The organism is Bacillus sp. CPT56D-587-MTF (assembly GCF_058792335.1).
The window spans coordinates 1,579,988-1,810,673 of the sequence record NZ_JBYTEF010000001.1; the positions used below are offsets into that span (position 1 = coordinate 1,579,988).

221 protein-coding genes, 18 pseudogenes and 2 other annotated features (2 of these 241 cut by a window edge) are annotated in these 230,686 nt (G+C 34.2%); of the genes and pseudogenes, 185 read left to right on the top strand and 54 right to left on the bottom strand.

Going from position 1 to position 230,686, the window contains the following annotated elements; translation table 11 throughout:
- Window positions 1–1,145 carry the 3' portion of an amidase family protein gene (locus tag AC3WVZ_RS08230; RefSeq protein ID WP_063219858.1) on the top strand. Its footprint begins 466 nt before the window's first position, so 1,145 of the gene's 1,611 nt are visible here — the last part of the coding sequence; the start codon falls outside the window, past its left edge; the stop codon is at window positions 1,143–1,145.
- Between the two features lie 178 nt (window positions 1,146–1,323).
- Complete coding sequence (locus tag AC3WVZ_RS08235) at window positions 1,324–2,337, top strand: AI-2E family transporter (protein WP_001006597.1); 1,014 nt, start codon at window positions 1,324–1,326, stop codon at window positions 2,335–2,337.
- Between the two features lie 86 nt (window positions 2,338–2,423).
- Here the strand turns inward: AC3WVZ_RS08235 and AC3WVZ_RS08240 are convergent, their stop codons facing one another.
- Window positions 2,424–3,368: an L-lactate dehydrogenase gene (locus tag AC3WVZ_RS08240; protein WP_000715321.1), complete on the bottom strand. Its 945-nt coding sequence runs from the start codon at window positions 3,366–3,368 to the stop codon at window positions 2,424–2,426.
- A 200-nt stretch (window positions 3,369–3,568) separates the two neighbouring features.
- Between AC3WVZ_RS08240 and AC3WVZ_RS08245 the strand changes: the two genes are divergently transcribed.
- The 7 genes and pseudogenes from AC3WVZ_RS08245 to AC3WVZ_RS08275 all read left to right on the top strand — a co-directional run bounded on the left by AC3WVZ_RS08245 (window position 3,569) and on the right by AC3WVZ_RS08275 (window position 10,942).
- Window positions 3,569–5,005, top strand: coding sequence for a flavin monoamine oxidase family protein (locus tag AC3WVZ_RS08245; protein WP_000528002.1), 1,437 nt, complete (start codon window positions 3,569–3,571; stop codon window positions 5,003–5,005).
- A gap of 106 nt (window positions 5,006–5,111) precedes the next feature.
- Entirely contained in the window at window positions 5,112–6,035 is a 924-nt protein-coding gene (locus AC3WVZ_RS08250) for a CobW family GTP-binding protein (protein WP_001044939.1), read from the top strand.
- 262 nt (window positions 6,036–6,297) lie between these two features.
- A pseudogene (locus tag AC3WVZ_RS08255) lies at window positions 6,298–7,515 on the top strand (substrate-binding domain-containing protein).
- 89 nt (window positions 7,516–7,604) lie between these two features.
- Entirely contained in the window at window positions 7,605–8,378 is a 774-nt protein-coding gene (locus AC3WVZ_RS08260) for an ABC transporter ATP-binding protein (RefSeq protein WP_000149338.1), read from the top strand.
- Window positions 8,356–9,057, top strand: a complete 702-nt coding sequence (locus tag AC3WVZ_RS08265; RefSeq protein ID WP_001196696.1) for an ABC transporter ATP-binding protein — start codon at window positions 8,356–8,358, stop codon at window positions 9,055–9,057. The genes AC3WVZ_RS08260 and AC3WVZ_RS08265 overlap by 23 nt, the downstream gene beginning before the upstream one ends.
- A gap of 21 nt (window positions 9,058–9,078) precedes the next feature.
- A complete protein-coding gene (locus tag AC3WVZ_RS08270) occupies window positions 9,079–9,939 on the top strand; it encodes a branched-chain amino acid ABC transporter permease (protein ID WP_074047774.1) in 861 nt (286 codons plus the stop codon).
- Window positions 9,940–9,988: 49 nt separating this feature from the next.
- Window positions 9,989–10,942 carry a branched-chain amino acid ABC transporter permease gene (locus AC3WVZ_RS08275; protein ID WP_002040965.1) on the top strand — a complete coding sequence of 318 codons (954 nt, stop codon included), beginning with the start codon at window positions 9,989–9,991 and terminating at the stop codon, window positions 10,940–10,942.
- A gap of 61 nt (window positions 10,943–11,003) precedes the next feature.
- Here the strand turns inward: AC3WVZ_RS08275 and AC3WVZ_RS08280 are convergent, their stop codons facing one another.
- Window positions 11,004–11,792, bottom strand: coding sequence for a LysR family transcriptional regulator (locus AC3WVZ_RS08280; protein WP_000405005.1), 789 nt, complete (start codon window positions 11,790–11,792; stop codon window positions 11,004–11,006).
- A gap of 120 nt (window positions 11,793–11,912) precedes the next feature.
- Between AC3WVZ_RS08280 and AC3WVZ_RS08285 the strand changes: the two genes are divergently transcribed.
- Window positions 11,913–12,461 (top strand): DUF4865 family protein, encoded by a 549-nt coding sequence (locus tag AC3WVZ_RS08285; protein WP_000579891.1) that lies wholly within the window; start codon window positions 11,913–11,915, stop codon window positions 12,459–12,461.
- Window positions 12,462–12,549: 88 nt separating this feature from the next.
- Here the strand turns inward: AC3WVZ_RS08285 and AC3WVZ_RS08290 are convergent, their stop codons facing one another.
- Window positions 12,550–13,293, bottom strand: a complete 744-nt coding sequence (locus tag AC3WVZ_RS08290; RefSeq protein WP_000548215.1) for a hypothetical protein — start codon at window positions 13,291–13,293, stop codon at window positions 12,550–12,552.
- 304 nt (window positions 13,294–13,597) lie between these two features.
- On the opposite strand from AC3WVZ_RS08290, the gene AC3WVZ_RS08295 reads away from it, so the two are divergent.
- The 13 genes from AC3WVZ_RS08295 to AC3WVZ_RS08355 all read left to right on the top strand — a co-directional run bounded on the left by AC3WVZ_RS08295 (window position 13,598) and on the right by AC3WVZ_RS08355 (window position 29,166).
- Window positions 13,598–14,137: a DUF4352 domain-containing protein gene (locus AC3WVZ_RS08295; RefSeq protein ID WP_000473156.1), complete on the top strand. Its 540-nt coding sequence runs from the start codon at window positions 13,598–13,600 to the stop codon at window positions 14,135–14,137.
- Between the two features lie 367 nt (window positions 14,138–14,504).
- A complete protein-coding gene (locus tag AC3WVZ_RS08300) occupies window positions 14,505–14,948 on the top strand; it encodes a MarR family winged helix-turn-helix transcriptional regulator (RefSeq protein WP_001205510.1) in 444 nt (147 codons plus the stop codon).
- A 119-nt stretch (window positions 14,949–15,067) separates the two neighbouring features.
- Window positions 15,068–16,123: an LLM class flavin-dependent oxidoreductase gene (locus tag AC3WVZ_RS08305; protein ID WP_000417543.1), complete on the top strand. Its 1,056-nt coding sequence runs from the start codon at window positions 15,068–15,070 to the stop codon at window positions 16,121–16,123.
- A 592-nt stretch (window positions 16,124–16,715) separates the two neighbouring features.
- Window positions 16,716–18,119, top strand: a complete 1,404-nt coding sequence (gene cydA, locus AC3WVZ_RS08310) for a cytochrome ubiquinol oxidase subunit I (RefSeq protein WP_000448870.1) — start codon at window positions 16,716–16,718, stop codon at window positions 18,117–18,119.
- Window positions 18,106–19,122 carry a cytochrome d ubiquinol oxidase subunit II gene (cydB, locus tag AC3WVZ_RS08315; RefSeq protein WP_000950085.1) on the top strand — a complete coding sequence of 339 codons (1,017 nt, stop codon included), beginning with the start codon at window positions 18,106–18,108 and terminating at the stop codon, window positions 19,120–19,122. Before cydA ends, cydB begins: the two co-directional genes overlap by 14 nt.
- The gene (cydD, locus tag AC3WVZ_RS08320) at window positions 19,122–20,843 is read left to right on the top strand and encodes a thiol reductant ABC exporter subunit CydD (protein ID WP_233936271.1); all 1,722 of its coding nucleotides are present in this window, start codon (window positions 19,122–19,124) and stop codon (window positions 20,841–20,843) included. Before cydB ends, cydD begins: the two co-directional genes overlap by 1 nt.
- Window positions 20,840–22,564 (top strand): thiol reductant ABC exporter subunit CydC, encoded by a 1,725-nt coding sequence (cydC, locus tag AC3WVZ_RS08325; protein ID WP_074047777.1) that lies wholly within the window; start codon window positions 20,840–20,842, stop codon window positions 22,562–22,564. The genes cydD and cydC overlap by 4 nt, the downstream gene beginning before the upstream one ends.
- A gap of 132 nt (window positions 22,565–22,696) precedes the next feature.
- The gene (locus tag AC3WVZ_RS08330) at window positions 22,697–23,830 is read left to right on the top strand and encodes a hypothetical protein (protein ID WP_233936273.1); all 1,134 of its coding nucleotides are present in this window, start codon (window positions 22,697–22,699) and stop codon (window positions 23,828–23,830) included.
- A 122-nt stretch (window positions 23,831–23,952) separates the two neighbouring features.
- A complete protein-coding gene (locus tag AC3WVZ_RS08335) occupies window positions 23,953–26,514 on the top strand; it encodes a glycosyltransferase (protein WP_074047779.1) in 2,562 nt (853 codons plus the stop codon).
- A gap of 19 nt (window positions 26,515–26,533) precedes the next feature.
- Window positions 26,534–27,664, top strand: coding sequence for a DegT/DnrJ/EryC1/StrS aminotransferase family protein (locus tag AC3WVZ_RS08340; protein ID WP_233936274.1), 1,131 nt, complete (start codon window positions 26,534–26,536; stop codon window positions 27,662–27,664).
- On the top strand, window positions 27,657–28,223 hold the full coding sequence (locus AC3WVZ_RS08345) for an acyltransferase (protein WP_001084193.1): 567 nt from the start codon (window positions 27,657–27,659) through the stop codon (window positions 28,221–28,223). The genes AC3WVZ_RS08340 and AC3WVZ_RS08345 overlap by 8 nt, the downstream gene beginning before the upstream one ends.
- 184 nt (window positions 28,224–28,407) lie before the next feature.
- Window positions 28,408–28,629 (top strand): hypothetical protein, encoded by a 222-nt coding sequence (locus AC3WVZ_RS08350; protein ID WP_000459099.1) that lies wholly within the window; start codon window positions 28,408–28,410, stop codon window positions 28,627–28,629.
- A 90-nt stretch (window positions 28,630–28,719) separates the two neighbouring features.
- Complete coding sequence (locus tag AC3WVZ_RS08355) at window positions 28,720–29,166, top strand: DUF6376 family protein (RefSeq protein WP_000695199.1); 447 nt, start codon at window positions 28,720–28,722, stop codon at window positions 29,164–29,166.
- A gap of 35 nt (window positions 29,167–29,201) precedes the next feature.
- On the opposite strand, the gene AC3WVZ_RS08360 is transcribed toward AC3WVZ_RS08355, so the two are convergent.
- From AC3WVZ_RS08360 to AC3WVZ_RS08370, 3 genes are all read right to left on the bottom strand, one after another.
- The gene (locus AC3WVZ_RS08360; protein WP_001089868.1) at window positions 29,202–29,540 is read right to left on the bottom strand and encodes an EamA family transporter; all 339 of its coding nucleotides are present in this window, start codon (window positions 29,538–29,540) and stop codon (window positions 29,202–29,204) included.
- Window positions 29,533–29,874, bottom strand: a complete 342-nt coding sequence (locus AC3WVZ_RS08365) for an EamA family transporter (protein WP_000805125.1) — start codon at window positions 29,872–29,874, stop codon at window positions 29,533–29,535. Before AC3WVZ_RS08365 ends, AC3WVZ_RS08360 begins: the two co-directional genes overlap by 8 nt.
- Window positions 29,875–30,017: 143 nt before the next feature.
- Entirely contained in the window at window positions 30,018–31,019 is a 1,002-nt protein-coding gene (locus tag AC3WVZ_RS08370; protein WP_233936275.1) for a S66 family peptidase, read from the bottom strand.
- Window positions 31,020–31,278: 259 nt separating this feature from the next.
- Here AC3WVZ_RS08370 and AC3WVZ_RS08375 point away from each other — a divergent pair, with 259 nt between their 5' ends.
- Window positions 31,279–32,232 (top strand): D-alanyl-D-alanine carboxypeptidase family protein, encoded by a 954-nt coding sequence (locus AC3WVZ_RS08375; RefSeq protein WP_017656797.1) that lies wholly within the window; start codon window positions 31,279–31,281, stop codon window positions 32,230–32,232.
- A 247-nt stretch (window positions 32,233–32,479) separates the two neighbouring features.
- Window positions 32,480–33,082: a nitroreductase family protein gene (locus AC3WVZ_RS08380; RefSeq protein ID WP_171287435.1), complete on the top strand. Its 603-nt coding sequence runs from the start codon at window positions 32,480–32,482 to the stop codon at window positions 33,080–33,082.
- 40 nt (window positions 33,083–33,122) lie between these two features.
- Here AC3WVZ_RS08380 and AC3WVZ_RS08385 read toward each other — a convergent pair whose 3' ends face one another.
- Window positions 33,123–33,293, bottom strand: a complete 171-nt coding sequence (locus AC3WVZ_RS08385) for a hypothetical protein (RefSeq protein ID WP_001244279.1) — start codon at window positions 33,291–33,293, stop codon at window positions 33,123–33,125.
- A gap of 740 nt (window positions 33,294–34,033) precedes the next feature.
- Here AC3WVZ_RS08385 and entFM point away from each other — a divergent pair.
- A complete protein-coding gene (gene entFM / locus AC3WVZ_RS08390; protein WP_063219865.1) occupies window positions 34,034–35,281 on the top strand; it encodes an enterotoxin EntFM in 1,248 nt (415 codons plus the stop codon).
- A gap of 99 nt (window positions 35,282–35,380) precedes the next feature.
- On the opposite strand, the gene AC3WVZ_RS08395 is transcribed toward entFM, so the two are convergent.
- Complete coding sequence (locus AC3WVZ_RS08395) at window positions 35,381–36,145, bottom strand: alpha/beta fold hydrolase (RefSeq protein ID WP_100650816.1); 765 nt, start codon at window positions 36,143–36,145, stop codon at window positions 35,381–35,383.
- Between the two features lie 240 nt (window positions 36,146–36,385).
- Between AC3WVZ_RS08395 and AC3WVZ_RS08400 the strand changes: the two genes are divergently transcribed.
- From AC3WVZ_RS08400 to hitS, 3 genes are all read left to right on the top strand, one after another.
- Window positions 36,386–38,146, top strand: coding sequence for an ABC transporter ATP-binding protein (locus AC3WVZ_RS08400; RefSeq protein ID WP_065382156.1), 1,761 nt, complete (start codon window positions 36,386–36,388; stop codon window positions 38,144–38,146).
- Window positions 38,147–38,231: 85 nt separating this feature from the next.
- Complete coding sequence (gene hitR / locus AC3WVZ_RS08405; protein WP_233936276.1) at window positions 38,232–38,909, top strand: envelope stress response regulator transcription factor HitR; 678 nt, start codon at window positions 38,232–38,234, stop codon at window positions 38,907–38,909.
- Complete coding sequence (gene hitS / locus AC3WVZ_RS08410) at window positions 38,906–39,979, top strand: envelope stress sensor histidine kinase HitS (protein WP_233936277.1); 1,074 nt, start codon at window positions 38,906–38,908, stop codon at window positions 39,977–39,979. Before hitR ends, hitS begins: the two co-directional genes overlap by 4 nt.
- A gap of 24 nt (window positions 39,980–40,003) precedes the next feature.
- Here the strand turns inward: hitS and AC3WVZ_RS08415 are convergent, their stop codons facing one another.
- Complete coding sequence (locus tag AC3WVZ_RS08415; protein ID WP_063219868.1) at window positions 40,004–40,597, bottom strand: DUF3139 domain-containing protein; 594 nt, start codon at window positions 40,595–40,597, stop codon at window positions 40,004–40,006.
- A gap of 190 nt (window positions 40,598–40,787) precedes the next feature.
- Here AC3WVZ_RS08415 and AC3WVZ_RS08420 point away from each other — a divergent pair, with 190 nt between their 5' ends.
- The 4 genes from AC3WVZ_RS08420 to AC3WVZ_RS08435 all read left to right on the top strand — a co-directional run bounded on the left by AC3WVZ_RS08420 (window position 40,788) and on the right by AC3WVZ_RS08435 (window position 44,026).
- The gene (locus AC3WVZ_RS08420) at window positions 40,788–41,507 is read left to right on the top strand and encodes a 3-ketoacyl-ACP reductase (protein WP_000818985.1); all 720 of its coding nucleotides are present in this window, start codon (window positions 40,788–40,790) and stop codon (window positions 41,505–41,507) included.
- 290 nt (window positions 41,508–41,797) lie between these two features.
- Window positions 41,798–42,670, top strand: a complete 873-nt coding sequence (locus tag AC3WVZ_RS08425) for an aminoglycoside 6-adenylyltransferase (protein ID WP_001258500.1) — start codon at window positions 41,798–41,800, stop codon at window positions 42,668–42,670.
- Window positions 42,671–42,788: 118 nt separating this feature from the next.
- Window positions 42,789–43,616 carry a peptidoglycan-N-acetylglucosamine deacetylase gene (locus AC3WVZ_RS08430; protein ID WP_000291199.1) on the top strand — a complete coding sequence of 276 codons (828 nt, stop codon included), beginning with the start codon at window positions 42,789–42,791 and terminating at the stop codon, window positions 43,614–43,616.
- 71 nt (window positions 43,617–43,687) lie between these two features.
- Complete coding sequence (locus tag AC3WVZ_RS08435; RefSeq protein ID WP_025118474.1) at window positions 43,688–44,026, top strand: SdpI family protein; 339 nt, start codon at window positions 43,688–43,690, stop codon at window positions 44,024–44,026.
- A 47-nt stretch (window positions 44,027–44,073) separates the two neighbouring features.
- Here the strand turns inward: AC3WVZ_RS08435 and AC3WVZ_RS08440 are convergent, their stop codons facing one another.
- The gene (locus AC3WVZ_RS08440; RefSeq protein WP_233936278.1) at window positions 44,074–44,682 is read right to left on the bottom strand and encodes an NUDIX hydrolase; all 609 of its coding nucleotides are present in this window, start codon (window positions 44,680–44,682) and stop codon (window positions 44,074–44,076) included.
- Between the two features lie 81 nt (window positions 44,683–44,763).
- Between AC3WVZ_RS08440 and AC3WVZ_RS08445 the strand changes: the two genes are divergently transcribed.
- From AC3WVZ_RS08445 to bcbE, 25 genes and pseudogenes are all read left to right on the top strand, one after another.
- The gene (locus AC3WVZ_RS08445) at window positions 44,764–45,402 is read left to right on the top strand and encodes a pyridoxamine 5'-phosphate oxidase family protein (RefSeq protein WP_000510732.1); all 639 of its coding nucleotides are present in this window, start codon (window positions 44,764–44,766) and stop codon (window positions 45,400–45,402) included.
- A gap of 384 nt (window positions 45,403–45,786) precedes the next feature.
- Window positions 45,787–46,018 (top strand) — a binding site (T-box leader).
- A gap of 115 nt (window positions 46,019–46,133) precedes the next feature.
- Window positions 46,134–46,365 (top strand) — a binding site (T-box leader).
- A 152-nt stretch (window positions 46,366–46,517) separates the two neighbouring features.
- On the top strand, window positions 46,518–47,813 hold the full coding sequence (locus AC3WVZ_RS08450) for a homoserine dehydrogenase (protein ID WP_001066902.1): 1,296 nt from the start codon (window positions 46,518–46,520) through the stop codon (window positions 47,811–47,813).
- Window positions 47,806–48,864, top strand: a complete 1,059-nt coding sequence (thrC, locus tag AC3WVZ_RS08455) for a threonine synthase (protein ID WP_000276438.1) — start codon at window positions 47,806–47,808, stop codon at window positions 48,862–48,864. The genes AC3WVZ_RS08450 and thrC overlap by 8 nt, the downstream gene beginning before the upstream one ends.
- Window positions 48,861–49,754 carry a homoserine kinase gene (gene thrB / locus AC3WVZ_RS08460; RefSeq protein ID WP_000612102.1) on the top strand — a complete coding sequence of 298 codons (894 nt, stop codon included), beginning with the start codon at window positions 48,861–48,863 and terminating at the stop codon, window positions 49,752–49,754. Before thrC ends, thrB begins: the two co-directional genes overlap by 4 nt.
- A gap of 133 nt (window positions 49,755–49,887) precedes the next feature.
- Window positions 49,888–50,097 carry a DUF6366 family protein gene (locus AC3WVZ_RS08465; RefSeq protein ID WP_001031479.1) on the top strand — a complete coding sequence of 70 codons (210 nt, stop codon included), beginning with the start codon at window positions 49,888–49,890 and terminating at the stop codon, window positions 50,095–50,097.
- A 207-nt stretch (window positions 50,098–50,304) separates the two neighbouring features.
- Window positions 50,305–52,478: pseudogene (locus AC3WVZ_RS08470) on the top strand (glycoside hydrolase).
- A 320-nt stretch (window positions 52,479–52,798) separates the two neighbouring features.
- Entirely contained in the window at window positions 52,799–53,800 is a 1,002-nt protein-coding gene (locus tag AC3WVZ_RS08475) for an LCP family protein (RefSeq protein ID WP_002182662.1), read from the top strand.
- Between the two features lie 131 nt (window positions 53,801–53,931).
- A complete protein-coding gene (locus AC3WVZ_RS08480) occupies window positions 53,932–54,504 on the top strand; it encodes an IS1182 family transposase (RefSeq protein ID WP_000971774.1) in 573 nt (190 codons plus the stop codon).
- Between the two features lie 407 nt (window positions 54,505–54,911).
- Window positions 54,912–55,198 (top strand): annotated as a pseudogene (locus AC3WVZ_RS08485) (transposase); the annotation flags it as partial.
- A 15-nt stretch (window positions 55,199–55,213) separates the two neighbouring features.
- Window positions 55,214–55,393, top strand: a complete 180-nt coding sequence (locus AC3WVZ_RS08490; RefSeq protein WP_425594313.1) for a hypothetical protein — start codon at window positions 55,214–55,216, stop codon at window positions 55,391–55,393.
- 161 nt (window positions 55,394–55,554) lie between these two features.
- Window positions 55,555–56,802: a hypothetical protein gene (locus AC3WVZ_RS08495; protein ID WP_001174873.1), complete on the top strand. Its 1,248-nt coding sequence runs from the start codon at window positions 55,555–55,557 to the stop codon at window positions 56,800–56,802.
- 12 nt (window positions 56,803–56,814) lie between these two features.
- Window positions 56,815–57,504: a response regulator transcription factor gene (locus AC3WVZ_RS08500; protein ID WP_000036073.1), complete on the top strand. Its 690-nt coding sequence runs from the start codon at window positions 56,815–56,817 to the stop codon at window positions 57,502–57,504.
- A complete protein-coding gene (locus AC3WVZ_RS08505; RefSeq protein ID WP_000824534.1) occupies window positions 57,501–58,859 on the top strand; it encodes a sensor histidine kinase in 1,359 nt (452 codons plus the stop codon). The genes AC3WVZ_RS08500 and AC3WVZ_RS08505 overlap by 4 nt, the downstream gene beginning before the upstream one ends.
- 101 nt (window positions 58,860–58,960) lie before the next feature.
- On the top strand, window positions 58,961–59,782 hold the full coding sequence (locus tag AC3WVZ_RS08510; protein ID WP_000409484.1) for a peptidoglycan-N-acetylglucosamine deacetylase: 822 nt from the start codon (window positions 58,961–58,963) through the stop codon (window positions 59,780–59,782).
- Between the two features lie 14 nt (window positions 59,783–59,796).
- Window positions 59,797–60,453, top strand: a complete 657-nt coding sequence (locus AC3WVZ_RS08515; protein ID WP_000873571.1) for a YkyA family protein — start codon at window positions 59,797–59,799, stop codon at window positions 60,451–60,453.
- Window positions 60,454–60,612: 159 nt separating this feature from the next.
- A complete protein-coding gene (locus tag AC3WVZ_RS08520; protein WP_000119510.1) occupies window positions 60,613–61,293 on the top strand; it encodes an MgtC/SapB family protein in 681 nt (226 codons plus the stop codon).
- 96 nt (window positions 61,294–61,389) lie between these two features.
- On the top strand, window positions 61,390–61,911 hold the full coding sequence (locus tag AC3WVZ_RS08525) for a GNAT family N-acetyltransferase (protein WP_000511208.1): 522 nt from the start codon (window positions 61,390–61,392) through the stop codon (window positions 61,909–61,911).
- 297 nt (window positions 61,912–62,208) lie between these two features.
- A complete protein-coding gene (locus AC3WVZ_RS08530) occupies window positions 62,209–64,017 on the top strand; it encodes an IucA/IucC family protein (protein ID WP_001163352.1) in 1,809 nt (602 codons plus the stop codon).
- 60 nt (window positions 64,018–64,077) lie between these two features.
- The gene (locus AC3WVZ_RS08535) at window positions 64,078–65,916 is read left to right on the top strand and encodes an IucA/IucC family protein (protein WP_233936279.1); all 1,839 of its coding nucleotides are present in this window, start codon (window positions 64,078–64,080) and stop codon (window positions 65,914–65,916) included.
- Window positions 65,903–67,141 carry an AMP-binding protein gene (locus AC3WVZ_RS08540; RefSeq protein ID WP_233936280.1) on the top strand — a complete coding sequence of 413 codons (1,239 nt, stop codon included), beginning with the start codon at window positions 65,903–65,905 and terminating at the stop codon, window positions 67,139–67,141. Before AC3WVZ_RS08535 ends, AC3WVZ_RS08540 begins: the two co-directional genes overlap by 14 nt.
- On the top strand, window positions 67,138–67,413 hold the full coding sequence (gene asbD / locus AC3WVZ_RS08545; protein ID WP_001250560.1) for a petrobactin biosynthesis protein AsbD: 276 nt from the start codon (window positions 67,138–67,140) through the stop codon (window positions 67,411–67,413). The genes AC3WVZ_RS08540 and asbD overlap by 4 nt, the downstream gene beginning before the upstream one ends.
- A gap of 23 nt (window positions 67,414–67,436) precedes the next feature.
- Window positions 67,437–68,420: a DUF6005 family protein gene (locus AC3WVZ_RS08550; RefSeq protein WP_000200729.1), complete on the top strand. Its 984-nt coding sequence runs from the start codon at window positions 67,437–67,439 to the stop codon at window positions 68,418–68,420.
- A 37-nt stretch (window positions 68,421–68,457) separates the two neighbouring features.
- Window positions 68,458–69,300: a sugar phosphate isomerase/epimerase family protein gene (locus tag AC3WVZ_RS08555; RefSeq protein WP_000877687.1), complete on the top strand. Its 843-nt coding sequence runs from the start codon at window positions 68,458–68,460 to the stop codon at window positions 69,298–69,300.
- Between the two features lie 123 nt (window positions 69,301–69,423).
- A complete protein-coding gene (locus AC3WVZ_RS08560) occupies window positions 69,424–69,630 on the top strand; it encodes an alpha/beta-type small acid-soluble spore protein (protein WP_000113545.1) in 207 nt (68 codons plus the stop codon).
- Between the two features lie 235 nt (window positions 69,631–69,865).
- Window positions 69,866–71,095 carry a bacillibactin exporter BcbE gene (gene bcbE, locus AC3WVZ_RS08565; protein WP_002197672.1) on the top strand — a complete coding sequence of 410 codons (1,230 nt, stop codon included), beginning with the start codon at window positions 69,866–69,868 and terminating at the stop codon, window positions 71,093–71,095.
- 53 nt (window positions 71,096–71,148) lie between these two features.
- Here the strand turns inward: bcbE and AC3WVZ_RS08570 are convergent, their stop codons facing one another.
- A complete protein-coding gene (locus AC3WVZ_RS08570) occupies window positions 71,149–71,763 on the bottom strand; it encodes a LysE/ArgO family amino acid transporter (RefSeq protein ID WP_001287303.1) in 615 nt (204 codons plus the stop codon).
- A gap of 118 nt (window positions 71,764–71,881) precedes the next feature.
- Between AC3WVZ_RS08570 and AC3WVZ_RS08575 the strand changes: the two genes are divergently transcribed.
- The gene (locus AC3WVZ_RS08575; RefSeq protein WP_227077861.1) at window positions 71,882–73,324 is read left to right on the top strand and encodes an aminotransferase-like domain-containing protein; all 1,443 of its coding nucleotides are present in this window, start codon (window positions 71,882–71,884) and stop codon (window positions 73,322–73,324) included.
- A gap of 12 nt (window positions 73,325–73,336) precedes the next feature.
- Complete coding sequence (locus tag AC3WVZ_RS08580; protein WP_000816389.1) at window positions 73,337–73,504, top strand: DUF3933 family protein; 168 nt, start codon at window positions 73,337–73,339, stop codon at window positions 73,502–73,504.
- Between the two features lie 112 nt (window positions 73,505–73,616).
- On the opposite strand, the gene AC3WVZ_RS08585 is transcribed toward AC3WVZ_RS08580, so the two are convergent.
- Both AC3WVZ_RS08585 and AC3WVZ_RS08590 read right to left on the bottom strand, forming a co-directional pair.
- Window positions 73,617–74,582: a patatin-like phospholipase family protein gene (locus tag AC3WVZ_RS08585; RefSeq protein ID WP_000686807.1), complete on the bottom strand. Its 966-nt coding sequence runs from the start codon at window positions 74,580–74,582 to the stop codon at window positions 73,617–73,619.
- 87 nt (window positions 74,583–74,669) lie between these two features.
- Entirely contained in the window at window positions 74,670–74,810 is a 141-nt protein-coding gene (locus AC3WVZ_RS08590) for a YjcZ family sporulation protein (RefSeq protein ID WP_000540419.1), read from the bottom strand.
- Window positions 74,811–75,028: 218 nt separating this feature from the next.
- Between AC3WVZ_RS08590 and AC3WVZ_RS08595 the strand changes: the two genes are divergently transcribed.
- The 4 genes from AC3WVZ_RS08595 to AC3WVZ_RS08610 all read left to right on the top strand — a co-directional run bounded on the left by AC3WVZ_RS08595 (window position 75,029) and on the right by AC3WVZ_RS08610 (window position 77,890).
- On the top strand, window positions 75,029–75,781 hold the full coding sequence (locus AC3WVZ_RS08595) for a YwqG family protein (protein WP_001034843.1): 753 nt from the start codon (window positions 75,029–75,031) through the stop codon (window positions 75,779–75,781).
- Window positions 75,782–75,931: 150 nt separating this feature from the next.
- The gene (locus tag AC3WVZ_RS08600) at window positions 75,932–77,092 is read left to right on the top strand and encodes a transglutaminase domain-containing protein (protein ID WP_233936281.1); all 1,161 of its coding nucleotides are present in this window, start codon (window positions 75,932–75,934) and stop codon (window positions 77,090–77,092) included.
- Window positions 77,093–77,199: 107 nt separating this feature from the next.
- Window positions 77,200–77,397 carry a DUF4083 domain-containing protein gene (locus tag AC3WVZ_RS08605; RefSeq protein WP_001048104.1) on the top strand — a complete coding sequence of 66 codons (198 nt, stop codon included), beginning with the start codon at window positions 77,200–77,202 and terminating at the stop codon, window positions 77,395–77,397.
- Between the two features lie 31 nt (window positions 77,398–77,428).
- A complete protein-coding gene (locus tag AC3WVZ_RS08610) occupies window positions 77,429–77,890 on the top strand; it encodes an NUDIX hydrolase (protein WP_000024992.1) in 462 nt (153 codons plus the stop codon).
- Window positions 77,891–77,939: 49 nt separating this feature from the next.
- On the opposite strand, the gene nadE is transcribed toward AC3WVZ_RS08610, so the two are convergent.
- Window positions 77,940–78,758 carry an NAD(+) synthase gene (gene nadE, locus AC3WVZ_RS08615; RefSeq protein ID WP_000174904.1) on the bottom strand — a complete coding sequence of 273 codons (819 nt, stop codon included), beginning with the start codon at window positions 78,756–78,758 and terminating at the stop codon, window positions 77,940–77,942.
- A gap of 270 nt (window positions 78,759–79,028) precedes the next feature.
- Between nadE and AC3WVZ_RS08620 the strand changes: the two are divergent.
- From AC3WVZ_RS08620 to AC3WVZ_RS08630, 3 genes and pseudogenes are all read left to right on the top strand, one after another.
- A pseudogene (locus AC3WVZ_RS08620) lies at window positions 79,029–80,904 on the top strand (ABC transporter permease).
- 116 nt (window positions 80,905–81,020) lie between these two features.
- Entirely contained in the window at window positions 81,021–81,308 is a 288-nt protein-coding gene (locus tag AC3WVZ_RS08625; RefSeq protein WP_000648324.1) for an AbrB/MazE/SpoVT family DNA-binding domain-containing protein, read from the top strand.
- 275 nt (window positions 81,309–81,583) lie between these two features.
- Complete coding sequence (locus AC3WVZ_RS08630; RefSeq protein ID WP_227077862.1) at window positions 81,584–82,531, top strand: S8 family peptidase; 948 nt, start codon at window positions 81,584–81,586, stop codon at window positions 82,529–82,531.
- A gap of 200 nt (window positions 82,532–82,731) precedes the next feature.
- On the opposite strand, the gene AC3WVZ_RS08635 is transcribed toward AC3WVZ_RS08630, so the two are convergent.
- The 3 genes from AC3WVZ_RS08635 to AC3WVZ_RS08645 form a co-directional block, all read right to left on the bottom strand.
- Window positions 82,732–83,835 (bottom strand): ABC transporter ATP-binding protein, encoded by a 1,104-nt coding sequence (locus AC3WVZ_RS08635; RefSeq protein WP_065211669.1) that lies wholly within the window; start codon window positions 83,833–83,835, stop codon window positions 82,732–82,734.
- Between the two features lie 277 nt (window positions 83,836–84,112).
- Window positions 84,113–84,976 carry a PucR family transcriptional regulator gene (locus AC3WVZ_RS08640; protein ID WP_065211668.1) on the bottom strand — a complete coding sequence of 288 codons (864 nt, stop codon included), beginning with the start codon at window positions 84,974–84,976 and terminating at the stop codon, window positions 84,113–84,115.
- A 69-nt stretch (window positions 84,977–85,045) separates the two neighbouring features.
- Window positions 85,046–85,906 (bottom strand): AraC family transcriptional regulator, encoded by an 861-nt coding sequence (locus AC3WVZ_RS08645; protein WP_065211667.1) that lies wholly within the window; start codon window positions 85,904–85,906, stop codon window positions 85,046–85,048.
- 169 nt (window positions 85,907–86,075) lie between these two features.
- Here AC3WVZ_RS08645 and AC3WVZ_RS08650 point away from each other — a divergent pair, with 169 nt between their 5' ends.
- The 12 genes from AC3WVZ_RS08650 (at window position 86,076) to galT (ending at window position 103,798) form a co-directional block, all read left to right on the top strand.
- On the top strand, window positions 86,076–87,419 hold the full coding sequence (locus AC3WVZ_RS08650; protein ID WP_227077863.1) for a carbohydrate ABC transporter substrate-binding protein: 1,344 nt from the start codon (window positions 86,076–86,078) through the stop codon (window positions 87,417–87,419).
- Between the two features lie 69 nt (window positions 87,420–87,488).
- Window positions 87,489–88,379, top strand: coding sequence for a carbohydrate ABC transporter permease (locus AC3WVZ_RS08655; protein WP_065211665.1), 891 nt, complete (start codon window positions 87,489–87,491; stop codon window positions 88,377–88,379).
- Window positions 88,380–88,393: 14 nt separating this feature from the next.
- Window positions 88,394–89,383, top strand: a complete 990-nt coding sequence (locus tag AC3WVZ_RS08660; RefSeq protein WP_227077864.1) for a carbohydrate ABC transporter permease — start codon at window positions 88,394–88,396, stop codon at window positions 89,381–89,383.
- Between the two features lie 12 nt (window positions 89,384–89,395).
- On the top strand, window positions 89,396–91,567 hold the full coding sequence (gene gnpA / locus AC3WVZ_RS08665) for a 1,3-beta-galactosyl-N-acetylhexosamine phosphorylase (protein ID WP_233936282.1): 2,172 nt from the start codon (window positions 89,396–89,398) through the stop codon (window positions 91,565–91,567).
- A complete protein-coding gene (locus AC3WVZ_RS08670) occupies window positions 91,557–91,724 on the top strand; it encodes a DUF6903 family protein (protein WP_176268751.1) in 168 nt (55 codons plus the stop codon). The genes gnpA and AC3WVZ_RS08670 overlap by 11 nt, the downstream gene beginning before the upstream one ends.
- A 108-nt stretch (window positions 91,725–91,832) precedes the next feature.
- Window positions 91,833–92,729, top strand: a complete 897-nt coding sequence (locus tag AC3WVZ_RS08675; protein ID WP_065211663.1) for an ROK family protein — start codon at window positions 91,833–91,835, stop codon at window positions 92,727–92,729.
- A gap of 63 nt (window positions 92,730–92,792) precedes the next feature.
- Window positions 92,793–93,959 carry an SIS domain-containing protein gene (locus tag AC3WVZ_RS08680; RefSeq protein ID WP_065211662.1) on the top strand — a complete coding sequence of 389 codons (1,167 nt, stop codon included), beginning with the start codon at window positions 92,793–92,795 and terminating at the stop codon, window positions 93,957–93,959.
- 20 nt (window positions 93,960–93,979) lie between these two features.
- On the top strand, window positions 93,980–95,128 hold the full coding sequence (nagA, locus tag AC3WVZ_RS08685; RefSeq protein ID WP_227077865.1) for an N-acetylglucosamine-6-phosphate deacetylase: 1,149 nt from the start codon (window positions 93,980–93,982) through the stop codon (window positions 95,126–95,128).
- Window positions 95,129–95,154: 26 nt separating this feature from the next.
- Window positions 95,155–96,090 (top strand): hexose kinase, encoded by a 936-nt coding sequence (locus AC3WVZ_RS08690; protein ID WP_227077866.1) that lies wholly within the window; start codon window positions 95,155–95,157, stop codon window positions 96,088–96,090.
- Window positions 96,091–96,105: 15 nt separating this feature from the next.
- A complete protein-coding gene (gene lacD / locus AC3WVZ_RS08695; protein ID WP_065211659.1) occupies window positions 96,106–97,113 on the top strand; it encodes a tagatose-bisphosphate aldolase in 1,008 nt (335 codons plus the stop codon).
- Between the two features lie 410 nt (window positions 97,114–97,523).
- Window positions 97,524–101,903 (top strand): endo-alpha-N-acetylgalactosaminidase family protein, encoded by a 4,380-nt coding sequence (locus AC3WVZ_RS08700; RefSeq protein ID WP_233936283.1) that lies wholly within the window; start codon window positions 97,524–97,526, stop codon window positions 101,901–101,903.
- Window positions 101,904–102,307: 404 nt separating this feature from the next.
- Entirely contained in the window at window positions 102,308–103,798 is a 1,491-nt protein-coding gene (gene galT, locus AC3WVZ_RS08705) for a UDP-glucose--hexose-1-phosphate uridylyltransferase (protein WP_227077868.1), read from the top strand.
- Between the two features lie 111 nt (window positions 103,799–103,909).
- On the opposite strand, the gene AC3WVZ_RS08710 is transcribed toward galT, so the two are convergent.
- On the bottom strand, window positions 103,910–104,218 hold the full coding sequence (locus tag AC3WVZ_RS08710) for an ArsR/SmtB family transcription factor (RefSeq protein ID WP_119683204.1): 309 nt from the start codon (window positions 104,216–104,218) through the stop codon (window positions 103,910–103,912).
- Window positions 104,219–104,324: 106 nt separating this feature from the next.
- Here AC3WVZ_RS08710 and AC3WVZ_RS08715 point away from each other — a divergent pair, with 106 nt between their 5' ends.
- The 4 genes from AC3WVZ_RS08715 (at window position 104,325) to AC3WVZ_RS08730 (ending at window position 107,244) form a co-directional block, all read left to right on the top strand.
- Window positions 104,325–105,260 (top strand): aldo/keto reductase, encoded by a 936-nt coding sequence (locus AC3WVZ_RS08715; RefSeq protein ID WP_065211655.1) that lies wholly within the window; start codon window positions 104,325–104,327, stop codon window positions 105,258–105,260.
- Window positions 105,261–105,307: 47 nt separating this feature from the next.
- On the top strand, window positions 105,308–106,483 hold the full coding sequence (locus tag AC3WVZ_RS08720; protein ID WP_233936284.1) for an MFS transporter: 1,176 nt from the start codon (window positions 105,308–105,310) through the stop codon (window positions 106,481–106,483).
- A gap of 48 nt (window positions 106,484–106,531) precedes the next feature.
- Window positions 106,532–106,738 (top strand): hypothetical protein, encoded by a 207-nt coding sequence (locus tag AC3WVZ_RS08725; RefSeq protein ID WP_001101741.1) that lies wholly within the window; start codon window positions 106,532–106,534, stop codon window positions 106,736–106,738.
- A 143-nt stretch (window positions 106,739–106,881) separates the two neighbouring features.
- Window positions 106,882–107,244: a DUF805 domain-containing protein gene (locus tag AC3WVZ_RS08730; RefSeq protein WP_100651401.1), complete on the top strand. Its 363-nt coding sequence runs from the start codon at window positions 106,882–106,884 to the stop codon at window positions 107,242–107,244.
- Between the two features lie 199 nt (window positions 107,245–107,443).
- On the opposite strand, the gene AC3WVZ_RS08735 is transcribed toward AC3WVZ_RS08730, so the two are convergent.
- Together AC3WVZ_RS08735 and AC3WVZ_RS08740 are read right to left on the bottom strand one after the other, a co-directional pair.
- Window positions 107,444–107,668, bottom strand: coding sequence for a hypothetical protein (locus AC3WVZ_RS08735; RefSeq protein ID WP_000162602.1), 225 nt, complete (start codon window positions 107,666–107,668; stop codon window positions 107,444–107,446).
- An 84-nt stretch (window positions 107,669–107,752) separates the two neighbouring features.
- Window positions 107,753–108,100: a DUF4257 domain-containing protein gene (locus AC3WVZ_RS08740; protein WP_000426317.1), complete on the bottom strand. Its 348-nt coding sequence runs from the start codon at window positions 108,098–108,100 to the stop codon at window positions 107,753–107,755.
- A 196-nt stretch (window positions 108,101–108,296) separates the two neighbouring features.
- Here AC3WVZ_RS08740 and AC3WVZ_RS08745 point away from each other — a divergent pair, with 196 nt between their 5' ends.
- The 6 genes and pseudogenes from AC3WVZ_RS08745 to AC3WVZ_RS08770 all read left to right on the top strand — a co-directional run.
- Window positions 108,297–108,824 (top strand): DinB family protein, encoded by a 528-nt coding sequence (locus tag AC3WVZ_RS08745; protein WP_063219876.1) that lies wholly within the window; start codon window positions 108,297–108,299, stop codon window positions 108,822–108,824.
- A gap of 182 nt (window positions 108,825–109,006) precedes the next feature.
- A complete protein-coding gene (gene rsgA / locus AC3WVZ_RS08750; RefSeq protein ID WP_001073051.1) occupies window positions 109,007–110,056 on the top strand; it encodes a ribosome small subunit-dependent GTPase A in 1,050 nt (349 codons plus the stop codon).
- Between the two features lie 303 nt (window positions 110,057–110,359).
- A pseudogene (locus AC3WVZ_RS08755) lies at window positions 110,360–111,298 on the top strand (HAMP domain-containing protein); the annotation flags it as partial.
- A gap of 123 nt (window positions 111,299–111,421) precedes the next feature.
- On the top strand, window positions 111,422–112,240 hold the full coding sequence (locus AC3WVZ_RS08760; protein ID WP_406741423.1) for a methyl-accepting chemotaxis protein: 819 nt from the start codon (window positions 111,422–111,424) through the stop codon (window positions 112,238–112,240).
- A gap of 197 nt (window positions 112,241–112,437) precedes the next feature.
- Window positions 112,438–112,743 (top strand): hypothetical protein, encoded by a 306-nt coding sequence (locus AC3WVZ_RS08765; RefSeq protein WP_000539569.1) that lies wholly within the window; start codon window positions 112,438–112,440, stop codon window positions 112,741–112,743.
- Between the two features lie 322 nt (window positions 112,744–113,065).
- Window positions 113,066–113,419, top strand: a pseudogene (locus AC3WVZ_RS08770) (DUF3979 family protein); the annotation flags it as partial.
- A 6-nt stretch (window positions 113,420–113,425) separates the two neighbouring features.
- Here the strand turns inward: AC3WVZ_RS08770 and AC3WVZ_RS08775 are convergent.
- Complete coding sequence (locus AC3WVZ_RS08775) at window positions 113,426–114,466, bottom strand: YkvI family membrane protein (RefSeq protein ID WP_000370205.1); 1,041 nt, start codon at window positions 114,464–114,466, stop codon at window positions 113,426–113,428.
- Window positions 114,467–114,706: 240 nt separating this feature from the next.
- Between AC3WVZ_RS08775 and AC3WVZ_RS08780 the strand changes: the two genes are divergently transcribed.
- The 3 genes from AC3WVZ_RS08780 (at window position 114,707) to AC3WVZ_RS08790 (ending at window position 116,873) form a co-directional block, all read left to right on the top strand.
- Window positions 114,707–115,150 (top strand): Dps family protein, encoded by a 444-nt coding sequence (locus AC3WVZ_RS08780; protein WP_000105199.1) that lies wholly within the window; start codon window positions 114,707–114,709, stop codon window positions 115,148–115,150.
- 103 nt (window positions 115,151–115,253) lie between these two features.
- Window positions 115,254–115,709: a DUF3939 domain-containing protein gene (locus tag AC3WVZ_RS08785; protein ID WP_000488210.1), complete on the top strand. Its 456-nt coding sequence runs from the start codon at window positions 115,254–115,256 to the stop codon at window positions 115,707–115,709.
- Window positions 115,710–115,922: 213 nt separating this feature from the next.
- Window positions 115,923–116,873, top strand: coding sequence for an alpha/beta hydrolase (locus AC3WVZ_RS08790; RefSeq protein WP_233936285.1), 951 nt, complete (start codon window positions 115,923–115,925; stop codon window positions 116,871–116,873).
- A gap of 44 nt (window positions 116,874–116,917) precedes the next feature.
- On the opposite strand, the gene AC3WVZ_RS08795 is transcribed toward AC3WVZ_RS08790, so the two are convergent.
- Together AC3WVZ_RS08795 and AC3WVZ_RS08800 are read right to left on the bottom strand one after the other, a co-directional pair.
- Window positions 116,918–117,919, bottom strand: a complete 1,002-nt coding sequence (locus tag AC3WVZ_RS08795) for an LLM class flavin-dependent oxidoreductase (RefSeq protein ID WP_000594045.1) — start codon at window positions 117,917–117,919, stop codon at window positions 116,918–116,920.
- Between the two features lie 104 nt (window positions 117,920–118,023).
- Window positions 118,024–118,215 (bottom strand): DUF3896 family protein, encoded by a 192-nt coding sequence (locus tag AC3WVZ_RS08800; RefSeq protein ID WP_000683364.1) that lies wholly within the window; start codon window positions 118,213–118,215, stop codon window positions 118,024–118,026.
- A 177-nt stretch (window positions 118,216–118,392) separates the two neighbouring features.
- On the opposite strand from AC3WVZ_RS08800, the gene AC3WVZ_RS08805 reads away from it, so the two are divergent.
- Together AC3WVZ_RS08805 and AC3WVZ_RS08810 are read left to right on the top strand one after the other, a co-directional pair.
- The gene (locus AC3WVZ_RS08805) at window positions 118,393–119,856 is read left to right on the top strand and encodes a flavin monoamine oxidase family protein (RefSeq protein ID WP_001168128.1); all 1,464 of its coding nucleotides are present in this window, start codon (window positions 118,393–118,395) and stop codon (window positions 119,854–119,856) included.
- Window positions 119,857–119,940: 84 nt separating this feature from the next.
- Window positions 119,941–120,525, top strand: a complete 585-nt coding sequence (locus tag AC3WVZ_RS08810) for a GNAT family N-acetyltransferase (protein WP_001068745.1) — start codon at window positions 119,941–119,943, stop codon at window positions 120,523–120,525.
- Between the two features lie 24 nt (window positions 120,526–120,549).
- Here AC3WVZ_RS08810 and AC3WVZ_RS08815 read toward each other — a convergent pair whose 3' ends face one another.
- Window positions 120,550–121,452 carry an aldo/keto reductase gene (locus AC3WVZ_RS08815; protein ID WP_000442816.1) on the bottom strand — a complete coding sequence of 301 codons (903 nt, stop codon included), beginning with the start codon at window positions 121,450–121,452 and terminating at the stop codon, window positions 120,550–120,552.
- Between the two features lie 164 nt (window positions 121,453–121,616).
- Here AC3WVZ_RS08815 and AC3WVZ_RS08820 point away from each other — a divergent pair, with 164 nt between their 5' ends.
- Window positions 121,617–122,567 (top strand): CobW family GTP-binding protein, encoded by a 951-nt coding sequence (locus tag AC3WVZ_RS08820; protein WP_000613422.1) that lies wholly within the window; start codon window positions 121,617–121,619, stop codon window positions 122,565–122,567.
- 112 nt (window positions 122,568–122,679) lie between these two features.
- Here AC3WVZ_RS08820 and AC3WVZ_RS08825 read toward each other — a convergent pair whose 3' ends face one another.
- Complete coding sequence (locus tag AC3WVZ_RS08825; protein WP_001048677.1) at window positions 122,680–123,150, bottom strand: GNAT family N-acetyltransferase; 471 nt, start codon at window positions 123,148–123,150, stop codon at window positions 122,680–122,682.
- A 138-nt stretch (window positions 123,151–123,288) separates the two neighbouring features.
- The gene (locus AC3WVZ_RS08830; RefSeq protein ID WP_233936286.1) at window positions 123,289–124,239 is read right to left on the bottom strand and encodes a metal ABC transporter substrate-binding protein; all 951 of its coding nucleotides are present in this window, start codon (window positions 124,237–124,239) and stop codon (window positions 123,289–123,291) included.
- Window positions 124,240–124,504: 265 nt separating this feature from the next.
- Between AC3WVZ_RS08830 and AC3WVZ_RS08835 the strand changes: the two genes are divergently transcribed.
- Both AC3WVZ_RS08835 and AC3WVZ_RS08840 read left to right on the top strand, forming a co-directional pair.
- A complete protein-coding gene (locus AC3WVZ_RS08835; protein WP_000540932.1) occupies window positions 124,505–124,654 on the top strand; it encodes a hypothetical protein in 150 nt (49 codons plus the stop codon).
- Window positions 124,655–124,769: 115 nt separating this feature from the next.
- Complete coding sequence (locus AC3WVZ_RS08840) at window positions 124,770–125,429, top strand: oxidoreductase (RefSeq protein WP_001042735.1); 660 nt, start codon at window positions 124,770–124,772, stop codon at window positions 125,427–125,429.
- Between the two features lie 29 nt (window positions 125,430–125,458).
- Here AC3WVZ_RS08840 and namA read toward each other — a convergent pair whose 3' ends face one another.
- Window positions 125,459–126,496 carry an NADPH dehydrogenase NamA gene (gene namA / locus AC3WVZ_RS08845; protein WP_001068416.1) on the bottom strand — a complete coding sequence of 346 codons (1,038 nt, stop codon included), beginning with the start codon at window positions 126,494–126,496 and terminating at the stop codon, window positions 125,459–125,461.
- Between the two features lie 133 nt (window positions 126,497–126,629).
- Here namA and AC3WVZ_RS08850 point away from each other — a divergent pair, with 133 nt between their 5' ends.
- The 6 genes from AC3WVZ_RS08850 to AC3WVZ_RS08875 all read left to right on the top strand — a co-directional run bounded on the left by AC3WVZ_RS08850 (window position 126,630) and on the right by AC3WVZ_RS08875 (window position 131,500).
- A complete protein-coding gene (locus tag AC3WVZ_RS08850) occupies window positions 126,630–127,082 on the top strand; it encodes a methylated-DNA--[protein]-cysteine S-methyltransferase (protein ID WP_000283912.1) in 453 nt (150 codons plus the stop codon).
- 7 nt (window positions 127,083–127,089) lie between these two features.
- The gene (locus AC3WVZ_RS08855; RefSeq protein ID WP_079004308.1) at window positions 127,090–128,094 is read left to right on the top strand and encodes a DUF2628 domain-containing protein; all 1,005 of its coding nucleotides are present in this window, start codon (window positions 127,090–127,092) and stop codon (window positions 128,092–128,094) included.
- A gap of 84 nt (window positions 128,095–128,178) precedes the next feature.
- On the top strand, window positions 128,179–129,840 hold the full coding sequence (locus AC3WVZ_RS08860) for a peptide ABC transporter substrate-binding protein (RefSeq protein ID WP_000824276.1): 1,662 nt from the start codon (window positions 128,179–128,181) through the stop codon (window positions 129,838–129,840).
- Window positions 129,841–129,899: 59 nt separating this feature from the next.
- Entirely contained in the window at window positions 129,900–130,316 is a 417-nt protein-coding gene (gene fosB, locus AC3WVZ_RS08865) for a FosBx1 family fosfomycin resistance bacillithiol transferase (RefSeq protein WP_000943769.1), read from the top strand.
- A 13-nt stretch (window positions 130,317–130,329) separates the two neighbouring features.
- Window positions 130,330–130,875: a short-chain dehydrogenase gene (locus AC3WVZ_RS08870; protein WP_065211646.1), complete on the top strand. Its 546-nt coding sequence runs from the start codon at window positions 130,330–130,332 to the stop codon at window positions 130,873–130,875.
- Window positions 130,876–130,888: 13 nt separating this feature from the next.
- Entirely contained in the window at window positions 130,889–131,500 is a 612-nt protein-coding gene (locus tag AC3WVZ_RS08875) for a phosphoserine phosphatase 1 (RefSeq protein WP_000858827.1), read from the top strand.
- Between the two features lie 45 nt (window positions 131,501–131,545).
- Here the strand turns inward: AC3WVZ_RS08875 and exsB are convergent, their stop codons facing one another.
- On the bottom strand, window positions 131,546–132,106 hold the full coding sequence (gene exsB / locus AC3WVZ_RS08880; protein ID WP_000817482.1) for an exosporium protein ExsB: 561 nt from the start codon (window positions 132,104–132,106) through the stop codon (window positions 131,546–131,548).
- 181 nt (window positions 132,107–132,287) lie between these two features.
- Here exsB and cotH point away from each other — a divergent pair, with 181 nt between their 5' ends.
- From cotH to AC3WVZ_RS08920, 8 genes are all read left to right on the top strand, one after another.
- Window positions 132,288–133,364: a spore coat protein CotH gene (cotH, locus tag AC3WVZ_RS08885; protein ID WP_000938001.1), complete on the top strand. Its 1,077-nt coding sequence runs from the start codon at window positions 132,288–132,290 to the stop codon at window positions 133,362–133,364.
- A gap of 104 nt (window positions 133,365–133,468) precedes the next feature.
- Window positions 133,469–134,086, top strand: a complete 618-nt coding sequence (locus AC3WVZ_RS08890) for an NUDIX hydrolase N-terminal domain-containing protein (protein WP_000153584.1) — start codon at window positions 133,469–133,471, stop codon at window positions 134,084–134,086.
- A gap of 104 nt (window positions 134,087–134,190) precedes the next feature.
- Complete coding sequence (gene uptA / locus AC3WVZ_RS08895) at window positions 134,191–134,793, top strand: undecaprenyl phosphate transporter UptA (RefSeq protein ID WP_000880691.1); 603 nt, start codon at window positions 134,191–134,193, stop codon at window positions 134,791–134,793.
- 97 nt (window positions 134,794–134,890) lie between these two features.
- The gene (locus tag AC3WVZ_RS08900) at window positions 134,891–136,270 is read left to right on the top strand and encodes a putative polysaccharide biosynthesis protein (protein WP_233936287.1); all 1,380 of its coding nucleotides are present in this window, start codon (window positions 134,891–134,893) and stop codon (window positions 136,268–136,270) included.
- Between the two features lie 332 nt (window positions 136,271–136,602).
- Window positions 136,603–137,544 carry a magnesium transporter CorA family protein gene (locus AC3WVZ_RS08905; protein WP_000932389.1) on the top strand — a complete coding sequence of 314 codons (942 nt, stop codon included), beginning with the start codon at window positions 136,603–136,605 and terminating at the stop codon, window positions 137,542–137,544.
- A gap of 198 nt (window positions 137,545–137,742) precedes the next feature.
- Window positions 137,743–138,639, top strand: a complete 897-nt coding sequence (locus tag AC3WVZ_RS08910; protein WP_000418716.1) for a permease — start codon at window positions 137,743–137,745, stop codon at window positions 138,637–138,639.
- A 3-nt stretch (window positions 138,640–138,642) separates the two neighbouring features.
- The gene (locus AC3WVZ_RS08915; protein ID WP_000488043.1) at window positions 138,643–139,512 is read left to right on the top strand and encodes a TIGR03943 family putative permease subunit; all 870 of its coding nucleotides are present in this window, start codon (window positions 138,643–138,645) and stop codon (window positions 139,510–139,512) included.
- Window positions 139,513–139,631: 119 nt separating this feature from the next.
- Window positions 139,632–140,138, top strand: a complete 507-nt coding sequence (locus tag AC3WVZ_RS08920) for an acyl-CoA thioesterase (protein ID WP_000141164.1) — start codon at window positions 139,632–139,634, stop codon at window positions 140,136–140,138.
- A 126-nt stretch (window positions 140,139–140,264) separates the two neighbouring features.
- Here the strand turns inward: AC3WVZ_RS08920 and AC3WVZ_RS08925 are convergent, their stop codons facing one another.
- Window positions 140,265–140,351, bottom strand: coding sequence for a YjcZ family sporulation protein (locus tag AC3WVZ_RS08925; RefSeq protein WP_000505094.1), 87 nt, complete (start codon window positions 140,349–140,351; stop codon window positions 140,265–140,267).
- A gap of 160 nt (window positions 140,352–140,511) precedes the next feature.
- Here AC3WVZ_RS08925 and cls point away from each other — a divergent pair.
- The 4 genes and pseudogenes from cls to AC3WVZ_RS08945 all read left to right on the top strand — a co-directional run bounded on the left by cls (window position 140,512) and on the right by AC3WVZ_RS08945 (window position 143,314).
- Window positions 140,512–141,694 (top strand): annotated as a pseudogene (cls, locus tag AC3WVZ_RS08930) (cardiolipin synthase).
- Between the two features lie 31 nt (window positions 141,695–141,725).
- Window positions 141,726–142,184: a spore coat protein gene (locus tag AC3WVZ_RS08935; protein WP_000340527.1), complete on the top strand. Its 459-nt coding sequence runs from the start codon at window positions 141,726–141,728 to the stop codon at window positions 142,182–142,184.
- A gap of 225 nt (window positions 142,185–142,409) precedes the next feature.
- Window positions 142,410–142,589 carry a hypothetical protein gene (locus AC3WVZ_RS08940; protein WP_001045960.1) on the top strand — a complete coding sequence of 60 codons (180 nt, stop codon included), beginning with the start codon at window positions 142,410–142,412 and terminating at the stop codon, window positions 142,587–142,589.
- A gap of 101 nt (window positions 142,590–142,690) precedes the next feature.
- Window positions 142,691–143,314, top strand: a complete 624-nt coding sequence (locus tag AC3WVZ_RS08945; protein WP_233936288.1) for an NAD(P)-dependent oxidoreductase — start codon at window positions 142,691–142,693, stop codon at window positions 143,312–143,314.
- Window positions 143,315–143,338: 24 nt separating this feature from the next.
- Here the strand turns inward: AC3WVZ_RS08945 and AC3WVZ_RS08950 are convergent, their stop codons facing one another.
- From AC3WVZ_RS08950 to AC3WVZ_RS08960, 3 genes are all read right to left on the bottom strand, one after another.
- Window positions 143,339–143,821: a DUF456 domain-containing protein gene (locus AC3WVZ_RS08950; RefSeq protein ID WP_233936289.1), complete on the bottom strand. Its 483-nt coding sequence runs from the start codon at window positions 143,819–143,821 to the stop codon at window positions 143,339–143,341.
- 1 nt (window position 143,822) lies between these two features.
- On the bottom strand, window positions 143,823–145,130 hold the full coding sequence (locus tag AC3WVZ_RS08955; protein ID WP_000353738.1) for a hemolysin family protein: 1,308 nt from the start codon (window positions 145,128–145,130) through the stop codon (window positions 143,823–143,825).
- Window positions 145,131–145,338: 208 nt separating this feature from the next.
- Complete coding sequence (locus AC3WVZ_RS08960; protein WP_000055265.1) at window positions 145,339–146,208, bottom strand: hypothetical protein; 870 nt, start codon at window positions 146,206–146,208, stop codon at window positions 145,339–145,341.
- Between the two features lie 256 nt (window positions 146,209–146,464).
- Between AC3WVZ_RS08960 and cbpA the strand changes: the two genes are divergently transcribed.
- From cbpA to AC3WVZ_RS08980, 4 genes are all read left to right on the top strand, one after another.
- A complete protein-coding gene (gene cbpA / locus AC3WVZ_RS08965; RefSeq protein ID WP_233936290.1) occupies window positions 146,465–147,112 on the top strand; it encodes a cyclic di-AMP binding protein CbpA in 648 nt (215 codons plus the stop codon).
- 456 nt (window positions 147,113–147,568) lie between these two features.
- Window positions 147,569–148,906, top strand: a complete 1,338-nt coding sequence (gene brnQ4 / locus AC3WVZ_RS08970) for a branched-chain amino acid transport system II carrier protein BrnQ4 (RefSeq protein ID WP_011110049.1) — start codon at window positions 147,569–147,571, stop codon at window positions 148,904–148,906.
- Window positions 148,907–148,971: 65 nt separating this feature from the next.
- A complete protein-coding gene (csaA, locus tag AC3WVZ_RS08975) occupies window positions 148,972–149,301 on the top strand; it encodes a chaperone CsaA (RefSeq protein WP_233936292.1) in 330 nt (109 codons plus the stop codon).
- Window positions 149,282–149,848 carry a DUF1572 domain-containing protein gene (locus AC3WVZ_RS08980; RefSeq protein WP_000435830.1) on the top strand — a complete coding sequence of 189 codons (567 nt, stop codon included), beginning with the start codon at window positions 149,282–149,284 and terminating at the stop codon, window positions 149,846–149,848. Before csaA ends, AC3WVZ_RS08980 begins: the two co-directional genes overlap by 20 nt.
- On the opposite strand, the gene AC3WVZ_RS08985 is transcribed toward AC3WVZ_RS08980, so the two are convergent.
- Entirely contained in the window at window positions 149,821–150,126 is a 306-nt protein-coding gene (locus AC3WVZ_RS08985; RefSeq protein WP_002164560.1) for a hypothetical protein, read from the bottom strand. The two genes, AC3WVZ_RS08980 and AC3WVZ_RS08985, sit on opposite strands and share 28 nt — an antisense overlap.
- Window positions 150,127–150,130: 4 nt before the next feature.
- A pseudogene (locus AC3WVZ_RS08990) lies at window positions 150,131–150,443 on the bottom strand (hypothetical protein).
- An 88-nt stretch (window positions 150,444–150,531) separates the two neighbouring features.
- Here AC3WVZ_RS08990 and spoIIP (AC3WVZ_RS08995) point away from each other — a divergent pair.
- The 5 genes and pseudogenes from spoIIP (AC3WVZ_RS08995) to AC3WVZ_RS09015 all read left to right on the top strand — a co-directional run.
- Window positions 150,532–151,686: a stage II sporulation protein P gene (gene spoIIP, locus AC3WVZ_RS08995; RefSeq protein WP_001079278.1), complete on the top strand. Its 1,155-nt coding sequence runs from the start codon at window positions 150,532–150,534 to the stop codon at window positions 151,684–151,686.
- 268 nt (window positions 151,687–151,954) lie between these two features.
- The gene (locus AC3WVZ_RS09000; protein WP_000617568.1) at window positions 151,955–152,452 is read left to right on the top strand and encodes a GNAT family N-acetyltransferase; all 498 of its coding nucleotides are present in this window, start codon (window positions 151,955–151,957) and stop codon (window positions 152,450–152,452) included.
- Between the two features lie 11 nt (window positions 152,453–152,463).
- Complete coding sequence (locus AC3WVZ_RS09005; RefSeq protein WP_000747649.1) at window positions 152,464–153,204, top strand: M15 family metallopeptidase; 741 nt, start codon at window positions 152,464–152,466, stop codon at window positions 153,202–153,204.
- A gap of 23 nt (window positions 153,205–153,227) precedes the next feature.
- Entirely contained in the window at window positions 153,228–153,674 is a 447-nt protein-coding gene (locus AC3WVZ_RS09010) for an NUDIX hydrolase (RefSeq protein ID WP_000178293.1), read from the top strand.
- A 181-nt stretch (window positions 153,675–153,855) separates the two neighbouring features.
- A pseudogene (locus AC3WVZ_RS09015) lies at window positions 153,856–155,100 on the top strand (amidase family protein); the annotation flags it as partial.
- Here AC3WVZ_RS09015 and AC3WVZ_RS09020 read toward each other — a convergent pair.
- A protein-coding gene (locus AC3WVZ_RS09020; protein ID WP_425594293.1) for an IS5 family transposase occupies window positions 155,019–155,791 on the bottom strand; the annotation gives its coding sequence in 2 pieces (ribosomal slippage) (window positions 155,019–155,461 and window positions 155,461–155,791; 774 coding nt in all). The pseudogene AC3WVZ_RS09015 and the gene AC3WVZ_RS09020 sit on opposite strands and share 82 nt — an antisense overlap.
- Window positions 155,792–155,857: 66 nt before the next feature.
- Here AC3WVZ_RS09020 and AC3WVZ_RS09025 point away from each other — a divergent pair.
- Window positions 155,858–156,193, top strand: a pseudogene (locus tag AC3WVZ_RS09025) (amidase); the annotation flags it as partial.
- Window positions 156,194–156,242: 49 nt separating this feature from the next.
- Here AC3WVZ_RS09025 and AC3WVZ_RS09030 read toward each other — a convergent pair.
- Window positions 156,243–157,460 carry an MFS transporter gene (locus AC3WVZ_RS09030; RefSeq protein WP_065211641.1) on the bottom strand — a complete coding sequence of 406 codons (1,218 nt, stop codon included), beginning with the start codon at window positions 157,458–157,460 and terminating at the stop codon, window positions 156,243–156,245.
- A 274-nt stretch (window positions 157,461–157,734) separates the two neighbouring features.
- On the opposite strand from AC3WVZ_RS09030, the gene AC3WVZ_RS09035 reads away from it, so the two are divergent.
- The 6 genes from AC3WVZ_RS09035 (at window position 157,735) to AC3WVZ_RS09060 (ending at window position 162,234) form a co-directional block, all read left to right on the top strand.
- Window positions 157,735–158,163, top strand: coding sequence for an NfeD family protein (locus AC3WVZ_RS09035; RefSeq protein WP_065211640.1), 429 nt, complete (start codon window positions 157,735–157,737; stop codon window positions 158,161–158,163).
- A 2-nt stretch (window positions 158,164–158,165) separates the two neighbouring features.
- Window positions 158,166–159,134 (top strand): SPFH domain-containing protein, encoded by a 969-nt coding sequence (locus AC3WVZ_RS09040; RefSeq protein WP_233936294.1) that lies wholly within the window; start codon window positions 158,166–158,168, stop codon window positions 159,132–159,134.
- 20 nt (window positions 159,135–159,154) lie between these two features.
- Entirely contained in the window at window positions 159,155–160,360 is a 1,206-nt protein-coding gene (spoIIP, locus tag AC3WVZ_RS09045; protein ID WP_306426789.1) for a stage II sporulation protein P, read from the top strand.
- An 89-nt stretch (window positions 160,361–160,449) separates the two neighbouring features.
- Window positions 160,450–161,040 (top strand): histidine phosphatase family protein, encoded by a 591-nt coding sequence (locus tag AC3WVZ_RS09050; protein ID WP_065211639.1) that lies wholly within the window; start codon window positions 160,450–160,452, stop codon window positions 161,038–161,040.
- Window positions 161,041–161,046: 6 nt separating this feature from the next.
- On the top strand, window positions 161,047–161,823 hold the full coding sequence (locus tag AC3WVZ_RS09055; protein WP_000278977.1) for a Cof-type HAD-IIB family hydrolase: 777 nt from the start codon (window positions 161,047–161,049) through the stop codon (window positions 161,821–161,823).
- Window positions 161,824–161,862: 39 nt separating this feature from the next.
- Complete coding sequence (locus AC3WVZ_RS09060; protein ID WP_011110050.1) at window positions 161,863–162,234, top strand: MFS transporter; 372 nt, start codon at window positions 161,863–161,865, stop codon at window positions 162,232–162,234.
- Window positions 162,235–162,249: 15 nt separating this feature from the next.
- On the opposite strand, the gene AC3WVZ_RS09065 is transcribed toward AC3WVZ_RS09060, so the two are convergent.
- Window positions 162,250–162,711 carry a DinB family protein gene (locus tag AC3WVZ_RS09065; RefSeq protein ID WP_000497991.1) on the bottom strand — a complete coding sequence of 154 codons (462 nt, stop codon included), beginning with the start codon at window positions 162,709–162,711 and terminating at the stop codon, window positions 162,250–162,252.
- A gap of 171 nt (window positions 162,712–162,882) precedes the next feature.
- On the opposite strand from AC3WVZ_RS09065, the gene alr reads away from it, so the two are divergent.
- Complete coding sequence (gene alr / locus AC3WVZ_RS09070) at window positions 162,883–164,058, top strand: alanine racemase (RefSeq protein WP_065211700.1); 1,176 nt, start codon at window positions 162,883–162,885, stop codon at window positions 164,056–164,058.
- A 22-nt stretch (window positions 164,059–164,080) separates the two neighbouring features.
- Here alr and AC3WVZ_RS09075 read toward each other — a convergent pair.
- The 3 genes and pseudogenes from AC3WVZ_RS09075 to AC3WVZ_RS09085 form a co-directional block, all read right to left on the bottom strand.
- A pseudogene (locus AC3WVZ_RS09075) lies at window positions 164,081–164,343 on the bottom strand (class I SAM-dependent methyltransferase); the annotation flags it as partial.
- The gene (locus AC3WVZ_RS09080; RefSeq protein ID WP_000354420.1) at window positions 164,344–165,213 is read right to left on the bottom strand and encodes a GNAT family N-acetyltransferase; all 870 of its coding nucleotides are present in this window, start codon (window positions 165,211–165,213) and stop codon (window positions 164,344–164,346) included.
- Window positions 165,214–165,236: 23 nt separating this feature from the next.
- Window positions 165,237–166,115: a nitrate reductase gene (locus AC3WVZ_RS09085; RefSeq protein ID WP_000941374.1), complete on the bottom strand. Its 879-nt coding sequence runs from the start codon at window positions 166,113–166,115 to the stop codon at window positions 165,237–165,239.
- A gap of 399 nt (window positions 166,116–166,514) precedes the next feature.
- On the opposite strand from AC3WVZ_RS09085, the gene AC3WVZ_RS09090 reads away from it, so the two are divergent.
- The gene (locus AC3WVZ_RS09090; protein ID WP_000024494.1) at window positions 166,515–167,723 is read left to right on the top strand and encodes a macrolide family glycosyltransferase; all 1,209 of its coding nucleotides are present in this window, start codon (window positions 166,515–166,517) and stop codon (window positions 167,721–167,723) included.
- A gap of 180 nt (window positions 167,724–167,903) precedes the next feature.
- Entirely contained in the window at window positions 167,904–168,749 is an 846-nt protein-coding gene (locus tag AC3WVZ_RS09095; RefSeq protein ID WP_000755126.1) for a YitT family protein, read from the top strand.
- A gap of 89 nt (window positions 168,750–168,838) precedes the next feature.
- On the opposite strand, the gene pdxR is transcribed toward AC3WVZ_RS09095, so the two are convergent.
- On the bottom strand, window positions 168,839–170,254 hold the full coding sequence (gene pdxR / locus AC3WVZ_RS09100) for a MocR-like pyridoxine biosynthesis transcription factor PdxR (RefSeq protein ID WP_000348026.1): 1,416 nt from the start codon (window positions 170,252–170,254) through the stop codon (window positions 168,839–168,841).
- A gap of 129 nt (window positions 170,255–170,383) precedes the next feature.
- Between pdxR and AC3WVZ_RS09105 the strand changes: the two genes are divergently transcribed.
- Together AC3WVZ_RS09105 and AC3WVZ_RS09110 are read left to right on the top strand one after the other, a co-directional pair.
- The gene (locus AC3WVZ_RS09105; RefSeq protein ID WP_001101108.1) at window positions 170,384–170,806 is read left to right on the top strand and encodes a GNAT family N-acetyltransferase; all 423 of its coding nucleotides are present in this window, start codon (window positions 170,384–170,386) and stop codon (window positions 170,804–170,806) included.
- 173 nt (window positions 170,807–170,979) lie between these two features.
- The gene (locus AC3WVZ_RS09110; RefSeq protein ID WP_000721379.1) at window positions 170,980–172,107 is read left to right on the top strand and encodes a metallophosphoesterase; all 1,128 of its coding nucleotides are present in this window, start codon (window positions 170,980–170,982) and stop codon (window positions 172,105–172,107) included.
- Window positions 172,108–172,127: 20 nt separating this feature from the next.
- On the opposite strand, the gene AC3WVZ_RS09115 is transcribed toward AC3WVZ_RS09110, so the two are convergent.
- Entirely contained in the window at window positions 172,128–172,754 is a 627-nt protein-coding gene (locus AC3WVZ_RS09115; protein WP_233936295.1) for a DUF1648 domain-containing protein, read from the bottom strand.
- A 136-nt stretch (window positions 172,755–172,890) separates the two neighbouring features.
- On the opposite strand from AC3WVZ_RS09115, the gene AC3WVZ_RS09120 reads away from it, so the two are divergent.
- The 31 genes and pseudogenes from AC3WVZ_RS09120 to AC3WVZ_RS09270 all read left to right on the top strand — a co-directional run bounded on the left by AC3WVZ_RS09120 (window position 172,891) and on the right by AC3WVZ_RS09270 (window position 200,411).
- Window positions 172,891–173,457: a GNAT family N-acetyltransferase gene (locus AC3WVZ_RS09120; protein WP_001181784.1), complete on the top strand. Its 567-nt coding sequence runs from the start codon at window positions 172,891–172,893 to the stop codon at window positions 173,455–173,457.
- A 6-nt stretch (window positions 173,458–173,463) separates the two neighbouring features.
- A complete protein-coding gene (locus tag AC3WVZ_RS09125) occupies window positions 173,464–174,024 on the top strand; it encodes a 2'-5' RNA ligase family protein (RefSeq protein ID WP_233936296.1) in 561 nt (186 codons plus the stop codon).
- Window positions 174,021–174,506: a GNAT family N-acetyltransferase gene (locus AC3WVZ_RS09130; RefSeq protein WP_000221050.1), complete on the top strand. Its 486-nt coding sequence runs from the start codon at window positions 174,021–174,023 to the stop codon at window positions 174,504–174,506. Before AC3WVZ_RS09125 ends, AC3WVZ_RS09130 begins: the two co-directional genes overlap by 4 nt.
- A 12-nt stretch (window positions 174,507–174,518) precedes the next feature.
- A complete protein-coding gene (locus tag AC3WVZ_RS09135; RefSeq protein ID WP_000688072.1) occupies window positions 174,519–174,884 on the top strand; it encodes a cupin domain-containing protein in 366 nt (121 codons plus the stop codon).
- A gap of 3 nt (window positions 174,885–174,887) precedes the next feature.
- Window positions 174,888–175,316, top strand: coding sequence for a GNAT family N-acetyltransferase (locus tag AC3WVZ_RS09140; RefSeq protein WP_000584239.1), 429 nt, complete (start codon window positions 174,888–174,890; stop codon window positions 175,314–175,316).
- Window positions 175,317–175,618: 302 nt separating this feature from the next.
- Window positions 175,619–175,915 (top strand): WXG100 family type VII secretion target, encoded by a 297-nt coding sequence (locus AC3WVZ_RS09145; protein WP_233936297.1) that lies wholly within the window; start codon window positions 175,619–175,621, stop codon window positions 175,913–175,915.
- Window positions 175,916–176,041: 126 nt separating this feature from the next.
- Window positions 176,042–179,737, top strand: a complete 3,696-nt coding sequence (gene esaA / locus AC3WVZ_RS09150) for a type VII secretion protein EsaA (RefSeq protein WP_233936298.1) — start codon at window positions 176,042–176,044, stop codon at window positions 179,735–179,737.
- On the top strand, window positions 179,709–180,209 hold the full coding sequence (gene essA, locus AC3WVZ_RS09155) for a type VII secretion protein EssA (protein ID WP_233936299.1): 501 nt from the start codon (window positions 179,709–179,711) through the stop codon (window positions 180,207–180,209). The genes esaA and essA overlap by 29 nt, the downstream gene beginning before the upstream one ends.
- Before the next feature lie 4 nt (window positions 180,210–180,213).
- Complete coding sequence (locus AC3WVZ_RS09160) at window positions 180,214–180,465, top strand: EsaB/YukD family protein (RefSeq protein WP_063220148.1); 252 nt, start codon at window positions 180,214–180,216, stop codon at window positions 180,463–180,465.
- Between the two features lie 73 nt (window positions 180,466–180,538).
- The gene (gene essB / locus AC3WVZ_RS09165; RefSeq protein ID WP_063220149.1) at window positions 180,539–181,738 is read left to right on the top strand and encodes a type VII secretion protein EssB; all 1,200 of its coding nucleotides are present in this window, start codon (window positions 180,539–180,541) and stop codon (window positions 181,736–181,738) included.
- A 39-nt stretch (window positions 181,739–181,777) separates the two neighbouring features.
- Window positions 181,778–182,059, top strand: a pseudogene (locus AC3WVZ_RS09170) (FtsK/SpoIIIE N-terminal domain-containing protein); the annotation flags it as partial.
- Window positions 182,054–186,283 (top strand): annotated as a pseudogene (gene essC, locus AC3WVZ_RS09175) (type VII secretion protein EssC); the annotation flags it as partial. The pseudogenes AC3WVZ_RS09170 and essC, both read left to right, overlap by 6 nt.
- Window positions 186,280–187,080 carry a DUF3952 domain-containing protein gene (locus AC3WVZ_RS09180; RefSeq protein ID WP_065211635.1) on the top strand — a complete coding sequence of 267 codons (801 nt, stop codon included), beginning with the start codon at window positions 186,280–186,282 and terminating at the stop codon, window positions 187,078–187,080. The pseudogene essC and the gene AC3WVZ_RS09180, both read left to right, overlap by 4 nt.
- A 15-nt stretch (window positions 187,081–187,095) precedes the next feature.
- Window positions 187,096–188,676 carry a lipase family protein gene (locus AC3WVZ_RS09185; RefSeq protein ID WP_065211634.1) on the top strand — a complete coding sequence of 527 codons (1,581 nt, stop codon included), beginning with the start codon at window positions 187,096–187,098 and terminating at the stop codon, window positions 188,674–188,676.
- Between the two features lie 39 nt (window positions 188,677–188,715).
- Window positions 188,716–188,975 (top strand): annotated as a pseudogene (locus tag AC3WVZ_RS09190) (hypothetical protein).
- Between the two features lies 1 nt (window position 188,976).
- Window positions 188,977–189,327: a DUF4176 domain-containing protein gene (locus AC3WVZ_RS09195; RefSeq protein WP_000656382.1), complete on the top strand. Its 351-nt coding sequence runs from the start codon at window positions 188,977–188,979 to the stop codon at window positions 189,325–189,327.
- Window positions 189,328–189,402: 75 nt separating this feature from the next.
- A complete protein-coding gene (locus tag AC3WVZ_RS09200; RefSeq protein ID WP_065211633.1) occupies window positions 189,403–190,224 on the top strand; it encodes a DUF3952 domain-containing protein in 822 nt (273 codons plus the stop codon).
- Between the two features lie 17 nt (window positions 190,225–190,241).
- Window positions 190,242–190,915, top strand: a pseudogene (locus AC3WVZ_RS09205) (lipase family protein); the annotation flags it as partial.
- 37 nt (window positions 190,916–190,952) lie between these two features.
- Window positions 190,953–191,213, top strand: coding sequence for a hypothetical protein (locus tag AC3WVZ_RS09210; RefSeq protein ID WP_001016543.1), 261 nt, complete (start codon window positions 190,953–190,955; stop codon window positions 191,211–191,213).
- A 104-nt stretch (window positions 191,214–191,317) separates the two neighbouring features.
- Window positions 191,318–191,863: a hypothetical protein gene (locus AC3WVZ_RS09215; RefSeq protein ID WP_087875245.1), complete on the top strand. Its 546-nt coding sequence runs from the start codon at window positions 191,318–191,320 to the stop codon at window positions 191,861–191,863.
- A 397-nt stretch (window positions 191,864–192,260) separates the two neighbouring features.
- Window positions 192,261–192,668, top strand: a pseudogene (locus tag AC3WVZ_RS09220) (hypothetical protein); the annotation flags it as partial.
- Window positions 192,669–192,730: 62 nt separating this feature from the next.
- Complete coding sequence (locus AC3WVZ_RS09225; RefSeq protein WP_065211630.1) at window positions 192,731–193,528, top strand: hypothetical protein; 798 nt, start codon at window positions 192,731–192,733, stop codon at window positions 193,526–193,528.
- A gap of 94 nt (window positions 193,529–193,622) precedes the next feature.
- A pseudogene (locus AC3WVZ_RS09230) lies at window positions 193,623–193,900 on the top strand (hypothetical protein).
- 92 nt (window positions 193,901–193,992) lie between these two features.
- A complete protein-coding gene (locus AC3WVZ_RS09235; protein ID WP_065211629.1) occupies window positions 193,993–194,787 on the top strand; it encodes a hypothetical protein in 795 nt (264 codons plus the stop codon).
- A gap of 199 nt (window positions 194,788–194,986) precedes the next feature.
- Complete coding sequence (locus AC3WVZ_RS09240; protein ID WP_059303904.1) at window positions 194,987–195,805, top strand: DUF3952 domain-containing protein; 819 nt, start codon at window positions 194,987–194,989, stop codon at window positions 195,803–195,805.
- 147 nt (window positions 195,806–195,952) lie between these two features.
- Complete coding sequence (locus AC3WVZ_RS09245) at window positions 195,953–196,000, top strand: hypothetical protein (RefSeq protein WP_229163603.1); 48 nt, start codon at window positions 195,953–195,955, stop codon at window positions 195,998–196,000.
- A 206-nt stretch (window positions 196,001–196,206) separates the two neighbouring features.
- Window positions 196,207–196,968 (top strand): hypothetical protein, encoded by a 762-nt coding sequence (locus AC3WVZ_RS09250; protein WP_000267152.1) that lies wholly within the window; start codon window positions 196,207–196,209, stop codon window positions 196,966–196,968.
- A gap of 62 nt (window positions 196,969–197,030) precedes the next feature.
- Window positions 197,031–197,789: a hypothetical protein gene (locus AC3WVZ_RS09255; protein ID WP_065211628.1), complete on the top strand. Its 759-nt coding sequence runs from the start codon at window positions 197,031–197,033 to the stop codon at window positions 197,787–197,789.
- A 62-nt stretch (window positions 197,790–197,851) separates the two neighbouring features.
- Complete coding sequence (locus AC3WVZ_RS09260; RefSeq protein ID WP_000267165.1) at window positions 197,852–198,622, top strand: hypothetical protein; 771 nt, start codon at window positions 197,852–197,854, stop codon at window positions 198,620–198,622.
- Between the two features lie 62 nt (window positions 198,623–198,684).
- On the top strand, window positions 198,685–199,461 hold the full coding sequence (locus AC3WVZ_RS09265) for a hypothetical protein (RefSeq protein WP_065211627.1): 777 nt from the start codon (window positions 198,685–198,687) through the stop codon (window positions 199,459–199,461).
- A 176-nt stretch (window positions 199,462–199,637) separates the two neighbouring features.
- Complete coding sequence (locus AC3WVZ_RS09270) at window positions 199,638–200,411, top strand: DUF3952 domain-containing protein (RefSeq protein ID WP_065211626.1); 774 nt, start codon at window positions 199,638–199,640, stop codon at window positions 200,409–200,411.
- A gap of 298 nt (window positions 200,412–200,709) precedes the next feature.
- Here the strand turns inward: AC3WVZ_RS09270 and AC3WVZ_RS09275 are convergent.
- Window positions 200,710–201,496, bottom strand: a pseudogene (locus AC3WVZ_RS09275) (GNAT family N-acetyltransferase).
- Window positions 201,497–201,628: 132 nt separating this feature from the next.
- Here AC3WVZ_RS09275 and ytfJ point away from each other — a divergent pair.
- The 4 genes from ytfJ (at window position 201,629) to AC3WVZ_RS09295 (ending at window position 203,645) form a co-directional block, all read left to right on the top strand.
- Entirely contained in the window at window positions 201,629–202,054 is a 426-nt protein-coding gene (gene ytfJ, locus AC3WVZ_RS09280) for a GerW family sporulation protein (protein ID WP_000349991.1), read from the top strand.
- 160 nt (window positions 202,055–202,214) lie between these two features.
- Window positions 202,215–202,991: an oxalate:formate antiporter gene (locus AC3WVZ_RS09285; RefSeq protein ID WP_000014087.1), complete on the top strand. Its 777-nt coding sequence runs from the start codon at window positions 202,215–202,217 to the stop codon at window positions 202,989–202,991.
- Window positions 202,992–203,042: 51 nt separating this feature from the next.
- Window positions 203,043–203,363: a hypothetical protein gene (locus AC3WVZ_RS09290; protein ID WP_000761174.1), complete on the top strand. Its 321-nt coding sequence runs from the start codon at window positions 203,043–203,045 to the stop codon at window positions 203,361–203,363.
- 69 nt (window positions 203,364–203,432) lie between these two features.
- Complete coding sequence (locus tag AC3WVZ_RS09295) at window positions 203,433–203,645, top strand: hypothetical protein (protein ID WP_000798747.1); 213 nt, start codon at window positions 203,433–203,435, stop codon at window positions 203,643–203,645.
- A 29-nt stretch (window positions 203,646–203,674) separates the two neighbouring features.
- Here AC3WVZ_RS09295 and AC3WVZ_RS09300 read toward each other — a convergent pair whose 3' ends face one another.
- Entirely contained in the window at window positions 203,675–204,013 is a 339-nt protein-coding gene (locus AC3WVZ_RS09300; RefSeq protein WP_001253200.1) for a hypothetical protein, read from the bottom strand.
- Window positions 204,014–204,218: 205 nt separating this feature from the next.
- Between AC3WVZ_RS09300 and AC3WVZ_RS09305 the strand changes: the two genes are divergently transcribed.
- The 6 genes from AC3WVZ_RS09305 to AC3WVZ_RS09330 all read left to right on the top strand — a co-directional run bounded on the left by AC3WVZ_RS09305 (window position 204,219) and on the right by AC3WVZ_RS09330 (window position 209,956).
- Window positions 204,219–204,899: a class I SAM-dependent methyltransferase gene (locus AC3WVZ_RS09305; RefSeq protein WP_000160043.1), complete on the top strand. Its 681-nt coding sequence runs from the start codon at window positions 204,219–204,221 to the stop codon at window positions 204,897–204,899.
- A 94-nt stretch (window positions 204,900–204,993) separates the two neighbouring features.
- Complete coding sequence (locus AC3WVZ_RS09310; protein WP_345743021.1) at window positions 204,994–206,682, top strand: formate--tetrahydrofolate ligase; 1,689 nt, start codon at window positions 204,994–204,996, stop codon at window positions 206,680–206,682.
- A gap of 90 nt (window positions 206,683–206,772) precedes the next feature.
- Window positions 206,773–207,300, top strand: coding sequence for a hypothetical protein (locus AC3WVZ_RS09315; protein ID WP_000460219.1), 528 nt, complete (start codon window positions 206,773–206,775; stop codon window positions 207,298–207,300).
- Window positions 207,301–207,319: 19 nt separating this feature from the next.
- Window positions 207,320–208,489, top strand: coding sequence for a DEAD/DEAH box helicase (locus tag AC3WVZ_RS09320; protein ID WP_233936304.1), 1,170 nt, complete (start codon window positions 207,320–207,322; stop codon window positions 208,487–208,489).
- A 218-nt stretch (window positions 208,490–208,707) separates the two neighbouring features.
- Window positions 208,708–209,517, top strand: a complete 810-nt coding sequence (locus tag AC3WVZ_RS09325; RefSeq protein ID WP_000375204.1) for a sugar phosphate isomerase/epimerase family protein — start codon at window positions 208,708–208,710, stop codon at window positions 209,515–209,517.
- 55 nt (window positions 209,518–209,572) lie between these two features.
- On the top strand, window positions 209,573–209,956 hold the full coding sequence (locus AC3WVZ_RS09330; RefSeq protein WP_072770259.1) for a VOC family protein: 384 nt from the start codon (window positions 209,573–209,575) through the stop codon (window positions 209,954–209,956).
- A gap of 45 nt (window positions 209,957–210,001) precedes the next feature.
- Here AC3WVZ_RS09330 and AC3WVZ_RS09335 read toward each other — a convergent pair whose 3' ends face one another.
- A complete protein-coding gene (locus AC3WVZ_RS09335) occupies window positions 210,002–210,640 on the bottom strand; it encodes a hydrolase (RefSeq protein ID WP_065211624.1) in 639 nt (212 codons plus the stop codon).
- Between the two features lie 29 nt (window positions 210,641–210,669).
- Window positions 210,670–211,656 carry a quinone oxidoreductase family protein gene (locus AC3WVZ_RS09340; RefSeq protein WP_000644629.1) on the bottom strand — a complete coding sequence of 329 codons (987 nt, stop codon included), beginning with the start codon at window positions 211,654–211,656 and terminating at the stop codon, window positions 210,670–210,672.
- Between the two features lie 208 nt (window positions 211,657–211,864).
- On the opposite strand from AC3WVZ_RS09340, the gene AC3WVZ_RS09345 reads away from it, so the two are divergent.
- Both AC3WVZ_RS09345 and AC3WVZ_RS09350 read left to right on the top strand, forming a co-directional pair.
- A complete protein-coding gene (locus AC3WVZ_RS09345) occupies window positions 211,865–212,443 on the top strand; it encodes a sigma-70 family RNA polymerase sigma factor (RefSeq protein ID WP_233936305.1) in 579 nt (192 codons plus the stop codon).
- Window positions 212,440–213,120, top strand: a complete 681-nt coding sequence (locus AC3WVZ_RS09350; protein ID WP_000050701.1) for a DUF3600 domain-containing protein — start codon at window positions 212,440–212,442, stop codon at window positions 213,118–213,120. Before AC3WVZ_RS09345 ends, AC3WVZ_RS09350 begins: the two co-directional genes overlap by 4 nt.
- Before the next feature lie 103 nt (window positions 213,121–213,223).
- Here the strand turns inward: AC3WVZ_RS09350 and AC3WVZ_RS09355 are convergent, their stop codons facing one another.
- The 4 genes from AC3WVZ_RS09355 to AC3WVZ_RS09370 all read right to left on the bottom strand — a co-directional run bounded on the left by AC3WVZ_RS09355 (window position 213,224) and on the right by AC3WVZ_RS09370 (window position 217,077).
- Window positions 213,224–215,170, bottom strand: a complete 1,947-nt coding sequence (locus tag AC3WVZ_RS09355; protein WP_000466006.1) for an ABC1 kinase family protein — start codon at window positions 215,168–215,170, stop codon at window positions 213,224–213,226.
- A 110-nt stretch (window positions 215,171–215,280) separates the two neighbouring features.
- Window positions 215,281–215,715, bottom strand: coding sequence for a hypothetical protein (locus AC3WVZ_RS09360; RefSeq protein ID WP_001170914.1), 435 nt, complete (start codon window positions 215,713–215,715; stop codon window positions 215,281–215,283).
- A gap of 85 nt (window positions 215,716–215,800) precedes the next feature.
- A complete protein-coding gene (locus tag AC3WVZ_RS09365) occupies window positions 215,801–216,772 on the bottom strand; it encodes an MBL fold metallo-hydrolase (protein ID WP_233936306.1) in 972 nt (323 codons plus the stop codon).
- Window positions 216,773–216,867: 95 nt separating this feature from the next.
- Window positions 216,868–217,077: a DUF3925 domain-containing protein gene (locus tag AC3WVZ_RS09370; RefSeq protein WP_000844985.1), complete on the bottom strand. Its 210-nt coding sequence runs from the start codon at window positions 217,075–217,077 to the stop codon at window positions 216,868–216,870.
- A gap of 224 nt (window positions 217,078–217,301) precedes the next feature.
- On the opposite strand from AC3WVZ_RS09370, the gene bsaA reads away from it, so the two are divergent.
- Window positions 217,302–217,784 (top strand): glutathione peroxidase, encoded by a 483-nt coding sequence (gene bsaA, locus AC3WVZ_RS09375; protein ID WP_000219440.1) that lies wholly within the window; start codon window positions 217,302–217,304, stop codon window positions 217,782–217,784.
- A gap of 83 nt (window positions 217,785–217,867) precedes the next feature.
- On the opposite strand, the gene AC3WVZ_RS09380 is transcribed toward bsaA, so the two are convergent.
- From AC3WVZ_RS09380 to AC3WVZ_RS09390, 3 genes are read right to left on the bottom strand one after another with little or no spacing between them, the layout of a single operon-like run.
- Window positions 217,868–220,096 carry a transglutaminase TgpA family protein gene (locus AC3WVZ_RS09380; protein WP_233936307.1) on the bottom strand — a complete coding sequence of 743 codons (2,229 nt, stop codon included), beginning with the start codon at window positions 220,094–220,096 and terminating at the stop codon, window positions 217,868–217,870.
- Window positions 220,093–221,307 carry a DUF58 domain-containing protein gene (locus tag AC3WVZ_RS09385; protein WP_000827536.1) on the bottom strand — a complete coding sequence of 405 codons (1,215 nt, stop codon included), beginning with the start codon at window positions 221,305–221,307 and terminating at the stop codon, window positions 220,093–220,095. Before AC3WVZ_RS09385 ends, AC3WVZ_RS09380 begins: the two co-directional genes overlap by 4 nt.
- The gene (locus AC3WVZ_RS09390) at window positions 221,307–222,269 is read right to left on the bottom strand and encodes an AAA family ATPase (RefSeq protein ID WP_233936308.1); all 963 of its coding nucleotides are present in this window, start codon (window positions 222,267–222,269) and stop codon (window positions 221,307–221,309) included. Before AC3WVZ_RS09390 ends, AC3WVZ_RS09385 begins: the two co-directional genes overlap by 1 nt.
- Before the next feature lie 504 nt (window positions 222,270–222,773).
- On the opposite strand from AC3WVZ_RS09390, the gene AC3WVZ_RS09395 reads away from it, so the two are divergent.
- From AC3WVZ_RS09395 to narI, 4 genes are read left to right on the top strand one after another with little or no spacing between them, the layout of a single operon-like run.
- Window positions 222,774–226,457 (top strand): nitrate reductase subunit alpha, encoded by a 3,684-nt coding sequence (locus AC3WVZ_RS09395; protein ID WP_100651431.1) that lies wholly within the window; start codon window positions 222,774–222,776, stop codon window positions 226,455–226,457.
- Window positions 226,447–227,922, top strand: coding sequence for a nitrate reductase subunit beta (gene narH / locus AC3WVZ_RS09400; RefSeq protein ID WP_016512952.1), 1,476 nt, complete (start codon window positions 226,447–226,449; stop codon window positions 227,920–227,922). Before AC3WVZ_RS09395 ends, narH begins: the two co-directional genes overlap by 11 nt.
- Window positions 227,923–227,941: 19 nt before the next feature.
- On the top strand, window positions 227,942–228,472 hold the full coding sequence (narJ, locus tag AC3WVZ_RS09405) for a nitrate reductase molybdenum cofactor assembly chaperone (protein WP_065211620.1): 531 nt from the start codon (window positions 227,942–227,944) through the stop codon (window positions 228,470–228,472).
- Window positions 228,473–228,489: 17 nt separating this feature from the next.
- Entirely contained in the window at window positions 228,490–229,179 is a 690-nt protein-coding gene (gene narI, locus AC3WVZ_RS09410) for a respiratory nitrate reductase subunit gamma (protein WP_000969212.1), read from the top strand.
- A gap of 93 nt (window positions 229,180–229,272) precedes the next feature.
- Here narI and AC3WVZ_RS09415 read toward each other — a convergent pair whose 3' ends face one another.
- Complete coding sequence (locus tag AC3WVZ_RS09415) at window positions 229,273–229,965, bottom strand: Crp/Fnr family transcriptional regulator (RefSeq protein ID WP_000013857.1); 693 nt, start codon at window positions 229,963–229,965, stop codon at window positions 229,273–229,275.
- A 278-nt stretch (window positions 229,966–230,243) separates the two neighbouring features.
- On the opposite strand from AC3WVZ_RS09415, the gene moaA reads away from it, so the two are divergent.
- On the top strand, window positions 230,244–230,686 hold the 5' portion of the coding sequence (gene moaA / locus AC3WVZ_RS09420; RefSeq protein ID WP_000545004.1) for a GTP 3',8-cyclase MoaA. Its footprint extends 571 nt past the window's final position; only the first 443 of its 1,014 coding nucleotides appear in the window; it begins with the start codon at window positions 230,244–230,246; its stop codon lies beyond the right edge, outside the window.

Here is a 230,686-nt window from a genome sequence, read left to right on the forward strand (position 1 = left end):
CTAGTGCAGGAACTTATGTATTAAAAGATTGGATTGCAGATCAAGACGCAACAATTGTGAAGCAGTTGAAAGGAGAAGGAGCATTTGTTTTAGGAAAAGCGAATATGTCTGAGTGGGCGAACTATTTATCTTTTACAATGCCAAGCGGGTATAGCGGGAAGAAAGGACAAAATTTAAACCCGTACGGTCCGATTACATTCGATACTTCAGGATCAAGTTCAGGATCTGCTACAGTAGTTGCAGCAGATTTTGCGCCGCTTGCAATTGGAACAGAAACGACGGGATCGATTGTTGCACCAGCGGCGCAGCAATCAGTAGTTGGGTTACGTCCATCTTTAGGTATGGTAAGTAGAACAGGAATTATTCCATTAGCTGAAACTCTTGATACAGCAGGACCTATGGCAAGAACAGTAAAAGATGTAGCAACGTTATTTAATGCAATGATAGGTTATGACGAAAAAGATGTTATGACAGAAAAAATGAAAGATAAAGAAAGAATTGATTATACAAAGGATTTATCAATAGATGGATTAAAAGGGAAAAAGATAGGGCTTCTTTTTTCTGTAGACCAACAAGATGAAAATAGAAAAGTAGTAGTAGAAAAAATTAGAAAAGACCTTCAAGATGCAGGTGCGATATTAACTGATAATATCCAGTTAAGTGCTGAGGGTGTAGATAATTTGCAAACATTAGAATATGAGTTCAAGCATAATGTAAACGACTATCTTTCACAGCAAAAGAATGTACCGGTAAAATCGTTAGAAGAGATTATAGCGTTTAATAAAAAGGATAGTAAAAGACGAATAAAATACGGACAAACATTAATTGAAGGGTCTGAAAAATCTGCTATAACGAAAGAAGAGTTTGAAAACGTAGTGCAAACGAGTCAAGAAAATGCAAGAAAAGAGCTAGATAGGTATTTAGTAGAAAAAGGTTTGGATGCTCTAGTTATGATTAATAACGATGAAGTCCTTCTATCAGCTGTAGCTGGTTATCCGGAATTAGCGGTTCCTGCTGGATATGATAAAAATGGAGAACCAATCGGTGTAGTGTTTGTAGGGAAACAGTTTGGTGAAAAAGAGCTTTTCAATATTGGATATGCGTATGAACAGCAGTCCAAAAATAGAAAATCACCTAGTTTATAAAAGATTATATGAAAAATAACTGCCACCGAAATTATGTTGGTGGATTCCAGTTAAACGAATCTAACAATATGAAAAGAAAAGAAGGATTCTTCTCAATTAGTAAGAAAGATTGTCTATAGGAGTTCATAAAATGTAATATATTCAATTTCCATCCATTGAAGGGGGAGGTTAATTCTTAATGAATGAAGTAAAGAGTTTTTTTCGAAGTAGAGGGTTTCAACGGTTTCTCGTTTTAATAATAGTAGCGCTTGTATTATACGCATTAAAAAGTATGATTAATTTAATATTAATTACGTTTATACTGACGTTTTTAATGGATCGATTTCAACGTTTTATTTCAAGAAAATTGAAAGTAAACCGGAAAATTGTTATTGCATGTTTATATATAATACTAGTTTCCTTTATAGGCACAACATTATATAAATATTTACCTGTGCTGACGATACAAATTTCACAATTAATTTATCAATTTAAACTGTTTTTTCAAAATCCACCTGATAATGAAATCGTTAAATATGCACTTTCGACAATTAATGGGATGGAAGTATCAAAATATATAGAACAAGGTGTAGACGTCATATACCAATCAATAGCAAATATAGGGAAGGTAAGTTTGCAAATATTATTATCTCTAATTTTAAGCTTATTTTTCTTATTAGAAAAAGAGCGTATTATTACATTTACATCAAAGTTTAAAGATAGTAAGTTAAAAATCTTTTATGAAGAAATTGCATATTTTGGTGAAAGATTTGCAAGATCGTTCGGCAAAGTAATTGAGGCTCAGTTTTTAATTGCCGTTGTAAATTGTATTCTTACTGTCATTGCATTAATCGTTTTAGGATTTCCACAGCTACTTGTATTAGCTGTTATGATTTTCTTACTAGGGTTGATTCCTGTTGCAGGTGTGATTATTTCTTTGTTTCCACTTTGTATCATTGCTTACAACGTAGGCGGAGTTATGTACGTAGTATACATACTCGTATTCATAACAGTAATCCATGCTCTTGAAAGTTATTTTTTAAATCCGAAGTTTATGTCTGCAAAAACAAATTTACCAATATTCTACACATTTATGATTCTTATCTTCTCAGAGCATTTCCTTGGAATATGGGGGCTTATTATCGGGATACCAATCTTTATCTTTTTATTAGATGTACTTGATATAAATAATGAGGATGCGACTAAAAAATAAGAAATGATAGAAAATCACTAAAAAGTCATAGGAGATAATGAAAATAAAAAGCAATCCAAAATAAATTGGATTGCTTTTTATCTTAATTAAAGAACCGGAGCCATTGTTTCTTTCAATACTTGAACAGAGTGGTCGAATTTTAATTCTTCATCTTCACTTAATTCAACCTCTAAAATTTCACGAACACCGCCGCGATTTAAAACAGCAGGTACCCCGATATAAACATCTTTTTGACCGTATTGACCTTCTAAGTAAGCTGATACAGTTAATACACTATTTTCGTCGTTTAAAATTGCTTTTGTAACACGTAGAAGTGACATACCGATACCATAATAAGTTGCGCCTTTACGCTCAATAATATGGTAAGCTGCATCACGGACGTTTATGAAAATTTTGTCTAAATCTTCTTGATTATACGTGTTGTCTTTTTCAAGCAGTGTTTGTAGTTTTTGGATACCAACGGAAACATGGCTCCAAACTGGAAGTTCAGTATCGCCGTGTTCTCCGATAATATAAGCGTGAATGTTGTGTGGACCAATATCGAAGTACTCACCTAACATATAGCGGAAACGAGCGGAATCAAGCGTTGTACCAGAACCGATTACACGTTCTTTCGGTAAACCAGATTCTTTCCAAGTTACGTAAGTTAAAATATCTACAGGGTTTGTTGCGATTAAGAAGATGCCATCAAATCCGCTATCCATAATACTGCGAACGATTTGTTTGAAGATTTTAGCGTTTTTCTCAACTAAATCTAAACGTGTTTCGCCTGGTTTTTGTGGTAATCCAGCTGTAATAACTACAAGGTCAGCATCTTTACAATCTTCGTAGCTGCCTTTCCATACTCTAGTTGGAGCTGGTGCGAATGGAACAGCATGACTTAAGTCCATTGCTTCCCCTTCAGCTTTTGCCTCATTTACATCGACTAAAACAAATTCTTCAGCTACAGCCTGGTTAATCATGCAGTAAGCATAACTACATCCAACTGCTCCTGTTCCTACTAATACAACACGGTTAATACCTTTTTTCATTTCAAAATTCCTCGCAATTTCATTGATTTTATTATGTAAGATAATACGTCTTACTTCTATAGAGTCATATCTAGTTTATTACATTTTATAAAAGATATTCAAGTATTTGAAAATGTATCCGTGCAAATCCGCGAACAAAACATAGGAATTCAGTGAACCGAATATAATTCAGTAAAATCCTTTGTAAAAGGGGAAATGGCATGGGGAATCCATTAGCAATGGAAGAAATGCTTCATATTATTCATGCAGGGCTTGTTAAAAAGAATAACCCAAAACGGATTACGATTGCAGGTGCAGGGATTTCTGGATTAGTTGCAGGTTCTTTATTAAAAGAGGCTGGGCACGAAGTAACGATTATAGAAGCAAATAACAGAATAGGTGGCAGAGTGTATACGATTCGGGAACCATTTAGTGTGGGTTTATATTTTAATGCGGGACCGATGAGAATCCCTGACACCCATAAGTTAACCTTAGCGTATATTCATAAATTTAAACTACCTTTAAACCTTTTTATAAATAAAACTTTTGCAGATATCATTTATACGAATAACATTCAAACGAGATTGAATGTGTTTGAAAATGATCCAAGTGTACTTGAATATCCGGTTTTGGATAAAGAAAGAGGAAAAACGGCAGAAGAGCTAATGATTGAAGTATTAGAACCAATACTAAATTACATTAAGAAGGATCCTGATAAAAACTGGCTTATCGTTGAAAAAAAGTATAAAACGTATTCGCTTGGTTCATTTTTAATGGAGTATTATTCAGATGGTGCGATAGATATGATTGGGGTACTTCTTGATATGGAAGCTTATATGGGAATGTCCTTAATTGAAGTATTACGTGAAATGATTTTCTTTACTTCAACAACGAAATATTATGAAATAACTGGTGGAATGGATAAGTTATCGAATGCATTCTTACCACAATTAAGGGAACATATTTTAATGCCGTATAAGGTTGATAAAATTATACAAGAAGATAATAAAGTAATGTTACAAGGAAATCATGAACAAACGTTAGAGCAATTTACAATAACAAGTGATTTTGCTATTATTACAATTCCATTTTCAGCGTTAAGATTTGTAGAAGTTCAGCCATACTATTTATTCTCTTATTTTAAAAAAAGAGCAATTCGTGAATTAAATTATATTGCTGCAACTAAAATTGCAATAGAGTTTAAAAGTAGATTTTGGGAGAAAGCGGGACAGTGTGGCGGTAAATCTATTACTGATTTACCGATACGGTTTACATACTATCCGAGTTATGGCATTCATACTCCAGGACCAGCTATCGTTATAGCAAGTTATACGTGGGCAGATGAGGCGTTAACATGGGATAGTCTCCCGCAAAGAGATCGTATTCGGTACGCATTAAAAAATTTAGCGGAAATATACGGTGACATCGTCTATAGTGAGTTTGTCACTGGAACATCTTTTAGCTGGAGTAAAAATCCGTATTCTTGCGGTGCATTTACAGCTTTCGAACCAGGCCAAGAGCTCGAGTTATTTCCGTATATTACACCACCATCTGGAAAAGTACATTTTGCAGGAGAGCATACGACATTAACACATGGATGGATGCAAGGGGCAATTGAGTCTGGAGTTAGAGTTGCATATGAAGTAAATGAACAGTGAATCTCTTATATTTACAAATGGTCATTCTTTTAATAAAATGATAAATATAAATCGTAATTATTACGCTTTGAATACATTTGAAGTAAAGAAATGGATGGTCGGTTGAATGAATAAAGTGGAGATTCATATATTAGGTGGTTTTTTAGGTAGTGGAAAATCAACATTATTACAAAATTTATTGTTAGCAGAGAAAAAGAAGAATAGAAAAGTTGCAGTATTAATGAATGAAATTGGTGAATACTCAGTAGATACAGATATTATTGGAAAAGAGAATGTTTTAAGAGAACTTCTTAAAGGATGTATTTGTTGTACGTTAAAAGAAGAGCTTGAAATACAATTACATTCGTTATACCAACAAGAAAGACCAGATGTAATTTATATAGAAACGACAGGTGTTGCGCATCCAATTGAAGTGTTAGACGCGTGTGTCTCGCCAATTTTAGCTCCTTTTCTGGAAGTGAAATCAATTGTAGTCGTTTTAGATGCAGTAAGGTGGTTAAATCGAAGTATATTAAGTGCAAATGTACAACAGCTATTGCATGAGCAACTGAAATTTGGTAGTCACATTCTTGTTAATAAAGCAGATTTACTAACAGATGAAGATAAGAATACAGTATTTGAAGAAGTAAAGGCAATAAATGATCATGCGAAAATGTATGAGACAAAGTATTGTAATATATCTTTAAAAGATATAGAAGAAGCAGAATTTCCAAATGATGAGGAACACGAGACACTACATGTCAAACAGCATTTACATATACAAACAATGACATATCAATTTACGAAACCGATTGATCAAGACAAATTATATGAATGGCTTTCGAATTTACCAGATAGTATTTATCGAGTGAAAGGTTTTGTGAAATTCCATGGAGATAAATACCCTCACCTATTCCAATATTCGTTCGGAGTACCAACTTTATTAGAACAAGACTTCGGTTTCCCGACAAACTTAGTAGTAATAGGAGAAGGACTAGATAAGAAACAATTGGCTGAAGGGTTAGAGAAAGTAGAACTTAACTCTAATTAAGGGGAAAAGACTAACTTAAAAATAAGTTAGTCTTTTTGTATGGTCATTACTGAAATGAAACAGTATTTTCAATTGGATTGCAGAATATATATTGATTGTATGTCCGTTTCCATTACATAGGAAGGTGATTATATATTTGTGCCGAATGTAGAGGGTACTACAAGAGTTTTCCATTATCTATCGAATTAGTTAGTCATGATTACGGACAGGGGATTTTGGCGTGTTTGATTCTATCAGAAAGTAAAGTATGGGGAGGATCACAATGTCGATGAAAAAACGTAAGTGGCTAAAAACAATGTTTACTGGTTGTGTTTTAGGTTCGTTATTAATAACGGCAGCTTGTTCAGGAAAGAAAACAAGTACAGAGGATGAAAAAACGATTAAGGTAGGAGTCCTTGCTTCTTTAACAGGACCGCTAGAATCGTATGGAAAACAAACAGTGAACGGATTTGAATTAGGGTTAGATTATGCAACTGGTGGAACTGGGAAAGTAGATGGGAAAAAGATTAAGTTTGTTGTAGAAGATACAGAAACGAAAGCGGATGTAGCAGTTAAAAAAGCTACGAAGTTATTAGAAGAAGAGAAAGTTGATTTTTTAGTTGGATCGTCTAGTTCAAGTGATACGTTAGCGGTTTTACCACTGGCTGAAGAATATGAAAAGATTATGGTTGTAGAACCGGCAGTTGCGGATAGTATTACCGGGAAGAACTGGAATAAATATATTTTTAGAACTGGAAGAAGTTCCTCACAAGATGCGATTGCAGGAGCAGCAGCAATTGCGAAAAAAGATGTAAAGATTGCAACATTTGCCCCAGATAACGCTTTTGGTCGTGAAGGGATTGCTGCATTTAAAGCGGGTGCGAAAAAATTAGGTGCGAACATTGTGAATGAGCAATACGCGGATACAAATTCAACAGATTTTACAGCGAATATTCAAAATATCATTAGTTCAAAACCAGATTATTTATTTATCGTTTGGGCAGGGGCAAATTCACCTTGGAAACAGTTGAAAGATATGAATGTGGAAGCGCAAGGTATTAAAATTTCTACAGGTGCGCCAGATATACCAGCATTAAAAACAATGGATGCATTAGTAGGTATGCAAGGTTTTTCTGTATATTATCACACACTTCCAAAAAATAAAGTGAATGATTGGCTAGTTGAAGAGCATAAAAAACGTTTTAATGGTGCAGTGCCAGATTTGTTTACAGCAGGAGGAATGTCAGCAGCAATTTCTATTGTAGAAGCCTTAAAGAAAACAAAAGGTGATACAGATGTAGATACCTTGATTAAGAAAATGGAAGGAATGGAATTTGATACACCGAAAGGAAAGATGAAGTTTAGAGAGAAGGACCACCAAGCGATGTAGACACTGTATTCTATCACATTGAAAAAGCAAGACGGTGTTGATTATCCGGTGCCAGTGTTAGAGCGAGAATTAACGATGAAAGAAACAGAACCACCAGTTCAAAATAAATAGACTGAATTTTCTGTTGTTTTTGTATAAAGAGGGGGGACTCTCTTTATACATATTTCTTTCATACTCACGGCTTTAAAGGGAGGGATTTCGTGACACATTTGCTAGAGACGAAAAATCTTAGTGTATCTTTTGGTGAACATCAAGTTATTAAAGATGTAAATTTAACTGTCCAAAAAGGAAAGCTCATTTCTATTATTGGGCCAAATGGTGCGGGGAAGACAACGTTATTTAATTTACTAAGTGGACAGATTTCACCCACAACAGGTGAAGTGTATTTTAAAGGGCAAGATATTACAAAACTATCGATTTCAGATCGAACACGCTTAGGAATCGGTCGCTCTTTTCAGCTTACAAACATATTCCCAGAATTAACGGTACTTGAAAATGTCCGTTTAAGTGTTCAATCATTCGTACAAGATTACTATAGTTTTTTCCCGAGTTCAGCAAAATTAAAGCAACAAGTTGGAGAGGCGAGACGTTTCTTAAAAACAGTATTACTTCATGAAAAAGAGAACGTATTAGCGAAAGATTTGGCACATGGAGAGAAAAGGAAGCTAGAACTTGCGATGTTATTAGCTTTAAAAACGGATGTGTTATTACTTGATGAGCCGACGGCAGGTATTTCGGTTGAGGAAGTCCCTGCTATATTACAAGTGATTGAAAATATTAAGAAACATCCAGAGAGCACAATTGTACTTATCGAACACAAAATGGATATGATACTAGGTTTGTCAGATCATCTTATCGTTTTATTTCATGGAGAGTTATTGGCTGAAGGATTGCCAGAAGAAATTATGAAAGATGAGCGTGTACAAAGTGCTTATTTAGGGGGATTATATAGTGGCACTATTACAAGTGAATAATATAGAAACGTATTTAGATCAGTTTCATATTTTGCAAGGAGTATCTCTTGCTGTTGAGAAAGGGACGATTACTGTACTGTTTGGTAGAAATGGGGCAGGGAAAACAACGACATTACGTTCAGTGATGGGGTTTCACCGCATTGCAGATGGTGAAATTTATTATGATAGTGCAAAAGTGAGTGGATTACCTACACATTTAATTTCAAGAAAAGGAATAGGGTATGTACCAGAAAATCAAGGTATTTTTCATGATTTGACAGTAGAAGAAACTTTCGCTCTTGCTAGGGGAAAAGGTGAGGAAGTAGAAGGGAAAATAGAGTGGATGCTGGAACTATTTCCGGATTTAAAGCAGTTTTGGAATAAGAAAAGTGGGCTCTTGAGCGGAGGGCAAAAGCAAATGTTGGCTATTTCAAGAGCGTTTATTAATAGTGATGGATTATTACTTATTGATGAACCGAGCAAAGGGCTATCCCCGATAATGGTGGAGAAATTAATGGTAGCTATTTTGAAGATGAAAGAGAAAACAACAGTTTTACTTGTTGAGCAAAATTTTATGATGGCCAGTCAAATTGGCGATTATTTTTACATTATGGATAACGGACGAATTGTTCATAACGGTTTTATGAATGAATTAAAAAAGGATAAGGAAATGTGTCATAAATATTTAGGAATCTCTTAACATGAATCCGAGGTGAAAAGGATGGATGTGTTAATCAATTTATTTGTAAATGGGATTTCAACAGGGATGCTCATTTTTTTGTTAGCATCAGGTCTTTCACTTATTTTTGGTTTAATGAGCGTTTTAAACTTTGCACACGGTGGTTTGTTTGCATGGGGAGCATTTACAGGTGTTTGGTTATTTAATATGACAGGAAGTTATATATTAGCTTTAGTTGGAGCAGTAGCCATGGGAATGTTCCTAGGATTTATTTTAGAAAGGTTTCTTATTAGGCCGGTATATGGAAATCATGTTCGACAGCTGCTCGTTACGCTTGGAGGAATGCTCGTTCTTAGTGAGTGTATTAAAATATTTTGGGGGCCAAACCCTATTAGTGCAAAATTACCGTTATGGTTACAAGGAAGTTTTACATTCGGAGGTATTATATTAATTAAATATCGTCTATTTGTTATTTTGGTTGGGATAATTATTTACATTGCACTACTACTATTACTCAAAAAGACGAAGATAGGTCTTATGATCCGTGCAGGTGTAATGGATAAAGAAATGGTTCAAGCGCTTGGTATTAATGTAAAAGCGATATTTTCTTTCGTCTTTTTATTAGGGGCAGGGATGGCAGCTTTGGGAGGATTCTTATTAGCGCCGTATTCGGGCGTTATTTTCGCCGAGATGGGCATGCAGTATGCAATTTTAGCTTTTATAGTAGTAATTATCGGTGGATTAGGAAGCGTTCAAGGTTCAGCTATTGCTTCTTTAATTGTCGGATTAGCTGGTGCTTTTACAGCGTATTTTATACCAGATTTATCACTTGCAATTAATATGTTAATGTTACTATTTTTCTTAATAGTGAAGCCAACTGGACTTGTTGGTGAAAAGGGGTGAAATGGTGAACAACACATCGGACCGAATTAAAGTATACTTCGGAGTATGTATGCTCATTTGTTTAAGTGTATTTCCGTTCGTAAATGATTCACGGAGCCTGTTAATTTTGTTCACTCAAATCTTCATCTTTGCTATTTTTGCAATGAGTTTTGATGTATTGCTTGGGTATACAGGAATTGTATCGTTCGGTCATTGTATGTTCTTTGGGATAGGAGCATATGGGGTAGCGCTTTTATTTGATCGACAAGGCGTATCAATAACGAACTTTTTAATTGGAATAGTAGCTGCAATTATCGTTTCAGCAATCGTTAGTTATATAATTGGTTTGCTTTCTTTACGATTGAAAAGTCATTTTTATGCAATGTTAACACTTGCTATTTCACAGCTATTTTTTGTACTTGCTGAAAAATGGCGTGGGCTTACTCACGGAGGAGATGGTTTTACATTTGGTGTACCAGACGTATTCCGTGATCGTTTTACGTTTTATTATGTAACACTTATATGTTTACTTATCATTTTTGTTCTGTTACGTCTTTTCACCAAATCTTCTATTGGAAAAGTATTAAAGGCAATTTCCCAAAATGAGCAACGTGTTGAAGCACTAGGATATAAAGTGCTTCATTATAAAATTATTGCTAGCATTGTTGCAGGAGTAGTAGCTGCGATTAGCGGTGGTTTATTTGTTATCACATTGCGTTTTGTTAATACGACTGTATTTTCAATTGAAATGACATTAAATGCATTATTGATGACGATGATTGGTGGGGTTGGAACGTTAATTGGAGCAATTGCAGGAGCTGGAATTATTGAATCTCTAAAATATTATTTATCAGAACTAGCTACAGAGTATCCGATCTTTGAACGATGGACGATTATTCTTGGTTTATTGTACATTATCGTATTGCTAGTTTTCCCGAAAGGATTAGTTGGCACGGTTAAGGGACTGAAGAATATGAAGCGGAATAAGAAGGAGAAAAGTGCAGAAGTGGAGCAAAATGTGTGAAAAATCAATTGTATAGAATATGAAAATCCCTCTTTTAGATTCATAAAGGAGGGATTTTTTATTAACCGAATAGTTCATCAGGGATTTGTTTGAAAGAGTTTTGATTTGTAAAAAAATGAACAGCTAATTTTTCAACTGGAACATCTTCAATTGGTACCAATTTATCATTTTTAATCGGCAAAAAGGCTATCCCTTTTCCGTCCTGAATAAACTCTTCCATAAGCGAATAAGAATCTAATTGTTGAAGTTGACGCTGAGATAAATTATTTTCTTTTAGAAATTGTATCGTCTTATTTCTAAAAGGGCACTTTTTGTCATTGCTAACGAAGAAGAGTTCCTTTGAATAGTCAATGATACATTTTTCTTGATCTTTTAGTAAGCCTATAGAAATTGAAGTAGTAAATACTTTTTTAAAACCTGCACCAGAATCATCCTCATAAGTGATGACCATATCAACTTTTTGTTGCTGCAGTAATTTTGGCAAATGACTACTATTTTCTACATATATTTGATAATTCATGAAATTTTCTTTAATACGCTTACTTAAATAATTAGTCAAAATCGATTGTGACGTCGCGATTATATAAGAAGACCCACTTGTTTTAATTTTATCTTTCGCTTCTTCTAATAGAGTTAATATTTGATTCGTGTAATCTAATAAAATGTCACCAGAAGGTAATAAGGAAACGCCTTTGTTATCTCTATGTAGTAAGGGTGTTTCTAATTCTTGTTCTAATTTTTTGATTCTTTCAGTTACGTTCGGTTGAACATAACCTAACTCTTTAGCAGCTTTACTAATAGAGCCCTCACTGGCTACAGTTTTGAATATAATAAGATCATTTATTTCCATGTATCTCAGCCCCTTATGCACTATCATTATAAATGATACCAAACATAATTTATACCTATTTTACGTTAGCTACTTATCGATTTATCATAATGTATATAAGATTGAAAGCGAGTGATAAACATGATTGGAATGCAATATAAGGTCATTTTGCCAAAGGATTATGACATGGAAATTATTAAGAAAAGGGTAAAGGATAATGGTTATAAAACTGATGGTTTCCAAGCACTAAATTTTAAAGCTTATTTAATTACGGAAACGGAGAAAGACGGGAATTTTTATAACTGCTATGCACCTTTATATATTTGGAATGGGCATGAAGGGATGAATAAATTTATCTTTGAAGGGTATTACGATAATATTTTACAATCGTTTGGTTGGCAACAAATACATATAGGTGTTCCATTAGTTGTTAATCTAAGTGATGATTTTAAGAAATGTAAGTATGTTGTTGAATACGTGGGGAGTATTTCTCAAAAGAATTCATTGATTGAAACTCAATTTAACTTTTTTAATAAGAATGTCCAGAATACAGAAAATTGTAAAGGGAATGTAATAGTGTATAACCCAGATAAGTGGGGATATAGTCAGTTTGAATTTTATGAAGTAAAGCCTGAAATTGAAGAGATAGAGGATATTACATTATATGAGGTTTTACACATTTCACAGTAGATGCGGAATTGAAATAGAAATAAATTATTTATAAAAAATCCATTTTGATTCAAGTAATAATGTTCAAAATGGACTTTTCTTAATTATCTTATGTATATTCAAAACAAATTACTGCTTTTCTTAATTCTTTATTAAAGAATAAGTAAATACGATCGGCACCATAAGCTTGAAAATAATATCCTGTAACAAATCCAACATATGTAAAGGGATGTCCATATTCATCTTTTGGTACATATAGAAGATTCGTAAAGTCAAAAATTTCGTCTTCGTTATCGCAGTCTTCTAATAATTCTTCACCTTCTTCTGTCATAAAACGAACATCATCTAGGATACCATTTACCACAGGATAATTTAATCCCCAGCCATTTGTTTGTTTTTCAACAAACTCTTGTTCTAATACTTCTACAGATGTTATTTCTTTTCCTAAGCTAGAATAAGGATAAATTTTTTGATTACGTTGAAAATACTCTTTACGGATTTGATAATCTCTTTTATTACTCTCATAGGCTTGTTCTATTATGTCAGAATTATTTTGTTCGATTTCGAAATAATTCCAATCCGCTTCAAATTTATATTTTCCATTAATGACATCGAATCCTAATGTATCTGCTTTCGTAAAATTTGTGTGAAATGGTTTGGTGAAATCACCCACGCAACCATCATGGATTTCTTTTGCTGACACAATATGTACCCATTCGTCCAATTCCGGTTCAATACATTGTAAGTTTATAGAACAAATGGGTAAAAAGTGCTTTTTATGTTGTTCTAAATCATCATAAAATATGTCTTCATATTCAGGGAATGGTTTTATAAATTGTTTAGAAATATGCATGTTCTACCCACCTTTACATTAGTGATTTGTTTAATTTTATCATTTTATTTTAATTTTTTCTTATTTAAAAATTTATGATACACATAGTTATGGGAATAAAGAGTTCGTAAGTAAGGTGGATGTCTTATTGTTAAAATTTTATCATATGTCGAACAGTTGAGAGATGAAGCAAAGTAAGACTTCATACTTATACATAGCCTTATTACATTCGACACATAACGACAATATGCTGTTCATTTATCTGTTAGTATAATATATAGTTTTTGAGGATTTTTATCATTTTTACATTGGGGGAAGGGAATTTATGTTTAAAAAAATCGCAACAGTCACTTTAGCAGGGACGTTAGCTTTCAGTTTATCGGCATGTGATGAGAAGAAAGAAGTAGCTAAAACTGTATCAAATAATAAGAAGGAAGAGCAAAGTAGTGCCAAAAAAGAAAATACGAAGAATGAAGATACAAGAGAATATAATGTTGAAAAAACTACTCAAATTAGAAATCAAAAATTAACAGTCCATAAAGTACAAATAGCACAAGTGGCAGAATATGATAAGCTGGAAAAAGGTAATGAGTTTGTTATTGTTCATGTTACAGTAGAGAATATTGGTAATCAAAAAGTTAGAATTAATCCATTAGATTTTTACCTTGAAAGAGGAGATGGAAGTATCGTGGACCATACATTTTCAACTAGTAATAAAAACGTTTTTAAAATTAAAGATGTAGATCCAAACGGTAAGATAACAGGAGCCATAACGTTTGAAGCGAAAAAAGGTGATTCTAATCTTGAATTAATTTATAGACCTGATGTTATGTCTAAAGAGGAAGTAAAGGTAGAACTTAAATGATATATCCTGTAAAAGCCCAATTGGTGTAAACAAGGGTTTTTTATGCAAACTTATACAGGTTTTACATGAAGACGGTATGCTCAAATGAATTTACGCTACGATAAAAGAAAATAATAGATTAGATGGTGTGAATTTCAAACATACGGTTTTGAAAACAAAAAATAAATGCATGATAAGGATTGGCGTTGGAGCTTAATCCTTTTTTTATGAAGATGTAGAGAATGGCAAGTAGAACTAATACTACACGAGTGATGCCTTTAGTTAAGTAAAAGTAAGTTGAGTTATATAAAAAATGTGATTTTCTCTTGCATTACTATCACTTGAGTGGTAAAGTGATAGTAAGATTCACGATAGGAAGTGATCAAACATGCGTGATAATACGATAGGATCATTAATATGGTTACGTTTAATACGATTTACGAACCAAAGTAATCAATTGTCAAATGAGTTTTTAAAACGTTTTGATTTAACGACAGCTCAATTTGATGTGCTTTTGCAAATACGTACGTATCAACCACTAACACAAATGGAGTTAGCTGAAAAGGTAACTGTTACACAAGGTGGCATTTCTCGAATGTTAACTCGTCTTGAAAAAGAAGGATATATTGTACGAAAACAAGATTGGAAAACGAAAACAATTAGTCTTACAGAGCAAGGAGAAGCAGCTTTAGAGAGAGCATTGCCAGAACAACTTGCATTTCAATCTTCGTTTTTTGATGATGTATTAAATGAAGAAGAGCAGAAAATATTATACGAGCTGATGACGAAAGTTCATAAGCATAGCGAAAAAAAAGAATTACCGCAAGAGTAATTTTTTTTACACTATCAATTGACTAATCAAGTGATGGTGTAGGTAATACGGAGATAAACTTGACTTACCAACGTTTTTAGAAAAAAACTAATACTACTTTATTAAAGGGGAGAGTAACTATGGAAAAATACCGTATAGATACAAGAAAAGGAATTGAGTTTGGATTATATTCAATTGGTGATCATGTTTTAAATCCACATAATGGGGACAAAATTACGCCAGAGAAAAGAATTCACGAACTAATTGAAACAGCTAAGTTAGCAGATGAGGCAGGGCTTGATGTGTTTGCTGTCGGCGAAAGTCACCAAACACATTTTACAACGCAAGCTCATACAGTTATTTTAGGTGCGGTCGCGCAAGCTACGAAAAATATAAAAATTGCAAGTTCCGCAACGATATTAAGTACATCTGATCCAGTTCGAGTATATGAGGATTTCGCTACCATTGACTTGATTTCTAATGGACGTGCAGAAATTGTGGCTGGTCGTGGATCTCGTATTGGAGGATATAGTTTACTTGGTTATGACGTGAATGATTATGAAGAATTATTTGAAGAGAAGATGGATCTTTTATTAAAAATTAATAACGAGGAACATGTAACATGGAATGGACAGTTCAGAGCACCGCTCGCACATGCATCGGTTATTCCAAGAGCGAAAAATAATAACTTACCAATTTGGCGTGCAGTTGGAGGTCCACCAGCTAGTGCAATTAAAGCAGGACGTGCAGGTGTGCCAATGATGATAACAACACTTGGTGGTCCAGCAATTAACTTTAAAGTGTCAGTAGATGCTTACCGCGAGGCTGCTCAGCAAAGCGGATTTGATCCAGCTAGTTTACCAGTTGCGACAACGAGTTTATTTTATACGGCAAAAAATTCACAAGATGCACTTAGTGAATATTACCCTCACATTAATGCTGGTATGCTTACACTGCGCGGTGATGGGTATCCGAAACAGCAATTTACAAATGCAATAGATTACCGTGATGCTTTAATGGTTGGTAGCCCACAACAAATCATTGAGAAAATGCTTTACCAATATGAATTGTTTGGCCAACAACGCTTTATGGCACAAATTGATTTTGGCGGTGTACCATTTGATAAAATTGAGAAAAATATTGAATTAATTGCTACTGAAATTTTACCAGCCGTTAGAAAACATACAGCAAAATAAATAAAAAAACTGAGAGTTTAATCGACTCTCAGTTTTTTTATTTGTTCTGGAAAAATGACAAAAAAATGAACTTTTAGTCGAGGAAGAGGGAAGTTGTTTTCTATTTTTGAATAACATTATTTCGAGTTTGAATTTTGAAAATACATTTTTCTCTTGACAAAAAATAAGCATTTATCGTGGGTGCTTTCGAGGACATTTTTCCGAGTAAAAGTCAAGCGTATGAAGAAAAAACGATTGTTTTATAGATATAAAAGTAAGAAGTATATTGAAAAAACACATTTTACTAATGAGAAAAATCTGATTCAAAAAAATGACAAAAGACATATTTCAGACAAAATGATGTCAATAATACGTCAAAAATAACCTGAATTTACTATGCAGGTATATTATACAATTCGATTAACGAATAAAACACTACAGAAATAGTGAAAAGGTAAAAAATAGCATTACAATAGTTTGAAAAACTGAAACTTCATATTTTTCGACAATACATACAAAATGTTTTTGTCTTTTCGTATTTCTTAATAATTGAGTTTGATAAGATTGCTCAATTAACTTTTATTATAAAAACTATGAAGGAAGTGATTTTAGTATGGAAACGCTCGAATTGGCACGAATACAGTTCGCATCAACAACGATTTTCCATTACTTTTTTGTTCCGCTGTCAATTGGTTTAGCTTTTATTATTGCAATCATGCAGACGTTGTATGTGGTAAAGGGGCAAGAGGTATATAAGAAGATGGCAAAGTTTTGGACGCAATTATTCCTTATTAACTTTGCAGTAGGTGTAGTAACAGGTATTTTACAAGAATTTCAGTTTGGTATGAACTGGTCAACGTATTCACGTTTTGTAGGTGATGTATTTGGTCCCTCGCTTGCAATTGAAGGATTACTGGCATTTTTCATTGAGTCTACATTCCTAGGTTTATGGGTATTCGGTGAGGACAAATTACCGAAGCGAATTCACTTAATGTGTATTTGGCTCCTTTCAATTGGAACGATGTTATCAGCATTCTGGATTTTAACTGCAAGTGCATTTATGCAGTCACCTGTCGGGTATGAAATGGCAGCTGATGGTCGTGCGCAAATGAATGATTTCTTAGCCATTATTCAAAACCCACAACTATGGGTACAATTCCCGCATACAATTACAGCGGCAATTGCAACAGGTGCATTCTTTATTGCTGGTGTAAGTGCATGGAAAATTACAAAAGGACAAGAAACTGTAGTATTTAAAAAATCTTTCCGAATTTCTATCATTGTTGGAACAATTACAACGGCGCTTGTATTATTCTTTGGTCATGCACAAGCGCAACAATTAATTAAGACACATCCAATGAAGATGGCGGCAGCTGAAGCGCTATGGAATACAAGTGAGGATCCAGCACCATTTACAGTATTTTCGAAAATTGATACAGAGAAGAAAGAAAATTCATTTGAAATTCAAATCCCTTATATGCTAAGTCTATTATCGTATGATAAGTTTAGCGGTCAAGTTGAAGGGATGAATCAAATTCAAAAACAATATGAGGAAAAATATGGACCTGGAGATTATATTCCTCCAGTGCATACAATGTTTTGGAGTTTTAGAGCGATGGTAATGAGTGGAACATTCATGCTTCTTCTAGGAGCTTACGGATGGTTCTTATCAAGAAAAGATCGTTTAGCTGAAAAAACGTGGTATTTAAAATTAATGGTGTATGCAATTTCTCTTCCGTTCATCGGTAATACAGTAGGGTGGATTATGACTGAAATGGGTCGTCAACCTTGGGTAGTATTTGGTGTAATGAAAACAGAAGATGCTGTATCACCAAATGTAACATTCGGTGAAGTATTATTCTCACTTATTTCATTCACATCAATGTATTTAATTATGGGTGGAATTTGTGTGTACTTATTCGTTCGTACCATTAAGGGCCACACGAATAAGAAAACGAAAAAGGATTATCAAAGCCATGATCCATTTGATAAGGAGGAAGAGTATGTTATCTCTTAATGAGTTGTGGTTTTTAGTTATTGCAATCTTGTTTGTTGGATTCTTCGTACTGGAAGGTTTCGATTTTGGTGTAGGAATGGTTTCGAGGTTTTTAGGAAAGAATGATTTTGAAAAACGAGTTTACTTAAATACAATAGGACCGTTCTGGCACGCAAATGAAGTATGGCTTGTTTGTGCTGGTGGAGCCATGTTTGCGGCATTTCCGCACTGGTATGCAACTTTATTTAGTGGTTTTTATATTCCATTTGTATTTATGCTTCTTGCTTTAATTTTAAGAGGTGTTTCCTTTAAATTTCGTGCGAAAATAGATAATCATAAATGGAAGAGTGCATGGGATTGGGGGATGTTTATTGGAAGTATGTTACCTCCTATCCTTTGGGGAGTTGCGATTGCAAACTTTATGGTAGGTGTACCTATTGATGAGAGTAAAAATGTTGTAGGTGGATTCTTGCAATTACTTCATCCATTTGCGTTACTTGGAGGAGTAATGTTTCTCCTACTATGTATTGTCCACGGATTACAATTTCTTACGATACGTACAACTGGTAAATTGAGAGAACGTGCACGAATTGCTGCAATAAAAATTGCACCATTTTCATTACTTACACTTCTTGTTTTTGCTGGTGTGGGGTTATGGAAAACCGACATTTTCACTGCTCATGGAACAGAATGGATTATGGTACCAATCGGAGCTTTTGTAGCACTATTAGTGTCCACTTTATTAAATAAAAGAAGAAGAGATGGTTGGGCTTTCTTTATGACGAGTTTAACGATCATTTTACTAAGTGCGAGTGTATTTATCGGTATGTTCCCACGTGTTATGATTAGCTCTTTAGGAGCAATGAATGATTTGACAATTTACAACGCAGCATCAGGAGCTTATGCATTAAAACTGATGACTTACTTTGCGATTGCTATTTTGCCTTTCGTTATCGGAAGTCAAATATGGAGTTATTATGTATTTAGACAACCTGTTAAGTCAGACAACGATTTGGAGTACTAATGAAAAGAAAAAGAGGACTTCCGTCTTATCCCGGTAGCCGTATTTTATATGTAGCGTTAACGATTATTAGTATTTTAGAAGCTTTTAGTATTATTGCGCAAACAATCTTTTTAGCACGAGCTATTACGTTTTTATTTCATGGAGAGACAGTACAAACAATATTAAGTGAAGTTGTTTATTTTGGTATCGCGTTTGCAGCGCGTAACATAGTAGTTCGAACATCACAAATATTAGTGGAACGTTTTGCTGAAAAAACAGGGTCGTTACTAAGAAAACAATTGATAGAGGCATATTTCACATTAGGTCCAAGGTATGTTCAAACTGTTGGAACTGGTCATCTGGTTACCTTACCAATTGAGGGGATTGAGAAATTTAAAACATATATTGAATTAACGATTCCTAAAATGATTAGAAGTAGTATCGTTCCAGGTCTAATTGTACTATATGTTTTTACGCTAGATATTGAGTCTGGAATCATTTTAGTTGTAACGATTCCTATCGTGATCATATTTATGATTCTTCTCGGATTAGCAGCGCAAAAAATGGCAGATAGTCAGTATGAGATATATCGTGTACTTTCGAATCATTTTGTAGATACGTTAAAAGGTTTAGAAACATTAAAGTATTTAGGGAAAAGTGAACAGCACGAAGGAAAGATTGAAAAAGTAAGTAAAAGATATAGAAAAGCAACGATGCGTACTTTGCGAGTTGCTTTTCTTTCTTCTTTTGCATTAGATTTCTTTACGAGTTTATCAATTGCGTTTGTGGCAGTTGGATTAGGGATACGTTTAATAGATGGAACGATTATACTATTACCAGCCCTTACAATTTTGATTTTAGCTCCGGAATATTTTCTGCCGATTAAACAAGTGGGAGCAAATTATCATGCGACATTAGATGGACAAATTGCGATGGAGCAAATAGAAGAGATTTTGCAACAACAAAAAGGAATACAAAAGAAAGATTTGAATGAAGATATAGTATGGAATGCCTCTAGTAGCTTGAAATTACAAGATATCAAAGTTAATAATACTGAATCTGAAAAGGCTATATTAGAAGGAATTAATTTTACTTGGGAAGGTAACGGTGCTATTGGTGTTATTGGTGAAAGTGGTGCAGGGAAATCGACGTTAATCGACGTATTAGCAGGTTTTTTATCTCCTTCGAGTGGAAAGATGTTAGTAAATGGTCTAGAAGTTGATGGATCTACTCGTGAAGATTGGCAAAAAAATATTGCTTATATTCCGCAGCAACCTTATATTTTTCCACTTTCATTAAAGGATAACATTCGTTTTTATGAAACAAATGCAACAGATGAAGAAGTTGAAAGAGTTATTAATGAAGTCGGCCTTCGTTCACTCGTTACATCACTTCCAAATGGGATACACGAAAGAATTGGAGAAGGTGGACGTATGCTAAGTGGCGGACAAGAAAAGCGTGTTGCTATGGCGCGTGCGCTTTTAAGTAAAAAACCAATCATTTTATTAGATGAGCCTACGGCACATCTTGATATTGAAACCGAATTTGAAATAAAGCAAGCGATGTTACGTCTATTTAATGGAAAGTTAGTATTTTTAGCAACTCACCGTCTACATTGGATGAAACAAATGGACCATATTCTTATTCTAAATAAAGGGGAAATGAAAGAAAGTGGGACGTATGAAGAACTTTTAGAGAATGAGACATTACATTTTCATAGGGAAGAGAGGGGAGAGAAATGAGTAATTGGGTTAAACCTTATATAAAACAAAATAAAAGTAGAATGACTTTAACTATTTTCCTTGGTCTTCTTGGAGTTAGTTCAGGAGCGATGTTACTTTTTATTTCAGGTTATTTGATCTCAAAATCTGCCCTTAGACCAGAAAATGTAATGGCTGTATATGTTCCTATTGTTGCAACAAGAGCATTTAGTATAGGGCAAGCTGTATTTCATTATATAGAGCGCCTAGTCGGACATGATGTCGTACTACGTATATTAGAAAAAATGAGAACGAGGCTATATAGAATAGTAGAACCACAGGCGTTATTTTTCCGTTCTCGATTTCAAACGGGTGATATGTTAGGAGTGTTATCCGAAGATATAGAGCATTTGCAAAACCTATATTTACGTACAATATTTCCTAGCATATTAGCGCTAGTTGTTTATAGTATCTTCGTACTTGTTATCGGTGCATTTGATTTTGTTTTTGCACTTATTGTAGGTTGTATGTTAGCTATTATCGTTTTTCTTCTTCCGTTTGTATCATTACTTTTGATGAAGAAACATCATGTTACTTTAAAGCAAGGAAGAAACAGTTTGTATCAACAACTGACAGATGCTGTTTTTGGATTATCTGATTGGCAAGCAAGTGGTCGTAAAGATGAATTTATTAATGAGTATGTAAAACAAAATGATCAGTTGTTAAAAATCGAAAAGAGAGTGAAACGCTGGTATCATATTCGGGACAGTATCATTCAATTAGTAGTAGGTATTGTAGTTATTTCGATGATCATATGGACTGGGAATGAAGCGGCAAGTGAACAAATTGCTCCTACAGTTATCGCAGCTTTCGTATTAATGACTTTATCTGTAACGAACGCGCTTATTCCTATTGCAGATGCCATCGATCGAATACCGTCGTATGTAGAATCTACCCATCGTCTTAATGGCGTAGAAAGTGATAGTGTTTTACATGATGAAACGGATTTGCATGGAGAGAAAGATTATATTGAACCAAAACATGTAGATATTGAACTGAATCACGTATCGTATAGTTATCCAGATAGTAATGAGATTGTATTAAAAGATGTATCATTACAAATAAAAGCAGGGAAGAAAATTGCTATTTTAGGGAGAAGTGGGACAGGGAAATCTACTTTACTAAAATTGTTAACAGGGGCGTTAAGCCCAGTAAATGGCCAAGTTGTATTGAATGGTGAAAGAGCTCATACGAATCTTTTATCTAAATATATTTCTGTATTAAATCAAAAGCCGCATTTGTTTGATACGACAATTGGAAATAATGTACGAATTGGCAAACCGGAGGCGACGGATGAAGAGATATGGAAAGCTTTAGAGAAAGCACAATTAGCTTCACATGTTACTTCTCTTCCGGACGGATTACAAACAAAAATGCATGAAATGGGAAAGCGGTTTTCTGGTGGGGAAAGACAAAGGGTTGCTTTTGCTAGAACTCTAATGCAAGAAACACCAATTATTGTACTTGATGAACCGACTATCGGTTTAGATCCAAAAACAGAATTGTCTTTAATCGAAACAATGTTTTCTGCAACGGAAGAAAAGACGGTTATTTGGATTACGCACCATCTTGTAGGAATAGAACATGTAGACGAAGTTATATTCCTTGATCGTGGCCAAATTGTCATGCAAGGTAGTCATAAACAACTTCTGAAAGAAAATGAAAAGTATCGTAAACTTTATGAGTTAGATAAAGGAATATAATTTGAATAAGCAATAATTGTAAAAATAGCTACGCCTAATGGTGGAGCTATTTTTTTGTTAGATTGCAGGTGTATATGATTGTTACGAATTAAAAATGAATTTCATATTATACATATAATGGAGGGGATGTGCATGAAGGAGCAATATAAAATCATTGTTTTAAGTGATGAATTATCAGGGGATAGGATTCGAAATACGTTAGACAAAAATAAATGTAAAACAATAGTTCATGTTGTAGACGTTTCAGATGTTGTTCGTATAGAAAGTTCTTTTCAATATATAGTCATTTGGAGAGGGGACGCAGAAAAACTTACAAATGAATTGATAAATAGGGGCGTGCAAAGTTCAAAAATTATTAATTTAACAAAATACATGTATGAATGGAAGGATAAATTAATTTCTATCTATCAAATAAATCCGGATCTTATGTCTTTATACATTTCTATGAAAAAAGCAAAGAGTGATCCGACGTATGAATTGTTTGCTACCGGTTTGTCTTATCCACATTGTGGCATAAGTACGGAGCTTCTCTCAAAAAAGTCAATAAAATTAACACTTCCATCGCAAGATCTATACTATGATTATTTAATAGCGTCACAACTTTTATCAAACAATCATTCATTTCAATATTGTTTAATAGGAATAGCCTATTTCTCGTTTTACTTTGATATGTCGTTATCATCTGAATCATATAGAATTCACAAAGTATATTATCCATTGTTTCAAGATGGTCATCATACTGTAGTTCACTCTCCTCTACCCACTGATGGATTCTCACATCTAAATACTCCGAAACCACTTCTTTCTATTTTTAATTTGCATTTTGAATATATTTTATTAGACGAACTAAAAGATGAATCATTGATACGGCCTTGGATAAATGCTGAATGGAATACTACTTCTCTTCATATTCCTTTTGAAGAACACGGGAAAATAAGAGCAGCTTCACATGCTAAATTGGCGTATCCTCATACTTTAGTTGAAAATAAAATGATTTTTAAGAAATATTTAGAATTACTGTTGAAAAATGATATAAAGCCATTAATTGTTGTGTTCCCTGTTACTTCACATTATTTCAATTGTAGTAGTAAGAAATTAAAAGAAGATTTTTATAAAGTTATAAATGATTTTCAAGCTCAATATTCTTTTCAAATTATAGATCTATTTGATTCACCATTATTTTGTGATGAAGATTTTTATGATAGTGATCATATGAATAAAAAAGGTGCAAATAAAATGTCCGCGTTATTAAATATGTTTATTTAGGAACGAAAAGTATGATATTTTGTTTCATGTTTGCATAAAAGTATATAGGCTCTATACAGTTAAAGTAATGTGATTTTTGTGTCGCGTATATAAATAATATGCGAAGAGGTGAGAGAGTTAAAATGAGAACTCGTATTGAAAGAAATGAAGAGGTGGTAGAGCAACTTCCGTTGGTAAGTGTATTAATTCCTACGTACAATCGTCCTCTTTACTTTGAAAAGGCGTTATGTAGTGTGTTAGAACAAACGTACCCTAATATAGAAATTATAGTTGGAGATGACAGCACGAATGATGAAACAGAAAAAGTGTTACAAAAATACTTATGTGATCATTCAAATATTATTTATATAAAAAATAGATCAACTCTCGGACAATTTGAAAATGCGCTAATGTTATTTAATGAAGCGAACGGTGAATATATAAATTTTTTAATGGATGATGATGTATTTCATGTGAATAAAATTGAAAAAATGATGAAGTATTTTTTCAATGATTTAGATAATGAAATTAAGCTTGTAACATCTCATCGTCAAGTCATTGATGATAAAGGGAAAGAACTGCGACATATTTATTCGACTGTCCGTTTATTTGAAGAGGATACCATTATAGAGGGAACAGAATTAGGAAATAAGGTAATTGTGGATCAAAAAAATTATATTGGAGAACCGACAACAGTTTTATTTCGTAAAAATGATTTACAAGAACCATATGGGATTTTTGATAAGAGGCGGTATTTATGTAACGTAGATATAGCTTCATGGTTATCTTTATTAAGTAAAGGAAAAGCAGTATATATAGCAGAGACACTGAGTTACTTTCGATTACATCCAGATCAACAGTTAAATGAATCTAATAAAATGATGGATGGGTTAGAAGATTTTTCACACAGTATTATAGCAGGAGAACAATATGGTTTCTTATCCACCGAAAAAGAGTTAGACAAAGCGATAACTAATTTTCTAGATTATGCAAGAAGGATAGTTCCATCATCGATATTATATACATTAGACTATTACCAAAAAATTAGAGCGAAGAAAATAAACATAGAAAAGAAAAAACAACATATAAATAATAATTCTTCATTACCGAAAGTAAGTATACTTATTCCTGCATACAATAGACCTTATTACTTGGAATTAGCACTCAACAGCGCTTTGAATCAAACATATGAAAATATTGAAATTATTATTTCTGACGATAGTACAAATAATGAAGTCAATGCTATGATTCAACCGTACTTACGTGAATATGAGTGTATTACATATGTTAAAAATGAAACGCCGTTAGTTGCCGAAAACTTTAATAAGTGTGTAGAACTTGCGAATGGGGACTATATAAACTTTTTATTAGATGATGATTTATTTCATCATGAAAAGATCGAGAGAATGATGAAATACTTTTTGACGTTAGAAAATATTTCATTTGTGACGTCATATCGTGAACTGATTGATGAGAATGGAGAGATATTACCACCTTCAACATTAAATATGAAAATCGCGAAAGAAACTACACTTTTTGAAGGAAAAGAATTAGGAAATTATATGTTAAAAAACTTAAAAAATGTAGTTGGTGAGCCGACAACTGTTTTGTTTAATCGGGATTTGTTTGACGGGAAGTTTGGATATTTTAAAGGAAAGGCTTATTCTGCTATTAATGACATTGCAACTTGGCTAGATATGATGAGGAAAGGAAAAGTAGTTTATATGCAAGAACCTCTTAGTTATTTTAGACAACATAGTGGACAAAATCAAAAACAAATGCATTTTATTTTAATGACAATTGAAGAGTGGATTGAATTAATTATAGATGCATATAATAGTGGATTTTTAAGCTCCGAAAGTGAGTATAAAGAGAGTTTATCTTATTGTTTAGAAAATGCGGGATTTATAGTTAAGGATGCAGTAAGAAATGGCGAACTAGATCAAATTTATAATGAAAAGATAAAAAAAGGGTTAAACAAGTTAGTTGCTCATATGTTTGAGAAAGAATCTTGTTATTGTCAATATTGCAATCAACAATTTGAAAAATTTTCACCTTGGCCAGCGCATTATGATTTTCCGAAATATAAATTTGAGATGTGGAATAAAGATACAGGGATATGTCCAGTTTGCAATTCGATGGATCGTGAAAGATTGTATCGTGCGTACATTGAAACGGAAACGGACTTGTTAAATAGAAACTATACAATGCTTCATATTGCACCTGAAGCGAAGTTAAGAGATTGGTTTAACGAGTATAAAAATATTACGTATGTATGTGGTGACTTAGAACCAAAGGATCCATTAATGAAGGAAATTGATGTTACAAGGATTACATATGATAGTAATACTTTTGATGTAATATTATGTAGCCATGTGTTAGAACACGTTCCTGATGATGACAAAGCAATGCGAGAGTTATATAGAGTGTTAAAGCCAAATGGATGGGGAATTATTCAAGTACCGATCGTAATGAATGTAGATTTTATTATAGAGAATGAATTAATTGTAACACCACAATTGAGGAAATTAGCTTTTGGTCAAGAAGATCATGTGAGAATTTACAATCAATCGGGATTTATTCAACGATTAATGAATGCAGGATTTAAGGTAGAATTATATAACATAGCGGAAAAACAAGGAATGAAAAGTGCTAGGAAATTTGGATTATCTGAAACAGATATGCTCTATATTGTCCGAAAATGATAGGAAGGAATAGATAGATATGGAGAATATTCCTTTTTTACGTGCTTCAACTGTACCTGTAAGTGAGTATTTGGACGAATTGAAGGAAATTGATACATCTCACATATATACGAATTATGGACCTATAAATCAACGTTTTGAGGAAACAATTATGTCGTCATTTTTTCAAAACAGGGGAGCTGTTACAACAGTAGCAAACGCAACGTTAGGGTTAATGGCGGCTATTCAACTAAAGAAAAGAAGAAAGGGAAAGTATGCTCTCATGCCTAGTTTTACATTCCCTGCGACTGCCTTAGCCGCTATTTGGTGTGGACTGGAACCTTACTTTATTGATATTTCAATAGATGATTGGTATATGGATAAAACCGTACTTTTGGATAAGATAGAAGAATTAAAAGAAGAGGTTGCGATTGTTATCCCGTACGCCACTTTTGGATCATGGATGAACTTAGAAAAATATGAAGAATTAGAGAAGAAGGGGATTCCGGTTGTCGTAGATGCGGCGCCGGGATTTGGTTTAATGAATGGAGGGATGCATTACGGTCAAGATTTTAGTGGAATGATCGTATATAGCTTTCATGCAACAAAGCCTTTCGGAATTGGTGAAGGAGGGCTCATATATAGTAAAAACGAAAAAGATATACAACATATTAAAAGAATGGGGAATTTCGGATTTGATAAAAATCGTGAATGCACGATGATGGGGTTTAATTGTAAAATGTCTGAATACGCAGCCGCTATTGGGATTGCGACTATAAAAAAGTGGGATCAAAAATTAAAAGAACGCAGCCGTATTTCTGAATGGTATAAACAGTTGTTACAAAATACTGGGTTAATGAAAAAAGGGTGGAAAGTCCAAAAGACAGAAGCAGTTATTCACCAATTTATGCCTATCATTTGTCCAGAAGAAGTTCGCAACATACAAGTAATAGAAGAACTGAAAAAACAGAAAATAGAAGCTAGATTATACTTTTCACCATCTTGCCACCAACAAGTTCTTTTTAAAAACTATAAGTCTACAGATTTAACAAAGACGAATAAAATAGCAAAACGAATCGTAAGTTTACCTTTATGGGAAGGAATGACGAAAGAACTAGTAGAGCAAATTGTAATCTGTTTAGAGCAGAAGGTGGTGTCGGTAGATGAATAGTTTTTATAGTCAAGAAGAACTAAAGCAAATTGGATTTTTATCTGTTGGGAAAAATGTATTGGTTAGTAAAAAAGCAAGTATATATAATCCGAGTGCTATATCAGTTGGCAATCATGTAAGAATTGATGATTTTTGCATTTTAAGTGGTAAAATCACAATTGGAAGTTATTCGCACATATCAGCGTATACAGCGTTATATGGAGGGGAAGTTGGGATTGAAATGCATGATTTTGCAAACATCTCAGCTAAAACAATCGTATATGCAGTACTTGATGATTTCAGTGGAAATACATTAATGGGGCCAACCGTCCCGAATCAATATAGGAATGTGAAAGCAGAAAAAGTTATTTTAAAAAAACATGTGATTATTGGTGCCAATTCTATTATTTTTCCAAATGTAATTGTAGGAGAAGGTACGGCAGTCGGCGCGATGAGTATGGTAAAAGAGAGTTTAGATGATTGGTATATTTACGCTGGAATTCCCGTAAGGAAAGTAAAACCTCGTCAAAAAAAGATGCTAGAGCTAGAAATTGATTTTTTAAAAAGCATTCATTCTTAACAAAAAAGAATGAATGCTTTTTATTTTTATCCCGCTATTTGCCGATAAAGATTCGACTGGTGAGGGCTAATTAAAGTTTCACTTTATGATAGAGCAGAGTGTATCTTAACTTATTATGTTTTAAATTTTGCTGACCAAGGCAATACTGAGCCATAGTGAATGTAAAGTTGGAGGGCGAGCGTATATGTTTGATGAGGATGGGATTGTTTTAATTATGGAACCAGCTGATGAAAGAAACTTGAGGAGATTTATTTTTTCAGTGCCAAAGTCAGTGTATGAAAAGAAGGGGCTTACATTACACTATGGAACAGCTATAGGACAAGGATATATGGATATAATTGAAGATATTATAAGCGTACATATAGAAATAGATGTTGTAACGATAATAGGGCATGTAAGAGGATAAATAGCTATTTGAAAAAGGTTATAAACAATTTAGCTAGAAGTTATGTATAGAGAAAATTACAGACAATGATAAAGACGAAGGGGGTCTAAAATGAAAATAAAATCAATTTTATTAGTATTTATAGTTTCAATTGGTTTAATGGGATGTTCAATAGTGGAAGAAGGAAAGAACTCCATAGATTATGCTCAAAAGGCGACAGACTATGTAAATGAAATAAGTGCATTTGCAAATGATGCACCAGCATTAGCAGAAAAGGCCGTTAATGATAGCGAGGCTCGAAAAGAATTAGAAACGAAGCTTAGTGAAATTAAACAAGATATACCCGCATTCAATGAATTAACGCCACCTGATGTAGCAAAGGATATTCATCAACAAATCGTCGGATATAACGAAAAGTTAAATGCGTTAATTGATACGGCGATGACAAAGATAGAAGAAGGAAAAGTGGATGTAGAGCAATTTAAAAACTCCGAGCTTATGCAGACGGTAGATCAAGTTCGAGATTTGAAAGATAAAGTGCAAAATTTAGGTCAATAGTAAAAAGCTCCGTTTGTGATAAACGGAGCTTTTTACTATTGGATACAATAAACGATTACACCAACGATAATAATCATGTTGCCGATGAGTTTACGTTTCGTTATTTTTTCTCCTAGGAAATACCAACCAAAAATTAATATGATGATATAACTTAAGGATTCTAATGCTGATGCTTGTTTTAATGCCATGCCCTTCATGGCGATAACATTTAATCCGGCGTTAATTACAAATAAAGAGTAGCCGATAATAACATAAGGATTCACATATTCTTTTATTCTAGAATCGTATTGTTGCAAAGTAGCTTTTTTTAATAATATTTGTGAGTAATTAGCTAAAATTATCCCGAAAATAAATAATAACATATAACTATTCATCTTTTGTCACCACCACAATTCCGACGATAATAATAGCTGCACCAAGTAAATGATTCCACTGAATCGTATCTCCAAATAGAAATACTGACCAAAGCATTGACCACAGTATAATAATCCCGCGATGTGAATATGCTTTTGAAATTTCGAAATGTTTAATTACTTGTTGCCATAAAATTGCATATCCGAATAAAAGTATAACTAATCCGAAATAAGCAACAAAAAATGAGATGGAAGCAATGGGGAATTTAGCTGCCCATTTCATGTAAACCATAATGATAGAATATATCAAAAAAGCTACATGTAAAAATACGTAATTTTTAATAGTTGGTTTCATTTATTCACTCTCTTTTGCATATAAATATATATTTATACCTAATTTTTCTAGTGTTAGATATTGGAACATATTTTGTTTAATCTTTCACATTCCAAATTATATAGTATCATGGCTTTTATTGTAAAACAATAGAAGCTATGCATTCATTTTTTCCAAGGTTCTACAATGTGTATCGTTTTATTTGTTGCATCCAACTCTACTTGAACACCGATAGGCATGGTAATCATTGGATGTGTATGACAACAATCGAAGTCAGCTAGAAAAGGAATTCTTTGATTTTGAAGTACTTCTAGTAGTATTTCAAAAGGTTTTCGATTTGTACCACAATCATCAAATTGCTCATGTTTTCCAAGAATGATACCTGAAATTTTATCGAATACACCGTTAATTTTAAGTAATGAAAAGCTTCTTTCAATAGTAGCTGCGTCTTTTGAACTGTCCTCAATGAAGAGAATGTCGTCTTCTTGAATATGTGGCATATAGGGGCTACCCCAAATTCCTTGTATCGTGTTTAAATTCCCGCCAATAATACGCCCAGTAGCTTTTCCATCAATTACTGAAATCCAATCGTTTGGTCGAAGTTCTTTCTCCTTTGTCTTTTCTTCCCAATTAATAAATTCATCTGACCAAAATAATGGTTGTTTTATATGATAAGGAAGAGAATGATCATGTAGTAAAGTTTCAGCGAAATATTTGTATGTGCAATCAACAAAAGGTTCAAATTCGCCAAAGGAAGGGACGAGAGCTGGTCCATAAAATGTAGGGATTCCTGTTTTGGTGTAAATTGCTAGTAATAAAGCAGTTGTATCTGAATACCCAATCATTATTTTAGGGTTCTTTAGAAAAGCATCATAATCAATATAAGGTAATATTGAATTTGAATTCATCCCACCAATTGTTGACATAATACAAGAAATATTAGGATTTCTTATTAAGACATTTAGCTCCTCAGCACGCTCTTGTATACTACCAGAACGATAAAAATCATATCGACCTGTTAATGAACCTTCTAATATATGAAACCCTTTCTGTTGTAAGTAAGATTTTGCTCGTTCAAATCTCTTTGGTGAAGTGTAGGTTACTGGTGAAGAAGGGGAGTAAATCCCAACTGTGTCTCCGTATTTTAATGATTTTGGAAGTAGCATTTGTATGAATCCCTTCTATTAAATAGTTTATCTCGCTATTTGATGGGTAGCCCGATTGGGGGACTGATTAAAGTTTCGCTTTATTTACGAGATTTTATTATTAAATATTCTTACGTTTCAACATTGTAAGTTTAACATAAATAAATTAAAATAATCATTGCTGTATATGAATAAATATACCTTTTACCTTGACTATATAAAGGAATTGTTGATAAGGTTAAGTGTGAGTGTATAAAAGGTTTGCTAAAGGAGTTTTGAAATGAATCGGTTAAAATGGGGAAGGATGACAGTCCTATTAGTCATTATTTTAGGGATATGTTGGTTCTTATTCCAAGGAAATCAAAAGAGCGTAGCGAATGTAGAGGGACAACCTTTGCAAGTGGCAGAACTACCTAAAGCAGGATTTACTGAAAAAGTAGTCCCGCCAAAGTACATCCCACCAGAAATTAACGCAAAAGCAGCTATGATTATCGATGCGAGTGATGGAGATATTATTTATCAATATAATGAAAATGAAGCTTTTGCACCGGCTAGTATGTCTAAGATGATGACAGCGTATCTTCTACTAGAGAGTATACATAACGGGAAAGTTCGCTGGGAAGATCCAGTGAAAATAAGTGCGAAGGCGGCACAAACAGAGGGAGCGAGAATCCCAGTACAAGTTAATGACACATTAACTGTTAAAGATTTATATCATGCATTAATGATTGAGTCAGCTAATAATTCAGCTGTGGCTTTAGCAGAACATATGGCAAAATCGGAGAAAGATTTCGTTCAGCTTATGGATGCAAAAGCGAAACAGTTAAAAATGTCGGAACATGCTAAATTTGCAAATGCTTCTGGATTACAAGAGCCAGATGGAAGTGAAACAAAAATGACGGCTGGTGATGTAGCACAATTGGCATATCATCTTATAAAAGATTATCCGGAAATATTAGAAGTGACTCACTTACGTCAAAGTCAGCTAGCATTTAATAATATTAATGTTATAAGCACAAACGACATGTTAAATAAAAATAATAAAAGTTTATATATAGAAGGAATGGACGGACTAAAGACTGGATTTACAGATAGTGCAGGATACTGTTTTACTGGGACTGCAAAGCAAGGCGATAATCGAATTATTACAGTGGTCATGGGGACATCAAGTAAAACAAAACGTTTTACAGAGACAAATAAGTTAATGTCGTATGCATTTGGATTAGTTAATTAAGTAAGTAAAATACGAATCTAGATCGCTACATAAGTAAGACTGTTTGTTGTTACTAATTTTAGATAACAACAAACAGTCTTTTTATTTTCATTTTAAAAAGGAAAAAGGCTCTAAATACAAGTGTTATCATTTGAGTTTATTTGTTGCTGTGATATTATAAAGTTATAAGCTTATTAATAATAAGTTTGAGGGGGCGTAATATGATATATACATATGAAATAGCCTCAATTGAAAATTGGAGGGAATTATGATGGCAAAAGATTTTTACTCAGCAATTGAAGACAGAAGATCTATTTATGCAATTAGTAAAGAGCAAGTAGTTTCTGATGAGAAAATTCAAGAAGTGATTTATCATGCTGTAAAACATACACCTTCAGCTTTTAATTCTCAAAGTGCTCGCGTTGTTGTTTTATTAGGAGAACAACATGATAAATTATGGGATATTACGAAAGAAACGTTACGAAAAATTGTACCTGAAAATAGCTTTGCACCTACTGAAGAAAAAATGAATGCATTTAAAAGTGGTTATGGAACGGTTTTATATTTTGAAGACAGTGAAGTAGTGGAAAGCCTTCAAGCTAACTTTGCATTATATAAAGATAATTTCCCAACTTGGTCTCAGCAATCATCAGGAATGTTACAATTTGCAATTTGGACAGCTTTAGAAATTGAAGGGTTTGGTGCTACGTTACAGCATTACAATCCGCTGATTGATGAAGAAGTGAGAAAAGAGTGGGATGTTCCAGAGAATTGGAAACTTATTGCGCAAATGCCATTTGGTAAACCGGTAGTACATGCTGGTGAAAAAGAATTCCAACCGCTAGAGGACCGTGTGAAAATTTATAAATAATTTAAAAAGGTGAACAGGAATATAACCTGTTCACCTTTTTTTATACGTAATAAGGGTTTTTTTGTCCGGCATTTTTCATCTGATTTTTTAATTCATTTTTACGTGTTTCAATAGCTGATACTTTTTGTAATGTTATCATTGAAACGAATTGAATAAAAGCATAGTATAGCTCTATATTTTTTTGTATTGGATCATCTATTATATTTCTCACAAATATGCCTCCTCTTTTTATTCCAATAAAAATCCGCATTAACGGGCAGCCCGAGTGGTGAGGGTTAAAAATTAGCGGAGGATGTATAAAACCCTTACCGATTAAAGTTTCATTTTATAAAATGAAACTTTAATCAGTTCGCTAAAATTCTTTTTTATTAAGATATGTATATAATACTATAAACATCCTATAAATTCCATTATCGGAAAAAGAGAACAGTTGGTATAGTGTGTGTTTTCTTTAAAGGAGAAATGGCTTTTGTGAAATAAATCTTACAATTCGTCAAATTATTTCAAAATTGTAGATAGTATAGAAATTTAGTTTTCTAAAAATATTATACTATTGATAAATAGAGTGATTTTTGTCATGATGAAAGTATACTTTATGTAAGGAGCTTTATAAGGAAATACATACTTGAGTTTGTATTAGGTTAATAGAATTTTTTATAATAGATAGAAAAGGGATATTTTATATTAAAATATTAAATAGAATGTCGAATTTTTATGTGATATATAAGAAATTTGAAAAAACCATTGCAAAAACACTATGTTTAATGATAAAGTTCACATGAAGTTCACACGGATTTCACGTAGTTCATTTAAAATGAACTACGTGTGAAAAATAAAACTCTTGCTAAAAAATGGAACTGGATGAATATTTTACTTTGATAATATTGTAAAGTATTAAAGTTTTAAGTTTTTTTTTAAGAGGATAGTAGGGAAAGGAAGTAAAGACAACTTATGAAAAAAGTAATTGCAGGTTTAGCAGCAGCTTCTGTAGCTGGCGTTGCAGTTCCAGGAATGGATTCTGCTCATGCACAAGTTTCAAATGAAGCGCTAAAAGAAATTAATGGACAAACTCAAACTCAAACTCAAACGACTGTAACTGAAACAAAAACTGTAGAAACAACTTCTGAATTAAAATACACAGTAACTGCTGATGTATTAAATGTTCGTTCAGGTGCTGGTACAGGACATAACGTTATTTCTAAAGTGAAATCAGGCCAAGTGCTACAAGTAGTTGGACAAGAAAATGGTTGGTTCAAAGTAAACGTAAATGGTCAAACAGGTTATGTAAGTGGTGACTTCGTAACGACTGGTGGCAAAACAGGAACGACTGTTCAACAAGGAACAGGTACTTACACAGTAAACGTTTCTTCACTTAACGTACGTACAGGCCCAAGTACATCTCATACAGTATTAGGTTCTGTAAACAAAGGTAAAACAGTACAAGTTGTAGGTGAAGTACAAGATTGGTTTAAAATCAACTTCAATGGTGGAACTGGATACGTAAGCAAAGACTTCGTAACAAAAGGTGGTTCTGCTGTATCTAACGAAACAAAACAACCAACTACAAACAACAATACTACAACGGTTCAAACTGGTGGTTCTTATGTTGTTAACACTGGTGCTTTAAAAGTACGTACAGGCCCAGCTACATACAACGCTGTAATCGGTGGAGTAACAAATGGTAAAGTATTAAACGTTACTGGCGCTGAAAATGGTTGGTACAAAATTAACCATAACGGCCGCACAGGTTACGTAAGTGCAGACTTCGTTAAGTTTGTAAAAGGTGGAGTAAACAACGTTACAAATAACGTTCAACAACCAACAACAGGTGGAAATACATCTTCAATCGCTGGATTCGCTAGATCATTAAATGGTTCACCATACAGACCTTCTGGTACAACACCTGCTGGTTTTGACTGCAGTGGATTCATTCACTACGTATTAAATAAAACTGGTCATGAAGGCAAACGTCAAACAGTTGCTGGATACTGGAGCTCTAAAACAAAAACTAGCAATCCACAACCAGGTGATTTAGTATACTTCCAAAACACTTATAAACCAGGACCTTCTCACATGGGTGTTTACTTAGGAAACGGACAGTTCATTAGTGCTGAAACAACTGAAACTGGCGTACGTATTAGTTCAGTAAGCAACTCTTACTGGAGCAAGCACCTTTTAGGTTACACAAAAGCATACTAAGAAAAAGTAGTTTTATATACTTTTCGTATAGAGAAAAGGCTTTCCAAGGAAACTTGGGAAGCCTTTTTATAGTTAAATAAATTGGAAGTGTAATAGTTTTTATTTTAACTTTCCATTTAAAAATCGATCATATAAGTCATGGAAATAGTTAGGACGAAATAAGTTCGCTGCATGTCCTGCTAAAGGTATTTCCTTATATAAAACGTTGGGTAAAATAGATTTTAAATCAAATAGGCAAGATTTATAGAGATGATCATGCTCTCCCATTACCCATAGTATAGGGTGAGGAAGTGATTTTAATTTAGATTTTAAATCGAATTCTAACCGATGTCGTAATGACTGGGCAATTATGGATGAATGTAATTGTAATCCGAAACGGTAGTAAATATTTCTTGAAATGACTGCGAACGGATTTGCTTTTAGTATACCGCTTGGAAAAATAGTATTTGCGTATTGAGAAAGCCATTTAGAGTATTCATCTCCTCGCTTCTCCCAAAAATTTTGAAATACATTATATAAACGAGAAGGGTTATTGTAATGTCCTCCAATATGACAAATACTTAATACTTTTTCTGGATGCATTTGTGCAAAAATTGTAGAGATGTAACAGCCGTAACTTAGCGCACAAATATGTGCTTTTTTAATACCTTCTTGTTCATATAAGTTTAATAATTGATCTACGAGGCGCTGTAATGAAAAGTCGATTGCTTCTCCTTTATCATCACCGTGACCTAATAAGTCATAAGTTATAATGTTGTAGGAGGCAGAAAATCGTTTTTGCTCTTTTTTGAAGGCGCGACGATTGCCAACTAATCCATGAATAAAAATAATTGTTTCCTTTTCAGAATGTATATTTTTTTGCAAAAAGGATACTCCTTTCACTAACTGGAGATTTATATCGTGTTGTAAATTATTTATCTATAATTTACATAGAATAATATTAAGTACCAGGTAATAATATCAGATGTTTATATCTGTTGTAAAGATGAGTTTTTATGTATATTTTGTAAAAATAGAAAAAGTGTGTTTACATTCAGTTTACATTTGTATCGTATTCTAATTTTAGAAAGAACAGTTTTGTTTAACACGAGGAGATGAACAGGAATGGAAGTTAGAAATGAAATGAAGAAAAAAGGGAGTTGGAGGCAGTTTTTACGTCTTATTCAAGATACAAATCCTCCGAAAGGAATTTTAGTTTTTGCGTTATTAATGAGTTTGCTTTCTACGGGAGCGAGTTTATTTATTCCTATGCTTACAAAAGGATTAGTAGATAATTTTTCGCTTTCTTCAATTAGTGCAGGACAAATTGTTGGATTAGTTGCTTTCTTTGTAATGCAAACTATTGCGGCAGGGTTGTCTATATATTTACTAAATTATATTGGGCAGAAGATTGTAGCGGGACTAAGAGAACGTTTGTGGAAAAAGGTACTTATCTTGCCGGTATCTTATTACGATCAAAATAGAACAGGTGATACAATTAGCCGTATGACGAATGATACAGGTGTAGTGAAAACGTTAATTTCTGAGCATTTGTCAAACTTATTAACAGGTGGTATTTCAATTGTTGGATCGTTAATTGTATTATTTGTTTTAGATTGGAAAATGACTGCGTTACTTTTAACGGTTATTCCGTTGTCTGTATTAATTTTAGTTCCACTTGGACGAAAAATGTATAAGATTTCAAAAGCGCTTCAAGATGAAACGGCATCTTTTACAAGTGTGTTAACGCAAGTGTTATCAGAAATTCGTTTAGTGAAATCTTCAAATACAGAAAAAAGAGAATATGAAACGGGTAACACAGGTATACAAAAGTTATTACAATTTGGTTTGAAAGAAGGGAAAGTGCAAGCATTAATTTCGCCAGTTATGTCGTTTGTTTTAATGGCACTACTTGTTATTATCGTAGGATATGGCGGGATGCGAGTTTCTAGCGGTGCATTAACAACCGGTGAACTTGTAGCGTTTATTTTGTATTTAGTTCAAATTGTAATGCCGATGAGTCAATTATCTATGTTCTTTACACAATTCCAAAAGGCAATTGGTGCAACGGAAAGAATTAGTACGATTTTAGAATATGAAGTAGAAGATCATGAAACTGGTGTGAAAGTGACAAATGCTAAGCAACCGATTGTTCTTGAAAATGTACATTTTGAGTATAACGAAGAAGAGCAAGTTTTGAAAAATATTGATTTCACAATTGAATCTGGAAAAGTGACAGCAATTGTAGGACCAAGTGGTAGTGGGAAAACAACGTTATTCTCATTACTGGAACGTTTTTATGAGCCAACTAGTGGTGCCATTAAATTAGGAAAAGAATCAATTACGAGTTATTCATTAGAGTCATGGCGACGTCAAATCGGTTACGTATCACAAGATAGTCCGTTAATTGATGGAACGATTCGTGATAATATTTGTTATGGTGTCGAGGGCGAAGTAACGGATGAAGAAATTGAAAAAGTAGCTGCAATGGCATATGTTGATGCGTTTATTCATGACTTACCAAACGGTTATGCAACAGAAGTTGGAGAACGCGGTGTGAAGCTTTCTGGAGGACAAAGACAGCGAATTGCTATTGCCCGAGCGTTACTTCGAAATCCGCAAATTCTTATGCTCGATGAGGCAACTTCAAGCTTAGATAGTAAATCTGAGTCTGTCGTTCAAAAAGCATTAAATAACTTAATGAAAGGCAGAACAACATTAGTGATTGCACATAGACTTTCTACTGTTGTAGATGCAGATAAAATTATCTTTATTGAAAAAGGGAATCTTACAGGTAGTGGTACGCATGATGAATTATTACGTACACATGACATGTATCGTGAGTTTGCAACGCAGCAATTGAAAATTAAAGAGGGTGCATTATAAAATGAATCATCAGTGGGATTTTACTCCACTGATGATTCATTTTTAAAAAATATATTAGATGCTAAGTAGAAAGGAAATGGTTCCTTTGATACCTAAAATTTTAATAGTAGACGACGATCCACACATTAGAGAACTCGTTTCTGTATTTTTAGAACGAGAAGGTTTTCAAACATATGAGGCAATTGATGGAGTAGATGCACTTCAGAAAATGGATGACGTAAAAGTCGATATGGTTATTCTTGATATCATGATGCCAAATATGGATGGATTTGATGTATGTTTTGAATTAAGAAAATACTATGATATCCCGGTTCTGATGCTAACTGCCAAAGGAGAAACATCACAAAAAGTAAAAGGATTTCACCTTGGGACAGATGATTATCTTGTAAAACCATTTGATCCTATAGAACTAGTAGTGAGAGTAAAAGCATTATTGAAACGTTACAAAATTACAGTTTCGCAATCGATTCAAGTTGGAAATGTATTATTAAATCGTAAAACATTCGAAGTTACATGTGGAGAACAAACGGTTACGTTACCGTTAAAAGAATTTGAGCTGCTCTTTACTTTAGGGTCTAAATCGGGAAGAACTTGTTCGAGAGAGCAATTAATTGAAGAAATATGGGGATATGATTTTGAAGGGAATGAACGTACACTAGACGTTCATATTAATCGATTACGTGAGAAGTTTCAAGAAGAGCAGTCGAAATTTAGTATTAAAACAATAAGAGGATTAGGGTATCGCTTAGAGGTAAGTAAATGAGAAAAAGAAAACGAATGAGTAAGTTGAAGATGCTGAAAGTATTTGGAGCGGTATTAGCGCTCTTTTCTTTGCTTACTGTCATTTGGTCTATCGCATTTTATGTAGCAACTAGTTTATTGAATGCTTTTGACGTAAACGTATCGCCGTTTGTTGCCTTTCTAATTAGTGATATGGTCGGTTTTGTCTTTATTATTCTTATTTGGACATTGATTGGAATATTAATGAGACCAAAACGAGAGGCGATGATTTGGACTATTATTGAACCGATACAAAAAATTGCAAAAGGAGACTTCTCCGTAAAAATAAGAAATGAAGAAAAGTATGATGGTGAAATTGGCGTGCTCGTAAAAAGTATAAATGATATGACAGATGAACTGAATACGATGGAGAAAATGAGACAAGAGTTTGTATCGAATGTTTCTCATGAAATACAGTCACCGTTAACTTCTATAAAAGGATTTGCTAGAGCACTACAAGACGATAATCTTTCTGAGGAAAAAAGAAAGCATTATCTGACCATTATTGAAACTGAAACAACGAGATTATCTAAACTAAGTCAAAATTTACTAAAGCTAACTCTTTTAGAATCAGAAGAGTATACACCAGAAAGAGTGAGCTATCGATTAGATCAACAATTAAAGCAAATTGTGTTAAATAGTGAACCACTCTGGGCTGAAAAAGAAATTGAGTTAGAACTAGATTTAGAAAAAGTATATGTTATTGCTGACCAAGAAAGTATGAGTCAAGTGTGGATTAATTTAATTCATAATAGTATTAAATTTACTCCAAGCGGTGGTACGATTACTATTCAGTTAAAGGAACATGAGACAGTAGTGGAAGTGCGTATCCGTGATTCAGGAATTGGTATATCAGAAGAACAGAAACAACATATTTTTGAGCGTTTTTATAAAGCGGATTCTTCACGAAATCGTGCCTATGGAGGAAGTGGCTTAGGTTTAGCTATTGTAAAGAAAGTACTCGACCTTCATCATGTGGAAATAAAAGTTGAGAGTGAGGAAGGAAAAGGTACTGAATTTATTGTGCGTATGCCAAATCATGAAGAGAAATAGTGTTAGAAGGAGAACCTTCTAACACTATTTCTCTTTAAAAATGCATTTACCGTTACTGCAATTATATTGATAAGCTTTTCCTTCGCTATTCATACGATATGAGTAATCGGATTCTTTATCTTTCTTAAAGTCAACGTATGCTTCCACACCGTTTTTATCGTCATCTATATCAATGAATTGAACGTATCGTATAGAATAATCTTTCTTTTCTCTTAAACCTATTCCTTGCAAGTTTGTATGAATACCATCTACTAACTGGTCAAACAACGACCAGTTTAAATTAAGATGTTCAAATGACTCAGTATGTCTTCCTAAAATACCGTTGTCTTGTATTATTTTTTTATTATCATCGTATGTATAAGAGTAGGTGAAATATGGTTCGTCTTTATATACTACTGTTGCATAATAGCCAATATTATAAAGGGGAGTATATTTTCCGGTTATGTTTTGTATTTCTTCTTGCTTATAACCTTTTTTAATATGGAGATAATGGCTAGTATCTTTTTCTATTACTTTATAATTTAGTGGGTTACCAAATATAAAGTACAGTGCAAACAATATGATACATAGTCCGACTGCAGTTAGTAACAAGAACCATTTTTTTCTTTTCATACTCATACACTCTCCTATGCTGGATTTGTTTTTATTTTACATGAATAATGGTAAAAAAATGAAACTTATAAATAAAACCTTTCTATAGTTACCTACAAGTAACCTACGCACATGAAAGTGCATCATTGCCTTTTTACATAAACATAGATACAATTTTAATATAATACATAACTGAGATGATTAAGGAGTGTTATACTTGGCAGAATTATTACAAGGTAAAAATGCTTTAATTACAGGAGCAGGTAGAGGGATTGGTCGCGCTGTAGCAATCGCATTAGCGAAAGAAGGCGTAAATGTAGGCTTATTAGCTCGTTCAGAAGAAAACTTAAAAGCTGTAGCGAAAGAAGTAGAAGCAGAAGGTGTAAAAGCTGTTATTGCAACTGCTGATGTTTCTTCATACGAAGAAGTAACAACTGCGATTGAAACGTTAAAAAATGGTTTAGGATCTATCGATATTTTAATTAATAACGCTGGTATTTCTAAATTCGGTAAGTTTTTAGAACTAGACGTTGCTGATTGGGAAAAAATCATTCAAGTAAACTTAATGGGTGTATACTATGCAACTCGTGCAGCTTTACCGAGCATGATTGAACAACAATCTGGTGATATCATTAACATTTCATCTACAGCAGGACAAAAAGGCGCACCTGTAACAAGTGCATATAGTGCTTCTAAATTTGGTGTCCTTGGCTTAACAGAATCGTTAGCGATGGAAGTTCGCAAACATAACATTCGTGTAACAGCTTTAACTCCAAGTACAGTAGCAACTGATATGGCTGTAGATTTAGGATTAACTGATGGAAACCCTGATAAAGTAATGCAAGCAGAAGATATTGCAGAATTTATCGTAGCGCAGCTGAAATTAAATAAACGTACATTTATTAAATCTGCTGGGCTTTGGTCTACTAATCCATAGGAATTAAATTTAACTTTAAAAGAAGGGATATCTATTCTATAAGGGGTAGATGTCCCTTCTTTATTTTTTGTATTCAAGACAGAATTTTCGGTATAATTAAAAGTGAATGGTAGAAAGCATTGGTAAATTGAAAGGAATGGCAGTTGTAAAAGAGTGATGTAAGGAGGGAAAAGGAATGAAAAAGAAGTTTCAAAAATTATAACGTGTAGCGTGTATAACGAGACTAGCTCGTGGACCTCCAATATACATAACACTATATTGTATATTAAAAAATTGGAGGCTATAAGTAGATGAGAACTGAAAAAGAAATGTTAGATTTAATTATAAATACAGCAATAGAGGATGAAAGAATTCGAGCTGTCATCATGAATGGATCGCGTGTAAATCCAAATGTGAAAAGAGATTGTTTTCAAGACTATGATATTATGTATGTTGTAAATGATATACAATCTTTTACGTCTAATCATAATTGGATTCATAGATTTGGAGAAATAATGATTGTACAAATGCCAGAAGAAATGTTGTTAGTTCCACCAGATGAAGACGGGAAGTTTCCATATTTAATGCAGTTCATGGATGGGAATCGGATTGATTTAACGCTAGTTCCAGTTGAGTTAATAAAAAAGTTCGTTGGACAAGATAGTTTAAGTAAACTGCTTCTTGATAAAGATAATTGTCTGGAAGAATTCCCGCCAGCAAGCGATAAGGATTACTTAATAAAAAAGCCTACAGAAAAAGAGTTTTTAGATTGTTGTAATGAATTTTGGTGGTGTAGTACGAATATCGCAAAAGGGTTATGGCGAGAGGAACTTTCTTATGCAAAAGGAATGCTTGAAGGACCAGTGCGAGATATGTTCATCGTAATGCTAGAATGGCATATTGGTATGAAAACAGACTTTACAGTTAATACAGGGAAGTTTGGAAAGCATTTCGAGCAATATATTGAAGAAGATATGTGGGAGCAATTTAAAAGGACATTTTCTAATGCAGAATATGAAAATATATGGGAGTCATTCTTTGTTATGGGTGATTTATTTAGGGAAGTGGCGAACGAAATCGCTAACACATATGAATATCAATATCCGCAAGATGAGGATGATAAAGTGACGAACTATTTAAAACATGTGAAAGCTTTGCCAAAAGATAGTACATCAATTTATTAATAATATAAAGTAGTAAGGCTTTCCTAATTAAGGACAGTCTTATTTTTGTTTATGAATAACAATTTCTCTAACAAAGTGCAGATGAATCACATATGAAAATTTAGGAAGGTTTTTTATCATGTATTATTTTTATTCGCCAGAAATGTTTGCTCCATATCAATGGGGACTAGAACGAGATGTTTCGTATGCTTATATGCCATATAACTCATTTTATTATGGAGACTATATAAACTCATTGCCATACGCATATATCCCTCAAAATTATGAAGTACAAATGAAAGCAGATGATCGTGGATCGTGGACACCATTTTCATGGGTTGAAAAATATGCGTACGCATTTTCAGGACCGTATAATAAAGCGGAAGTCGCTCTTACATTTGATGATGGACCAGATTTAGAATTCACGCCAAAAATTTTAGATAAGTTAAAACAACATAATGTAAAAGCTACTTTTTTCTTACTTGGTGAAAACGCAGAAAAATTTCCGAACATAGTAAAGCGTATTGCAAATGAAGGGCATGTAATTGGTAATCATACGTATAGTCATCCGAACTTAGCGAAAGTAAATGAGGATGAGTACCGTAATCAAATTATAAAAACGGAAGAAATATTAAATCGTTTAGCTGGTTATGCACCGAAGTTTATACGTCCGCCATACGGTGAAATACTTGAAAATCAATTAAAATGGGCCACAGAGCAAAATTTTATGATTGTACAGTGGAGTGTTGATACAGTTGATTGGAAAGGTGTGAGTGCTGATACGATTACAAATAATGTGTTAGGGAATTCATTTCCTGGAAGTGTCATCCTCCAACATTCAACACCAGGTGGGCATTTACAAGGATCTGTTGATGCACTAGACAAAATCATTCCGCAGTTAAAAACGAAAGGGGCACGTTTTGTAACACTTCCAAGTATGTTCCAGACATCAAAAGAAAGAAAGTGAATGTGTTATAAATTGGAAAAATAAGGGTTGTGTCGTATAATGAAAGTGTAAGTTAGGGGGGGATATAATTGATTGATGCACTAGTAAACATAGGAATAAGCATATTGATTGGTATTATTTTTATACTTGCGGCAATTATTCTTCAAAAAAATCCACCGACCGATATTAATGCGGCATATGGTTATCGTACGAAACGATCTATGAAAAATAAGGAATTATGGGATGCGGGTAACAGGTATAGTGCAGAAGTGATGAAGCAAAACGGATTTATCATGATGTTAATTGGAAGTGTTATTAGTATACTGTTTAGATATCCACATACAATAATAGCGATTATAGTGGTTATGCTGTTATTAATCATTCGTTTATTTATACAAGTAGAGAGTAGATTAAAAATCCTTGAACAATAATAAAAAATAGGACTCTACGCAATATTATGCTAGGAGTCCTATTTTATTTATAAACTATTATTTTTTAATAATTCTTTTCCTTGCTCTATAACAAATTCATAGTATGCAAGATCATACGGATAAATATCTTTAAATGTTATCGTAATCGGTGTATTGTTTAAGACTGAAATAGTCGTTAAAGATGAAATCTCTCCTTTTAATAGTTGTAGAAAAGAAGTTGCATGTACTTTCATCACATCGTCTACTTCTTCACCTGGTGCGAATGGAAGTGGATTGATGACGTTGTGAAAATATATATGACAAAACTCGCGATCAGTAAGATTTGAAATTTCATAATCTATTTTAAAGATTCCCTTGTATGTTAAATCATTAGTTTGAAAGGAAAGCCCTAATTCTTCCTCAATTTCACGAAGACCACCAATTTGTACATCTTCATCATGCATAATATGTCCAGCTGAAGTAATATCCCATATACATGGAGCTTCTTTTTTATTTTTAGAGCGTAATTGGAAATATAAAAACATATCTTCAGTATCTTTTTCTACAAACCAGCAATGAAATGTCTCGTGCCAATCGCCGTCACGATGCACTTCATCACGTAATTTCTTCCCAAGTGTATTTCTTTCAGGATCAAATATTGTTAACCACTCTGTCATTTTAATTCCCCTTTCCTCAAATTTTATTATACAATATTTGTATTGAATTTTGGGAAAATAAAGAAAAAGGAGTGGTTATAAGTGGGGATAGAGCGTACGGAAATAAAATCGATTATTTCAACAGAGGAAGAGTTACGGAAAATATTGGGGCAACCAAGTGAGCGAGCGTTGAAAAAAGTCATTTCATCATTAGACCACCATTGCGTAGATTTTCTTTCTAAATCTCCTTTTCTAGTATTATCCACTGGAAATCAGTTGGGGGAGTGTGACGCCTCGCCGCGAGGAGATGCACCTGGATTTGTATACGTACTCAATAATAATAAAATTATCATTCCAGAAAGACCAGGAAATCGTCGTATAGACTCCATTTTGAATATTATTTCAAATCCACGTGTAGGACTAATCTTTTTTATTCCAGGTCTTGGGGAGACACTCAGAATAAATGGCCGAGCGTATATTACAAACGACGAAGAAATTTTGAAAGAAATGCAGGCGAATGGACGCAATCCGTTGCTTGGAATTGTTGTTGAAATAGAAGAGTGTTATATTCATTGTGCAAAAGCGTTTATTCGTTCTAAGATGTGGGATCCAGAATCTTGGTTAAATAAAAAAGAGTTACCATCAGCAGCAAAAATGTTGCTGGAGCATGCGAAAGTGAATACTTCAGAAGAAGATGTTGCACGTTCTTTAGAAGAAAGTTATACAAAAAGATTGTATTGAAAATTTTATTAATATAGCTTTGTGGAGCGGATATGTACGGGTTTTAGAATGGGGGATTTATCCCGCATTAACGGGCAGTAAGACCCCTACCTCAAAATTCAGCGAAAACAAAGAAGTCAGGTGGGGATCAACTGCCCGTAAAAGCCCGATTGGTGAAGGCTAATAATCAGTGGGGATGAACAAAATCCCCACTGATTAAAGTTTCACTTTATATATGAACCGTTGATTTATAAACTGGAGAAATGACAAAATAGGTAAATTGAGTGGCAGTTGCATAATGCTATTGTGAAATATAATAAAAAGTTATTTTGAAAATAGTTAGTAAAAATAGGCTTGCTTTTTAAAAAGTTGATAACTATAATAAGTTAACAAATAGACATGAACGAAAAAGTAATGATAAGGACATGAAATCATTTTTACGGTTTACAGAGAGGGAAGTCAAGGGTGTGAACTTCCTAACACGAGAAATGATTTTACCACCTTTGAACTTCAATAGTGAACGAGTAATCTAGTAATTATTGACGGTATCAGCCGTTATCTGAACTTGAGCAATCTAGGGAGAAATACGTCTAGATTGGAACAAGGGTGGAACCACGAAAACACATTCGTCCCTTTCCTAGGGATGAGTGTGTTTTTTTACGGATTTAGAGATTGAAAATTTAAAATAATTAAAAAATAGTATTGATTTTGTTTTTTATGCGAGTATAATGAGTTAACAAATAAACATGAACGAAAAAGTAACGATAAGGACACGAAATCATTTTTACGGTTTACAGAGAGGGAAGCCAAGGGTGTGAGCTTCCTAACACGAGAAATGATTTTACCACCTTTGAACTTCAATAGTGAACGAGTAATCTAGTAATTATTGACGGTATCAGCCGTTATCTGAACTTGAGCAATCTAGGGAGAAATACGTCTAGATTGGAACAAGGGTGGAACCACGAAAACACATTCGTCCCTTTCCTAGGGAAGAGTGTGTTTTTTTATTACTTTGAGGAGGTGCGGTAATATGAAACGATTTATAAGTACGGAAATAACCACCACCTGCATGACAAAAAAGCAGAGTAAGGTGATTTATAGGTGTAACAATTAAACTTTTAGGAGGAGATTAGAAGATGAATAACGTTATAAATGTTGGAGTATTAGGTTTAGGTACGGTCGGAAGTGGTGTTGTTCATATTTTGAAAGAACATTATAAAAAAATCGCTCTTGATACAGGATACGAAGTGAAAGTGAAAACAGTCGTTGTACGTGATTTGGAAAAAGAACGCGATGTTTGTATTGACGGGATTGCAGTCACAAGTCATGCAGATGAAGTTCTAAATGATTCAAATATTGATATTGTAGTAGAGGTAATGGGTGGAATTGAAGAAGCGAAGCAGCATATTGTTAAGGCTTTACGAAATAAGAAACATGTCGTGACAGCAAATAAAGATTTAATGGCTGTATATGGTGCAGAGCTTCTTCAACTGGCGAACGATAATGATTGTGATTTATGTTATGAAGCGAGCGTAGCAGGCGGTATTCCAGTGTTAAGAGGACTAACTGACGGGCTAGCATCAGATCAAATTGAAAAAATAATGGGAATTGTAAATGGTACAACAAATTATATGTTAACAAAAATGAGTCAAAATGGATGGTCTTATGAAGAGGCTTTACAGGAAGCGCAAAAATTAGGTTTTGCAGAATCGGATCCGACAGCAGATGTAGATGGACTAGATGCGGCAAGAAAAGTAGCAATTCTTGCAAACTTAGGTTTTTCGATGAATGTTTCATTAGATGATGTGCAAGTAAGAGGGATTCGAAAGGTCGAAAAAGAAGATTTACAAATGGCTGAAAAGTTAGGATTTACTATGAAGTTAATTGGTAAGGCTGAAAAACAAGGACCAGCCATTCATTTAAGTGTAGAACCGACGCTTTTACCGAGCCAGCATCCATTATCAAATGTGAATAATGAATTTAATGCGGTGTATGTTCATGGCCAAGCGGTAGGAGAAGTGATGTTTTATGGACCCGGAGCTGGGAAGTTACCGACTGGTTCTGCTGTAGTAAGTGATATTATTTCCATCGTTAAAAATATGAATCAAGTTCCGAAAAATAAAAGTGCGTTAAAAGAACCAGTTCCTTATGAATTACAAGGTGATGAAGAAGTAGTTTCGAAATATTTCTTACGCATTTCATTACGAGATGAGCCTGGGATGTTACAAAAAATAACAGAATGTTTCGTTAATTATTCTGTAAGTTTAAAAGAGGTTATTCAATTACCTTTAAACCGTGAACTGGCAGAAGTCGTTGTTGTGACACATCGAACTTCCAAGTATCAATTTGAACGAGTTTTAGGAGCGATAGAAGCTGTCGCAAGTGAAATAAACAGTTACTACATTATTGAGGAGGAAAAACAATATGTATAAAGGACTATTAAAACAGTATGCTTCTTATTTACCGGTGAATGAAAATACACCTGATGTCAGCTTAATGGAAGGAAACACACCACTTATTCCATTATTAAACATATCAAAACAATTAGGGATTCAGCTATACGGTAAGTACGAAGGAGCGAATCCGACAGGTTCTTTTAAAGATCGTGGTATGGTCATGGCAGTTGCTAAGGCGAAAGAAGAAGGTTCAGAAGCAATCATTTGTGCATCAACAGGTAATACATCAGCATCAGCTGCAGCATATGCGGCACGTCTTGGGATGAAATGTATTATCGTAATACCAGAAGGAAAGATTGCACATGGAAAATTAGCGCAAGCGGTCGCTTATGGAGCTGAAATTATTTCAATAGAAGGGAATTTCGATGATGCACTTAAGGCTGTAAGAAATATTGCTGCAGAAGAGCCGATTACGTTAGTAAATTCAGTGAATCCTTATCGAATTGAAGGGCAAAAAACGGCAGCATTTGAAATTTGTGACCAATTGCAAAATGCACCAGATGTTCTAGCTATCCCTGTTGGGAACGCAGGAAATATTACAGCATATTGGAAAGGTTTCTGTGAATATGAGAAAGAAAAAGGTTATAAGAAGCCAAGAATCCATGGTTTTGAAGCGGAAGGAGCAGCTGCAATTGTAAAAGGGCATGTAATTGAAGAACCTGAAACAATTGCAACAGCGATTCGCATCGGTAACCCAGCAAGTTGGTCGTATGCAGTAGAGGCTGCCGAGCAGTCTCGTGGTGAAATAGATATGGTATCAGATGAAGAAATTTTACATGCGTATAGGTTATTAGCAAAAACTGAAGGAGTTTTCGCTGAACCAGGATCAAATGCTTCATTAGCCGGCGTAATTAAACATGTTGAATCTGGAAAAATCAAAAAGGGAGAAACAGTTGTTGCAGTATTAACTGGAAATGGTTTGAAGGATCCTGATATCGCTATTTCTTCAAATCAACTAGACATCGCAAGTGTGTCAAATGATATAGAACAAATTAAAGATCATATTAAAGGGGTGATTATGTCGTGATACCATTTAGCGTTCGTGTCCCTGCTAGTACGGCGAATGTTGGTCCTGGATTTGATTCAGTTGGAATAGCTTTGTCATTGTATTTAGATGTGGTGGTTAAAGAAAAAGCTGATAAATGGCAAGTGATCCATTCCTTTGAAGAATCAATTCCGACAGACGATAAAAATTTAATCGTTAGCACGGCATGTAAAGTCTGTCCTTCTATATCACCTCATATAATAGAAGTTACTAGTAATATCCCATTAACGAGAGGGCTAGGAAGTAGTGCATCAGCGATTGTAGCTGGGATAGAGCTTGCGAATCAACTAGGCAATTTGAACTTAACTGCTGATCAAAAAGTTCAAATTGCTACAAATTTTGAAGGACATCCTGATAATGTTGCTGCTTCTATATTAGGTGGAACTGTAATTGGAGCACTTGATGGAAAGGATGTTTCCGTCGTAAGAATTGAGAGCAAGGAATTAGGTGTAGTTTCTCTCATTCCGAATGAAGAATTAAATACAGATGAAAGTCGATCTGTATTACCAAAGATGTTTCCGTTTCATGAGGCAGTTAAAGCGAGTGCGATAAGTAACGTATTAGTAGCTGCATTATGTCAAAAGCGGTGGGAAGTTGTAGGTGAAATGATGGAGAGAGACCATTTTCACGAGCCATATCGTTTAGAACTCGTACCGTTATTACCATCTATTCGTAAATGCGCAAAAGAATTTGGTGCGTACGGCACAGCACTTAGCGGTGCGGGACCATCTATTTTTATATTAGCACCATATGAGAAACGTCAAGAAATCGCTGAGCAATTAGCGAGAGTATTTACAGATATGAAAGTATGTGAGCTTGAAATCGACCATAAAGGTATTATTGTAAATAAGGAAGAGCATATTGGATCATAAAGAAAGCTGGCATGGCTAGCTTTCTTTACGTTGCAAACCTATTTTAAATTAGGTTTTTTCGGAAAAAAATATAAAACAAATGTTGATTTTGAATAATGTAAGTAAAGAGTGCATTCATTTTGGAGGTGATTACATGAATAAAGAGTCACCAGAAGAAAAAAGAGAGCGTATGAGACAAAGTGAATTAAAAAGTAATCCTACGGGTTCTTTACATGACGGACTCAATAGAGCGGAAACAGGTAGTCCAGTTGATATAGCAGGCGGTATGAATTGGAAAGGTACAGGGATAATCATTTTAGTACTACTTTTAGGATACATTGTATACACTTATTTTTTCAGTTAAAGAATGCTTGTTAAAATTTTGATTTGTTTAGTTTCATAATTGTTGAGAAAAAATGCAGTTACTGTATTACATATCTTCTAAGCAAGTTATAGTTGTTCATATCAACTTTTAATACTCCAAATAGAGCTAGCAAAATGCTAGCTCTATTATTTTTTGCCACATTCCTGTAACAAAGCACCTGTATATTCATTGGTGGAGGTGCAGAGGATGAAAAAAATGATAACGATATGTCTTCTTACAACTATGTCGTTTTCGACTTTAGTCGGTTGTGACGTAAAAGGTAGTAATGCTGTACAAGAGTCTAAAATAAAGAAATCGACGTATAAAGATTTTACTTATGATGTAAATCCAGAAACATTCACATTAACTGTAGAACATGAGGGGGTAAAGGAACAGGCATCACAACCCCTACCGAAAATGAAGGTATCGAATGTAAAAAAAGAAAAGGATCGTACATCGTGGGAATATCCAGATCAAAAAGTAAAAATAAAATTAGAAAAGAAAAAAGACCACTTAAACATTGAAGTGGAATCGACTGGTGCAGAAAGCTTTACATGGCCGAAAGTAGAAGCTGAAAATTATACACTTCCGTTATGGGAGGGTAAGCAAATTCCGAGCAATGATGAGAATTGGAAGAAGTTTTTAAAGGATGATGCATATTCATTTGCTGAATCATTTTCTATGAAGTTTTTCGCATTAAATGGTTCGAAATATTCAATTGTATATATTGCAAACAATATGTTTAATAATGAATTGAAGTTTCATTCGGATCCGAAAATAGGATTTGATTTTACACATGAATTTCCGAGCATAAATAAAAATAAAACATATGGATTTCAATTATATGTGACAAATAATGATGCGGTAAGCATTGCTAAACTGTATAAGGATGATATTGTTCGAAAAGGTGAATTTAAAACATTACAAGAAAAGGCTAGAAAAAATAAAGAAATCGAAAAGTTATATGGAGCGGCGCATTTTTATTTTTGGAATCAAAATGGTCTATCAGAAAATAATATAAATTGGCCAAAACTAAGGGAGCAAATAAATAGCCCGCTGTTTAGTCATATAAAAGAACTTATTCAAAAGAATAGTTCAGAGCCTGGGGAACTGAATGTATTAGATCAAGTAAGTAAACAAGATTTCATTGATAAGTATCAAAAAAATGTTATTTTACGTTATATAAACGAAGTATTATCCATGAAGGAATTTTATAAAGAGGATATTTTTCAAAACGTTGATCAGGAAGCTAGTGTGCTATTAAAGAAAGGTGTAGGTCACTTAACGAACACAGAATTGTATAGCTTAAATAAGCATTTATTAAAGTCGCTACTTGGTGATGCGGTTGAAGAGGTAAGTAAATGGGGTATTTAGTTGGTCCGTATGATTCATATCATTCCATTCACGAAAAAAGTGATAAAAATTGGAACACAGCATCCTTTAATGACCCATCATTATATGAAGAGGCTACTGTAACGAAGAAAAACGGAGAAAAGGTGCAAGGCTTTTTAGGCAGAGGTCGCAAGTTAAACCCGACTTTATCGCTGCCTAGTGTAAAGGAACGCATGAATGATATATTACAAAATGGTCCTAAATATAATTCATGGTTTATTGATTGTGATGCGACAGGTGAAATTTACGATGACTATTCAGCGAAACATATAACGACACAAGAGCAAGATTTAAAAGCACGTTTAAAACGAATGGACTACATTGCGCAAGAAAAGGGTATGGTTGTTGGTTCTGAAGGTGGAAATGATTTTGCTAGTAGTACGATTGCATTTGCACACGGAATTGAAACACCTGTTATTAAATGGGACGATGAAGATATGCGGAAAAATAAAACAAGTCCGTATTATGTCGGTGGATATTGGTCACCAAATCAAAATGTTCCCGAAAAATATGCAAAACAAGTACCATTGAAAGAAGAATATAAACAAGTGTATTTAAACCCAGTATATTCGGTACCATTATATAAATTAGTATACAATGATTCCGTTATTACAACGCACCATTGGGAATGGGGAAGTTTAAAGGTAAAAGATGAAGTTGGAAATCGAATGCTGTCTGAATTATTGTATAATGTTCCTCCGTTGTACCATTTGGATGAAGTAGAGTGGAATAAGCATAAAAAAGAAATTACAGAGCATCTAAAAGTTTGGAATGAAGTTCATGAAAAAGCAGTAAAAGAAGAGATGACGAATTTTGCGTATTTGTCAGAAGATAAGCTAGTACAATCTGTTTCTTATGGAAAAAATATTAAAATCATTGTGAACTTCTCAAATGAAGACATGGAAGTAGAAAAAACGAAAATAAAAGCAAAGTCGGCTTTTATTGATAATCAGGGGAAGAAAAGCATGTATACGCCGTTTGAGAAATAATAACGTGAAATATACTGTATTCATAGAGGTTTTATCATTAGCTGGACTCTTTATTCATATCGTTTATCTGGAAAAAGATATCCTAATTTAAAATGAAAGAGTTAATGAATTTATAAATTTGCATGTTGCGAAGTGCTAAATTTTTGAAATTGGTAAATAGTGACTTGCCAAAAATAAGTACGAGAGTATAATGTGAAATGGAATACATATTGGGTTTTAGTAGTAACCTTACAAAATTGTAAGGTTACTGAAAGGAAATTCAATATGAAGATAAATAGACTTACATTATACTTGGTAAAGAGAAAGAGAGGCGAATGGGTATGAGCTCTGAATTAGAACAAAATACGAGAAGTAATAAAAAGCGTTCTAAAAGAAAGTCAATAAAATGGTTCATATTAATTCCATTTTTCCTACTTATTTTTGGAGGAGTAGGATATGGTTCGTTTATATATAATAAAGCAAAAGCTGTTGTAAATGATGCGTATGCGAAAATTGAAAAGTCATCAAAGCGTGATAAAGAAGTTGAACCTTTAAAGGATAATATTTCAATATTAATCATGGGTGTAGATGGAAGTGAAATGAGAAAAAGCCAATATGGCGAAGCAGTTCGAACAGATGCACTTTTATTAGCAACAATTAATAAAGATGATAAGTCTGTTAAGCTAGTAAGTATTCCACGTGATTCACGTGTTTATATTCCAACTAGAAAAAAATTAGATAAAATTACTCATGCTCACGTATTTGGTGGCGTAGAAAGCACACGCGATACGGTGGAAAGATTCTTAAATGTCCCTGTTGATTATTATGTGAAGTTTAACTTTGAATCATTCGTACAAATTGTCGATTCAATTGGTGGTATTGATATTGATGTACCAGTTACTTTCACTGAACAAGATAGTAAAGACCAAGCTGGTATGATCCATTTAGAAAAAGGTTACCAACATTTAAATGGAGAACAAGCACTTGCACTTGCAAGAACGCGTAAAATTGATAGTGACGCAATGCGTGGACAGAGACAGCAACTTGTAATAGAAGCAATTGCCAAAAAAGCGATGTCTGTTCAATCAATTAGCAAAATGGGCTCTTTACTAGATGCGGTTGATAAAAATATGAAAACGAACTTAACATTTGACGATATGCTTGCCATCACAAAAAATATGGCAGGATCTAATTTGGAAATGGAAAAATTGCAAATAGAAGGCACAGATAAACGTATCGGTGGTATTTATTATTACATTCCAAATGAAAAAAATGTAAAAGATATTTCAAAAAAATTAAATGATCATTTAGGTGTAACGCCAAAATCAGTCCGAAATGAATAATAAAAAAAGATTGGCTTTTGCCAATCTTTTTTTCAGGCTGTGGAGAAAGTCTTCTCCACAGCCTGTTTTTGTGTCTGAACCTCTTTTTATGTGTCAACACTGATAAAAAAGAGGAAAAGGAGAGATTTTTTATGATGGGTGCTTTAAAAAATCATCGTGATGAGCGTGTATCTGTTTCTGTAGAAGAGTTGGTTCCACAAGATCATTTCCTTCGTGCAATTGAAGCGACAATTAGTTTTGATTTTATTGAAGAGAAGTTACGCCCTTATTACTGTGAAAACAATGGACGCCCGTCCATTCATCCTATTGTTTTATTTAAGATGATGTTTATTGGATATTTTTACGGTATTCGTTCTGAGCGTCAATTGGAAAAGGAAATTAAAACGAATATTGCCTACCGTTGGTTTTTAGGGTTTTCTCTATCGGATACTATTCCGGATCACTCTACAATCAGTTGGAATCGTCGTACTCGTTTTATTCATACAAATATTTTCGAAGAAATTTTTGATGAGATTGTGAGACAAGCGACGGAGCACCGGATGGTAGGAGGACGTGCACTGATGACAGATTCTACACATATTAAGGCCAATGCCAATAAAAATAAATTTGTACATAAATATAAAAAAGAAAAAGCAAAGTTTTATATAGACGAGCTAGAAGCTGCGGTAATCGAAGATCGTGAGGTACATGGAAAAAAGAATTAAAACCTAGAAAGGAAAGTGATACCCCTACCAAAAAAACTCGTATAAGTACAACGGATCCAGATAGTGGATTTTTAATGAGAGATGGAAAACCAAATGGTTTTCATTTCTTGGATCATCGTACGACTGATGCGAAGTACAATATTATTACAGATACCTATGTAACGGCTGGAAATATGGCAGATTCCGAGCCGTATTTAGCACGCCTCCAAGCTCAGATTGATAAATTCGACTTCAAAGTAGAAGCTGTTGCCCTTGATGCTGGCTATTTTACAGGATATATCTGTAAGAAACTATCAGAACGGAATATATTTATGGTGATGGGGTATCGCCGATTTGGAAAACGGAATAAAGAAGTACCGAAAAGCCAATTTAAATATGTAGAAGAAATGAATGTTTTCGCTTGTCCGATGGGATGTATTCTAGAATATGTAACAACTGATCGTGAAGGATACCGTCAATACAAATCGAATCCAGAAGACTGCGCTGTTTGTCCGTTACGTGAGGTGTGCTTTTCAAAGAAACAAAAACAAAAAGTTATCACTCATCATGTGTGGGAGAAATATAAGGATATTGCTAGAAAAAACAAGCTAACAGCTACAGGGAAAAGGTTGTAAAAGTACGCTGTTCCACTATAGAGCGAAGCTTTGCAGACGCCAAAGAACTACATGGCTACCGCTATGCCCGGTTTCGAGGGCTGAAGTCTGTCCAAATGCAAGCTTATCTCACCGCAGCTTGTCAAAACATGAAAAAAATAGCCCTCCACCTGACCAAAAAGGGTCAGGTGGAGGGCTATTTTTTAAAATTCTATTATTTTATGTTGTTTTTATTCGCTAAAATCAAAAAAGATTCCAGAGTGTTGGGAACCCTAAAAGGTTTCCCAACACTCTGAAAAAAAGATTGGCTTTTGCCAATCTTTTTTTTGGAATGTATTTGTAACTTTTCTGTAACGATTTTTTAGTTTAGAAAAATTATACTCATATGTATGAGTATAATGGATAGGTAAAAAAGTAAAAGGACATATTCAAAATTTGTGGTAAGGAAAGATATCATATGCAGAAATGGTTAAGTATGATGGGAATTATCTTTATATTGACTGGATGTAAAATGTCTGAAGCTCCAACAAGTCTAATGGAAGCTCCTACAAATGAAAAATGGATTAATGAATTAAAGGAACAAATTGATAAAGATTTACCTGTTAATTATCGCTTACTTACTCCAATGTCTAATAGAGATAAACAGACGACATGGTCAATGAATTTCGAGCGAGATAATAAAAAAGAAGCTGTCATCGTATATAAAATACCTAATGAAGATTATCATATATATTTAGCCGTATATGAGAAGAAAAATAATGGATGGAATATGAAGTCAACCTATACATTTGATGGGGAAGAAGTAGATATTGTTGAGGTAGGAGATTTCACAGGGAGTGGGAAAAGGGAACTATTGATAGGAATAACTACCAATCGTGATTTATTAGAAAACACAATGTATGTTTTTTCCGATGAGAGTGACGATATAAAGGAATTTTATAGACAGAAGTATACAAAGTTATTTATAGATGATTTAAACAAAAATGGTTTTAAAGACATAAGCCTTGTTTCGCATATGAAAGATGAACAGTTGAAGGTTCAGTTCATTGAAAAGTTTAAGGTATTGTCAGAGGTTACATTTGATCCGTATATAAATAGTATTCAAAGAATACAAATGGGTCGTATTTCTAAATCATTAAAGGCAGTTGTAATCGATGCGGGAACAGGGGCTCATTCAGGTATAACTTATGTAGCAAAATTTGATCAGGATCATTATGAAGTATTACCTATGGATGGGAAAGAAGATTTATTTAATGAATATGTTGTAGAAAGTAAAGATGTTAATGAAGACGGCATTATTGAATTTGTTCGTACTGTACGCCCAAAAGGTTGGGAAGATAAATCACATGGTGATAGTCCGCTTTTCGAACGTTACATACAGTGGAGTGAATCTGGAATTAAACCAATTGAAGAACGATATATAGATATAGAAAAAGGGTATTATGTGAAAATCCCTAAAGAGTTAATAGGGAAAATTACAATACCAGATCAGCAAAAAGAATCAAATTCTCAAAAGTTTTTGGATACAAGAACAAATAAAATATGGCTTGAAGTTCATATTTTTAAGCGGAAAGAATGGTTCAATATAAAAGGCTACAGCGCAGCAATTAAAACGGCTTCTCACGTATATGCAGTACCGAAGCAATCGGAATTTGAAAAAGTGAAAGCATATATAAAACCGCTAGCGGATTATCAACAAGAGTAGGGGGTGGGAATTATGTCAAAAATTTTAGTTTTAGAAGATGAATTAACGATCCGTAGCTTTATTGTTTTAAATTTAAAACGTGCTGGATTTTATGTAATAGAAGCTACTACTGGAGAAGAAGCGTTACAGATTTTGAGTGAACAAACTGTTGATATAGCACTGCTGGATGTAATGTTACCGGGGATTGATGGTTTAGAGGTTTGTAAGGCTATCAGGAAAGAAAATAAAAAAATGGGTATTATTATGTTAACCGCACGTGTACAAGATGAAGATAAGGTGCAAGGACTAGGAATGGGTGCGGATGATTATATTGCAAAACCGTTTAGTCCAGTAGTATTAACTGCACGTATACAGTCTTTATTAAGAAGAATAGAAGTACATGAAGAAAAAACGAATATTGTTACGTCAGGTCCATTTTCGTTAAATATTATAGAAGAAAGATTGTATAAAGATGGACAATTAGTCGATTTAACACCTACAGAGTATATGATATTACAGTATTTAATGAATCAGGCTTCAAAGCCAGTTTCGCGTGATGAAATTTTAAATATGATTTGGGGAACCAATTACGTAGGTGAGACGAAAGTAGTAGATGTAAATATGAGACGGTTACGTCAAAAGATAGAATGTAATCCATCAGAACCTGAATTTATTCTTACGGTGTGGGGAAAAGGATATGTGTGGAAGGAAAGTATGAGATGAAACGGAAAGTGACTTTATATTTTATGACGGTCATTACACTTATGCTTGTATTATTTGAAGTTGTATTTTCAGTCTCAATTTATCGATACTATTATAATGGTATTGTGCAATATATAGAGTCTCATGCGAAAACGAGTACACGTTTTTTTTCAGAATACAATTCACTATACTTTATTCGATTACAAGAATATAGTGGTGACATAATTAGTAGCTTTCAATTAGAAGGAACAGAATTACAGTTAATCGATCGTCACGGCTCGGTTATACAATCTTCAAGTGGTGAAAAGGTAGAAGGTAAAGTGAATATTCCACAATCATTATTAGAAGGTGAAATGTATAATCAAGTTACTACGAAAGGTAATAAAAAACAACTAGAGGTGCTAAGCCCACTTATACATCAAGGACAAACTATTGGTGTTTTAAAATATACGACTGTTTTAACAAATGTAAATAAAAAGATTATTGAAATTATTACGTTTACTATTTCTGTAGGTATTGTTATTTCGGGAGTCGTCTTCTTAATTAGTAGACGTTTGGCAAATTCATTTGTTGAGCCAATTGAATCCATTATTCAAGCCTCTTCACAAATTGCAGAAGGCACATTAAAGCAAAAAATTAAAGAAGATTATCCTGGAGAATTAGGTGACTTGGCACATAGTTTAAATTATATGGCCTATAAAATAGATAAGGCTGAGCAGATGAAAAATGAATTCATTGCTTCTATTTCGCACGAAATACGAACGCCTTTAACAGGAATTAAAGGTTGGAGTGAGACGTTAAAAACAGTAGATCATTTAACAGAAGAAGAAATAAAGCAAGGTATGGGCATTATTTCAGGTGAGACAGATAGATTGATTCATTTAGTAGAAGAATTGCTAGATTTTTCAAGATTACAATCAAATCATTTTAATTTATATAAACAAAAGGTTCAATTGTACGATATACTAGAGGAGACGATTTGGCAATTAACTCCTAAATCGGAAGAGAAGGAAATTCAATTTATTACTACTATAGACCGAATTGAATTGATGGGAGATCGAAATAGGCTAAAGCAAGTTTTCTTGAATATTGTTCAAAATGCAATTAAGTATTCACATAAAAAAAGCACAATACACATTGAAGCGACTAAAATAGAAGGACAAGCAGTGATTAAGGTAAGAGACGAAGGGATTGGAATTGCTAAAGAACATTTACCATATATTGAGCAATCATTTTACCAAATTAATAATCATGCTGCAGGTGCAGGTATTGGTTTAGCTATCGTTAAAAAAATGGTGGAGCTTCATGGCGGTGCGCTTAGTGTTACAAGTAAAGAAGGAATAGGAACAACAATTTTGATAAAACTCCCATTATAATACAAATAAAATCTATTTATATGGTGAAATAAAAATAAATAGATGTATAATTATATTGGGCGATTTATATATAAGATTAATAGGGAGAGGAATTCGATAGAATGGAAAAAGCTTTAAAAATTAAACAAATAGTAGTCGTTTTAATAGCGATTGCCGCAGTAGCTATTGGGTATTACATGTTTCAATCAATTACTTCACCAGCAAAAGCTGTTGCGAAACAAGAAAATGTAGTGCAGCTTGCAAGTGAACAGCCGAAAGTTGAAATGAATAAAACGGCACCAAGTCGTTTTAATGGAAAAGAAAGAAAAGTTGCTTATCTTACATTTGACGATGGGCCAGGGAAATATACGGCTGAATTATTAAATACGCTAAAACAACATGATGCGAAGGCGACGTTCTTTTTAATTGGAGCGAATGTAAAAGAATTTCCTGATTTAGTGAAACGTGAAAATGCTGAGGGTCATTATGTAGGCATGCATAGTATGACACATAATTTCGCAAAGTTATATAAAAATGGCGAGTATGTAAATGAGATGAAAGAAGATCAAGGTTTAATCGCTAATATTATTGGGAAATCACCTAAATTAACACGTCCTCCATATGGTTCGATGCCTGGATTGAATGAAGGTCTCCGAAATAAAGTGGTAGAAGGCGGATTTAAAGTATGGGATTGGACAATTGATTCATTAGATTGGAGATACAATAAAATGCCAGTTGATGCAGCTGCAGCACAAATTGCTCAAAACGTATTAACAAACGCAACAAAACCACAAGAAGTAATTTTAATGCATGATATTCACCCGCAATCAGTTGCTGCTGTGCCAGCAATTTTAAAGGGGCTAAAAGAAAAAGGTTATGAGTTTGAAGCTTATCATGAAGAGAGTCACTTCCCAGTGAACTTCTGGCATGATAACCGTATGTAATGGAGGAATGAACGTTGAAGTATGGAAAAGTAGCAGTAGTTGGAGCATTATCAGTAGGACTTTTAACAGGTTGTTTCGGTGAAAAGCCAGAAGAAAATCTATATACAGCTTTTGAAACAGCAGCAACACAAGAAAAATCTTTAGTGGATGAAGCAAAAAAATTAGAGCAGTTAGAGAAACAAGGGCAAGAATTATATGCTCAAATTTTGCAAGAAGGTAAAGAACATAATGAAGCAGTTGTGAAGAAAATAGAGCAAGCTACTGCAAATGTAGATGATCGTGAAAAAGTATTGAAAAGTGAGAAAGAAATGCTAGAAAAAGCACAGAAGGAAACGAAATCTGTTCAAAGTAATATAGAGAAGATTGAAGATAAGAAGTTACAAAAACAAGCAAAAGCAGTAGAAGAGTCGTATAAGAATCGTTATGATGCATTCCAAAAGATGAATGAAAATTACACGAAAGTGTTAGCGACTGAAAAAGAACTGTATGAAAAATTAAAAGTAAAAGAAACGAAATTAAAAGAAATCGGTGAAAAAGTTAAAACTGTTAATGAATTAAATGTGGAAGCACAAAAGTCGAAAGAGCAGTTTAACAAATTTACAAAAGAGTATAATGACAGTAAATTAGCATTCTACAAAGGTGCAGAAATTAAGATTAAAGATCAGAAATAAAGAAGAATCTAAAGTGTAATAAAAAGCCGGAGAAACATCGTTATAAATGTTTTTTCGGTTTTTTACGTTAAATGAATAGAAAAGACTGGAATTGATATCATAAAAGAGTTATAGTGAGTTATTCTAAGGGAAACATTGTAAAGTAAGGAGAATAGGAATATGTCATATGAATTTTTACTCAAATTAGGTTTAGCACTCTTTTTAGGATTATTCATCGGGATAGATAGGCAGCTAAAGAATAAACCACTTGGTGTGAAAACAAGTATGGTTATTTCTGTAGCAAGTTGTTTAATTACGATGGTTTCAATTGAATCTGTGCATGTATATTCTGTTCCAGGACATACAAATATGGATCCGATGCGACTGGCCGCTCAAATTGTTAGTGGAATTGGTTTTCTTGGCGCAGGTGTCATTTTACGAAGAAGTAATGACGTTATTTCTGGATTAACAACAGCTTCTATGGTGTGGGCTGCTTCAGCTTTAGGAATCGCAATTGGTGCGGGATTTTATTTACAAGCGACAGTTGCTATGGTTTTAATTATTTTAGCGATTAATGTACTTCCGCAACTTGTGAAAATTGCAGGACCGTATTCATTAAGACAAAAGGATTTATCTATAAAAATTACTGTTAAAGAGCATCATGAGTTAGATGGTATATTTAAGCAAATTAAAAATTTAGGCATGCATGTGAAACGCGTGAAAATTAAAGATATAGATAGTGGAGCATTTCAGCAACTAGAGATGGTTATTTTAGCTCCAGAAGATTTATATACAACAGAATTATATAGTTCCCTGAAAGAGATTGATCGAGTAGTTTCAGTTGAAGTGGAAAGTAGATAATTGTGATAAAAAAGAGTGAAGTGAATTCACTCTTTTTTATTTGGATTTTTAAGGAATGAAATTGATATAATGATGAGTAATAAAGGGGGAGAAATGATGGGAATACATATTAGAAGAGCAATAAAGGATGATATACAAGGTATAGCAAAGGTGCATGTCGATAGTTGGAAAGCAACGTATAAAGGGATATTTGCTGACGAAATTCTAGATAATATAGCATATGAGAAACGAGAAAAACAATGGGAAGATATTTTTCAAAAAGAGGGTAATCATCAATTTAGATTTGTAGCAGAGAATTTAAATGGAGAAATAGTTGGATTCATCGATGGGGGAGTAGAAAGAACTGGTACATATAATTGTGATGGAGAATTATATGCAATCTACCTTTTACAAGAGTATCAAGGAATGAAAATAGGACAAAAGTTATTTCAAGCTTTATTATCGGATTGTATAAATAATGATATGCAATCACTTTTAGTTTGGGTTGTTACGAATAATCCTTCTAAAAAGTTTTATGAAAAATTTAACCCAGAAAAAATTGATACAAAATTTTTAGAGCGATTACAGGTAGAAGAGACAGCATATTGCTGGAGAGATATAAATAATATTATTATGTAAATTTTATGTTTGAAAGAGGTATACCAATTAAGGTATACCTCTTTTGTTTAAACATTTTGGATAGATTACTAATGAAAAATAGTAAGTATGTAGTTTGAAACTGAGTATTTTTTTGTGTATTTTTAACTAGATTAAAGAAAAGAGGGAAAACAATAAAAATTAAAGCAGATAAAAAAATTCTGAAATATACTATTGAATTGAATATCATTATCAATTAGAATCATAGTTGATAACGATATTCAATTATCAATTGTAATATGAAATTCTCATAGCGTTAATATAAAGAGGAGGACCAACATGCAGCATGCGAAACAAATCGCAGAACATGCAACATTACAAAGCTTTTTAAACTGTTATTTAAGAGAAACAGGGAGTGGAGAATGGATTACAGAGGATGAAAGAATGAAGAGTATCTTCAGTAATACGTTGAATAGAGATACAGTCCCCACATATTTATGTTGTCGGCTATCGGCACAGAACGTTACTTTGTATGGAGAAGTTATATATAAATCATCAACAGATCGCCATTTGTTTGGAGAACAATTTTATTATCAAATTGGAGATAGTAATTCTGTTATTACAGCAGATTATGTTACAGTTATTACATTTTTAATAAAAGAGATGTCTATCAACTACGGAGAAGGAACGAATCCTGCGGAACTTATGCTTCGAGTCATTCGTAGTTGTCAAAATATTGAGGAATTTACAAAAGAGAGAATAGAAGATACATCCGCATTATACGGTTTCCATACAACTTTTATAGAAGCGGAGCAGTCTTTATTATTTGGGCATTTAACTCATCCTACACCAAAGAGTAGACAGGGGATATTGGATTGGAAAAGTGCAATGTATTCTCCAGAATTAAAAGGAGAATGTCAGCTTCATTATTTTCGGGCACATAAAAGTATAGTAAATGAAAAATCATTATTATCAGATTCTACAACAATGATTATAAAAGAAGAATTAAGTAATGATGAGATGGTTAGTAAGGAATTTATAGCGAAGTACTGTAAGGAAGATCAATATGCATTAATTCCAATTCATCCGCTTCAGGCAGAATGGCTCTTGCATCAAGCTTACGTACAAGATTGGATAGTTCAAGAATTGCTTGAGTATATTGGTCCTGTAGGTAAGTATTATATGGCAACATCATCACTAAGGACGCTATATCATCCCAATTCGAAGTATATGCTTAAGTTTTCATTTCCGGTGAAAGTAACGAATTCAATGCGTATTAATAAACTGAAAGAACTTGAGAGTGGTCTTGAAGGGAAGGAAATGTTAAATACGGCTATTGGTGAAGTACGAGAAAGATTTCCAGGATTTGATTTTATTTGTGATCCAGCCTTTATTACATTAAATTATGGAACACAAGAATCTGGATTTGAAGTGATTATTCGTGAGAATCCTTTTTATAGTGAACATGCAAACGACGCAACATTAATTGCTGGGCTAGTTCAAGACGCTATACCTGGGGAGCGTACGCGGTTATCGAATATTATTCATCGCCTAGCAGATTTAGAAAGTAAAAGCTGTGAAGAAGTAAGCTTAGAGTGGTTTAGACGATATATGAATATTTCTTTAAAGCCAATGGTATGGATGTATTTACAGTATGGTGTTGCATTAGAAGCTCATCAGCAAAATAGCGTTGTTCAGCTAAAAGATGGTTATCCGATCAAATATTATTTCCGTGATAATCAAGGATTTTATTTCTGTAATTCAATGAAAGAGATGCTTAATAATGAATTAGCTGGTATTGGAGAACGTACTGGAAATTTATATGACGACTATATTGTGGATGAGAGATTTCGTTACTACTTAATTTTCAATCATATGTTTGGCCTCATTAATGGTTTTGGCACAGCAGGATTAATTAAGGAGGAAATTCTTCTCTCGGAATTAAGGTCTGTACTTGAATCATTTCTTCCATATAACCGGGAACCTTCTACATTTTTAAGAGAATTATTGGACGAAGATAAGTTAGCGTGTAAAGCAAATTTACTAACGAGATTTTTCGATGTCGATGAGTTAAGTAATCCATTGGAGCAAGCTATTTATGTGCAAGTACATAATCCACTAGTTAGAGAAGTGGCTGTTCGTTCATAAATAACGTTAAAATTTCACGTAATACAAATAATGGTATTTTGTCATAAGGTGGAGGGTTTTATGAGAGTGGACATGTATCATACGAAAGTATTGAAGGCGCTCGAATCAGAAGATTACATTTCAGTACGAAGAAGAGTGCTACGTCAATTAGTAGAATCGTTAATTTATGAGGGGATTATTACACCGGTTCGCATAGAAAAAGAAGAACAACTTCTTTTTCTAATACAAGGACTTGATGAAGAAGACAAAAGTGTCACGTACAAATGCTATGGCAGGGAACGGATGACATTTGGACGTATTTCTTTAGACTCATTAATAGTAAGAGTCCAAGATGAACAGCAAGAAATACAGTCTGTCTCGCAATTTCTAGAAGAAGTTTTTCGGGTTACTAGTGTAGAACAAGCTAAATTAGATTCTTTTATGCACGAATTAGAACAAACAATATTTAAAGACACGATTGCACAATATGAAAGAAATAATAAGAGAGAATATACTCAAAAATCTTACGATGAGTTTGAAAGCCAATTAATAGATGGCCATCCATATCATCCTAGTTATAAAGCACGTGTTGGATTTCAATATCGTGACAATTTTCAATATGGTTATGAATTTATGCAGCCAATAAAACTCATATGGATTGCAGCACATAAGAATTATGCGACTGTAGGTTATGAGAATGAAGTGATGTATAACAACATTTTAAAAGAGGAGATTGGCGATCGTAAATTAGAAGAGTTTATGGAACGAATTCGTAATAAGGGATGTAATCCAAAACAGTACGTGTTTATACCTGTTCACCCATGGCAGTGGGAGAATTTCATCATTTCAAATTATGCGGATCATATACAGGGTAAATTTATTATTTATTTAGGAACATCAGAGGACGATTATTGCGCGCAACAGTCAATGAGAACGTTAAGAAATATTAAGAGTCCAAAGAAACCGTACGTTAAATTATCGATGAATTTACTCAACACTTCAACACTTCGTACGCTGAAACCATACTCTGTTGTAAGTGCACCAGTAATATCAAATTGGTTAAATGATGTTGTAAGTAATGACGCCTATTTAATGGATGAAGCACGTTTAATCTTGTTAAGTGAGTTTTCAAGTGTAACGTATGACATGAATAAGAAAGCTATATATGGTTCATTAGGATGTATTTGGCGCGAAAGCGTTCACAAGTATTTAGATGCACAAGAGGCTGCAATTCCTTTTAATGGTTTATACGCTAAAGAGAAAGATGGTACACCAATTATTGATGCGTGGTTGAATAAATATGGAATGAAGGATTGGCTACAATTACTTATTCAAAAAGCGATAATACCAGTTATACATCTTGTTGTAGAGCATGGCATCGCACTGGAATCACATGGACAAAATATGATTCTAGTCCATAAAGAAGGGGTGCCTGTTCGTATTGCGTTAAAGGATTTTCATGAAGGGCTTGAGTTTTATCGTCCATATTTGAAAGAAGTTGACAAATGTCCCGACTTTACTAAAATGCATAAAACATATGCGAATGGAAAAATGAATGATTTCTTTGAAATGGATCGCATTGAATGTTTGCAAGAGATGGTGTTAGATGCACTATTTCTGTTTAATTTAGGAGAATTAGCATTCGTACTTGCGGATGAGTATGGATTGAAAGAAGAACATTTTTGGATGATGGTTGTTGAAGAAATTGAAAATCATTTAAGAATATATCCACATTTGAAAGGTAGATTTGAAAATATTCAATTATATGCACCTACATTCTATGCTGAACAATTAACGAAACGTCGATTATATATGGATGTGGAATCGCTTGTTCATGAAGTTCCAAATCCATTGTATAGAGTAAGACAACTTATGAAACAAAAATCAGCTGTTACAGGGGGAAATTATGCTAATCGTTAATAAACAAGAGTATAGCAAAAGTGATTTTGAATTGAGATTACAAGTTTATGAGGAAATGGAACAATTTCAAAAAGCAGAAGGAAATAGATTTGCACTTTGTCTGAAAGATCCATTCGATATTATTACGCTTGTGTTTTTCTTAAAAGAAAAGAAATCATCAGTATTACTTATACATGAAGATACGCCAAAAGAAACGGCTATTGAAATGGCAAAGCGTGCAAATTGTGTAGGGATTTTATATGGAGAATATGGCGATTTTACAAAATTAGAAGTAGGGAACTTTTTACTAGAAGAGCCTTCTTTATTGCAATATAGTTCGGGAACTACGGGAGAACCGAAACTGATTCGTAGAGCATGGACGGAAGTTGATACAGAAATTACTGCCTATAATGAAGCTTTAAATTGTGAAGTAGATGAAGTGCCAATCGTTATGGCTCCTGTTTCACATTCATACGGACTAATATGTGGTACGTTATCAGCAATTACGAGGGGGAGCAAGCCTGTAATCATTACGAACAAAAATCCTAAATTCGCATTAAATATAGTTCGCAATACAGAAAAACATATTATATATGCAGTACCACTTATGTTACACATTATGGGGAGTTTTCCATTAGGAACGTTCCAGTTTCATAAAATTATGACATCAGGATCGCCTTTGCCAGAAGCACTATTTTATAAACTAAAAAAAATGACAACATATATGATGCAGCAATACGGTTGTTCTGAAGCAGGTTGTATTAGTATATGTCATAATATGAAAAGCCATTTAGATTTAGGAAACTCTCTACCTCATGCAAGTATAAGCATAGGTTCAGATGAAAATGCACCGGAAGAAATCGTCGTGAAAATGAATGATAAGGAAATTTTCACGAAGGATTTAGGGTATAAATCTGAGCGTGGCATTCATTTTATGGGGCGTATGGACGATGTAATTAATGTCTCAGGATTAAAAGTCTTTCCTATAGAGGTAGAAGAAACGATGCTTCGATTGGAAGGTGTGCAAGAGGCAATTGTATATCGGGGGAAACATCCTGTGATGGGCGAAATAGTTAAAGCGAAAGTGATCTCTCATGTTGATCCAGTGAAAATAAGAGAATGGTGTATTCAGCACTTACCTTCTTATAAAGTTCCGCATGAAATTGAAAGTGTAAATGAAATTCCTAAAAAAAAAACTGGAAAAGTAAGTAGAAAGTTACTAGAGATGGGAGAGGTTACAACATGAGACGGGAAGCGTTAAAGAATGCCGTGTTAAAAATTATGATAGAAAAAATGGAACTGAAAAATGTAACGCATTTAGAAGAAACGATGCGCTTAAATCAAGATTTATATATAGATTCGGTAATGATGTTACAGCTTATTGTATACATAGAAATGGATGTAAAGCTATGCGTTCCAGAGGATGAGGTAGACCCAAAGGCATTTCTTACTGTAGGATCTTTGCTTGATTTTATGGAAGAGTTAGAGCCGTTACAGGAAGTAAATGTGAATAACTAACCTTTAGGAAAGTGGATGAGAGTATGACTTCAATTAAAGTGCACTGTTTAGTGAGTTGTTTTTGTGAAATTATAAAAAGGCGTAGCGACATTGATTTTCGTCCATTTTATTTTGGACTATGGGATGGAGATTTTGATATAACACAAGGCGGAATTATTTCATATCACTCTGAAAACATTAACCATGATCATTATTTACTTTGGTTTGAAAAATTGTACGGTATTAAAGTAAACGAATGGTATGATCATGCAAAAGATAAAGATAGCAATGTAGAAACGTTTTTAGAATTAGTAGAAAACAAGCCGGAAAATCGTTATGTCATTGTAATGGTTGATATGTCTCTATTACCAGAGAGGGAAAATAAATTTCATCAAAAACCGTTTCCACATTATTTAATGATATCAAAAACAGAGAAAGAAGAAGAGTGGTTCATGCTAGATCCTGATTTTCGTTGGGAAGGAAATATGGAAAGAGAAAAAGTACTTCACTCTATTCAAGATAACCCATTTGGTGGAGGTTATTTCATTGATATAGAAGGAATTGGGGAGCCAACGCAAGAAACAGTAGCTAGTTATTTCACAGAAACATTCAAAAAGAACGACAATGAACTGACTATGGAACTGAAAAATTTAATTGTAAAAATGGCAAATGAGGAAGAAGGATATGCGCTTTCTGGACTTGTAGCAGCAGTAAAACAAATACCAGTACTTGCAATTCGTAAATATAGTTATGAGCATGCCTTTGCATACTTCCGTGAAACGTTGCAATATTCGGAGCAAGAATTTGATTATTGGTGTGATCGGGTAGAGGATATTGTACAAGGATTTACAAATGTACAGTATCGTGCAATTAAAATGGCAATGACGAATAATAAAGGTATGCTAGTATCGATTATTGAAAAACTGGATGAAATGAATGCAATTGAACTGCAAATTAAGAAGGAATTAGAGAGACAGTTTCTATCATGGAAAGGTATGAAAACAAATCAATCTGTCGCAACTCTTTAATAAGCTAACTGAATTTAAGATAGGGGAGTTTAATACTATGAAATATTCGCTATGTACCATTTCATTTCGTCATCAATTAATTTCATTTACTGATATTGTTCAATTTGCATATGAAAACGGTTTTGAAGGAATTGAATTATGGGGGACGCATGCACAAAATTTGTACATGCAAGAACGTGAAACGACAGAACGAGAATTGAATTTTCTAAAGGATAAAAACTTAGAAATTACGATGATAAGTGATTACTTAGATATATCATTATCAGCAGATTTTGAAAAAACGATAGAGAAAAGTGAACAACTTGTAGTACTAGCTAATTGGTTTAATACGAATAAAATTCGCACGTTTGCTGGGCAAAAAGGGAGCAAGGACTTCTCGGAACAAGAGAGAAAAGAGTATGTGAAGCGAATACGTAAGATTTGTGATGTGTTTGCTCAGAACAATATGTATGTGCTGTTAGAAACACATCCCAATACACTAACGGACACATTGCCTTCTACTATAGAGTTATTAGAAGAAGTAAACCATCCGAATTTAAAAATAAATCTTGATTTTCTTCATATATGGGAGTCTGGCGCAGATCCAATAGACAGTTTCCATCGATTAAAGCCGTGGACACTACATTACCATTTTAAGAATATATCTTCAGCGGATTATTTGCATGTGTTTGAACCTAATAATGTATATGCTGCAGCAGGAAGTCGTATAGGTATGGTTCCGTTATTTGAAGGTATTGTAAATTATGATGAGATTATTCAGGAAGTGAGAAATACGGATCTTTTTGCTTCCTTAGAATGGTTTGGACATAATTCAAAAGAGATATTAAAAGAAGAAATGAAAGTATTAATAAATAGAAAATTAGAAGTAGTAACTTCGTAATGTGAAATGATGTGAGAGTCTCGTTTAGAGGCTCTTTTTTATGGTAAAAAAATAACCAAAAATTTCCATGTATTTTAATTTGAATTTAACACAATTTATATATAAATAAGGAGGTGATTGGTAATGGCTAGAAATCGTAATTCTAATCAATTAGCATCACATGGAGCACAAGCAGCTTTAGATCAAATGAAGTATGAAATTGCACAAGAGTTCGGTGTACAACTTGGAGCTGATACTTCTTCACGTGCAAACGGTTCTGTAGGCGGTGAAATCACAAAACGCCTAGTAGCGATGGCAGAACAACAGCTTGGTGGCGGATATACTCGCTAAATGTATAAGGTTATAGGAGAAAGGAAGGATTCTTCCTTTCTTTTTTTTTCAATTAATTGGTATGGATATATAGTGAACAGAATTCAAAGAATAGAAGTAATACTATATTTTACCCAATTTCTTTTGTTGTGAATGGGAAGTATTAAAGATGTAATAGCCCTGGTGGAATGAAAATTATGTTCCAGCAGGGCTATTATATGGTAAGAAATATATGATGAAAGGTTCCGAAATCAACATGTTAAAAAAAGAAAACTGTTGTTTAATTGCGCTTGCATCAGTTCCACTTGTCATGACATTAGGGAATTCAATGCTCATTCCAATCTTGCCGACAATTGAAAAGAAATTACATATTTCATCGTTTCAAGTATCCATGATTATTACAATTTACTCTATCGTAGCCATTTTACTTATACCGATTGCTGGTTATTTATCAGATAGATGGGGACGAAAGATGGTAATGGTTCCGAGTTTGCTGATTGCGGCTATAGGAGGAGCTATAACTGGTTGGGTATCTTGGAAAGTTGATAATCCCTACACTTGGATATTAATCGGTAGAGCGATTCAAGGTATTGGTGCTGCTGGGGCAATGCCGGTTGTTATACCGTGTGTTGGTGATTTATACAAAGACGAAAAACAAGTTAGTACAGGCCTGGGAATTATTGAGACATCCAATACATTTGGAAAAGTGCTGAGCCCTATTTTAGGATCTGCTCTTGCTGCCATTGTATGGTTCTTACCATTTTGGGCGATTCCAGTTTTATGTGTCATATCAATTGTTTTGTTGCTTGTTCTAGTAAAGGCAAAGAAACAAGAAGGAGAAGTACCACCACTTAAAGAGTTTATAAAATCTATTCTGTCTACGTTTCGAGAAAAAGGAAGATGGTTAATTGCCATTTTTGCATTAGGTGCAATTATTATGCTTATTTTATTCGGAATTCTCTTTTATTTGTCGACTATACTGGAATCAAAGTATGACATTCATGGTATATGGAAAGGGTGTGTGCTTGCTATCCCGTTACTTGTACTGTCACTTAGTTCATATATGGCCGGTAAAAAAATTGGAGATAATCAAAATGTTATGAAGAAGTGTATTTATATTGGTTTTTTAATGGCAGCTGCATCAGTCATCATTCCTTTATTTATAAAAGGGATTTATTTACTACTTCTTTGTCTCGTTATTATGGGGATAGGGATTGGTATGGCACTCCCATGTTTAGATGCCCTCATTACACAAGGAATTGAAAAGGAGCAAAGGGGAACGGTTACGTCATTTTATAGTTCAATGCGATTTATCGGTGTAGCAGCTGGACCACCTTTATATTCTTTTTTCATGAAAGGGGCGGACCATGAAGTGTTTTATTTGACAAGTATTTTCGCTGCCATTGGTGCTATCATAGCAATCATTTGGATTAAACCAGCAAAGGATGCAAAGACGGTAAAACAGAAACCAGAGCCTACTTCATAATTTGTAAGAGAATTGCATGATGTTTTGAGTAACATGCAATTCTCTTTCGTTCATTAAGAATAAATAACTTGTTTTAACATATAAAGCGCGACACCCCATATGATGAGACCAGAAAATTTATTTAATAATAAAATTGTCTTTCCGGTTGAGTCTAGTCTTTTTAGAAATTTCCCCGCTAACGCTAAGCTTATAAACCAAATCCAAGAAACGATAATAGTTGCAAGTGTGAAAGCCCATTTTTCACTTCCTATGTATTGAATAGAATTTGTTCCAATTACACCGATTGTGTCTAAAATAGCATGTGGATTTAATAACGAAACGGATGCTGCGAAAAGGATTTGCTTTTTTAAGGGCATACTTTTTTCTTGTTTTACATCGTTGGAAGGGTTACTTCTCCAAATAACAAAGCCCATGTATAGGAGAAAGAAAAATCCAATTATATATAACGAGTTAGTTAGCCAAGAAAAAGTAAGGAGTACAAGGGAGACACCTTGCACTGCAATCAATATGAGTAACGTATCACATATAGAGGCAGTTAATACTACAGGGGCTGCCCTCCAAATGTTTGGTTGGCTCGCACCTTGGTTAAAGACAAAAACATTTTGTACACCTAATGGAATGATAAGTCCAAATGCAAGAATGATACCATGAATAATTGCTTCACTCATCATATTACCTCCTATTTTAATTCATTATGATAGTGTATATTGTATAGAAGAAATGAAAATTTGTATCCATCCATATGGTTGGGGAGGTTACCAACCAAAAAGAATATAAGGTGATATAATGGAAAGATTCGTTTGGAAACCGAATATGTCTCTAGCGACTCCTCTGTATAAACAAATAGAAACGTATATAAAAGAAAGGATCGTTAATGGAGAATGGACCGTTGGAACGAAATTACCTTCACAAAGAGATTTGGCCCATACATTTGGTGTGAATCGAAGCACAATTGTAATGGCTTTCGATGAACTAGTTGCAAAGGGGTACATAGAAGGGAATGGCAGGAAAGGAACAATTGTTGTAAATAATAATGAGAATGCTTCAACTTACGCACCCCCGCCTAATTGGCAGTCTTATGTAGAAACAGGACTTCATTATCCGAATCTCCCAGCTATTCAGGAGATTAATCAAGCTGAATTTTATCCACATGTAATTCGATTAGGAACAGGTGAGCTCGCGCCGAGTCTCTTACCTGAGAAAAAGATGAAAGAAATTATGAATAAGCTTTTAAAGTCAAATGTGAAGCTTGGGTATGAAGAGCCGAAAGGAAATTTTTATTTAAGGGAAAAGATTTCCGAATACTTAAAGGGGCATGGTATATGTGTATCTCCTGACTCTATATTAATTGTTTCAGGAGCAATTCAAGCGCTGCAACTTATCTCTATGGGGCTTCTTCCAAAAGGGGCATCCATCTTATTAGAGAAACCATCCTATTTATACTCGCTTAATGTTTTTCAATCCGCAGGAATGCGTTTCATTGGAATACCAATGGATGAGAACGGTTTAAATACATCATATATTACAAAATATAAGAAGCAATTTAATGCATCTATTTTATATACAATCCCGTCTTTTCATAATCCAACGAACTTTAGTATGAATGCGAAGAAACGAATAGAAGTGATGGAAATATGTAATGAAATTGGATTACCTATTATAGAGGACGCAGTGTATCAAGACTTATGGTTTGATGCACCTTGTTCGAAACCTTTAAAAGCCTATGATAAAAATGAAATCGTACTACATATTGGAAGCATGTCCAAAGTAATTAGTCCAGGGTTAAGAATTGGATGGATTGTTGGACCTGAGCCAGTAATTCAAAGATTGTCAGACATAAAAATGCAAACAGATTATGGTTCAAGCACTATATCTCAGAAAATTGCAGCAGAGTGGTTTACAAATGGTCTATATGATGAGCATTTGCGCTTTGTAAGAAGTGAATTGAAAAAACGAAGAGATTTTATGTTACTAATGTTAGATAAATATCTTCGTGAAATAGCAACTTGGCATGAACCAACAGGGGGATTTTATATATGGGTACATATAAAAGTACCCATTTCATATCGCAGTTTATTTGATAAAGCTCTGCAAGAAAAGGTTTTATTAAACCCAGGTACTTTATATGATAGAAGTGCAAATCAATTTTTGCGCCTATCGTATTCATACGCAACGTTAGAAGAAATTGAAATAGGTATAAAAAAACTTGCACAACTAATGAAAAAGTAAGAGGAGAAAGTAATGAAACAATATGTAATTTGCCAAATGATCAATGGAGAAAAATATTTAGCTGCTTATGCAGAGACGAAGCAAGAAGCGATTGAAAAAGCAGAACTGTTAGGATTAAGAACGGGAAATCGTTACATAGTTATTACTGCAGAGGAAGCCGAAGGGTTAACGTATCCTTAAACAATGTACGAGATTATATAATAATAAATAAGTCTAGTAATATAAGAAATTACTAGGCTTATTTATTATTAAGTTGTTAAACGTTCTCGTATTTATACGCAAAGTAATAATATTATGAGTCAAGTTGACGAAAAAATCGATTTGTCTTTCGATCTTGATTTCCTTTTCTATATTCATCGATATATTGCCTAAAGTTCCAAGCTTGTAAAAATTTATTAGCAGAGTTATAACCAGAATTGTAAAGCCATTCTTTTTCTTCCTTTGTCAGTTCAAAATTAGTACTTGTAATCGTTCCTGTTGGAATTGTAATCGTTCTTGCTTTTGATTCCTTATCTAAATGACGTAAATCATGAGCTTGCATCATTGTTTTAAATAGTCCTTTGAACATGGAAATAGGCTCGTTATAGTGAGCAGGATCAGCTTGAATCTCATCTTTTACAAAATGAAATCCGAAAGTCGGCCAGCGAGGAGCGGTAGGTGAATCGAAGATCCAAATTGGATAATTACTTAGAATTCCTCCATCAACCATATAACAAGGCTGTTTCCATTTTGGAGTTCTCCATTTTACCGGTTCAAAGAAGAAGGGGATTGTACTACTCATTCTTACCGCTTTAGCGATAGAGAAGCGATAATTTAAAAATCCGTAGTTTGGTAAGTCGTCAGGAAAGACAACCATTTTACCATTACTAATATCAGAGGCGATGATTTTGAGTTTGTTTAGATCCGGTAAATCAGTAAATAAATGAACACCTTTTTTTCGAAGTAATTCTTCAATCCATTCTTCTATAAATACATTAGAATATATACCTAGAGTAGTCCATGCACTGAGTCCCTTGCCGATAAAAGGAATTCTATCAATAAAGGTTCTTTTCGTAAATTTATTATAATCAATATCAGTTATAATCGTTTTTAACTCTGAACAAGAATATCCTGCCGCTAGGAGCGCTGCAATAATCGAACCAGCCGATGTACCAGCTACACGTTCCCATTCATAACCTTTTTCGGCTAACGCGCAAATTGCCCCGACATGCGCAATACCGCGCACACCGCCTCCTTCAAAAACACCATCAATCTTCATTAAACATACTTCCTTTCGAATGAAAGATTTAGAAATGGCAAAAAAGCACGTATTGTACGTGCTTTTTTACAATAGTTTTTTAGTTTACTAGCAGCCTACAAAGCCGCCCCAACAGCTAGCTCCGATGATGATTAGAAGGATAAATAAAACGATTAATAAAGCGAAACCTCCGTAACCACAACCGCCGCCACCGTATCCGTAACCACAGCAACTATATCCGTAACCCATGTGGAATTCCTCCTTATATTTAAAAATGAACGAGGGGAAAATGTACTGGAAGAACTAAAGAATTATCATGTTTGTAGGAACAATGTATAGTATGCTTTTTTAAACTTGTTCGCGTACGAAGGATAAGCCCGTTTTTGGGAGGCTTGTTGATTTTGTAAAGAATGAAGTATAATCTTTGTACTATGATATAAATAAGTATGTAAATGTAAGGAGAATTTATGAATAAAAAAATTGAAGTATTAATTGATAAATATGAACTAACACACTTGAAAGAAGAACTTATTAATACTGTATTTCCTTGTATAAAAGTTGTGCCAAAGCAGCAGGGAACTGTTGCGATAGGTAGTTCGAAAATGGGAGGAGTTCCTGATCTACCAGCTTTATTTGAATATCCAAAGCATAAAGGAAATCCACTACAATTTATCGCGCAATTTAACTTAAGTGATTTACAAAACGTTGGTATGGATCACAATCTTCCTAAGACGGGGATGCTGTATTTCTTTTGCATTGAAAATTATTTTGAAGAAAATGTGAATCTAACAGAAGCTGGGCGTGTACTTTATTATGATGTTCCTGTAGAGCAATTACGAAGAGAAAATGAAATACAAGCGAAATATAACCAGTGTGCAATTACTTTTGAACTGACATACAAATTACCAGAACTTTTCATTGAAGATGAGGCTGATTCAGATCGTTTCTTGCAATTACTTGAAGAGCTAATTCCAGATAACTACGATAACCATCAAATGTTTGGTGAGCCATTCTCTGTACAAGAAGAAGTGTTATATGAGACAGGAGAATATATGGGAGTAGACCCGCAGCAAATGACTCTTTTATTCCAAATTGATTCAGATCATAAAAATTGTAATATGGTTTGGGGAGAACTAGGGATGCTATATTTCTGTATTAATAATGAAGATTTGAAAAATCAACGTTTTGAAAATACATGCTGTGTATTACAAACATGCTAATGAAAAAAGGTTGTTCTTTTAAAAAGAACAACCTTTTTATGTGAATTAGTTAATATGCATAATCTCATATGACCTATACGAAAAAGTATTGTATACTCTGAAACTATACGATACTTTTTCGTATAGTTATAGAATATAAGGAGTGACAAGATGGGAAAGACAAGTAAGTATGTGACAGCTGCCGCACTTTGTTCAACTATAGTAATGGGAGGCTTACAAGCATCATCTGTATCTTATGCAGCTACAAATCCGACTACAGTGACAGCACAATCAGATGTAAAGTTATTAGATGATTTCAGAAAAGAATTAAAAAAACAGATTGATAATCGAGAAGAAAATATTACAATCACATATAAAACAAAAGATAGAAATGCTAGAAATATTATGGATCAATTGTATGGTGAGTTTAATAAAATTGTAGATGCTGATGAGTATGTAAAATATAATGTAGCGTCTACTAGATATTCTATTAAAGGAATGCCAGGGGACTATACGTTTACACTGCAAGTAAAATACCGTGAATCAAAAGAACAAACTCAATATGTAAAAGCTCAGGCGAAATCAATTGTTGGATCAATTGTAAAACCAGGGATGGATGAGCATGAGAAAGTAAAAGCTATTCACGATTACGTTGTTAAGCATGTGTCTTATGATACGTCTTATCAAGCGTATACAGCATATGAAGCATTAGCGAATCGTTCTGCCGTTTGCCAAGGATATACATTATTAACGTATGAGTTGTTAAAAGAGGCAGGTATTCAAAATCATATTGTAACAGGCACAGGAAATGGACAAGCTCACGCGTGGAATTTAGTGAACATTGAAAACAAATGGTATCACCTAGATACTACATTTGATGATCCAGTACCAGATAAAGCAGGGCGTGTAACTTACTCATATTTTAATATGTCTGACGAACAGTTAAGTAAAGATCATGAATGGAATCGTAGCAAATATCCAGCGGCAACTACAAGTTATTTTGGTGAATTAACAAATAAAATAAAAGCTGGTAGCTCAAAGACTGTCGTATATGAGCAGATGTTAAAAGAAACAAATTTACAATACTTATCTGCAGAATACGGAGCAGAAAATTATAATGAATTTAAGCAAAAGTTGCAGCAACAGTTTGCAGCCAAACCAGAAAAAGTAGAAGTACGATATAAGCAGTCCATGGATGGGACGATGCAAGATATAAAGAAAGTATTAAATGAAATAAATTGGCCAAAAGGTGCAAAGCGTGTGTCTTATCAAGTAGCGCCTTATAGTGCATTGGCTGGTTATTCATTGGCGACAATTACATTTACGTATTAAGCAATGAGAAAGAGCATCTGTAAAAGATGCTCTTTTTATATTTGTTGATCACTTTAAAATATTGGGAATTATGTGATAAAATAAAAAGGAGAGGATGTGAATGCTGAATGAACTTGTTCGAAAGTAATATTTTCACATTGATATATACTTGTTTAGTAATCGGACTTATCGTTTTGTTTTTCATATCATTTACTTTGTTTATTAGAAGAGTATTACAAAGCAGCGTTGCAAAGAAACACCACGTGATTAATATGAACCAGAAGCTAGATCGAATCATTGAATTGCTTGAAAAAGATAAAAAATAGCGATAGAAGAAGTATGAAAAGGGGAAAGAGAATGGCGAATTATATAAAAGAATTACGTGAAAAAGTAGGACATGATTATGTTTTCTTAAACTTTGCCGGTGGTTGTGTATTTAATAAAGATGGAGAAGTATTACTGCAAAAAAGAGGAGACTTTAACGCTTGGGGATTTCCAGGTGGTGCAATGGAGATAGGAGAATCAGCTGCGGAAACTGCAATCCGGGAAATAAAAGAAGAAACCGGGTATGATGTAGAAATAAATGAGCTTATTGGAGTGTATACAAAATATTTTCAATCATATCCAAATGGAGACAAGGCCCAGTCAATTGTGATGTTCTTTTCATTCTCAATAGTTGGAGGTGACAAAAAAGTAGATGGTGATGAAACGTTGGATTTGAAGTTTTTCCCGTTAGACGACATGCCACCGTTATTTTGTAAACAACATGAAGATTGCTTGCAAGATTTATTGGAGAAAAGAGTAGGGGTATATCGTTAACATATAAAAAAGAAGCTAAATGAAGATTAGCTTCTTTTTTATGTTTTATTTATTTCCACCAATCATCAAACATTGACGCTGGTACTTGTCTTTTATGCTCACTCACTGTGTAACGTTTTTCAATTTTCTCTGCAACGTCAGCTGGAACTGCTTTACCTTCTAAATAATCATCTAATTGATCATAAGTAATACCTAACTCTGTTTCGTCAGCTTGACCTGGTTTTTCATCTAATAAATCAGCTGTTGGCATTTTTAAGTAAAGTCGCTCGTCTGCACCTAACTCTTGTAATAATGCACGTCCTTGGCGCTTCGTTAATCCCGTTAATGGTAATAAATCTGCACCACCATCTCCGAATTTTGTAAAGAACCCTGTTACAGCTTCTGCAGCGTGATCTGTTCCGATAACAAGTAACCCTTTTTGTCCACCAATTGCATATTGAGTAACCATACGGATACGTGCTTTCACGTTACCTTTATTAAAATCTGTTAATGACTCACCCAATAAGTTTTCATATTGATTTGAAAAAGCATCAACAGTTGAAGCAATATCAAATGCAACAGATTGATCTGCTTGAATGAATTGTAATGCTAATTGTGCATCATCTTCATCTTTTTGTACTTTATAAGGAAGACGCACGGCGATAAACGTTACATTACCACCTTCGTTACGAATTTCTTCAACTGCAAGTTGTGCTAAGCGTCCTGCTAATGTAGAGTCTTGGCCGCCGCTAATACCAAGTACAAATCCTTTTGCGCCTGTTTTTTTTACATAATCCTTTAAGAAATCAACTCGTTTACGAATTTCAACTTTTGGATCAATTACAGGCTGAACATGTAATGCTTTCATAATCTGTTCTTGTAATGTCATTATGTTTTCCTCCTATTCATATTAAAGCGGTAAATAAGTTTATATGTATAATGGTACATACTTCTATCCTTTATTATTTCGCAAAACTAACGAATATACAATAGGATGTGTGTATGAATATGAATGTAGTCATTATAAATAAAGTACTACGTATAAGCAATTTTTTTAAACCTTTCAAAAATGTAAGGTTTTTGTCATTTGAATCGATGGAAGGTATCTCCGCACTTTACTAATATAAAAACATAGATAGTAGAAGGGCGGAGAAGTAATATGAACATTAGAGAACTAGCATATCGGAATGTAACCCGAAATAGACGGACATACTCAGCCTATTTTTTGAGTAGTGCATTTGCAATTATGGCCTTTTTTGTGTATTCATTTTTTGCGTTTCATCCGGCATTAAGTGCAGGAGAATTAGGTCAGTACGTATTCGTAAGTATGTCTTTTGCACAGTCTATTATTTATTTACATTCTTCTTTATTTTATATTCGATGGGAATGTTTTTAAAAACGAGAAAGCGTGAACTAGGAATTTTAATGATGCTAGGTATGACGAAATATCAATTAAAGCGTCTGATTTTTTTGAAAATATTATGATTGGAATAGGGGCAATTATTTTTGGTATTCTTTCAGGTATGTTATTTTCAGGGGTATTACTATTTGTCGCTCCGATGATATTGAAACTAGATATCTCCTTATCCTATTACATACCGATGAAAGCAATTGTTGTAACAAGTATTATGTTTTTCATATTATTTATGATCATATCATTGTTTAGTGCAGGAATGATTCGTAAAAATAAAATTATGAAGTTGTTTAGAGGGTCAGCAGAGGCAAAACCGGAACCGAAAGCATCAATCATTTCTTCAATATTAGCAGTAGTATTGCTTAGTGCTGGCTATGTAGGAGCTCTTCTATCGCATGGCGCAATGGTATTTATTATGATGATTCCTGTTACAACGGTAGTTATTATTGGGACGTATTTGTTGTACAAGCAGCTGAGTGTCTTTATTATTCGATTATGTAAAAAAAGTAAACGTTTCTATTGGACACAGACTAATATTATTACGTTATCAGATTTAGCGTATCGCATGAGAGATAACGCAAGAATGTTCTTTATTGTAACCATTATTTCTACTGTAGCATTTTCCGCAATAGGGACATTAGTCGGCTTCGCATCCATGACGAAAGGGATAATGGAGAGACCAATTGCGTTTCATTACCATTCTAAGCAAGGGAATAGTAACGAATCACAACATATACAAATGATTGACAAAGGATTAAAGAAATATAATATAGCAGCTTCAAAAACTAATATTTCGACAAAGAAAACGGAGGAACAGTCGTTAAGAAGCGCCACTTTTATAAAAGAATCAGATTATAAGGAATATGCAAAGTTAACAGGAGAACCATTTAATACTGTAGCAAATAAAGAGGTTGTATTTTTGTCAGCTGATATACCAGGGCCAGCGATGAAAGAAAGAAAAGAAATTACTTTACCCAATATGAATGAAAGTTTAAAGGTGAAAAAAGTTACTTCATCTTCATTGGGGAAAATATTAAGAGGAAATGTTTATGTAATCTCTAATAATCAATATGATTCATTACAAGATGGATTTATAGAGACAAAAGATTATATGTATAAAACTGAAAGAACGAAAGATGAGATTGAAATTGGTAAAGAGCTTACGCATCAAATTAAACCGTATCAAGAACAGTCAACGTTTAGTGCGGAAGAGTACGAACAAAACCAAAGTTTACAAATTGCAGGACCGATTTTATTTGTAGGTTTCTTTATTGGTATAGTATTTTTCGTTTGCGCAGGAAGTTTCCTTTACTTCCGTTTATTCTCCGATTTGGAGGATGATGTTCGCTTGTTCGAAATGATTCGAAAAGTTGGATTGACGAGTAGGGAATTATCGAAGGTAGTTACAATTCGATTGGCGCTTTTATTCTTCGTTCCAATTGGTGTTGCAACATTACATGGGGCAGTAGCCTTAACGGCGTTAGGGCAAATGTTTGAGTACTCATTGTTTAAAGAAAATACAGCTGTATTAAGTATTTTCATAGGTATTCAAGTTGTATACTTCTTACTTATAAGATCCCGTTATGTAAAACAATTGAAAGAGAGATTACGTATGCATTAAATGTGTTTTTTTAACTCGAGTACAAAATTTTCTAAAAAGAGGCAAGTATTGCCAAAAAGTGATAAAATGGAAAAAGCGAGGTGAAAAAAATTAATAGAGAGAAAGGGGGGAGAAATATGAAAGCAACAGGAGTTATTCGAAAAGTAGACGAATTAGGACGAATTGTTATCCCTAAAGAATTACGCGATGTATTGGGAATACAAATCAAATCACCGCTTGAAATTTTTGTAGAAGCAGATAAAATCATTTTACAAAAATATCAACCTTACAATGCTTGCCAAATCACAGGTGATGTTTCAGAGCAGAACATATCATTAGCAAATGGAAATATTACTGTTGGGATAGAGGGAGCGGAATATTTAGTAAAAGAAATAGAAAAGTTTTTAAACAAGAGTGAGGTTTAGTCTTAATTTATATTATTTTTCAAATTACATATCATTCTTTTAAAAGACTGTAAGAGGACCATTAATTGGTCCTTTTATTTTGGTTATTAGTTGAATGACCCAGGCTGTTATTTCCTATAAATCATAGGGGAAATACAAAAGTAGTATAGAGTTAGTAAATGATGTTGAGAAATATTTGAAAAGAAGGAAAACAAAAAGAATAAAACGAATGTTACATTTACACGTATTCAAAAGTGGTCTGAAATGAAAATAATACATTTTCAGGAGGGATTACGATGAGTAGTACAGTGAATAAACAAAAAGGTATACAATTGATTCCATTTACCGTAAATAAGGTTGTAGAACAAGTAAATGAAATTCCACCAGGTGTACAACTGATTCACGCTCCGCAAGTATGGGGAAAGAGTGTGAAGGGGCAAGATGTAGTCGTTGCCGTATTAGATACAGGGTGTGATACTAATCATATAGATTTAAAAGATCGTATTATCGGCGGAAGAAATTTCACAAAAGATTATGAAGCTGATCCAAATGTGTATCTTGATAATAACGGACATGGTACTCATGTCGCGGGGACGATTGCAGCAACTGAAAATGGTGTCGGTGTATTAGGAGTTGCACCACTTGCTAAAATGTTAGTATTAAAAGTTTTAGCGGGAGATGGTTCTGGAAGTTACGAGCAAATTATTGAGGCAATTCATTATGCTGTAAATTGGAGAGGGCCGAATCAAGAGAAAGTGAGAATTATTTCAATGTCACTTGGTGGTCCGCAAGATGTTCCAGAATTACATGAAGCAATTCAAAATGCGGTAAAGCAGGATGTTCTCGTCGTATGTGCTGCTGGGAATAATGGAGATTGTAATGAAAATACAGAGGAACTAGATTACCCAGGTGCTTACTCGGAAGTAATTGAAGTCGGCGCTGTCAATTTAGAACGGAAAATCACATGTTTTAGTAATTCAAATCAAGAAATTGATCTAGTAGCGCCAGGTGATGAAATATTATCTACGTATCCAGATGGGAAATATGCAGTGTTAAGTGGAACTTCCATGGCGACGCCGCATGTTGCTGGAGCGCTTGCCTTGCTCATTAAACAGTGTGAGAAAGAATACGGTCGAAAGTTATCAGAGCCGGAAACATATGCACAACTTATTAAAAGAACTGTACCTTTAGGGTATGAACGTACATCCGAAGGGAATGGATTATTAGATTTATTAAAAGAATAGAGAATACTAAAAAAACATCTCATATTCATATGAGATGTTTTTTTGTACGGTTTTGTCGCATATACGGAGGTAGTTTCTTTTTACGAAATGTTTTACGTAGCTACATCTATTTTTTCTGAAGTAGAAGCTTTGCATACAATTAAGAGGAAAAGCTTGATTTACGTACGAGACCATTCTGTCTGAATTTTCGGGGGAATCCGTTAATTATTACGTATACGTTGTTCGGAAGTGATATCGAAAAAGTGTGCTTTCGCTAAACTAAAAGCTAATGGAAGTGTATCGTTAGCTTTAATCTCGGAACGAGCGTTAATTCGCGCAATAAAGTTTTGATTTGAAAGTTTTCCATGGATCATCGTTTCCGCACCTAATAATTCAGCAACTTCTACTGTAATTTCGACTGTGGATTCAGGAGAAGATTGAAGAACGATTGGTTCATCACGAATGTCTTCAGGACGAATACCCAGTATAATTTTTTGTCCATTATATCCTTTTTGTTTTAATGTTTTTAGTTGGCCGTCTGGTACTTTGAAGCGGGTATTTTCCATGTGAAAATAGTTATCTTGCAATGTTCCGGTAAAGAAATTCATAGCTGGAGAACCTATAAATCCGCCAACAAATATGTTTTCAGGGGTATCATATACTTCTTTTGGAGTCCCAACTTGCTGGATTAGTCCATCTTTCATAACAACAAGGCGTGATGCCATTGTCATGGCTTCTGTTTGATCATGTGTCACATATATAGTGGTCGTATTTAAACGACGATGCAGTTTGGAGATTTCTGAACGCATACTTACACGTAATTTTGCGTCTAAATTCGATAGAGGCTCGTCCATTAAAAATACTTTTGCATCACGGACGATAGCTCTTCCTAGTGCAACCCGTTGGCGTTGCCCACCTGATAATGCCTTCGGTTTTCGTTGTAAGTAATCCTCGAGCCCTAATATTCTCGATGCCTCCGTTACTCGACGATTAATTTCATCTTTTGGAAGTTTGCGTAATTTTAAGCCAAACGCCATATTATCATAAACAGTCATATGCGGGTATAATGCGTAATTTTGAAATACCATCGCAATGTTGCGATCTTTTGGAGCGACATTATTCATACGCTCTCCATCAATATAAAACGAACCATCGGAAATGTCTTCTAGACCCGCGATCATGCGTAGCGTTGTTGATTTTCCGCATCCAGAAGGACCGACAAATACGATAAATTCTTTATCTTCAATATGTAAATTAAAGTCAGAAACAGCAGTGGTTTTATTATCATACACTTTAAAAATATGATCTAATACAAGTTCAGCCATACATATTCACTCCTCATCACCTAATTAATTGAATTATAAGATTATTAAAAACACAAGTAAATTGGCATTGTGCACAAAAGAATGAGGAGCTTTTATGCAAGTTTACAGATTTAAGATACAAGAAAGCACCTGTAGAGTTTAAGTTCATCTATAAATATGGGATGAAAGTATTACTTTTTCATAAAAAATATGTTAAAAGAGTGTTCAAGTCACGCAAGAGACTATAAAACGATGATGGTATGAAAAAATGAATATTGTAACGTCTTTCATGAAAGTTTCACGAGATATCTAAAGAAAGAAATGCCATATAAACTGCTACTGCACCTTCAAAGGTTTTTATATTAATCCCTGTTTTTTCAATGAATTTATCAATTCGATACTGCAAAGTATTACGATGTAAATATAATTGTTTTGCTGCAAGAGATACATTTAAGTTACATTGGAAGAATACTTTAACGCTATTTATTAGTTCTTTGTCATTTGAAATGTGTGTCAATAATTGATTCGTGTATTTTTTTCTTTCTTCTATCGGTAATGAAATTACTAATTGATAAGGGAGCAGTTGTTCAATGTATGTAATTTTCTTTGATAAATAGGGAGAAAGAATAGAAAATAAATTTCGTTCCCATTGATACAGATAAGTAAATCCAGCTGTTTGCGTATAGCGTCTTCCAACAAAGAAGGATAGGGATATAAAAAAATCTGTTTCTAGTGTATCTAAGGCTGTTTGCAATACAGATTCCGTTATGTTTTCTTCTAAGATGAGGACGCCAGCTTGCGAAGTTTCCCATATCAATGTAGTAGTAAAAGAAAACATAGACTGTAAAGCATCTTGAAATTCTTCTCTTTCTGCAATAGATTGTGTTGTGAAGAAGTGTAAAAAACGAACTGATAGTATAGAGATATTTTTATTTTTATATAATGCTTCATGCCACGATTTTTCTAATTCTGTTTTATAAAATGTATCAGTATGAATGGGTGTTAAGATGGATGAAAGTAATTGATGTTCCTTTTGATGCAATCGGATTTTCCGAATCCCGACTTTGTTTCCTTCAACTAAAAACCAGCTATAATCTGCAGATAACACAGTTTCATTGATTTTTATATCCTCACCAAAATATGCTTTTAATTGTTGAATCATAGGAACACTACCCTTTCAAAAATAATAGTAACAATATTTTAAATAAGTATAGATTCATTGCAATGATCTTTAAATTTTCGCACTAGAATTTGGTATGTTTTTGCTAGAATTGATAGCGTTTCTGTATTGTGAAGGAGATAGATTCATTTCTCGTTTAAATGATTGTGCAAAGAATGATTGGGAAGAAAACCCGGTAATAGTTGAAATATTAGAAATCGAATAGTTGGTAGTTTCTAACAATATTTTACTTTCTCTAATACGAGTTTGAATTAAGTATTCAATAGGCGAAACACCGACGAATTTCCTGAAAGAATGAGATAGATAATATTTATTTATATGACTAATTCGTGCTAATGTATCCAGGCTAATATTTTCGTGAAAATGCTGTTTAATATAGTTTTTAATAAATTCAATATCTTTATTGATTTTTTGAGTAGATGTTTTTTCTATATTAAAAGATTTTTTTCTCATCATTTTAAGTAGTAATATTTCCAGAATATTTTGTATAATTAAATCGTAATCTTCCTGATGGTTTTCCACTTCCTCCACCAATTGCTGAAGATAGAAGAGAAAGTTTTTTTGATCTTGGCTATAATTATGAATAGTAACTGGACTAGGATTTTCTATGGATGAAAAGGACAGACCTTGAATACCAAGTGCGATGTATTCGAGTGGATAATTCGTATCAGACTTTTCCGTGTGCTCGATATTTGGATTGATGATAATTAAATTGTGTTCTTGGACAGGGATTTCTTCTTTGTAAAAGATAAAAGTTCCTTTGCCCTTGGTAATATACAATAGCTCTGTAAAGTGATGCGCATGAATGGTACTATGCCAATCTTTATCGTATTTTGATTTTGTCATATAAAGAAGTTTTACTGGAAGATGGTTTCGTTGAAATTGTGGAATCTCATATACTTCATTGGACAAATGAATCCCTCCTTCGTAGATTTTTTATCTATTTTATAAAGATTTTAGTGGGATATTCAGTAAAAAGCAAGATATCTAAAAAACAGAACAAGATGTTTATTGTGAAAGCGTTATCTATTTTGTATTCTTTAATTATGAAAGGAAGATTAGGAGATGGGGGTAAATAGAGATGAAAAAAAAATTATTGTTGTCTGGAATGACAGCTTTGTTATCTTTTAGTTTAATAGCTTGCCAAGGTAATACTACAAAAGTTGATAAATCTAAGGATGGTAAAGGCTCCAGTGAAAAACAAACCCTTCATGTGGCAACACTTGAATCGGCTTATGGTAAAGAGATGTGGAGCAAAGTGATTGACGCATATGAAGCTGCTAATCCAAAAGTTGAGGTTAAATTGACAGTGGACAAAAATCTTGAGGATGTCATAGGCTCAAACATGAAAGCAGGAAAATATCCGGATGTTGTATTGTTGGCAACCGGGAGAAAACAGGCACTAACAGAAACTTTGATTAAAGATAAAGCATTAGAAGACATTACCGATGTTTTTGATAAAAATGTTTATGGTGAAGATGTTAAAGTCAAAGATAAGTTAGTACCAGGGCTTATTGGTACACCTGCGACTAATCCTTATAATGACGGTAAAATTTATATGGCACCGATGTTCTATAGTCCAACTGGATTATTCTATAATACTACCTTATTAAAAGAAAAAGGTTGGGAGGTGCCGAAGACTTGGGATGAGATGTGGGCTTTGGGGGATAAAGCGAAAGCAGAAGGTATTTCATTATTTACTTATCCTACAACAGGCTACTTTGATACATTCTTCTACTCTTTACTACTAGGGGTGGGTGGACCTGAGTTATTTAATAAAGCTATGAAATATACAGATGGTGTTTGGGAAACTTCTGAAGCAACAAAAGCCTTTGAAATTATCGGAAAATTAGGAAAATATATAGAGCCGACTACTGTTGCGAATGCAAATGATAAAGACTACAAGAAAAATCAACAATTGGTTCTCGATAACAAAGCTTTGTTTATGCCAAATGGTACGTGGGTAGTTGGTGAAATGAAAGAAGCTCCTCGATCTAAAGGGTTTGAATGGGGCATGATGACTTTACCAACAATTGATGCTAATAGCGACCGCTATGCATTTACTTTCTTTGAACAAATGTGGATTCCTTCAGCAGCTAAAAATAAACAACTTGCTAAAGATTTCATGACGTTTGTTTATTCGGATAAGGCAGCTGAAATTTTTGCTCAATCGAGTGCGATCCAGCCTATCAAAGGCCTTTCTAATAAACTGACAGGTGAAAATAAATCATTCTATAGTATCTATGATAATGGAGTGAAAGTGGGAATAGGTGGATTTGCTGCAACGAAAGCCGTTGAAGGTGTAAGTATGCCAGATACATTATTTAGAACAATTGACAGTGTTATTTCTGGTGATAAAAAGGTGAAAGATTGGCAAAGCTCTGTTGAAAAAGTGAGTGACCAATTACGGTCTGCATTAAAATAAATTAGTTTTCACTACGTACAATGGTGAGCAGCTAGTCTCACCATTGTATTTATTAACTGAGGTGATGGCATGAATAAGACAACAGAAAAAAGAATTTTTATTTTTGTTTGTACTGCACCCGCACTACTCCTGTTAGCCACTTTTATGATTGTTCCTACGATTGAGGTATTCAGGATGTCCTTATATAAGTGGGGAGGATTTTCTAATAATAAGGTATTTGTTGGATTAGAAAACTTCAAGATTTTATGGAATGATATGAATTTCTTTCGATCTCTCCAAAACAGTATCGTATTGATTGTTATTGTTACACTTATCACGATGGTACTGGCAATTTTGTTTGCCTCATTGTTAACGAGAGAAAAAATAAAAGGAAAAAGCTTCTTTCGAATTATTTTTTATATCCCTAATATTTTATCCGTTGTAGTTATCGCGGGAATATTTTCTGCAGTTTATGATCCTACTACAGGATTGTTAAATAATATACTTGCTTTATTTAACCTTGAAAACCTTCAAAAAATGTGGCTTGGTAATCAAAAAATTGCTATTTACAGCATTGGCGGGGCACTCATTTGGCAAGCGATTGGTTACTATATGGTCATGTATATGGCGGCAATGGCAAGTATTCCGGAAAGTTTTTATGAAGCATCTGCTTTGGAAGGTGCTGGACGAATCAGACAATTTTTTAGTATTACTTTACCGTTAATTTGGAATAACATGCGGACGACGTTAACATTCTTCGTTATTAGTACGATTAATTTAAGTTTTCTACTCGTTCAAGCAATGACTGGAGGGGGACCTGACGGATCGACGGAAGTGTTTTTAAGCTACATGTATAAGCAGGCTTACACGAATTCTTCTTACGGTTACGGTATGGCTATTGGGGTGGTCATTTTCCTATTCTCATTCGCATTATCTGCAATTATAAGCGGTGTCACTAAAAGGGAAGTGTTGGAGTATTAAGGAGGTCCAAAACGATGGAAACACAAAAAAGAATGACTACAGAAACAGCTTATCGAGATCCAAAAACGATGGAAACCGAAAAAGAAATGATTGTAGAAGCAGCATATAAAGCCCCAAAAACAGTTAAGCCCCAAAAAGGTATGACTACAGAAGCAATATATCGCTGTTTTATATATGTAGCACTGATTACGTTAGCGATTTCTATCATTATTCCTGTTGCATGGGTTTTCTTAGCCTCAGTGAAGAAAAACTCGGAGTTTTATGGTAGTCCTTGGGCCATGCCAAAAAGTTTCTATTTTCAAAACTTTATCGATGCTTTCCAAAAGGCAAACATGGGTACTTATATGTTGAATTCAGTCATGGTAACAGCGTTAGCTCTGCTTATTTTATTGATTGTGGCTTTACCAGCAGCCTATGTCTTAGCAAGGTATACTTTTAGAGGAAGTAAATTAATAAATACTTTTTTTAAAGCTGGGTTATTCATCAATGTGAACTACATTGTTGTTCCAATTTTCTTGATGTTATTGGACGGAGATACCTTTTTACAAGGCCAAATTGGTAATGGATTTCTACTAGACAATTTATTTGTTTTAGCTGTGGTATATGCGGCGACGGCGTTACCATTTACCATCTATTTACTGTCTAGTTTTTTTCAATCGCTTCCATCCACGTATGAGGAAGCGGCATTGGTCGATGGTGCCGGATATTTTAAGACAATGATTTCAGTCATGATTCCGATAGCTCGTCCAAGTATTATTGCCGTCATTTTATTTAATTTTCTTGCCTTTTGGAACGAATACATTATTGCCTTAACATTAATTCCAGGACCAAATAAAACGTTACCTGTTGGGTTAATGAACTTGATGGCAGCTCAAAAATCTGCTGCGAACTATGGTCAAATGTATGCAGGTATGGTTCTTGTCATGCTACCAACTTTGATTTTATACATCATTGTTCAAAAAAAATTAACACAAGGAATGACCCTTGGTGGTTTAAAGGATTAGAGGAGGATTTACATGAAAAAGAAAAAAGGCCGTGTTACTTTACCGAGTGAAGAAAATTTTCTTAAGGAAACAAAAGAATTGATGGAACGATGGGGTGCGGATGCGATTCGTGATAGTGATGGAACGAAACTAGACGATGCTATTAAACAATTAGATGCGAAAATTTATACGACCTATTTTGTTGCTCGAGCTCACAATGAGTTTGCAGAGAAGCATATGGATGAATGCCAGCAACTTTATTTAATGAGCTTATTCAATACAGCGCTTACCGACACCCTTGAAATTGATTTTATGAAAGGCTACTTTGAGGAACAATTAAAGCCGGATTATATTCACAGTCCTAAAAAATACTGGGAGGTTATCGATCGGACAACAGGAGAAATTGTTGACGTTAATGGTTGGGAAGTAAACGAAGAGAAAAATTGTGTTTTGATTACGAATGCGATTCCTTGGCATGAATATACGGTTTCATTCCTAGTCTATGCGATCTGGGATCCAACCCAAATGTATAATCATATTACTAATAATTGGGGTGATAAGCCGCACGATATTCCTTTTGATGTTAGACAGCCACATTCCAATGAATTTATGAAAACCTATTTAAAACAATGGTTGACAGAAAATCCAGATACAGATGTGGTCAGGTTTACAACGTTTTTCTATCATTTTACCCTTGTGTTCAATAATCTTGGCAAAGAGAAATTTGTCGATTGGTTCGGATATGGTGCTAGTGTTTCAGTTGCTGCTTTGGATGCTTTTCAAAAAGAAAAGGGTTATCGCTTAAGACCAGAGGACATTGTTGATCAAGGTTATTATAATACTTCGTTTCGAATTCCAACTACCGCATTTTTAGATTATATAGATTTTGTTCATAAGTTCGTTGCGGAAGAAGCAAAGAAACTTGTGGATATTGTCCATGAAAGTGGAAAAGAAGCAATGATGTTCCTTGGTGATAACTGGATTGGTACAGAACCATATGGGAAATACTTTGAAAATATCGGATTGGACGCAGTTGTAGGCAGTGTGGGTGGCGGAGCCACACTACGTATGATTGCAGATATACCACATGTTCGTTACACAGAAGGACGATTCTTACCTTATTTCTTCCCAGATACATTTTACGAAGGTAACAATCCAGTGATTGAAGCCAATGAAAATTGGTTAACGGCGCGGAGAGCGTTACTGCGAAATCCTGTTGATCGCATTGGTTATGGTGGTTATTTAAGTTTGGCTTATCAGTTTCCAGAATTCGTATCATACATTGAAGAAGTCACCGAGGAATTTCGTGGGATTTATGACACAATTAAAGGCGTTCAACCATACAACGGTCTTAAAGTCGCAATTTTGAACTCTTGGGGTAAGTTGAGAACTTGGCAGACACATATGGTCGCTCATGCACTATGGTATAAACAAATTTATTCTTATCTAGGTGTTTTGGAATCCTTGAGTGGGGCTGCTGTGGAAGTTTCGTTTATTAGTTTTGATGATGTCATTAACGAGGGGATACCTGAGGATATTGACGTTATCATTAATGCCGGCGATGTAGGCACAGCTTTTTCAGGAGGGGCCAATTGGATTAATGAAAAGTTAGTCACTACCATCAGGGCCTGGATGTATAATGGCGGGGGGTTCATAGGTATTGGCGAACCGACAGCCTATCAGCATGAAGGACATTATTTTCAATTGGCGAACGTCTTAGGTGTTGACAAAGAATTAGGATTTAGCTTATCAACAGATAAATATTTTATTAACCCTGTCGAAAATCATTTTATTTCTGCTGATAGCACCCAATTTGATTTTGGTGAAGGAATGAAAAACATTTATGCGTTATCAGATAAAACCGAAATAATCGAATATTACAATGGAGAAGTTCACCTTTCTAGTCATCCGTTTGGAGAAGGCAGAGCTGTGTATATAGCAGGACTGCCATACAGCGAAGAAAATACGCGTCTGTTAATGCGCGCGTTATACTATGCCGCCAATAAAGAAGGAGAATTTCAAAAATATCATGCGAGCAACATTTATTGTGAAGTCCATGCATATCCATCTATTCAAAAAATGGCAATCGTTAATAATTCAATGATCGAACAAACAACGGCAGTCTACGATGGACAAGGAAACAGGAAAGAAATGACATTGGCGCCTAGTGAAATCAGATGGGAGGATTTTTCAAATGAAGTTTAAAATTTTACTCATTATTAAAATTGTTGTGTTTATCGTATGCCTCTCTTTAATTATTTTTTACCAAAAGACAGCTGGTAAATTCGAACTAGGTATGATGTTGATTGGGTTAGCTGGTCTGTTAGGGCTACTGTATGACTACAATCGAAAATACGTATAAATTGACTAGGGCAAGTGAATTGATCAAGGAATCGCACATATATGTTCAACGATAACAAGTATAGAAAATTATTTAATACTTCAAATACAAACCTAGGGGTGCGGACAAATGAAAAAAGCAGTCGGCATTGATATTGGGGGAACGAAGATTGCAGCGGGAGTCATTTCGGATAAAGGCGAACTGCTTGAACGAGCAGAAATAAAAAGTGATCCTTCAGACCGAGAAAAAATGTTTGGTAAAGTTGTAGAAGCTGTGGAACAAGTTCTCGGAAAATCATCGGTTTCCATCGCTGATATCGAGGGGATTGGTGTTGGGGTACCGGGAAAAGTGGATTTCGAGAAGGGAATTGCCGTTTTTCAAAATAATTTACCTTGGAGGCAGTTTCCTATTTCGGTCCGTTTGCAAGAGCAATTTGGTATTCAGCGGATCATGATTGACAATGATGTCTATATGGCGGCTTATGCCGAATGGAGAGCAGCACATGTAAAAGAGGATGAAACCTTTGTCTACGTGACTATAAGTACGGGAATATCTTGTTCTATCATTCATAAAGGCTCATTTTTTAGGGGGGCAGGATTTGCTGGAGAACTGGGGTTGATTCCTGTCCTCACGAAAGAGGGCAATGAACGATTAGAAAAAATTGCTGCTGGACCAGGAATTCAGAGAATAGCCGAAAGGGACTTACAGGTAGATACTATTTCAACAAAGGATGTTTTTGCTAGTTATAGTAATGGGGTACCAGAATATCAATCTATCATCAATGAGGTAACTGATTATTTAGCTCAAGGTCTTTATAAGATTTCCTGTTTATTAGATCCGCATAAAATGGTTTTTGGTGGCAGTGTCATTGTGAAAAATCCATTTTTACTGGAGTTGATTAAAGAGAATCTGAAAAGGTATCAGCTTCCAGAACAACAACATCTTTTGGAGCAGATGAGCATCAGTACATTGGCACAAAATAATGGAGTTACAGGTGCAGGATTACGTGTATTTGAAGGTATGTAATGGGGCACGTCAGTCTTCTTTTATGGAGAGCATGATGGCAAATAGGTAGAGGAGTGGACGAATATGTTTACATTAAGTCAAGACAAATTAGTTTCGTTAGGCGCATCGATAACAACGGCGGAAATAAGACGACAGCCTGATTTATGGGATGAAACCTTTACTTTGTATAAGGAGAAAAGCGAGGGGATTGATGAGTTTTTACAAAAAATAGTAACGAAACACAACCGGGTTCGAGTTATTTTTACAGGCGCTGGAACGTCTGCTTATGTCGGTGATACAGTCACCCCTTATTTAATAGAAAAGGTCGATGAACAACAGTGGGAAGTACTAAGTATTCCGACCACTACGTTAGTTTCAAATCCTTACCAATTTTTAAAAAAGGATTTTCCGACTTTACTCGTTTCATTTGCTAGAAGCGGAAACAGTCCAGAAAGTGTTGCTGCTGTACAATTAGCTGAGCAAATAGTAACCGATTTGTATCAAATAACGATTACTTGTGCGAAAGATGGGAAATTAGCTAGAAGGGCCGTGAATAATGAAAAAAATTTATTACTATTGATGCCTGAAAAATCAAATGATCAAGGTTTTGCAATGACAGGAAGTTATACTTGCATGGCGTTAACGGCATTACTTGCTTTTGATTCTATATCGATAGAAGAAAAATCGACGATAGTGAAAAAAATCCATAAAATGGGTGAAAGTGTCATTCAAAGAGAAGGTGTTATCCAAAAAATAGTAGATTTTGATTTTGACCGAATTATTTACTTAGGTTCCGGTAGTTTAGAAGGTTTAGCAAAAGAATCACAATTAAAAATATTAGAATTGACAGCTGGAAAAATAGTAACCGCATTTGATTCACCACTTGGCTTCCGGCACGGTCCAAAATCATTTGTAAACGAAAAATCATTAGTTTTTGTGTTTGTTTCCAACCATTCTTATACACGTCAATATGATTTAGATATGTTAAAAGAAATGCAGCAAGAAAACATCGCCAGTTATATTTGCGCCATCGAAGTTGATGGAGAAACTAATTATGCTGGGAACAGATTCGTATTCGGCAGAGAGGCTCAGTCTGTACCAGATGCATACTTAGCATTACCTTTTGTCATGATTGGGCAGACTGTCTCACTGTTAGCTTCAGTAAAAGTAGGTAATACACCGGATACTCCTTCACCGACAGGAACAGTAAACCGTGTCGTTAAAGGAGTTACTATCTACGAATATGAGTAACTAGGATAGGGGAAACATACATGTCCATTTTTATTTTTGCAGATAAGTTTTTTCTTGAAGAGATGGTCACAGGTCCTGGATTTTTAGAAATAAAAGACGGAAAATTCGGTGTTTTTTCGAGAACTAGGCCAGAGGAAGCGGCAGAAATTATCGATTATAGAGGACAGTGGATCGCTCCTGGCCTAGTAGACACACATATTCATGGATTTAGAAATCACGACATTATGGACAATAATTTTTGGGGACTGAACCAAATTTCGGTAGGACTCCTTTCATGCGGCGTTACATCTTTTTTACCGACAACTTTAACATCCTCAATAGAATCATTAAATCACGTCGTTGAAATGATTGGTGCCAATTACAAGGAAGTACAAGGTGCAAAAATTAAAGGAATCTTTTTAGAAGGACCGTTTTTTACTGAAAAACATAAAGGAGCACAAAATACGAAATATTTTTGTGACGCATCTGTTCCTATGTTGAAAACTTGGCAGGAATTATCAAATAATTTTATCAAAAAAATTGCAATTGCACCTGAAAGAAAAGGGGCGGCGGAATGTATTGAATATGCTGTAGGAGAAGGGATTGCAGTGGCGTTGGCCCACAGTGACGCAACTTATGAAGAAGCAAAGCAAGCGGTTGAAAAAGGAGCTTCCATTTTTATTCATACTTTCAATGGAATGAGTCCATTGCATCATCGTGAGCCAGGGATGGTCGGAGCGGCCATGAATTTAAAAGATGTTTTTGCCGAAATTATATGTGATGGACATCATGTACATCCCGTTGCATCAAATATTTTAATGAATATCCGCGGTAGAGAAAAGGTTGTTATGGTTACCGATTGTATGATGGCTGGAGGTATGCCTGACGGAATGTATCAGTTGGGAGAATTTCCTGTGAAAGTAAAAGATGGGATGGCTCGTTTGGAAAATGGAAGTTTAGCAGGTAGCATTTTGCAATTAAAAGATGCTGTCAAAAATGTCGTCGATTGGGGAATTGCCGCGCCCGAGGAAGCGATTTACATGGCGAGTACTGCACCAGCTAAAAGTATGCAGCTTGATAGCGAATGTGGGAAGATCGCTGAGGGATATGCTGCTGACTTTATTGTACTGACGCCAGCGATGGATTTAGCTGCTACCTATCTTGATGGTGTGTGCCGTTTTCAAGCTTAAATATTTTTCTGAAAGAGGGATTTCAAATGATTTTATCTGTCACCATGAATCCATCTGTCGATATTTCCTATTCGATTCATGAATTAAAGTTAGATGTTGTTAACCGTGTAGAAACAGTCCATAAAACTGCTGGTGGAAAGGGCTTGAATGTAGCGCGAGTGATCGCTCAAATGGAAGAAGCTGTCCTAGCGACAGGTGTGCTTGGGGGTACGATTGGCGAATACATTATTCAAGAATTAAATAAAAGCAATGTTCCAAATAAGTTTTTAAAAATTAAAAAAGAATCAAGAAATTGTATTGCTATTCTTCATGAAGGGATGCAAACAGAGATTTTAGAATCAGGGCCTACATTATCCAAAGAAGAAGGGGCAACTTTTTTAGAAAAATTTGAATGGCTGCTTACAACAGCTTCACTTGTGATAATTTCGGGCAGTTTGCCGAAAGGGTTACCGACTAACTTTTATTATCAAATGTTAGAAATCTGTAATAACAATGGAATCCCAGTGATTATGGATTCGTCAGGGGAATCTTTGAAAAACGCCTTGGTGCATAAAGAAAAACCATTTGCCATCAAACCAAATGTAGCGGAATTATCTCAGCTGCTGGGCATTAACATGGAAGTAGGAATCATTGATCTGAAGCAAGCATTAAACCATGAACTATTTACTGGAATTGAGTGGATTATCGTATCCATGGGTGGTGAAGGTGCTTTAGTTAGGAAGGGTGAGGACTATTACAGAGTTACGATTCCGAAAATAGAAGTGAACAATCCTGTTGGGTCTGGTGATGCGACAGTTGCAGGGTTAGCTGTGGCACTACACCAAAATCAAACGGTTGAGACTGTACTTAAAACGGCGATGACTACAGGAATGTTAAATACCATGGAAGCTGAAACTGGTTATATTAATGTGAATAAGTTTAAAAAATATTTTGATCTCGTTAATGTTGAAAAAATAGATTGATAGAGGAGAATGTTAATGTTAGAACTAACCAAGAATAAATTGGAAGCTCTAAAACGTTTATCTGCTGAAAATGGCATAATTGGAGCATTGGCTATTGATCAACGTGGTTCATTGAAAAAAATGATTGCGTCTGGCGGTGCAAGTCATGTTGGAGATGCGGGCATTATCCGTTTCAAAGAATTGGTTTCTGAGGAATTAACACCATTTGCAACAGCGATTCTTTTGGACCCTGAATACGGTCTTCCGGCGGCTAAGGTCCGCGATAAAGAATCGGGCTTAATTGTAGCGTATGAAAAAACTGGATACGATGCATCAGAAGTAGGAAGGTTACCGGATTTATTACCAGAATGGTCAGTGAAACGATTAAAGGCAGCAGGTGCCGATGCTATTAAATTCTTACTCTACTATGATTTCGATGAAGATGAAAAAATTAATAACTATAAACATGTCTATATGGAACGTATCGGATCTGAGTGTGCTGCTGAAGATATTCCATTTTTCTTGGAGATTGTTACTTATGATGCTGAAAATGATGATACGAAAAGTAAAGCGTACGCAAAAATAAAACCACATAAAGTGATTGAGGCCATGAGGGAGTTCTCGAAACCTCAATATCAAGTAGACGTTTTAAAAGTAGAGGTTCCAGTGGACATGAACTTTGTGGAAGGGTATACGGCAGGCGAATTCGTTTACAGAAAAGAAGAAGCTGCTTCTTTTTTCAAAGAACAAAGTGAAGTAACTGAGCTGCCGTTTATCTTCTTAAGTGCAGGTGTAAGTGCTAAATTATTCCAAGAAACATTAAAATTTGCTAAAGAATCCGGTTCTACCTTTAATGGAGTGTTATGTGGTCGGGCAACTTGGAAAGACGGTGTCATGCCGTTTGCTATAGGCGGTGAACAAGCAGGTCGTGATTGGTTAAAAGATATTGGGAGAAGGAATACAGAAGAACTGAATCTCGTATTGAAAGAGACAGCTAAATCATGGTTTGCTAAAGTAAAAGTAACAGCTGAGCTTCAAAGTTAGTACAATATCTTTTCTTCCATTTTTAAATGGAATGAAGAAAAATGAGTAGACATTCGTCTGCTCATTTTTTAGTTGCGTCCAGTATGGTCACAAATCCTAGATTAAAAGCCCAGAACAGTTCATGACTAAAGGGAGGAGGAGCAACTTTTATATATAAACCGAAGAATATTACTTATCGTATACAATTCAATAAAAAAACAATTAAAAAGGTAATAATAACCTTATTTTGTAAGCGTTTTAAAAAGACAATATATCTAAAAAAAGAAACAATATCTTTATTGAGTGGGCACTTGAAAAAAACTATTCTAAACATAAGTGAAAGCGGTACCTTTCAGGTTTTGATATATTTTAAAAATGAATGCGTAGGTATTGTTTTTAACTAAAATTTAAATTTCAAAGGGGGAGAAGAATTGGAGAGTAAGCATTTCAAGAGAGCTTTTAATACCCTTCTTGCACTTGTGCTAATTGTGCCGACATTTTTAGTTAGCATGATTGTTGTGCCATTACATGTAGGAGCAAATGTATCTAATCCGTGGGTCACAATATCATCAGGAGGAAACGAAATCAATGCAATAATAGAACAAAATGGGAAGTCATATGTAAGGCTTGGAGCAGGTGCTGGAAACGATAACGGGGCGAAAGCTGCAATTTTTCAAGAACAAAATAAAGTCTCTAAAGAATCAGGAACGATGGCGTATACCTTTACTCCAGAAACCAAGGGCGAAGATACTAGATTTGGTTTCTATCCTCATTATATTGACAATAATAATTTCGTTTTTGTAGGCTACGACTCACTTGGATGGTTCTATGAATACAAATATCAAGGGAAAGGTGACTGGTTAAAAACTAGACCTAATGTTCCACTTCCAGAGGCTGGAACTTCGCACTCTATTAAAATTGATTATAATAAAACCACTTTGAATATTACATTAGATGGAAAAGATTTATTTGGACCGGTTACTTTATCTAATGATGTAAATAACCTCCTTACAGGTAAGGAAGCCGTTAAACTCGGTGCTTACGGAGATAAAAAAAGTCAAGTACTCATTGAATTAGGAAACGCTCCTGGGGGTGGAGGAACAGATCCAGGAAATGAAAAACTTGTCGACATTACGGATAATAAACTGGAAGAAGGCGACTTGAAAATTATTTCAGGTGACGGAAATGTTACCTATAATGAAGATGGTTCAGCAACTTTCCGTGTTACATCTACCCAAAAGAATAGAATTGTTTACAACCAAATGAAAGCGATTAAAAATGGTGTTTTTGAAGCGGATGTTACTACTAATACTGACAAGATGAATCGCTTTGGATTAATCTATCGTGTTCAAAATCCATCAACATACACATATGTGGGAACAGGGGATACGAACGATCAGTATTTTGGTGAAATTTTTGGTCCTATAAACAATTGGACGTCGATGACTCCAAACATGCCGCTACAAGCAAAACAAAAGTATAATTTACGTTTAGTATTCATGGACGATGTTGCGACGTTATATATTGATGGTAAAAAGGTAAATTCTTGGACTTTAACAGGTGGTGTAGATCAAGCGGGCTTACTAGGATTTGAAAAAAGCCGAGGTGCTGCTGATATTACGATTTCTAACATCAAAATAAAAGAATATAGTGCGCCAAAACCTCCAGATACCCCGCCAGTAGAAGATATATTAAAGTCACAGTATATGGACGTCACAATTGACCAAGTATTCCCACGAATTGTGAAATACAAAGTTGGCGATAAAGTAATGAGTGGACAGGAAGCTCCTGTTTACGGATTGAAAGTAAATGGTGGACTATACTATCCTAAAGTAAACTTTGAAAAGTTAAATGATAGTGAAGCGCTATATACATTAAAAGTTGTGGATGAAATGAAAAATCTTGATGCTGTATTTAAGGTATCTTTGAAGGTGAATGATAATAAGGTTGTTTATAGTTTCGATGAAATTAAGAATAATGGTAGTGCCAAAATCGAGACAGTTGAGTTTGCTGATATGAACTTTATCTCGGTAAATTCGGAACAAAAAGGTGCAAAAGCTAAATTAACGAATATTAGTACAGATGTTAGGAAAACAGGTGATGTAGATGTAAGCGTAGATTCTTCTATGGGAGAAATAGGTACATCTACTAAAAATTATACTGCATTTTTGTCAACTGACGAATTAAGTGCAGGTGTATGGTCTAGTTCAGAAGTGGACGGTTATAAAAATTTAGTTGCTAATCGATATGTAAATACAAATGGTGCCAAAGCAATGGGAGTAGGTTCTAGTGCACTTTATTACCAAAGAGATTTTATGCCAGAACCACAAAAAAATAAACCAACTATTAAAATAGCTATTGCTAAAGATTTGAATAATGATAATAAGGCAGACTGGCAGGATGCGGCGATTGCATACCGTGATATTATGCAAGACATTAAAGGATACCAAGATGTAAACAATAATGTTGGAATGCGTATTGCAATGAATTTCGGATCACAAGCACAACAACCATTCTTAAAAACATCAGATAATGTGAAAAAGGTTGCTCTTGCTACAGATGAATTGGGGCAAGCTGTAATATTAAAAGGATATGCAAACGAAGGGCATGATAGTGGTCATCCAGATTATGGTGATGTGGGTGAGCGTATGGGCGGCGTTAAAGATTTAAATACGCTTATTAAAGAGGGGCGTAAGTATAATACCCAATTTGGTGTCCATATAAATGCTCAAGAAACTTATCCTGAAGCGAAAGCTTTCAATAATGATTTTATTGATCGGCCAAGTTCTTTAGGATGGGGATGGTTAGATCAATCTTATACAATTAATAAATTAAAAGATTTGTATTCTGGATCGCGTGCGAAAAGACTAGATGAATTGAAAACTGCTGCTCCAGATCTTGACTTTATTTATTTGGATGTATGGTATCAAAATCAATGGGAATCAAATAGAATAGCAGATCAATTTAAAGATAGAGGCTGGAGATTAACAACGGAATTTGGTGGTTCTATGGCCAATTATTCAACGTGGCAACATTGGGCTACTGATAAAAACTACGGTGGACCGGAAAGTAAAGGTATCAACTCAGAAGTACTGCGCTTTATTAGTAATCACCAAAGAGATTCTTGGGTGTTGAATTGGCCTGAAGTAGGTGGAACTGCTGACCATCCATTACTTGGTGGATTTGAATTAGCTGGTTTTGAAGGGTGGCAATCTGATAAGAATTTCGATAACTTTATTCGCATGACATTTGATACTAATTTACCTACTAAATTCCTACAAAAATATTATGTAACGAACTGGACGGATGTAGAAGGTGATAAAAGCAAGACAAACTTAGAAAAGGAAATAAAATTGAAGGACCCAAGTAATGGGGATGTTGTCGATGTAACTAGAAAAGACAATGCTAGGGAACGTGTTATTACACTAAATGGAAATGTAATACTTGATGGAAAGGCGTATTTAATTCCTTGGGTGAAACAAGACTTTAAAAATCCAACTTCTGATTCTGAAAAACTGTATCACTGGAATTTTGAAGGTGGTACAACTACTTGGACACTTCCAGATGAATATAAAGGTGCCTCTACTGTTTATGTATACAAATTGACAGATCGCGGTAGAACAGATGTGAAAGAAGTCAAAGTCGTAAATAATAAGGTAACTTTGACAGCTAGTGCGGCAACTCCTTATGTTGTTGTACCGAAAAAAGATAAGGGTTTGGAAATCCTTGACTATAATTGGGGCAAGGATGCTCATATATATGACGCGGGATTCAATACAGGAAAAGTAAGTGCATATACAACTATTGAGGGTGATAACAAGGCTGTAAGCGTCGTTAGAACGAATCAAACTGGAAGCAACCGTAATGTAAGTAGTGGAGATTACTACTTGAACATTGATAGTCCATCAAAAGATACAACTGTTACCCGTGTTCTTACTGGTTTGGAACCGGGTAAAGATTATGTAGCAGAGGTATATGTTGAAAACGATAGTGATGTAAAGGCTGGAATTACAGTAACAGGTGGGAAAGAAGATGCTAGCAATTACACAATTCGTAGTCTGCAAAAGAACTATGTTAAGGCAGATTCACATGCCATAAATGATGGATATAATAGCAAAATGCAAATCATGCAAGTGAGTTTTACAGCTGTAACGAATAAAGCTAAATTAACTCTCAGCCGTGATTCTGGAAAAGGAAACACAAAATTTGATGATATTCGGATCGTTCAAAAGTCTTTAAAAAATAATGTCTCACCGACGGAATTTAAACAAGATTTTGAAACGGTGGTACAAGGCATTTACCCATTTGTTATTGGTAATACAGAAGGTGTAGAAGACAACAGAATTCATTTGTCTGAATTGCATGCTCCATATACACAAAAAGGATGGGCAGGCAAAAAATTAGTCGATGATGTATTAGGTGGAAATTGGTCCGTTAAAGTGAACACTGGAAACAAAGGTTTGCTGTATCGTACCATTCCTCAAAATTATCGTTTCGAACCTGGCGTAACTTATAAAGTATCATTTGATTATCAAACAACAGCAAACGCATATCGCTTTATTTCAGGGGATCAAGAAATTGATGTTCGAGACATCGCAAGTGCAAAGGGACTAAGTGTGAATAACACTCTTAATGCATCGACTGACACAAAAACAGCAGAGTTTATGGTGACAGGTTCTGAGAATGGCCAAACTTATGTAGGAATTTTTAGTGATGGAACTAATTTAAACGGAGATACTGGAGCAGGTACATTTATTTTAGATAATCTACGTATTGAAAAGCTAGCTTCAGGGGGAGCGTCACAGAGGTAAAAAGATTAGGGTTTAAGATAAAGGTAGTTTTATAGCTAGTGTAATATCCTAAATTAGAGGCCTATCTCGAAGGAGATAGGCCTCATTGTATTCATTGAATCGCCGGAAACTGCTTTTGAAAATTGTTCTTTTGTATGTTTTTAGTGAGATGTTAGAAATGAAAAGCAAGATGTCTAAAAAATACGACAAGATGTTGATTGTAGAAGTGTTTTTACGAACGTATAATGTAACAAAAAAGCTTACTAAACGGGCAATCGAGTATGCCAATAGCTTCTTCGAAGAAAGAAAAACGTATATTAGAATGGTGGTTATTCTGTACGTCTGCCCATAAAATGATAAAAGGTACATGGAACTGGCATCGCAAAAACTTTAAAACGCTATGAGACTAGAGGAGGTAAATGCTGATGATATATCAAGTTATCCAGCAGTTAATTGATCGTGCTATTAACATTCAATTGATTGAACAAGAAGATGCAATATATACAAGGAATAAAATCCTTTCCTTACTTCGTTTAGATGACTTTGTAGTGGAAGCGCCAGCTCCTGGGCTCGCAAAGAAAGCAATTTCGGAGTTATTGGAAGAGTTAATAGAATATGCTTGTATGCATAAAATCATTGAGGAAGTACTGGATGAGAAGGAGATTTTAGCAAGTGCAATTATGGATGTTTTTATGTCCAAACCGTCCGTTATCAATACTCTATTTTATGAAAAATACGAACAAAATCCGAAGGCTGCGACAGATTACTTCTATGAATTAAGTAAAAATAGCAATTATATCCAAATGAAGCAAATTGGCAAAAATATAAATTATAAAGTAAATACGGAATATGGTGCCATTGATATAACGATTAATTTATCCAAACCAGAAAAAGACCCTAAACAAATTGCTAAAGAAAGAGTATTGAAAAATACAAATTATCCAAAATGCTTACTCTGTATAGAAAATGAGGGATATAGAGGCAGAATTGGACATCCTGCACGCTCGAATCATCGTATGATCCGAATGAACATTACAGGTGAAAGCTGGTTTCTACAGTATTCTCCGTATATATACTTCAATGAACACTGTATTGTATTGTCCTCAGGCCACCGGGAAATGAAAATTGATCGTCATACATTTTTACGTTTGTTAAAATTTGTAGAAAAATTCCCGCATTATTTCCTCGGTTCCAATGCAGATTTGCCAATTGTAGGAGGATCTATTCTAACGCATGATCACTATCAAGGTGGAAACTATGAATTTGCTATGGCAAATTCATCGAACGACCTAATTTTTGAACTACCTAACTTTCCCAAAATGCAATGCTCTATTATTAAATGGCCTATGTCAGTTATTCGCTTAAGAAGTAACGACATAGAACAAATTGCAAATGCAGGGGAGTACATATTAGAGAAGTGGAAGGGATATAGTGATCCTTCTGTTAATATATTCGCATTTACGAATGATGTTCTACATAATACGATTACTCCTATTGCTCGTTACCGGAATAATATGTACGAATTGGATTTAGTTTTACGGAACAATCATACTAGTGAGGAACATCCACTGGGTATTTTCCACCCTCATGCGGAAATACAACATATTAAAAAGGAAAATATTGGTCTGATTGAAGTAATGGGGTTAGCTGTACTTCCTGCTCGTTTAAAAACAGAGCTTCAGGAAGTAGGGAAATTTTTACTTAATATTCCAAATGATATTCCAATACCTCATATACAATGGGCAGAACAATTAAAAACCAAATATGAAAATAGGATGAATGAACAAAATATACAGGAGATTATTAGAGAAGAATTGGGACGGAAATTTATTCAGGCGCTTGAAGATGCTGGTGTTTTTAAACGAGATGAAGAAGGGATATTAGCGTTCAAACGTTTTATTCAGACTTTAATTTAGGAAGTGACTTAGTAGTTATAGTGAAGAACAAAATCCCCAATGAATAAAGCTTTACAGTATTAAAAGAATAGAAAAAACTAAACAACATCTCATATGAATATGAGATGTTGTTTAGTATGGTTCTGTCGCATGTATTATCACATCTAATAAACCTGGGAATCTAGCATTTAAATCTTCTTCACGAATTGAAATGAAACGTTGTGTTCCTTCAAGGCGCGTGTACATAACACCTGACTCACGTAAAACTTTGAAATGGTGAGATAAAGTTGATTTCGCAATAGGGATGTTTAAAGCACCACAAGATTGTTCACTTTTCTCTAGTAACATATTTACAATTTGTAAACGAATTTGATCGCTAAGTGCATATAAGACAGAAGAAAATTGAATTTCTTCTCGATTTGGATGATAGAGTGTACGCATATTTCACCTACTTGTATAAGTTAAGATATTTGCACTATAACATATAAAGTGGTATATTTCTATTGTTCGAAAATGTTCGAATAATAGAAATATAGGGGGAGAAAAAATGAAGTATACAAAATTGCAAAAGGCAGGACTAAATATTTCAAGGCTGGGTTTAGGTACAAATGCAGTAGGGGGACATAATTTATATGCTAATGTGAATGAAGAAGAAGGAAAGCAATTAGTAGAAGAAGCTATTCAGCAAGGGATTACATTTTTTGATACAGCAGATTCATATGGTTTCGGTAGATCAGAGGAATTAGTAGGAGAAGTATTAAAGGGAAAACGTCATGAGTTTATACTTGCTACAAAAGGTGGAATTCAACCGTTGTTAAATGGAGAAACTTATATTAACAATGAACCAAGTTATTTAAGAAATGCTGTGGAAAATAGCTTAAGAAGATTACAGACTGATTATGTTGATTTATATTATTTACATTTTACAAACCCTGAAACAAGTTACATAGATTCAATTGGAGAGCTTACTCGTTTAAAAGAAGAAGGGAAAATTCGTTCAATTGGAATATCGAACGTAAACATAGAACAATTAAAAGAAGCGAACCAACATGGTTATATAGATGTTGTACAATCACCGTACAATATGTTAGAACGTACGGCTGAGGAAGAACTTTTGCCGTATTGTATAGAAGCGGGTATTTCATTTATTCCGTATGGACCTCTTGCTTTTGGAATGTTAGGCGGAAAATATACAGAAGATTTCAAATTGAATAAAGTCGATTGGCGCCAAAGTGTAAATCTATTTGAAGAAAATACATATAAGAGTAATTTTAAGAAAGTGAATAAGTTAAAAGGGTTAGCGAAAGAAAATGGTATTGAAGTGTCTCATTTAGCATTAGCATGGTTATTAAATAAAGAAGGAATTGATACTGTTATACCTGGTGGAAAGCGGGCAGAGCAGGTAAGAGAAAGTGTGAAAGCGGTAGACGTTGCATTGAACGAAAGAGTCATGAAAGAAATCCAATCTATTTTAGAAGATTAGTGAAACAGAGGAATAGTACCCTCTGTTTATATAAGGAGAAGGTCTAAATGAACAGAGTACTAGCTGTATTTTTTATGATAATGTTTATGATCGGTACAGATACTTTCTTAATTTCACCACTGTTGCCGACATTGCAACAGGTGTATCATGTTTCAACTGAGTTGTCAGGATGGATGGTGAGTTCGTATGCTTTAGGGTATGCTGGATTTGCGCTTATTGCTGGTCCTATATCAGATGGATTAAACAGAAAAAAAGTGATGGTACTAGGTATGAGTTTTTTTGCAGTAAGTACGTTTTTGTGTGGAATTGCACCGAGTTTTTTATGGATGCTAACATTTAGATTTTTAGCAGGTGTAAGTGCAGCTTTTGTATCTCCACAAGTGTGGGCATCCATTCCGATTCTTATAGAGAAAAAGCAAATTGTGAAAGCAATTGGGGTTGCAACAGCAGGGTTATCAATCTCTCAAATTTTAGGGCTGCCACTGGGAGCTTATTTAGCAACGATACATTATACAATCCCATTCTATTTCATTGGTATATTATCAGCACTACTTGTCATTCTTATTTATGTTGTATTACCAGAAATACAGTCGGTTCATATAGGTGGAAATAAAAAAGCGATTTTACAGCGTTATAAACAATTACTTACAGATTCAAAGGTTTCACTTTCTTATTTTGCATACTTTGTTTTTCAAACCGGAAATTTTGCTGCATTTTCATTTTTTGGTGTATGGCTTTCCATTCAATTTGGCTTACAAGTTCATGAAGTAGGTACAGCTATGCTCGTATTAGGGTTAGGAAATTTAACTGGTAATATTTTTGGTCCTAGAATCGTAAATAAAATTGGTTATAACCTTTCTTTCTATGGTGGAATTATATTTACAGCAGTGCTATATGTATTACTTCCACATGTAAAGAACATTGTATTGATGGAGTTATCGTTCTTTGCTTTGTTTTTTTGGACAGGAATTTTGTTTGTATTAATGATGAGGCACTTACAAAACATATCTAGTGTAGCAAGAGGAACAGGAGCCGCGCTTGCAAATGCTTCTATGTATATTGGTCAAATGATTGGTGCGGCAATAGCAGGAATGTTATTTGCAGTATCTCACAATTTTATACTTATAGGTAGTTTTACTACTTTACTATATATAGGAGCTTTATTTTTGTTTAGAAAAAGTGAAAAACTTACTGAAAGTAGTGAAACAGGAATTGCATCATAAAGCTTGTATAAATATTTCGCAAATCAGAATTAATAAGAGTGTGAATACATGAATGTGCTTTTAATTAAAGTAGTTACTAAAAGTATAGAAATAGTAGAAGAAATGTATTGTAACAAAGTTATGAGGAATCAAAAAATAAAAATCCCTATAAAGATAGGGATTTATATATCGGCATATAGTTCCTTGGAAAAGGATATACTTAGTTTAGCATATCGGACTACTTATATTTGTGAAATAGATGTGAAAGTAATGTGAAAAATGCCGAAGGAAAAAACTATTTAAATAGAGGGCAATTTAGATGGGGATATGGATTTTACATAAATGTTGTGTTATATTTCTACTTATCTGTTAATAATTACATATTTTAATTTTATTGGGGATAAAAGGGAGAGGTTTAAATGCAATGGTATTTGAAAGCTCTAAAGAATTATGGGAATTTTAGTGGTAGAGCTACGCGAAAAGAGTACTGGATTTTTAGTTTATCCAATATCGTAATTTTTTGGCTACTGTTATTTTTATCATCATTTTCAGAGGTGTTAGTTGCTATTATTGCGTTGCTATTTATGTTAGTAATGATTATACCAAGTTTTTCGGTTGGTGCACGACGATTACATGATATTGGGAAAACGGGATGGTGGCAACTATTAAATTTTGTACCGTTTGGTAGCGCTGTTTTACTTGTATTTTTTATCATTGAAAGTGAAGAAAATGACAATCAATACGGACCAAATCCGCATTCAGATTTAAAAGAAGCGATTTAATAAACTTATTTAGTTTGTAGCATTACTAGTTCAATTATTTTATCTATTATTAAAATGGTTTGCGTGGGCTAATATTATTAGGTTGATCTTTAGGTCTAGATGACTTTTGAAACTGTAAAAATGGAAAGATAAAGGCAGAGAGAATATAGCATGGAAAGAAAAAAATTCTAAATAAAAAGCACTGTTTTAGCTAATGTAGCTAAAACAGTGCTTTTCTCTTTGATTGAACAGTTGCAGCATTTTCATCATGTATACCTGCATCTTTAATAATTCGTTGTTTTGCTTTATTTAATAGATGGTTTACTGCTTCACCAAAATAGTTAGCTTCGCTTTTTGTGCGGGCTTCTCGTAAACATTTATAGTTTTCTAGCAGTTCCTCTTTTTCGGAGTTTGTTAAGAAATCTTCTATTTTCTTTTTTGTCATACGAAACACCCTTTCTCCTGACAAACGACGCAATAGAAAATATTTATTTCTCATTATAACAATAATTTTAAAAGAAAGTATACACTAACGTCGCAATAATTTGTCAATTTCTTGAATCTTCTCATCAGCTTTCCCAATTTGCGTATTTTTAGCCTGTTCGCCACCAAGAGCTTGATGTAGTAAGAAAGTTTGACCGGAAATAGCAGTTACAATGGATACTTTTATAATTTCTTTTATTGCGGTGACATCGAATAAAACGAGCCCAAGAAGTGCGGCTAGGCTACCAGTAAAAATGTCAGTTAAAAATCCAAAATGAAAAAATGTTTTCAAACGGCGTGGAAGCAATAACTTACCTTGGTTATTGATTAGATGGGAAACGAAGCCGGTAATGCCACCAACGAGAACAGCGGTTAGCCATTGATACATTTCCATCGAATCCACTCCTTTTAGTGAATAAGATTCGATTATTTTATATTGATTCCTTTTAATATTTCATATAAGCATATTGAGAAAGTTTGTTTGGGTATATTTTGTATTCAATTTAATTATAACAGAAAATTTCGAAAGGTTTCAGTCTATTATATGAATCATTTTTACAATAATATGAATGCAGAAAGGGGTGCGTGATATGAAGATAGATTATCGAATAAGAAGTGTAAATGGTTATACAAAAACTATAGGGGAATTAGTAAGCATGCTGGAGCATACGAGGGCTGTAACATTAGGCGAAGTAAAAAATTTATTAGTTGAGCAATTAGATTTAATTATGCAGAGCAGCGGAAATTCAATTGGCGCCTTATTAAAGCATATAGCAGCTATTGAAAAAGTTCATCAGCTTATTTCATTTCAAAATCGTGACTTTACAAAAGAAGAATTAGAAATATGGGAAGATGCACTGTATTTAGGGGAAGCAGGTAGAGCGATCCGTGGTCATGAAATACAGTATTATGTACAACTTCTACAAAGTGTTCGAGAAGAATCTCTGAAGTATTTAAGTGAACAAAGTGATGAGTGGCTCATGTCAGAAAGAAAGTGGCCTAACGGTGTAATATATAACCAGCACTATCTTTGGTATCATGTGCTAGAAGATGAAATTAGTCACCGAGGACAAATTAGAATGCTCAAAAGAAAGTTGTTTGAAAATTACGTTAAATAATGTAGCTTTTTATAGGAGAATTCCATATAATGAGAGTAATTAAAAGAAGAACGGGGTGATGTATTATGGCGAAAATAACTTATATGAATAATAAACCAAATACAAAGGTGGATGGAAAGGGCGAGACTATATAAGTGAGCGCACGATCCTTCCGCTTAGCTTACACTAGGGAGGATATCAATTTGAATCAAAATATTTTAGAATCGTTCGGCTGGGATTCTTTTTTTGAGGAACAAGCTGTTGAGAACTTTGAAGTAGGACGAATTTTACTCGAGCATAAGCATATATATCGAATTATTTGTAATGATGGTGAGTATATGGCAGAACTGTCTGGGAAGTTTCGGCATGAAGCAGTTACGAAAGGCGATTATCCAGCAGTTGGTGATTGGGTGTATATAAAGAAAATAGAAGATGAAAAGAAAGCGATTATTCATCGTATTTTCCAGCGAAGAAGCTCTTTCTCAAGACAAGAGGCTGGAACAAGAACAGAAGAACAGATTATAGCAGCAAATGTAGATTATTTATTTTTAGTGAATGCACTTAATCATGATTTTAATGTTAGAAGGATGGAACGTTATTTATTATTAGCGTATGAAAGTGGCGCTATGCCAGTTATTGTTTTAACAAAGAGTAGTATATGTAATGATATAGAACAAAAAATTGTAGAAACGGAAGCTATAGCAATTGGTGTTCCTATTTTTGTTGTTGATAGTTTAGAGCATACAGGTATTGATTCGTTGAAACAATTCGTTTCTTCAGGGAAAACAATTGCTTTAGTTGGGTCATCAGGGGTAGGAAAGTCAACTTTGTTAAATGCGCTAATAGGAATTGAGGTAGCAAAAACGGGAGATATACGTGAGGAGGATAGTAGGGGAAGGCATACGACAACGCATCGAGAGTTATTCCAATTGCCAAGTGGCGCTCTCGTAATTGATACTCCCGGTATGAGGGAATTGCAACTTTGGGAAGGAAGCGAAGCGATTCAAACAACATTCTCTGATATTGAAGAACTTGCGACAACATGCCGTTTCCGTGATTGTAAGCATGAGAATGAACCAGGGTGCGCGGTGTATAGTGCAATTGAAAACGGACTTATTACGATAAATCGTTTGAAAAGCTATAAAAAATTACAAAGAGAACTGGCGTATTTTATAAGAAAACAAGATGCAATCCTTGCCAGAGCAGAGCGTGATAAGTGGAAAAAGCTTTCTAAACAACATAAAAAAATGTAAAAACCAAAGGGGCACCCTTTGGTTTTTTCTATTTGTAAATTTTATAATAATATTATTTATATATATAGACAAAGGGAAGTTAATTGTTTAAACTTTACAAAGTATTCATCATAATAGGTTATGAAAATAATAATTAGGGATTGGGAAATATTCATAATTAACTCAATTTAACTTTTAAATTTGAAAATTAGGAGGTTCATAATGGGTAAACTATTAAATTTGTTTCGTGATATGAAAGTAGCAAAAAAGCTATTAATTTCATTCTTTGTAATTTTAATTGCGGCTGTGTCTATTATCGGAGGCATGTCTTATCAAACAGCCAAAAAGAATTTTGAATCGCAAATTAAGAGTAGTGCCAACGACAATATAAAAATACTGGATAATTTAATCAATCAAATGATTGATGCAAAATTTAATGATGTGAATAATTTTGCACGGGTGATTCAGGGGAATATGTATCAAGGAGATAATCAGGATGAATTAAGAAAAATGTTATCTCAATATATAAATTTAAATAAAGATATTGAACAAGTATATGTTGCCGGAAATGATAAAAAATTTGTACAAGAACCAAATATACAAATGGCAGCAGACTATGATCCAACAGAGCGTTCTTGGTATAAAGATGCGGTTGCAAAACAAGGTGGTATTGTTGTTACTGAGCCATATAAGGCAAAAGGAAATGGACATATTGTCGTAACAATCGCAAAACAAACAGAAGATAAAAATGGAGTTGTTGCGCTAGATTTAAGTTTAGATAATTTATTAAAAACATCAAAGTTAATTAATATTGGTAAAAAAGGATATGCCTTCATTTTAGATGGAAAGCAAAAAATAATTGCTCATCCACAAGAAAAATCAGGGGAAAAAGCGGCTGATTCTTGGGCAAAGAAAATTTATGAAGATAATCACGGTGCTTTTTCATATTCTTATGGCGGTAGTGAAAAGAATATGGTATTTGCTACAAATGTAAAAACAGGTTGGAAAATTGGTGGGACGATGTACTCAAGTGAAGTAATTGAAGCTGCTCAACCTGTATTTTATAATATGTTAATTGTTATGCTTATCTCATTAGTAGTAGGCGGGGCACTTATTTATTTTGTAACACTTTCAATTACGAAGCCTTTAAAGAGATTAGTTGTTACCTCTAAAGAAATAAGCGAAGGGGATTTAACGCAAACAATTGAAATTCATTCTAATGATGAAATCGGCCAACTTGCTAAAGGTTTTAATGAGATGACGAATTCGTTACGGACGTTAATTGGAAGAATTAACGATTCAGCTGGGCATGTTGCAGCGGCATCAGAAGAGTTAACTGCAAGTGTAAGGCAAGCAAGTGAAGCGACTGAGCAAATCACAATCGCAATGGATGAAATATCAAGTGGGGCAACGACGCAAACAACAAGCGTAGAAAATGGCGCTATGTTACTGTTTGATGTAACGGAAGGAATTCAACATGTAGCAAATAGTTCATCATCTATTAATACGGCTTCTGCACATACTCGTGAAAAAGCAGAAGATGGTGGGAAACTAGTAGGAAGAACAGTAAACCAGATGCAGTCTATTGCAGAATCGGTTTCACAATCAGATGCAGTTATACAATTACTAAATAATAAATCAAAACAAATTGGTGATATTTTAGAAGTAATTCAAAATATTGCAGATCAAACAAACCTTCTAGCTCTAAATGCGGCGATTGAAGCCGCAAGAGCCGGTGAGCATGGAAGAGGTTTCGCAATTGTTGCAGATGAAGTGCGTAAATTGGCAGAGCAGTCTAGCGTATCTTCTAGTGAAATTAGTAAATTAATATGTGAAATACAAGATGATATGGGTAAGACAGTCAAATCTATGAATCATGTAAATGAGGAAGTTCAATCTGGACTTGTTATCGCAAATGAAACGAAGCAAAACTTTGCTGAAATCTTACAATCTACAAATGAAATAGCTAATCAAATTAAGACGATGGTTGAAACGGCTAATGGAATGTCAAAAGGGGCAAATGAAGTATCTATTTCGGTAGGACAAATTGCAATGACAGCACAAAATAATGCGACAAGCACACAAAATGTTGCGGCTTCAGCTGAAGAACAGCTAGCTTCGATGGAGGAAATTGGATCTGCAGCAGGCACGTTATCTCAAATGGCTGAAGAGTTGCAAGGACTAATTGACAGATTTAAAGTCTAATAGAGAACAGACTATCCCCTAGTAGCATTATGCCAATAGAGGGTAGTCTGTTTTATTGTGTAAAATCAAATGGAGATGTAAACTTCCTTTATGACGTTTAAAATGGTATTTTGCATAATGTTTGTCGAAAAATAGAGGTATTTGTTAGCTTTGTGTATAATTATTAACGTATAGAATACAAATAAAAGGAGAGTATTATGGGAGTGTATTGGGGGACAAAAAGACATTCTTGGCTTAGTTACGTCTCATTTTGGCTAAGTATTTCATTTTTTATTGTTTTTCTAATTGAAGTGTTTATATTAAAAACACTTTCGAATAGCTCGGTGCAAATTGTTAAATATTTTTATTTTATATTTGTACCAGTAAATATTTTTCTTAGTTTAAAGTTACTATTTAAGAAGAATGAAAAGAAAGCGTTACCTATTTTTAGTTTCATTGTCTCATTATTATTTGCAATTTTAATAATCGTATTAGTTTTAGCAGCTATAGGGAAGGTCTTTTGAGGGGAGTGGTATAAGTCACTCTCCTTTTTTATTTGTGGTAGTCTTACTATATATAAAAGTGTGAATGCTGTGAGCTAATAAAAGCAGAGAGTAGACAATATTTGCATGGATTAAAGTCTGTCGTTATTTGAACTTGTAAGAGTGTATGGAGTAATGAGGTAATATACATAATAATGGAGATAGAATTAGTTATTTTATAAGTTTGTATGAAGCAAATGAATACGGTAAGAACGTTGATATATGGTACAATAGCTATGGATAGTGATAGAGATAAAGGGTATATAAAATACTCATCGTTTTTTAGTAAGAGAGGGGTTATCTTATGCTATACGAGGATTTGGAGACATTATTTCAAACAGCTCCGAAAGAAGATAGAGGCGGATGGAAATATATAATCCAAGAACAAAATAATACATTTAAAATTGTTGATGAAATACTGAAAAATCAAATGAGTGTCGAATTATATTTTAATGAATACGATGAGGTGAAAATCACTTTATATAAAGATGGAATTCCCATTACGACTATGCAAAGAATTGTGATTTCAAAAGTTGAATTAGACGAAGATGAAGAAGGTATTCAATTTGTTTTAGAGCGCATGCCTAGTCGAATGATTCGGTTGCAGTTAAAGCCATATTTAGCATTAGAAATGGGACCGTACTGGGAAGTATGTGATGCTTTTTTATGTTTTTTGAAGTTGTTTAAACGCAATGATTGGCAGTATAACAATACTTACCCATCCGATGATAGGATATAGAATGTGAAGTAAGTCACTGTAACCGATGTAGCTAAAGCAATAACTAATTAGTAAAATGAAGAAAATAATATTGTTATTTTTCCACCCAGTAATAGATTGCATCTGTTTTGTCATTCCGAACACATTACCAACTAAAGTTGTGAAAACTTCACCGAAAATAATGAGAACGAAAAAGAAGTGAAAAGTTGCATTAAATCTTCTTATGACTTCAGCCATTGGGATGTTATATTGGTAAAATTGATCGACTGATAAGATTGCTAAATGGCTGCATAATAAAATTAAAGAAAGTCCAGCACCACCCAAAATCCCACCCCAAAAAATAGCTTTTCGATCTCTTACTTCACTGGCTAATGGGACGAGAACACTTTGGGCGAGAGAAAGATTTAAGGCGACATATGTAATAGGGCTAGTAATCCATTTCATATTCCAGTTCTCTGCAGGAATAGTGTTATTAATGGAAGGTGTACCGTGAAAAAAGGTTGTAATAGCAAGTCCGATAATAAAAATCATCATAATAGGTACGACAAGTGTATTTACTTCAAAAACACCTTGTAATCCGCGGCTACTTATAATAAGACAAGCGATAACTGTAATAAGAATACCGAGTTGTCTTGGTAAGCGAAGTTGCTCTTCAAATACTGCACCAGCCCCTGATAACATAACGCTCGTTACGCCGAATAAAACGAGTAATAATAATGTGTTTACAACATTCCCAAATACATCCCCAAATAAATATTTGTTAAATTCTTGCGCTGAAAATGCCCCGATTTGTGATGAAAGTAACATCATCTTTGTGCCAAGCCAAATAAAAAAAAATCCACTTACACATATGCCAATTGTCCCGTATAATCCATTCACTGTGAAAAATTCAACAATTTCTCGTCCAGTAGCAAATCCAGCTCCAACGACAGTTCCGATATAAGTAGCGGCTACTTTCTTTGCTACTTGCCATTGTTGATTGTCCATGTTATCCCTCTTTCTACTATGATGAGCTTGATGTACTATTATGCATATGTATGAGCTTGGACAATTAGACGTATGAAGTGTTTGAAAAAATACATGAATTTAATGATATTAGGGAAGCATTAAAGGTGTTAAAACTTTGTTACATATAAGCCAATTGTTCGAAAGGAAAGGGAATGTATGGTAAAATGTAATTAGGTTATTAAAAGATAAACATTACAAAATGATAAGAGGAGTGATTGTATGAGTACGAAAACAAATGTTGTTGAAGTATTAAACAAGCAGGTAGCAAACTGGAATGTGTTATATGTTAAACTACATAATTATCACTGGTATGTGACAGGGCCACACTTCTTTACATTACATGAGAAATTTGAAGAGTTTTATAATGAGGCTGGAACGTATATTGATGAGTTAGCAGAACGTATTTTAGCTTTAGAAGGTAAACCATTAGCGACAATGAAAGAATATCTCGCAACATCTAGTGTCAGCGAAGGGACAAGCAAAGAATCTGCAGAAGAAATGGTGCAAACATTAGTGAATGATTATTCTGCACTTATTCAAGAATTAAAAGAAGGTATGGAAGTTGCAGGTGAAGCTGGTGATGAAACATCAGCTGACATGCTGTTAGCAATTCATACAACATTAGAACAGCATGTATGGATGCTAAGTGCATTCTTAAAATAACGATAAATATAATAGAAACCCATTGAAAAATTATTTCAATGGGTTTTTTTATGATTTTTCAGTTTTCTTTTATGCTATAATATAGTAAAAAGGAGGCGATGCGATGTTTCGCTTTTTCAGAACTGGAAAAGAAGAGCGGGAAATTACGAAAGATGAATTAGAACAAGCGATGGCTCAGTTTTTAGAAACGAATGCTAATATCGTTTATACAGTATTAGTAAATGAAGATTATACAGTAAATTATGATTTGTTAAAACCGTATTTACCTGCATTTCCAACAAATGATTTTCTCATAACGAAGGAAACGCTTGAGGTATTTGAACATACAGCAGAAAATTTAAGCCTAGTGAAAGAAATTGATGTCGTACAAAAAGCAGTAGACCAATACGTAACAGAAAAAGAAATGTTCCCAATTGTTGAAGGTAGCGAAGATCGCCTCATATGCGGAATGAAGCTAGGACCTTACTTAAATCGTAGCTTAAAAAGAGACTTATATATTTCAGAAAAACATTATTTAGTTTCAAGTAAACCAGATAGAAAAAAACAAAAGAGCGGGTAGATGTAATGAAAACAACAATACATATATTGTTGTCTTTTTTTGTTTTTTAAAATATTGATTTTTCAGTCTATTATTATTTATACTAAATGTATTGGACAGGGAAGAGTAACTATTAAGCATCATTTTGAGAATAAGGTATTGTTAGCGTGGGTTATACAAAGTGGTATAAAGATTCGCAAAAAATATTATAAAAGGTTTCGGGGGAATTGGTACATGAAAAATAGCATGACTTACATTCAATTATTAAATGAAACGTTACGTTGTTATGCAAATAAAGGAAGTTTTGAAGCGTACAATTATATAATGGAAAACGCTACAGGTGTAATAGGGAATGAGGCGCAAATATATAATTTTAAGTATGCACTCGCAAGTGCAAGTGCATCGGGACTTGAAAAAGAAGCATTACATTTAATGAGAGAGGCCATTATAGAAAAGGGATTCTGGTATGGAAATGAGTATTTAATTTCCGACGAAGATTTAAAATCACTACATAAATTTGAAGAATTTCATACAATGGTGCAATTATGTAATGAAAGAGAAGAATTAGCACATAAAAAGGAAAGACCAGATGTGAAATATATATACAGCAAGAAAGAAGGAAATCTACTACTTACATTGCACGGTGACCAAGAAAATATTCAAATAGTAGAGCCATATTGGAAATCAGTTTTGACACAAGATTACACGTTAGCTTTACCACAGTCTTCACAAATTCAGTTTTCAGATGGATTTGTTTGGGATGATATAGAGAGAGGGAAAGAAGAATTAAAAGGGCATTACAATAAGTTTATAGAAAACCATACAGTAGAAAATGTAATCATTGGTGGTTTTTCTGCAGGGGCAAGAGTAGCTTTATATACGATTTTGCAAAAAGATATAGAGGTTGATGGTTTTGTTTTTATGGCACCATGGCTTCCCGAGATTGAAGAATGGGATGAGTTGCTAAGAGTGCTGCAGGATAAACATATAAAAGGATATATAGTATGCGGGGATCAAGATGAAGATTGTTTCGAATCCACGCAGCAATTTGTACAACTATTAAGAGAGAAGAATATAGAACATAAGTATAAAGTTGTCCCTGACTTAGATCATGATTATCCTATTAACTTTGAAGAGCTATTAAAAGAAGCTATTGAATATATAGGAAATGAAAACAATAAGTAGTAAGAAAAAGAGATGCATCATATGTGATGCATCTCTTTTTAGAATTATAAATTAAAAGCATTTGCTAATAAGCGATAAGACTTTAATTTATGTTCAAATTGATGAGTAATCGTGACAATCATAAATTCGTCAGTATTGTATGCTTTGCTTAAGTTTATTATTTTTTCTTTTACAGAAGACGGATCACCAACAATCATACGTTGACGATTTTCTTTTATACGGAATAAATCATAAGCGCTGTATGAATAATTTTGAGCAGTTTCAATAGAAGGTGTACCAGTAGTTCGTTTTCCTTGCTCTAATAATAAGATTGATAAATCTAAACTAGAAGCAATTTTTTCCGCTTCTTCATTTGTTTCTCCGCATATAACAAAAATGGCAACGATTGAATTAGGCTTATCTCCTAAAAATGAAGGCTGATATTGTTCTTGGTAAGCCCTCATAACTTCAGGGCCTCCAAAGCCATTAATAAATTGCGCAAATGCGAAAGAAGCTCCGTTGTTTGCAGCAATTTTAGCGCTCTCTCCGCTAGAACCGAGCATCCACATTTCAGGAGATGTTGGGATAACTGGAGTGGCTTTTAAGTTTGCATAGTGATGGTTTTCTGGTACTTGATCATGTAAGTACATTGCAACGTCTGCAATTTGTTCTGGATATTGATCAAGTGAGACCATTTTCCCTTCTTGAAGTGCGCGAGTTGCTATTGGCATACCACCAGGAGCTCTACCAACACCGAGATCGATGCGGTTCGGATACAGTGCTTCTAGAACACGGAAATTCTCAGCAACTTTATATGGGCTATAATGCGGTAACATAACACCACCTGAACCGACTCTAATACGGTCCGTTTTCGCGGCAATATGAGAAATAAGTATTTCTGGACTTGAACCAGCTAAGCTTACGGAATTATGATGTTCGGATACCCAAAAACGTGTGAATCCGAGTTTTTCAACTTCTTGTGCAAGCGTAACTGTATGTGAAAAAGCTTGGGCTGCTGTGCTACCATCTGAAATAGGTGATTGGTCTAATACACTTAACTTGATCATAGAATATACCTCTCAATCTTAATGTACATCCTATTATATATTTACTTATGAAAAATGCGTAGTGAAATGCTCAAAATGAAAAGCGGATAATCCTATTTCCGCTTTTAATGAGAAAATCCGCGTTCATAATGATTCATTTCAACCAGATTTAAAATATATTCATAGTTGTCAATTTCACATTTTAGCTGTTCACGTTCTTTTTCAGATAGTGTCATATTGCTAAGTTTTTTACATAAGTTTTGTTTCTTTAATTCTAAATGCTTTTTTGTAGCGTGGTAATCATAAGTATGTTTCATTTTTTAGTCACTCCTTCGTGCGGTTGCTATATTATACGAAGCATAAAGAAATATGAAATCTGTCTCTTATGTACTTTTAGTGAATATTCAAATTGCAATGGTGTTATGTTTATGGGGATGTATGAATAAAATGCACTAAACCACTAACGTCCATTTGATGAAGTAAGGGGTGGAATTGTGCAGAAAGATATAATGTATAACACTGAAATGGATGAAGCGTTAAAAGTTATAGATAAAGGATTGAAGAAGACGACAAATCCAAAACAAATTATTGTAGTGGGAGCTGGTATGGCTGGATTAGTTTCAGCATCTTTATTAAAGGCTGCAGGACATGATGTGAAAATTTTTGAAGCAAATAACCGGGTAGGTGGCCGTATAGAAACGGTTAGAATGGAAGATACCGGATTATATTTAGATGTTGGAGCAATGAGGATTCCATATTCGCATACATTAACGATGACATATATAAGAAAATTTGGGCTACAGGTGAGACCTTTTATTAATAGAAATGAGACGGATATTATATACGTAAATGGACGGAAAACGACGTTAAAACAATATGAAAAAGATCCAAGTATTCTAAGATATCCTGTGGAAATGAATGAAGTTGGAAAAACGTCAGAGGAATTATTATTGTTAGCGGTACAGCCCATTATAAATTTTATAAAAAAGAACCCAGAAAAAAATTGGGACGTTGTAGTAAAGGATTTTGGAAGATACTCTACTGGGCAATTTTTAAAGTATCATCCTTATCAGTATAATACTTACTTTTCGCCAGTAACAATTGAGATGATTGGTGTTCTATTAGATTTAGAAGGTTTTTTGGAACGGTCGTTTGTAGAGACTTTACGCTTTCTATACATTATGCAAGAGGAGAGCGGATTTTGTGAAATTGTGGGCGGGAATGATAGATTACCAAAGTCATTTTTACCGCAATTAGAAGAAAATATTATATATAATCAAAAATTAATGAAGTTACATCAACACGATAATGGTGTGACAGCTTTCTATCGGAACGAGGAAACTTTTGAATATAGCAGTATTACAGGAGATTTAGTTATTGTTACCATTCCGTTTTCGACAATGCGTTTTGTAGAAGTAGATCCGTTTGATTCTATATCTCATGAAAAATGGAAAGCAATTCGTGAATTACATTATATGCCTGCGACGAAAATAGGAATTCAATTTAAAAGCCGATTTTGGGAAGAACAAGGACAATTAGGTGGCAGAATTATAACAGATTTGCCAATTCGTTATGCCTATTATCCAAGTTATGGAATTGGTGAGAAAGGACCGGCTATGATGTTAGGTAGCTATACATGGTCTTATGACGCATTGTTATGGGATGGTTTATCGAAAGGTGATCGTATTTATTACGCATTACACAACTTAGCAACAATATTAGGTGGTCAAGTGTATGATGAGTTCATATCTGGAATATCAAAAAGCTGGACATTGGATCCGTATGCGCTTGGAGGATTTGCACTTTTTCAAGCAGGTCAAGAATCTGAGCTGCAACCAGCGATTGTCAAACCAGAGGGGAGAATATTCTTCGCTGGAGATCATACAACGCTATATCACGGATGGATTCAAGGTGCGATTGAATCTGGAATTCGTGTAGCGGCGGAAGTGAATGAGTAAAAGGTTTTTAATTCAGAAAATTCTTTACTATATAACTTGAGATGGATATTATTATATATAAAAGAATTATGGGGAGTGTTTACAGTGAATCCGTTATTATTCGATTTTCCTTCTGAATTTTATACTGACAGGCTTTTTATTCGAATGCCGAAACCAGGAGATGGTAAAGTTGTATATGATGCAATTCAGGCTTCAATACAAGAACTGAAACCTTGGATGGTGTTTGCACAAAAAGAGCAAACAGAGCAAGAAATAGAAGAAAGTATTAGAAAATCACATATTCAATTTTTGCAACGTGAGGATTTAAGATTACTAGTATTTTCGAAAGAAACAGGTGAATTTATTGCTTCAGCCGGATTACATCGTATTAATTGGGATATACCTCAATTTGAAATCGGATATTGGATTGATACAAGGTTTAGCGGAAAAGGCTATATGGTAGAGGCTGCGAAAGGTATAACGGATTACGCTTTTTCTGAATTGAAAGCAAACCGTGTAGAAATTCGTTGTGATTCTTTAAATAAGAAGAGTAGAGCGATACCTGAGAAATTAGGCTTTAAGTTAGAAGGTACGTTAGAAAGTGCGAGTGTTGCGGTAGATGGAAATGGATTAAGGGATATGTGTGTATTTGCCATGACTAGAAATACATATAAAAAAGAAGAGCTGTAAAGAAACAGCTCTTCTTTTTGTGTATTATGGTACAGGATGTCCATTAGAGCTTTCGAAAATTGTAAACCATTGTTGACGATCTAAGTTAACGTTTGTAGCAAGAGCGGCCGTTTTTACGCGATCTAATTTACCAGAGCCAACGATTGGCATCATATTAGCTGGATGAGCAAGTAACCAAGCATACATAACCGTATCGATACTAGAAACACCTAGCTCAGTAGCAACTTTTTGCATAGTTTCGCGTACACGTACGGCACGTTCGGATTGACCAGTAAAAATTTCCCCACCAGCAAGAGGTGACCAAATCATTGGATTGATTCGTTTTTCTTGGCATAAATCAATTGTCCCTTTTTCAAAATGCTCAAGCTGCAATGCAGAAACTTCAATTTGGTTCGTAATAAGCGGGAAATCTAAGTACGAACTTAACATATTAAATTGTGAAGGTAAGAAGTTAGATACACCGAAGTGACGAACTTTTCCTTCTTGTTTTAATTGTGAAAAGGCTTTTGCCACTTCATTTGGATCCATAAAAGGATCGGGACGATGAATAAGTAATACGTCAATATAATCTGTATGTAAATTTTTAAGTGATGCTTCTACACTTTGCATAATATGCTCTGCACTAGTATTGTAGTGAGCCACATATCGCTCTGGAAATTTCGGTGATGGGGGAGCGATTCCACACTTTGTAATAATTTGCATGTTTTCTCGTAAGGAAGGCTTTAATTGTAAAGCTTCGCCAAATAACCCTTCACATGTATATGCGCCGTAAATATCAGCGTGATCAAAAGTAGTAATTCCCATATCCATACAATCTTCAATGAAAGAAAGTAATTCTTGTTTCGTCATATTCCATTCTGCTAAACGCCAAAATCCTTGAATAATACGAGAGAATTCTAGCGTTTCATTCATTTGAACTCGTTCCATTATAAGTACCCCCTTGATGAATAATTATTATTTTGAAAAGGCTTTCTTGCTACGTATTATTATATAGTTTGGGGGGGTACATACAATAAATATGTTTTGCTAAAAAAATGATTTTCTCTATATGCTATAATGTAGAAACATATAGCTAGAAGGAGATGTACGAAATGATTCCAGTAACAATATTAACTGGTTTTCTTGGATCTGGGAAAACGACATTATTAAATCGTATTTTATCAGAAAATCACGGTAAGAAATTAGCGGTGATTGTAAATGAAATAGGGCAAATTGGCATTGATAATCAGTTGATTATGAATGTGGAAGAAGAAATTATGGAAATGACAAATGGCTGTTTATGCTGTACTGTACGTGAAGATTTACTCGTTGCTTTAAAACAGTTACTGGACGTAAAAGCGGAAGGGAAAATGGATTTTGATGGTTTAGTAATTGAAACGACTGGCCTTGCAAATCCAGGCCCGATTATTCAAACATTCTTTTTAGATCCAGTCATTCAATCTGCTTACCAAATTAACGGTGTTGTAACGGTAGTAGATAGTTATCATATACATAAACATTTTGAAAAAGGATTAGAAGCAAAAGAGCAAATTGCGTTTGCTGATGTCGTTTTAGTAAATAAATTAGATTTAATTGAAGAGAATGAGAAAGAAAATCTCTTGCATGAAATTCAAGGAATTAACCCGACTGCAAAGTTAATTGAGGCGACTAACTGTGAGGTAGATATACCATCTTTATTACAAATCCAAACGTTTAAAACGAAAGATACGTTGCAAATTTACCCTCATAAAGAACATAACCACTTAGAAGGTGTGAAATCATTTGTATTACGTGAAGAACGTCCGCTGGATTTACAAAAGCTTAATGAGTGGATGTCAGCTGTCGTTCAAGAGCTAGGGGAATATTTATATCGTTACAAAGGAATTTTATCGATAGATGGAGTAGATAAACGTATCGTTTTCCAAGGTGTACATACGTTATTTGCTGCTTCGTACGATAGAGAGTGGCAAGAGGGAGAAGAGCGAGTAAGTGAAGTAGTTTTTATCGGAAGAGATATTAATAAAGAGTGGTTCCAAGAACATTTCGAGGAGTGTGTGAAATAAGTCTGCGTAAATTGTAGGCTTATTTTTTATGAGCACTCTATTAGATTGTAAAACAGAATTAAATAAGGGAAAGAAACTAAAAATTGATAACTGTATAATAAAAAGCCTGTTTTCACAGGCTTGTATTTTCGTCTATTAGTAACTCCATTACAACACCTACAACTGGACCTTCATCATCAATATCCCCATTTAAGCGGAAACCAAATGATTCATACAGTCCCATTGCAAGTTTGTTGTCTGGATGTAAACTTAAGTAAATTATTTTACATTCAAATTTTTCTTGTAAGAATTGAATGAGTAAGCGAAGGAAACGTTTTGCGTATCCTTTTCCTTGATATTGTTGGTCAATCATAAAGCGATCGAGCCATACACTTTTATGTTTTACTGAATACCATCCATACATTGCGTATCCTACAAGTGTTTCGCCATCATATAAACCTACTGACGTTCCGTTTCCTTCATATAATGATTCTGCTAAAGAAAACGCGTTACTTTCAATAAATTGTTGCTGGTCTTTTGCGACGTCTAAAGCAACTACTGAACGCCAATTTTTTGCTGTTACTTCACAAATGTGAAGATTCATAATTCCAACTCACCTTCTAAATTAATATAGCTTTCAAGCTAATATGGATAATTTTACTTGTTATTTTGGTCAAGTCAAGGATAAATACATAAAAAGGCAGCTGAATAACAGATTCAGCTGCCTAGAAAATATAATGGATTAGTTTGTTGCTTCTTTCAATGTATTTACGTTTTCTTCCATTAAAGTGAAGTAATCTTTATTATTTTTTGCATCATCTTCAGAAATAGTAGCTAAGTGATTTAAGCGTAAAACTTTTGTACCAGTTTCTTTTTGAATTACGGATGCTACTTTTGGAGTAGAGAACGTTTCGAATAAAATATATTTTAGATTATGTTCTTTTACTGTTTTTGTAATGTCAGCAAGCTGCTTTTGAGATGGTTCATCAGAAGCTGAAATTCCAGCGATAGGAATTTGTTTTAGGCCGTATCGTTGTTCCCAGTAACCATAGGCAGCATGAGAAACTAAAATTTCTTTCGTTTTTGCGTTCGCTACAGCTGCCTTAAATCCATCGTCTAAATCAGTAAATTTAGTTTGAAGTGCTGCAAAGTTTTTTTCGAATTCTTTTTTATGTTCAGGTTGTAATTCTACAAGTGCATTTTTAATTTTTTCTGCTTGTTTCATTGCTAGAGTAGGATCTAACCAAACATGTGGGTCTTTATCGTGATGATGTTCATCTTCTTTATGGCCATCTCCATGATCATGATGCTCTTCTTTAGTAGAAGCACGAAGCTCAATACCTTTAGATGCATTTACAATTTTAACATTTTCTTTTTGTAATGTTTTTTCCATTTTTTCAGCAAATGGTTCTAATTCAGCGCCGTTATAAACAAATAAATCGGCTTTTGCAACTTGTACTGTTTGTTTTTGACTTGGTTCAAATGTATGTGAATCTGCACCAGGTGGGTAAATTGCTTCAACATTTACATAGTCGCCACCAATTTTCTTTGCGAAATCAGCAAGTGGGAAAATCGTTGTATAAACTGTTAGCTTTCCATCTTTCTTGGCATTACTTTCTTTTTTATTTGAGCAGCCAGCGAAAATTAAGGTAAAAATAAGTAAGAATGAAAATATAGTCAATCTTTTAGGCATGAAGTTCTCCTCTTTTCTTTTTTACGGATATATTTTCCCCAATTATAGAAGAAAAATATCATTTTAATACAAAACGGAATAATTACGTTTTAGTTTGCGAACTTAGTATAATACATCTTTAATAAAGTTGCAATAAATAATAATCATTCCGATTTGTTTTTGTTATAAAGTTGTCAAATATAGGTGTATTATTTTTGCAAATGCATGCATATGTGACAACGCTGTTTTCATATATTGAAAAGGAGGTAAAGAGGGGGATGAGCGCTTGGGTTACTTAATGGAAGCTATTTTATTAATATTAGCGGTAGTATTGCCATTATCTTTCGTATTAATTTTTTTAAGAAGATTAATAAGTAATTTAGGGGACGCTACAACAATAACGAAATTACAAGAGAGAGATGAGAAAAAAGAGTGAGTAAAGCACTATGCGTACGCATAGTGTTTTACTTGTGGTAAAATAAGAGCAGGAAACTCCTAAAGGTTGTATTTTACTGAAGGAGAGAAAAGTAAAATAAGAGGTATATGCATATATGAATAAGCGAACAGCGTTAATACTTGGTGCAAGTGGTTTAGTTGGACAAGAGATAACGCGTCTATTACTTGAATCAGATTACTACGATTCGGTTACTATTTTTGTAAGAGAGCCAATGCAATTGCAACATGAGAAGTTACAGCAGAAACAAGTTGATTTTTCGGTATTAGAGGAATATAAAGAGTTCTTTGCTGTGGATGATGTTTTTAGTTGCTTAGGAACAACAATAAAAAAAGCAAAAACCAAAGCAAATTTTAAAAAAGTAGATTATGAATATACGTTACGAGCTGCTTGTTTAGCTGAAAAACAAGGGGTACAAAATTTCCTTGTCGTGTCTTCTATGGGAGCGAATCCTAAATCATTTTTCTTTTATTCACAAGTGAAAGGAAAAATGGAAGAAGAATTGCAAAAGTTAGTGATCGGTGGTATTCACATTTTTAGACCATCATTATTAGTAGGAAATCGACAAGAATTTCGTTTCGGCGAACAAATGGCTGAAAAGTTATCTCGTATTATTCCTTTTATTTTTAAAGGGGCTTTCAAAAAGTATAAACCAATTTCAGCTAAAGATGTGGCGAAAGGTATGTATATAACCGCGCTGCGAGAAGAATCGGGTATCCATACTTATAATTCAAATGAAATTACAACGATAGAATAAATAAAACCGAGAAGAATGATTTCTCGGTTTTATTTATTCGTATGAATTTTCCCTGGTGCTCGCTTGTATTGATATGGTTCTTGCAATTCAAAGCCAAGTTCATTGGCCGCTATTCTCGGGAAGTACGGATTGCGAAGTAACTCACGTCCGATGAAAATTAAATCAGCTTCGTTATTATTTAAAATTTGCTCTGCTTGTGACCCAGTCGTAATCAATCCAACTGCACCAGTTGCAATCTTAGTATGCTCTTTAATATGTTTGGCGTATTGTACTTGATAACCGGGATACACATCAATATGTGCTGGTACAACTGCGCCAGAACTACAATCTATTAAATCTATTCCCTGTTCTTTCATCCACTTTGTATACTGAACATAATCTTGAACCGTTAGCCCGTCAGGGTGATAATCATTTGCTGAAATACGAACGAATATTGGTCCGTCCCAAACTTCATTTACAGAGTCGATAATTTCGCGTAAGAAACGATACCGGTTTTCAGGTGAGCCGCCGTATTTATCCGTTCGTTTATTAGTAAGTGGTGATAGGAATTCATTGATAAGGTAACCGTGAGCGCCATGTAATTCGATAACATCAAATCCGGCTTGTTTTGAACGTAACGCGGCCCTCTGAAAAGCTAATATAGTCTCTTTGATTTGCTGTATATTCATTTCTACTGGTATCTTCATCTTATCATTAAAAGGAATTGCAGAAGGAGCGAAAGCATTCGTATCTAATTCAGCTTTTCTTCCGGCGTGAGCGAGTTGAATGGCAGCTTTTGCGCCGTTATCATGTATAAAAGTAGTCGTTTTATGTAAGCCTTCAATTAGGTTGTCATCCCAAATACCTAAGTCTTTGTTAGAAATTCGTCCTTCAGCTAACACCGCAGTTGCTTCAACCATAACTAAACCTACTTGGCCAGCAGCGCGAGTTCCATAATGAATGAGATGAAAATTCGTAACGCTGCCATCCTCATTCCCCGATGAATACATACACATAGGCGACATAACGATACGATTTTTTAGTGTAACGTTCTTAATTGTATAAGGTGAAAAAAGCTTGGGATTCATCAAATAGCCTCCTTGATTGAATTTTCTTATATTTTACCATTCTCTTTTTTGTTTCTCTAATAAAACGCTTATACGAAAAATTTTGTATATTCGTGTTACAATGACTAATATGAACTGAATTGGAGGATGGCATATGTACCAGGCTTATTATGAAAGCGAAGTAGGTTTGCTTGAAATTACAGCGAATCAAGAAGGAATTACGTCTGTTATATTTGTTGATGAACGACAAGAAGAAAATAAAAATGAAATGATAGAACAATGTATAAATGAGTTAGATGAATATTTTAAAGGGAAAAGAAAAGAGTTTACGGTCCCGCTGTCTGCGGAGGGAACAGCATTTCAAAAAAATGTATGGGATGCACTTTATACTATTCCATACGGCGTAAGTGCTTCATATTTAGATATTGCAGAGAAAGTTGGAAATATAAAAGCTGTACGGGCAATAGGAGGGGCAAATAGTCGGAATCCAATTTCAATAATTGTTCCATGTCACCGTGTAATAGGAAAGAGTGGAAAGCTTGTTGGATATGCTGGTGGTTTATGGAGGAAAGAGTGGTTATTAAAACACGAAGGTATTTTGAAATGACGTATGGATGGGAAGAGGGATTGTTTTGAAATGTATAAATTGTGGGCAACCTTGCGAGGAGGAACAGTTAAATTGTGCAAGTTGTCAGCGAAACTTGGATAATGAACAAGAGGAAGGTAGCTCGTTAATAGATAAAGAACTGGAAGTATATGTAGGGAGACAATATCCGTATTACAAAAGGAAATGGAATCTTGAGAATAAGCGGATTGCTAGGTGGAGCTGGAATGGTTGGGCTGCTGTCTTCAATATAGGCTGGCTAGGATATCGTAAGTATTATGTACCAGCTGCTTTATTTATGTTGTTATTAGTAGCGTGTGATGCATTTTCGTATTATATGGGATTTAATGTAGCGTTGCCAATCATTAATATGGTGCCTCTTACGTTTTTATTACTCATTTTTATTCTGTTTGGAATGGGGATTTTTGCAAATGGATTATACTATCAATTTGCGGAAAGACGTATATACCGAATAAAAGCAAGAGAAATAAAAGATAAATCAGTTGAAAACTATCTAATCAATGATAGCGGCGGAACGAGCAAAATGGGAGCGACAATTGTTACTATTTTAGCAGTTGCTAGCATATTTTTTAGCCATTTCTTTTTTCCGACTGATCGAGACGTTATTCAAAAGGTTCGTACAAGCTCGCTTTATGAATATCCTTTCTTTTCAATAGGTGAATCTTTCGAAAATTATTTTCAAAATTCAGGTTGGATATATTATCGTGGAACGGAAGGGTTAGAATTAGTAGAATTCCAAGGATATAACACCGGAATGCCAAGACAAAAGGTGAAGATTCAATTTGTTGTCGATTATAAATTAGGTGAAGTGGAACCATACTCACTTATGATTAATGGTGAATCTAAAACTGAAGAAGAGTTTTTGAAGCTGATGGAAGAAATATTTAAAGTTCAAAATCCATTTGATATAGAGGATGGATTACAAGTAAATGCTATTCAAGAAAGCGGTTGGAAAGAAATTTCCGATCGCTTTTTTCTATGTTTGTTAAAATAAATATTTAAAATAATCAGAATCTTTTGTATAATGAAATATATTATATATGATTTAACTTATACATATAGATTGGGGGAAGGAAGAATGAAGAGAAAGACAACAACAATTGCTGCACTTGCGTTAACGACGAGTGTATTGGTTGCAGGATGTGGGAATGGTGAGAAGGCTTCGACAACGAAGAAAGAATCGAATAAGGGAATGGCCGATAAACAAGTTTTAAATTTGCTAGAAACAGCTGAAATTCCTTCAATGGATACATCTAAATCAACAGATTCTGTATCTTTCCGTGTATTTGTAAATGCAATGGAAGGTTTATATCGTCTAGATAAAGATAATAAACCAACACCAGGTATGGCAAAAGATGTGAAGATTAGTGAAGATAAAAAGACATATACATTTGAATTACGTGATGCGAAATGGTCAAATGGTGATCCAGTTCGAGCACAAGATTTTGTATATGCATGGCAACGTACATTAGATAAAGCATTAGCGGCAGAATATGCATTCATTTTATTTGATGTGAAAAATGCACAGAAAGTAAATAAAGGTGAATTACCAGCAGATCAATTGGGTGTTAAAGCGAAGGATGATAAAACGTTGGTAGTAGAATTAGAGCAACCAGCACCTTATTTTCTTGAGCTTACGTCGTTCCCTACATTTTTCCCATTAAATGAAAAATATGTGAAAGAGCAAGGAGATAAATACGGATTAGAAGCAGATAAATTATTATATAATGGACCATTTACAATGAGTCAATGGAAACATGAACAAAATTATCAGTTGAAGAAAAATCCTAATTATTGGGATAAAGATACTGTAAAATTAGACGAAATTAATGTAAGTATTGTGAAGGAAACAAGCACGGGAGTAAATTTATATGATAGTGATCAAGCAGATCGAGTTATTTTAACTTCTGAATTTGTTGATAAATATAAAAAGAATAAGCCAGATGAATTTAAAACGAAGTTAGATCCACGCATATATTTCTTGCGTTTTAACCAAAAAAATGCAACATTTAAAAACCAAAAAGTACGTGAAGCGATTGATTTAGCATACGATAAAAAAGGAATTGCTGATGTCATTTTAAATGACGGTTCATTGCCAGCATATTTCTTAGTACCTGAAAAATTCACGACAGGTCCGGATGGAAAAGATTTCCGCTCTGTAAATAAAAACTTCCGTGATAGTAAAGATAATGCAGAGAAAGCAAAAAAATTATGGGAAGAAGCGAAGAAAGAGCTTGGTCAAGATACAATTACCGTTGAATTACTAAACGATGATAACGGTAGCCGTAAAAAAGTAGGCGACTTTATTAAGGAAGAACTAGAGAAAAACTTGCCTGGTATTAAAGTAAATTTGAAACAGCAACCATACAAGCAGAAGCTAGATTTAGAAAAGAAATTCCAATACGAATTCTCATTATCTGCATGGAGCCCTGATTATCCAGATCCAATGACTTATATTGATATGTTTGTTACTGGAAGCTCATTTAATGAAATGGATTATTCTAATCCGAAGTATGATGATTTAGTAGCGAAATCAAAAGGAGAGCTATTAAAAGATGATAAAGCACGCTGGAATGCACTTGCGGAAGCTGAAAAAATCTTAATTGGTCAAGACGCAGCAATTTCTCCTACGTACCAACAAAGTACAGCTTATTTAGAGAAGCCGTTTGTAAAAGGCATTGCTAACCATACGTTTGGCGGGGACTTCAGTTATAAATGGGCATATATTACAAAAAAATAGTATAATGAAAGGTGAGTGAATTTTCGCTCATCTTTTATTTGTATAAGGAGGAATTATAGTTGTTAAGGGGAATCAATCATATTTGTTTTTCGGTATCTAATTTAGAAAACTCTATTATGTTTTATGAAAAAGTATTAGAAGGAGAATTATTAGTTAAAGGAAGAAAATTGGCTTATTTTAACATATGTGGAGTATGGATAGCGCTTAATGAAGAGACGCATATTCCGAGAAATGAGATTCATCAATCTTATACGCACATTGCATTTTCTGTTGAACAAGAAGACTTTAAATGTCTAATACAGCGATTAGAAGAAAATGATGTTCATATTTTACAAGGAAGAGAACGTGATGTAAGAGATTGCGAATCTATATACTTTGTTGATCCTGACGGTCATAAATTTGAGTTTCACTCAGGGACACTGCAAGACCGTTTAAATTATTATAGAGATGAGAAACCTCATATGACATTTTATTAGGGAGGGATAACATTTGCATGCACTTGTAATTGGTGGAACAGGAATGCTAAAGAAAGTTTCTATGTGGCTTTGTGAGAAAGGATTTTATGTTTCTATTATCGGGCGAGATGAAGTGAAATTAGAAAATGTTAAGCGAATGAGTTCTGCACCAGAAAATATTACATGCCTTTCGTTAGATTATCATAATGATGAAGATGTAAAGCTAGCTATTAAAAGTACAATTAAGAAAAATGGCCCAATCACATTAGTTGTTGCATGGGTACACACAAGTGCAAAGCATGTACTATCAAATATTTGTAAAGAACTAGATTTGTCGTCTAAAACATATAGTTTATTTCATATTTTAGGTAGTAAAGCATCACGTATGCCTGCACAAAAAATAGGGAGTACGCGATGTATTTATCATAGAATTATTTTAGGTTTTATTTTAGAAGATACATATGGAAGATGGCTTATTCATGAAGAGATAGCTGATGGAGTTATAAAAGGGATTGAAAGTAAACGAGCGGAGTGGATTGTAGGGAGAGTTGAACCGTGGGAATTACGACCAACATGGTGAGGGGGAGTAAGAAATGAAAACAACTATATATGTAACAAGGCATGGTGAAACAGAGTGGAATGTAGCGAAGCGAATGCAGGGACGGAAAAATTCTGCTTTAACTGAAAATGGTATAGTTCAGGCGAAACAATTAGGGAATCGAATGAAAGATTTACCAATCCATGCGATCTATAGTAGTCCGAGCGAAAGAACACTTCATACGGCAGAGTTAATAAAGGGGGAACGTGATATACCGATTATAGCGGATGAGCATTTCTATGAAATCAACATGGGTATATGGGAAGGACAAACAATCGCGGATATAGAAAAGCAATTTCCAGAAGAAGTACATCTGTTTTGGAATGAGCCACATCTTTTTCAGTCAACATCAGGCGAAAATTTTGAGGCCGTTTATGAAAGAGTAATTGAAGGGATGCAGCTTCTTTTAGAGAAGCATAAAGGACAAAACATATTGATTGTTTCTCATGCGGCAGCAGCAAAATTACTTGTAGGGCATTTCGCGGGAATTGAAATAGAAAATGTGTGGGATGATCCATTTATGCATAGTGCCAGTTTGAGCATAATAGAATTTGAAGAGGGTATTGGTAAAGTGAAACAATTTGCAGATATAAGTCACTTTCAATAAATGTAAAAAAGGCCGCAAAACGGCCTTTTTTGGGTGGTATAAAAACTAGCAGTTACGTTTTTTATACCAGAAGTGATCAAATTTCTTATTTTTGCAAGATGGGAATTTATGTCCGCCTTTGCAATCATTCCATTTGTGTCCGCTATCGTGACAGTCTTTACCATGATCACATGAATCATCGCAAGAGCCACCGTGTCCGTGAGGGAAGAACTCGCATTTTTTACAGTAACATCGTTTAGTCCAGTAAAATTTCTTTTCAAAGCGTACACATTTTGTAACGAATGTACAATGTTTTCTACGCGTACGTTTTGTAACTAAAACGCATTCTTTTCTACGCGTTACTTTCGTAACGAACGTCCATTTTTGAACGCGTACGCGAGTACATTTCGTAACAAATGTCCATTTTTTTACATGAGTACATTTTGTAACGAAAGTACAATGTTTCACACGAGTACATCTTGTTCTTGGGCAATTACAATCATCGCTACATTCAACTTTTGAAGAGCAATCATCATCGCATTCAAAAGTACTTGGATCTTGGTGTAAGAAATCCTCCATCCCAGCACTTTTGATTTCTTCAACAGCTTTTCTAATATCACGTTTCATAGAAATCCTCCTTATCATGTATTAAAGTGAAAAGGTATTCTTTTTCCTTAACATGATATGTATGTAGGCATCTTTCTGAACAGGACAAGAGTGTAATTTTATATAAATAGATGATTGCGGATGTATGGACAAGACAAGGCGCATACATTGAATGAAGAGAACTGAGAAGGGATGAGAAAACATGCTGCCTTCATATGATTTTTTTGTTCATCCAATGTACTTAGTGGAATTGAAAAAGGACATTTGGTCAGATAGTCCAGTGCCAGCAAAATTAACTTATGGAAAAAAGAAGTATGATATTGATATCGTATACCGAGGAGCTCATATTCGCGAATTTGAGAAAAAGTCTTATCATGTTATGTTTTATAAGCCTAAAAAATTTCAAGGTGCGAAAGAGTTTCATTTGAATTCGGAGTTTATGGATCCGTCTCTCATACGAAATAAATTATCTTTAGATTTTTTTCATGATATTGGTGTACTTTCGCCAAAATCACAACATGTATTTATAAAAATTAATGGTCAAATTCAAGGTGTGTATTTACAGTTAGAATCGGTTGATGAAAATTTTTTGAAAAATAGAGGATTACCGAGTGGTTCTATTTATTATGCGATAGATGATGATGCGAATTTTTCATTGATGAGTGAACGGGATAAAGATGTTAAGACAGAGCTCTTTGCGGGTTATGAATTTAAATATTCGAATAAAAATAGTGAAGAACAACTGAGTGAATTTGTATTTCAAGCGAATACTTTGACGAGGGAAGCCTATGAAAAAGAAATTGGGAAGTTTCTACATGTAGATAAATATTTACGATGGTTAGCAGGAGTTATTTTTACGCAAAACTTTGATGGTTTCGTTCATAACTATGCACTATATCATAACGATGAAACAAATTTATTTGAAGTTATACCGTGGGATTATGATGCGACTTGGGGGCGAGATGTACAAGGGAGACCACTTAATCATGAATATATTCGCATTCAAGGGTATAATACGTTAAGTGCAAGATTGCTAGACATACCTGTATTTAGAAAGCAGTATCGAAGTATTTTGGAAGAAATATTAGAAAATCAATTCACAGTTTCGTTTATGAGGCCGAAAGTAGAAGGGTTGTGTGAATTGATTCGCCCATATTTACTACAAGATCCATACATGAAAGAAAAATTAGAAACATTTGATCAAGAGGCTGATATGATTTATGAATATATAAATAAAAGAAGAAAGTATATACAAGACCACTTACATGAATTAGATTAATTTTGAAAGAGATTGAAACGTTATCAATCTCTTTTTTTTGTATAATAAAGATGTATCAATAAAAATGAAGTAATATATTTGATAGAGAATGGGGATGCGGATATATGACGATTAAATGGATTGATTGGGTAAAACAAATACAATCTATAGCTCAAGCGGGTTTAACGTATTCTAAGGATGTGTATGATATTGAGCGTTTCCAGCAATTACGAGATATTTCTATTTCAATGATGTCACATTACACGAAAACAGATTGGGAAGTCGTAGAGAAATTATTTGCAAGTGAGACAGGCTATCAAACACCTAAAGTTGATATAAGAGCGGTTGTTTTTCAAAATGAAAAGTTATTATTTGTGAAAGAAAAAAGCGATGGGAAATGGGCATTGCCAGGTGGATGGGCTGATGTCGGTTACACGCCAACCGAAGTTGCAGCAAAAGAAGTTTTCGAAGAGACTGGTTATGAGGTAGATCATTTTAAGTTACTAGCTATATTTGATAAAGAAAAACATCAACCATCTCCATCGGCGACGCATGTATATAAGATTTTCATTGGATGCGAGATTATTGGTGGAGAAAAGAAAACTAGTATTGAAACAGAAGAGGTGGAGTTTTTTGGTGAAAATGAATTGCCTAATTTATCAATTGCTAGAAATACAGAAGACCAAATTAAAGAGATGTTTGCCTACATGAAAGACCCGCAGAAAGAGAAATTAATAGATTAATCCTGCTTGAATTGTACATATTGTTAAAATGAAGATATTGGCAGATTGCAGCCTTTATGTAATAATGGGAGGGTATGTGAAGAAAAAAGGAGATAAAAAAGAACATGTTAGCAAACATAATAGATCAGTTATTGCAATTTTTTGCAAGCTTAGGTTACTTTGGAGTAGCTCTTGCTTTAATGATTGAAGTAATCCCGAGTGAAATTGTACTTTCGTATGCTGGCTTTTTAGTAGCGAATGGTAAAATTAGTTTTGTGGGTGCAGTTATCGCCGGAACGATTGGTGGTACTTTAGCGCAAATCTTTTTATACTGGCTTGGATACTACGGAGGGCGTCCGGTTGTAGAGAAATATGGGAAATATCTACTTATTAATAAACATCATTTAGACATAGCGGAAGGTTGGTTTAAGCGTTATGGAGCAGGCGTAATATTTTCTGCGCGCTTTATCCCAGTAGTACGTCATGCGATCTCTATTCCAGCAGGACTAGCTAAGATGCCATTAAAACTATTTACACTTTATACGGTTGTAGCGATCATTCCATGGTCAATTCTATTTATATACTTAGGTGAAAAACTTGGTGGGAATTGGCGACAAATTAAAGAGTATGCATCTGATTACACACATTACATAATTATAGGAGCTGTTCTTTTTATTGCTCTATACTTTGGTTTGAAATATTTCAAAAAGAAAAAAGCAGCGCGTTAAAGTCAATGATTTTTCATTGGCTTTTTTTGTTTGTTTCGGTTCTAAAGAAAAGGAGTTGTCCATAATGTGTAATAATAAAGCGTAGCGGAGGAATGTGATGAAAGGGTCACCGTTTATACGTGGAACGATATTTTTAACGATGGCAACGATGATATCAAAAATGTTAGGGTTTATATATGTTATACCATTTACAGCGATGGTCGGTACGAGTGGTTACGTTCTATACACATATGCATATCGTCCTTATACCATCATGCTCAGTATAGCAACAATGGGATTACCGCTAGCTGTTTCAAAGATGGTATCAAAATATGATCAACTGAATGATTATCATACGGTTAAGAGAGTGTTGAAAAGTGGAATGGTGTTTATGTTTATAATGGGAGTCATTTCGTGTTTTACGTTATATATGCTAGCTCCGCATTTAGCTAAACTTGTCATCGATGGGAATGATCAAACGGGGAATAGTGTAGGAGCGGTTACTACTAATATTCGAATTGTAAGTTTTGCGTTAATACTTGTGCCAGTAATGAGTTTATTAAGGGGCTTCTTTCAAGGATTCCAATCGATGGGGCCTTCTGCATTAAGTGTAGTTGTAGAGCAATTTTTTCGGGTTTTAACCATTTTAATAGGAAGCTTTGTCGTTTTATATGTTTTAAAAGCTTCTGTTTCGCTAGCGGTTGGTATTTCAACGTTCGGTGCATTTATGGGAGCTGTAGGTGGATTAACTGTTTTAAGTGCGTATTATATAAGAAGGAGAAGGCACTTAAAGAAAAAAGAGATGGAAAGTATACCACAAACAACGAAATCTTTTTTCTCATTGTATAAGGAGCTCTTTACATATTCTATTCCTTTTGTTGTGGTGGGCTTAGCAATTCCGTTGTATCAGACGATTGATACATTTACAATTAATAAACTACTTATACAAATAGGGTATATGCAAGGAGAAGCGGAAAAAATTAATGCGATAATTGGTCTTGTTCAAATGGTTGTACTTATCCCGGTATCCGTTGCGACAGCTTTTAGTATGTCTCTCGTACCAGAGATGACGAAAGCTTATACAGCAGGAAATACGAAGCTATTGTACAAACATTTTACGAGAACAAATGTATTAGTAGTAGCAATTACGGTACCGGCGGCAATTGGAATGATGGTGTTAGCCAAACCTGTATATACTCTTTTATTCGGTGCTGGAAATGATCCAGAGATGGGGAGAATCATTTTACAGTATTATGCTCCTGCTTGCATACTATTTTCTCTTTTTACAGTAACGGCTGCTATGCTACAAGGAATCAATCAACAGCAGAAGACGGTGCTAGGACTAGTGATTGGAATTATTGTGAAGATAGTTTTAAATATTGTATTGCTTCCGTATTTCGATTATGTAAGTTTTATCATTTCAACATACGCGGGCTATACGATTTCAGTCGGGTTTAACTTGTGGATGCTTTCTAAATATGTTATAAAGGCAACATAAGCTTTTAAGGCAGAGAGCACTCTGTCTTTTTCTATGTTTATCCCGCTTTAACGGGCAGTGAGACCCTCACCGCACAATTCAGCGAAAGAAAAGAAGTTTGGTTGGGGGCGGATAACTCGTAAAAGCCCGATTTGTAAGGGCTAATAATTAGTGAGGATGAAGCCCTCCACTGATTAAAGTTTCACTTTATAATATTTTTCTTATAAAAACGTTTTCAAAATAATTTTTCTATTGAAATTTAAACGTATGTTTCATATGCTGAGAATGGCGGTTTAAAAACTGTGATTTAAGAGAGGTAGATTCCTACATGTAAAAAGAATCGGGGTGATAGTATGTTAAATATATATTTAACAGACCGAAACGGAAAACTACAAGAGATTGAGGAAATGCAAAAGGGGTGCTGGATTAATGTACTTCATCCAACAGAAGAAGAAATTCAATATCTAGTACAAACTTTAAATGTAGACTTAGATTTCATTAAAGACCCTTTGGATGATGAAGAACGCTCTCGTATTGAAAAGGAAGACAATAATACTTTAATTATCGTGGATATTCCGACAGTTAGACATGATGAAGAAGGAAATTCGATTTATGACACGATTCCAATAGGTATGATTGTGATGCCGGATTGTTTTGTTACAATCTGCTTAGAAGAGAATCCAATTTTTGAACGTTTTATTAATCAACGTATTAAAGAATTTTATACGTTTAAGAAGACGCGCTTTGCACTTCAGCTCTTATATACGATTTCTACTTATTATTTAAGATACTTAAAGCAAATAAATCGAAAAACAATTGATTTAGAGCATCAATTAAATCAGTCAATGAAAAATAAAGAGATTTTCACATTGTTAGGCCTTGAGAAAAGTTTAGTATACTTTACAACGTCATTAAAGGCTAATAAAATTGTAATTCAAAAGTTAATGCGTAATAGTACATTTTTAAAAATGTATGAAGACGATCAAGATTTATTAGAAGATGTATTAATTGAAAATAAACAGGCTATTGAAATGGCGGAAATATATAGTCACATTTTAAGTGGAATGATGAATACTTTTAGCTCCGTTATATCAAATAATTTAAATAGTGTTATGAAACTGTTAACGTCAATTACGATCATTTTATCTTTACCGACGATGGTTTCTAGTTTCTTTGGAATGAACGTAAAGGTTCCGTTTGAAGGGGAAGCCCACGGTTTTGTAATTGTACTCATCATATGTGTAACACTATCTTTCACGTTAGCTTTTGTTTTTTGGAAGAAACGTTACTTTTAACGATAAGAAAGCTGCTCTAGCATAGTTATATAACTACGCTAGAGCAGCTTTTTTGCTATGAAATCTCAAATTTTGAATAGAATATAACTTGTACAATGTAATGTATATAAAGGGTATGTATGCCATATAAACCTTGTTCAATTAATGAAATGGGGTTAAAATTACATATTGTTAATGAAAAGTTGGAGGAAATACATCATGGAATTGTTTCAATTACCGAAAGCATTCCTGCAAATGAATACAATTTTTATCTCCATATTGATCGAAGCACTTCCTTTCGTGCTCATTGGTGTATTTATTTCAGGATTCATTCAAATGTTCGTGACAGAAGATATGGTGGCAAAATGGATGCCGAAGAACCGATTTCTGTCTGTTTTATTAGCTACTTTTTTAGGTATGTTGTTTCCAGGTTGTGAATGTGGAATTGTTCCGATTGTAAGACGATTAATTGGAAAAGGCGTTCCACCATACGCAGGGATTGCATTTATGTTAACTGGACCTATTATTAATCCAGTTGTATTATTTGCTACTTATGTTGCCTTTGGGAGTAGTATGCACATGGTATGGTATCGTTCTATTGTAGCGATTATCGTAGCGATTATCGTTGGAATTATATTATCCTTTATGTTTAAAGAACATCAATTAAGAGATGATCACTTCCCAGAAGTGAATAATAAGCGTCCACTGCGTAAAAAAATGTGGGATGTATGTACACACGCTGTTGAGGAATTCTTCTCAATGGGAAAATATTTAGTACTAGGTGCGTTAATTGCAGCAGCGGTACAAACGTTTGTACAAACTTCAACACTTCTTGCTATTGGACAAGGTCCGTTTTCTTCATCAGCTGTTATGATGGGACTTGCTTATATATTATCACTTTGTTCAGAGGCAGATGCATTTATCGCTTCGTCGTTCCAAAGTACGTTTTCAACAGCTTCACTTGTCGCGTTCCTCGTTTACGGACCGATGGTGGATATTAAAAATATGTTTATGATGCTTGCGACATTTAAAACTAAATTTGTAATTGTTGTTATAGTTACAGTTACTCTTGTTGTTTATGCAAGCTCACTACTCATTTATGCGATGGGGTGGTAGGTTATGTTTCGAGCATATATATTATTAGGTTTTACAATATTAATTGCGCAGCTTCATATTTCCGGTAACATTACGAAGTATATCAATATGAAGTATGCCTATTTATCAACAACAGCAGCAATTATTTTAGGTTTCTTAACGATTATACAAATTATCGTCGTTTTCCAAAAAGAGCACCAAAAGGAAAAAGAGAAAAATGATTGCAGTTGTGACCATAGCCATTGCGGGCATGATCATTCAAAAGATGAGAATACATGGTGGAAAAAAGCATTTTCGTACTCCTTGTTTTGTTTTCCAATTATCTCAGGGTTATTTTTCCCAATTGCGACGTTAGATTCGGATATTGTTAAAGCGAAAGGATTTCACTTTCCTGTTGCACAAGCAGAAAGTAAGGATCCATTTATGACAAGACAATTTCTAAGACCTGATACGAGCATTTATTACGGGAAAGAAGGATACCGTGGTGTAATGGAAAAAGGGAAGAAAGAGTTTGTTACGAAAGACAATATTAATTTGAAAGATGAAGACTTCCTAAAGGGTATGGAAACAATTTATAATTATCCTGGCGAGTTTACTGGGAAAAAATTATCTTTTAAAGGGTTTGTTTTTAGGGATGATTCTTCTAAAAAAGAACAATACTTCTTATTCCGTTTCGGTATTATACATTGCGTAGCAGATTCTGGTGTGTATGGTATGTTAGTGAAAAAGCCAGAAGGCGTAGAGTGGAATAATGATGACTGGATTCAAGTAGAAGGAGAGATAACTACTGAGTTTTATCAGCCGTTTCATGCGAATATTCCTGTATTAGAAGTAACAAAATGGAATAAAGTTGAACAGCCGAAAGAACAATATGTATTTAGAGGAGCCGATTGATAAAATCGGTTCTTTTTTGTGGACTAAAAGTTCTGAATGTTGTTAATATTAAACGTGTAGTTCATTTAGTATAGTGATTATTGAAATATTAGGGATAAATCATTAAAGGGGTGATAACAATGACAGAAGTAAAGGGGAAAACAGCCAATGAGTCAAGGGTGTTCAAAACGAGCCGAGTATTCCCAACAGATTTAAATGATCATAACACGCTATTTGGTGGGAAGATATTAGCGGAGATGGATATGGTTGCTTCTATTTCAGCATCCAGACATTCGAGAAAGGAATGTGTCACAGCATCTATGGACTGGGTCGATTTCTTACATCCTGTTCGTTCTTCAGATTGTGTTAGTTATGAATCTTTCGTAATTTGGACGGGAAGAACTTCGATGGAAGTGTTTGTGAAGGTAGTAGCTGAAGATTTAATTTCAGGTGAGAAGCGTATAGCGGCAACGTCATTCGTTACTTTTGTGGCACTTAGTAAGGAAAATAATCCAGTTCCAGTACCGCGTGTTATCCCTGAAACAGAAGAAGAGAAAGAATTACATCGTATTGCTGTGTTACGTGCAGAACAGCGTCATATACGTAAGGCAGAGAGTAAGAAAGTAGCCACATTGTTAACCTTTTGAGATGAATATTTAGCCATTTAAGTTACTATAGCAGTCGGAAATGGTTTTAAAATGAAAAGCGGACACCTAAAAATAGGTGTCCGCTTTTATAGTTTTTTCATCCACATATCATATGACAGTAGCTACTTAGCAGAAGCAAGCAGCACCGACGATGATTAAGAGGATAAATAATACGACTAATAGCGCAAATCCATTACCATGTGCGAAGCCCATTGTTATTTCCTCCTTTTATTTTAAGATACAACATACAATATGCAAATGAGCTATTGTTTGATATGGACATATATCATGCAATGACATATTTTCTTGAATGATAATGTAATAAAAAAGGGAAGATATAGAAATAACAGTAAGTGGAGAAAGGAATTTATCCATGAAGCACTTTTTCGCTATAATCCTTTGTTTAATAGGTGTATTCATTTGGATGAACATCGATGTGGAAATGGGGAAGGAAATGGCTAGTGAATATGAATTAGGACAAGTTCGATTAGGTGAATTTCAATTATATACGAACGGTGAAGAGTTATATAGAAAATTATTTGAGGATATAAACGATGCAGAAAAGTATATATATCCATTTTTATATTGTAGGAAAAGATGAAATAAGCCAAGAGTTTTTACAGTTATTAGAGAAAAAAGCATCTAGCGGAGTAGAAGTGAAATTGTCAGTCGATCGGATAGGTGGATATAAGCTGAAGAAAAAGGTAATTAGCCGATTAAAGGAAAACGGTGTGAAGTTTACATTTAGTAAAAAACCGAAACTGAAAAATGTGTTCTATTCTTTGCATCAACGGAATCATAGACGTATTGTTACGATAGATGGAAAGGTATCATACGTCGGTGGTTTTAATATCGGAAAGGAGTACCTTGGACAAAATCCAAAGTTTGGGCCATGGCGTGATTATCACGTGCGCATCCATGGTGAGGGTGCAGCGGATATGGAAAGAAAGTTCGCCGAAGATTGGAAAGAAGATACAGGAGAAAAAATGCCTATACATGAAAGTATACCTACATTAGGGAATGTGAAATATCAATATTTATTTTCAAATGGAAAAGGCTTATGGGAAAAGTATGGAGCACTTTTAAAAAAGGCTAAAAAGTCTTTAATTATCGCTACACCATATTTTGTACCAAGTAAAGAAATGGTGAAAGAGTTAAAAGCTGCATTAAATCGTGGTGTTAATGTGAAAATTCTCGTGCCATTTAAAAGTGATGCCATATTGTTAAAACAAGCTGCCTATCCATATTTGAAAGATATGTTACATGCTGGAGCGGAGATTTATCAATATCGAAATGGATTTTTTCATGGGAAAGTAACAATTATTGATGGAGAAATTGTTGATATTGGGACAGCGAATTTTGATAATAGAAGTTTTTATTTAAATTGTGAGTCTAACTGTATCATATATGATAAAACAGTTGTTGATGAAGTATGGAGTCGATTACAGGTAGACTTTCATAAATCAAAACGATTTTCTGAAGAAGATTTTGAGAAAATTAGTAGATGGGATTGGTTTTTAGCGAGAATAGCGAATGTTTTAGCATCATATTTATAGTATATGGACAAAAGAGAAGGGAGGCGCTTTAATGGACTGTATGAAAGAATTAATGAAATATAGTTATATGCTAATATACAAGGTTGGAGAGTATGCTGGAAAGGTCAGAGACGAAGAATTAAAAAATCTATTACAGCACCATTTACCATATATGTTACAAGCATATAATGAACAAGTAAATTTTCAAGAAGGAGAGAATGTGCAGCATATAACCTGTGAAACAATGGAGTTTGATTTGCATGAAATGGGAAAGGAAACAGTTAGTAAATATACAGGGGATATTCATATTGCAACCAGTTATATTGCGCATTTGAAACGATTAGCTTTAAAGTTTGCTCAAGTTGCAGTGGAAGTTGCTAACCCAGAGTTTCGCTCATTTTTGGAAAATTGTTTCCTGAAAATGAACCGTTACGCTTATAGTGTGTGGCAATATGTTATGAAGAAGGAATATAAGATTACACATCTGTATGAAAATGAAAAGTTTGCATGAGAAACTAAGGCGAAATGGTATGCGCCTTAGTTTTTTTACGTCCATTGAGAGAAAAAACTAGTTTTATTGTGTATCGATTGGAAATGAAATATATAAATTAAAATTCGGTTTTGTTATCGGAAAATTTACAAAAATTTACCGTATATTTACTGTTTTTCAATCTCTCCTTTAAAAATAGAGAGTAATATGAGGTTGTACATATTCTATCACAAGGAGGAAACGCAAATGAACAAATGGGTTAAATCATTAACTGCTATGGCACTTGCAAGTTCTTTATTAATGGTAGGTTGTAGTAAAGGTGAGGACAAGAAGAAAGAAGACGACACAACAACACAACAAGAGGACAAAAAGGATAAAGAAACAAGCGGAACCGAGAAGTCTACTGATTCTAAAGAAAAGAAATAAAGTAATAATAAAGCTTCCTCTTATATATGAGGAAGCTTTTTTGTTGTAAATTGACTGAGATTATTGAAAAATAGAAAGAGAATGAAAGAGGGGGAAAACAAATGAAAGTATGTATATTGGGAGCAACAGGACGAGTAGGTTCAAACATAATTAATTTAGCATTAAAGGATTCAGCTGAAGTGACTGCATTAGCGCGTGATTTAAATAGAATAGAAATACAACATGAAAGGTTAAGAGTGATAGAAGGGAATGTATTGAACGAAAATGATATAAAGAAAGCGATAGAAGGAAGTGATATAGTAATTAGTGCACTTGGAACGGATCAAAATGGAACATTAGCGAAGAGTATGTCACAAATTATAAAGAAAATGGAAGAAGATGGGATTCGCAGGATCATAACAATAGGAACAGCTGGTATTTTACAAGCAAGAACAGATCTAAGTTTATATCGTTTTCAATCAACGGAATCAAAAAGGAAAACGACAACGGCAGCGGAAGATCATTTGGCTGCATATAAGGTACTAAGTAATAGTAATAATTTATGTTGGACAGTTGTTTGTCCGACACATTTAATAGATGGTGAGGCGACAGAGGTATATCGAACTGAAAAAGATATATTGCCAGAGGGTGGATCAAAAATTACAGTGGGTGATACAGCACACTTTGCATGGGATCTATGTAAGAAAAATATATATGAAAATAGTCGAGTAGGTATTGCATATTAAAAAACCATCCCGAAGTCGGGATGGTTAAAAGATGATATAACACAAGAAGATGATAATCATAATGATTTGGAGAATTGCTTTCGCTACTGTACTGCTTAAAAAACCAACTACAGTAGCGACTCCAACTAGAAAAGCATCTTTTGGCGATTTTTTATGTACTAGTTCTGTTATAAATACTGATAAGAACGGTATGATAATAAGTCCGAATGGTGGGAAGAAGAACGAGCCGACAATGATAGAAATCATTCCGACACGTTCACCCCATTTAGAACTACCGTATTTTTTTAAGAAATATCCATTTGCAATAAAATCAGCAACGAAAATGAAAAGAGTGAAAATGACTTGAATAATCCAAAAAGAAGTTGTTAATTTGCCTCCATTTATACCGAAATGGTAAATCAAATATCCAGCCCAGACAGCTAGTATGCCAGGGATAATTGGATAAATAAAGGCGAGAAATGAAACAACGAAACAGGCAATGATACAAATTGTTAATAAAACAGTCACTTTATAGCTCCTTTTTAATATCTAGTTTATGTACAGCAACTTTTTTGACTTGATGTCCATCAAGTTCTAATACTTTAAATTGAAAACCAGCATATTCAATGGAATAGCCAGCTTCAATATTTAAGTCAACTGCTTGAGAGAGAAGCCATCCTCCGATTGTATCTAAATCACTATCATCAATATGTAGGCCAAACATATCATTTACTTCAGAAATAAGCACCTTTCCGTCTAAAACAGTAAGCTTAGGTGTACGCTTTTCAATCATAGGTGATTCATCAGCATCGAATTCATCTTGAATTTCTCCAATGATTTCTTCAAGAATATCTTCCATCGTTAAAAGTCCGGCAGTACCACCATATTCATCCATAACGATTGCCATCTGAACGCGATTTTTTTGAAGGTGGACTAACGTTTTACGAATTGGAACTGTTTCAAATACAGTTAGAACAGGATGTATATAAGATTCAAGTGGTTTATAAATACCTTTCGTTTGATCATGGAATACTTCTTTCGTATTGATCATCCCAATGATATCATCTTTATCTTTTTCAATGATTGGATAGCGTGTATATTTTTCAGTAGCGACGATATCCATATTTTCTTCTAACGTATTTTCAGTAGACAAGCAAATCATTTCGGTACGAGGAACCATAATTTCTTTCGCAACTCGATCATCAAATTCAAAAATGTTATTTACATATTTATATTCGGTTTGGTTTATTTCACCGCTTTTAAAACTTTCACCTAAAATGAGTCGCAATTCCTCTTCAGAATGAGCAAGTTCACTTTCCTTCGCAGGTTCTAATCCGAGTAGTTTTGTGAAAAATATAGCTGTACTATTGAGTAGCCAAATGAATGGATACATAATTTTATCAAATAAAATAAGCGGTCTTGCAAATTTGAGTGTGATTGCTTCTGCTTTTTGAATTGCGAAAGACTTTGGAACTAATTCACCTAATACAACGTGGAAAAATGTAATAACACTAAAAGCAATAACAAAAGATAAAGTGTTAGCCATTGTTCCAGTAATATTAATTTTTTCAAAGAGCGGTCGTAGTATATGTTCCACAGTCGGTTCACCAAGCCAACCAAGCCCTAAAGAAGTGATTGTAATTCCGAGCTGACAAGCTGATAAATAAACATCTAAATTAGATAGGACGCTTCTTGCAGCTAAAGCTTGTTTATTACCTTCATTTGCAAGTTGGTCAATTCGACTTTTTCGTACTTTTACAACAGCGAATTCTGATGCAACGAAAAAGCCAGAAATAAGAATAAGTACAAAGATGAGAAAAATATTTAATATGTCCAAGCGTGTTCTCCATTCCAAGGTCTGGAATAAAGATGTCACCTCCTGCAATTATGTTATACTTTTATAATAAATCCAAATGAAAAGAATAGTCAAAGGAAAAGGGTAAATATTGGTATGTTTCTGTAATAGTTTTTGAATTTGCTGTTATTTTGTCCGCTATACAAAAGGAATAACCCCCTACTTTTAGATTATAGAGGGTTATTTTAAATTAAGGTTTTGGAACACTTCTCGTTAAAGTGTATGACTGTTGCTTGGAGTAGTTTGTGGTCCATAGTGTTTGAAGGAAAGAAAGTATGCTATATGGGATATAGAGTAGTAATAAGCCGATTGTAACAATTATAGGTGAATTTCCGCCAAATTGAACGATAAATTGTAACAGTCCATTTGCATGAAAAACGCATTCCATAAAAACGAATGAAAGAATAATGGAACCTAAAATTGATTTATGATTTGAAGTAAGCGCTAAAAACAATGTGTCTACAAGAAAAGAATCATGTTTTATTTCATATTCATTTGTGTTTTTTAAGAAAGGAATCCATTTTTTTACTGCTTGCATAACGATAATCATGGAAGTACTACATACGATGATAAATGATGAGTAGTAAGGAAGGTTTATAAATTGTGCGATGTATAGAAGTAGTAATAAGACTGAACATTGTAATACTACAGTGCAAAAAGAGTAAGGTATCCATTTCAATACAGTAGTAAACTTTTTAAACGAGTTAGGTACTTTGAAAAATAAATGGCCGATACCCAAACTTATGAAAAATCCGATCGCAAGGGTAAAAGTAAAACGAACAATCGATATAAAATATATTTCCCATATGTAAGGGAATAATGGTGTTGAATGATTAGAAGTATGTATCATTTGGTTTGCTGAGAAAAAGATAGATTCATGCATCCAATCAACCTTTGGAATTGATATAGAAGAAAGCTGTGCGAAGTTTTGAAAAATGCTAATAAATCCATTTTGATAAGAGTAATTGTGTGTAATAAAAAGAGCTGGAATAGGACTTATGGCAAAAATAAAAATAACACCAATTATAAATTTACATATATGTGAGCGTAATAAGGACATATAACCACCTACTCTTAGAATATTCAGAAAATTCTTATTCTTATTTTAGCTTTTTTTGAAAGAAGTTACAATATATTTTTCATTTAGTAATTCAGAGAGAAGATTTGATAGCAAAAATATACAAGTGAAGGATTCATGAATAAATTATGACAAGAAAATGAATAATTTTCAGAAAAATAAAATAAATCATTTATTTTTTTCTGAAAATATAATATAGTTATGGCACAGAAAGTATTTTAACATAAGGAGGCTTTTTATGAGGATTAAAGGGAATTACGTGCCGAAAAGGGAAGTTTTACTGTGCTCAAGTTCGATTACGATTGGGGAAGCGTTAGAGCATTTAAATAAAACGGGGTATCGTTGTGTACCAGTTTTAGATGAAAAAAAAGAGAAATTTTTAGGGAATATATATAAAGTAGATATTTTAGAATATAAAGGATCACTTGATGAGAGTGTAATACAATTATTAAACGATAAAGAAGGATTTGTGAGAGAAGATTCATCTTTCTTTAAAGTATTTTTTACAATAAAAAAATTGCCTTATTTATCAGTAGTTGATGAAAAAGGGGTTTTCCTTGGAATTTTAACGCATAAAAAAGTTTTTGAGTTATTAGAGGATGCATGGGGCGTTCACTCTAGTAAATACTCTGTCATGATTGGAACGCAAGACTATAATGGAGCAATCCAAAAATTATCGACAGTTTTAAAGAAATACACTGGTATTCAAAGTTTGATGACTTTTGATAATGATGCCTTATTAGTTCGTAGAATTATGTTTACATTAGGAGAAGAGTTTAACGACGGTGAATTAGAGACATTATTGAAAGATTTAGAAGATCACGGATTTAGAGTTATGTATGTGGAAGAGATGAAAAATCCACGTGAAGTTGAAACGATAGAGTAACATAACAAAAGCCATCTAATTATATATTAGATGGCTTTTGTATGTTACGTGTATAAAGTTATTTGAAAATAACAATTGAATAATAGGTGAGATTGTAACAATATTTGTGTAAGAGAATAAAAAATGTAGATAATTTCGATTTTCAAAAAAATCAATTTGAAAATATGTTTTTATTTTGCAAATAAATATGTTACTATATGTGTGATAAAAACAAAGAGGTCTGACATCTACACTCCACGTAATAACACTCTAATGATTTGAAAATTCAAAAAAATCAAAATTCAAAATAATAATTGTATTAATGATTAGAGTAAAAATAAGGGGAATGGAGAAATTATGGAGAAAGACACTGCTTTGTAAGGGGCATATTTTATCATCTTGAGCAGAGAGGAGGATGCATAGCATATTGTAAAATATAGAGATAAACAATGAAAAAGTGCTATGCAAATGAAGAGCATGAAGGGACGTTTAAGGCCAGGTGATACGGTAGCAATTGGTTTAATGCTATTTGCATTATTTTTAGGAGCAGGAAATTTAATTTTTCCGCCAGTTTTAGGTCAACAAGCAGGAGAGAATGTTTGGATTGCTACAATAGGATTCCTTGTAACGGGAGTCGGATTACCCCTACTAGCTGTAACAGCTGTCGCGTTTGTAGAGGGGGACTTGAAAGCGCTATCTTCTAGAGTCCACCCTATATTTGCGTTTATTTTCCCATTGATTAGTTATTTAGCAATTGGACCATTTTTCGCGATTCCTCGTACTGGAGCTGTTTCGTTTGAAATGGGTATGAAGCCGTTTTTATCAGAGGCAATGGTTTCAGAGTGGTACATGCTATTTCTTTTCACGATAGTTTTCTTCGGAATAACGTGGTATTTATCATTAAATCCATCTAAATTAGTGGATTGGTTCGGAAAGTTTCTTACACCATTATTAGTATTAATTGTCGCTGTTATTGTCGGAAAGGCAATTATTGATCCAATTGGAGAGCCAGCTGCGCCGTTAGCTGCTTACAAAGAAAATGCTTTCTTTGGTGGATTTATTCAAGGATATTTAACGATGGATGCAATTAGCGCGCTCGTATTCGGAATTGTCGTTGTACAAGTTATCCGCTCTAAAGGGATAAAAGAGAGTAGTCAAATTGCAAAAATAACAGTAGTATCAGGTATTATTGCTGTACTTGGTTTAACGTTAATTTATTTATCACTTGCTTATCTTGGTTCAACAAGTACATCACTTGGTATCTCAGAAAACGGTGGCCTTATTTTAACGAATGTTGTAAATGAGCTATATGGGACGAGTGGTAAAATTTTATTAGGGCTTGTTATTATACTCGCTTGTTTAACAACTTCTGTTGGGTTAACATCTGCGTGTGCAGGTTTCTTTACAAACTTATTCCCAAAACTTTCGCATAAAACGATTGTAACAATGGTATGTGTATTTAGTTTAATTGTATCTAACCTAGGTTTAACACAATTAATCGCAGTAACATTACCTGTGTTAATGATCATTTATCCAGTTGCAATTGTATTAATCGTACTTTCGTATTTCCATAAGTGGATTGGGAAGCGTAATACAATTTATATTGGAGCTATTTTAGGTGCATTGTTAATTAGTTTCTTTAACGGTTTAGAAAGTGCGAAAATTAAAATTGACGCGATTTCTAATGTACTACAAATGTTACCGTTATATAACGAAGGAATCGGATGGTTAATTCCATCATGTATTGGCGGGATTCTTGGTTTCTTCTTCTATAAATCAAATGAATCAAGTGAATTACAAAAGAAAGGTGCTTAGGCACCTTTCTTTTTTTGAAGGGGATTTTTGTATTTTGTCTAAGTAATAATTGGGGGGAATGATAAATGGCTAATTTTGAAGATTTTTTAAATTTGGATTTGAGAATTGGAACTGTAATACATGCAGAGGAATTTAAAGAAGCGAGAGTACCAGCGATTAAACTAGCAATAGATTTTGGAGAAATCGGGATAAAGCAGTCAAGTGCTCAAATTACGAAAAGGTATATTCCAGAAGATTTAATCGGTCAACAAATCGTTGCTGTTGTAAACTTTCCACCAAAGCGTGTAGCTGGATTCAAATCAGAAGTGCTTGTGCTTGGTGGTGTTCCTGAAGCTGATGATGTTGTGTTACTTCAGCCTAATGTGGAATTGCCAAATGGAACAAAAATTAGCTAGGGTGAAGGTAGGGGCTAATATGGATATCGGACGAGAATATTTGCAATGTGCGATTTCGAACTTTAAAGCAACAAAGAAACAAGGGGAACGGGCACTTTCTCAATTATCATATGAACAAATACAATGGTCTTCTCATGAAGAAACAAATAGTATAGCGATTATTATTAAGCATCTGCACGGTAATATGCGTTCTAGATGGACGGATTTTTTAACGTCTGATGGTGAAAAAACAGATCGTAATCGAGATGGTGAATTTGAAGGATGCTATCATTCAAAAGAAGAAACCCTTATAGCTTGGCAAGAAGGATGGAAATATGTTTTTAATACGATGAATACTTTAACGCCGGAACACTTATTGAAGACGGTATACATTCGCGGTGAAGCACATACTGTCATGCAAGCAATTGAAAGGCAAATTTCTCATTATGCATTGCATATTGGTCAGATTATTTACATTGGGAAGATGTTAAAAGAAAATGAGTGGGAATGTTTAAGTATTCCGAGAGGTCAGTCTGCGCGTTATGTAGAGAAAAAACGTTCAACATAATAATAAGAAAGAAACCGATAAAAAATAGGAAAAAAGAAAGTCAGCCAAATAATAGATGGTTCTGTAATCATAAGAATACTGCCAAAAATAAGTCCATATATAATAAGAAAGAAATTGAAAAGTGTATTCACAGGGAGAAATCGTGAGATAAACACTTGCTGTCGTTTAAAACAATCACTGTGAAATAAATAAAAGCGGAAGTACCATGTGGCTGTAATAAGGTCTTTCTTTCTCACAATTCTTTTTTTGCATGTATGACAGATAAATGGTGGTTGCATTTCATTACGCTCCATTTTTTATTTTCATAATAATGTGAGACAAAAGTAGGTACAAAGTGTATGTTCCTATATACGCTCCTGCAATAAGGAAAAATGGATTCAGTAAAATTCCATGAATGCTCGTCATGAAAACTAAATCTTGTATTAAAACATCGTATATATTAATGGAAATAATTGTACCAAGTACATATAGTGCCAAGTACATATAGTGCCAAGTACGCAGAAATATGTAGCACAATAGAGATTTTTGGTTGCTTAGCGGACAAATAAAAAATGAATGATAGAGCGATTGGTAATATTCCTATTAATAGCTTCAATTCATTTCACCTCATTAACAATATAGCCGAAATTTTAACGGTCTATTCTCTAGGGCTTGTACATAACTTGAAATAGAGAGGTGATAGTATGAATCGGGGCTTTTTTTTTATGAAGTTTACAAATATGCGTAAGTTAGTTTTATTTGTTATTACTACAGTGCTAGCGACTTTTTTTCTTATTAGTCTGATGGTAACCTCTATGAAAGAGACAAAGTCAACGTATTTATATAATTGGTTAAATGAGTTATCGATGAATGGTTACATGTATGTACTTGGAAAAGAGAATCATTATTTTACACAGGAGTATCGAAATTTGAATCAAGATTTTTCAATTTCTTCTTTTCTCTTTTCTATGGCTACAAATATTCGCTTTAATGATGTACGCAGTTTTGTCGGGAAAGAGCTCCCGGGATTTGGTAAGTACGATACAGAAATTGTTATTGCGGGTGAGGGTACAAATTATTCTAACTTACCGATAGAGTCGAGTGTTCCTCTTGAAGAAGTAGTGAAGGAACGGACTAGTGGAACTGGACAAGCACCTAAACAAGATACGAATAAAGAGAAAAAACAGCCGTCCCAAACGACTGGGAAGAGACAAGTTGCGTTTATTTATCATACACATAGCTGGGAATCTTATTTACCTTTACTTAACTTAACGAATGACCCGAATCCGAATAAAGCAACGAGTTCTGTGTCGAATATTTCTATATTAGGAGATCGTTTCCGTGAACAACTAGAAGGTGAAGGGATTGGGGCTACTAACGATAAGAGTGATGTTGGTCAAAAGTTAATAAGTAAAGGTTTAAACAGTAATAGTTCGTATAAAATGTCACGAGAAATTGTGCAGCAAGCTATGGCTGGAAATAAAGATCTTCAATACTTTTTTGATTTGCATCGTGATAGTGCCCGAAAGAATGTAACAACAAAAACAATTGGAGATAAATCATATGCAAAGCTTGCATTTGTAGTAGGGAAAGGAAATAAAAACTATGAAAAAAACTTACAATTAGCGACAGCTTTACATGAGGCGATTAATAAGAAATATCCAGGAGTGAGCCGTGGGGTCATTCAAAAAGGGTTCCAGACAGGAAATGGAATCTATAATCAAGACCTATCAGGACAAGCGATATTAATAGAAGTTGGTGGTGTAGATAATACAGAGGAAGAATTGAATCGATCAATTGATGCACTTGCTAAAGCATTTGGTGAATATTTTTGGCAGGCAGAAAAAGTGAATGGATAAAGTGAATGGATAAAGTGAAACGTGAATTAGCCAGGACATCTATCAATAATTATTAGCTCACTTCAATCTTGGAAAAACGTAAGTGTAATGCTTGCGTTTTTTCTTTGTAATGGTGAGATGTCACAGAATAGACATAATTTGTCGTTGTTATAGTAATATCGAAATTTGTCAATTTATAGTAGGAGATTTACAAAGGGATTTTCGAGAAAGTAGAGAAAATCTTTTTATAAGGAAAACTTTTTATTATGAAACTGGTAGGGTGATTGAAGTGATTAGAGAGATCGAAATAGAAGATGCAGCATCATTTTTACAATTAAGTAAGCAATTAGATGAAGAAACGAAGTTTATGTTATATGAACCAGGAGAAAGAAAAACTACAGCTGAGCAACAAGAAAAAATAATCGATCGATTTATAGAAAATGAATATGCAACAATATTTGTAGCAGTTGAAGATGAGAGGATAGTAGGTTTTATATTAGTGAATGGAAATAACATTCAAAGAAAGAGACATGTGGCAACCATTGTAATTGGTATTTTGCAAGAGTATAACGGGCGAGGTATTGGGACGAGATTGTTTAAAGAGGTTGAGAAGTGGGCAAAATTACATGATGTATGGCGTTTAGAATTAACAGTAATGGCCCACAATACAAGAGCTCAGACACTATATAAAAAAGCTGGATTTGAGAAAGAAGGTGTCAAAAAAGCTGCTCTTATTATCGATGGAAAGTGCATCGATGAGTATGAAATGGCCAAATTATTAAAATAAGAGGTCGTTATATGAAAAAAAGATGGGCACTACTTGGTATTGTAGCTGCAATAATTATTGTTGGAGTAGCAGGAATCAATTATAAAATGTATAAGGATAAGCAGGCGCGGGAAGTAAGTGTAAATAGCATATTTCCGAAAGCGAAAGAAACGATTGCTAATATGGATGGGGATATTGCGGTAATTAATAATCCGAATTCAATGCTTGTACTTGTAAATAAAAGTAGGCGTTTACCAGATGGGTATAGACCGCCAGATTTAGTTATTCCGAAAGTGCGCTACTCTAGTGAAGGTGATCAAGAAAAGAAAAAGATGAGAAAAGAGGCAGCGAGGGCGCTTGAGGATATGTTTCAGCAGGCTGACAACGAGCGTATTTTTCTTTTTGCAGTTTCTGGATTTAGATCTTTTGATCGACAAAAAGCATTAAATACGATGTATAAAAAACAAGACGGGGAAGCAAAAACAGCAATGTCTAGCGCGGTTCCTGGCACAAGTGAGCATCAAACTGGACTAGCTATGGATATTACGTCTCAATCTGCTAAATTTCAGTTAGAGACAGTTTTTGGGGAAACGAAAGAAGGTCAGTGGCTTTCTGAAAATGCCCATAAATTTGGTTTTGTGGTTCGATACACAAAAGCGAAAGAAACGATTACGGGCTATCGGTATGAACCATGGCACGTAAGGTATGTGGGAAATCCACAAGCTACATATTTGTATGATAATCAACTGACGCTTGAAGAAGTAACAGAGTGAACAATTGAGGGGAGAGATGTACAATGACGATGTTATATAAGAAAAAAGTACATGCATATATTACAAGAGAACAAGAGGGGGTTATGCAATTACTTGTTTTTAAACATCGTGATATACATGAAGCTGGTATTCAAGTGCCAGGGGGAACGGTTGATGAAGGTGAAACGTTAGAAGCTGCTATATTGCGTGAAGTACAGGAAGAATCCGGATTGCGTCATTTATGCATAGAGCGGTTTTTAGCAGATTACATTATACATATGAAAGAAAAACAGGAGTATGAAAAACGCCACTTTTTCCATGTAACTTTACTAACAGATGTAAAGGATACTTGGGAACATATTGTAAGTGCTGGTGAGGAAGATAAAGGATTAGTATTTTGCTATGAATGGGTTGATATTGCAAAATGCCCTGAATTAGCTGGGAAACAAGGTGAGTTTTTACATTTATTAGATGAAGTATACGCACAGTAATGTAAGAGTCTGAAGCGGAGGTTAATCCGTTTCAGACTTTTTTTATTTTTCGGGAAATTAAAGGTGTTTAAATAAGAGTATTGAATTTCTTTAAAGGGATATTAATTTAGGATGTGTTGAGATGAAAAATTGAAAAAGTAAGGGGTATATGTTAAAAAAGTTCATATAAGGGAGAATATAAATGGAAATTCAGTTTAATTCAATCTTAAAAAAGGAATTAACAATTCAAGATATTCAAAATGAAATGGAATCTGGAAAGCTAACTTCAAAAGAGCTAGTGATGTATTATCTCTATAGAATTGCAAAGTATGATCAAGACGGGCCGAAAATCAATTCAATTTTAGAAATCAATCCAGATGCTATTTTTATTGCAGAAGCGTTAGATTATGAAAGAAAGACAAACGGCGTAAGGGGACCATTGCATGGAATACCTGTTTTGCTTAAGGATAATATTGAAACGAATGACTTCATGCATACAAGTGCAGGTACAATAGCTCTAGAACAAAATATAAGCAGTGAAGATGCATTTCTCGTTACTAAACTGCGAGAAGCAGGGGCAGTGATAATAGGAAAAACGAATATGACAGAATTAGCAAATGCAATGTCTTTTGAAATGTGGGCTGGATATAGTGCAAGAGGTGGTCAAACAATCAATCCATATGGAACGGGCAAGGATCATATGTTTGTTGGCGGATCTAGTACAGGATCTGCAATAGCAGTTGCTGCTAACTTTACAGTAGTATCTGTTGGGACAGAAACCGATGCTTCTATTTTGAGCCCCGCTGTTCAAAATTCTGTAGTAGGTATTAAACCGACTGTCGGTTTAATTAGTCGTAGAGGAATTATTCCATTTACTTATTCGCAAGATACAGCTGGACCATTTGCTAGAACGGTAACCGATGCTACTATTTTGCTAGGGAGTTTAACTGGAGTGGATGAGAAAGATGTAGTTACTCACAAAAGTGACGGTAGGGCATATCGGGATTATACATCTTACCTTGATGCAAATGGTTTAAATGGAGCGAAGATTGGTGTGTTTAACGATGCACCAAAAGATTATTACGAAAATGGTGAGTATGATGAAATCTTGTTTAAGGAAACGATCCAAGTATTACGTAATGAAGGAGCGACAGTAGTAGAAAATATTGATATTCCTCCTTTTCATAGAGAATGGAGCTGGGGAGTTCCGCTTTATGAGCTGAAGCATAGTTTAGATAACTATCTTACTAAATTACCTTCTACTATCCCGGTACATTCTATTTCGGAGTTAATGGAGTTTAATAAAAACATAGCAGAAAGAGCTTTAAAATATGGACAAACTAGGGTGTGTCTAAAAACTGTTGTTCATTGTGTTAATCGAAAAATGGCAGCGATATACACAAAGGCTAAAAAAGAAGATGCCAGCTTATCATACCGTGTTGCGATTCTACGGAAATGCTTGATTTTATTGAAAAAACACTCCACTAAATGGCGTTCTTTATATAAATACCAATCCACATTCCAAGGAGCTTTCGCATTTGATCTGGGTGGAATGGTATAGGTTGCTTCATGATTGGTAATATAGTTACGAATCGTATGAGAACCATAGGCTTTGTCACCAAGAATATTGCTGCCCTTAATTGGTATTTCATCCAAAAGCTCGCAAACTGGAGTGCTATCAAAAATATTTCCGCCAGTCAAATGAAATAAAATGGGGTTGCCTAAACCATCAACAATTGTATGGATTTTGGTAGTTTTTCCACCGCGACTCATGCCAATATGCTGATGAAACTCATGATTTATGGCCTTTTTTTTGCACCAGCACTATGTTGATGCGCTTTGATACTGGTTGAATCTATGCTGAGATTTTCAAAATCCGGTTCAGCATTTAATTCTTGAAAAATGGTCAGTAGGACACCTTCATCACGCCATTTGCAGAAGCGAGCATACACGGTTTTCCATAAGCCGTAATGGTCCGGCAAATCACGCCAGGGAGCGCCGCTCCTAGCTATCCATAAAATAGCATTGAACATTTCACGATTACTTCTTTTAGGCGGACGACCAGTAGAATACGGTGGGAAAAAGTCTTTGATTTGTTCCCATTGTTCATTTGTAAGTTCGTAGCGGCGTGGCGTCATAGAAAATACCTCTCTCTAAATGGTTTGAGGTAATCCTACCATAGAAATAGTTTTTAGACACACCCTAAGTTAGAGGGAAGAAAAGATTTTCCTAATACGTTACGAAATCCAGAATATTTAAATGCGAGATTAGAAGATATATATTTTTCTCAAGAACAAGGCATTGATTTTGCATTGGAAAAATATAATCTTGATGCGATACTGTTTCCTTCCTATATAGGTTCTACTATATGTGCGAAAGCGGGTTATCCGTCTATAGCAATACCAGCAGGGTATATGGAAAGCGGGAGGCCTTTTGGAATTACCATTGCAAGCACTGCCTTTAGTGAAGGGATATTAATTAAATTAGCTTATGCTTTTGAACAAGCGACAAAGCATAGAAAAATCCCCAACTTATCATGAATAGAATAAACAAAGAGGACAGGAATCCCTATCCTCTTTGTTTTAGTGATTAAATTGAAATATCGTTCTGCTCTGTCTTATGATATTTTAATAAACTAAAAGATAAACAAGCGGAACATAAAATAAGAATAGAAGCGATGATATAAATTGTACGAACACCGAACATATCAGTAATAATGCCAATGCTAAGCATAGATAGTCCAGAGGCTGTTGAAAGAAGTGCGCCATGTGCTGTATACATTTTTGATAATAAAGAAGGGGCGACACTTGATTGTAAAACAGTCGTTTGGGAAATATCTCTAATTTGATAACATGGTCCCATTAGAACACATAGAAAAAGCGCAATAAATCCGCTGCTTGTCATACCATATAAAAATGTAAGAATGCTAAATATAAGAGAGCTAATCGACATAGATCGTATTAAATTGTTTTGAATATAGGAACTCATTTTCCATGCTAATAGACCACCGATTAACGTGCCAACATAATAACTTGTATTAATATATCCCCACCATTCTTCGCCCTTATGAAGGATAGTCGTAACGTATGCCATCGTAATAGCACCAATCCATATTGTCCCTGCGAAAGTTTCGATTAAGTCCATATATGTAACGGTACGGAGAGAAGGATTTTGAAATAGGAGTTTCCAACCTTCCAATAAAACAGTACTTTTGGAAGAGGGAGAATCTGCTATTCTTTCAGTATGTATGGAACGTAATGAAAAATGTAATGCAATGCATCCGAAAATCATTAAAATGTTATTAATCATGAGTGTAGAAGTAGCGCCAATGAGAAGAACGACAATACTCGTAAATGAATAAGCAACGGCTTGCACAATTTGTGTTGAAAAGGAAAAGATACTATTTACTTTTACTAATTTTTCTTTCGGTGTAAGGCGCGGAAGAATACCGTATAATAATGGAGCACTCCACCCGCTACATAATGAAATGACAAAAATAAAAGTTAATAGAGCTATAATGTTTGTGGATAAGACCGGGAACAAAATCATTAATAATAGTAAAAAGACTGTTTTCAACCATTGGAGCGTATATAACAGCGTATAAGATGGAAAACGATTTATCATAAGTGGTGCAGAGATGTTAGCAATTAGATTTGTGATAACTTGTAATAATGGAAAAAGAGCAGTAATAGTAGCTGATTTAGTTGCTATATAAATATGAGTTGTAATAATCATTACATATACGATGTCAGCGAGAGTAATGCATATTTTGGAACCTAAATAGTAGATTAGTGACAGGTTTCTCAATAAGAATATCACCTCTATAAAAAATAGTATTTAGTAATTGTAATAATTGTAATTTAAAAATTAAAATTTTTAAAGAATTTAATTTTTTGTCACTTTTTGAAAGGGATTTTCATGTATAATGAAGAATATATTGATATAGTATTATATTAATGATCATTGTAACAGTGAATATGTACAATAGCTTGTAGCAAACGCCCAAGTGTAAGAAAGGGCGGATAAACCATTCTTTTCTTCATATACATATAGAAAATGAGAAAGAAAGTGAGGGTTGCATATGGCTGCTTGGGTAATTTGGTTTATAATAGCGGGTATTTTATTTATTGCGGAAATGTTGTCGATTACATTTTACATGCTTTGGCTTGGAATTGGAGCTGTTGTCGGAGGTCTTATTGCTTTGTTTGCTCCTGATGCACTACTGTTACAAGTTACTGTTGGTGCAATTGTAAGTTTAACTTTGACATTCTTTACGAAAAGAATTTCAAAAAACTTTCGAGAAGCAAAAGGTTTTACTGATACAGTAGATATGCTTGTTGGTAAAAGAGGGATTGTTATGCAAGCGATTACAAATAAAGCGAATGGTATTGTGAAGGTGGATGGAGATACTTGGACAGCTATTGCAGATTCTTCAATTGATGCTGGAGAAAAAGTCGTTGTTATAAAGAGGCATAGTACTATATTACAAGTGAAAAAGGAGAGTGAATAAATATGGTAGCATTAACGTTAACGATTATATTCGCACTAATTGTAGTTACATTTATCGCATTAACAATTAAAATTATTCCTCAGCAAAAAGTTGGGGTTGTTGAAAGATTTGGTAAGTTTCAACGTATAATGCACCCAGGGTTAAATATTTTAATACCAATTGTAGATCGTGTTCGTGTATATCATGACTTACGCATTCAACAAACGAATGTACCACCGCAAAAGGTAATTACGAAAGATAATGTTCAAGTAGAAATTGATACAATTATTTTCTATCAAATTGTTGAACCAGAACTTGCGACATATGGTATTTCAAACTATGAATATGGTGTTCGTAATATTACGTCAGCAACGATGCGTCAAATCATCGGTAAAATGGAACTGGATGAAACGTTATCTGGTCGTGAAAAGATTTCAACAGAAATCCGCTTAGCGCTTGATGAAGCAACAGAAAAATGGGGCGTACGTATTGAACGTGTCGAAGTTGTTGATATTAACCCGCCAAAAGATGTGCAAGCATCAATGGAAAAACAAATGAAGGCTGAGCGTAATAAACGTGCGATTATTTTAGAAGCTGAAGCAGCAAAACAAGATAAAGTCCTTCGCGCTGAAGGGGAAAAGCAAAGTAAAATCTTGATGGCTGAAGGGGATAAAGAAGCGCGTATTCGCGAAGCTGAAGGTATAAAAGAAGCAAAAGAATTAGAAGCACAAGGGGAAGCACGAGCAATTGAAGAAATTGCAAAAGCAGAACAAAATCGTATTGAATTGCTTCGTGAAGCGAATTTGGATGAGCGTATACTTGCTTACAAATCATTTGAGTCATTAGCTGAAGTTGCAAAAGGAGCAGCAAATAAAGTCTTTATTCCGTCTAATGCAATTGAAACACTTGGTACTCTTGGGGCAATTGGAGAAATATTTAAAGAAAAACAAGCGAAGAAACTACTTTCAAATGATACAGGAAAAGAACAATAAAAGTGAGGAAGAGAAATGGTATACCATTTCTCTTTTTTTGTGCGTATATTCTGAAAAGCTTGTACATATCCATGTATAAAGAAGGTGATGCAGTGAAAAAGTATGCAACTCGAATACATGGGAAGAAGCTGATTTCGTTACTCCTTTTATATGCGCTAATAGTAATTATGATAGCGTCGATTTTGACGTCATTTTTACATACAATGAAATCGAATTATGCAAATCAATGGTTTGGAAAAGTATCGATGCAAGGTTTTGTTCAAATGATAGAAAGTGAGAATCGCTATTACGGATTTGATTATTTTAAGAAGAATAAAAGAGAGTCAGTTGGGAATTTAATGTTCTCTATCGCGACAGATTTGAAAATTAAAGATTTAAGAACATTCGTCGGTAAAGAAGTACCTGGTATGTCAAAGTATTATTCTAATATTATCGTAGCTGGGGAAGGGACAAACTTGACAAATATCCCAAATGAATCTAGTGTACCGATTGAAGAAGTAACGAAAGAACGGGAAATAGCAAAAGATAAAGTTACAGAAGCGGAAAAGAATAATCCGGTTCAGAAAAAGAACGGAGCGAAAAAAGGTGAAAGTGCAGTATATATTTATCATACACATAGCTGGGAATCCTTCTTTCCATTATTACCAGGGGCAACTGATCCATCTAGCCCAGATGTAAATGTGTCTTTACTAGGAAAACGTATGAAAGAGCAACTTGAAGGACAAGGAATTCCGGTAGTTCATGATAAAACGAATATGGGTGATTTATTAGCGAGTAAAAAGTGGGTATGGTATCAGTCATATAAAGCGTCTCATGAATATGTAAAAGAAGCATTAGCACAAAATAATAAAATTGCGTTTCCGATTGATATACACCGTGACGATCAGCGTAAGAAAGTAACAACAAAAGTAATTAACGGAAAATCGTATGCAAGATTATATTTTATAATTGGGATGGAAAATGAAGGCCGTGCTGAAAATGAAAAAATTGCAAGAGCGATCAATAGTTATTTAGATGAAAACTATTACGGATTAAGTAGAGGGATTTTTCCAAAGTATAAAAAAGATGGAAATGGCGTTTATAACCAAGATTTATCGAAAAATGCGATGTTAATTGAAGTTGGTGGTGTTGATAATACGTTAGATGAATTATATAACACAATTGATGTGTTAACAGAAGCGTTTAGTAAATATTATTGGAATGATGCGGAAAAAGTGAATGGATGAGGGACGGGAGACCGTTCCTTTTTTATTTTGGAATCTTAAAATGTGATATAATGGAATTTTATGAATGTTAAATAAAGGGAGAGAGAAACATGCAAATACTACTAATACGCCACGGAGAATCAGAAGCTGATATTTTACATGTGCATGAAGGTCGAGCTGATTTTGAGTTAACTGACAAAGGGAGACAACAAGTACAAAGACTTGTACAGAAAGTGAAAAAAGATTTTGCACCAGATTTCATTTGGGCAAGCACATTAAAACGCGCTCATGAAACGGGTGAAACATTAGCAGAAGCAATTGGTTGTCCAATTCAATTAGAAGAGGAATTAATGGAGTTTAATAATGGAGTGCAAGCAGGCTTATCATTTGAAGAAGCAAAGAAATATCCAGAGCCAAAGTTTCTTCATGATCGTTTTGAAAACGGGGAATCGTTTATTGAGTTTCGAATGAGAATAGAAGGAATCTTTTCTAAAATCTTGACAGAGAATACATATGACCGAATTGCAATTGTTGCCCATGGGGGCGTAATTAATAGTCTATTACGTGCATTTTTCAAAATGCCAATTTCAATGGACTACTATTTCAAAATGGGAGATACGGGAATAAGTTTAATTGAAATTGAGGGTGAACAAAAAACGGTGCATTTCATTAATGATACGAATCATTTGGACGGGATGTAAAGACTTATGTACAAAGTTGTATTTTTCGATGTTGACGGTACGTTATTAAGTGAGATTGATAGAAGCATGCACGAAAGTACAAAAGAAGCGGTACAAAGATTAATAGATAAAGGAATTCACGTAGTTGTTACAACTGGAAGACCATATAGTTTATGCTCACAATTTAAGGAACTAGGTATAAATACGTTTATTTCAGCAAATGGTGCACATATAAAATGTGGGAAAGAAGTTATACATAAATCAGTACTTTCAAGCGAAATCGTTCATGATATTTCAAATTTTGCTGAATTACATGGTCACAGTGTTTCTTACTTTACAGAAGAATTTGCAATGAATAATATTGCTTCCAAAGATGAACGTGTCATGCGAGCGTTAAATGAAACTTTATATTTAGAGCAGTATCCTGACAAAGTTAGAAACTTATCAGATGAGATGTATTGCATATGTCTGTATGCTGATGATACAGAAGCTCAAAAATTCATTGAAAGATATCCAGCACTTACGTTTGAGCGTTTTCATGGTTACGTTATAAATGTATTGGAAGATAGTAAAGTATCGAAGCTAACTGCAATTCAAAAAGTATTGGAACATTTAAACATTAGTAAATTAGAAGCCATTGCTTTTGGCGATGGTGGAAATGATATTGAGATGTTGCAGTATGTAGGATTAGGAGTTGCGATGGGAAATGGTGGAGAGGAGTTGAAGAGAAGGGCTGATTTCGTTACAACGAAGGCGAGTGAAGGCGGAATTTCTTATGCCTTAAAGAAGTTGCGCATTATTTAAAACTAATAGTTAGTCAGTGTGAAAAATCCTGTTTTATTAATGGCTTTTGTTAATATGTATACTGTTTTAGGGAATTATTTGAGCTCTCCTACTTACAATTTAACTGCAGAACAAATCCTTTATTTTCGCTTAGCAGGGCTGTTTGGTATGTTGCTCTCACCACTTGCAGGTCGTTTAACAAAGAGGTTTGAAGTAAGGAAAGTTCTTCAAGGAGGATTGTTGATTGCTATTTTTAGTCTAAGTTCAATAGGCTTTGTTTCGTATCTATCTCTACTTGTAATGATGAGTGTCTGTTTTGTAATAGGTATTGCTATATCCGTTCCGTCTTTAGTTTCTCTTGTAGGTCAATTAGGAGGGGAAATTAGGAATGATACTTTTTATTGGTTTTGTAGCTTCTCTATTTATAATTAATGAATGAGTGGAAAATCACTCAAATAAAGGAATGCGAGGATCGTTCATATGCTCGCATAATAAAATATGAATTTGTCCACGATGATGATAAAAGTGTGCAACGATTTCAAGTAACCATTCAAAGCGCGAATAAGAAATACCCCAATAGGCAGTCATAACTTCTGCTAATTCTATTTGGGAGTAGGAAAGAAATGTTTTAGAGAGAAGGTTGTAACCTTCAATCATCGTTTGTTGCATGTGAGCAACTGTTACGGGGGTACGTTCTATATAAAAGGTATGTAATTCTTTTTCTGGAATACCATTTAAAATGAGTAAATCAGCATGACAAATAAGAGAAAGATGTGCACACATTTCAAATAATGATCGTTTTGAGTGAATCGGTTGTATTTTTAAATCGTTTTCACTATATTGGTTAAGCATATCAATAGAAGTATCAATAGCAACTTTTAGTTGATGCAATGCAGATTGAACAAACATTGTAATTCTCCTCGTCTCCGTATATAATAGTTTCTTGAGGATATTATATCATACTCAAAATTCCGAAAATTCTAGTAGTTTGACTAGCATAATGAAAAGTATTATATTGTAAAAGGTCATATGAAACGTGAAATAGAATGGAATGCAATTATTGAGTTAGGAGTTAGACCAATGAGTTTGAAATATGGAAGAGATACAATTGTAGAAATTGACTTAAATGCTGTAAAACATAATGTAAAAGAATTTAAAAAACATGTAAATGATGAAGAAATTAAGATGATGGCTGCTGTAAAAGCGAATGGGTATGGCCATGGGGCAGTTGAAGTTGCCAAAGCTGCAATTGAAGCAGGAATACATCAACTTGCAGTTGCATTTGTAGATGAAGCAATAGAATTAAGAGAAGCAGGAATTACTGTGCCGATTTTAATTTTAGGATACACACCAGTAGCGGCTATAGAAGATGTAATTCAATATGACGTTATGATGACTGTTTATAGAGTAGAAGATTTACATGGTATAAATGAAATTGCAAACCGTCTTCAAAAGAAAGTACAAATTCAAGTGAAAATTGATACAGGAATGAGTCGTATCGGTTTACAAGAAGAAGAAGTTAAACCATTTTTAGAAGAATTAAACCGTATGGAGTATGTAGAGGTAGTAGGGATATTTACGCATTACTCTACGGCAGATGAAATCGATAAATCATATACGAATATGCAAACAAGTTTATTTGAAAAAGCTGTTAATACAGCGAAAGAATTAGGAATTCAAATACCATATATTCATAGTTCAAATAGTGCGGGATCAATGGAATTAAGTAACACATTTCAAAATATGGTACGCGTTGGAATAGGAGTGTACGGTATGTATCCGTCAAAAGAAGTAGATCATTCAGTCGTTTCTTTACAGCCTGCGTTGTCGTTAAAATCAAAAGTAGCTCATATTAAACATGCGAAGAAGAATCGTGGTGTAAGTTATGGGAATACGTATGTAACAACTGGTGAAGAATGGATTGCGACTGTACCAATTGGTTATGCTGATGGTTATAATCGTCAATTATCTAATAAAGGCTATGCGTTAATTAACGGGGTTCGAGTACCTGTTATTGGCCGTGTTTGTATGGACCAGTTAATGTTGGATGTTTCAAAAGCGATGCCAGTACAAGTAGGAGACGAAGTAGTATTCTACGGTAAACAAGGTGAAGAAAATATCGCAGTAGAAGAAATAGCGGATATGTTAGGTACAATAAATTATGAAGTTACATGTATGCTAGATAGAAGAATTCCGCGTGTCTATAAAGAAAATGACGAAACAACTGCAGTTGTAAATATATTAAGAAAAAACTGAATCATTTCGATTCAGTTTTTTTATTCATATCAAATGCGAATATACCCTCGTTATGTAATACGGAGTAAACTTTGTGAAACACACTTTTTAGTTCATCTAAATTAAACTATCACCGGCAGAGATGACCAGTCCCGCAACAAAGATCTAATATACGAGAGTAGGGAAGAGCATCTTGTAAAACGAGGCTGGGTAGGAGTATTAAACAAAATGTCTCCAATGTTTATTATAGATGTTTGCTAAAATATCATAATTAGAATAAATTGTTTTTTTAACATATGTATTCACCTAAAAATTCATTAAATTATAATAGTCATGCCTCGTTTTAATTTCAAAACCACATTGTGTATATAGTTTTAAAGCGTGGATATTTTTTGTTTCGACGTCTAATTCAATTGTTGAAACTCCTTCTGTAATAAGGGTATGTACTATATTACAAAGAATATCTTTTCCGTATCCTTTACCTTGATAAGAAGGATGAACGGCGAATCCTGATAGTGTAGTAGATTGCTCTTGTTTAGAAACTGTAATTGTTCCTATCACTTTTTCAGCAATAAGGGCACTGTAAACTTGATGGGAAGATGAATTCATCATTTTTTGTAACCATGCAGTCGTATTTTCTACTGAATCACCAAAAGCTTTACTAGAAATTTTAATAAGATCAAGAAGTGATTCTGAAGTTGCAAGAGTAAGCTGTATATTATTATCTGTTGTTTTTTGAATTTCGTTTGTTTTGCACTCCATACTATATTCACTATATAAATATGGTAACTTCATATGTTTTACAAATTCATTCCCAGAAATAGAATCCCCATTAATAATAAGAAGAGCTTCATCTGTCTCTCTATTTTGTATTTCTTTCATTGCAGTTTGTAAAAGGATAGTTCCGAAACGTTGTTTTCTAAAATGAGGATGTACAAAGCCTATTAGTTCAAGCTTTGTTGGTCTTTCGAAATCATACATATTTAAAGCGCCAATTAATTGAGTACCGTTATAAAGAAGAAAATCGTTTATATAATCTTCATTTCGATTTTTTAAAAAGTTGATATGTAAATCTGAAGAGTAATCAAGATTGTCTTGTTGCCCACAAATATAAGCCAAATCCTTCATTTGCTGTATTTCACTTTCTGTTACAGAACGCTTTTTCTGAATATCCATTGTATACTCCCTCTCATTCGTATTTAAAAATAGGATGGGTGACTTAACCATTTTTTTAATTCCACATTACCTTGCACAGATAACAGTCGGTATAAATAACGATAAGGCTGTCTATATTCTTCTAAGTGAGGAATAGACATAATTGTTTCGTAACCACTTTTAAAGGCATGTGCTTCTTTTTCGGTAAGTACATATTCTAGTCCGATAAAATCAAGTTCTCGCGGAGCAACAGCGTAAGCTTCACTATCTACTAAACCCGTAATAGTTGTACCGTCAGATAAAAATTGAGTAGGATCCATATCAATTAAGACGAGTGTAGATTCCTTTGGTACGGACAGGGAAGAAAGTTGTGATTCAAAGGTAGGGAATGCATTTTTTATGCTTTCATCATCGGAATAAAACATATTCACAAGCTCTTTACTCACGTTTAAAATATGTGATTGGAATTCATCTAGTGGAACTTGGAACGTGCCTGACGGATTTCCTATGAAATCGGCTTTAAATTTATGTATTTCTGCAAGTCCTTTTCCTAGGCTGAATAAAATAGAATCTGGTTGCTCGATAAAAGATTGAACTGTGTTACCTACTAACTTTTCGACCACCACAAATTCACGGCTATTTAAAACATGTTTTTCTAATATTGTTGGGATAGGAAGATTCGTATGTTCTTGCAGCAATGTATGTACAGTTTCTAAATGATGGACGTTCCTTGGATCAATTCCAAATAGATTTTTACATCCCCACCAAAAATCATTATTTGGTTCTTCATTCATTTTAGAAGCACGAACGATAACTTCTGTATCTTCTGTTTGAACGAGAAAAACATCACTTGCATGATCTTCATAACCTGGGTGCAAGGCTTGAACGGATAGAATAGGTGAATTGAATAGTTGTTGTAACATGAAAAGACTCCTTTTTCTGTAAATTCCATAAATTCATTATATAACAGATGATGTGTTATGAGGATAAAGATAAAAAGATAGACAGTATACTTACATTTATAGTGAAAACTCATTAAAAATATTATATTTCTCTATTTTTGTATGAATTGTCTAAAAATAATGGTGGTAATACTTGAATGTAAGACTCGTATCTTTAAATCTATGAAGAGTAAAAGTAAAATTAAGCATTCATTTATAAGATTGTGAATCACAATAATGTAGACTATAGAAAATATTTCTCAATAATAAAATGAAGAGAAAAGCATGAAGAAGTAGAATGCATTCATTTATAATAGACTTAAATTAATTAATATAATTAATTGTTAATTTTATTATATTAATTGGATAGGAGAGAATGTTATGGCAAATGTACTCGTAATAAATTTTCCTGGGGAAGGTCATATTAATCCGACTTTAGCTGTTGTAAGTGAGTTAATTCAGCGAGGGGAAACAGTTGTTTCTTATTGTATTGAAGATTATAGAAAGAAGGTTGAAGCAACAGGTGCGGAATTCCGAGTGTTTGAGAATTTTCTCTCTCAAATTAATATTATGGAACGAGTAAATGAAGGTGGGAGCCCTTTGACGATGCTATCTCATATGATTGAAGCATCAGAGCGTATTGTTACTCAAATTGTAGAAGAAACAAAAGAAGAAAAATATGATTATTTAATATATGATAATCATTTTCCAGTAGGACGTATTATAGCGAATATTTTACAATTACCAAGCGTTTCATCCTGTACAACGTTTGCTGTTAATCAGTACATTAATTTTCATGATGAGCAAGAATCGAGACAAGTAGATGAAATGGATCCATTATATCAATCTTGTTTAGCGGGAATGGAAAGATGGAATAAGCAGTATGGAATGAAATGTAATAGTATGTATGATATTATGAACCATCCTGGTGATATTACGATTGTATATACTTCAAAAGAATATCAGCCACGTTCAGAGGTATTTGATGAATCGTATAAATTTGTAGGTCCATCAATTGCTACTCGAAAAGAAGTGGGGAGTTTTCCTACCGAAGATTTAAAAAATGAAAAAGTGATTTTCATTTCTATGGGAACAGTTTTTAATGAACAACCTGCTTTGTATGAAAAATGTTTTGAAGCGTTTAAAGATGTTGATGCGACAGTCGTATTAGTCGTTGGTAAGAAGATAAATATAAGTCAATTTGAAAATATCCCGAAAAACTTTAAGTTGTATAATTATGTCCCGCAATTAGAAGTTTTACAGCATGCTGATGTATTCGTGACACATGGTGGTATGAATAGTTCGAGTGAAGCGTTATATTACGGTGTTCCATTAGTTGTAATTCCGGTAACAGGAGATCAGCCATTCGTTGCAAAACGATTGACTGAAGTAGGGGCAGGCATAACACTTAATCGTAACGAGTTAACCTCTGAATTGTTACGTGAGACTGTAAAGAAAGTAATGGATGATGTGACGTTTAAGGAAAATAGTCGTAAAGTGGGAGAGTCGCTTAGAAATGCTGGTGGATATCAAAGGGCAGTTGAGGAAATATTCAAATTAAAAATGAAGCCGTACGTAAAGATTAAATAGATGTTAAAAACACACTTACTTTTAATTTGTAAGTGTGTTTCTAGTATTACGCGTTACATGTGTTACATAAAAATAGCGATAAAGGTGAAACTTTTCTGTATATAAATCGATACCTTTGAATTAGTAGTAAAATTACGTTAAAATAATACTAAGAAAATATATAAGTTTTGGGGGTAATGAATGAAGAAAGTATTTGAATACGTATTATTAACAATTGGCTCAATTATAGTAGCAGGTTCATTAGAGCTTATTTTAGCACCTAATGGATTAGTAGATGGCGGGGTAACGGCTATTGCTATTATGGCAAATAAAGTCGCAGGATTGCCGCTTTATGGTGTGTTCTTAGGAATTAATATCCCAATTTTATTATTTACTGCAAAAGTAATGGGAAAGAAGTTTTTTATCCGTACATCTTATGCGAATGTAGTTACAACACTCGGATTAATTTATTTAAAACCATTTCCAGCAATTACGACTTCTGAGTTATTAATTGTACTTTATGGTGGAGTACTGTTTGGAATTGGTGTTGGGATTGTTGTTAAAATGGGTGGAGCAATTGACGGTTCGGAAATGTTAGCAGTTTGGATGAATAAACACTTTAATGTACCGATTAGTACATTTTTACTTGCAGTAAATGCAGTTATTTTCATCTTTGTTGCCATTTTATTTTCAATCGAACAAGCGATGTTCTCGTTAGCAATTTTCTATATTGTTACGAAGATGATTGATTTTATACTAGATGGTATTAATCAAGGTAAGAGCGTTATGATTATTTCTGGTAAGAATAAAGAAATAGGCGATTTACTTATGAAAGAATTGCAACTATCTGTTACGTATCTACATGGAGAAGGTGGTTTTTTAGGGGAGCATAAGAGAATCATTTATTGCATTACAAACCGATTCATTTATCCGAAAATGAAAGATCTCGTTCTCTCTGTAGATCCAACCGCTATAATTGAAGCTTCCTATTCAACAGAAACGACTGGTGTGAAACGTCCGGGAAGGAAAGCTAGGTCAGGTGAATAACTAGAAGAAGGCTGTCCAAAAAGTTATTTTGGAACAGCCTTCTTTTTTATTTTGTTGAATTGTTAACATGTTACAAGTTAAACCCACTGTTAACAAGTTTCCTTGCAACTAGGAAACCAAGCGTCTTTCAATAATATAGCCAACGTTTCAATTTTATTTTCCGGAATACTACCAAAGCCGAGTAATACGTATGATTCCTTACGTAAATCATTCACGAAATCATATGGAGAAAGTGGGTATAATTTAACGCTTTGTTTTTTAGCGGATTCAATCAGTTCATTTTCATTCATACTGTTATTTACACATAAAACAATATGAAGTCCGGACTGTTCGCCAAGAATTTGAACATTAGCCCCCATTTCTTTCGTAATGGATTTTACTAACGTATGATGTTTTCTTTTATATAGTGTACGACTCCGATTAAGGTGACGTTCCCAATTCCCGTTTTGTATAAAGTTAGCAAAAGCAAGTTGTTGTATTGTAGCGACTGTTTGTTTGAAAATTCCATGCAGTTCTTGGTATATCTTTAAAAGGTGTGGTGGTAAAACAACATATCCCATTCGTAAAGAAGGTAAAAAAGATTTTGAGAAAGTTCCCATATAAATAACGCGTTCATTTGAATCAAGACTTTGTAAAGAAGGAATCGGCTTACCAGCGTAGCGAAACTCTCCGTCATAGTCATCTTCAATAATGTATCCATTGCAATCATTAGCCCACTTTAACAATTCTAATCTTCTAGATAAAGGCATAATAATCCCGAGTGGAAATTGGTGTGATGGTGTAACGTATGCGACATTGGAATTTGTATTGTATAAACTAGAAATATCAATCCCTTTTTCATCCAATGGTATGGGATGAATTTGTCTATCACAGCTTTTAATAATTGCGTGTATACGGTGAAATCCAGGGTTTTCAATGCCGTATTCTTTTGTAGGGCCGAGCAGTTGAAGCAGTAGCCAGAGAAGTGGCTGTGTTCCGGCGCCGATCACAATTTGATCAGGTGAAGAATGTACACCGCGAGAATGATATAAATATATTGATATATGCTCTCGAAGAGCGAATTCACCTTGAGGATCTTCTTTGGCAAATAGTGCATTTTCGTATGTAAGTATGGATTCTTGTAATGCTCGTTTCCAATTTGTAATCGGAAATGCATTTTGATCAATAAGCCCTTGGCTACAATCATATTCAAATTTTTCTTCTATCAAATTGTTCGTCTTCTTTGCTGCATTTCGTTTTTTATTTGGGATAATGTCAATATCGAAATTTGCTACAAAAATACCACGTTTCGGTTTACTTTCTGCATAACCTTCAGCTAATAACTGTTGATAAGCTGATTCAACAGTAATGCGGCTAATATTAAGTTGTGATGCTAAATTTCTGTGTGAGGGTAGACGTGTGCCAACAGAAATAGTCCCTTGTATAATTTCAGCTTTTATATATTCGTAAATTTGCAAGTAAATAGGTGTGTTACTTTGTAATTGCAATGGGATAGTAAAATCCATATAAAACTCTCCTTTAAAACTGGCCTTATAAAAAACACTTAAACTGCCACTTAAGTAAAGGGCAGTTGCTTTCTATAATAATGATATAACATTTAGAAAATTATTTAAATAGTTAAGGGAGAGTTAAAAATGAATGTTAAAGAAGTAGTAACAGAAGAGCAATTACATGACGTATTACCTGTTTTACAGCAATTAAGAACGAAACTTTCAAAAGAGGAAACAAGCTCTTTATTTCGAAATATGAAAGAAGAAAATTATAAACTATTTTCGCTGCGTAATGAGGATGATGAAGTTGTTAGCCTTGCAGGTGTAGCAATTTGTACGAACTTTTATAATAAGAAACACGTTTTCGTATATGACCTTGTAACAGCAGAAGCACATCGTTCAAAAAGACATGGGAAAGTATTACTTTCGTATATAGAGAACTGGGGAAAGGAAAACGAATGTGAGTCTATCGTCCTCACGTCAGCATTTTCAAGAATTGATGCTCATCGTTTTTATGAAAGAGAAGGGTATGATAAGGTGAGTTATTCTTTTCATAAAGAATTATAAAAAATAAGAAGAAGTTGTCCCGCAAAAGTTGGGAACAGCTTCTTCTTATTTTTTAAGTTATTATTAAACCGTAAATAGGTTGTAAGTTATGGTATATGTATTTGAAAAGGTTATATAGTGTATTTTGTCGAATTGTTTTAATTTAATAAAGAGAATGATTGGAGCGCTTATACTTGAAAAAAATAAAGAAACTATCAATCCCTAATGATGCTAGAGTTATCGTCATATCTGATATTCATGGAGAATTAAATCTTTTAAAAGAAGCACTACATAAAGTTAACTTTAAAGATGAAGATTATTTAATTATTAATGGAGATCTTTGCGAGAAAGGACGAGATAGCGTAGGCGTAGTAAACTACGTTATGAATCTTGTAAAGAACAATTCAAAGGTTCACGTTGTTGAAGGGAATTGTGAAGTTTTAGTTGATGCTCTTCTAAATGAAAATCCTGATCTTATTAATTATTTATGTATGAGAAAGCACTCGATTTTTAATGAATGGCTAGAGCGATTAGGTTTTTCAGTTCATGAGGGCACTTCAATTCGTGAAGTGAAAGAAGCATTGTTAAGTGAATTTTCACAAGAACTATATTGGCTAACAGAGTTGCCAACAGCGATTGAAACAGAAGATTATATTTTTGTGCATGCCGGTCTAGAAGATAGAGTAGATTGGAAAGAAACAGAGCGCAAAAATGCGATAGCAATGCCACAGTTTTTTAATAAATCACATAAAGCAAATAAGTATGTAATAGTTGGTCATTGGCCTGTCGTGAACTATTCTGAAGAAGCACCGTCTAACAATCCAGTTATTGATAAGGAGAAAAAAATTATTGCAATTGATGGAGGAAATGCAATTAAAGAAGCAGGGCAATTAAACGTATTTATTATTCAGAGGAAACAAACCGGCGATACGTTTTCTTATACATATGTAGACTATTTTCCAGAGTACGAAGTAATAGCGGATTTTAATGCGAATTCAGAAATGCAGGGCGGAGTGACATATCCGTATTATTACATAGAGCCTATCGAGAAGATGCAAGATTACACCGTATGTAAACAAAAGGAAACGAATAATTTACTCACTGTAAAAAATGAATATATGAAACAACTTGAGTCAGGTGAATATACAGTGAAAACCGATATTTCTTGTGCGCAAATAAGCGTTAGGAAGGGAGATATCGTTTCTCTCATTGATGATAGCTGTTCAGGATATGATTTAATTAAAAAAGATGGCGTAGAGGGTTGGATAGGGAAAGGGATTTTAGTTGAGATAGAAAAAGTGAAAAATAAAACATTAAGCTGAAATAGGAGGGGTATAACCTCCTATTTTTTTAAAGGAGTAGATTGCTTGCTGTCTTTAATAAGTAAATAAATCGTACTCGGCAGAATGATAAGCGTCATTCCTAAAAGAATTGCTAGTATAGCATAACCTCTATAGGGAGCAGGAACGATAAAAGGAAGTATCGCTAAAAAAATACCTGCTATCATCATTGAAATACTACTAATATTTGAAGCTCTTTTTTCAAGGTGCTTATCATTCCATTCTAATGAAACGGTTGATTTAGTCGTATCAATTTTGGAACTGAAATAACCTATTAATATAAATAAAAGCCCTAATGCTAAAAATATGAAATGATCAAGAGGAAGTGAAAAGCCAAGAGCAATGAGGGCGATGACAATATCGACAAAAAATAAGAATAGTAATATTGTGTTGCCGATCCAATGGAGAAATTTCTGGTTATTCGCTACTTTAGATAAAGCCAAAAATACAAAGAATAAGAAGGAACATATAATTATATTTACGATTACAAAAGTGCTTTTATCCATTGTTGATGTAGGCGTTCCATTGAAGTCCCATTTCGTAACAATATTTGATGGTAAGAAGAAATAGAGAATAATATTTGTCGTAATAATAGTGAGAAATAAAGCAATACTAAATCGATTATTCACTAAATCACCAGCTTTCTAAATCAATAATTGGTATCTAATAACAAAATTATACAATATAATAAATGATATTAGTTTTGATTTTTCTGAAAAAATATTATAATTATATATGAAATAAAGAGGAATGCAGGAGGGAATTATGCAAAACGTTATATTAAAGGGGAAGAAAGTTACAATTCGTACAATAGAAGAATCAGATATAAAAACATTATGGAATATCGTATTTAAAGAAGAAAGCCCAGAATGGAAGAAATGGGATGCGCCATATTTCCCGTTCTCAATGCAAGAATACTCTTCCTATAAAGAGAAGGTGCAAACTCGTTTGCAAGAAGAACCACTGTCAAATTTAATTATAGAAAATAACGGTCAAATTATAGGGACGGTCGGATTTTATTGGGAGCATAAACCGACGCGTTGGCTGGAGATGGGAATTGTTATTTATAATCCAACTTACTGGAATGGTGGATACGGTACAGAAGCGTTAACGTTATATCGAGATTTATTATTTGAAAAGATGGAAATTGGTAGAGTAGGGCTCACGACTTGGTCTGGTAATGAACGAATGATGAAAGTAGCGGAGAAAATAGGAATGAGCTTAGAAGGTAGAATGCGAAAGTGTCGTTATTATAACGGAACATACTATGATTCTATTCGAATGGGCATGATTCGTGAAGAATGGGAAGCGCTATGTGTAACGAAGGGGTGAGAAAGATTGTACGCTATTATTGCTACATTTGATCGTGTGTTTACTCATAAAATTACAGAACTGCAAAATGAATTAACAAATGTAATTGGAACAAATCAATTAGCTGGAGTAGAACCTCATATAACGATTGCGGATTATAATGAGTTAGATGTTCATTTGTATACGGAGAAACTAGGGGAGTTTGTAGCTATTCAAGAAAATATAGACGCAGTAACTTTTCCTTCTGTTGGAATTTTTCCTACTAATGGAACGGTCTTTCTAGCGCCGACCGTTACCGATGAATTGTTAAAACTTCATTATTCTTATCATGATTATTTTAAAACTTTTCATGACAACCCAAATTCATATTACGTACCGGGAAAATGGGTTCCGCATTGTACAATTGCAAATAGATTACATACAAAGCGGTTTTTAAGTGTAATGGAATATATTTATGGAAAGTTTAATTTTGCAACAGCTTCAATTGAGAAATTAAAATTAATTAAGGTGAATTATGAAAATGGTTCTGCCGTTTCTTCTAGTATATTAGCAGAATATAATTTAAAGAGAATGGAGACATCGAGATGACATATATAATTAGAGAAATGAAGCAAGAAGACATTCACGCTGTACAATCAGTAGCAAAAATAGCTTGGCATGATACATACGAAGGCATTATTCCAAGAGAAATTCAAGATAGTTTTTTAGATGAGGCATACTCTGATGAAAAAATGAAATATCGTCTTAAAAATACGCATTTATTCGTTGCGGAAGAAGAAGGAGAAGTAATAGGGTTTGCAAACTTTTCACCTGTTAGACTACAAAACGAAGCAGAATTAGGTGCGATTTATTTGTTACCAGATCAGCAAGGAAAAGGGATCGGAAGTGCTTTATTACAAAGAGGGATTAAAGCATTAAATGGGATACGGAAATTGTACATACATGTAGAAGCAGCAAATGAAAAAGGAAAACGCTTTTATGAAGCGAAAGGTTTTGCTGAATTAGAGCAATTTGAAGAAGACTTTGAAGGACATATGATGCAGACAGTAAGGATGGTTTTATACGTATAAGGAGGACTAGTAATGAAAATTTTTGATTTTAGTGAAAAAGTAGGAAAGCACCTATCAGTATTTCAATCTAATTTCATCATGTCAAAAATATTAAACCATCAAGGAAATATACATATCGGTGCTATGCATTTACACGAGAATGGAATCATCGGTAATCATGAAGCAGTTGTATCTCAACTGCTTCTTATTGTGGACGGGACAGGATATGTATGTGGAGTAAATAAAGAAAAGATAAAGATAGAGGCGGGACAAGCTGTGTTTTGGGAAAAGGGAGAGCTCCATGAAACAAGTACAGAACACGGATTAACGGCAATTGTTATGGAAGCGGAGAATCTTGAACAAGCGATAGTAATGCCTATTATTCAAGGGGAGTTGTGAAAAATGATAATTAAGGCGAATCAAGAAGATACCAATGAAATATTAAAATATGCGGCTCAATCGCTTTTTGAAGGGACGAGAGGGAATTGTCAATTAAGTACCGAGAAAGCAATTGAGATTACAAAGCCGATTGTAGAAAAAGGAGCATACTATTTAATTGTTAAAGAAGAAAATAAAGTAATGGGATGGATATTAATAGGGGGAAATACAGACTATTTTTCTCGTGAAAAACTTGGATTTATATATGAATTGTACGTTTTCCCAGAATATCGCGGGAGAGGATTATCGCGAGAACTGATGGAAGCTAGTATTAAGGAATTAAAGGAGAAGTATTCAGAAATTCGGTTGAATGTATTTGCTGGGAATTTTGCAAAAGAGATGTACGAAGAGTTTGGGTTTGTTGAAAGGCAGGTCATTATGACTTTGAAGTGAGTATTATAGTCTGAATGGGAGAAAATAATGATTTAGTGGCTACTTTCTCGCTGGGATTTAAAGTGAATAAGTCCTTATAAATATATAAAATAGATGGTTTGCCTTTATTTTATAGTAGATTTATAGAGTGTGCTTAAAAAAACAAATTAGTATTATACAATATATCGTTATTATAGTAAAAGAGAAATTTTGGAAAAATATCATTTTTTTGTTTAGAAATTTTTAAATTATTGATATAATCAATTTGTAGAATTGATTATTGGTTAATTTTACTATTTTTTAATTTTAAGGGGGATTTAATAATGGCAGGACAAATTCGTATGTCACCAGAGGAGCTTAAATCGAAAGCGACTCGATATGGACAAGGTGCAAATCAAATTGAGGACATTTTACGTCAACTACAAAACTTACAAAATGAATTAAGAGGAGAATGGGAAGGTCGTGCTTTCGAAGGTTTTGACCAACAGTTCAATCAATTAAAGCCAAAAGTACAAAACTTCGCACAGCTATTACAAGAAATTAATATGCAGCTTAATAAAACTGCAGAAGCTGTTGCTAGACATGACGAAAATCTTTCTCGTAATTTCGGTCTACAATAAGACAGATAAAAAGAAATATATAATTTAGCCATGCAACCATACGTTGTATGGCTAAATTACTTTAAAACTAGAGTAAGATACGAAGTCTTTCATTAGATAGACTCGCAGTCGCAGGAGTGATAAGTAGTGAAAAAGTTCAAATGGAGCATCTTGTTGTTTATTATTTTAGCTCTTGTACTATCAACAGGGGTCTCCTATTTAGCATTAAATCAAAATGTTAAGAAAGCTAATGAGAATACTACACCAAAAATGACAGTTGCGTTGGTAAATGAAGATCAGGGCACTGTATTTGAGGGCAATAAAATAGCGTTTGGAGATCAATTTGTTAAAAATGTAAATAAAAATACGAAACAAGAATGGTACGTAGTTAGTCGCGGGGTAGCAGAAAATGGATTGAAAAATAATAATTACAATATGATGATTGTTATTCCAAATGATTTTTCTAGGAAAGCAGTTGCGATTGATTCAGAGATTCCGGAGAAATTAACTTTAAACTACAAAGTAAATGCAACTGGGAATAAGGATTTGAAAGCTGAGGCAGAAAATACAGCTTCTGTTATTTTAGAAGATTTCAATAAGCAAATAATCGACGTTTATTTTGCGAGTATTATCGGTAAGCTACAAGGTGCACAAGATAATATAGGTAAAATAATTGAAAAAGGAAACGTTCAAACAACTATGTATAAAAAAGATATACATAGTCCGTTAGCAAATTACACAAATCAATTTAAAACAGTACAAGATTATACAGGTGTTTCTGTTAATAGTTTCAAAGGATTTCAGGATGTTTTAAAAGGTTTCGGTCAAGCGTTAGATGAAGGGAATAAATCAAACAGTACGTACTTAGATGGTTTTAATAACTTTCAAAAAATGCAAACTGATAACAATTTGTTAGCGAATAATTTCACAAATCAATTCAATCAATATATGAATGATATGAATACAGGCGATGCTTTAAAGCAATTAAGTGCATTGGAATCCGCTAATAAAATTATTTCAAATCAATTTACGTTTTCAGAGAAAGAACCAAATATTTTAACTGATGCTGCAGCAATTCAAAAATATTTAGCAGATGTAAAAAAACAAGTGTCTGAATATGATACAGAACTTGCAGGGAAGTTAGAAAGTGATATTCAAGAGACGGTAATTAAGAAGTTAAAGCAATCTATGTCGAATGATGGAAAGCAAGAAATCTTCATAAATACATTAATGAAACAACCAGATGCTCGAATAAAGAAACAAATCGAGAATTTAATTGCGAAATTACCTAGTTTAAACATGGAAGAAATCGGTCAAAGTGATTTACCAGATGCAACGAAATTACAACTGCAAAATGTAATTCAATTTACAAAAAAGTATAATAAAGAAAATAATTTTTATTATGATCCTGTAAATAAAATATCTTTAGGAAACGCAATTAAAGAAGTAAAGGATAGACTTTATACAGAGAGAATTACATTTAGTGATACTGCGAAAGTAATTAAAATGGAATCTCCGCAAATTTTGAAGATAAGTATTCCAGAAGAGTTTAAACTAGATGGAAGTACAGAAGCTTTATATATTGATGATGTGGATCGTACAAGTGACTTTCTTCAAAGCGAAGCAGGAGAAATTACAATAGCTCCTCGTAATGAAGGGGATATAAAGATTAGGTTACATGTGAAGCTAAAAGATCCAAACATCAATATAGATGTTTTCTCTCCTGTAACATGGCAGTGGGAATTGAGCGGGACTCATAAAAAAGAAACTAGTCCTGAAAAAGAAGAACCTAATAAAGAGGATAAAGGAACACAAACTGAAAATAGCAAGGTGGAAAATGTGGTTCATAAATCACAGTATGGCATAATGCCGTTAGTACACAATGCTAAAACGCCTATTATTCAAAAAACAGAACAGAGTAATAATGGTGACAGTGTAAATCCTGATGCAGGAGGAAAACCTGATACGGGAGGGAATCCAGACACAGGAGGAAAACCTGATACGGGAGGGAATCCAGACACAGGAGGAAAACCTGATACAGGAGGAAAACCTGATACAGGAGGAAAACCTGATACAGGAGGAAAACCTGATACAGGAGGAAAACCTGATACAGGAGGAAAACCTGATACAGGAGGAAAACCTGATACAGGAGGAAAACCTGATACAGGAGGAAATCCAGACACAGGAGGGAAACCTGATGCAGGTGGAAATCCAGACACAGGAGGGAAACCTGATACAGGAGGAAATCCAGACACGGGAGGAAACCCTGATACAGGAGAGAAACCTGATACAGGAGAAAAACCTGATACAGGAGAGAAGCCAGACACTGGGACAGATAACGGTAGCAATTCAAAAATTATTGAAAGTACAACGAATCAAGTTATACATCAAAAAACAGAAAAAATACCAGATATTACTTCTAGTGTATTAATAAAAGAAGCAGTAGATACAGTCGAAAGTTATCAAGGTTTAATGAGCCTTTACGAAATGTATTATGGGATTGATTTAAGAACGAAAGATGTAGGTCCTAAGTTAGAAGAGGGAAGTTTAGATGCAATTGCGACGGACCAATCTTTGTACTACGTATTAAATAAACAAAGCTTAATTGATTTAATTTCAAATCTTGTTTCATCAAGTATTACTACAGAAATAAAGCAAGATATGTCAGGTTTAAAACAAAAAATAAACTCTTATCAACAATCTATTACTAGTGCGGATCAAAATTCTATGCTACTAGCGGAGAAATTAAATGGAACGACGCAACAAGCAACTAGTATGAATGAAAATTTAGGAGAGTATTTAAAAGGTTTAGCGAAATGGCGTGAGAATAGCTTAAAACTAGTTGAAGAGCAGCAAGTATTAACAACAAATCATGCTGGTGAGCAAACAGCTGTTTTATCGTTAGATTCTGGTATTAAATCATTAATGATGCAAAGTCAGTCATTGGTCGAAAGTTCGAAACATAGTTTAGCAACTTCAGACGATGTATATAAAACATTTGATCAAATCAATGGACAAGCAAAAGAAATTCAAGACAGCGGAACGACAATTGTTTCAAAAGCTGATTTATTATTAAACGACTTTACGAAGAAAATGGAAGATGATAAATCATTCTCCAAAAACTTTACGAAAATTTTAGCGAATAGTCGTATTGGAGATCGTCAAAATGAAATGCTATATGACTTTTTAGCTAGTCCAGTTCAAAAGCAAAATGATGGAGTAATTGTAGCAGGTAATGCTTTTACACCTTACTTAATTGTATTAACTTGTTTCATTGTTGCATTATTTACAGCATACGCAATTGCGAATCAAGAAAAGAAACGAATGCAATCAGATCATTTTGAAGAGAAATTCTCATTAATTGATATGAATGTACCAACTACAGTAGTAGCTTTCGGTATATCAATTGTGGAAGGGATTAGTATAGGTATCATTTCTGGGCGTCTTTTAAAGTTCGGTCAGGATCAAAGTTTACTATGGATTGCGTTCATCACATTTATTATGATGGCGTTTGTATTGGTCTCAACCTACTTATTACGACAAATAAAAATGGTAGGTATGTTTATACTATTAGTATTTTTAAGCATGTACCTATTTTTAACTGAGGCAGTTGGAAGTAAAGTAGATCAAATGTCCTCTGTCGGAAAGATACGTCAATTCTCACCGCTTCAGTATATAGAAAGTTTTCTAAATGATTTTATTAGTGGTAAAGATACTGGGAAAGTTATTTTTGTCGTATTGTTTGTAATTGCCATTATTGGATTGGTTAGTAATCTATTTGTATGGCATAAGAAATGGGAGGAAAAAGAAGTAAATGATCAAACAATGGAGCATAGTGGCTAAGTTATCATTTCTCTCTATCCTTTTACTGTTTGTCGCGCTACCGATAAGGAGCGCGGCTGACAGTTATCTTGGTGATGATGGGAAGATTAAGTTTAAAGTGGATCGACTTGAAGAAAGCGACCAAGAAAAAAATAAAAAGGAACATAAGGAAACAGAATTAGATAAAGCATCGATTGAGTTATTTAACAAAGATATAGAAGAAATTGAGAAAAAGAAAAAGAAAGAACAAAAAGATATGGAAGCTTTGCGAGATTCTCTTTTTACAAAACCAAAAGAGAATAATAGTGTTAAAGATACGAAAAATAGTTTGTTTAGCAGTGAATACATTGTCAGAAAAAGTGCAGATGAAGTAGCGAGTAATGAAACAATGAATGAAGAGCCAATTAGTATAACAATAATATTATTATTTGGCGGCGGCATTCTACTTATTTGCATCGGTATTTATACGGTTCTTCGTAAAAGTTGGAGGTAAAGTGATGGCAATACAAACACATATCAATGTGACAGTAGATTTTAGTAAATGGAATAGAAATACATATGATTTGCGTATTCCGAATCATCAATCTATTAAATATTTATTAAAAAACTTATTAGATACGCTAAAGATTGATAATCATGAAGGTTCACATTTTGTAATTAAAGTGAAAAATAAGTCAATTGTTTTAACAGATAATGATCGTTTAATTGATCACCAAATAACAGATGGAGATATTTTGCAAGTTTTATAAAGAATATTTTTTACTTTTAGTTATTTGAAAATAAGTTATTACGGGTTATAAAGAAAAGGAGAAGAGGATAAACATGACGGAAAAAATAATTCAAATTGATGCAATGAACTATCAATTTCAAATAGAAAAAGAAAATTGGAAATTGGAGATGACCAAATCCCAAACACGTATAAAAGACTTCCGTCAATTCGATATAATTACGGGCGAATCATCTGAATTTGTACCATTAACAATAGAAGAAACGGATGATATGTTTACGTTTCTATATCAAGTAGATAAAAAATTATATAAGTGGGACGATCTTAGCCGTTTTGGAAGAAATGAGAAATTAAGACTACTTCGGAATGTTGAGCAGTTTCGTAAATATTTAAATAAACGAATCACGTTCTTTTTACATCCAGACAATATAGTTTTTAATGCTAATTTAATACCAAGTATTATACATAGAGGAATTCGAGATATTGTTCCGCCAACCCCATTATTAGAAGAGCAATTTTTAACACAATATAAGTGTCTAATTATTGCTTTATTCTCCCAAAAACATAACTTTGATGATTTGTATGCTGGGTTACTAAAAGATGCAAAAGAAACAACATTTGAACAGACCGTTGCTCAAATGGAAAGCTTAGATGCATTACTGCAGTTTCTTGATGACAGCTTTGAGAAGGAACAAACAAAAACAGAAAAAAATATGCAGTTAGTACCTAAAAAAAGCTATAAATCATTTAAATACTTAGCTTTTTCCTTCATAGCGGCGACAGTTATTTTAGCTGCTCCTTTAATATATTTCACTTTTATAAAATTTCCTTATCAAAATAAATTGTTAGAAGCAAATGCAAGTTTCATAGCAACTGATTATGACAAAGTCATTACGCAATTGAATGAAGAGGAGTTTGAATCATTACCGATTGCATCTAAATATGAGTTAGCATTTGCATACATTACAGCTGAAAAACTAGGTGAAGCTCAAAAGAAATCGATTATGAAAAACATTAGTTTGAAAAGTGATGAAAAGTATTTGCTGTATTGGATGTATAACGGAAAAGGTAATTTTGATAAATCATTAGATTTAGCTAAGACACTTGATGATCCTCAGCTTATTATGTACGGCCTTGTTAAACAAATTGAATCACTGAAAAATAATCCAGATTTATCAGGGGAAGAACGTGATCAAAAGTTAAAAACATATGAGCAACAATTAGATGAATATAAAAAGAAATATGGCAATTCATCAAGCGATAAAAATTTGTCGGACACGGAGAAAAAAGAGTAAGCACTTGATGAGACAGTTGAAAAGGAGCAGTGAACACGGATGGAGCAACTATTAGTATTGACTTATGGAGACAAAATATATAAGTGCACATTACATCCAAATGAGCAATCAATAGTGTCGATTGGAAAAGAGTGGACAAATGATATTACGAATCCAAGTTTAGAACAAGAAGTAGAGTTAAAGTGGAATAATGAAGTAAATGCTTGGATGGTACAGGATCAATTAATAGAATTCAATAAGGAAATTGAGATTGGGAAAACAAGAGATGTGAGCTTGAAAATCTTTATATCTATTGTTGGCACAACTAAAGTGTTTGATATTGGAACGAAACATTCTCTTACAGTGAGTCAAAACGATTACGATGATATTTCTATTACCGGGACTAGTGTAGATTTGATGCTATCTCGCGAAACGTTGTACGATTCTTTTAAAGTGAACGTGTATGGCGGGGATGTATTTCATAATTATACGAAGTTAAAAGATAGCGTTCTGTTGGAATCAGGAGACGTATTATATTTTGATGGTATTTTATTGGAGATTGGTAGTGAAGACATTCAAGTACTTTCTTCAGAAGATAAAGTGAAATCTGAGTTACCTATTTTAGTAGAATCAGAAACAAATTATCAAAGTGGTTATCCAGACTATCATCGTTCACCACGTATTATTTACCGTGAACCAGAAGAGAAAATGACAATTGCAAAGCCTTCAAGTATGCCATCAAAACCAACGGAGCATTTAGCAAGAATCATTGCACCTTCACTTGTCATGATTGTCGTAACTGTATTACTTGCTATTTTCATGAAATATGGAATGTTTATTATCGCATCGATTGCGATGACATTAGTAACAATCATTGTTTCTGTAACATCGTATATTAAAAATTTGAAGCAATATAAAGTCGACATTGTTGAACGAGATAAAAGCTATAGAGAGTATATAAAACAAAAAACGAAAGATTTACATGCAGAAAGTGAAAAACAGCGTCACGCGTTACATTATCACAATCCAAATGTAGAAGTAATACGTAATATGGCAGTTCAAGTAAATCCTCGAATTTATGAAAAAACAATGTTACATCATGATTTCTTAACATTTAGCGTTGGAACAGGACAAGCTAATACGAGTTTTGAAATTCAATTTAATGAAGAAGAATTTAGTCAAACGAAAGATGAATTAATTGATATAGCACGTGAACTAAGACAGCGTTATCTATCATTGGAAGATGTACCAGTTGTAACAGATTTAATGAATGGACCAGTCGGTTATATTGGTCAACGCTCTTTAGTGTTAGAGCAATTACAATTATTAGTTGCACAAACAGCTTTATTCCATAGTTATTATGACTTGCAGTTTATTACTATTTTTCCGGAAGAGGAAAAAGAAAAATGGGATTGGATGCGCTGGTTACCTCATGGAAGTGTTCGCGATATAAATGTACGTGGATTTGTATACCATGATCGTAGCCGTGATCAAGTGTTAAATAGTTTGTATCAAATATTGAAAGAACGAAAATTAAAACTAGATGAAAAAAGTTCTACTAATGAAAAAATGTACTTTGCACCGCACTATGTCGTTCTTATTACAGATGAAAAACTAATATTAGACCATGTTGTTATGGAATTCTTTAATGATGACCCGAGTCAATTAGGTGTATCGCTTGTATTTGTACAAGATGTTATGCAAAGTTTACCGGAGCATGTGAAAACGGTAATAGATATAAGAGATGCAAAACAAGGGAACATCATCTTAGAGCAAGGAGAACTTGTTAACCGTCAATTTAAGCTAAATCATGTGCCAAAAGGATTCAATTTAGAAGATATTTCACGGGCATTAGCACCATTAAATCATTTGCAAAACTTAAAAAATAGTATTCCAGAAAGCGTAACATTTTTAGAAATGTACGGCGTTGAAAAAGTAAAAGAACTGAATATCACAAGTCGTTGGGAGAAAAATGCAGCGCATAAATCTTTAGCTGTACCACTTGGATTACGTGGTAAAGAAGATATCGTAAACTTAAACTTACACGAAAAAGCACACGGACCACACGGATTAATAGCAGGTACAACAGGTTCAGGTAAATCGGAAATTATACAATCGTATATTTTATCTCTAGCAGTCAATTTCCACCCGTACGAAGTAGCCTTTTTACTAATTGACTATAAAGGCGGCGGAATGGCGAATTTATTCAAAAACTTACCGCATTTATTAGGAACAATTACGAACTTAGATGGAGCACAAAGTATGAGAGCGCTCGCATCAATTAAAGCTGAATTACAGAAAAGACAACGATTATTTGGTGAAAATGATGTAAACCATATTAATCAGTATCAAAAACTGTATAAAGAAGACTTAGTAAGTGAGCCGATGCCGCATCTATTTTTAATTAGTGATGAATTCGCGGAACTGAAGTCAGAACAACCAGAGTTTATGAAAGAGTTAGTTTCAACAGCGCGTATCGGTCGTTCGCTCGGAATCCATTTAATATTAGCTACGCAAAAACCGAGTGGTGTTGTAGATGATCAAATTTGGAGTAACTCGAAATTCAAACTAGCATTAAAAGTTCAAAATACGTCAGATAGTAATGAAATTTTAAAAACGCCAGATGCTGCTGAAATTACATTACCAGGACGTGCTTACTTACAAGTTGGGAATAATGAAATTTATGAACTATTCCAATCAGCCTGGAGCGGAGCAGACTATGTAGAAAACAAAGAGGATAAAGAACATTTAGACGCAACAATCTATGCAATAAATGATCTAGGACAATATGAAATATTAAGTGAAGATTTAAGTGGCCTTGGTAGCAGTAAAGAAGTAATAAGCGTACCATCTGAACTGGATGCTGTTATTGACTACATTCACGATTACACAGAAATAAATGAAATTGAAGCGTTAGCTAGACCGTGGTTACCACCACTTCCAGAAAGCGTATATTTACAAGACTTACACGCTATTCAGTTCAAAGAAGCATGGACGAAAGAAAAGAAACCATTAAAAGCAACAATTGGTCTACTAGATCAGCCTGAATTACAATCACAAACACCATTAACACTAGATATTAGTAAAGACGGACACGTAGCGGTCTTCTCAAGTCCAGGCTACGGAAAATCAACATTCTTACAATCAGTCATTATGGATGTAGCTCGTCAGCATAGTCCGGAGCATTTGCATGTGTATTTAGTGGACCTTGGAACAAATGGTCTTCTACCTTTGAAAGGATTACCTCATGTAGCGGATACGATTACGATTGATGAATCTGAAAAATGTTTAAAGTTTGTTGAAAGATTAACTCAAGAAATGAAAAATCGTAAACGATTATTAAGTGAATATGACGTTGCAAATATTGAAATGTATGAAAAGGCAAGCGGGAAAGAAATACCACATATTATTATTGCAATCGACAATTATGATGCAGTAAAAGAAGCGAAGTTCTATGAAAGCTTTGAAATGCTAATTATGCAAATTGTCCGAGATGGTGCAAGTTTAGGAATTCATACCTTAATTAGTGCAGGGCGACAAAATGCACTTAGAATTCAATTGTACAATAATATTAAAATCCAAACTTGCCTATATATGATTGATCAAAGTGAAGTAGCTAGTATTGTAGGGAGATCTGATATAAAAGTGGAAGAAACAGCAGGAAGAGCGTTAATAAAACTAGAATCTCCTACATTATTCCAGGTTGCACTACCTACGAAAGCAGAAGATGAATTACAGCAAATTCAATTATTACAACAAGAAGCAAATGATATGGATCGAGAATGGGATGGAGAACGTCCGAAGGCAATTCCAATGATGCCAGAAGTGATTGATATTGCTACTTATCGTAAAAATAAAGACGTTACAAAAGCTCTACAAGCAGCAAGAATTCCAATGGGGCTTGATTTTGCAAACGTAGAAGTTGTAGCTCATGATATTGCAGTGAATGATCATTTAATGATTTATAGTGTAGATGATAGTATGAGAAAACAAATTGTATCTAGCATCCTATCTCAATTGAATAAAGATTATTTTGAAAGTGTGACGTTGGTGGATACAGCAGAGTATAGTTTCGTTCAATATAAAGACGATGTGACGCACTACATTGTAGACGAAAATGAAATCAATATGCATGCGAAGTATTGGATGGAAGTAATTCGTGAACGAGCCCTTGAATTAGCACAAGCAAGACAAGAAGGTAGAGAAATTCCTGCATTCACAAAACAACTCATTATCATGACAAATGTTGAAGAGTTTAGTAAATTTGTTTATTTAGAAATGGAGGATGCAGCGACTTTAATTGATTTATCTCGTACAGTAGGTATTTACTTTGTATTAGCAGGTCACCACGACTACATGGACCGAAATCGTGAAGCTCTACCTATGAAAATGAGAAGTAAACTAACAGCAGCAATTATCGCAATGCCATTAAATGATCAAAGTATCTTCAACATAAAATATATAAGCAACGAAGCACCATTAGGTAAAGATGAAGTGTATTACTATCAAAAAGGGAACATAATGAAACTAAAAATGCCTAGAGTAACTAACGAGGTGACAGTATGAAATTAAAGAAGAAAGCTAAGGTGATGATAGTCGTGTCAATAGTGGCAAGTTTATTAAGTGGATGTGGTTTTGGGGAAAAGCAAATAGATTATAAGCCATTTGTCAAAGCTTTGGATGAAGGTGACATGAGAAAGGTTATGTCTGCGAGTGATGATGGGTATGCGTATGTGAAACAAAGAGGTATATATAGTACATATGAACAAAAGGAAGATGGAGAGCATAGAAAAACAATCTATCAAACTTCGGAAGGGATATATAATACGAAAGATAAAAGTTTATATGGAAGTACAACACAAGCGGTTACTTCAGCAGTAGACAGCAAAGATAATAAAAAAGAAGGTGTTTATCGTACCAATATTATGTATAAAAATGGACAGGTGAAAAGTCCGGATTCAAATCTGGATGTTTCATACGTAAACTTAATTGTTGATCGTTTAAAAGGAATAGGGAAACTAAAGATGAAGCCCGGAGATGATATAAAAAAGTTTGATCAACCTAGTACAGTTGGATATAAACTAAATGAATCAGAGTTTCAGAGTATTGTTAATGATAAGTTGAAAATACAATATGATGAATATGATGGTGGATCGATTGTACTGCATATAGATTCTAAAGATGGTTCAGAGCAGATATTGGAGGTAAGTATTGTAATAAATTATAAGAAGCGAAATGATGAAGGTAAGTTAGTAGAATATATATCACAAATACACACATATTTTGATAGTCAAAAAGGCAATAATCAAGATGCAAAAAAAAAATATATAGATTACAGAGCACAGGATAAAAATAATAAGTAATTAGGAGTGAGTAATATGAGTAAGGATGTGGAGCAAGATAAAGAAATAATAGAGGATATAGAGGTAAGAGAGATAAATTCTGATTGGGGGAAATTGGAGCTAGCTGGAAAGGATATTTATGACTTTAAAGCTGGTAAAGAACCGTATAACCAACTAAGTCAAAAAAATAAAAAGACATTACAGGATAAATTTAACGCAGATTTTATAGATGATAAAGTTGATGAAAATACAGGATTTGCTGCATACGCTTTTAAAGATAGGTCTACAGGAGAAATTGTAATAACATATGTAGGAACGGAAGATGCAACGGATGCAATAACAGATGGTGAAATTGGGGGACATAATATAACAGGTGCAAATAAAATAATGTTAGGTAATTTGGAACACGATTTTACAGTTAGACAGTATGATCAAGGAGAAGAATTTTATTTGAAGGTTAAACATGATAACCCTTCTGCCAAAATTAGTGTAACAGGGCATTCATTAGGTGGTGGTATAGCTAATACTGTATCGTTAAGACACCAAGAAGATAATATTGAAACATTAACATTAAATCCAGCGCCTGTATTAAACCGAGATGTTGATAAATTTGGTAATGGGTTTGATATGAAAAATGTTCGGAATATCATTAATCAGAATGATCCACTACATATTGGGATAAAGGCAGCAGACTTCACACTTCCGGGAAGAATGTATAAAATTCCGAATCAAGCTGGTCACTCATATGCTTTTACATTGAAGGATTATGATGAGAATGGACATCTAATATGGATTGATAAACTAGCAAGTGATAACGATACGGGGTGGGATATTATCCCAGGATTTATGGAGTTTTCTCAATCTGCTGGGGCTATATACACAGGAACTATACATGATGTATTTCATAGAAAAGTTTCTATAGAAGAAGAAAAGGTAGCTGGAACTGCAATTAATTTGATACTAAATGCAACGCCAATTTCTAGTATTATAGGTGGAATATTAGGTTACTCGGACATTGTACAAGGCAGCAAGGAGCTTGAAAAGCTAAGAGAAAAAGTTCAAGAAGGTTTTTCAAGATTAAATACAAAGTATGAAGGACTAAAGTCTCAAATTACAGCAGAAGCAATCCAATTTAGTATAATGGCTACAGTTGAAATAAAAGGAGCGGTAGATATCGCTGTAGAATGGATTGAAACAACTTTAGCGAAATGTAAGGAAAAAGTTTTAGAAGTATTAGAGTCTGTATTTAATACTGCTATAAATTTTTTAGCTGGAAGTGTTGTAGTATATTTAGCTACAAGTGAAATTTTAGATATTGCAAAAGAAGTTGCAGCTTCTTACGTGCAAGATTTACTAGATTTGTTTAAAGGAGATTTTGTAGTTGATACAAATGTAGCTGCAATTGTATCTGAACATATATTAAGTCATCGTCACTCATTGTTAAATCTCTTTATGAATGATAACAGTAGGGGGATAAACCGTTCTTTATTAGGTGAAATTGCTAAAGATGTGAAGGAGTTATCGAAAGATTTAAAACAATTAAACGACGATGTTTCAGAAGCGGTATTTTCTATGTTTGCAAAAGACGAAGAATTAGGAGCAGTTTCATATTATTAAAACTCCAAGTTTATAAATTTAAAAGAGAGGGGTATGAAGGTGGATTTACATACGATAATGTCAAGAGTTCATAGTACATTTCCAGCTAGTGGTGGACGAGAACAAATTATAAACGTTGTAGTGCAATTGGAAAAAGCAGCTGCATCTTTAACGGGAGATATTAGAAGGTTAGAGAGTAGTATTGATAGCACATTACAAGGAAAAACACGTGAGGCATTTATTGATCGTATCCGTCAATTAGAGAAAAAAGACAAAAAATAGAAGAGAAAATTAGCGTACTAAAAGGGACAGTGAATTAATATGAAAGACTATATGGATAAAGTATTACCTTTAGGCAGTGTTGTAAGATTGGGTCTTAAAGAAGAGGAAGATGCGGAGTATGTAATTACTACGAGAGGTTTATTACTTGATGAAAACACATTCTATGATTATGGCGGAGTGTTGCATCCAGTGGGTTTAACCGAAGAGACGTATAAATTATTTAACCACACGGATATTGCAGAGGTTAAATTTGAAGGGTATCGAAATAAAATTGAAGGTCAATTCGCAGCTAAGTTTAAAATGTGGCGGAATGAGTTTGTTGAAAAAGTAATTGAAAAAAATAAAAAGCAACAACAAGCACAAGAGTTAGAAATAAAGGGAAAAAAATAAATTTAAAAGGAAATAAGCTTTCCTCTTCCAAAATGGAAAGAGGAAAGCTTATTTTGATTGAATAAGGGTGTCAGTATGAAGTTAAAGAAGAAAGCTAAGATGATGATAGTACTGTCAATAGTAGCAAGTTTATTAAGTGGATGTGGTTTTGGGGAGACGAAGATAGAGTATGAGAGATTAGTAAAGGCATTGGATGAAGGTGATATGAAGACGGTTATGTCTGCGAGTGATGAAGGGTATGCGTATGTGAAAGAAGAGGTTAGGGATAGTACTTTTATTGAGGATAATAATAAGCAAATAGGAGTAGTTTATCAAACAACGCAAGGTATTTATAGCATTAAAGATAATATTCTTTTTGGTGAGACACAAAAGAAAGTCAATACTCCAGTTGAGGATGAAAAACATAGTGACAACCCACAATATAAAGAAGAATTTGTATTCAAGTCAGATATAAGATACGAAAATGGACAGCTAGAAGCTTCAAATCGAGGGAAAGATATGTCTAATATAAAATTAATGCTCAATAGAGTGCAAGGAATAAATGAATTGAAACCAAATGTGAATAAAAAAAGCTTCAGCCAACCAACTACGATAAGCTATAATTTATCAGAAACTCAATTTAAAGAGCTATTTAATGGGAATTTAGGATTAGAGTATGAGAAGTTTAGTTATGCAACACTACTAATTGAATTTAATTCTGCTAAGGATACAAAGGAAAATCCGATGAAAATAACAGAGATAACAATTTCGATAGGCTATAAACAAAGAAATGAAGAAAATAATATGATTGGGCATGATCAAGAAATAACAACATATTTACGTAATAAAGAAGAAAATAATTGGAAATCAAAAAAAGATTACTTACAATATGAAAAGAAATTTAAAGAAAGCCATTAATATATAAGGGGGAGAATATGGTGAACGAGGAAGATTATAAATTAAGTAGTGATGTAGGAAAATTAAGATTATCGGCAAGAGATATTTATGATTATAATGGACAAGAAAAAAATATAATAATTCTGATCCAATAATAAATAAACAGAAGTTACAAGACAACTTTAATGCTAATCTTATAGTTTCTGATGATATTCATTCAGTGACTGGATTTGGGGCATATGATTTAGAGGAAAGAAACACGCATGAAATTTTCATTGTATACATTGGAAACCAACCGAGCCAAATAGGCTATTTAGCAACCGATGGAGCAATTTGGCTGCATAATTTAACTAATTCACCTATATTGGGATCATTAGCGGAATTTCAGTATAGTCAAGCAGAAAAATTTTATGAAAAAGTCAAGGCGAGTAATAAAGGAAAGAAGATAACTTTACTAGGGCACTCTTTAGGTGGCGGAGCAGCGAATACAGTTGCATTAAGACATCAAGAAGATAATATAAACGTATTAGCTTTAAATCCTGCGCCTGTTTTAAATAAGGATGTGGTTAAGTACGTATACGGGACCAATATGAAGAATTGCCGCAGTCTTATAAATGAATATGGTCCTTTGGATGGCGCCATTAAAGCCACAGATTTTGTAATATCTGGACAGGTTTATAAAATGGAAAATGGGGATATTTCGGTATTTTTATAGTTAGGAAAAAGTTATTCTAAAAGGAGTAAGTTGGGTGAATCATAGACGCAAGAAAAAGAAACCGAAACAAATAAGAAAAGAAGCTGTTCAGATAAAACCGATAGTAGAAGAAAAACCACTAAAGAAGAGTAGCAAAAAGTTAGTTGATATTCTTCTAGGTATTCTTCTTTTCCCAATTTTTATATGGGCTGTCTTGGAAGGTTCTACAACACAAGTAAGCAAAGGGAAGACTTTCCTTATTATCGTTTTCTTTCTCTTAATTGCAATAGGGTTATCTATGATAGGAAACAAATAAGGGGGAGTTCAGATGTTTAAGAAGAAGGAGAAAAAAACATTTACGTTAGACTGGTAAACACACAAGGGGAAATCATTCGAGAGTTTAATTGTACAGAAAAAGACTTGCGAAAAGTAAAAGAAAATGGTGCTGAAATTCGTTTGGTTGGAGACAACTCATATGAGATGGTAGCAACCGATGAACAACTAGAACAACTAGCAAGAGCTGAAGCAGAAATCGAAGCGGAAATTAAGGCATGGGAAGATGCTTTAAATGAGAGTTTGGATGAACGCGAAGAAAGAGAAGCGAGACAGAAGGAATTGAAAGAAAAGAATAAATGGAGTACAAAGAAGAAAGTAATCGTATTTGGACTGATACTCTTTGTATTTATTGGATTACCTATTATCGAAGGGTATCAAAATAGTAAATTAGTTGAAGAAGGTACATCATTACATGCAGAAATTGTAGGTAGGCATGTAGAGAAGGAATTCATGTTTACACACCCCACATTAGTAGTTGAGGTAGATGGTAAAAAGCATAATGTATGGGTAAGTGAAGAGACATATAACGGAGCAGAGTGGTTAGGTAGACTAAAAGTCATCAAAACAAAAGATGGTAAAGTTGAGAAAGACCCTAGATATGAGGGGGAAGACTTAATTACGAGTTATTAAGCAGTATGTTTTTAATATTCGCTGCTCAAATTAAATAACATTATTATTTGCAAAAATCGAATCCATTAAAATAAAAAACAAATTTTAAATAACTGTAATAACCTCCTAGCATATTGTTGATGGGAGGTTATCACCTTTCTGAAGATAAAATTAAAGCTATATTATCTCGATACAATTGTGATGACAGTAACGTTTTTACTAAGTGAGTGCAGTTTCGGGGGAAACAAAAATAGAGTATGAGGGATATGCTTAAGTGAAAGAGAGAAGAATATTTAGAGCTTTTGAGGAGAAAGAAGGCTATTTGAACTATCAAAAGCATTCTGATTATGTACGGTAATTATACATAAAAGATTATCTAAATTTAGTTACACAAAGATGAATGTACTTAAAAAGTTAGATTACATTGGTATATGTAGGTTTCTTATTTATAGGAGCAGTGATTGTTCATATTGTGACAACGATTGATACGTTTAAACAGGCAAGTGAAGGTGCTTTTAGTATGAATGAAAGATCCGCTTCCTTTTTTAGTAAAACAAAAGGAGCTATGATGAAAGTAGCTTCAATATACGCATTAATCCTACTTGTTTTGATTTATTTTCATAATGATTATACGTTTGATACTTTGATTGGATATGTAATAGGTACTATTTTACTGTACACAGTAGCCGTTGGTGCAGCAGAATTCCAGCTATTGGTGTACTGTAGATTCAAATTTAAATCATTCAATATGACTTGGGAAGAAATTGAGAGAATGCGTGGGAGAATTCGAAAGCAAAATACAAAATCCAAAACGAAAAGTAAATAAGGATGAAATAGAATTTAAGTGTATGAGAATTATTTAAACTATATAGAAGGTGAAAAGGCTGAATGTGGAATATAAGAGAAGAAGATATGGGTCTTTTTAAAATTGAAAATAGAAATCGATTAAGTCCGGATTATATAAGAATTTTTTATGGGGGAGTTTTTGCATATACTTCTATACCAATGCTCATCATGTTTTTAGGTGTTTTGCTGAACGGTGATAAGATTTCTTTAACACCACTTGAAACATTTTTGGTACGATCTGAGGTAAAGTTATACATTTTGGAGTTGATTTTTTTAATAATTTTCATGTCTTCAAAGGTTGCTTTTAAATTACAGAAACTCCAAGCCATCGTGACTTTATTTTATTCTTTTCAATTAGCAACATTACCATTTATCGTTATGATGGTTGAAGGAATGTTTGATTTTCCAAGTAATAATAAAACGTTAGTTTATATTGGTTTAATAATGTTAGGGGCGCTTTGTACTCACATTGTAGCAACGATCGATGTTTTTAGAAAAGCAAAGCATGGAGGATATAAATTAGAAGGACCGGCTGTCTCGTTTTTTACTGACACGAAATTATATTTTTTGATTGGAATAACAATCAGTGTAATCGTTCTACTTGTATTAATTTTTTTAAACCTTAATTATACATTTGATGAAATGGCAATTTATGTGACACAAACAATAATATTATATACATTTGCTGTAGTATCAGCAGAATTCGTCCTATTGGTGTATTGTCGCTTTAAATTTCCATCATTTAATATTACGTGGGAACAACATGAAAAGGAACGCCAAGAATTTATAGCAAATAGAAAAAGAATAAGAGAGAAAGAACAAAAGCGAAACAAAAACTGAAATGAAAGTTATAAATGATACTCGTAAACTTACATTGAAGATAGAATGAATACATTATTCATAAATTAACTAGTAAAGGGAGGAATGTAATATCTTGAATAAAGAATCTAAAGCTGTAAAAAAAGAAAAAGGTTTATTTGAAAGTGTAATAGCACCTATTATTGTCGGGATTATGTTTATTTTTTTAATTCTATATAAAATAGCAGAGTTTCTGGGGAAGTGGCTCATTATTTTGTCAATACCGAGCTATATTGTTACTATGTTTATTTTTTATACCAGAAAGAATATGGAGGTGTATTGGTTTGTGGAATAGGCTTAATACTAATGCTATCGCTGTATTTTGTGTTCGTTAAAAAAAGTAAAAAAGGCTAGTTTAATATGAAATACTAAAAACATTTATTTACTCTCAGTTTGTCTACAAAAATAGAGTTATTACATGATTTTAGAAAAGATGGTGTAATTATATGTGGAATATAAAAGAAGAAAATTTAAATGAATTTAAAAGTACTTGCAAGAATCGCTTAAGTCCCGATTGGGCTACAGGATTTATGTTTGGAACGATGTTTTTTATTTCTTTAATAATGTTTTTTCTTATTGGAGGGTTAATAAGGTTTGGTTGGAGTTATTACCCGACTCTCTTTGATAAAATAATTGTTAGCCTTGAGTTAGTGTTTTATAGTCTTCAAGTAATTTTTTTAATTATTTATCTGTTTCCTAAGATGCCATTTAAATTACAGAAACTACAAACACTTGTGGTACTATTATATGCATTTCAGCTAGGCACTATAACATTTACAATGTTGATAATTCCAGGAATGTCAAATTATTCAATTGATCAAATTACATTAATGTATGTTGGGTTATTATTTTTAGGTGCAGTCATTTTACATATTTTAGCGACTATTGATACTTTTAGACAGGCAAGTAAAGGGGCATTTAATAAGGGAGAAGAATCCTCTTCATTTTTTAGTAAAACAAAGAGGACTGCAATAAAGTGTCCTGTAATTTATGTGTTAATTCTTCTCATTTTAATTTATGTGCATAATGATTATACACAAAATATTTTAGGATTGTATGCGGGAGGAACTTTAATAATGTACGCGGTAGCCATAGGTGCAGCAGAGTTCCAATTATTAGCCTATTGCAGATTTAAATTTCCGTCATTTTATATTTCGTGGGAGGAACACGAAATGGAACGTCAGAAAAGACTAAAGCTTTATGAAGAGAAGGAAAAAAAGAAAACTAAAGAAATAAAATAAGTTTTGGTTTCTGAAAATTCGAATAGAATATATAAGCAATTAAGGATTGTATATAAATCAATGCTATTAAAAATTAAAGTATCTTCAATATAATCTGTATGAGTTAATAAATACCGGTAAGTAAAGGTGAACTATATTACTATCAAAATGGGAATGTAATGAACTTAAAAATGCCTAGAGAAATCAGCGGGGTGTCAGTATGAAGTTAAAGAAGAAAGCTAGGATGATGATAGTTCTGTTAATAGTATCAAGTTTATTAAGTGGATGTGGCTTTGGGGAGACTAAGATAGAGTATGAGAGATTAGTAAAGGCATTGGATGAAGGGGATATGAAAACGGTTATGTCTGCGAGTGATGATGGATATGCATATGTGAAAGAAGAGACTAGCGAAAGTACTTATGAAGAAAAAGAAGATGGTGAACATAGCAGGATAATATATCAAACAACCCATGGAATATATAATGTGAAAGAAAACGACTTATATGGGAAAACAACTCAAAAGATTGCTACTGATATAAAAAATGATAAAAACGTTGGTAGTAATCAAAATTACCAAAAAGAAACTGTCTATAGTACAAATTTGAAAAATGAAAAATCCCGTTCAATAGCCCAGAATCAAGGCATAGATGTTTCATATGTAAAATTAATGTTTAGAGGATTAAATGAACTTAGTAAATTGAAACCGAGTGAAGATAAAAAAAGATCTAGTGAACCGAGCATAATAAGCTATGATTTAACTGAATTACAGTTTAAAAGCATAATGAATGATAAGTTAAATTTAAAATATGATAAATTTGATTCTGCAATATTGATGATCGAATTTAATACGCCTAATGATACAAAAGAAGATCAAATGAGAATAATACAAATAACAATATCAGTAAATTATGAAGAACGAAAAGAAGATAAGCTTATAAAACGCAATCAAGAAATTTCAACATATTATCATACCAGAGAAGAGAATAATCAAAGTTCCAAAAAAGAATATGTAAATTATGAAAAAGAGTATATAAATTAAAAATAATATATTTTGATTGAATTTTGAGAATGATAAATGTTGTGAGGATATGAGTAAAGGGGTAGTGAAAAATAGTTACTGTGATAACAGTTATGTTTTGCTGAGCGCGTATAGTTTTGGTAAATCAAAATAGAGTATGAGAGTCTAATAAAGGCATTGGATGAAGGTGACAAGAAGACGGTTATACTTAATTGAAAGAAGAATATTTGGAACTTTTGAGGAAAAAGAATACTACTTGAACCATCAAAAGGCATTCTGGTTAGATGATTATGGTAATGATATACCTAAAAGATTATCTGAATTTAGTTGTACAAAGATCTATGTACTTAAAAATATTAAGAATGTAATAGAATTTTAGTGCACGAAAATTATTTAAACTGTATAGAAGGGGAAATGTCAGGGTGTGGAATATAAAAGAGGAAGATTTAGAAGCATTTCGGATGACATGCAGAAGCCGTTTAAGTCCAGAAGGTGCTACGGGTTTTATGCTTGGAACAATATTTTATATTTCAATATTTATGTTTATTATTTTTGTAGGTGATTTGAATTACTACAACAATTTTTTTGATAGAACAATTGTTAAAACTGAAATTGTGTTATTTAGTATTCAAATTATATTTTTAATTATATATCTATTTCCGAAAGCATGTTTTACATTTCAAAAGTTACAAACGCTAATCGTATTACTATATGCGTTTCAACTTGGAACGATATTATTTGTAGTTTCAATTATTTCTGAAATGGCTGATAATTCGATTGGTAGGATGTATACCGGGCTACTAGTTGTAGGAGCAGTTATTATCCATATTGCAGCAACGCTAGATACATTTAAACAAGCAAGTGAAGGTGCATTTAGTGGTGATGAAAGATCCACCTCGTTTTTTAGTAAGACAAAAGGAGCTATGATAAAGGGGGCTATAATATATATATTAATACTACTTATTTTAATGTATTTTCAAAATGATTATTCAATTGATTTTTTTGTTATGTATGGAGTAGGAACTGTTTTAATGTATGCGGTTGCGATCGGAGCGGCAGAATTTCAACTATTGGTGTACTGTAGATTTAAATTCAAGTCATTTCATATGTCATGGGAAGAGAATGAGAGAATGCGTGGGAGAATTCGAAAGCGAAATATAAAATCCAAATCGAAAAGTAAATAAGAGTGAAATAGAATTGAAGTGAATGAAAATTATTTAAACTGTATAGAAGGTGAAATGTCAGGGTGTGGAATATAAAAGAAGAAGATTTAGATAAGTTTCGAATGACATGTCAAGGGCGTTTAAGTCCTGAAGGTGCTGCGGGTTTTATGCTCGGAACGATATTTTATACTTCATTATTTATGGTTATTATTTTTGTGGGAGGAATGGATTATTATACTACCTTGTTTGATAAGGTAATTGTTAGGATTGAATTAGTGTTATATGGTTTGCAAGTAATGTTTTTAATACTATATTTATTCCCTAAAGCTCGTTATAAATTTCAAAAATTACAAACGCTCGTGATATTATTATATGCATTTCAACTTGGAACTATCGGATGCATGTTATTTGTTCTTTCTGGGATGATAGAGCATTCAATTGATCTCAATACATGTGTTTATGTAGGGCTATTAGTATTAGGTGGAATTATTGTTCATATTGTGACAACAGTTGATACATTTAAACAAGCAAGCGAGGGTGCATTTAGTAGTGAAGACAAATCAGCTTCGTTTTTTAGTAAAACAAAGGGACATGTTATACAAGGTGCTGTAATTTATGTGTTAATTCTTCTTGTTTTGATTTATATAAATAATAATTACTCATTAAACACAATGTTTGGTTATGTTATGTGTAATGTTGTTATGTATGCAGTAGCAATAGGAGCAGCAGAATTCCAGCTCTTAGTGTACTGTAGATTCAAATTCAAGTCATTTCATATGACGTGGGAAGAGAATGAGAGAATGCGAAAGCGAAATACAAAATCCAAAACGAAAAGTAAGTAAGAGTGAAATAGAATTTTAGTGCACGAAAATTATTTAAACTGTATAGAAGGGGAAATGTCAGGGTGTGGAATATAAAAGAAGAAGATTTATATAAGTTTAGGATGACATGTAAAGATCGTTTAAGCCCTGAGGGTGCTATGGTTTTCTTTATTGGAGGGATAGTTTATACTTCAGTATTTATGTTTTTTATTTTTATGGGGGGCTTGGAGTATTATAATACTTTCTTTGACAAAACAATTGTTAAAATTGAAATTGTTTTATATAGCTTACAATTCATCTTTTTAATTCTATATTCATTTCCAAAAGCACGTTATAAATTTCAAAAGTTACAAACGCTCGTTGTAATATTATATGCATTTCAATTAGGTACAATAACATTCACAGCGTTGATTCTTCCTGGGATTTCTGAGGATTCAATTGACAGAATTACATTAATATATGTAGGTATGTTATTCCTAGGAGCAGTCATTGTTCACATTGTGACAACTATCGATACGTTTAAACAAGCGAGTGAAGGTGCGTTCAGTAAGGATGAAAGATCTACCTCATTTTTTAGTAAAACAAAAGGGAATGTGATGAAGTGGGCTACACTATATACACTAACCCTTCTTGTTTTGATTTATTTTCATACTAATTATGCGTTCGATGTCTTAGTCCTTTATGTGGTAGGTACTGTATTAATGTATACAATTGCTGTCGGTGCAGCTGAATTTCAGCTATTAATGTATTGTAGATTTAAATTCAAGTCATTTCATATGTCATGGGAAGAGAATGAGAGAATGCGTGGGAGAATTCGAAAGCGAAATAAGAAATTCAAAACGAAAAATAAATAAAATATTAATAGAATTTTAGTGCGCGCAAAATAATTGAAACATATAGAAGGTGAAGAGCCAGGATGTGGAATATAAAAGAAGAAGATTTATATAAGTTTAGGATGACATGTAATGATCGTTTAAGTCCTGAGGGGGCTACAGGATTTATGTTTGGAGGAATACTTTATAGTTCAATAGCCGTTTTTTCTATTATTGTATCAGGTGGTTGGGAGTACTGTATGGTTCTCCTTAATATAGGAATCGTTAAGCTAGAAGTGTTGTTATATGCTCTGCAAGTAATTTTTTTCATTCTATATTTATTTCCAAAAGCTCAATTTAAATTTCAAAAGCTACAAACACTTGTTGTATTATTATACGCACTTCAAATGGCTACTATATTACTTACAGTTTTAGTTGTTTCTGAAATAGCTAATAATTCAATGGATCGTAGTACATTGAATTATGTATGTTTGCTATATTTAGGAGCAGTAATTTTTCATATTGTAACAACAATAGATACATTTAAATTGGCAAGTGAAGGTGCGTTTAGTATGGATGAAAGATCCGTATCCTTTTTTAGTAAAACAAAAGGAACTATGATGAAAGTGGCTTCAATATACGCATTAATCCTTCTTATTTTGATTTATTTTCATAATGATTATGCGTTTGACACTTTTATTGGATATGTAATAGGAACTGTTTTAATGTATACGATAGCCATAGGAGCAGCTGAATTTCAGCTATTAGCATATTGCAGGTTTAAATTTCCGTCATTTAATAAAACGTGGGAGCAACATAAAAGAGAAACTCCAAGATATCAAAAGAAAAATAAAAAAAGTAAATCGAAACGTAAGGCATAAAGAAAGTGTGTATTGTAAGTTTTGATGATGAAAAAGTAATAATTTATAGGAGAGTATTTGAACTACGAAAAGAAAATTTACTTATGTAAGGTGATAAAAGTGATTAGTAGGTTATCTAATTGAAAATATAGAGTGGGTAGTGTGATGATGAAATGAACAAAAAAAGGGTTTCTAAAATGATTACTATCATAATAACAATCAGCCTACTACAAGCATGTAGCTTTTTTGAAGAAAAGATAGAGTATGAGCCATTTGTCAAAGCTTTGGATGAAGGTGACATGAAAACGGTTATGTCTGCGAGTGATGATGGATATGCGTATGTGAAACAAAGAGGTATATATAGTACATATGAGCAAAAGGAAGATGGAGAGCACAGTAAAACAATCTATCAAACTTCGAAAGGCATATATAATACGAAAGATAAAAGTTTATATGGAAATACAACACAAGAAATTACCTCGGAAGTAGATAATAAAAATTATAAAGAAGAAGTTAATTATAGTACAAATATTATGTATAAAAATGAAAAGGTGCAAAGTCCGGATTCAAATCTAGATGTTTCATACGTGAACTTAATTGTAGATCGTTTAAAAGGAATAGGGAAACTAAAGATGAAGCCCAAAGGTGATATAAAAAAGTTTGATCAACCTAGTACTGTTGGATACAAATTAACTGAATCAGATTTTCAGGGCATTATTAATGATAACTTGAAAATACAATATGATGAATATGGTGGTGGATCAATCGCATTGCATATAGATTCTAAAAATGGCTTAGAGCAGATATTACAAGTAAGTATCGTAATGAATTATAAGAAGAGAAATGATGAAGGCAAGTTAGTAAAATATATATCACAGATACACACATATTTTGATAGTCAGCAAGGTAATAATCAGGATGCGAGACAGGAATATATTGATTTTAAAGTAAAGTATAATAAGAAGCAGTAATATTAAGAAGGGCATTTGCACGTAAAGATAATAGTGACATAAGTGAGATAAATCTTTCATAAATATTCCTATTTGTAGCGGAAAGAATTTGAGAATAAACAGGTAGCCTCAATTGCTGGAGTAGATGCAACAATTGGGGCGTTTATCTGTCTAAATTTAGTTTGAATACATGACATGTTTTAGTTAGGGGCACGGCTTTACAAGTAGTTTCTCCATCTTCATAATAACGGTGTGAGTTATTTTGTAATTTGCTTGTATTACTAAGTTACAACTATTTCCTCTTATAGAGTACTTCTTATTATCGATACATCGTCCACATTCCAATGTCTTTAAATCCTAGTCGTTTATAAATTCGTCCAGCAGCTGGATTGTTATAAAATAAACAAAGTGTTCGGTCTTCTTTCGTAAAGTCTTGGATCATTTTTTGTAATATGAGTGAAGCGTAACCATTTCCGCGATAATTCGGGTGTGTACATACACCAACTACCATAGCGGATAATGAATTTTCAGCGGAAGTAGAGGCGGATGCGATGATCACGCCATCTTTTTCAATATAGTATGTGCGTCCTGTATTTGTTTCGATAGCCTGCCTTAATATTTTCTCTGATTCATTGGTAGTCGGAAATTCAGCGATGTCACTTCGTAATTTCATAATTCGCTCTATATCATCTAGTGAGGCAAGTTTAATTGTTTCATGAATTGGTGTGCTAGGTAAGTTGTTGTCATTTAGACATTCGCAAAAATACATTTCATTTTTAGTACCTAGTTGTATATTTGAAGCAGTTTCAAATTGTTCTACGATAGTTGACTTACCAGAGAGTTTAAGTGGCTTATATGCGGAAAGAAGTGCCTCATAATCAGTGGTAATAAATTCTTCTTTACTATAGGGTATAAATGAATCGTGGAATCGGAGTAGAATTGATTTTAATGTTCCATTCTCTTTAAATACTCCCCCATAATTCTTGAAAATCTGTGTCATAACCGAAAGCTTCAATATCTCCAATAATAAACAAGTTAAGGGCTGCTTCTTCTTTTAGATAAGCGAATACTTGTTCATGATCTTTCTTTGTTAATTTTCGCATCATAACGAATCGACCTCTTTTTTTATTTTTCTAAATATTATAACTTGAGTTTTTTGAAATCAATATAAAATTTTATGTTTAGTTCACAAACTTTCGGAAAAACTAGGAAAGATATGACAAAGGAGGTTATGAACGGTGGATCATCCAATTCAAGGGTTAATGAAAGCAGCAATGGAAAATTTAAAAGAAATGGTTGATGTAAATACGATTGTTGGAGAGCCTGTTCAAACGGCTGACGGTGGTGTGGTGTTAACTGTTTCTAAAGTAGCGTTCGGTTTTGGAGCAGGAGGTTCTGATTTCCAAACGAATGATGGACAAAGAGCGAACGGTAACCCTGCATTTGGTGGCGGTAGCGCGGGTGGTGTTTCGATTACACCAGTAGCATTTCTTGTGGTGAATAAAGATGGAGTAAATATTCTACATCTACAAAATGCGACACATTTAGCAGAAAAAATGATTGAATTAGCTCCACAAACAATTGATAAAATTCAATCGATGTTCCAAAAAGAAGAAAAGAAAGAGGGAAATCATCATCCTCAAAACCCTGATGAAATCCTTTAAAAACGCCTGCTTATGAGCAGGCGTTTTTTCTTGTAATCACTATGTAATAAAACACATGAAATTGTAAATAGTTTTTGAAGTTTTTTCTATGTTTCTAAAATTTTTCATGTTAAAATATGCTATAGAATTGAAACATATAAAACGAAGGTGGCTAGGTGCTTTGTCTGGAGGATCTGACCAAGTAAAGAATATGATATATATTAATGGTAATCGTCGAGGTCATTGTTTTATTACATCAGGAATTACGTTTAAAGAGTTTGCGAGTAACATCCCTTCACCGCTTCATCAAGTGTTGCTTTTAAAGCACAACTTTGAATGGACGGATTTTCATTATCATACTTTATTTGAATATGTTGAGGAAGAAAATATACATAAGTTAATTCAAGCAGAGATTGATGAATTTGATGAATTTTGTTGGGTAGATTTTGATGATGCAAGCGATTTAGATGAATTAGAGCCGAAAGAAATTGCAGAATTATTATATTTGGCTCACAAAAAAGAACCACTTGCAAGAACATTCTTTCCGCTGTTGAAAAATAGATTTGTTTATTTTTCACATGATGACGGATGGTACAACAAAGTGTATTATCGTAGAATTGCTGATTTTGTAGGAATGTTAAGTAAAGTCATTCCGTATAAACTCGGTGCTTTCGGTAAGAAACGTTTTTCTTTCTTCCAAAAATCAAAAATTTTCCCAGCGATTTCAAAAGAATTGATTATGGGACTTATTCCACTCATGGAAGATGGTCTTTACATAGATCTAGCAGGGAAGATTGAGTCAAGAAGAGGTCTTGAAATTCCGGTATATGTAGTTGGTTCGTATGAAAGTACGGATGAGGTGTTAGATAATATCGATGAATTGAAAGAGGAAGCAACAGAAACAGGTTGGCTCATTTTTGATAAGAAAGAACAAGAGTGGCAATGGGTTGTTGACTAAGAAAACTTGGCGTATGAAGTCAAGTTTTCTTGTCATTTGAAAGGAGTACAAATGAAGAAATATTATACAATTGTGGGTATTATAAGTATTATTCTCGTGGCAATATTACTTATAACTTGTCCGAAAGAATCAGATTTTAAAGTGTATGTACAGGATAAGTATGCGTTGAATTGTAATGAGAGTAGTTTTGAATGCACGCAAAATGTAGATGGTAAAAAAGAAAAACTACAATTTGAAAGTACAGATGCACGAAATGGTGTATTCTTTATGACTGTAAAGCAAACATTTAAAACAGAAGCTGGTGTCTCAAAAGAATATAGCGGAGTAGGAATGTTTGGTACATTTCTTTTTGTTTCAGAGAAGACTTTCTAGTAATAGAAGGTCTTTTTTTTATGCTTATGTTCATATAGATGAAGTAAGACAAGCATAGGAGGGGTATTGATGAAGAACACATGTATCGTTTGTGGCGGTGAGGAGTTTTTTTCCTCAACGTTATATGCACGTACGAAACAAGATTGGGCATATGCACCAAACATGTATCGATTTGAAAAAGTATTTATTGAGCATCGAGATGAAGAAAATTATCCAGTGTTTCAAGAAATTACAGCGAAACATTGTTGTGGATGCGGCCATATTATGTTGTATCATGAATGAACACACCAAGTATGACTTGGTGTGTTTTTTTAAAACGCTGACAAAGCAAGCGGATAAAATAAAGTGAATAAAACAGAAAAACTACCAAAACCAATTGCTGTATATCCAAGTGTTCTTGCTCCGAAATTGACAGCTAATAGGCCAACTAAAATTGCTAGGGAGCCGAGCGTAACTGGATAAAAAGCAATGGAGAATAACGAAAGAAATAAAGCGACATAGCCTACCATTGCACCGGTATTTGTACCTTCTATCTCATTTGCAATTTCTTTACGCTTATGTCTAATTGGAATGCCAGCTGGTGATATTTCAGCTGCATACTCTTCGTTTTTTTCACCACTTTTAAAATGATGATTTCTCTTTCTTCGCATGTACATCCCTCTCTTTCAATTGGGTGTACCTATAGTATCTTTCATAAAGAGAAGAACATGAGTATGAGTTAAACCCAAGTAAAGCAAAAATTGGAGAATAAAGATTCCTTCATTAGCATGTATATCTCCTTATGAAGATAAAACAGGAATTTTGGAAAATGATGTAGAATGAAATGAGTGATAAAGCGTGAAGGTAGGGGAATGTATGACGAAATTTAATTGGCATGAATCAGCAGAAAAGAAATGGGATAGTAGCGCAGAGTTTTGGAATCAAAATAGTCAAGAGATGTGGGACAGTGGTAGCAGAAGTACAATTATTCCGTTTTTTGAACAATACGTGAAGAAAGAAGCACAAGTGCTCGATGTTGGTTGTGGTGATGGGTACGGTACATATAAATTAAGTCGCGCAGGCTATAAAGCAGTGGGAGTAGATTTATCGGAAGTGATGATTCAAAAAGGTAAGGAGCGCGGAGAAGGACCAAATTTATCTTTTATAAAAGGAGATCTTTCTGCATTACCATTTGAAAATGAGCAATTTGAATCAATTATGGCAATTAATTCTTTAGAATGGACGGAAGAGCCATTACGAGCGTTAAATGAAATAAAGCGTGTGTTAAAGAAAGATGGATATGCATGTATTGCAATTTTAGGGCCGACAGCAAAGCCACGAGAGAACAGTTATCCTCGCTTGTATGGAAAAGACGTTGTTTGTAATACGATGATGCCTTGGGAATTTGAACAGTTAGCGAAAGAACAAGGTTTTAAAGTTATAGATGGCATCGGCGTATATAAGCGCGGAGTAAATGAGAAGATGTTAGGTCAACTACCTACAGAGTTACAACAATCGTTAACATTCTTATGGGTATTTATGTTAAAAAACGTATAAAGAAATGAAAGAATTTTTAGGAGGTAAATAAGTGCAGAAAATACAAAAAACTGATACAATATCATCAGAACCAATTAAAGGGGGACTAGGGTATATGACAACTACTACAACAGTGAAATCCGATATTGAAATCGCACAAGAAGCGAGTATGAAGAAGATTCAAGAAATTGCAGCTGATTTAAATATTTTAGAAGATGAATTAGAGCCATACGGGCATTATAAAGGTAAGTTATCTCTTGATATTTTTAAGCGCTTACAAGATGAGAAAGACGGTAAAGTTGTTTTAGTAACAGCGATTAACCCAACTCCAGCTGGAGAAGGTAAATCAACAGTAACAGTTGGTTTAGGTCAAGCTTTTAACAAAATTGGTAAGAAAACAGTAATTGCACTTCGTGAACCATCTCTTGGACCGACGATGGGATTAAAAGGTGGAGCAGCAGGTGGCGGTTTTTCACAAGTCGTACCAATGGAAGACATTAACCTTCACTTTACTGGAGATATCCATGCGATCACAACTGCCAATAACGCATTAGCAGCGTTTATTGATAATGATATCCAACAAGGAAACACACTTGGAATTGATACGCGTAAAATCGTTTGGAAACGCTGTGTTGACTTAAATGATCGTGCCCTTCGTAACGTAGTAATTGGTCTTGGTGGACCTGTACAAGGTGTACCACGTGAAGACGGTTTTGACATTACAGTAGCATCTGAAATTATGGCCGTATTCTGCCTTGCAACAGATATTCAAGACTTAAAAGCGCGTCTATCTCGCATCGTAGTTGCTTATAACTTTGCAAATCAACCTGTAACGGTTAAAGATTTAGGTGTAGAAGGTGCGTTAACACTATTATTAAAAGACGCATTAAAGCCGAACTTAGTACAAACGTTAGAAAATACACCAGCTATCATTCATGGCGGACCATTTGCGAATATCGCTCACGGTTGTAACAGTGTTATCGCTACAACAATGGCAGCAAAATTAGGTGATTATGTTATTACAGAGGCTGGATTCGGTGCTGATTTAGGCGCTGAGAAGTTTTTAGATATTAAAGCTCGTGCAGCTGGCATTAAACCAGAAGCAGTTGTTATTGTTGCGACGATTCGTGCGCTTAAAATGCATGGCGGCGTTGCAAAAGATCAATTAAAAGAAGAAAATGTAGATGCATTAGCAAAAGGTATGGAAAACTTACAGAAGCATGTTGAAACAATTCAAAGCTTCGGTGTGCCTTTCGTAATTGCAATTAATAAATTCATTACAGATACAGATGCAGAAGTTACATACTTACAAGAGTGGTGTAATGAGCGTGGCTATGCAGTATCCTTAACAGAAGTTTGGGAGAAAGGTGGCCAAGGCGGAGTTGACCTTGCTGAAAAAGTACTAAAAGAAATCGAAAAAGGTGAAAACAACTACGCACCACTTTATGAATTAGAATTACCATTAGAAGAAAAAATTCGTACAATTGCTCAAAAAGTATATGGCGCAAAAGATATTGAATTTGCTCCGAAAGCACGTAAGCAATTAGCTCAATATGAAGGAGAAGGTTGGAGTAATCTACCAGTTTGTATGGCGAAAACACAATACTCTCTTTCTGACGATGCAACAAAATTAGGTCGTCCATCTGACTTTATCGTTACAATTCGTGAGCTAAAACCATCTATCGGTGCAGGCTTTATCGTTGCGTTAACAGGTACAATGTTAACAATGCCAGGTCTTCCAAAACAGCCAGCAGCACTTCAAATGGATGTAAATGAAGATGGAAAAGCAGTAGGTTTATTCTAAAAGGTTGTAATTCATCTCGTTTATCTGTAAACTATATATACATCAAGTGGCGCCTTTCCATCGAAAGGCGCCTGTTTTTTGGAGGAAATTATGTTTGATCCAACTGCTTTTGACAATTTAAAAGTAATCGTAGAAGGTGCTGTGTATGATTTTGATCTACATGGAGATATTCTTGTAACAGATCGAAAAGATATGATGGATCTTGCTTCATTAAGTCGCATATATCATATCTCATTTCAATTAACAGAACCGTTTGAACCATTAGTAGAAGCAACATTTTCATTATCTGTGGATGCAAAGAACTTGTCTGGTGAAATACTAGAAGTGCCTCAGTTTACACCAGGTTGTGAGATGAAGCTAGCATTTTCATTCCCGTTAGAACAACCAGAAGTAAAATGCGAAGAAATTGAAACATTAATGCGTTCTATATGGGGAAAAGAAAGAATGATTATGCAGAAAGTTTCATACGAATATAATAAGCAAGCGATTTCATATCATAATAAGGTAGAGGTTCTATTTCAAAAAGCGATTACAGAAGACCATGTTGATGATTTAATAGCTGTTATTTCACACATGATAGAAACGGTGCGAACAATACAGCATTTTCTTCAAAAATAGAGATAAAGGAGAAAAACAAATGATAAAAGATATGCAACCATTTTTACAACAAGCTTGGGAGAAGGCTGGTTTTAAAGAGTTAACTGAAATTCAAAAACAAGCGATTCCAACTATTTTAGAAGGACAAGACGTTATAGCTGAATCTCCAACTGGAACAGGAAAAACATTAGCGTACTTATTACCCCTTTTACATAAAATTAATCCTGAAGTAAAACAGCCACAAGTTGTTGTTTTAGCGCCAACACGTGAACTTGTAATGCAAATTCATGAAGAGGTTCAAAAGTTTACAGCAGGAACTGAAATTTCAGGTGCATCTTTAATTGGTGGTGCAGATATTAAGCGCCAAGTTGAAAAATTAAAGAAACACCCAAGAGTAATTGTCGGTTCACCAGGCCGTATTTTAGAATTAATTCGTATGAAAAAGCTAAAAATGCATGAAGTAAAAACAATTGTATTTGATGAGTTTGATCAAATTGTAAAGCAAAAAATGATGGGCGCAGTGCAAGATGTAATTAAATCAACGATGCGCGATCGTCAATTAGTATTCTTCTCGGCGACAATGACAAAAGCGGCAGAAGATGCGGCACGTGATTTAGCAGTGGAACCACAATTAGTACGTGTAACACGTGCAGAATCAAAAAGCTTAGTTGAGCATACGTATATCATTTGTGAGCGACGCGAAAAAAATGATTACGTAAGAAGAATTATGCATATGGGCGATGTAAAAGCAGTTGCGTTCTTAAACGACCCATTCCGTTTAGATGAAATTACTGAGAAATTGAAATTCCGTAAAATGAAAGCAGCGGCTCTTCATGCAGAAGCAAGTAAACAAGAGCGTGAAGCGACAATGCGTGCTTTCCGCGGAGGGAAATTAGAAATTCTACTTGCTACTGATATTGCAGCACGCGGTATCGATATTGACGATTTAACACACGTAATTCATTTAGAGTTACCAGACACAGTAGACCAATATATTCACCGCTCAGGACGTATTGGACGTATGGGTAAAGAAGGAACTGTCGTGTCTCTTGTAACACCACAAGAAGAGCGTAAATTACTACAATTTGCGAAAAAACTAGGCATCGTATTTACGAAGCAAGAAATGTTCAAGGGATCATTTGTAGAAACGAAACCGAAAGCACCAAAGAAAAAGAAACCAGCATTTACTGGGAAGAAAAAGCCTAGATAAATGATAGGGAAGGCGTAACTATTTGTAGTTACGTCTTTTTTGTTTGTAAACAAGCGATAATGGGAATTGTATTAGTGTTTTTAATGTGCCTATCATATATATGCTTCTACTGGGAGTATCGAAAAAAGGGTAGTTTATTTATTTGGTTTATACGAGGAAATAATATAAAAAAAGTCGAATATTAAACTGACACGAAATAATAAAAAGAAGGTACACATATGGATAGGAAATTAGGAATGTTTTTAAATACGAAACATATTGAAGTAAACGAAGGAATACAAAAAGCAAGGGAATGGGATTTAGAATATATTCAATTATATGCTATGAATAAAAACTTTAACTTAGCTAATATCTCAATGGTAGAATGGAATGCTTTAAAGAAAAGCTTATCTTTTAATGGAATAAAGATTCCATCATTAGCAATTAGTTTTGGAGAAAATGGAATTATGGGAATAGAAGCTGAGAGTGCAATAGATCAGTTTAAATATATTACTGACAGAGGTTTGGGGCTTGGGGCAAAGATCATAACAGCTCATATGGGAAAAGTTCCAGATGATGAAAAAAGTGCCTACTATGATAAAATGCTACGTGTTTGTAATGAAATAGGGGACTTAGCGTTCAGATTTGGAGGATTCTTCGCCATTGAGACGGGATCTGAAAAAGCAATAGTATTAAAACGATTTTTAGAAACTGCAAACTCGAAAGGACTAGCTGTTAACTTTGACCCAGCAAATTTAATAAGTGATGTAAATGAAAATCCGGGAGAAGGTTTGTTACTACTAAAAGATTATATAGTACAAACTCATATTAAAGATTGTACAAAGGTGAAAAGCGATAGTTCAAGTAAGTATATTGAAGTCGCAGCAGGGAATGGTGAAGTAGATTTCGATATATTCTTCAAAGTATTAGATAAAATTGGATTCGACGGATATAACATGATTGAAAGAAATGATTATTTTGATGAACTGGATGGGATGAGTCAGTCGATAAATTTTGCAAAGAAGTACATACCAACTCAAAAGGAATAACGATAGTATTTGTAGAAAGCTACATAGAATATAAAAACCATTAGGGGGAAATGTAATGATCCATAAAGTAGGACAAATTATGTTATATGTAAATAATCAAGATGAGGCAGTAAATTTTTGGACGGAAAAGGTAGGGTTTCATGTAGTAGCAGAGGAAGATAACAAGCAAGGAATGAGATGGATTGAAATTGCTCCGACTAACGGTGCAGAAACGAGCATTATATTACATAATAAAGAAGTTATTTCTAAAATGAGCCCAGAATTGAATCTTGGTACACCGTCCTTAATGTTCTTCTCAGAAAATCTTGATCAATTATATACAGATTTAACAAATAAAAATATTACTGTTGGAGAAATGGTAACTATGCCTTCTGGTAAAGTGTTTAACTTTGCTGATAGCGAAGGGAATTATTTTGCGGTTATGGAGAAGAACCAATAATAATATTGCTATGTGAAAATCCCCCTCAAATATATTTGAGGGGGATTAAATTTTTGAAGTGGATTTTTCATTAGAGAGTTGTTTAATAAAAAATACTCCTTTTTCAATCGCTGTCTCAATATAGCCAACGATTTGGTCAAACGTAAATACTTGTAAGTCTTCATGCAAATGTTGCTTTGGATACAACATATCTTCAAAAAGATACTTTCGAAAAGCTAAAACGTTTTCTTTAGAAACCTCTTCAATATCCACAATGTGAGCCTCTTGATTGAGAAGAGAGAAAAGCTGTTGTTCTTGATCGTAATGATGAAGCAACTTTGCATTTAACAATTTAAAATCGTTATAGTACAGGGGTGCGATAGTTTCGTCATTCTCTATTCTATTTTTTAGCCAAGGTAGAAAAAATCCACTTAGCCAATTATCATCGGCAATGAGATGGGTATAATAGCCTAAAACAAATGGGGAATCTATATGTGATTCATATTTATGAAAAAATGAATCATAATCTATTCTTCTCGTATAGTTCTTCGTTGTACCGGCATAAAAATGTGAGGTTCCTTTTTCTTTTTTTGAATGAACAGCATCAGGGGCTACAGCTCCAAGTAAGAAAGAAGTCTTATCGTGAATAGATAGTTTCTCAGCAATACCGTTAGCGATAATAACATGCATAATTCGTGATCCCATGAATGCCACCTCTGTTTCCAGTATTCATTTCAGGAAGAGGACTGAACAGTTAGTATTACTTTCCCTGTACTTTTTCTACTTTCGACCCATTCATGTGCTTTCCCTGCATCTTGAAGTGGAAAAGATTTCGTAGCCTTAATTTGTAAACGTCCGTCACGCAAATAACGGAAAACTTCATTTGCAGTTTCTTGGAGCAGTTCAGGACGCTTTTTTCGTGTGGTTCCAAAGCTAAAACCGAGTATAGAGCGGCAACTTGCATGTAAATCTTTCGTTTGAAAGTTACCAATTTCACCGCTAGCATTACCGAAATGAACGAGGCGACCGTAATAAGCAAGGCAGTTTAAACTTCTTTCAGAAACAGTTCCAGAAATAGAGTCCAAAATAATATTCACTCCTTCTCCGTTTGTCAGCTCATTGACTTTCTCTACAAAATCTTCAGTTTGATGACAAATTACATAATCAGCTCCAGCATCTAAAACGATTTCTTTTTTCGTTTCACTTCCGACAGTACCGATAACTGTTCCAGCCCCTAATCGTTTTGCAAGTTGAATCGCGGTAGTACCAATTCCGCCAGCAGCTGCATGAATCAGCACGGATTCATTTTGTTGAAGCCTTGCAACATTCACGAGTAAATTATAGCTTGTGAAAGATACGATCGGACAAGCAGCTGCAGTTTGAAAGTCGACTTCATGGGGTAAAACGAAAGTGAGATTTTCATTTGAAACAACGTACTCTGCGTAAGATCCATTTTGAGGAAAAGCAATGACACGCTGTCCAGGTTGAATATTTTTCACATGAGAACCGACGCGTTCTACAATACCAGTTGCATCTATTCCTGGAATAAAAGGTAGTGCTTTATCTCCTTTTTTGCCATAACGTGATTTAATATCAGCGAAATTTACACTAGTAGCAACAACGCGAATTAAAACTTGATCTTCTGAAATAGCCGGTATATCCAAATCTGTATATTTCATCACTTCAGGACCACCGAACGACGTTACAACGATAGCTTTCATCATATATCCTCCTAAATTTGACTATATAAATCATTTTAAATCTTTATCAGAAATTGGAAAATTATATAATAGTTATGCGTGGTTATAAGTGAAGCTTATGAACTCATCGGATCATAATATTAATTTATATAAAAAATTTTTTCGGAAAAATCGAACGAAATATGAATTACTTGCCAATATATAGTGTAAGACAAAGGAGGGCTGGAATATGAAGGCTGAAATAGATTACGCACATTTAATTCGATTAACTTTATCAGGAAATAAAGAAGCGTATAGCGAATTGTATGATGTAACGATTCAAGAAGTATATAAAACAGCACATTTTTTAATTGAAGATAAAACGGATGTAGATGATGTCGTTCAAGAAGTATACATACAGCTATATGAATCGCTTCGTAAATATGATAGCGAGAAGCCATTTCGCCCTTCGCTAATTGGGCTTGCGATTAAACAAATTCATTCTTATAGAAGAAAGAGGTGGATGCGACTACGAATTATAAAAAAAGCAGAAGAGCAAAGAAAGCCAGTGCAAATTGATTTTTCTAACGATGTTGTAAGTAAAATATCAAACCAAAAACTAATCGAACTCATTCATAAATTACCGTATAAATTGAAACAAGTTATTATCTTAAGATACTTACACGAATATTCACAAGAAGAAGTAGCACAAATATTACATATTCCAATTGGTACAGTGAAGTCTAGAATTCATGCGGCATTAAAGAAACTACGTCAAAAAGAGCAAGTAGAAGAAATCTTTTTAGGAGAGGTAGGGAATGTGAAATGAGTTTAGATTGTAGAGTTAGAGAATCTATACGAGAAGAAGCGAAGGGGATTGTTGCCCCGCCGGAGTTAAAAGAAAAAGTAATTGTTCAAATCAAAATGAATCGCGGGGGAAATAAGGTGAAGAAACGTCTTATCGCCGGAGTGCTTGCAGCAGCATTTTTAATCCCTACGACCGGTTTTACATATCAATCTATTATGGCGGATGGTATATACGGATCTTTTGAGAATTTAAAAAAACACGCCGGAGCGATGACGTTAGAAGCGTATATGCGTTTTAATGCAAAGTTATCAGAAGCGAAAGATGAAATGGACACGAAGGAATATGAGGAGTTTACAAAAGAACTAAAAAAATTAACAAATGCAAAGCTTGCGTACGGAGATTCGAATGGTAATATAGATTATGATGGATTATCACCAGCAAAAAGAGAAGAAATGAAAAAGGTAAGTATGGGCCTTCAACCATACTTTGATAAATTAAATGGTCATAAATCTAGTAAAGAAGTATTAACGCAAGAAGAGTTTGATCGCTATATGGAAGCTTTAATGACACATGAAATAGTACGAGTGAAGACAAAATCAACTGGTGCAATAAAAATAGAAGAAGTACCTGAGGCGTACAAAGAAAGATTTATTAAAGCGGAGCAGTTTATGGAGTATGTAGATGAAAAGGTGCGATAAGTAGAAAAGCTCAAAGCTTTCTTTCGTTTAACTATTACATATTGATTATGTAAACAATAAAAAATGAGTATACAATCTACGTGATTGTATACTCATTTTATTATTACTTAAATTTTCTTACCGCATGAATAGCGACTCTTACAAGTAATATCGCACTTATAAATAAACCACCGTAACCAACGACACTTAAAAATTGATCATTTGGCTCTGTCGCACTGTTTGCTAAATGCAATACGCCTACCGAAATCCCACCAAATGCAGTTCCAATAAACGCAATGAGGAATTGTGAGATAAATGTAGTAATAAACGATGCATTTGTTTCGTCAGAGAAAAAGCCAACCTTAACGGATAGTTCTCCGTTTTCTAGTTTTGAACTTAAATCATCTAGTTTTCTAGGAATGCGTCGCATGGCAGGTAACATAGCGAGTAATTCGTTTGTTGCAGCTTCTTTTAAACTAGAATAATTGTTAACTGGCATGAAACTAGCTGCATGATCTTTCGCAAAGCGTTTCGCTTCGTCCATTAAATTGAATTCGGGATTTAGTTGCAGCATCGTTCCTTCTAGCGTAATTAGAGAGCGGAAAGCCCCTGCAACCATTGGATAAAACGCTAATTCAAACTCAGCGATTATTTGAAACAACCCTTGAATAAATTCTTCAGAACCGTTTGTAGAGCCGTACGTACTTTGGATTAATAATTGGCTGATAGATTGTTCTAATCCTTCTTTATCAACATTTGGTTTCTTTTCAACTAATTGAAGCAGTCCATCAAGCAAGACATATGAATTTTTGCGCTCAAAGCCAATAAGTAGCCGCTTGAATGCATCTTGTTGTAGGGTTCCTAATCTTCCGACAGAACCGAAATCAAGTAATGCAGGAGTGCCATCACGAAGAATATACACATTACCTGGATGAGGGTCTGCATGGAAAATACCTTTAAAGAAAATTTGCTCTAAAATACAATCAAAGAGTTGCCGTTGTACTTTTTTCGTATCAATTTGTAATTCATTTAATAATGCTGACCCACTTTTAACACTTACTCCATCTAAAAATTCAAGCACAAGTATTTTTGAATTACTGTATTTTTTATATACTTTCGGTATTTTTACTTTCGTTTCACTATTTTTTAGTGAATCAGACACTTGTTCGAAGTTACGAGCCTCAATTTTGAAATCAATTTCTTCTTTCATTGCGATAGAGAAGCCATGTGCTAAATCAAGAAAGCCGATATTTTTAGCCCAAGTTGATTTGTTGGAAATCCATAAAGAAAAGTGAATTAAAATATCTAAGTCACGTTTAATTGTCTCAGAAATATTAGGACGTAGTAGTTTAACGACGACATCCTGGTCGTTTTCTTTCAACTTTGCTTTATGTACTTGGCCAATAGAGGCGGCAGCTAACGGTTCCATTTCAAAGGAGCTGAAGATTTCATCTTTTGGTGTATGTAGTTCCTTTTTCAATATTTCTTCAACTTGTTTTTGTGATAAACGTGTTACATTTTCCTGAAGGTTTGATAACTCGTGAATAAAAACAGGTGGTAATAAATCAGAGCGAGTTGATAAAACTTGTCCGAATTTAATAAATACACCACCGCATTCTTCTAGTGTATTTCGAAGTGAAGTGGCGAGCTTACGATCTGCTTCTGGTGAGCGCTTTAAAGCTAAATATTTTCCCATTCCGTGTTTTATTGCAATAGAAGAGACGCGCATATATCTTTTTTGTCTACCAATCTTAGCGAAGAATTTTGAAATAGGATTTCGGCTTTCCGTTACTACGTCATCCATTTCGCCACGTCTAATAGGATCAAATAATTCAAAAACTAGGTAACAAAGCATCGATACAATTAATGAGCTTCCTAGCCAAAAATATCTATCAACACCGACAACCGATTCATCTTGATAACGTAAATATAAAAACCAATACAGAGCAGACGTAAGTGAAACACCTACAGTGGCTGCACTTGCTTGTTTGAAAAGATTTAGTTTTGTACCAATGAGTCTACCACTAATAAAAGACATAATGACTGCTAGTAGAAAAAATTGAAAAAACATTGTATCATTCCTCCGAAATTTATTCGATAACTGTATTATACAGGAATATAAGTATTCTAAAAACAAGCCAAGGCAGTACAATCCTTGACTTGCACGATTAAATAGAGCATTCAATTATATTTTTTCATCGTTGCATTGTCCTTTTGTATAAAACAATCTAAAAGGGAATAACCAGCTATTAAACTAATAATCGTAACAAAAGTTGTATTTATTAGAATAATATTAACTAAATAAGGTAGGTATTCGGCAAGTGGTGAAAAGAGTAGTGCTGGGGAAAAGGAAATGAATAGTGTAGGCACTGTAATAGCAATAAATTTATCCGGTTGAAAGCTCCAGTTTTGTTTACTCGTTTCGCGATTAATAGATTGAAGGAATCGTAATAAAATGCCAACTATAAGAGGGAAGAGTGTAAAGTAGAATAATCTTGGATAAACGTTAAAGTTCACTTGTGCATCTGTATCTAAATAAAATTGAATTTTTACTCCTACAAATAATAATAAGACGATAAATAATGTGAAGCAGAGGTATAGCATCAATTTTTGCATTATATTCCACCATCCTTTACTCAAAATATATTCAAAAAAAGAAGAGATATACAATAACTACTGTTGTATATCTCTTCTTTTACTGTTAGTTAATAGTGGAGTTTGCTTTTTCTTGCTTCGTGAAATAATCAATAATGCCCATTGCGCTAATTTCTATATCTAAATGTAAAATATTATAAACGGAATGATCTGATGGAACGTTTAACTTTGTAAGATGAGAAGAGATTTTATCCATTAACAAAGTTTGTAAAGCTTTAGTCGCTTCATCGAAATCATTATACTTGTCAAAGACTTCCTTACCAGTCTGAACGAAAATAGGTAGCCAATGTTCCAATTGATTGTATACTTCTGTAACATGAGAGGATGCGCCGTAATGACCGAAATAAATAGTATCTACATTCATGCTTTGAATGTGATTTTTAGAAGCAATCATCGCATCTGGTTGGAATTGTGAAGGGGACGTTGATGGTAGATATAACTCTACATCAACGTCTGCGAGTTCTCTATAATAAATTCCAATTGTATCACCAGTAAAAATCCCGTTTGTTAATGAATCGTGAATGCTAATATGGTGCTTCGCATGTCCTGGTGTATCATAAAATGTAAGGGTGCGGTCTTTTGCAATTTTTAACATATCACCATGTTGTACAATATGAACACGTTCTTCTTCAATTGGAAGAATTGGGTCAAAGAGTTTATCGAAATCTTCTTTGTAGACAGCTTTTGCACCTAAAATAAGTTTTGTTGGATCAATCATATGACGAGCACCACGAGAATGCACATATAACGTAGCATTTGGGCACTTTTCCATCATTAAACCAGCTGCGCCAGCGCGATCTAAATGCACATGTGTAACGATAATGTTTTTAACATCGTTTAAATCAATATGTAATTGTTGTAAGCCGTCTAAAATATACGGAAGAGAAGGGGCTGCACAAGTTTCAATTAAAGTAATATCGTCACCTAATAAAACGTACGTACCTGTTCGTTCATTATGCTGTAAATCGAAATCATCAATAAGATATAGGTGAGAAGATAATTGCTCTACTTTTTTCATAGTTACCACTCCTTATATACTGCATGTTTTTATTATACGCTAAAATAGAAAAAAGGCAGAAAACGAAGCTCGTCTTCTGCCTTTTTGTAATATTATTATTTCGTTTGTTGTTTATTAACAGACATAATGAACAGTCCAACAATCCCGCCTACTAATGGAAGCATAATCTCTCCTGCTAAATTAAAGTAGGAGCTTAAGAATAAACCATTTACATCGATTACCCAGCCAGTAACATACAATAACATCATATATAGTACGAAATAAAACTCGCGATTTGAAATCGTTTCATGTTGTGCAGTTTTCATAATGAACACCATCCTTTTCTTTTATAATGGAATATAAACTGTCACATTTTGTTCACAATTCAATTGTAAAACTTTCCATCATAAAAGTCTAGTAGTTTGTGTCGAATTTTCGAACAGAAATAAAGCGCTATCATTACAACTTATAAGTACGTAATAAGAGCTGTATATTCACGAATGTAGTATAGTATAAACATAGAATGATAGTGAAGAGAGGGGCAAAGACAATGACAGTTTATGATTTTTCAGCTAAAACAATTACAGGTGAAGAAAAATCGTTAAAAGATTACAAAGGAAAAGCACTTCTTATTGTCAATGTAGCTAGCAAATGTGGTTTCACACCACAATATAAAGGATTACAAGAGGTATATGATAAATATAAAGACCAAGGACTCGAAATACTCGGATTTCCTTGTAACCAATTCGGGGGACAAGAACCAGGTACAGAAGCGGACATTACTAGTTTTTGTGAATTAAACTACGGTGTAAACTTCCCGATGTTTGCAAAGGTTGATGTGAAAGGTGATAAGGCTCACCCTCTATATACATACATGACAGAACAAGCACCAGGTTTACTTGGTATGAAAGCAGTGAAATGGAATTTTACAAAGTTTTTAATCGGAAAAGACGGGAAAGTAGTAGGGCGTTTTGCTCCGCAGACGAAGCCGGTAGATTTAGAGGTTGAGATTGAGAAGGTGCTTGGAGAATAATTAGGAGTTTCACTTTATTAAAAAACGTCTCAAAGAACAATGTAGTTCTTTGAGACGTTTTCTTTAAACTCACATTTTCAAGATTAAATAACTGTATCAAAGCCATCTGATTTAGGTAGAGAAGCTGCTTTTTTCATAAGCACTTCCCATAAGTGTACAGATTTCTTCCATTCTTCTGCAGCCTGCTCCTGTTTATACATAGCGTTCTCATAACTGGCAGTAAGTTGTTGCATATCGGCCGAGTTGTAAAGTGTATCGATATGGAGAGCGTATTCTCGGAATGTTTGACTTTCACTCCGTGGTATGCCAATTCTCGCAAATTGTTTTAAAAGTGCACCGTAAGCTTTTTGATAAACAGCATCATTTTTTCGGTATTTATAGAAATGAATAATAAGAAATGTCATCCAGTTCATTCTAGTGGTGAAGAGAATGTATCCTATAATACTAATTAGTATCGTAGAGAGGAATACGTACCACCAAGAAAAACTAGTTTTAGAATTTGTGACCTTTTTAGTAGAAGCTTCTTCTGTATTTTCTATTAAACTTTTAAGTTTTGCTTCATTATTTCGTTGTTGTATTTGCTCGGTATTAGAATTATTTGCTTCGCTATTTTGTGAAATAGGAGCAGGCGTATTATTTATAAAATTATAGGGATTGGTAAATCCTTTTGTTGGTTCGAATGGAATCCATCCGTATCCTGGGAAATATACTTCGACCCAAGAGTGTGCGTTATCGTTCGTGATTGTATAAACATCCGCACCTTCTGCAGAGGCAAGTGTATTGTCAAGAGTTCCTTCTGTATAGCCTTTTACCCAGCGAGCAGGAATCCCGGCAGAACGAAGTAGTACAATCATAGACGTCGAAAAATTATTACAGTAGCCGCTTTTTGTATCGAAAAGGAATTGATCTACATAATCTTGGCTTTTGGCAGGGAATAAGACATTCGTTGATTCGTATGTAAAAGAGTTGTCTGTGAAGTAATCTTCAATAGCTAATACTTTATCATATCGGTTGTCTTTATCATTTGTAAGATTGACAGCCAAGTCTTTTACACGCTGTGGTAATGACTCGGGAAGTTGTGTGTACTTTGTCATAAAATAAGGGTTTGTTTCTTGACCTTCATTTGTTTTTACAGCTTTCAAGTTTTCTATGGAAAACTCAGGGATCTCATATGTTACTTTATACGAATGTAAAGTAGTAGAAGAGTCTTCATTCATTGTATAAATTTTTTCTGAAAACGGGTCAACACTGTATGATACATCAGAAGAAGCCTCAACTGATACTAATCCTGCTGGATAGGTAAGGTGAGGGTAACTTTTTTGCATGGTAATTGTTGCCTCAGTCGTTTCCGTTTTTGTATTTTGTTCGTACCAGCTTACGACGTCGTTTTTATTTTTAAAAGAAATCTTTTTCGGATTTTCAGAAATTCCCCAGCCTTTTCCTGTATAGAAATCTTTTGTTTCTACTCTCCAATAGTGTTTGTTTTGCGTTCGTGCTGTGAAAACAATTGTAGGATCCGCCTTAAAAGGACCACCTAATCGCGAGTCATCTAAACCATACCCAATTGTAGAAACTTTTTGTTCTTTACTTGCTTCAGATGTGTTGAATTTTAAAAAATCCATTGGGTTTGGCCATTGAGGGCCAAATTTTGGAGCAAAGTATGCGATGGTTACTAATAATACAATAAATATTGTAAGTGGTCTAAGTAATTTTGAGATTTCCCTAGCATAATTTTGTAAGTGTTCACGCTCTTTTATTCGTTCTACTTGAAGAAGACTAAGCATAAAAAATCCGATGACAACAGTTCGAATAATAGCGTAGTTTGCATTGTATAAATGTAAGTTATGAAAAGTTGCGATATAAATAATAGTCAATACAAGAAATAGAAACCCACGTTTTTTATGAATAATCCAAAATGAAGTGAAAGAACTCAAAAACCAAAATGAGAGAAAAAATAAAACCGTCGGAAAAACTGGAGAAATATCTAGTAAATTCCCTTGGAAAAATAGGGAGGAATTTCGAGACATATCAGAAAAGAATGTTGTTAGCCAAGATGGATTTATAAAAGCATTTTTATAATATAGGGAATGAATGATAAATAGGACTGTGACAATTTTTATTGGAATCTGCCACCTCGTCTGAAAAAAAGAGAGAGCGAAGCAAATTCCTATAAATGTTACGAAAATATCTAATCTACCTACATTTGTAATGCCTATAAGAGGTCTTAGCCATTCTAGTAAAAGAAGAAATACACATGCATGCATAAAGAATCTGTTCGTATCCCACTTGTATTTTGTTTGTAATGTTATCATTTGCTCACCTCAAAAAACACGTTTGTATACCGGTTTTCATAAACCGTGTTTACAAATATTTGTCGTTTTTTTAGAGTTTCTATTATACTGATTTCTCGGTGTGAAAGTTGATTCGCTTTTTCTTTCACGACAAAAACCATACATTTTCTATTTTTTATAGCAGCACAATCAGCCGCCTTTTGAATATCGGGAGAAAGATTACTGGTCACGAGTATAACCGTGACGGGCTCATAAATTTTTCTTAGTTCCATGTCTACACTCTGGGAGAGCGGGAATACACTGTCTGCTTGCACTTTTGCTAAATGACAAAGGATTTGTTGTAACTGCGTATCTCCATTGTCTAAAGGGAAGATAGTTTGTTCTTTTCCGATAGACACGAATGATGCTGGTGAATTTTGTTTCAAGACAGCCCTTACGATAGAGGCAGTAAATGTGACGACTGATTCGAATAGAGGAGACTCGGTTCTGTCTATGAATATCATGACATTATGGCTGCGCTGCTGTTCAAACTCTTTTGTCATAATATTGTTTGTTCGTGCAGTTGCTTTCCAATCAATCCATGAAAAGCGATCACCAGGTTTATAGTCTCTGACACCGACAGAGATTGTAGAGTCTTTTGCTGAATTTATATTTGCTGAAAGCGCTCCTTGTTCGAAATGATTTTCCAATTGTCGATATGCTATATCTACATACTGGGGATAGACTAAAAATGTATCTGGAACTGAAAAAGTTACTTCTTTCTCTATCATACCGAATAAATCGCCAGTTTTGACACGAACGCTTGAAAAAGTGTGCTCGCCTCTAGGGATTGTGTCAATAACATATTGAAACGAAATATTTCGTTTCAATCCTGGGAAGAGTACTACCTTATTCATCTTTGTTTGTTTACAACTTATAAATTGTGGTGGCAGTTCATCTTCTATAACTAAATAAAGTAAGGGGAAAGGAAGTTTTCTTTTTATTGTAATCGTGCTTACAAATTGTTCTCCTACTACATATCCATTTTGGTTTGTTATTCGTTTTACTTCAGCGTCCCGTAAAGCGTAGAAGGGGAGTAGTAGCGAATAAAGAGCAATGGGAATTATGCTGTAAAACAAAAACCAACTGACAAACCCGCCTTGAAACATAGCGTACATAAATGTTAAGACTAGGCATAAAGGGAGTAGCAATAACTTCATAACGTGATATAGCGCTCGCAGCATTCGTTTCATCAAGGGTTCATCGTCCTTTGAGTAGGCACGGTAGTTCGTGCAACGATTTTTGCGATAACTTGTTCGCCAGTTATTCCTTCAAATTTTGCTTCCATTTTTAGAATGAGTCTATGTGCTAAAACGTAAGGAGCTAAAAATTTAACATCGTCTGGAATAACATAATTCCTGCCATGGATAAATGCATAAGCTTGTGAAGCTTTCATTAAAGCAATCGAGCCACGTGGACTTGCACCTAACTGTATAGAACTGTACGTACGAGTCTGATTAACAAGCTTTACAATGTAATGCTTAATTGCTTTGTCCATACTTACTACCCGTACGCTTTGTTGTAAATAAAGTAATTCTTGTATTGTAGTAATGGTTTGTAATTGAGAGAGTGGATTTGTTTTTTCCATCCGGTTTAAAATTTCAAATTCTTCCTCTGGTGTAGGATATCCCATTTTTAGTTTCAATAAGGAACGATCGAGCTGAGCTTCTGGTAGAGAATATGTTCCTTCATATTCGACCGGATTTTGTGTAGCCATGACAAAGAACGGTTTTGGTAAAGGTCTTGTAATGCCATCTATTGTAATATTGCCTTCTTCCATACATTCAAGTAAAGCAGATTGTGTCTTTGGAGATGTACGATTAATTTCATCAGCAAGTACAAAATTCCCCATAATTGGTCCAGGCTTGAACTCAAATTGGAGCTCTTTCGGATTATAAATAGAAACTCCTGTTACATCTGACGGCAATAAATCAGGTGTAAATTGAATTCGCTTATAATCAGCATCAATGGATTTAGAAAGAGCACGTACTAGCATTGTTTTCCCGACACCAGGAACATCTTCTAATAGCACATGACCTTCAGCTAAGAGAGCTGTCAAAGCTAAGATTGTTTCTTTTCGTTTTCCGACCATTATTTTTTCAATATTATTGATTATTTTTTCTACAGTGGGATGTAATGAATCAAGCTGGGGCATCGTAATCCTCCTAATGTTATTATCGTTTTCTAATCAATTTAGTGGACATATTTCTAATTCTATATGTAGATAGTAAAGGTCTAACTTAAATTCTGAGAATATTCAGATTATTTATTTCAATTACATCTAGTATAATTGTTTCCGTAACTAAGGGCAATACAGTAAATAATGATTTGTAGTTTTATGTAAAATAAGACTCGATATAAAATAATAACATTGGGAAAAATATTTTTACATACAATTTATACTCTTTTCCTTATGGCAGTTTTGAAATAATATCAAAACTCTTTTTCTTTTGCAAAATAGTTGATACCTCAAAATACCATTCTCCTAATAATTACGATTAACCATAACCTTTACAACGGAACAAAAGGTTTTCTCACAAACTTATTTTCTACTGAATTTTTGACAATCTCTTGAACTGTGCGAAATGTCACATCTGCATTTTACAACTTCTCTTATAGTAAGGGTATGTAAGAGAGACGTATTAAAGGAGTGAACAGTATGAAGAAAAAACCTTCAGCACTAATGAGACGTTTAAAATATTTTTCACCAATAGATCGATATAACGATAATCATACACAAGAAACATATGAAAATCGCGAATGGGAAAATGTGTACAGAAAGAGATGGCAACATGATAAAGTAATCCGCTCTACACATGGTGTGAACTGTACTGGTTCATGCAGTTGGAATATATATGTGAAAGATGGAATTGTAACTTGGGAAGGGCAGGAGCTTAATTATCCAACGACAGGTCCTGATATGCCAGATTTTGAACCACGAGGATGTCCACGTGGAGCAAGTTTTTCTTGGTATATCTATAGTCCACTTCGTGTGAAATATCCGTATGTACGTGGTGTTCTATGGAGTATGTGGCAAGAGGAACTAAAAAATAACGAGTCACCACTAGATGCTTGGAAAAGTATTGTGGAAAACCCTGAAAAAGCATGTAAGTATAAGCAGGCGCGTGGTAAAGGTGGATTTATTCGTGCGAATTGGGATGAAGTATTACAACTCGTTTCAGCTTCTCTACTTTATACAGTAATTAAATACGGGCCAGATCGAAATGTTGGCTTTTCACCAATTCCAGCTATGTCGATGTTAAGTCATGCTGCAGGTAGCCGCTTTATGCAACTTATGGGTGGACCAATGCTTAGTTTTTATGATTGGTACGCAGATTTACCACCAGCTTCTCCGCAAATTTGGGGCGATCAAACAGATGTACCAGAAAGTAGTGACTGGTATAACTCTGGTTACATTATGACATGGGGTTCAAATGTACCGATGACGAGAACACCAGATGCTCACTTTTTAGCAGAGGTTCGATATAAAGGAACGAAAGTCGTTTCTGTCAGTCCTGACTTCGCTGAATCTACAAAGTTTGCGGATGATTGGATTAGTGTGAAACAAGGTACAGATGGTGCACTTGCGATGGCAATGGGGCATGTGATCTTACAAGAATTTTACGTAGATAATCAAGTGGAATATTTCACAAAGTATGCGAAGCAATATACTGATTTTCCTTTCTTTGTCACATTGAAACAAAAAGGAGATCAATTCGTTGCTGATCGTTTCTTAAACGCTGCTGATATTGGACGCGAAACGAAGTTAGGAGAATGGAAACCTGTTCTTTGGAACGAGAACACGAATGATTTTGCAACACCTCATGGCACAATGGGCTCACGTTGGGATAACGAAAAGAAATGGAACTTGCGTTTAGAAGATGAAGAAACAGGTGAAAAGATTGATCCACGTCTTTCTTTACTTGGAATGGAAGAATCGATTGGAACTGTACAAATTCCGTACTTCTCTGATAATGGAAACAAAGTACTAGAACGTACAATTCCAGTGAAAAAGGTTATGACAGAAGAAGGCGAAGTGTTCGTTACAACTGTATACGACTTAACGTTAGCAAATTACGGCGTGAACCGAGGGCTTGGCGGACAAGAGCCGAAAGACTTCAATGATGACGTTCCGTTTACACCTGCATGGCAAGAGAAAATGACAGGAGTAAAACGTGAGCTTATTATTCAAATCGCTCGTGAGTTCGCACAAAATGCTGTGGATACGAACGGTCGCTCAATGATTATTGTCGGAGCTGGTATTAACCATTGGTTTAACTCTGATACGATTTATCGCGCCGTTTTAAATCTTGTACTTCTCGTTGGGGCACAAGGTGTAAACGGCGGTGGCTGGGCGCATTACGTTGGGCAAGAAAAATTACGACCAGCAGAAGGATGGCAAACAATCGCGATGGCAAAAGATTGGCAAGGGCCACCAAAATTACAAAATGGTACATCTTTCTTCTATTTCGTAACAGATCAATGGCGCTATGAAGATACACCAGTTGGACATTTAGCATCACCAGTGGAAGGAAACTCTCGTTATCAACACCACGGTGATTATAACGTTTTAGCGGCGCGACTTGGTTGGTTACCTTCTTATCCTACATTTGAGAAAAATGGAATTGAACTATATAAAGAAGCTGTTGCTGCTGGTGCAACAACACAAGAAGAAATCGGAAAATACGTTGCACAAAAACTAAAAGAAAAAGAACTGAAATTTGCGATTGAAGATCCAGATAACAAAAATAACTTCCCGCGCAACTTATTCGTATGGCGTGCGAACTTAATTTCAAGTTCCGGTAAAGGGCACGAATATTTCTTAAAACATTTACTAGGTACAACAAACGGATTAATGAATGACGATAGTGATTCATTACGACCAGAAGAAATTAAGTGGCATGAAGAAGCACCAGAAGGGAAGCTTGATTTACTTATTAATTTAGATTTCCGTATGGCTGGAACAGCACTGTATTCTGATATCGTATTACCAGCTTCAACTTGGTACGAAAAACATGATTTAAGTAGTACAGATATGCATCCATTTGTGCATCCTTTTAATCCAGCAATCGGTTCACCGTGGGAAGCACGCTCTGATTGGGACATTTTCACTTCACTTTCTAAAGCTGTGTCAGATTTAGCGAAGAAAATTGATCTTGAACCAATGAAAGAAGTTGTTGCAACACCACTTCTTCATGATACACCGCAAGAATTAGCGCAACCACTTGGCAAGATTAAAGATTGGAGTAAAGGTGAATGTGAACCAATCCCGGGTAAAACGATGCCACAAATTCATGTTGTCGAAAGAGATTATAAAATGATTTATGACAAAATGACTGCGCTTGGACCGAATGTCGGAAAACAACCGATTGGTACGAAAGGGATCTCTTGGTCTGCGGAAAAAGAGTATGAGCAATTAAAGAGCAAATTAGGAGTTGTTCGAACGGATTCTATCGCAAAAGGTTGCCCAGACATCAAAGAAGCAATCAATGCTGCTGAAGCGGTATTAACACTATCTTCTACAACAAACGGTCATATGGCAGTAAAAGCATGGGAAGCACTTGAAAAACAAACAGATCTAAAATTACGTGATTTAGCAGAAGAACGTGAAGAGGAATGCTTCACATTCGAACAAATTACAGCACAGCCGAAAACAGTAATTACTTCTCCAGCATTTACAGGTTCAGAAAAAGGTGGACGCCGTTACTCACCGTTTACAACAAATGTGGAACGTCTTATCCCTTGGAGAACGATAACTGGTCGACAATCTTTCTACTTAGACCATGACATGATGAAAGAATTTGGTGAAACGATGGCAACATTTAAACCAATTCTGCAACATAAACCGTTCCGTAAATCACGGCCCGAAGTAGAAGGGAAAGAGATTACACTAAACTATTTAACACCGCATAATAAGTGGTCGATTCATAGTATGTACTTCGATTCATTACCGATGTTAACGCTATTTAGAGGTGGTCCAACTGTTTGGATGAATAAAGAGGACGCTGCTGAAGCGGGTGTTGCAGATAATGATTGGATTGAGTGCTTTAATCGTAACGGTGTTGTTGTAGCGCGTGCTGTTGTAACGCATCGTATACCGAGAGGAATGGCGTTTATGCACCATGCGCAAGATCGTCATATTAACGTACCTGGTACGAAATTAACAAGTAACCGGGGGGGAACGCATAATAGTCCAACTCGAATTCACGTTAAACCAACACATATGATTGGTGGATACGGTCAATTAAGTTATGGATTTAACTATTATGGTCCGACTGGGAACCAGCGCGATTTAAACGTTGTAATTCGCAAACTGAAGGAGGTAGATTGGCTTGAAGATTAAAGCACAAGTCGGAATGGTTATGAACCTAGATAAATGCATCGGTTGCCATACTTGTAGCGTAACGTGCAAAAACACCTGGACAAATCGTCCAGGTGCTGAATATATGTATTTCAATAACGTAGAAACGAAACCTGGCATTGGTTATCCGAAGCAATGGGAAGATCAGGAGAAATATAAAGGCGGCTGGGAATTGAAAAATGGTGAAATTCAGCTGAAATCTGGTTCGAAAATGAAACGTCTTATGAACATTTTCCACAATCCAGATCAACCAACAATTGATGATTACTTTGAACCTTGGAATTATGATTATGAAACATTAACAAATAGCCCACAGCGTAAGCATCAACCAGTTGCTCGTCCGAAATCAGCAATTACAGGCGAATTTATCGACAAAATTGAATGGGGTCCAAACTGGGAGGACGATTTAGCAGGCGGACATATAACAGGATTACAAGATCCGAATGTAAAGAAAATGGAAGAAGAAATTAAAACAGATTTTGAAAACGTCTTTATGATGTATTTACCACGCATATGCGAACATTGTATGAATCCATCGTGCGTATCATCTTGTCCATCTGGTGCAATGTATAAACGTGAAGAAGACGGGATTGTACTTGTGGATCAAAATGCATGTCGTGCTTGGAGATTCTGCGTATCATCTTGTCCATATAAAAAAGTGTATTTTAACTGGCAAACGAATAAAGCTGAAAAATGTACAATGTGTTTCCCACGTATTGAGGCTGGTATGCCAACAATTTGTTCAGAAACATGTGTAGGACGTATCAGATATATTGGGGTAATGCTATATGACGCTGATAAAGTAAAAGAAGCAGCGTCTGTTGAAGACGAAAAAGATTTATATGAATCTCAGCTTACTGTTTTCCTAGATCCAAATGATCCAGAAGTGGCGGCTGAAGCGAAAAAACAAGGCATTCCTGAAGAATGGATTAAAGCGGCACAAGAGTCACCAATCTATAAAATGATTATCGATTGGAAAATTGCTCTGCCTCTTCATCCAGAGTATCGTACAATGCCGATGGTTTGGTATATTCCGCCGCTTAGCCCAATTATGAATATGGTGGAAGGGAAAGGCAGTAACTGGCAAGCAGAAGAGATTTTCCCTGCTATCGATAATATGCGTATTCCAATTCAATATTTAGCGAATTTACTCACTGCAGGAGATGAATCACACATTCGTCTTACATTGAAGAAAATGGCTGTTATGCGAACGCATATGAGAGCGCTGCAAATTAATAAAGAACCAAATGAAGCTGTATTAAAAGAACTTGGTTTAACAAAACAGGATGTAGAAGATATGTATCGTCTTCTTGCTATTGCGAAATATAAAGATCGCTTCGTCATTCCGGGCACTCATCGTGAACAAGTGGCAGATTTATATAGCGAACAAGGAAGTTGTGGTTTAGCATTCGCAGGTGGTCCAGGCTCTTGTATGACAATTTCTTAAATAAAGGGGGCAGAAAAATATGAAACAAAGTTTACAAACTGCTTTTTCTTGTTCTTCATTCCTTCTCTCCTATCCTGAACTAGGGTGGAGTGAAGCTTTAACTGAATTACTAGAAGAGATTGAAGCGATTGAACAGGACGATGTTAAAGCTTCACTTGCAACATTTATAAAACAAGCGCTAAATAAAACGAATGATCAATTGATTGATAGTTACGTATATACATTCGATTTTGGTAAGAAAACAAATATGTATCTTACTTATATGAACACTGGTGAACAAAGAGAAAGAGGTATTGAATTACTGGAGTTAAAACAGCATTATAAAAAATCAGGTTTTGAAGTAACAGATAAAGAATTACCTGATTATTTACCGCTATTGCTTGAGTTTTTTGCAAATGCAAATGAGCAAGACAGTGAACCAATTATGAGTAAATACAAGGAGAACATACAAGCATTACACGTTCAGTTAAAAGAAGCAGGTAGTATGTATAAACCAATTCTTGCGGCTGTTCTACTCGCTATCGATACATGGGGTGTACAGACAAATTAGAAAGGAGAGTTGTTAAAATGATGGATCAATTTCTATGGGTATTGTTTCCCTATATCATTTTTGCAATCTTTATCGGTGGACATATTTTTAGATACAACTATGATCAATTTGGATGGACATCAAAATCTAGTGAACTATTAGAAAAGAAAATGCTCCGAATCGGAAGTCTATTATTCCACTTTGGGATTATGTTCGTAATTGGCGGTCATGTTATGGGGATTTTAATTCCAGAAGCTGTATACCGTTCAATAGGTATTTCTGAGCATATGTATCATGTAGTAGCAATTAGTTTTGGTCTTCCGGCAGGTGTTGCTTCTATCATCGGTTTAATTATATTAACGTACCGCCGCGTAACTGTAAAACGTATCATTGCAACGAGTACAAAGGGAGATTATATTGCGCTTATTTTATTACTTATCGTAATGCTAGCAGGACTTTCTTCAACATTTTTAAATATCGATTCAAAAGGATTTGATTATCGTACAACAATTGGCCCTTGGTTCCGAAGTCTCTTTATTTTCCAACCGAAAGTTGAATATATGATGGAAGTACCAGTATGGTTTAAAATTCATATTCTTGCGGGAATGGGGCTTTTCGCAGTATGGCCATTTACTAGACTGGTACACGTATTTAGTGCCCCAATTAAATATATAAGCCGTAGCTATGTAATTTACAGAAGACGTATTCCTAATGAGCTGAAAAAATAATTTAGTTTTATATGTTTCGTAATTTATAAAGAAAGCCGAGATCTAATTGGAGACCTCGGTTTTCTTTGTAGGTATAAGTATCTAAATAAGACGCTAATCAATGCTACAAACAGAAGCAGAGCAATCTTCACAAGCAATTTCACATTTTAAAAATTGTAAATCGTGGATTGTAATCTTTCCTTTATGAATTGAAATTGTACCTTGCTTTTTTAATTCATTTAACATTCGATTTACACTTTCACGTGAAGTTGCACAGAAATTAGCAAGTTCTTGATTTGTTAATGGTAAATCGATGAGAATCCCATTTTCTTTTAATATACCGTAACTATTTGTCATTCGTATAAGGGTAGAATACAGGGCACCTTTTTTGCCGTGTAATACTAAATCTCGGAACTTCGTTTGCATTCTTCTTAAATGTTCACTAATCCATTTCATAAATTCAAATACAAGAGCTGGTTTTTGGAGTAATTCTTTTTCTAACGCTTCACGCTTTATAACGCCTACTTCAACATCTTCAAGGCATTTTGAATTTAATAAATACTTCGCATTATCCGTGAACAATGTTAATTCTCCAATAATGTCGTATGCCGAACAAATTCGAAGTGTTAGTTCTTGTCCGTCAGCACTAAGTTTACTAATTTGTACTTTTCCTGAGTGGATGATATAGAGTTCGGTTGCCTCCATACCTTCCTGAAAAATAAAACTACCTTTTTTAATTTGCATTTTATATTCAACAGATGCAAGTAATTCTTTTAAATCTTGAGATAATGTCATACTGTTTGCCACAGCAATCACCTTTCTTCTTATAAGCAATACATTTCCTATTTTGAGTGTAAATATGATGAAAATGCAAGAGCTATTTTAAAAATAATGTAAAATTTCAATGACCGTAAAGAGTATGTCCTGAAGATGTGAACAAAATACGAACGGATTTGTGAAAAGTTTTTGAATGGGGAAAGTGATGTGAGAAAAGTCACATTGAATATGTAGCTTCTTTTTTATAATAAAGGCAAATAAAAAAATGAAAGCTTACTAAGGATTGCAGCAGAAAAGAAGGGATAGAGATGCACGAGAACATAAAAGATTCTTTAAAGCGGCCACTTCAAGATTTACGTATTTCAGTTATTGATCGTTGTAATTTTAGGTGTACATACTGTATGCCTGCTGAAGTGTTCGGACCTGATTACGCTTTTTTAAAGGAAGAGCTTTTATTAACGTTCGATGAAATAGAAAGGTTAGCGAGATTATTTATAAGTATGGGAGTTAATAAAATTAGGCTTACTGGCGGTGAACCTTTATTGCGTAAAGACTTATCGACGTTAATTGCAAGACTTACAAATCTAGAAGGCTTACAAGATATTGGACTCACAACAAACGGAATTCATTTAGCAAAACAAGCTAAGGCGCTAAAAGAAGCAGGATTAAAGCGTGTGAATATTAGTTTAGATGCAATAGAGGATCATGTCTTCCAAAAAATTAATGGAAGAAATGTAAGTACGAAACCTGT

What these genes read in the sequence shown, in the direction of transcription:
- AC3WVZ_RS08235 (WP_001006597.1), top strand. Translation starts at nt 1,324, where the DNA reads ATGAATGAAGTAAAGAGTTTTTTTCGAAGTAGAGGGTTTCAACGGTTT.
- AC3WVZ_RS08240 (WP_000715321.1), bottom strand. Translation starts at nt 3,368, where the DNA reads ATGAAAAAAGGTATTAACCGTGTTGTATTAGTAGGAACAGGAGCAGTT.
- AC3WVZ_RS08245 (WP_000528002.1), top strand. Translation starts at nt 3,569, where the DNA reads ATGGGGAATCCATTAGCAATGGAAGAAATGCTTCATATTATTCATGCA.
- AC3WVZ_RS08250 (WP_001044939.1), top strand. Translation starts at nt 5,112, where the DNA reads ATGAATAAAGTGGAGATTCATATATTAGGTGGTTTTTTAGGTAGTGGA.
- AC3WVZ_RS08270 (WP_074047774.1), top strand. Translation starts at nt 9,079, where the DNA reads ATGGATGTGTTAATCAATTTATTTGTAAATGGGATTTCAACAGGGATG.
- AC3WVZ_RS08275 (WP_002040965.1), top strand. Translation starts at nt 9,989, where the DNA reads ATGCTCATTTGTTTAAGTGTATTTCCGTTCGTAAATGATTCACGGAGC.
- AC3WVZ_RS08280 (WP_000405005.1), bottom strand. Translation starts at nt 11,792, where the DNA reads ATGGAAATAAATGATCTTATTATATTCAAAACTGTAGCCAGTGAGGGC.
- AC3WVZ_RS08285 (WP_000579891.1), top strand. Translation starts at nt 11,913, where the DNA reads ATGATTGGAATGCAATATAAGGTCATTTTGCCAAAGGATTATGACATG.
- AC3WVZ_RS08290 (WP_000548215.1), bottom strand. Translation starts at nt 13,293, where the DNA reads ATGCATATTTCTAAACAATTTATAAAACCATTCCCTGAATATGAAGAC.
- AC3WVZ_RS08295 (WP_000473156.1), top strand. Translation starts at nt 13,598, where the DNA reads ATGTTTAAAAAAATCGCAACAGTCACTTTAGCAGGGACGTTAGCTTTC.
- AC3WVZ_RS08300 (WP_001205510.1), top strand. Translation starts at nt 14,505, where the DNA reads ATGCGTGATAATACGATAGGATCATTAATATGGTTACGTTTAATACGA.
- AC3WVZ_RS08305 (WP_000417543.1), top strand. Translation starts at nt 15,068, where the DNA reads ATGGAAAAATACCGTATAGATACAAGAAAAGGAATTGAGTTTGGATTA.
- cydA (WP_000448870.1), top strand. Translation starts at nt 16,716, where the DNA reads ATGGAAACGCTCGAATTGGCACGAATACAGTTCGCATCAACAACGATT.
- cydB (WP_000950085.1), top strand. Translation starts at nt 18,106, where the DNA reads ATGTTATCTCTTAATGAGTTGTGGTTTTTAGTTATTGCAATCTTGTTT.
- cydD (WP_233936271.1), top strand. Translation starts at nt 19,122, where the DNA reads ATGAAAAGAAAAAGAGGACTTCCGTCTTATCCCGGTAGCCGTATTTTA.
- cydC (WP_074047777.1), top strand. Translation starts at nt 20,840, where the DNA reads ATGAGTAATTGGGTTAAACCTTATATAAAACAAAATAAAAGTAGAATG.
- AC3WVZ_RS08330 (WP_233936273.1), top strand. Translation starts at nt 22,697, where the DNA reads ATGAAGGAGCAATATAAAATCATTGTTTTAAGTGATGAATTATCAGGG.
- AC3WVZ_RS08335 (WP_074047779.1), top strand. Translation starts at nt 23,953, where the DNA reads ATGAGAACTCGTATTGAAAGAAATGAAGAGGTGGTAGAGCAACTTCCG.
- AC3WVZ_RS08340 (WP_233936274.1), top strand. Translation starts at nt 26,534, where the DNA reads ATGGAGAATATTCCTTTTTTACGTGCTTCAACTGTACCTGTAAGTGAG.
- AC3WVZ_RS08345 (WP_001084193.1), top strand. Translation starts at nt 27,657, where the DNA reads ATGAATAGTTTTTATAGTCAAGAAGAACTAAAGCAAATTGGATTTTTA.
- AC3WVZ_RS08350 (WP_000459099.1), top strand. Translation starts at nt 28,408, where the DNA reads ATGTTTGATGAGGATGGGATTGTTTTAATTATGGAACCAGCTGATGAA.
- AC3WVZ_RS08355 (WP_000695199.1), top strand. Translation starts at nt 28,720, where the DNA reads ATGAAAATAAAATCAATTTTATTAGTATTTATAGTTTCAATTGGTTTA.
- AC3WVZ_RS08360 (WP_001089868.1), bottom strand. Translation starts at nt 29,540, where the DNA reads ATGAATAGTTATATGTTATTATTTATTTTCGGGATAATTTTAGCTAAT.
- AC3WVZ_RS08365 (WP_000805125.1), bottom strand. Translation starts at nt 29,874, where the DNA reads ATGAAACCAACTATTAAAAATTACGTATTTTTACATGTAGCTTTTTTG.
- AC3WVZ_RS08370 (WP_233936275.1), bottom strand. Translation starts at nt 31,019, where the DNA reads ATGCTACTTCCAAAATCATTAAAATACGGAGACACAGTTGGGATTTAC.
- AC3WVZ_RS08375 (WP_017656797.1), top strand. Translation starts at nt 31,279, where the DNA reads ATGAATCGGTTAAAATGGGGAAGGATGACAGTCCTATTAGTCATTATT.
- AC3WVZ_RS08380 (WP_171287435.1), top strand. Translation starts at nt 32,480, where the DNA reads ATGATGGCAAAAGATTTTTACTCAGCAATTGAAGACAGAAGATCTATT.
- entFM (WP_063219865.1), top strand. Translation starts at nt 34,034, where the DNA reads ATGAAAAAAGTAATTGCAGGTTTAGCAGCAGCTTCTGTAGCTGGCGTT.
- AC3WVZ_RS08400 (WP_065382156.1), top strand. Translation starts at nt 36,386, where the DNA reads ATGGAAGTTAGAAATGAAATGAAGAAAAAAGGGAGTTGGAGGCAGTTT.
- hitS (WP_233936277.1), top strand. Translation starts at nt 38,906, where the DNA reads ATGAGAAAAAGAAAACGAATGAGTAAGTTGAAGATGCTGAAAGTATTT.
- AC3WVZ_RS08415 (WP_063219868.1), bottom strand. Translation starts at nt 40,597, where the DNA reads ATGAGTATGAAAAGAAAAAAATGGTTCTTGTTACTAACTGCAGTCGGA.
- AC3WVZ_RS08425 (WP_001258500.1), top strand. Translation starts at nt 41,798, where the DNA reads ATGAGAACTGAAAAAGAAATGTTAGATTTAATTATAAATACAGCAATA.
- AC3WVZ_RS08430 (WP_000291199.1), top strand. Translation starts at nt 42,789, where the DNA reads ATGTATTATTTTTATTCGCCAGAAATGTTTGCTCCATATCAATGGGGA.
- AC3WVZ_RS08440 (WP_233936278.1), bottom strand. Translation starts at nt 44,682, where the DNA reads ATGACAGAGTGGTTAACAATATTTGATCCTGAAAGAAATACACTTGGG.
- AC3WVZ_RS08450 (WP_001066902.1), top strand. Translation starts at nt 46,518, where the DNA reads ATGAATAACGTTATAAATGTTGGAGTATTAGGTTTAGGTACGGTCGGA.
- thrC (WP_000276438.1), top strand. Translation starts at nt 47,806, where the DNA reads ATGTATAAAGGACTATTAAAACAGTATGCTTCTTATTTACCGGTGAAT.
- AC3WVZ_RS08465 (WP_001031479.1), top strand. Translation starts at nt 49,888, where the DNA reads ATGAATAAAGAGTCACCAGAAGAAAAAAGAGAGCGTATGAGACAAAGT.
- AC3WVZ_RS08475 (WP_002182662.1), top strand. Translation starts at nt 52,799, where the DNA reads ATGAGCTCTGAATTAGAACAAAATACGAGAAGTAATAAAAAGCGTTCT.
- AC3WVZ_RS08480 (WP_000971774.1), top strand. Translation starts at nt 53,932, where the DNA reads ATGATGGGTGCTTTAAAAAATCATCGTGATGAGCGTGTATCTGTTTCT.
- AC3WVZ_RS08490 (WP_425594313.1), top strand. Translation starts at nt 55,214, where the DNA reads ATGCAAGCTTATCTCACCGCAGCTTGTCAAAACATGAAAAAAATAGCC.
- AC3WVZ_RS08495 (WP_001174873.1), top strand. Translation starts at nt 55,555, where the DNA reads ATGCAGAAATGGTTAAGTATGATGGGAATTATCTTTATATTGACTGGA.
- AC3WVZ_RS08500 (WP_000036073.1), top strand. Translation starts at nt 56,815, where the DNA reads ATGTCAAAAATTTTAGTTTTAGAAGATGAATTAACGATCCGTAGCTTT.
- AC3WVZ_RS08505 (WP_000824534.1), top strand. Translation starts at nt 57,501, where the DNA reads ATGAAACGGAAAGTGACTTTATATTTTATGACGGTCATTACACTTATG.
- AC3WVZ_RS08510 (WP_000409484.1), top strand. Translation starts at nt 58,961, where the DNA reads ATGGAAAAAGCTTTAAAAATTAAACAAATAGTAGTCGTTTTAATAGCG.
- AC3WVZ_RS08520 (WP_000119510.1), top strand. Translation starts at nt 60,613, where the DNA reads ATGTCATATGAATTTTTACTCAAATTAGGTTTAGCACTCTTTTTAGGA.
- AC3WVZ_RS08525 (WP_000511208.1), top strand. Translation starts at nt 61,390, where the DNA reads ATGGGAATACATATTAGAAGAGCAATAAAGGATGATATACAAGGTATA.
- AC3WVZ_RS08530 (WP_001163352.1), top strand. Translation starts at nt 62,209, where the DNA reads ATGCAGCATGCGAAACAAATCGCAGAACATGCAACATTACAAAGCTTT.
- AC3WVZ_RS08535 (WP_233936279.1), top strand. Translation starts at nt 64,078, where the DNA reads ATGAGAGTGGACATGTATCATACGAAAGTATTGAAGGCGCTCGAATCA.
- AC3WVZ_RS08540 (WP_233936280.1), top strand. Translation starts at nt 65,903, where the DNA reads ATGCTAATCGTTAATAAACAAGAGTATAGCAAAAGTGATTTTGAATTG.
- asbD (WP_001250560.1), top strand. Translation starts at nt 67,138, where the DNA reads ATGAGACGGGAAGCGTTAAAGAATGCCGTGTTAAAAATTATGATAGAA.
- AC3WVZ_RS08550 (WP_000200729.1), top strand. Translation starts at nt 67,437, where the DNA reads ATGACTTCAATTAAAGTGCACTGTTTAGTGAGTTGTTTTTGTGAAATT.
- AC3WVZ_RS08555 (WP_000877687.1), top strand. Translation starts at nt 68,458, where the DNA reads ATGAAATATTCGCTATGTACCATTTCATTTCGTCATCAATTAATTTCA.
- AC3WVZ_RS08560 (WP_000113545.1), top strand. Translation starts at nt 69,424, where the DNA reads ATGGCTAGAAATCGTAATTCTAATCAATTAGCATCACATGGAGCACAA.
- bcbE (WP_002197672.1), top strand. Translation starts at nt 69,866, where the DNA reads ATGTTAAAAAAAGAAAACTGTTGTTTAATTGCGCTTGCATCAGTTCCA.
- AC3WVZ_RS08570 (WP_001287303.1), bottom strand. Translation starts at nt 71,763, where the DNA reads ATGAGTGAAGCAATTATTCATGGTATCATTCTTGCATTTGGACTTATC.
- AC3WVZ_RS08575 (WP_227077861.1), top strand. Translation starts at nt 71,882, where the DNA reads ATGGAAAGATTCGTTTGGAAACCGAATATGTCTCTAGCGACTCCTCTG.
- AC3WVZ_RS08580 (WP_000816389.1), top strand. Translation starts at nt 73,337, where the DNA reads ATGAAACAATATGTAATTTGCCAAATGATCAATGGAGAAAAATATTTA.
- AC3WVZ_RS08585 (WP_000686807.1), bottom strand. Translation starts at nt 74,582, where the DNA reads ATGAAGATTGATGGTGTTTTTGAAGGAGGCGGTGTGCGCGGTATTGCG.
- AC3WVZ_RS08590 (WP_000540419.1), bottom strand. Translation starts at nt 74,810, where the DNA reads ATGGGTTACGGATATAGTTGCTGTGGTTACGGATACGGTGGCGGCGGT.
- AC3WVZ_RS08595 (WP_001034843.1), top strand. Translation starts at nt 75,029, where the DNA reads ATGAATAAAAAAATTGAAGTATTAATTGATAAATATGAACTAACACAC.
- AC3WVZ_RS08600 (WP_233936281.1), top strand. Translation starts at nt 75,932, where the DNA reads ATGGGAAAGACAAGTAAGTATGTGACAGCTGCCGCACTTTGTTCAACT.
- AC3WVZ_RS08605 (WP_001048104.1), top strand. Translation starts at nt 77,200, where the DNA reads ATGAACTTGTTCGAAAGTAATATTTTCACATTGATATATACTTGTTTA.
- AC3WVZ_RS08610 (WP_000024992.1), top strand. Translation starts at nt 77,429, where the DNA reads ATGGCGAATTATATAAAAGAATTACGTGAAAAAGTAGGACATGATTAT.
- nadE (WP_000174904.1), bottom strand. Translation starts at nt 78,758, where the DNA reads ATGACATTACAAGAACAGATTATGAAAGCATTACATGTTCAGCCTGTA.
- AC3WVZ_RS08625 (WP_000648324.1), top strand. Translation starts at nt 81,021, where the DNA reads ATGAAAGCAACAGGAGTTATTCGAAAAGTAGACGAATTAGGACGAATT.
- AC3WVZ_RS08630 (WP_227077862.1), top strand. Translation starts at nt 81,584, where the DNA reads ATGAGTAGTACAGTGAATAAACAAAAAGGTATACAATTGATTCCATTT.
- AC3WVZ_RS08635 (WP_065211669.1), bottom strand. Translation starts at nt 83,835, where the DNA reads ATGGCTGAACTTGTATTAGATCATATTTTTAAAGTGTATGATAATAAA.
- AC3WVZ_RS08640 (WP_065211668.1), bottom strand. Translation starts at nt 84,976, where the DNA reads ATGATTCAACAATTAAAAGCATATTTTGGTGAGGATATAAAAATCAAT.
- AC3WVZ_RS08650 (WP_227077863.1), top strand. Translation starts at nt 86,076, where the DNA reads ATGAAAAAAAAATTATTGTTGTCTGGAATGACAGCTTTGTTATCTTTT.
- AC3WVZ_RS08655 (WP_065211665.1), top strand. Translation starts at nt 87,489, where the DNA reads ATGAATAAGACAACAGAAAAAAGAATTTTTATTTTTGTTTGTACTGCA.
- AC3WVZ_RS08660 (WP_227077864.1), top strand. Translation starts at nt 88,394, where the DNA reads ATGGAAACACAAAAAAGAATGACTACAGAAACAGCTTATCGAGATCCA.
- gnpA (WP_233936282.1), top strand. Translation starts at nt 89,396, where the DNA reads ATGAAAAAGAAAAAAGGCCGTGTTACTTTACCGAGTGAAGAAAATTTT.
- AC3WVZ_RS08670 (WP_176268751.1), top strand. Translation starts at nt 91,557, where the DNA reads ATGAAGTTTAAAATTTTACTCATTATTAAAATTGTTGTGTTTATCGTA.
- AC3WVZ_RS08675 (WP_065211663.1), top strand. Translation starts at nt 91,833, where the DNA reads ATGAAAAAAGCAGTCGGCATTGATATTGGGGGAACGAAGATTGCAGCG.
- AC3WVZ_RS08680 (WP_065211662.1), top strand. Translation starts at nt 92,793, where the DNA reads ATGTTTACATTAAGTCAAGACAAATTAGTTTCGTTAGGCGCATCGATA.
- nagA (WP_227077865.1), top strand. Translation starts at nt 93,980, where the DNA reads ATGTCCATTTTTATTTTTGCAGATAAGTTTTTTCTTGAAGAGATGGTC.
- AC3WVZ_RS08690 (WP_227077866.1), top strand. Translation starts at nt 95,155, where the DNA reads ATGATTTTATCTGTCACCATGAATCCATCTGTCGATATTTCCTATTCG.
- lacD (WP_065211659.1), top strand. Translation starts at nt 96,106, where the DNA reads ATGTTAGAACTAACCAAGAATAAATTGGAAGCTCTAAAACGTTTATCT.
- galT (WP_227077868.1), top strand. Translation starts at nt 102,308, where the DNA reads ATGATATATCAAGTTATCCAGCAGTTAATTGATCGTGCTATTAACATT.
- AC3WVZ_RS08710 (WP_119683204.1), bottom strand. Translation starts at nt 104,218, where the DNA reads ATGCGTACACTCTATCATCCAAATCGAGAAGAAATTCAATTTTCTTCT.
- AC3WVZ_RS08715 (WP_065211655.1), top strand. Translation starts at nt 104,325, where the DNA reads ATGAAGTATACAAAATTGCAAAAGGCAGGACTAAATATTTCAAGGCTG.
- AC3WVZ_RS08720 (WP_233936284.1), top strand. Translation starts at nt 105,308, where the DNA reads ATGAACAGAGTACTAGCTGTATTTTTTATGATAATGTTTATGATCGGT.
- AC3WVZ_RS08725 (WP_001101741.1), top strand. Translation starts at nt 106,532, where the DNA reads ATGAATGTGCTTTTAATTAAAGTAGTTACTAAAAGTATAGAAATAGTA.
- AC3WVZ_RS08730 (WP_100651401.1), top strand. Translation starts at nt 106,882, where the DNA reads ATGCAATGGTATTTGAAAGCTCTAAAGAATTATGGGAATTTTAGTGGT.
- AC3WVZ_RS08735 (WP_000162602.1), bottom strand. Translation starts at nt 107,668, where the DNA reads ATGACAAAAAAGAAAATAGAAGATTTCTTAACAAACTCCGAAAAAGAG.
- AC3WVZ_RS08740 (WP_000426317.1), bottom strand. Translation starts at nt 108,100, where the DNA reads ATGGAAATGTATCAATGGCTAACCGCTGTTCTCGTTGGTGGCATTACC.
- AC3WVZ_RS08745 (WP_063219876.1), top strand. Translation starts at nt 108,297, where the DNA reads ATGAAGATAGATTATCGAATAAGAAGTGTAAATGGTTATACAAAAACT.
- AC3WVZ_RS08760 (WP_406741423.1), top strand. Translation starts at nt 111,422, where the DNA reads ATGGATGAAATATCAAGTGGGGCAACGACGCAAACAACAAGCGTAGAA.
- AC3WVZ_RS08765 (WP_000539569.1), top strand. Translation starts at nt 112,438, where the DNA reads ATGGGAGTGTATTGGGGGACAAAAAGACATTCTTGGCTTAGTTACGTC.
- AC3WVZ_RS08775 (WP_000370205.1), bottom strand. Translation starts at nt 114,466, where the DNA reads ATGGACAATCAACAATGGCAAGTAGCAAAGAAAGTAGCCGCTACTTAT.
- AC3WVZ_RS08780 (WP_000105199.1), top strand. Translation starts at nt 114,707, where the DNA reads ATGAGTACGAAAACAAATGTTGTTGAAGTATTAAACAAGCAGGTAGCA.
- AC3WVZ_RS08785 (WP_000488210.1), top strand. Translation starts at nt 115,254, where the DNA reads ATGTTTCGCTTTTTCAGAACTGGAAAAGAAGAGCGGGAAATTACGAAA.
- AC3WVZ_RS08790 (WP_233936285.1), top strand. Translation starts at nt 115,923, where the DNA reads ATGAAAAATAGCATGACTTACATTCAATTATTAAATGAAACGTTACGT.
- AC3WVZ_RS08795 (WP_000594045.1), bottom strand. Translation starts at nt 117,919, where the DNA reads ATGATCAAGTTAAGTGTATTAGACCAATCACCTATTTCAGATGGTAGC.
- AC3WVZ_RS08800 (WP_000683364.1), bottom strand. Translation starts at nt 118,215, where the DNA reads ATGAAACATACTTATGATTACCACGCTACAAAAAAGCATTTAGAATTA.
- AC3WVZ_RS08815 (WP_000442816.1), bottom strand. Translation starts at nt 121,452, where the DNA reads ATGGAACGAGTTCAAATGAATGAAACGCTAGAATTCTCTCGTATTATT.
- AC3WVZ_RS08820 (WP_000613422.1), top strand. Translation starts at nt 121,617, where the DNA reads ATGATTCCAGTAACAATATTAACTGGTTTTCTTGGATCTGGGAAAACG.
- AC3WVZ_RS08825 (WP_001048677.1), bottom strand. Translation starts at nt 123,150, where the DNA reads ATGAATCTTCACATTTGTGAAGTAACAGCAAAAAATTGGCGTTCAGTA.
- AC3WVZ_RS08830 (WP_233936286.1), bottom strand. Translation starts at nt 124,239, where the DNA reads ATGCCTAAAAGATTGACTATATTTTCATTCTTACTTATTTTTACCTTA.
- AC3WVZ_RS08840 (WP_001042735.1), top strand. Translation starts at nt 124,770, where the DNA reads ATGAATAAGCGAACAGCGTTAATACTTGGTGCAAGTGGTTTAGTTGGA.
- namA (WP_001068416.1), bottom strand. Translation starts at nt 126,496, where the DNA reads ATGAATCCCAAGCTTTTTTCACCTTATACAATTAAGAACGTTACACTA.
- AC3WVZ_RS08850 (WP_000283912.1), top strand. Translation starts at nt 126,630, where the DNA reads ATGTACCAGGCTTATTATGAAAGCGAAGTAGGTTTGCTTGAAATTACA.
- AC3WVZ_RS08855 (WP_079004308.1), top strand. Translation starts at nt 127,090, where the DNA reads ATGGGAAGAGGGATTGTTTTGAAATGTATAAATTGTGGGCAACCTTGC.
- AC3WVZ_RS08860 (WP_000824276.1), top strand. Translation starts at nt 128,179, where the DNA reads ATGAAGAGAAAGACAACAACAATTGCTGCACTTGCGTTAACGACGAGT.
- AC3WVZ_RS08875 (WP_000858827.1), top strand. Translation starts at nt 130,889, where the DNA reads ATGAAAACAACTATATATGTAACAAGGCATGGTGAAACAGAGTGGAAT.
- exsB (WP_000817482.1), bottom strand. Translation starts at nt 132,106, where the DNA reads ATGAAACGTGATATTAGAAAAGCTGTTGAAGAAATCAAAAGTGCTGGG.
- cotH (WP_000938001.1), top strand. Translation starts at nt 132,288, where the DNA reads ATGCTGCCTTCATATGATTTTTTTGTTCATCCAATGTACTTAGTGGAA.
- AC3WVZ_RS08890 (WP_000153584.1), top strand. Translation starts at nt 133,469, where the DNA reads ATGACGATTAAATGGATTGATTGGGTAAAACAAATACAATCTATAGCT.
- uptA (WP_000880691.1), top strand. Translation starts at nt 134,191, where the DNA reads ATGTTAGCAAACATAATAGATCAGTTATTGCAATTTTTTGCAAGCTTA.
- AC3WVZ_RS08900 (WP_233936287.1), top strand. Translation starts at nt 134,891, where the DNA reads ATGAAAGGGTCACCGTTTATACGTGGAACGATATTTTTAACGATGGCA.
- AC3WVZ_RS08905 (WP_000932389.1), top strand. Translation starts at nt 136,603, where the DNA reads ATGTTAAATATATATTTAACAGACCGAAACGGAAAACTACAAGAGATT.
- AC3WVZ_RS08910 (WP_000418716.1), top strand. Translation starts at nt 137,743, where the DNA reads ATGGAATTGTTTCAATTACCGAAAGCATTCCTGCAAATGAATACAATT.
- AC3WVZ_RS08915 (WP_000488043.1), top strand. Translation starts at nt 138,643, where the DNA reads ATGTTTCGAGCATATATATTATTAGGTTTTACAATATTAATTGCGCAG.
- AC3WVZ_RS08920 (WP_000141164.1), top strand. Translation starts at nt 139,632, where the DNA reads ATGACAGAAGTAAAGGGGAAAACAGCCAATGAGTCAAGGGTGTTCAAA.
- AC3WVZ_RS08925 (WP_000505094.1), bottom strand. Translation starts at nt 140,351, where the DNA reads ATGGGCTTCGCACATGGTAATGGATTTGCGCTATTAGTCGTATTATTT.
- AC3WVZ_RS08935 (WP_000340527.1), top strand. Translation starts at nt 141,726, where the DNA reads ATGGACTGTATGAAAGAATTAATGAAATATAGTTATATGCTAATATAC.
- AC3WVZ_RS08940 (WP_001045960.1), top strand. Translation starts at nt 142,410, where the DNA reads ATGAACAAATGGGTTAAATCATTAACTGCTATGGCACTTGCAAGTTCT.
- AC3WVZ_RS08945 (WP_233936288.1), top strand. Translation starts at nt 142,691, where the DNA reads ATGAAAGTATGTATATTGGGAGCAACAGGACGAGTAGGTTCAAACATA.
- AC3WVZ_RS08960 (WP_000055265.1), bottom strand. Translation starts at nt 146,208, where the DNA reads ATGTCCTTATTACGCTCACATATATGTAAATTTATAATTGGTGTTATT.
- cbpA (WP_233936290.1), top strand. Translation starts at nt 146,465, where the DNA reads ATGAGGATTAAAGGGAATTACGTGCCGAAAAGGGAAGTTTTACTGTGC.
- brnQ4 (WP_011110049.1), top strand. Translation starts at nt 147,569, where the DNA reads ATGAAGGGACGTTTAAGGCCAGGTGATACGGTAGCAATTGGTTTAATG.
- csaA (WP_233936292.1), top strand. Translation starts at nt 148,972, where the DNA reads ATGGCTAATTTTGAAGATTTTTTAAATTTGGATTTGAGAATTGGAACT.
- AC3WVZ_RS08980 (WP_000435830.1), top strand. Translation starts at nt 149,282, where the DNA reads ATGGAACAAAAATTAGCTAGGGTGAAGGTAGGGGCTAATATGGATATC.
- AC3WVZ_RS08985 (WP_002164560.1), bottom strand. Translation starts at nt 150,126, where the DNA reads ATGCAACCACCATTTATCTGTCATACATGCAAAAAAAGAATTGTGAGA.
- spoIIP (WP_001079278.1), top strand. Translation starts at nt 150,532, where the DNA reads ATGAATCGGGGCTTTTTTTTTATGAAGTTTACAAATATGCGTAAGTTA.
- AC3WVZ_RS09005 (WP_000747649.1), top strand. Translation starts at nt 152,464, where the DNA reads ATGAAAAAAAGATGGGCACTACTTGGTATTGTAGCTGCAATAATTATT.
- AC3WVZ_RS09010 (WP_000178293.1), top strand. Translation starts at nt 153,228, where the DNA reads ATGACGATGTTATATAAGAAAAAAGTACATGCATATATTACAAGAGAA.
- AC3WVZ_RS09035 (WP_065211640.1), top strand. Translation starts at nt 157,735, where the DNA reads ATGGCTGCTTGGGTAATTTGGTTTATAATAGCGGGTATTTTATTTATT.
- AC3WVZ_RS09040 (WP_233936294.1), top strand. Translation starts at nt 158,166, where the DNA reads ATGGTAGCATTAACGTTAACGATTATATTCGCACTAATTGTAGTTACA.
- AC3WVZ_RS09050 (WP_065211639.1), top strand. Translation starts at nt 160,450, where the DNA reads ATGCAAATACTACTAATACGCCACGGAGAATCAGAAGCTGATATTTTA.
- AC3WVZ_RS09055 (WP_000278977.1), top strand. Translation starts at nt 161,047, where the DNA reads ATGTACAAAGTTGTATTTTTCGATGTTGACGGTACGTTATTAAGTGAG.
- AC3WVZ_RS09060 (WP_011110050.1), top strand. Translation starts at nt 161,863, where the DNA reads ATGGCTTTTGTTAATATGTATACTGTTTTAGGGAATTATTTGAGCTCT.
- AC3WVZ_RS09065 (WP_000497991.1), bottom strand. Translation starts at nt 162,711, where the DNA reads ATGTTTGTTCAATCTGCATTGCATCAACTAAAAGTTGCTATTGATACT.
- alr (WP_065211700.1), top strand. Translation starts at nt 162,883, where the DNA reads ATGAGTTTGAAATATGGAAGAGATACAATTGTAGAAATTGACTTAAAT.
- AC3WVZ_RS09080 (WP_000354420.1), bottom strand. Translation starts at nt 165,213, where the DNA reads ATGGATATTCAGAAAAAGCGTTCTGTAACAGAAAGTGAAATACAGCAA.
- AC3WVZ_RS09085 (WP_000941374.1), bottom strand. Translation starts at nt 166,115, where the DNA reads ATGTTACAACAACTATTCAATTCACCTATTCTATCCGTTCAAGCCTTG.
- AC3WVZ_RS09090 (WP_000024494.1), top strand. Translation starts at nt 166,515, where the DNA reads ATGGCAAATGTACTCGTAATAAATTTTCCTGGGGAAGGTCATATTAAT.
- AC3WVZ_RS09095 (WP_000755126.1), top strand. Translation starts at nt 167,904, where the DNA reads ATGAAGAAAGTATTTGAATACGTATTATTAACAATTGGCTCAATTATA.
- pdxR (WP_000348026.1), bottom strand. Translation starts at nt 170,254, where the DNA reads ATGGATTTTACTATCCCATTGCAATTACAAAGTAACACACCTATTTAC.
- AC3WVZ_RS09105 (WP_001101108.1), top strand. Translation starts at nt 170,384, where the DNA reads ATGAATGTTAAAGAAGTAGTAACAGAAGAGCAATTACATGACGTATTA.
- AC3WVZ_RS09120 (WP_001181784.1), top strand. Translation starts at nt 172,891, where the DNA reads ATGCAAAACGTTATATTAAAGGGGAAGAAAGTTACAATTCGTACAATA.
- AC3WVZ_RS09130 (WP_000221050.1), top strand. Translation starts at nt 174,021, where the DNA reads ATGACATATATAATTAGAGAAATGAAGCAAGAAGACATTCACGCTGTA.
- AC3WVZ_RS09135 (WP_000688072.1), top strand. Translation starts at nt 174,519, where the DNA reads ATGAAAATTTTTGATTTTAGTGAAAAAGTAGGAAAGCACCTATCAGTA.
- AC3WVZ_RS09140 (WP_000584239.1), top strand. Translation starts at nt 174,888, where the DNA reads ATGATAATTAAGGCGAATCAAGAAGATACCAATGAAATATTAAAATAT.
- AC3WVZ_RS09145 (WP_233936297.1), top strand. Translation starts at nt 175,619, where the DNA reads ATGGCAGGACAAATTCGTATGTCACCAGAGGAGCTTAAATCGAAAGCG.
- essA (WP_233936299.1), top strand. Translation starts at nt 179,709, where the DNA reads ATGATCAAACAATGGAGCATAGTGGCTAAGTTATCATTTCTCTCTATC.
- AC3WVZ_RS09160 (WP_063220148.1), top strand. Translation starts at nt 180,214, where the DNA reads ATGGCAATACAAACACATATCAATGTGACAGTAGATTTTAGTAAATGG.
- essB (WP_063220149.1), top strand. Translation starts at nt 180,539, where the DNA reads ATGACGGAAAAAATAATTCAAATTGATGCAATGAACTATCAATTTCAA.
- AC3WVZ_RS09180 (WP_065211635.1), top strand. Translation starts at nt 186,280, where the DNA reads ATGAAATTAAAGAAGAAAGCTAAGGTGATGATAGTCGTGTCAATAGTG.
- AC3WVZ_RS09185 (WP_065211634.1), top strand. Translation starts at nt 187,096, where the DNA reads ATGAGTAAGGATGTGGAGCAAGATAAAGAAATAATAGAGGATATAGAG.
- AC3WVZ_RS09195 (WP_000656382.1), top strand. Translation starts at nt 188,977, where the DNA reads ATGAAAGACTATATGGATAAAGTATTACCTTTAGGCAGTGTTGTAAGA.
- AC3WVZ_RS09200 (WP_065211633.1), top strand. Translation starts at nt 189,403, where the DNA reads ATGAAGTTAAAGAAGAAAGCTAAGATGATGATAGTACTGTCAATAGTA.
- AC3WVZ_RS09225 (WP_065211630.1), top strand. Translation starts at nt 192,731, where the DNA reads ATGTGGAATATAAGAGAAGAAGATATGGGTCTTTTTAAAATTGAAAAT.
- AC3WVZ_RS09235 (WP_065211629.1), top strand. Translation starts at nt 193,993, where the DNA reads ATGTGGAATATAAAAGAAGAAAATTTAAATGAATTTAAAAGTACTTGC.
- AC3WVZ_RS09240 (WP_059303904.1), top strand. Translation starts at nt 194,987, where the DNA reads ATGAAGTTAAAGAAGAAAGCTAGGATGATGATAGTTCTGTTAATAGTA.
- AC3WVZ_RS09265 (WP_065211627.1), top strand. Translation starts at nt 198,685, where the DNA reads ATGTGGAATATAAAAGAAGAAGATTTATATAAGTTTAGGATGACATGT.
- AC3WVZ_RS09270 (WP_065211626.1), top strand. Translation starts at nt 199,638, where the DNA reads ATGATTACTATCATAATAACAATCAGCCTACTACAAGCATGTAGCTTT.
- AC3WVZ_RS09290 (WP_000761174.1), top strand. Translation starts at nt 203,043, where the DNA reads ATGAAGAAATATTATACAATTGTGGGTATTATAAGTATTATTCTCGTG.
- AC3WVZ_RS09295 (WP_000798747.1), top strand. Translation starts at nt 203,433, where the DNA reads ATGAAGAACACATGTATCGTTTGTGGCGGTGAGGAGTTTTTTTCCTCA.
- AC3WVZ_RS09300 (WP_001253200.1), bottom strand. Translation starts at nt 204,013, where the DNA reads ATGCGAAGAAAGAGAAATCATCATTTTAAAAGTGGTGAAAAAAACGAA.
- AC3WVZ_RS09305 (WP_000160043.1), top strand. Translation starts at nt 204,219, where the DNA reads ATGACGAAATTTAATTGGCATGAATCAGCAGAAAAGAAATGGGATAGT.
- AC3WVZ_RS09310 (WP_345743021.1), top strand. Translation starts at nt 204,994, where the DNA reads ATGACAACTACTACAACAGTGAAATCCGATATTGAAATCGCACAAGAA.
- AC3WVZ_RS09315 (WP_000460219.1), top strand. Translation starts at nt 206,773, where the DNA reads ATGTTTGATCCAACTGCTTTTGACAATTTAAAAGTAATCGTAGAAGGT.
- AC3WVZ_RS09320 (WP_233936304.1), top strand. Translation starts at nt 207,320, where the DNA reads ATGATAAAAGATATGCAACCATTTTTACAACAAGCTTGGGAGAAGGCT.
- AC3WVZ_RS09325 (WP_000375204.1), top strand. Translation starts at nt 208,708, where the DNA reads ATGGATAGGAAATTAGGAATGTTTTTAAATACGAAACATATTGAAGTA.
- AC3WVZ_RS09330 (WP_072770259.1), top strand. Translation starts at nt 209,573, where the DNA reads ATGATCCATAAAGTAGGACAAATTATGTTATATGTAAATAATCAAGAT.
- AC3WVZ_RS09335 (WP_065211624.1), bottom strand. Translation starts at nt 210,640, where the DNA reads ATGGGATCACGAATTATGCATGTTATTATCGCTAACGGTATTGCTGAG.
- AC3WVZ_RS09340 (WP_000644629.1), bottom strand. Translation starts at nt 211,656, where the DNA reads ATGAAAGCTATCGTTGTAACGTCGTTCGGTGGTCCTGAAGTGATGAAA.
- AC3WVZ_RS09345 (WP_233936305.1), top strand. Translation starts at nt 211,865, where the DNA reads ATGAAGGCTGAAATAGATTACGCACATTTAATTCGATTAACTTTATCA.
- AC3WVZ_RS09350 (WP_000050701.1), top strand. Translation starts at nt 212,440, where the DNA reads ATGAGTTTAGATTGTAGAGTTAGAGAATCTATACGAGAAGAAGCGAAG.
- AC3WVZ_RS09355 (WP_000466006.1), bottom strand. Translation starts at nt 215,170, where the DNA reads ATGTTTTTTCAATTTTTTCTACTAGCAGTCATTATGTCTTTTATTAGT.
- AC3WVZ_RS09360 (WP_001170914.1), bottom strand. Translation starts at nt 215,715, where the DNA reads ATGCAAAAATTGATGCTATACCTCTGCTTCACATTATTTATCGTCTTA.
- AC3WVZ_RS09365 (WP_233936306.1), bottom strand. Translation starts at nt 216,772, where the DNA reads ATGAAAAAAGTAGAGCAATTATCTTCTCACCTATATCTTATTGATGAT.
- AC3WVZ_RS09370 (WP_000844985.1), bottom strand. Translation starts at nt 217,077, where the DNA reads ATGAAAACTGCACAACATGAAACGATTTCAAATCGCGAGTTTTATTTC.
- bsaA (WP_000219440.1), top strand. Translation starts at nt 217,302, where the DNA reads ATGACAGTTTATGATTTTTCAGCTAAAACAATTACAGGTGAAGAAAAA.
- AC3WVZ_RS09380 (WP_233936307.1), bottom strand. Translation starts at nt 220,096, where the DNA reads ATGATAACATTACAAACAAAATACAAGTGGGATACGAACAGATTCTTT.
- AC3WVZ_RS09385 (WP_000827536.1), bottom strand. Translation starts at nt 221,307, where the DNA reads ATGAAACGAATGCTGCGAGCGCTATATCACGTTATGAAGTTATTGCTA.
- AC3WVZ_RS09390 (WP_233936308.1), bottom strand. Translation starts at nt 222,269, where the DNA reads ATGCCCCAGCTTGATTCATTACATCCCACTGTAGAAAAAATAATCAAT.
- AC3WVZ_RS09395 (WP_100651431.1), top strand. Translation starts at nt 222,774, where the DNA reads ATGAAGAAAAAACCTTCAGCACTAATGAGACGTTTAAAATATTTTTCA.
- narJ (WP_065211620.1), top strand. Translation starts at nt 227,942, where the DNA reads ATGAAACAAAGTTTACAAACTGCTTTTTCTTGTTCTTCATTCCTTCTC.
- narI (WP_000969212.1), top strand. Translation starts at nt 228,490, where the DNA reads ATGATGGATCAATTTCTATGGGTATTGTTTCCCTATATCATTTTTGCA.